Source organism: Runella sp. MFBS21 (genome assembly GCF_029433105.1).
Classification (GTDB): domain Bacteria; phylum Bacteroidota; class Bacteroidia; order Cytophagales; family Spirosomataceae; genus Runella.
Map to the genome: position 1 here is coordinate 227,744 of NZ_JARNTW010000002.1, position 230,686 is coordinate 458,429.

Below are 230,686 nucleotides of genomic sequence, written 5' to 3' on the forward strand. Positions count from 1 at the left end.
CAGGGTTGGTTTGGTTTATGTTGCCGTTGTTACTACTCCTAACCCTGCCAACGTTCTAAACGTTTGGCAGGGTTGGGTTGTGCCATTTCCAACGTTGGCAGGGTTGGTTTGGTTTATGTTGCCGTTGTTACTATTCCTAACCCTGCCAACGTTCTAAACGTTTGGCAGGGTTGGTTGTGCCATTTCCAACGTTGGCAGGGTTGGTTTGGTTTATGTTGCCGTTGTTACTATTCCTAACCCTGCCAACGTTCTAAACGTTTGGCAGGGTTGGTTTGGTTTATGTTGCCGTTGTTACTACTCCTAACCCTGCCAACGTTCATACTCTGCCAACGTTCAAAATGGCAAGGTGATTTAAAATTTGGCAAGTATTTTGTAGGTTCTATGGTAAATGTGCAAATTTGGAAATGTATCGGAGGCCGTCGCTTGCGCCCTCATTTTGTGACAGTTCTGAAAATCAAACATTATTTTCTTTGCCCTAATCCTCTCTTATATCATGTTTCGTCTTTTAGTTATTCTGTTGGTATTGTTTATCCATGAAAGCGTTGCTCAGTCTATTCCTGAAGTAGCGTGTTTTCGGGATGTGGATGCCCTTGCTACCACTTGGGATACGGCTGCTACGGTGGCATTGAAAGGTACTCGTTTTACACCTAGTGTAGTTAATCAGTCATCTACGGTTCCTATTTTGTTTGAAAGTACTATTGAAGGACAGCCTTCGGAAGTAAAAATAGAATTGGCTGATAAGTCGATAATTGCCTTGAATGACAAAGGTTTAGAAGGTGATAAAACTGGTAACGACGGCATATATTCTGCCCGCATTGCGCGCCCTTCTACGGGTTGGCAGCCTTTTTTGGGTTATCTGAAAGTTTCAGAAAATGGTGCTCAAGTAGCTCAACTCAACCTAATTTTAATGGTATTGACGCCCGAAATGCCACTGGTACGTACTGTCAAGATAGACAACTCAACGCAGTTTTCGGATTATGTCTTTAACATGGTAGTGCCTTCCAACTCCTCCAATACCTTCGATGTACGACAAATCGCTCAAGGATTTTACAAACATCACGGCGACAATTTTGATTTTATCAATGTGGTGTTGGTGCCAGGTTATATTGGTAATCGTTATCACAGCTATGTGTCCAATGCCATTCAGGGGTTGGGAATGCCTATTGTGAACAATAGTGCTAGCTATGGCAGCAAGGGGAAGTTGTTGGGCTTCAATTTCTTTCCTGTGCCTTCTTTTTTTGATGCCGCTAGCAATGGCTACAATCACGAAATAGGGCATCAGTGGATTAATTATTTCAGTAATTCTTTTTTGAAAGAAGGTATTCCGCATTGGCCTATTTCTAATTTGGCAGCAGGGGTAATGGGATTTAGCATTGGCGGAGCAAATGGAGCTGGAGGGAGTTTTAGTCGAAAACTCGTAGAAGAAGGAAATTCTTTCAAACTCGTGGACGATAGCGTTAATTTTCCTCCTTATTTCAACGATTGGGAAATGTATCTGATGGGGCTAATTCCGACTAATGAGGTGAGTTCGTTGGCTATTATTTTCAAAGACCAAACTACCTTCCCTACGGAGAATAGTTACCCAAAATCGGCTTTCAATATTTTTTCATTTTCAGACTTGATTCGAATTGTAGGAGAGAGGAGCCCCCGGTCGAGCCAAAGCCCCAAAGAGTTTACGATTGCAACGATTGTACTTTCTGAAACCCTGCTCAATGAAGAAGAAATGGCCTATTTTGATTTTATGGCCAAACGTGCCGAAGCCACATCCCAAGTAGCGGTTAGAGAGGGATTGTCTACCTATATGGGCAAACCTTTTTTGGTAGCTACTCGCGGTAAAGCTACTTTGAAGGCAGCTCTCAATACCAATTTTTCGTGCGACCAAGTGCTTCCTAAACCTGTTTTGATTTCGGATAATAATTTTTCATTTTGTGAAGGGAGTAGCACAACGCTGAAAGTAGAAACCGCAGCGGCAAGTTATGTTTGGTACGTGGACGGTACAGTGATAACTGACCAGAAAACCAACACCTTGGTAGTGTCGAAAGCAGGTAGCTATGCAGTAGTAGCTCAGGATACCAAAGGCTGTAACAGCGTGCGTTCGGACGAAAAAAAGGTGGAAAGTTTGCCTTTACCAGCGCGTCCAACGGTGGTAGCTGATGGTAACACTACGGTTTTTGCGCCCCAAAAAGTAAAGCTTACTGCCTCTACTTCGGAGGTAGTGACCTACCAATGGCAGAAAGAAAATGTAAATATTACTAATGCGACTCAGGCAACTTATGAGGCTGCCGAATCGGGTACTTACCGCGTTCAGGTAACAAGTCAGCGGGGGTGTATCAACTTTTCGGAAGCCATCAAAGTAGAAATTCAGCCCGTATTATCGACCTCTGTGTCGGTGCCTCAGCAGGTGGAGCTGATGAATTTTCCTAATCCTTTTAGCCAAACTACCCAAATCAAATTTGGCCTACCGTCGGCTGCTTCTGTGAGTTTGAAGATATACACCCAAACAGGACGAGAAATCGGAAAAGTAGTGGAAGGTAAGTATGGGGCAGGGTGGCACGTACTAGATTTTGATGCCAAAACCCTGCCCGCAGGTTTGTATATTTATCGATTAGAAACCAATCAATCGCATAAAGTGGAAAAGAAAATGATAGTGGAGTGATGCATTACTCCGCTTTTCCACTCGGGCGCACATTTTTGCCAACGCGTTTGGTGAGGTCATCTCCCAAATCTTCGCGGGCTTCTTCGGCTACTTTTTGGAGTTCGGCCAAAATCTCAGGATAAAGTTCCTTTACATCATATCGTTCGGCGGGGTCACGGCGAAGGTCGTAAAGGGCTAACGGAAATGGATGATTTTCGGGGGCTTTGCCCGGAAATCCATCATTGCCCGGAAGCTGACCTTCATAGGTGCGCCCTTCGTGCGGCAGTACGAGTTTCCAGTCATCACGGCGCACAGCTTCTAGGTTGTTTCGGCGATAGTAGTAATAAAAGTACTTTCGAGGCGTGGCTGAGAGGTCACCTTTGATGAGCGAAAGGATATTGACTCCGTCGATTTTCTTTTCGGGGAGTTTGGCGTCAGCGATGTGGGCAAGCGTGGGTAATAAGTCAATCGTCGAGGCTAGTTTGTTGCAAACGACTCCTTCGGGCGTTACTCCTTTCCAACGCACAATACAAGGCACTCGCTGCCCGCCTTCGAAGCTATTGCCTTTGCCTTCACGGAAGCCACCCGACGAGCCCGCATGATTGCCGTAATTGAGCCAAGGGCCGTTGTCGCTCGTAAAGATGACAATGGTGTTTTTGTCGAGGCCTGTTTCTTTCAGAGCCTTCATGATTTCTCCTACCGACCAGTCGATTTCCATCAATACATCCCCATAAGTACCTTGTTGGCTTTTGCCTTTAAATTTAGCCGAAGCTGCAATCGGCACGTGTGGCATTGAGTGAGGGAGATAGATAAAAAAGGGTTCTTTCTTATGTTTTTTGATAAAGTTGACGGCATTTTCGGTGTAGATACCCGTGAGCTTAGCTTGGTCGTCGAGGGTTTTGATTTCTTGTAGGGTATCTAAATTATGGATAAGAGGTAACAGCGGGAAGCTTTTTTTGCGATTGTCACTGGCGTTTGAGATAGGTTGCCCGTCGTAATGCACCGGCCACATATCGTTGGAATAAGGCAACCCCACATATTCGTCAAAGCCCTGCTTTGTAGGCAAGAAAGCAGGCTTGTCGCCCAAGTGCCACTTACCAAACATCGCCGTGGCGTAGCCTTTGGTTTTGAGTACTTCGGCAATGGTCGTCTCTTCGGGGTTAAGCCCTACTTTGGCATGAGGAAATAAAGCTCCCGAAATACCGACGCGATTGGGATAGCAGCCCGTAAGCAAGGCCGCGCGTGAAGCACTACATACGGCTTGGGCAGCCAAAAAATTGGTAAAGCGAACCCCTTCGGCGGCTAGCTTGTCGAGGTGAGGGGTGCGGTATTGTAAAGCTCCATAACAGCTCAAATCTCCATAGCCGAGATCGTCCATAAAAATCAAAATGACATTGGGCGGCGTAGCTTTGGGCGCTCTTTCGATTGATAAAAACCGAAAGGCAGAAACGGCTAGGAGTGAACCTAAACCGACCAATAGAAGAAGGGTTTTTCTCATGATAGTGGGGGAAACGTTATTTTTTTACTTCAAATTTAGGGTCAACAAACTCCCAATCTTGAATGTGAGAGGGACGGTGTTCGCGTTTTACAATGGCATCAAATTGCGGAATAAGCTCGGGGTGTTGAGCAGCGATGTTGTTTTGTTCGCCTTCATCTTTCGACAAATCGTAGACTTCCCAAGCGGCTTTAGGATTGGTTTTCATATTACGTTTGACCCCCTTCCAATTTCCAATTCTGACCGCTAACTGCCCTCCATTTTCGGGAAATTCAAAATAAAGAAAATCATGTTTTTGCTGGCCCCCTTTTTGCAACAAGGTAGGTAAAAAAGAAATACCATCGGTAGGCAGGGCGGGTTTTGTGCGTAGAAGGTCGGCGCAGGTAGCCATTACATCATATTGCGTTGAAATATGGTCGGTGATTTGCCCAGCCTTGATTTTGTTTTTCCAATACGCAATCATCGGCATTCGGATACCTCCTTCATAGACATCCCTTTTGACTCCCTTGAAGGGACCGCTGCTTTCAAAAAAACGAGTATCTACGGCTTTGTCAAAAGTAGCGCCGTTGTCGCTCGAAAACATAATAATAGTATTTTCTTCAATGCCGAGTTTTTTTACCAAATTCCAGATTTGACCTACTTGCTCGTCAAGATACGAAATCATGGCAGCATAGGTGGCATATTGGTAGCGAGTAGATGCATAGCCGTGTTGGCCACGATAGGGCTTGTCGTCAAACTGACCAAGGTAGGCTTTCACTGCTTCGGCAGGGGCTTGGAGTGACAAGTGAGGAAGCGTATAAGGCAAATACAAGAAAAATGGCTGGCTTTTGTGCTCCTTGATGAAGGCACTTGCTTGCTCGGTCATTTTGTCGATGGCATATTCGTTGCCGGTATAGTATTCGTAGTTTTCATCGCCCTCAGCCATCGGTTTATGGACTCTGATAAAGGTATTGTTGAGGGGTACTTTTTCACCATTTTTCCAGAGGTGCGTTGGATAAAAATTATGAGACTGTTTCTGACAAAGCAGTCCATAAAAGAAATCAAAGCCTTGTTGGTTAGGATTGCCGGTGGTGTTGGCCATGCCCAAGCCCCATTTGCCCACGGCCCCTGTTTTGTAGCCCGCTTTTTGAAACAAATGCCCCAGCGTAAACGCACCTTCGTTGAGGGGCATTTGGCCGCCTTCTTTGTCATCTTCAAAACCGCCTAGTTCATAATTGCCTCTGATATAGGTATGCCCCGTATGGCGACCCGTCATCAGACCACAGCGCGAAGGAGCACATACAGGAGCGGAAGAATAATGCTGCGTAAAGCGCATCCCTTGGGCGGCTAGTTGGTCTAGGTAAGGTGTTTTGATTTTTTTTTGACCATAACATCCCAACTCTCCATATCCCAAATCATCGGCAAAAATGTAAATGACATTGGGTTTGGTAATGTTTTTTTGGGCATAGGCCAACTGCGTAAACAAGATAAGGGTTAGCAAGAACAGTCGTTGCATAATTCATAGTGTTATGGAGAAAGGGCTTAGAAAACATGGTGTCTCTAAGCCCTGTAAAATATTACCAACCCGCATTTTGAGTTAGCTCAGGGTTGAGTTCGCGTTCTTTTTGGGGTATGGGCCACAAATAGTGCTTTTTCGCATCAAATACCCGCGTAAATGATGAAATCTGGATGGTTTTGAGGGCAGTGCCGTCCACATAGGTCATACCAAATACATCGCCCGACATTACTTTCTCGGCGATTTTCCAACGGCGAATATCATACAAACGCAATCCTTCAAATGCCAATTCTAAAGTACGCTCTTTGCGAACGGCCTCACGTGCTTGGGCTTGGGTGAGGTTGTTTTCTAATACTGGAAGTTTTACATCTGCTCTTTGGCGTACTTGATTGATAGCATCATATACCGAAGCGTCGATTTGATTTAGTTCGATTTTGGCCTCTGCGTAGGTCAATAGTACTTCGGCATAGCGCAAAAGGATGATATTGATACCGCAGTTGCCACCTGTGGCAAGGTCTTCTTTGTTGATGTATTTTTTCATCACAAAACCCGTAGAAGTCGCCAAATAAGTATTCCCAATCGCATCGGCAGTGCCGCTTGTAGGACGTGGGTCAAATTTTTTGCCATCAGGAAGATCGTCGCCCAATACAAAGATAGAGGCGCGTAAACGTGGGTCACGGTTTTTGTAAGGATCCTTGGGGTCAAAGCCACTCGTGGGGTCGGTGATGTCTTTGCCATTGGCCATCGGATAAGCATCTACGAGGGCTTTGGTCGGAACGTAAGTATTGTTGGCGGTACGTTGGCTATAAGGACCCATGTTGGCAAAGACATTGTTGGAATAATTGTCTTTGATGAATTGCTTGTCCAAAATGACTTCCGAATTATTTTCGGCTGCATACGAAAACAAGTTGGCATAGCTGGGATAAAGCGTGTAAGTTTTGGCATCGATGACGGCCTTGGCAGCATCGGCGGCTTCTTGATAGCGCCCCGCCCATAGAGCTGCTCTTGCTTTGAGGGCGAGTGCAGCGCCTTTGGTGACACGGCCTTTTTCGGTCTGCACCGCTGGTAAGTCATTGGCTGCTTCGGTTAGCTCTTTCGAAACAAAATCCCAAACCTGAGCCGAAGGAGTGCGTTTGAGGGTTCGCGACTCTTCAATGCCAATGTTGGTCACGACCAATGGCACGTCTCCAAACAGCCCCACAAGCTTGATATACTGATAAGCACGTAGGGTGCGAGCTTCGGCTTTCAAGCGAGCAATAAAAGCGGTATTGGTGGTTTGTACTTTGTCTATGTTGGTCAAAAAATCATTGGCCAAACGAATCCCACGGTAAGCCGCTGTCCACTCGGCTTGCGGACGCGAGTTGAGGGCATCATAAATACCCTTTTCAATATTTGATTCTGCCTGAAACACCTGGTTGACGTGGGCGATGTCGGTGATACCTTCGATGGCAAAAATATTTACTCCGTCGAGGGCAGGATAGAGGCCGTTGGAGGCCAAGGTGGCATCTTTTTCAGTTTTCCAGAAAATTTCGGACGAAATACGGTCGTTTGGAATCGTTTCGAGTAAGCCTCTTTCGCAACTAGCAAGCAGACTGACCACTGCTATTGCTGGGATGATATGTTTGATTTTCATCGTTTTAAGAGAAATATTTTGTTTTTTCAAATCAATAATGATGAGAAAAAGGTGGATTAAAATTGTAAATTAAGACCTACAGTTGCCAAGGAGGTTTGAGGATAGTAGGTGGCGCGTCCAGACTCGGCTTCGGGGTCGAGATTCCATTCGTTAAGTTTGGAGAAAGTAAGCAAGTTGGTGGTACTTATATAAACCGTAGCGCGGTTGGCTTTTACTTTTTCCAAAATACCTTTGGGTAAAGTATAAGACAATTGAATGGTTTTCAATCTCAAATAAGAACCGTCGATAATCATGCGGTCGGAGGTGTTGACGTTGCGCAAATCAAACTTAACAGGACGAGGGAAGCGCGCGTTGGGGTTTTCGGGAGTCCAGTAGTCGTTGGTGAAGATTTTGTGCGTAAAGCCTTCGTAGTTGCCCATTTCGGCCAATGCTCCCGACAAACGAGTATCTACATCGGCTGCTCCTTGCCACTGCATAAAAAGGTTGAAGTTTTTGAAACTAAAGTTGGTGTTCAACCCAAAAGTGTATTTGGGGAAAGTAAGTCCCAGAAAAGTCATATCGTCACTGTTGATTTTGCCGTCGTTGTTAAGATCCACATATTTGACATCTCCTGGTTTGGTATTAGGCACAATAATGGGGTAGGCGTTGATTTGGTCAACGGTCTGAAAAAGCCCGTCGGTTTTGTAGCCCCAATGAGCATTGTAAGGCAAACCTTCTTTGATGATATAGCGTGGGTCAATGTCCGAACCGCTGATGTAGGGGCCTGTTTTGGCCAAATCTACCACTTTGTTGTTGTTTTGGGCAAAATTGACTCCTAAGTCATAGGCAAATCCGCTTTGGGTTTTGTTTCTGAAATTGATACCCAATTCGATTCCTTTGTTCTGAACTTTTCCGGCGTTTTGAGGAGGCGCATTTAGACCTACGGTGGTAGGAATCGGTAAATTCAACAAAATCCCGTCGGTGAGTTTGTCATAATAATCAAAGGTAAAGCTCAGGCGATTGTTCCAAAGCTGTGCATCCAATCCAAGGTCAGTTTGGGTCGTGGTTTCCCAAGTAAGATTGGGATTGGCCAAATTGGATTGAACATAGCCTTGTACGACTGTTCCGCCAAAAGTATAAGTAGAAGAGTTGAGGGTTTGGAAATAACTATACAAGCCTACCGCCTGATTTCCAGTTTTTCCCCATGACCCCCGTACTTTGAGTTCGTTGACTATGTTTTTGAGAGGTTCAAAGAAGGCTTCTTCTGATACCCGCCAACCTGCCGAAAAAGAGGGGAAAAAGCTGTAAACTTTGTCGCCCGTAAAACGTGACGAACCATCATAGCGGGCGTTGGCTTCAAAAAGGTATTTGTCGGCAAAGGTGTAATTCAAACGCCCAAAAAACGAACGAAGTCCCCATTGGGTATCATTACCACTGTTGTTTTTGTTGGTTTCTGAGCCTACACCTATTGATTGTACATCGTTGTTATAGAAATCTTCACGATAAGCACTGATGGTGTTGAATACGTTTTTGATTTCTGAATATCCTACCAGTGCTTTTACTTCATGCTGCCCGAAGGTATTGCTGTAGCCTAATAAGTTGTTGAGAGTAGTTTCGCGGGTATTGTTTCTAATCTCCGTGAGGTTGTTGCGCGGGATAGTTTTTCTTACCAACGAAGGATTGTAGTAATCCAAGACCGTGTAAGCATTGCTATAGTTTTTGCTTTGTTCAAAAGTATATCGTACGGCATACTGAGTCGTAAATTTAAGATTTGGTACAATCTCCCATTCTACTTTTCCGCTTCCAAAGAGATAGTCTTGAATGTTTTTGGAAAGCCCTGCGATTTCGGCGTACATGAGAGGATTGTTGCCTTGTGCACTTACGCCGTAGGTACCGTCGGGATATTTGGGTACTGCCCACAAAGAACCATGAAACATAGTATTGAACACGTTGTATTCGCTGATAGGCGTTTGCCAGTTGGTATTACGATAATTGACGTCTAAACTAGCCGACAAACGAGACGATACTTTAAAATCAGTATTGGCTCTAAACTCCTTAATGTCGCTATTGAAGTTGGGGGCAATCCCGTCTTGTTTTTGATAACGAACGCCCACACGGCCTCTGAATACATCATTGCCGCCGCTAACGGCGATATTGTGGCTCATTTGGGGAGCCGAACGAAGCACAGTATTAAACCAAGTATTGGGCAAAGGGAACTTGAGGCGGTCGGTGGCATTGACATACTCGGTGATTTGTGCTTCGGTGTATTTGGGAGCCGCACCTGAGTTGACATAGGCGACGTTTTGTAAGCGCATATAAGGCTCCAAATCCATCATTTGAGGTTTGTTGATGGCATTTTGGATGGCATAAAAACCGCTATAATCCACCACTGCTTTACCCGACTTGGCGCGTTTGGTAGTCACTAGTACTACGCCATTGGCTGCCCGCGAACCGTAGATAGCTGTGGAAGAAGCATCTTTTAATACCGAAATACTTTCTACATCGTCGAGGTTGATGGTATTGAAAGGTTGCTCTACGCCGTCCACAATAAACAAGGGGTCGTTTGAACTAAGAGTGGTGATGCCACGCACGCGGATGGTGGCGTTGTTGCGAGCACCGGGCGAACCGCCACGGTCCAAAATAGTGACACCCGGTGCGATGCCTTGGAGTGCTTGGTTGGCATTCGATACGGGTCGGCGGGTAAGCTGTTCGCCTTTTACTTCGGCTACTGCACTCGTCAAACTTGTACGTTTCTGCACCCCATACCCTACCACTACGACTTCGCCTAAGGCTTTGGTGTCGGTAGCGAGGGTAAGATTGATAGAAGTCTGATTGCCGACGGTTACTTCTTGGGGAAGATAGCCTACATAGCTAAACACCAAAATCGCTTTTTCATCGGGAACTGTGATCTGGAAAGTTCCACTGCCGTCGGTAGTAGTACCACGGTTGGTACCTTTAAGCAAAACGCTTACTCCAGGCAATCCTTGACCTGTTTCGTCGTTTACTTTTCCCGTAACTTTGATTTCTTGAGGAGCATTTTGAGTGATTCCATTTATCACCATAGTGTGATTGTAATTAGGCTGAATTACGCCCATATTCAACGACGAATGAGAGAGGCTCCGAGGGGTATTGACATGCCCGCTAGATTCGGTTTCATTCTCTCTTCGAGGGGTGGAGGATTGGGATTTTTGTGAGCGAATGATGTAAGTATTTCTTACTTTTTTGTAAGTCAAGCCTGCCGCAGGAAGCGTAGTGTCAAGTATTTCTTTGATATTTCCTGAGATAGTCCCAATAGACAGTGTAAGATTTTCTAAATCAGAAGTTTTATAGACGAAATGAACGCTGTGTTGGTTTTCGATTTCGCGTAAGAAATCTTTAAGCAACCTGACAGATTTGCGCTCGGGGGCTTGTTGGGTGAGTCGGCTAGGGTAATTGGCGGCAAATACTTGGGCATGAGCTGCCTCGGATATGCCTACCATACCTGCTACAATCACTAAAAGTATGCGTTTGAACATAGATGTAAGGGGTTTGATTACTTGATAATGAGCTTATTGTTGGTTAATTCAAAGTTTGTCTTGAGCAGATTGCCCATAATTTCACTGACTTCTTCTAGGCTGCCAGTACTGATGGTTCCCGAAATCTTTTCTTTGGCTAGTTGAGGGTTTTCGAAGATAACCTCTACGCCAAACGTATCTTCGATGCGCTGCGCTACTTCGGTCATACTTTCATCTTCTAGCAACCATATTTTTTCCTTCCATGAGCTGTAAAGCTCAGTTTTGACTTGTCGCTGAGTGAGCTGACGGGTAGCAGGACTAAACTCTGCCATATCACCAGGGCGGAGGGTGGCGGATTTGTCGGGAGCGTTGATTTGTACTTTTCCTGATGCCAATACTACTTTGGTAGTTTGGTGGCGATTGGAGACGTTAAACTCCGTTCCCAAAACTTCCACCTCCAAATCGTTGGTATATACCCTAAATTTAGAGTGAGTGGCCGTATGTTTGACCGAAAAAAACGCTTCTCCAGTAAGCCATACTTCACGGATATTTTTTTTAGAAAAATCTGAATCATACTCAATTTTTGAATTGGCATTGAGTGTTACGATGGAGCCATCAGGAAGAGAAATCTCGCGCGTTTGTCCATAAGTTGTAGCGTATGTAAGATGCTGAGGATGTTGGAGATACCAATATCCTATTACTCCTGACAGTAGAACCACGCAGGCCGCCGCAATCCACTGAATGCGTGAAAACTTTCTGCGCTGTAGCGGGATAACAGGTGCATCGGCAGGCGAAAGAGGCATTTGAATAGTTGTCTCTATTCGATTTTTGAGAGCCCTGACCTTGGCTTCAGAGAGGTCGGGAAGCTCAAAATAGAGCGATTCAACAATCTTTTTTGCTTCGTTTAGCTCAGATTGTTTGTGGGGATAATGCTCCAAAAATGATAACCAATAAGCCTCGCTATCGGGAGTGGGGGTTCGTACCCATTCCTTAAAAAAATCATCGGCAGCTAAGGTTGTGGCATCACAAGAAGCATAGTTTTCATGAGGTGGTTTCATGCGTTCTATTGGGTTTATATCCCATAGAGAAACGACCAAAGAAGATTACCTCTTTATTTTATAAAAAAAATTAAAAATATTTAATAAGAAGAATGGTGAGAATTTCAAGTGCCAGATTTTCACGGAGTTGGGTGAGTGCTTTAAACACTAAATTATAAACTGAATGCCTACTAACGGCCATCAAATCGGCGATTTCTTCATAGCTAAGATTGTCATAAAACCTTAAGAGGAGGGCTTCTTTTTGGCGTTTAGGCAGCGATGCAATCTGCTGTGTAAGCTGGTTTTTTAGTTGAGTTTCTTGCTCCAAAGCCGTGATTTTAAAATCCACAGATTCTACATACTGGTGGTCATACTGGTCGGCATCCGAAAGCTCAGTATGACGGTTTTGCTTGGTGAGCAATTTAAGAAGTTTTGTTTTGAGAGCCTTAAACAAATAAAATTGAATATTGGAAGGCTCCACCACGCTCAAAGTGGAGCGGTAGAGCCACAAATCTTCGAATACATCATGTATAGCATCCGTAATTAGTTCGTCATCGGTGCATATTCTCCGTCCAAATTTGAAAAGTACTTGGACATATGCATCATACAATTCGCCTAATGCCAAACTATCGCTCGCTTTGAGTCGCTGCCAAATATCCAATGAAGTAGGTACCACAGATTTGGGAGGCATTTTGTGCTGAGTCTTTCGAGTTGATTCAAGATTTGTAAAACTAAAAATATATAACCAATAGATTAAATAATTTTTTGAATTTTTGTAAATTTGTTGGAAAAGTACAAAGCTAACTTTATAAATAAAAAAGTCGGAGAAGTTATATCCTTCTCCGACTGAAAGCTTATTCGCAAAAAATTACTTTAAACCCAACAAAAATCCGATTGTAAAGTTGGCATCCCAATCAAAAACGAAGGTTTTGCAACCTGTAGCGTCGGCAATAGCTTTGTAAATATTACCCCCTGCTTTGGCTTTTGCTTTGTCGAGTTTGTAAGCCGTAGGAGCTTTCAAGACAGTATATCTTTCTTTTCCATTACGGATTTCTTTTGCTAAATCAAACGGCACCCCCCCGATGATAAAGCAAATATCTCTTTTGGAAGTAGGCACTTGCTTGGCTTTTGCGCCTACTTCTTCGTAAACTACATCATCGGCAGTGCCTTTTTCATAATATTTAGCTCCCGAAGCTTCCAAACTTTTGACACCCCCTCCAGCGGTAGTCCAAGCGATTTTGGTGTTGCCAGAACCAATGTCTGTAAAGAATCCACTATCGTAGTATTTGGCCGGTAAAGCCGCTTTCAGACCTAATGTTCCTTCTTGTTCAGGCGTAACGGTGTTGACTGTATAGCCCATATCTTTCAGTACTCGGATGATTTTTTGAGTAACATCCGCTTTCAAAGCTCCTGAGCTTACTACAAAGTGGATGTTTTTGCCGCTTACACCGTGGTCAATCATGCCGCTGATGTACTTTTTGAGACCAACTCGGATGTCATAGTCAGAGGCCATGTTTTCGATGACCATGCTATTGCCAAATTCTGCTTTTTCGAGTTTCCAGTTTTTGTCTTTGTCGACATTGACTACAAAAGAATTGAAGCCACTAGCTCCCAGTTCCACCACTCCTTTGAGAGTACCATCTACAGGCTCGGGAGCGGTGTATGAAAATGAAGTATTGTCGGAGGCCGCAGTGGAGGACGAGGACTCGCTGCTTGCGGTGTTGTCGTCAGAAGCTACTGATTCCGAAGTAGTGGCCTCACTATTGGGTGAAGTAGCCGTAATTTCCGTACCTCCTTTTTCATGATCGGGCCCAAAGAAATAATATCCTGCTCCGAGTGCCCCAGCGATGAGCAAAATCAAAGCGATTTTTCCTGCTCCAGTTAGATTCATAGTCGTTTTTGGTTAATGAATAAAAGAATGATTTGTAATGCGGTTTACCGATATATAGCCCCTACAGGGCATTTTGATGTTTGGTTTTACGATTTGCCGATATATAGCCCCTACGGGGCATTTTTGACATTTGGTTTAGGTTTATGATTTACCGATATGTAGCCCCTACGGGGCATTTTGGATGTTTGGTTTGGTTTTACGATTTACCGATATGTAGCCCCTACGGGGCATTTTGGATGTTTGGTTTGGTTTTACGATTTACCGATATGTAGCCCCTACAGGGCATTTTCAAGCGCGTTATCGATGCAATTATCTTAGTTTGCTAGATATTGTTTGATACCAGTTTCAATCAAAGCAATCTCACTAGCTACGCCTTCTTTGGCGGCGATAGTAGCTTGGATTTTTTGTTCTATTTCAACGAATTTGTCCGTAAATTTACCGTCTATTCCGTTGAGAGTTGCTAATTTTTCAGCCTGTATTTTTTCTAAATTGCTAATTTCTTGCTTAAGCTTGGCTAATTGTTGCTCAATATTAGCTACTTCATTGTTCAATTGTTTTTGTTCGATGTCTTTTTCTGCATTGAGAGCTGTTTTCTTTTGCTCACCTGCGCTGATAGTTGCCTCAAAAGCTTTTTGAAGCTCAGTTTTGTAAAAATTGGCAGAATCAAGCAAAAATTGTTGATTACAATTAGGATTTAATAACTTAGCGCCTTCATATGCGGTTTTGAAGTGGTCTAAAGTAGGGCTGCTGCTCGTACGCAATAGCATCATTGAAAATTCATAAAAATCGAACCCTGGTTGATTTTTATCCTCTAATATTTTTTTGAATCGATTTCTTAATTCATCTACAAATTCTGTAGATGAAGGGGTGTTTAAGGGAGGGGGAACCGAAGGAGTACTAACAGGAGAAGGGGTAGTGGGAGAGGGGGCTGGGGAAGAAGTTTTTTTCTCTTCCTCTTTAGGTTCATCTAGCACCACAAACACGCCCGCTAGGTTGCGGAGCCAGCCACTTACTTTATTTTTTTGAGGTTCGTCTGCCATAGCGAATGTTTGAATTAAAAATCAGTGGAAAGTTATAAAAACCCTTGAAAACATAGCGTAAAGGTAGATAAGAATTTATTAGAGGGTTATGAAGGAGTACAAGAACGGTTGAAAATACGGTTGATTGAAGGATTTTTTAGGATAAATTTTATTTTTTTTTAAACTAAGGGTGGGGTCTTTGTCACTTCGCTTGACTGTATAGCTCAAAACCGCTAAACACCGAAAGCGAATGCATTATTCTTGGGATGATACGGCTGTATACCGGCGAGAAACCCACCCTGCTTTTTTGTCGGAAGCTATGGAAGGAAAAATCGTTGATGACGAAGAAATTGTGAGGAGAATGTTCAGAGATGATCCTCGCAAAGCCTTTGAAGTACTTTTCAAGCGCCATTACGATAGGCTCTGCAACCATGCCATTCGGTTTGTGGTCTCTAAAGATATTGCCGAAGATATCGTAGCTGAGGTATTTACGGCATTTTGGCATCGCCGTTTGTTTGAGCAAGTGGCTACTTCTTATCGAGCCTACTTGTATCGAGCGGTAAGGTATCAAGCTTACAACTACTTGAAATGGGAGCTTCATCGCAGCGACTCTCTGGAAGGTGTGGATATATTGATGCATTTGCCTGAGCAAAATCCCGATGAGATTCTGCACTATAACGAACTGCATCATAAGATTGATGAAGTCATATTGCATCTTCCTACTCAAAGCCGCAAGGCATTTTTGATGCATCGCATGGAAGGAAAAAAATACGGAGAGATTGCCGAGTCATTGGGCATATCGGTAAGTGCGGTGGAGAGGCTTGTGAGTAGAGCTTTGTCAAAACTACGTAGTGAGCTGAAGGGATTTTGGCTAGGATTACTTTTTATTTTTTGGATTTAACAACCGCCATGATGGACTCAAACCAAGTTCCTAAGTCTATTTTATTTGCCTTTTTTGAGGGAAAAGCCACCGCTATGCAGCGTAAAATGATAGAAGAGTGGCTAGAAACGCCTGCTAGTAGAGAATATTTTTATCAGTGTTTGGACGAATGGGAAGGCCAACATCCTCAGTATATATTGAGCGAGGAGCATGTTCACCAAGCTTTCAATCAGATTTTGGATAATCCTCCTTTTGAGAGGCTTGAATCTGCGATAAAACCTGTTCATAAAACTATTTTTGGTTCAAAACAATGGTTGATAGCTGCCTCGCTAACATTGATGATGCTCACAATGAGTTGGGTATTTCGCAAAACAATATTCTTCAAAACTTATCACACTGATTTTGCCCAAACCCAAACGCTGACTCTGCAGGACGGCAGTACCGTCACACTCAATGCCAATAGCTCGCTATGGGTACCGCGCTTTGAGTTTTATAAAGACCAGAGAGAGGTGTGGCTCGAAGGAGAAGCAGAATTTAAAGTAACCCACACGCATGACCATAAACGCTTTGTGGTCAAAACAGACTCGGATTTTGCTATTGAGGTGTTGGGGACGGAGTTTGTGGTTCAAACCCGCAAAAAACAAAATAGCGTAGTGCTCAATCATGGGAAAGTGAAGGTAAACTACGCCCTAGGTAAAGCGCTCTATATGAAGCCAGGGGAGCTATTTGTGGTCAATAAACAATCTGGCAAAGCAGAACTTAAGCAAGTCGCAAAGCCCCATCAATACAGTGCTTGGAAGCAGCACGAATTTTATTTTGATAATACCCCCTTCGTAGAAGTAGCCGAACTTATTCATGACCAATTTGGCCTGAAAATGAGCATTCCTGACTCAGCACTTGCCCAAAGAAAAATCACGGGTTATTTCAAGGCAAAACGCGCCGAAGATATGCTGTCGGCTCTTCAAATGTTGCTTGAAGTTCGATTTGAACGCAAAGAAAACAACGTAATAGAAATTCATACTCGTCCAATTATAAACCTTTGAATATTATGAGGAATTCTTTACTGCTCACTATGAGGCTTTTGCTAGTAGTGATTGGCCTAAATCTATTACAGCCTTTGGCGTGGGCACAGTTGGTGGCAGCTGCACCTAAGTTGGCGGTTTCTCAGCAGCTTGCAGGAGGAAGCAAGTCAATTCCTTCAAACGCCATGTCGCTTAAAGAAGCCTTAAAAAAGTTAGGCCAAGAAAATCAGGTTAGTATTTTGTTTGAAGAGGTAGTAGTCAAAGACATGATGATATCTTCGACTTTGATTGAAAAAACAGATAAACTTGAATCAAAGCTGAAAAGTTTGCTGAAACCTTATGGCCTCACGGCCAAGAAAGTCGGAAGAGATGCTTATGTCATTGTAGAAGAAAAAACGAAGCAAAAAGAAAAAAGCAATGCTTCTGTCAAAGACACCCCTGAAGCTACTTTGGTAGAAGAACAAGAGGGGATAGCTCTGCAATCCAATATAGGTGTGCCAACGAAGTCTATTCAGTTGATTGAAAAGGTCGTAAAAGGAAAAGTAGTAGATGAAAAAGGGGAAGTATTGGTAGGGGTCAATGTAGCTGTAAAAGGAACCACCAAGGGCACCTCGACCGATATAGAAGGCAATTACCAGATTAGTTTGCCAACAGAGGCTACTACTTTGGTTTTTAGTTTTATTGGATACGAAAAAAAGGAAATTTTGGTCAATGCTCAGACCGTAATCAATATCACCTTGAGTAGTTCTAATCAGACCTTGGGAGAGGTAGTAGTGGTAGGATATGGGTCGCAGAAAAAATCCGAACTAGTGGGGTCGGTCTCTCAACTAAACGCCGATCAAATAGGCAAACGGCAAGTAACGCAAGTCTCCAATGCCCTCACGGGCCAAATGCCTGGCGTGACAGTGGTACAACGCTCAGGGCGCCCCGGTAGGAGTGCAGGCAATATCAATATCAGAGGGATAGGTTCGTTTGGGGCAGATGCTTCTCCTCTGATTTTGGTGGACAATATCCCCGTGGCAGATTTTAATGAAGTAGACCCAAATGATATTGAGAGTGTATCGGTACTCAAAGATGCCTCGTCAGCAGCGATTTATGGGGCACGCGCAGCCAATGGCGTAGTGCTTATTACGACCAAAATGGGCAAAGAAGGAAAGACCCAAATTGCTTACAATACTTACTTAGGGATTCAGTCGCCCACCAAATTTCCTGAAGTGGTAGATTCGTGGGAATATGCCACTCTTTATAATGAAGCAATTGGCAGTCAGCAATTTGCGGCGGATATTATTCAAAAATATAAAGATGGTACCGACCCTAAATACCCGAATGTGAAGTTTTTGGACGAAATCGCCAAAAATGGCTTGATTCAAAGTCACAACTTCTCTATCAATGGAGGAACTCAAAATTCACAATATGTGCTTTCGTTGGGGTATTTGGACCAGAGTGGGATTGTTGACAAAAACAATTTTAAGAGATACAATGTACGCCTGAACCTTACCAGTAAGCTTCACGAAAAATTGACACTCTTTACGCGCTTATCAGCAGTAGGCAAAGCTATCTCAGAACCAAGTACGCCAGGTGGTCTTGATTTTAAGGGACTTACGCAGATTTTTTCGCAAGCAGTGCGTTTCCCTTCTATTCATCCCGCCAAACTAGAAGATGGTACTTATGGTAAAGGCCCTATCAATACAGGGACACCAGTATCTTGGATTGAAAGCGCGTCTTTCTATAATACCACCGGCATGGAACTCGTCGGCAATGCCCGCCTTGATTGGCAAGTGCTGCCAGATTTTAAAGTATCGGGGATTTTGGGATATACCAACAATAGCCTTAAAAACAAGGATTTTCAAGCAAGTCAGGTTATCGATCCTACTTTGACGCTTGGGCCTTCGGTGTTGTACAATGACCAATCTTCTCAATCTTACGTGACGAGCCAAGCCTTGGCGGAGTATCGCAAACAGCTACAGAAGCATCAGTTCAATGTATTGGTGGGTTATTCTTTCGAAACACAACGTTATGAGTTTTTCTCAGCGCAGCGCGACAAACTCCCTAGCAATGATTTAACTCAAATCAACTTAGGTGCTCCCGACAATCAACGCGCTAACGGTTCGGCTTATGAGTGGGCGTTGCAGTCTATTTTTGGAAGGCTAAAATACGATTTTGCAGGTAAATATTTGTTTGAGTCAACGGTGCGCTATGATGGTTCATCGCGTTTTCCAACCAATAATAAATACGCCTTCTTCCCGTCGATTGCGGGAGCGTGGCGGCTATCAGAAGAGGCATTTTTGAAAGATGTTAATTGGCTTCAAGACTTGAAAATTAGGGCGTCTTGGGGGATTTTAGGTAATCAAAATATCTCTAATTATCCTTATCAGCAAACCTACGCCAGCGGACAAAACTACTCATGGGGAGGGCTTGTATATCCGGGGGTGGCTTTGGCAGCCTTGCGCGACCCCAATATTCATTGGGAATCTACTCGTACGGCTGATGTGGGGATAGATGCTAGTTTTTGGAGTGGAAAACTAAACATAGGAGTTGGTTATTTTGATCGCTATACTTATGATATTTTGTTTCGCCCAAGTGCCAGTATTTCAAGCGTTTTGGGGGTAAGTATTTCTGAAACTAATACAGGGAAATTGACCAATAAAGGTTGGGAAATTACGGCTAATCACCAAAATAGAATAGGTGCGCTCAAATATCAAGTGGGAGGAAATTTAACCATCACCAACAATGAAGTACTTGACTTAGGTGTAGGGAATGTCAAACAACCCAACGGCCTCATCGGAAATGGCTCTAATTTGTTTATTGGGTATCCTATCGGGATGTATTATGGGTACAAATCAGACGGCTTATTTATTAGTGAGGATGATATCAAAAACTACGCAGTTCAAACCAGTGTTAATCCTCGTCCGCGTCCAGGAGATATTCGTTACCAGGATATTTCGGGACCCGAAGGCAAGCCTGATGGTAAAGTAGATGCTAATTATGATCGTACTTATTTAGGGTCAACGATTCCTAAATATACTTTCGGGTTCAACTTAGGTGCACAGTGGAAAAACTTTGATGTGAGTGCACTTTTGCAAGGTGTGGCGGGTGTCAAAGGAAACCTAGGGGGCTATGCTGGATATGCATTTTACAATACAGCCACGGCCCAAAAATGGCACCTCGACCGTTGGACTCCCGAAAATCCTCGCCGCGATGCGCCTTATCCTCGCTTAGAACTTATTTCCAACCAAGGCACTCCTAATACCGTATCCTCAGATTTTTGGAATATCAGTGCTTCTTATCTGCGCATACGCAATGTACAGGTGGGCTATACTTTGCCAAAAATTAATAATAAAAAATTGAAAATGAGTCAATTGAGGTTTTATGCAGCGGCTGAAAACTTCAAGACTTGGAGTAAATATCGTCCTGGGTGGGATCCTGAAATCAACACTTCTGGCGAGTTTTACCCCATTTTAGCCAACTTTACTTTTGGTGCTAACCTCAAATTCTAAACCTCAATGAAGACCTATATTTATACTCAGCTCAAAAAAATTACCGCTTGGAACTTGTTAGTAGTTGGATTGATGACTGCTATAAGTTGTAAGGATGCCCTCGTAAAATCGCCTTTGACGGAGTTTGCCAGAGAAAGTTTTTGGCAAAGTGAAAGCAATGCAATGCTTGCGCTTGCGGGTGTTTATCGGGGCAACAATATTTATAATGTGGCAGAATTTAACCCTGCCGATTGGTGGTCGTACCACGGGCTTATTTTCTTAGAATTTGCCAGCGACAATGCTTACGACCGCCGTGGCGATAACTCCGCCGTTCATAAATTGACCAATGGTACCAATCTTGCTACCAATGCTTATATGACCAACTACTGGACCAACAGCTACCTTCGAATTGCTCGTTGCCATGAGTTTTTGGAGAATATCGATAGAGTCCCCATGGACGAGACCCGTAAAAAACGAATGGTTGCCGAAGTGAAATTTATCCGTGCATCGCAGTATTTTTATATGAGTCAATATTGGGGAGGAGTGCCATTGGTGACAAAATCCCTGACACCTTCCGAAGCCAATGCTCAAGTACGGGCCAGTAAGGCAGAAATAGTGAAGTTTACGGAAGATGAGTTTAAAGCATCGGTGGCTGACTTGCCACGCCACAAAGATGTCGTAGCTGCGGAGCGTGGACGGGTCACCAAGCAAACTGTTCTGGCGTTTTTAGGGCGTTTGTATCTCGCCGAAAAACGCTATCAAGAAGCTGCTGATGTCTACAAACAAATCATTGATTTTGGCGACAACAGCATTGACCCCAACTATCTGAACTTATTTATACCAGCGGGTGAAAATAGCAATGAAATTATTTTTGCGAATCAGTTTGTAAACGACTTACAAGGTCAGGGATTTTTGCAGCATTGCTATCCTGCGGTTGCCAATGGCTGGCATATTTTCTGTCCTTTAGGCAGTATCGCCGAAGAATACGAATTTTCTGACGGTACTCCTTTCTCTTATACCGATTCGCGGTATGATTCAAAAAACCTTGGCAAAAGCCGTGACCCACGTTTTGATTTTAACCTTATCTACAACAATGCATCTTTTAAAGGCCGCACTTATACCACGCATCCTGATGTGAGAGACTCTCCCGACCAACTCGGTGCAGGTAAACAAACCACTCAAACCGGCTATGGTATCCGTAAATTTAATGATGAATCATACAGCGGAAACTTACAGCAGTCTGGGGGCAATATACCAGTTATCAGATATGCGGAGGTGTTGTTAGGGTATTTGGAAGCAAAAATCGAAACAGGAGAAGTAACTCAGGCGCTTTTAGACCAGACTATCAATTTGATTAGAAGGAGAGCTTCGGTGCAGATGCCTCCTATTACTTTCACCACTCTGACGCGCATAAAAGAACAAATGCGCCATGAGCGTCGGGTGGAACTTGCTTTTGAGGGGGTTCGCTATTGGGATTTGTTGCGTTGGGGAATTGCCCATCAGGTATTGAATGGTGATTTTTATGGTGCACCCTTCCCCGGTGCTAACAATATTCGCAAAAAAGGTACCACCATCGACCCCAACAGCCGCTGGTATGTCACTACTCGCGCATTTCGTCAGGGAGTGGATTACTTGTGGCCTATTCCGCAATCCGAAATCAATATCAACCCCAATTTAAAACAAAATCCAGGCTATTGATTTTTGTGTCATTTTAAGGTAGTAATCTCACTATATTCGCACCATTTCTTTAGTTTCGACTTTCAATTTTACTTAGTGTTATTATGTGGAAAACAAAAAAAATACTTGCGTTGTTGCTACTAGGATTGACCTTAGGGAGGGCCTATAGCCAATCCAAACCCAATGTAGTCATCATTTATGCTGACGATTTGGGCTATGGTGATATAGGATGCTATGGTGCAAAAAAGGTTTCAACCCCCAATATTGACAAGCTTGCTAAGGCAGGGCTTCGTTTTACCAATGCTCATACGAGTTCGGCTACTTGTACGCCTTCACGTTATTCTATGCTCACGGGCGAATACGCTTGGCGCAAACCCGGTACGGGTGTTGCTACGGGCGATGCGGCTGCTTTGATTTTGCCAGGGCGTAGTACGTTACCGCTGGTATTTCAGCAAGCAGGTTATAAAACGGGTGTGGTAGGGAAATGGCATTTGGGGTTAGGGCCACAAGGGGGGCCCAATTGGAACGGCGACATCAAACCAAGTCCTTTGGATATTGGGTTTGATTACTCCTACATCATGGCTGCTACTGGCGATCGCGTGCCGTGTGTATATGTCGAAAACAGGCGAGTCGTAAACCTAGATCCTACTGATCCTATCCAAGTGAGTTTTAAAGAGCCTATCGGCAACGAACCTACGGGGCGTGCCAATCCCGAATTGTTGAAAATGAAACATTCGCACGGTCATGATTTTACAATTATCAATGGTATTGGACGCATTGGATACATGACAGGAGGAAAATCGGCGCGTTGGAAAGATGAAGATATGGCGGATATTTTTACAAGTAAAGCCGTAGAATTTATCGAAAAAAACAAAGCTGAACCCTTCTTCCTTTATTTTTCTACCCAAGACATCCACGTACCTCGTGTGCCACATCAGCGTTTTGTGGGTAAAAGTGGCATGGGACCTCGTGGTGATGTAATTGTCCAACTTGATTGGACGGTAGGCGAAGTAATGAAAGCTTTGGATAGACTCAATTTATCCAAGAATACCATTGTTGTTTTCTCGAGCGACAATGGCCCTGTTGTGGACGATGGCTATCAAGACCAAGCTGTGGAGCTTCTGAATGGACATACTCCTGCTGGTCCTTTGCGCGGCGGAAAATACAGTGCTTTTGACGCAGGTACACGTGTGCCGTTTATTGTACGCTGGCCGGGACAAGTGAAAGCAGGAGTGTCGGGCGCGGCAGTAAGTCAAGTCGATTTATTGGCTTCTTTTGCGGCATTCACGGGGCAGTCTTTTGATGCTACTACGGCCCCCGATACGCGCAATCAACTAGCGGCTTTATTGGGAAAAGACAAAAAAGGACGTGATTTTATCATCGAACACGCAGGTACTTTTTCACTTCTGAAAGACAACTGGAAATACATCGAACCCAGCAAAGGCCCTAAAATGAGCGTACAAACCAACACGGAGCTTGGCAACAACCCTGAGCCACAATTATATGATTTGTCAAAAGACTTAGGAGAAACCAACAATCTCGCTACCACCAATCCAACTAAGTTGAAAGAAATGCAGGATTTGTTGAGAGAGATTAAGGAGAAGCGGAAATAGAAGTAGGTAAATAATACATCAAAATACTACACCCTATTACCACTTGGTGAGAGGTATTACAAAAACCGCCCTTTTATGGGGCGGTTTTTGTGGTTAAAAGGGTACAAATAGCTTTTAAAATAGGTAGCTGAAAAGGGTTGACAAATTCAAGTTTTTTCGTTTGCTTTAAGGTGAAAAATTTGCTTTTAGCTTCTGATGATGTACGATATTTATAGTTTAGCGCTTGAAAATCTTCCCAAACTGCAAATTAGTTATGAGGAGTGTCGTTATTGCATTGATGATGTATGTCTTCAAAATTTTGAAAATCACCTTCGAGAAAAAGGAGAAGTGACGGTAGCGACGTTTTCTGGCTTTGCCTTTCAAAATAGAGCTGATGGGGAATTGTATTGCTCAGGAAGAGAGGGGGATAAAGAAGGGCGCCAAAGAGAGCTGATACTATCAAGTATTTTACAAAAAGGCGCTTATCTAAACGCTTACGAGCGCTTTGACAGTGAAGAAGAACGAGGAGCTCATTTTAGCAAATTTAAAGGTGAACGAGCTACTTTTGACACTACTTTTACAGAAGGACAAAAATTTAAATATCTCAATTTCAACAATGGGCAGCTAGGTATTCCTGCGTTTGGAGATTTTACGTTGGCTTTTCCGTTGAGTCATTTTGAGGAGAATAACTTAGTATTTGTTAAATACAACAGTCTCATTCGGAAAGAAAAAGGACAAACACAATGTTTTTATTTTACTGAAAACAATGAGGCCGTATCTGTTGAAATCCTTGTTCAAGATTTAAGTACACTCGAACATTTTATCCCTCTCATCGTTTTAAAAAGAAAGGAAGATTTGGCAAATGGCACCGATATTGACTACAATTTGTTAGTATTGAAACCTTTTGGAGATGCCTCCAACAAACACCGCGATTACGTAGAAGTAATTACATGGCAAGAGGTAAAAATTCAAACCGGGGTTCGGCTACGTGCCGAAAAGGAACGTTTTCAGGCATTGATTGATGCAATCATGACTCCTACGGTAGCTTTGGGGGCAGAAATTAGGAATATAACGGAGTTACAAACGTTGATTAGTAGCTATGAAACAAATAATCAACTAACTACAGAATTGGTTTAAAGTATGACCTTAACACTCATTGCAGCTACCTTCACCGATGGATACGGTATAGTGGCAGATACACATGGCGAAGTTTATTTGGTAAAGCCTCCCTTTGATTTTCATGGGAAAGAACACTTGCCGTATGAGCAAATTAAGTCAACCATTTCACAATTCGGGTTTAGGGAGTTGAATGAGCATTTTCCTACTTGGGAGGCAGTTTTTGAACGATTACGCCAAATTGCGTGGCAAGCTCGTCGTGAAGCTGGAGATTCCAATACAACGATTTTGGAAGAAGATAAAAAAGCCTTTTTTCGTAGTATTCCCTCAGGCTTTTTGAGTGGTGCCGTTGAAAAAATGGAAAGCTATTTGAAGGAAGAAAAGTATTATACCGCATTATTTGTTGGTGAAGCCTTGTTGGAGAATCATAATCTTTCTAAAAATGGAGAATTGTTTAAACGAGTAAAAAAGGCTGTAGAAGATGCGGAACTCAAACGTCAAGAAATCACCTCACGCTTCAAAAACTTTAATCCTGATAAAGTACGAAATCCCCAATTCAACCTTCAAATGGCATGAAAACCATTACCTTTTATTCATTCAAAGGTGGAGTGGGACGCTCATTGACACTTTCAAACATGGCACTTTGGCTAGCCGATGAAATGAAAGCTAAAGTGTGCGTTATTGACTTTGACTTGGAAGCACCTGGGTTGCCTTACAAGTTTGATGATTTACAAAATCCAGAAGATCAAGAACGCTTGGCACATACTGAAGGAATTGTAGAGTATGTGGATGAATTTAACCAAACAGGCTTTCCTCCCGCTGATTTTACACGTTTTTATTTGTCCTTTACTACGGCCAAAGGAAACCCTATCTCATTGATTCCGGCGGGAAATCTGCAACAAGCCGATTATTGGCGAAAACTATTTGATATTAACTGGCAACAACTGTTTGAATATGACGCTTCTACGGGTTACAGCAAAGGACTTTTGCTACTGGAAGATTTAAAAGGACGTATCGAAGCTGAACTTGCACCCGATTTTTTGTTGATTGATTCACGTACAGGACTGACCGAAACGGCATCTATTACCTTAAAACTAATGGCCGATAAAGCTATCTTGGTAGGAATCAATAATCGCGAAAACCAAGACGGGCTATTTTGGGTACTTCGCAGTTTATACGCCGACCCTTCAAGTCGCAATTTACCTTATCACTTGGTGCTAAATCGTGTACCTATGCAATACGGCACAGGCCGTAAAGAAATTGACCCCCGCGAAAAAATGCTTCGAGAAAGCTTCTTAAAACGCTTTGAATCCTTGGCCTCTCTTGACTACTTTGCTCAACGCTTCTCTATCATCCACGCCGACGACGAACAAGCGTTTGAAGAGAAACTTCAAGCGGGTTTTTACGTAGAATCACAGCCCAAAGTACAAATACGAAAAGATTATTGGGATGTATTTACGCAAGTAACAAAGGAATATTTCACTGATGCACAATGGAACATTTTTGACAGAAAGCGAAAAGCGTATGAGCTGTATTACAAAGCGAAGTTTGATACAACGGATGTACAAACGCAAATTGATTTGATAAATGAGGCAATTGGCTATTGTGACGATGACGCGTTTTTGTATAATTATCGTTTTATTTTGGTTTATAATTCTGGGAATAAAGAAACCGTTCATTTGGATCTAGAGAAAGCTGTCGTACTTAAACCAGATGATGTTAAATTAAGATATAATTTGGGGGTTATATATGCTAGACAGAAGAAGTATGATTTAGCTATTGAGGCTTACTATAAAGCTATTAAAATAGACCCCAGTTACAATAAAGTGTGGCATAACTTAAGTAATAACTTCATTAATTTTTCGTATCAGCAAAAAGAACCTCAAAAATCTGAAACACTACAGAAAGCACTTGAAGCGGCACAAAAATCCCAAGAATTAGGAGGGAAAGTTTATAACTTATCCTGTGTTTACTCTTTGTTCAATGACAAGCGAAATGCTCTATATTGGCTTCAACAAGCTCTAGAAAGAAAAGACGTTACAGTAGAACACGTCCAAAAAGACCGGGATTTTGATTCGCTACGCGAGGATGAGGATTTTAAAGCATTGCTTGCTCAATTCTCTTCCTGATTGAAGCTATTCCTTTCCCTTCACCTCGCTCGAATCGACTTAATCTTTATCCAGCGTGCATCTTTATAGCCAGGTCTTTCGTCGGGTTCAAATCTTATCCATACCTTATTGTTTTCTTTCTCAAAAGAAGCGGGCACCGTGGCTCGGTACATGGTAGAATCTACCCACACAAACCATCCTCCACAATATCCACAAAAAGTATAATCGCGGTTGGCAATAGTGGCGGCTTGTTCTTTGAGGCGCACATTTTCGCAACTGCTCAAGGTGGCACTGCCTACCAATAAAACAAATATTACTTTTTTCATTTACATCCCCTTTACCCCTAAGGACTCTCAATAACAGTAAATGGTTGGAAACCATGTAGTACAGGCATCCTGCCTGCGATATTGTAGTTGTATGAGAAATCAAATATGAATGGGAGGATATCTAAAACTTTATGCACAGTGTCTTATTATCACCTAATTGCCGCTTTAAACACTGCTTCTCTGATAGGATTGGGATTAAAATAATCTTTTGTGGGCTGTAAACCCATATTTTGGCGATTAATGAGGAGAATCACCGAAAGCTTTTGAGTAGGCACTACCACAATACTCGTTCCCGTAAAACCCGTATGACCAAAAGTGCCTGCGGGAGCATTTCGCATCAAGGCACTTTGAGTATCCATCATCCAGCCTAGGCCATTCTTAAAATTGTCTTGAGTTAAAAATAGCGACACGGTTTTGGAAGAAATAAACTTTTTACCTCTGACCATACCTTTATTTTTGAGCATATCTACTAGTTTTTGGAGGTCATCGACGGGCGAGAAAAGCCCCGCCGCGCCCGAAATACCCTCGTTGGCGTACCAGGCGTTGCCATCATTTACTTCACCTTTGAGGAGGTATTGACGCCATCCATTCCAGCTTTTAGGGTCTAGTCCTTTTACCACAAATCCCAGCGTGGAGTCTTCTATCATGCGTTTTTCATAAGGATTTCCCATCGAAGTCGCTGCGATGAGGTTGGCGGCTTTGTCGGGATTGTAGGTGGTGTGGGTCATACGAAGAGGGGCAAAAATTTCGGTTTTTAGGTAAGCATCCAAGCTTTTTCCCGAAACCTTCTCGATGATTTCGCCCAAGAGCGTAAAACCCAAATCGGAATAGTGCCGACCTTCTCCTACGGGATATTTCAAAGGAAGTTGTTTGATAAAAGCATAGGTATCTGTTCGTTTGTTTGAGAAATAATACAAAGGATACCATTCATACATGCCCGATGTATGCGTTAGGAGGTGGCGGAGGGTGATTTTGGCTTTTTCTCCTTCTTCAAAACCTGCTACATATCGTGCTACTGGGGCTTCTATATTGAGTTTTCCTTGGTCGTGGAGCTTCATGATTGCCGTAGTCGTACCTACTACTTTTGTCAATGATGCAATATCAAACAAATGATTGACGGTCATCCGTTCGGGGCGTTCTGCAATTGAACCGTCAAACTCTTTGAGCTGGGCATAGCCATAAGCTTTTTGAAGGAGTACTTTATCTCCTTTTTTGATAGTAACTACCGCTCCGGGGATTTTTTTGTCGGCAATGTATTTTTCAATCACTGAACTGACTTCTTGGTCAAGTACTTGGATTGAGGGGGTTTGGGCAAGGGCAACCTGAACAAAAAAGAGCAATAAAAAAGCGACAGATTTCATCCAATGAATAGTAATGTTAGCGAAAAAGGTTTCTTGCGAAGATACACCTAAAAACCTTTTTATCCCTAATCAAAAATAGAATACGATGGCTAGCTACCTCCGCATCCGCCACAGCCACCACATCCTCCCGAGCCACATCCTCCACTTCCACAGCTAGCGGTGCCGCTATCACTAGCAGCATTAGAAGTAAAACTTGCTCCCCACCACCCTACGCCATCGCCTGAAGTAGGGGGTTTGTGAAAAAGGTGCGGGAGTGTGTGGCCATCGGCAAAGGTATAAGTTGTATTGAAAAGCATAAATGTCAGGGCAGCAGTGCTTATGTCGTAACTCCATTCCGAGGCTTGATACGAATTTTGGGTGTCTTGATCGAGCAATGATGACTGACTTAGGATTATCCAAACCAGTACATAAAATACAAGCAGCAGCAATAAGAAAATGACGGGGCGGGCATTCAAGATTCCCTGAAAAACCCTAACAATACCAACCAATAACACCAACCACTGAAAAATATTGACCCATACACCTCGTGAAAGTGTTTGTTTAAGAGAAAGGGTCGCTTTGGAAATGGTTTTTGCGAACGAAAATAAGCTATCTCGAAGAAGGTTAGCCGAGATATCTTTTTCATCGTAGGCTTGCAGCGAATACATCATCGGCTGGTGAATACGTTTATCACAGACAAACTTGTCGCCCGTTTGGTAGTGGAGCCAACCCTTTTCAGCAAAATCAGTGACAAGTGTTAAAAACAAAGTTTCGGTATCTTTAAAGACAGCCGCAAAGTGATAGGGGTGGAGCTGTTGAGTAGCCGCTTGTAAGACCATTTTCTTAAAGTTAATTTTAAGATAAATGCCCCAGTATGCCCAAACTATCAAAACCATATATGCCAACAAAAAGAAGGGGCCAGACAATGAAAACATAAATAGCGACAAGATACTCAGCGCCAAAGCTCCAATAGGCCAATACTCTTTGCCTTGCCATAGAGAAGGAGTTTGCCAATTAGGTTTGCGAAAGAGCGAATTAGGAGAAAGATAAATTTCTAAATCTAGTCCAGAAAGCAGTGACCAATAGTCGGTGGGAGGAATCTCTTGGAACTCTTTTACATAGGCTATCAAAGTGTCGGCGTACCATTGTTGATGGCGGAGATTTTCTTTTTCATCCCCTTTATTGGGATAGTGATGAAGCTGTTTTTGTAATATTTCGCCGCAGAGTTTTTGCCAGTAGCTTACAGTATAGGTCAAATGCAAATGCCAAACTTTGTCGATTACCTCCGAAGGTGAGGCACCTTGGGGCATAGTGAGACAGAGGTATAAAAACTTTTTGTATTCGGCGATGGCACGTTTGGCAAAATCACCCGTCCATTTTTCCTCTTTGGCGAGCTTGTCCGAAAACTGAACAGCAGCGGCTTCGGCTGAATCATCTAATTGAAAATTGCTTATTTTTTCCCAAAGCGCAGGGTTTGAAAGTTGAAATTCCATTTGAATAAAGATTAAGGTGATCTGATTTTGTTTACCAATAGACTTTCTAAGTTTTTAAGGTGTTTGTTATGGGCTACGCATTGGCTTAAACTTAGAAAGTCTTGCCTAGGGTTTTATTTAGACTTTCTAAGTTTTTAAGGTGTTTGTTATGGGCTACGCATTGGCTTAAACTTAGAAAGTCTCTCCTGGACTGTTAATTTATTTATCGAAAATTGAAGATTTTTGCGCCTTAAAGTCAAGGATAACTGCTAGCGGATTGCTATGTGAGAGGTGGCTACAGAGGGGTTACATTCTATTTTTCTAAAAAAAAGATAACTTGCATTTGCTTGTCAATAGCTTAATGTCTTATCAAGATTTTGTTTTAACAGAAGTAAAAAAACATGAATATTGAAGTAGCTCGCCCGTTGTTTGAGAAACTGTGGAATCAAGTGCTGGAATTGTATTTTCGAGAAGAATTAGGGCTTCCTTATACCGATTTTCGCATGCCGCCTCATTCGATGAATCAGGTATTGGGAAACGCAAGTTGGTCTAAAAACAGCAGTTACGAAAAACAACAAAAAAGGCAATTGCCCGTCTTTGTGGGGCATGCTACTTACCAAAAAAGCCTTGAGATTCACGAAAAAGGCATTGGCCCTGAAACCTATAAATTCGGTGGTAGTACCTTCCGCGACCGTCACGATGACCTTCTCAAATCAGTAAAGACTTACATTGGTACTACCGATCATTTTATGTTGGCGCTTGTTCGGACCCTTGGCTATGCGACCCTCGACGACTATCGCCAAAGCCAAGGGTTTGATGCAAATGCCATTCGAACAAACCTAGGTAAATCCGCACCGGAGACTTCTCATTTAGAAAATGAACTTTTGACCCTCAACACCGATTTACAAAAGCTTTTAAGGGAAAATCGTATTCTTTATCAAAAGCAAAAACGAGGAAAAATAGTAGCCGTTGTCATTTTAATAGTACTCATAGGGTTGCTAGGAGCAGCTTTGTTTTGGCGAGGAGAAGACACGGGCGGGAAAGTAATCCGCTCTGTAGCCGACACCTCAACATTGGCAAAAGGTATCGTAGGAAACTGGTACAGTTATAATCGGAATTACGAAGCACGCGGCAAAAACGATGGTTATACGTTTAACCGCATTGCATGGCAAATTTCGGCGGATAAAAATGGATTTTTAGCCCTAAAACGCTACTGGAAAGCCCTAGAATTTGACGGTTGGACGGAGTTTATTGGAGGTACTTCTCCTCAACTTCACTTTTTTGTAAATGTTTATCAAAATGGTAGTGGTTACAAAAATCCCGTGGGCTATCGGCACTTTAATTGTGGAATTTGGGGCGAAAATCGGGATTGGATGCACGCAGATACGTTGAGTTGTATTTGTACATCTTACAATTTCAGCGATAGTCATTTGGGAGAGCCTTTGGCTAGCCGTGAAATTCTCATTCGTCAATCTCAAGTTTCTTTTGATTCGCTAAAGGTAGGTGCCCAAAGTCTCACCTTATCAGAAGCTCCTTGGCTTGCACGTTTTTTGCCCAAAGACGAGAGTTATTTGTTCCAAAAACCGAAGAATTTTTTCAAAAAATAACGTTGAGACTCCTCAAGCTTTGTAGAAAGAGCAGGCAAAAAACTTGGGGAGTCTTCTTTAAAGGATTTTTGACTACAACAAAAGTCCTTTTGGCTAAATCCGCTTTTTTGATTCATCTGACCTTTGTGAAAGAATTTTAAACAAAGGAAAAATGAACTTGAAAAGACAATTCAACAGCTCAGTTAGGGCATTCTTGGTTAGCTTAATAAGTGTATCTGCTTTTGCCCAAGCTACTGGCAATTTAAAGGGCAAAATTATCGACCAAATCACCAAGCAGCCAATCATAGGGGCAAATATCCTGTTGGCCAATACCTCATTAGGGGCAGCAACAGACACCTCGGGAGTTTTTGAAGTAAACCGAATCCCTGCAGGAAATTACTCCGTTACGATTTCATCAGTAGGTTACCAGACTCGAAAAATCACTGACATTATTATAAATGTAAGTAAGACCTACTATTCAGAGTTTGAGCTCTTAGAAGAAACCAACAAACTACAAGAAGTGAGCGTGAGGGTTTACAAAGGAGAAGTGAATCCCCTTACACCTGTATCTACATTCTTGATGTCTAGGGAGGAAATTTTCAGAAACCCAGGAGCACAAGGCGATATTATGAGGGCTTTAGCGGTATTGCCTGGTGTTACGAGTAGCGGTTCTCAATTTTCGGCCATTGCCGCTCGTGGACAAGGAACACAAGACAATATTTATATGGTGGATGATATGCCAATGTTTACCCTCGCACATTTAGAGGCCGAGGGGTTTAACTCGGGATTTAATGACCCCAATGGTGGACGTTTTAGCATCTTCGCACCAAAAATCATTGACAATGTTACTTTCCAAAACGGTGGCTTTGATGCGACCAATGGACGTAGATCATCCTCTTATTTAAGTCTTGGAATCAAAGAAGGAAACAAAGCCACTTGGTCATTGAGCGGGCAGTTTGATTTGTTGGGGGCAACATTGGTAGCCGATGGCCCTTTGAGTAAAAAAACCAGTGTATTTGCCTCTGCACGTTATCAAAACTTTGCCGCCTTGACCAATCTCTTGAATGTGAGCAGCGTAGGCTCTATTTCTTTTGGCGACTATCTAATTAAAACTACCACCGAGCTCAACAAAAAAAATAAGCTATCGTTTGTTGTGATGGTTAACCCTGAAAGGCCCTACAGAAACATAGATGACGTTAGTTCAGGAGTAAATATCAACGAAGATAACAGCGCAGGAAGCCTTTTATTTAACCATAAAGGCAGCAAAACCTTGGTAGGTCTCAATCTTAGAACCCTACTGAGTAGCAATAGTTATTGGAAAAATGTACTGTACTATCGCTCATCGACGGTCAACAATAACTTCGGACGATACACTCCTTCGTTAGATGCCGAGGGCACAATTATAAACCCAAGATTTGGACATTTTGAAAATGACTTACGGCATATTACTAACAACCAACAAGAAATCGGGTACCGAAGTATTTATACAAAACGCTACAATAAACTTACCCTCACCGCTGGAGTGGACGCCATGGTGGTAAATCTCGAATACGAACGACGCTTAAAACGTACGGATACCCTTTTTACCTTTCGGAGTACTGACATAAGACCCAACCCTAATCAATTTTATCAGGTTTTAGTGCCTTCATTGTTTAATACTTCTTACAATAACAGCGCTTTTAATGGGGCTGGCTATGTATCTTTTTCATGGCAACTAACCGATAAAATCACTTTAAACCCTGGAGTGCGCTTTGATTATTTCGGATTTAACGAAGCCGCCCACATTTCGCCCCGATTAAGTGGTAGCATTGCCTTAAATGACAAACAAAGCGTCAATTTTGCTTCTGGTCTTTACTTTCAGGACATCGCCTATTCTGATGTGGCGAGTCAATCAAATGGGACGCATCTTAAAAACGAAGAGGCGTTCCACAATATACTCGGCTACAAAGTTCAATTTTCTCCCGACCTAAAATTTGTAGCTGAAGGATGGCATAAACAATTCTTTTACATGATAGTACAACCAAATCGTGTTCAGAGTCAATTAAACAACGAGGGGGATGGCTATGCCTATGGTGCCGATTTTAATTTGATTAAGAGGTTGTCTCGCAAGTATTTTGGTCAAATCGGCTATTCTTACATGGTAAGTAAAAGAAACGACAACAATGGGCAAGGCGAGTACGACTACACATTCAGTGTGCCACATACTTTTACCGCATTGGCCAGTTACAAACCCAGCGATAAGTGGTTGTTTTCGGCAAAATTTCGATACAGTACTGGGCGGCCTACCGATGCTTATATCGTCCACGAAAATGTGTTGAACAATGCAACTAGCCCCACTTATTCCCAAGAAATTACGACTATTAACGCAAATAGATTCCCTGACTATATCGCCTTGGATGTTCGAGTTGACTACTACAAACAGATGAGAGCAGGAACATTCTCTGCATTTCTGGACATCGCTAATTTTAACCAACGGTTCAACGTTGCCAATGAAGTTTTTGTGCCACAAACTGGCAGAGTATTCAATATTGGCTTAGGAGTTTTTCCAACTTTTGGAATAAGATTTGAAATTTAAAGACAATGAAATTTCAAACTGGTTGGCGCAACAACGCCCTGCTCATTACCTGCCAAAAATAATTTTGAGATTTTGTTTGGATTATAGTTTGTGAATCTATTTACTTTGCAACACAAAGTACTTTCAGGTATTTGATCACAGTCATTTTATCATCCGTCAACACCTCATTTTTATGACACCAACCAACGCTTTCGCCCCGCAGCCCTTTCAGCCTGCACCTTTCATCAAACGCTCTGTTATTGGAGCAAGTATTGCGCTTGCCGTTATTGCTTTTTTTGTTTTTAGTGTTAATGCGCCAAAACCTGAGTGGGGGACTTTCTGGATGGTAAAACCACTCATTATTACCCCTTTGGCTGGAGCAGCGGGCGGCGGAGCTACTTACTTGGTAAGTCTGTTAGGTACACAAAACGGCTGGCAAAAAGCACTTGCTATTCTCGTGAGCGTGGTAGGATACATTATTGCCCTCTGGTTGGGGATTGTTCTAGGTCTCAACGGCACTTTGTGGAATTAAGATGAAAGAGCTACTTATTTCTCATATCAATGAGCCACAACAGCTTGAGAAGCTGTACCGCTCCAATAAAGCCTTGTTCAAACGTGCTTTTAGCTCCGCTTATCCCGACCTACAGGGCAATACCATCGCCGAAGTTTGGCACGAGCGCTTGAGTTACGAAAGCGACGATATTCAATGGGGTACAAGCCAAGACCTTGCTCTTGTAGTGGGGGCGTCTTTGGTGGCGGGTCTCATTGCCAAACTCCCCGCTTTTGCCCAGCTCAACGAAGAGTTTTTTTACACCCGCAACATCGGATTTGTCATTTTTCCGCTTCTGACCGCCTATTTTGGTTGGAAAAACAATGTTTCGACGAAGACAATGGCCATGCTTGCAGGAGCATTTGTAGTGGCAGCTATCTTTATTAATAGTCTTCCCGACCAACCCACAAGCGATACCCTAACGCTATCTTGCATTCACCTTGTTTTGTTTTCGTGGTCTATTCTCGGATTTTCTTTTGTGGGCAATTCCAACAACTCCGAAAAACGGTTGGACTATCTCAAATACAACGGCGATTTAGTGGTGATGACCACGCTGATTGTCATTTCGGGCGGCATATTAAGTGCGATTACCGTCGGCCTGTTTTCCTTGATTAATCTCGACATCAGGAAGTTTTATTTTGAAAACATCGGTGTTTTCGGACTTGCGGCTGCCCCTTTGGTGGGCACTTACCTTACCCAAACCAATCCGCAGCTGGTGGGCAAAGTGTCGCCTGTTATTGCCAAAATTTTCAGTCCGTTGGTGTTGGTAATGCTAGTGGTGTACCTCGGCGCGATTGTGTATTCGGGCAAAGACCCATACAACAACCGTGAGTTTTTGATGGTATTTAATGCCCTGCTCATTGGAGTGATGGCACTTATTTTCTTTTCGATTGCCGAAACCTCCAAAACGCTCCACAATCGCGCCCAAGTGTGGGTATTGTTTCTGTTGGCTACGCTCACCATTGTGGTCAATGGGGTAGCTTTATCAGCCATTTTGTTCCGAATTTCGGAATGGGGAATTACCCCTAACCGAACGGCGGTATTGGGCGGAAACTTACTTATTTTAGTGAATTTGCTGCTCGTTATGATACAGCTTTCGAAAGTCCTCACTCAGAAAGCTACCCTCGCCGATGTAGGCAAAACGATTGCTATCTATTTACCTATTTACAGCCTCTGGACCATCGTCGTTACCTTCTTATTTCCGTTTTTATTTGGGTTTAAGTAATCACTACGGGGTTCGTTCTTAATCACTAGCACAGGTCGTTTGGCTTGTGTTAGTGGTTTTTTGTTTAAATTTGTTTTGCCCCTTTTTAAGACAACTGCATCAATCTGGTGTTTGAAAGAATAATGGAAAACGAGCGAGTAGCCAAGTTAGACACTTTTGGAACAGCGGATTGAGACGGAAGAAGTCAAATACACAAGATATTACGGACATTTATCAACAACAAAAGGAAGCCAATAGGTGAAAAGTTGAGGAAAGGTTGATAAATTTTCTTTTAATACAGATAGTGACTCCCATTTATATTCTTCTACTTCATCAGGATTGGGCAAAGGGGTACCATCAAATAAGCCCCAAAAAACACTATCAAACTCATATTCAATCAAGCCATTTTCAAATGGAGTTTTGTAAATAAAATCTCCAACATGAGTCAAATGACAATCAAATCCCATTTCTTCTTGTAGTCGTAAGTGTACGCTAACGTCTATTAACTCATTGGGCTGTGGATGACTGCAACAGGTATTTGACCAAAGACCTCCTGAGTGATATTTATTTTGAGCGCGTTTTTGAAGAAGTACTTCTCCTTTTGAATTGTAAACCAAAATGGAAAAGGCACGATGAAGTAAGCCTTTTTGATGAGCTTCTAACTTATCACAAATCCCCAATTCATTGTTTTGTATATCTACTAAAACTACTTTGTCTCTTATCATAATGAGTTGCTATTGAGGAGCTGGAATTTCTGATGTATATATATTTTTGACTCGCTCATTTTCAATCAAAAATGCAACAGGAACAGAACGTACAATTTTATGCAATATATCTGAATAGTAACACTCCCCCAAAAAAACAAATAAGTGGTGCAATAAACCTCATTGTCGGAAGAACTAAAACTGATAAACAAGCACGCAGAGCGGTACTTCTAGGAGTTTATCAGAAACGTGGAGTAGTGCACTAATGCAAAGAGAGGCCAATATAAATAAGGAATCGGGTAAAACCAACGGAAAATTATTAAACGGTAAAGGGCGTAAAAACAACAAAAGCCGACCCTTTGCAGCGTCGGCTTTTTGAATTGGAAACCTTAGTCATTAAACTTTAATTTCGACATCAACCCCACTAGGCAATTCAAGTTTCATCAAAGCATCTACGGTTTTGGCGCTTGATGAGTGAATATCAATCAGACGCTTGTAGGTGCAAAGTTGGAATTGCTCACGTGATTTTTTGTTCACGTGGGGTGAACGCAACACCGTGTAGATTTGCTTCTCAGTAGGCAATGGAATAGGGCCGCTTACGACAGCACCTGTTGATTTCACCGCCTTCACGATGCGGTCAGCCGATTTGTCCACCAAATTGTGGTCAAACGACTTGAGCTTGATACGAATTTTTTGGTTCATTGTAATTCTGCTGGCTCAGATTTGTGTTTTTTGTAATCTTCGTCGAAAGAGCCATTTACTCCGACTTCGCTTTTGCGGGTGCAAAGGTACGGAATTCTTCCCTTATATAAAACAGAAAACAATTTAAAAAGAGCGACTTATCTTATTTTAAACCATATTTATCAACAATCGCTTGGCGTTGCTCAGGAAACATCGTTACCCCAAATCGTTTGTCGAGTGCGGCCATGCGTTTGGCAATAGTGGGATCCAAGGGTGTCAGGTTTTGTTTAGCCATGTCGGCATAGATTTGGTGAAAAAGTTCTTCCAGATATTCTTCAAAATTCTGGTTAAAATACAAATCCATAAAGCGAAGAGGTTTGTCAGAGGCGTTCCAAAAGGTGTGTACAAGACCTCGTGGACGTAAGTGAAAGCCTCCCGCCTGTACTTCATATATTTTATCACCCACAAGTACGGAAGCAGTTCCTTCTAATACATAACAGATTTCGTCCAAAGCTTTGTGTAGATGCGGCGGCGGTCCCATAGTTTTGGGAGCTACGGCTGCTTCAATGCACGAAAACTGATTGTTGGTTTGAGTACTTCTTACCCAAGTACGAATATCCAAGCCTCCTGGGCCAGGCTCTAATGGCGGAGCAGGTGGTAAATAAAAAGGTTGGAGAATGTCAGGAGGCATGGCAAAAGTATTGCCTGCGGCGGCGACTAACGTCCCTACAATACTTGAAACTAAAAATTGATTGCGCTGCATGGTTGAAAAAGTTATAAATGGTGAATTATTGTTTGGCCTTTGTTACTGCAGTCATATTCACGATTTTCCATTCGTTTCCGATTTTTTCCAAAAAACGCCCTTCTACGGTTTCGGTGATTTTATTTTTTTCAATATCTTCCGAATGCTGATTGAATGTAACATAGGCTGCATCGCCTTTGATATGTATATTCCAATCGCTACGCGTATTGTTGACTTTACGTGCTTTAGCTTTTGCCCATCGTTCGTCCATTGTTTTCCAGAGCGCATCACCTGTCAGCAAAATGCCATTATAGAGAAAAGAGGAGTAAGGTGCCTTTACCCAATGACTTAAGTAGGCTTTGTAGTTGGCAGCATCGCTGGCCGCTTTTTCAGCTTCTATGGTCTTTTTGATAGCTGCTATGTCAGTTGTTTGAGAGGAAGCCTTGCTATACAAAAAAGTGAGTACTAAGAGAGTTAGCATTAATTTTTTCATGTGTTTGAAACGTTTGAAGTTGGGTATAAAAAATGATTTTAATCCTACAACGCCGCCGCGATTGTTAACTAAAATTGCTACAAATTTTTGGTGTGTTTCAAGCGAACTGAAGTGAGGAACGGAGGATATTGAGGGAAGGAAGCTGCTTATTGAGTGAATATATCTTTCGCGGTATTTCAAGCTTTTTGAGGCGTTCCCTCATCTTGTAATACCTTTCACTCAAAAAAAATGGGACTTCGCCAGCTCGTGGTAGTAGGGTGAGCAATAGATGTGTTAAATTTATATCTAAAAGAAAAGTGAATGAGGAAATGTAATTGGATATTGATGTTGCTGGTCGGAACACAGTTGAGTTTGGGGCAGTCGGCCAACATTGTCCAAGCTCATGATAGTTTGATGAAGCTTTTGCCTACTTTAAAAGCAGATACTACGCGCATTGATGTATTGAAAGAAATCGGGAAAACTTGGATTTCGAGAGACCCTGCTAAGGCCTTGCAATATGTGAATGAATCTATCGCACTTGCCCGAAAAATCAAAGACACGCATCGCGTCAAACTCGGATTGCTCAATCTGGGGTATCAATATAATGTATACGGCGAAAGTGGAAAAGCGATTGAAACGTTGCAAGAAACCTGTCGCTTAGCGCAAAAAGACCTTGATTCTCATACCGCTATGGTGGCCGTGGCCTTTATCTCAACGGCTTATGTAAAACAGGGAGACTTAGAAAATGCACTTCATTATGCTTGGTTTCCTTATTTTTATTTCCAAAGGCATTATCCCGCAAATTTGGCGTATCTGGAGCCTTTTATTGGTTCAACCATGAATGTTGGCGAAATCTATTTACACAAAGGGCGCTTAGATTCTGCGTTGTACTATATGCAAAGAAGCTATACCACTTTGAAAAAAAATATCCCCACCAATCGTTATTTTATTTTTCACATTCCTATGCTAATGGGAGAAATTCATCTTAAACTTCAAAACAAGAAACAAGCTCTGTTTTTTATTAATGAAGGTTTGAAAAAGGCTTATGAACTTAGCGATAATACTGGGATTGTGGAAGGACATTTGAACTTAGCCAACTATTATCTCCAAGTCAGTCAGCCTGATTCTGTCCGTAGGAATGCTCTTTTAGTAATAGAACAAGCTTGGAAGTTGAAGAAATATGAGGCAGTCAGCGAAGCAGGATTATTGTTGAAGACATGGTATACGGAGCATAAAAACCCTGAAAAAGCGTTGTATTACAGTGATTTGGCCAGTGCTGCTAAAGACAGCCTGACCAATTTTGAAAAAGTAAAACAGGGTCAGCAATTGAGGTTTCGAGAGCAGCAATACCAACGAGACTTAGCCAATGCTCAAATAGATTATCAAAATCGTTTGGTGAGATATTGGCTCATAGCAGGATTGGGAATCGTATTGTTGATTGTGGTGGCATTGTATCTTAACAATCGTCGAAAACAAAAGGATAATCTATTACTAAAAAATGAAATTAAACTTCAAGAAGCTGAATTTGCCAGCAAAATTGCTGAAACAGAAATGACGGCCTTGCGGGCACAGATGAACCCTCACTTTATTTTTAATTGCCTCAATTCCATTAAGTTATATACGCTTGAAAACGATGCACAGACAGCATCTGACTATTTGACAAAGTTTTCGAGATTGATTCGGTTGGTATTAGAAAACTCACGCTCTGAGAAAGTGACCCTTGCCAACGAATTGGAAACGCTACAATTGTATATAGAAATGGAAGCTATGCGTTTTAAGAATAAAGTGAAGTATCAACTAGAAGCTGATGATGAGATTGACATACACTACATTGATATTCCTCCATTGTTGTTGCAGCCTTACATCGAAAATGCTATTTGGCATGGATTGATGCACAAAGAAGAGGGAGGAACCGTTATTATAAAAATTGATTTAGAGCAAGAATATCTCTTACAAGTTAGTATCATTGACGACGGGATTGGCCGAGCGGCAGCGGCTGAGCTTAAAAGTAAATCAGCGACCAAGAATAAGTCTTTTGGGCTAAAAATGACGTCCGAACGTATAGAGCTCATTAACCAACTTTACAAATCAAAAACCCAAGTACAGATCGAAGATTTGGTGGATGACAATGGAAATACCAAGGGTACAAAAGTCATTGTAAAAATACCTGTTTAAGTATGAAAGCGATTATTATCGACGACGAACCCGACTGTGTAAGGCTATTGGCTTTGCAGTTGAAAATGTACTGTTCGCAAGTAGAAGTAGTGGCAGAGTGTATCAGTAGCGAAGAAGGACTAAAAGCTATTCGGACTCAACAGCCCGACGTTGTTTTTTTGGATATTGAGATGCCTAAAATGAATGGCTTTCAACTATTGGAAATGGTAGGTGATTTGAATTTTGCCGTTGTGTTTGTGACTGCATATGATAAGTTTGCAGTAAAAGCTTTCAAATTCAGTGCTATTGATTATTTGTTAAAACCAACTGATGCGAAAGATTTGCAAGCAGCAGTACAAAAAGTAGAACGGAGTCGCCGTACCGATAGCCGTCAGGTAGAATTGCTCAAGCAGCAATTGCTTTCATCCCACAACCCTACGAGAACATTTCCTGAAAAAATCGCATTACCCTACCAAAATAGCGTGGTGTTTGTCGAGCTCAAAAGTGTTCTTTATTGCGAAGCTGATAACAATTATACGTTATTGTTTTTGGAAGGTGGACAAAAATACTTAGTCTCTAAAACTTTACGAGATATTCAGGATACTCTGGAAGAACGTAATTTCATGAGAGTGAGTCGTCAGCATTTAGTAAACCTTGACAGAATTGTCAAATTTATGAAAGGTGAAGGCAATTATTTAGTGATGTCCGATGGCTTCACGATTCCCGTTGCTCGTAGTCAAAAAGAGAAACTAATGGAACGATTTGGGTGGTTATAAACAAAAAGAAAAACCCCGATTTTCGGGGTTTTTCAGTATATAATCTATAAGGTAATTCTAACCTTTTGACTTTGCAATTACGGCTTCTGCCAAGTTGTTTGGCAAGAATTCGTAGTGAGAGAAAGTCAAGTTGGCAGTAGCACGACCTGACGACATCGTCCGAAGGTCTGTTACGTAACCAAACAACTCTGACAAAGGTACATCGGCTTTGATAACTTGGGCACCAGCGCGTGAATCCATACCTTTCATGATACCACGACGACGGTTTAAGTCACCTGTAATAGGACCTGTGTACTCTTCAGGAGTCAATACTTCAACTGCCATGATAGGCTCCAACAATTTTGGACCTGCTTGACGAGCGGCTTCTTTGAAACCTAATTTTGCGGCCAATTCGAAAGAAAGTGAATCGGAGTCAACATCGTGGTAAGAACCGTGGAACAAACGCACTTTCATGCTTTCCAATTGGTATCCTGCCAAAGGCCCGTTGGCCATTGCTGCTTCGAAGCCTTTTTGTACAGGTTGGATAAATTCGCGAGGAATAGCACCACCTACTACTTCGTTTACAAACTGAAGACCTTTTTTAGGCTCTTGACCTTGCTCGTGATCGTCACGTGGCCCGAGTTCAAATACGATATCGGCAAATTTACCGCGACCACCCGTTTGTTTCTTATAAACTTCACGGTGTTCGATGTTTTTGGTAATCGCTTCTTTGTAAGCTACTTGTGGCGCACCTTGGTTTACTTCTACTTTGAACTCACGACGCATACGGTCGATGATGATTTCTAAGTGAAGCTCACCCATTCCTTTGATGATGGTCTGACCTGTCTCTTCGTTAGATTCTACTTGGAGAGTAGGATCTTCTTCGATAAGCTTACCGATTGCCTTAGAGAAGTTGTCTTGGTCAGCGGTTTTCTTAGGCTCAATCGCGTACCCGATTACTGGATCCGGGAATACCATTGATTCAAGAATGATTGGGTTTTTCTCATCAGAAAGGGTATCACCTGTTTTGATGTCTTTAAAACCTACTACCGCTCCGATGTCTCCCGCTTCCAAACGCTCAATGGCATTTTGCTTATTGGCGTGCATTTGGAAGATACGCGAAATACGCTCTTTGTTTTCTGAACGGTTGTTCAAAATATAAGAACCTGCTTCTAGTACCCCAGAATAAGCACGGATAAAACACAAACGACCTACGTAAGGGTCAGTGGCGATTTTGAACGCTAGAGCAGAGAAAGGTTCATCTACGCTTGGTTTACGAGCGATTTCTTCTCCTGTATCAGGGTTAGTTCCTTTGATGCTTTCTTTGTCGAGTGGTGAAGGCAACAAAGCCATCACGTAGTCAAGCATGGTCTGTACACCTTTGTTTTTGAAAGAAGAGCCACAAAGCATTGGTACGATTTTCATGTCAATCGTAGCGGCACGCAAGGCAGTCAAGATTTCGTCTTCGGTGATAGAATCTGGATCTTCGAAGTATTTTTCCATCAACGACTCGTCGTATTCTGCTACTGCTTCGAGGAGTTTTTCGCGCCATTCGGCGGCTTCTTCCTTCATATCGTCAGGGATAGGTACGATTTCGTAAGTCATTCCTTTGTCATGCTCGTTCCAAATCATACCGCGGTTGTTGATCAAATCAACCACCCCTTTGAATTGGTCTTCTGCACCGATAGGCAATTGCAAAGGCACAGCATAGCTACCGAGCATTTCTTTTACTTGCTTGCATACGTTCAAGAAGTCAGCACCAGAGCGGTCCATTTTGTTGACGAATCCCAAACGAGCTACGTTATAGTTGTTGGCCAAACGCCAGTTAGTTTCAGATTGAGGCTCAACCCCGTCTACTGCACTAAACAAAAACACAAGACCATCTAATACGCGGAGTGAACGGTTTACTTCTACCGTAAAGTCAACGTGACCTGGAGTATCAATGATGTTGATATGGTACTTGTTATCTCTCCATTTCCAATCTACTGTTGTAGCGGCAGATGTAATAGTGATACCGCGCTCTTGCTCTTGCGCCATCCAGTCCATCGTTGCAGCACCATCGTGCACTTCCCCGATTTTGTGGCTTACCCCTGCGTAATAAAGAATCCGCTCCGTTGTGGTGGTTTTACCAGCATCAATGTGAGCAGCAATCCCAATGTTTCTTGTGAATTTTAAATCACGTGCCATGGTTTTTGTGATTGTTATTGAATCTGTTAAGTCTAAATTGCTTAAATTGTGGTGATAAGGCGGGCGGTTTTGCCTCAGAATTAGGCATATACGCACAAATTATGGTACCATTCTGAAAATCAGAGCGCAAAATTAGAGGTTTTACAGCGGAAAACCAAACTTAGATTTATACAAATTTGCGGGAAGTGGGTTTTGTTGAGGCACTTACTTTGGCTGACTGAGGAAAGTTTGTAAATTGCCAGCACTAATTTTATTGCTAACATTCTTTTACTAATTCTTATGCCTTCTATATTCAGCCGTATTGTTAATGGTGAAATCCCTTCTCACAAAATTGCCGAAACCGACGAATTCTTAGCTTTTTTAGATGTTTTCCCTTGTGCGCCTGGCCATACCTTAGTAATTACAAAAAAAGAGGTCGATTATATTTTTGACTTGGAGGATGAGCTATACCAAGGACTGATGAAGTTTTCGAAGCAAGTGGCGGCAGCCGTCGAAAAAGCAATTCCTTGTAAGCGTATCGGCGTAGCAGTGGTGGGGTTGGAAGTGCCGCATGTGCACGTGCATTTGATTCCACTCAATAGCATGGCCGACATGAACTTCAACAATAAGCTTAAAATGAGCCAAGAAGAACTTGCCGAAATCGCCGCTCAAATTCGTGCCAAACTCTAATTCTTGATACTAACTGATGAGTATTCCTAAGACGGCTGACAAATGGGCGGTTGTAGTGTTTTTCCTAGGTTACTTTTTGGTAGGGCTGTTGTCTTTTCGAGACTATGGTATTTCGTTTGATGAGCTTGTCAATCGTGCCAATGCCGTCGTATCGGCGCAGTACCTTACCGAATTGGCGGGAATAAAAGCCGATGCTTCAAACAATATCCCTAAGCTACATCAATACCGCGACAAAGACTACGGAGTGGTGTTTGAGTTGCCACTGCTCTTGGCCGAAAAAGCCCTTCGCCTCAATACCGACAACAAAAGCCAAACTCTTTTCTATTTTAGACATTTTTGTACTTTTTTGGTCTTTTTTGTAGGTGTTTTCTTCTTCTTCTTGACGGCTTATCGCTGGCTCAAAAATACCTACATTGCGCTTGTTGGTACTATTTTTTTGATACTGACACCGCGTATTTTTGCCGAATCATTCTATAATGGAAAAGATGTAGTGTGTTTGGCTTTCTTTATGATTGCCACTTATTTTCTGATAGAGTTTGTGCGGTATCGTCGGTTTTGGGATGGGGTTTGGTTGGCGTTTTTTACGGCGGTCTCTATCAACATGCGTCCCACTGGACTGATTTTGCCGGTGGTTGCTATGGGTTGGCTGGTCATAGACTGGGTACAAATTCCCGCTTTCCGTCGCCGAATCTTGCAGATGGGAGCGATTCAGCTAGGACTAGTAATGTTTTTTACGGTGGCATTGTGGCCTTATTTGTGGGAAAATCCCGTCGCTCATTTTGGGCAGGTCCTCCAAAATATGAGCAAATTCCGCTTTACCTATCCTGTTTTGTTTTTGGGAAAAAATACCCTTGCCCCCGAACTACCGCGTTATTATGCCCTTCTATATGTACTAATCACTACCCCGATTGTTTATTTATTACTATGGGTTGTGGGTGGTTTTCGTATCATTCAAAATACCCTAAAAGACATTCACCACATAGGACTTCATCGAGAAGCTATTACTTTTTTAGGACTAAGTGTAGGTCCTTTTGTGGCAGTCGCACTTCTGCATTCAGTACTCTATGATGGTTGGCGACAGTTGTATTTTGCCTATGGTGCTTTTATGTTGGTAGCGATGAGAGGGCTTGTTTATCTTACCGAAGAAATCCCCCTATCGAGATGGCTAAAAACTTCTCTGGTAGTAGTAGCTTCTTTTTATACCTTATATATAGGCTGGTGGATGTACCAAAACCATCCTTATCAAAATGTGTATTTCAACACTTTAGCTCCTAGGCCGATTGCTTCTCATTTTGAGCGGGATTATTGGGGATTGTCGTACCGGCAAGCGTTGGAATATATCGCCTCGCACGACAACCGGCCTAATCTCAAAGTCATTGCTAACTTAAAGCCTGGCTACCTCAATCAGATGATGCTGAGTGAAAGTGCTAAGAAAAGAATTCATTGCGAGCATATCACTCCTGAAGAAAGAAAGCGAAAACACTCTTCGGAATTGGAATGTGATTATTTTATTACAGAATACCGTTATGCCCCTAGTCCTTTTCCTTATGAAAAAGAACTCTATTCGATTGAAGTAGACGGTTTCAAAATCATGTCAGTTTTTGACGGAAAACCAAAGAAATAATTTCTCTTAGTTTTATAACTAAAAGTAATTATGGATAAGATTTTATGATTGGCGCTTGATAGGCTCATGAGCTACATTTGTGTCTATAAAATGCTTGAGAGTTGCAAATGGACACTTTTGTCAGGCTTTCTACTTTTAATTTCTTATTCATTGAAAATTACTAATAGTTATGATTTTGACCGATATTTGTATTATAGGTGCTGGCCCAGTTGGGTTGTTTAGCGTTTTTGAAGCAGGACTTCTCAAGATGCGTTGCCACTTAATTGATGCATTGCCACAGGTGGGAGGGCAGCTTTCGGAGATTTATCCCCAAAAACCTATTTATGATATTCCGGGGTATCCTACTATCAAGGCACAGGAGCTGATTGATAACCTAATGGCTCAAATAGCTCCTTTTAAGCCCAGCTTTACTTTGGGTGAAAGAGTCGAAGCAATCGAGCGTCAGGAAGATGAATCTTTGGTTGTCAAAACTTCCGATGGAACCTTGGTCCACACCAAAGTAGTGGTGATTGCAGGGGGGTTAGGTTGCTTCGAACCTCGTAAGCCCGAAATTGCTGACTTGGAGACTTTTGAGGGGAAAGGTGTGGCGTATATGGTCAAAAATCCTGAATTATTTAGAGACAAACATATTGTGTTGGCAGGGGGAGGGGACTCTGCTTTAGATTGGACAGCTTATTTGTCGGAGGTAGCTAAGACTACGACGCTTATTCATAGAAGTGATACTTTTAGAGGTGCTCCCGACTCAGCCGAAAAGGTGTTTGAGTTGGCCGAAAAGGGAAAGATTAACTTGATTTTGCAATCCAATGTGGTGAGTTTACAGGGTAATGGCCACTTAAAGGAAGTAGTAATAGTCGGCAAAGATAAGACCCCACGAGCTATTCGTTCGGATTATTTTATTCCACTTTTTGGACTCAGTCCTAAGCTAGGGCCTATTGCAGATTGGGGGCTCAATATTAGTAAATCGGCTATTGAGGTAAATACCTTCGATTACTCTACCAACGTGGAGCGTATCTACGCTATTGGCGACATCAATACTTATCCCGGAAAACTCAAGTTGATTTTGACGGGATTTCACGAAGCAGCCATGATGTGCCAAAGTGCTTTTAAGTACGTATACCCCAATCAGCACCTTAGTTTCAAATATACCACCGTCAACGGTGTTAATGCTTTTTAATCATGATACAATTTACCGTAGAAGATAGAGTAGGTCAGCGTCAAGACCTCGAAATCCCCGAAGGAATCGGGCTAAATCTTATGGAAGTCCTCAAGGCTTCTGAATATCACATCTTGGCTACGTGCGGAGGTATGGCTTTGTGCGCTACTTGTCACGTAGAAGTACTCAACGGCGGAGACAATCTTCCGCCCATCAATGATGCCGAATTGGATATTCTCGATACCCTTCCTGCGGCTACTTCCTGTAGTCGTTTGGCGTGTCAGCTACGGGTTGATGAAACGATGATGGGTACTGTATTCAAAATAAAAGGTGAAGAATAAATAAATCTAGGTGTTTGACAGCATTCCCATAACATAGATCATCACGAATTTAGATGATTCATAAAAAACCTTCTGATTGGTGTTTGAGTAAAGATTGGCCCTCAAATATCAATTAGAAGGTTTTTTATGCTTGTCAAAGCTATCTTTTTATGAATATTCTTCCCTTGAGTTATTGTTTGACTTCTCCGAAGTCGTTTGTTTATTGTGGATACGTGTTAGCTACAAACGTTGGACCTCTCCGAGGCAGAATGGAAGAAAGGTGTTTTGGAAGAAGAGCTTCGGAGAAGTCAAACAAAAATCTTTTGATAACAAATTTTGAGCTTCTGATTCTATCTGGTATATGTTAGCTCTTACGCTTTCTAACCTTCGGGATAATTCTTTGATAAAAAACAGTTCTTATAAGTCTTTCTTTTTGAAGTAGTTTTAAAATTTTCCCTGAAAAAGAAAAAATACCTATCTTAGAGTTGAGACGAAATTTCTATCTTTGTCATACGAGAATATACTGTCGTTACCCCTTTGAAAATACAATCAATTGCCCGTTCGTCGTTAATTTGACGAATACTACCCTCCTTGTCTCGTCAAGTTCGTTATTTTTGCACGCCCCAAGCCGCAAGGTGAGGCGTTGTTTGAAATTGACAGAGTAATATTAATCTAAAAAATGTATCATAATCCGGTATTATTGGACGCCTGTGTAGATGGGTTAAATATTCATCCAGAAGGTATCTATGTGGATGTCACTTTTGGAGGGGGAGGCCACTCAAAGGCTATTTTATCTCGTCTTGGTGATAAGGGTCGTTTGTTTGGTTTTGATCAAGACCCAGATGCTAAGCTCAATGCGCAGGCTATTGATGATAAGCGTCTTACGTTTGTGGATGCCAATTTTCGATTGCTTCAAAAATACCTCCGCCTGTACGGAGTGAGGCAAGTAGATGGGATTTTGGGAGACTTGGGGGTGTCGTCGCATCAGTTTGATACGCCCGAGCGCGGTTTTTCGACGCGATTTGATGCCCAACTTGATATGCGCATGAATCCGCGTGGTGGACTCAGTGCGCGCGAATTGGTAAATACTTATTCGGCAGAAGAACTACATCGGATATTTGGGATGTATGGTGAGCTACAAAATGCCAAAACCGCTGCCGCAGCGATTGTGGCAGCAAGAGCCAATCAGCCCATCGAAACGGTCAATGAGTTGAAGCAAAGCTTACAGCGCTATGCTCCTCGTGGTAAAGAAAACAAATATTTTGCTCAGGTATTTCAGGCATTGCGCATAGAGGTAAACGATGAAATGGGAGCTTTGCAAGAATTTTTGACCCAAGCTGCCGAAGTCCTCAAACCTTCAGGAAGATTGGTAGTGATGTCTTATCATTCTTTGGAAGACCGATTGGTGAAAAATTTTATCGGAAAAGGAAAATTTTATGGAGAAGTGGAAAAAGACCTGTTTGGCAATGACCTCAAACCGCTTCAATCCATCACTCGTAAGCCCATCGAAGCTTCGCCAGAGGAGATTACCCAAAACTCACGGGCGCGAAGTGCTAAACTGCGGATTGCCGAAAAATTATAAATTTAAAATAAACATTACTCTAACCCTTTTTTAAACACTCAAGCATATGGCTGTCAACGTATTAAATGCGCAAAAGAAACCCCGCAAGACGAGTGCTAACAATAGCAAGGTACTGACTTGGGTAGGTCAGTGGTTTAATGTGGAAAAACTGATTGGCGGTAAAGAATTTCCGGTTCATTATTTAGACCGCGCTCTATTTTTACTAGGATTGGGGTTAGTGGTTATATTTTGTCGTATCAATGCTGAGCGCCAAATGCGACACATGCGCAAAGCGAATGAAGAAGTCAATAACCTTCGTGCTGCTTACACCATTTTGAAAGCAAATTATATGAAAATGGGAAAACAGTCAGAACTAGCTCCCAAAGTCGAAAAGCTTGGCCTCAAAGAAAGCCGCATTACTCCGCAGAGAATTGAGGTCAAAAACCCTTAGAGATTATAAAAATTTAGCTGCCTTAACCCATGATAAAGAGACCTAAAAACATCAGAGACGACATTTTGCAGCGCTCATGGCTCATTACGGCGGGCCTTATAGCACTAGGAGTTTTTGTGATTTATCGGATATTTTATATCCAACATTATGCTCTTTATAAAGGCAAACCTTGGATAGATTATATGTCAAAGACGGTCAGGATTGATACCATTCCGGCCATGAGAGGCAATATCTACTCCAATGATGGTAGCTTGATTGCTACTTCTTTGCCCTATTTTGAAGTATCTATCGACCCTTCGGTTGCAGATAGCACCTATTTCTATACCAGAGTAGATTCCTTGGCTACTCTTTTTGCAAGTACTTTTAAGCAAAAAAGTAAAGAGGAATATCGCCGCGAATTGGTTTTTGCGCGGCATGAGTATGAGAAAAATGCTAGAAAAGGCAATCGAAATATCCGTTTGCTCAAGCGTAAAATTACTTACCGAGAATATGACATCATTCTCAACCAAACCTTTAAAGCTTATCGTATCACCAAAGAAGGTAAACAAGAACCCGTTTCTTGGAATGGGTGGCCATTTTTCAGAAGATTTGCTTCTACAGGACGTAGCAAAGGAGGCAAGCTTACCATTTCTTATGAAAGATATAATCCTTTTGGCTCTCTAGCAGAGCGTACCATTGGGTATCTTGATAGAGGTACTAGACGGGGGCTAGTGGGCATTGAAGCGAGCTTTGACAAAAAACTTGCTGGATCGCCAGGGGTAGGCCTTTTTAGAGTGCTGGACGATCAAACTTTCATGCCCAACGAAGATGATGCAGGCTTGCAACCTATCAATGGCTATGATTTGTATACTACGCTAGACGTTAATTTTCAGGATATTGCCGAGACTGCCCTCCGAAATACCCTTCAACGCTACAAGGCTTCGCATGGTTGTGTAATTGTGATGGAAGTACAAACGGGCGAAATCAGAGCCATTGCGAATCTATCCAGATACGGCGATTCGACTTACCGCGAAACCTACAATCACGCATTGGCAGGACGTGCCAATCCAGGTTCTACTTTTAAGTTGGCTACTATGCTAGCGGGCTTTGAGGAGGGATTGCCGTTACAAAAAATGTATCATACAGGTGATGGGATAGCCAAATATAGTACTGCTACGATCAGAGATACCAAACGAACCGGTCATGGCAGTATTACGGCACAGCAAGTGTTTGAAAAATCCTCAAACGTGGGAGTACACTTGATCATGAAAGATTATTTTTATGCCAATCCTGCCAAATACTTAGGGTATCTCAAGCGCTTTCATTTACGGGAAGGCACTCAAATTCAGATGCTGGGCGAGCCGATTCCGAAGGTGCGCACTCCTTCCGATAAGTTGTGGAGTAAAACTTCATTGACTTATATGAGTTATGGATATGAATCTGAACTGACACCCTTGCAGATGTTGGCTTTTTACAATGCTATCGCCAATGATGGCTATTGGGTAAAGCCGATTTTGGTGAAGCAAATAAAGCAGGCCGATGAGATTGTTCAGGAGATTTTGCCCACCCAAAGTGCCGAAAAAATAGCGGCTGAAAATTCGCTTCGTAAAGCAAGACTTATCTTGGAAGGGGTAGTGGAGAGAGGTACGGCTACCAATATCCGTAACCCAAACTGCAAAATTGCGGGTAAGACAGGTACAGCTCAAAAGCTCGTCAATGGACGCTACGTGCCAGGACTTTATAATACTTCTTTTATAGGGTATTTTCCTGCTAATGCCCCCAGATATACTTGTCTAGTGATGGTAGATAGTCCGCGTGGATTTAGTATGGAACAATTGTATGCAGGAAGTGTGGCCGCTCCAGTTTTCAAAGAAGTGGCTGACCGCATTATTGGATACGATATTACGATGCATCCGCCTTTGACCAACAAAAAAAATAAAACCTCAGAAATGTCGCGTCAGCTGCGAGCGGGGCATGCTGAAGACTTAAGGATTATTTCGGAAGAAATGGACATAGAATCGCCAGTCAATGTAGACGGGTGGGTCGAAGCCAAAAAAGCGAGTGAGGGCTTGAAATGGGAAAATCGTGATGCAGATCCCAATAAGCTCCCAAATTTGAAAGGAATGACGTTGCGAGATGCCCTCTATTTATTAGAAAATCATGGTTTTAAGGTAAAATACCAAGGTAAAGGCAAGGTAGCTTCCTATGAATATAAACAGGGTTTTTATCATCTCATTCTCACCTAAAAGTAGCTATAAAGTTGATAAAAGGGGGCTTGAAAAGCCCCCTTTGCTTTTATCCCCATTTTGCTTTTTGGATATTCTCCATGCTTATTTTGACACTTTCGAGGGGAGGGCGTTTGCATACGTCTTGTTCTACAAAATAATGTTTAAGCCCTGCTTTCTTGGCGTGTTTAAACAACACCCCGAAGTCAATACTGCCTAATCCTACTTCGGCAAACTCTTTTTCGGGCGTGTTGGCCATATCTTTGAGGTGCCAAAGTGGGAAACGTCCAGGATAATTATTGAAATATTCGACCGCCTGCTCGTTGGCTTTGGCTACCCAGTACAAATCAATTTCCATGAGGATGTTGGTATTTTTTAACAACAAATCATAAGGTTTTTGACCGTCTACTTTCTGGGTAAACTCAAAATCATGGTTGTGGTAGCCAAATCCCAGTCCTGCTTTTTTTGTAACTTCTTGGCCTTTGTTGAGTTGATCGATGAGTTGTTTATAATCTTCAGGTTTGCGCTCATCGTCAAATAGATAGGCAATGACGGCGTATTTTTGTCCGATAGCTGCGGCATCATCTACTACTTTTTCCCAGTTTCTGATGAGTCCATCTGCATTGGCCATGGCTTTGCTTCGACCTGTAAGATAGTGACCACTGATAGCTTCTAAGCCATTGTCTTTTAAGATTTTGAGGTACTCGGAGGGAGTCTTACCAAAAAACTTCCCTTGTCCATACCCAAAGTTTTCTACTTTTTTGTACCCTAGTTTGGCTACTTCGGCCAATATTTTTTCGATGCCTTCTTTTTGGATGTCGTTACGAAGTGTATAAAGCTGTAGCCCTACCGACTTGGCGTTGGGATTGGCTTGCGCCTGAATGCCGAGCAGTGCCAATGCACTCATGCTAGCAGTTTGTTGTAGGAAGATTCTACGGTTCATTGGTGGTAATTTAAGGGATTGATAAATAGGTTAATAAATGAAAAATGAAACAAAGGGGAGCTGAAAAACCTGGTTTTGGAAAAAGAGACTACACCTCGCTACTCCTGTCGGACACAAATGTAACTAGAATGTATTTGCAACATAACAGTTTTTTGTAGTCTTTATTTTAGTTAGGTGCATGCAAGTATATGAAGGAAAACAGATGGAAGCGGAAAGTTTGAGACGTAAAAAAATAGTATAATGGAAAAAATGCGAACTTAGTATAACTAATAATAACTTGCCCAAGTGGTGATTAGGTCGAAATGTAGTATTAACTTTTCGACCCAAAGCATGTAAGCTAAATAGTTTTAAGCAATGATTATTTGGAACAAAAAGAAAACAGCATCAAGATGCAACATCTCGCATCGAAAGCACATCTTTTAGAAAAACAAAACTACAACCGACATAAAAAACCATGAAAACTAGTCCTTTTATCCGCTTCTCTTCCCTGGTCTTTGCCAGTATTTTTATGCTGTTTGCGTGCTCTTTTTCTTCCGAAAACACCAACTATACCCAAGATGACGAGCGTACTTCGCGTACTTTAAATCACAAGGGATTTGACCGCCTATCGCTTGGAAGTGCCTTTGAAATCATCGTCACCAAAGGCAACTATTCCGTCAAACTCGAAGGCCGCCGCCAAGACCTCGACGATTTGGAATCGGCCGTAGTAGGCGACAAACTTCGAATTCGCTACAAAGATTCTTTTAATTGGAACCGTAACCGCAAAAAAGTAACCGTTACGATTTCGATGCCTACTCTCAAAGGCCTTGACCTCTCAGGTGCTACCAATTCAAGAGTATCAGGATTCAATGATTTAGGAACCCTCGATTTGGATATTTCGGGAGCGTCTAAGTCTGATATTCAGGTGAAAGCCCAAAAAATCATCATGGATATTTCGGGAGCCTCTACTATCACCTTGGTAGGGTCGGCGCAACGTTTAGAAGGTGAGATTTCGGGTGCTACTTCGTTGAGAGCGTATGATTTTCCGGTGAAAGAAGCGATTTTGGATGTATCGGGCGCAAGCAGTATTCGAGTGAGTGTCAATGGTAAACTCGACGTAGAAGCAAGTGGCGCTAGCAATGTGCGCTATCGTGGTACGGCTTCTGTCCGCTCTAATACCTCAGGCGCAAGCTCTGTAAGAAGCGAATCATAGGTCCACAACGCAGTTAGCGCTCAAAGCGCTGACTGCGTTTAAGTTTTACTTCTAGCGGTCAATCCAACGTTTAAAAACCGGCGCTTTTTCGCGGCTTATTTCTACTTCGGGCACATGCTGATTTTTTAGTTTTACATACAACTTCCCTGAGGTATCTCCTTTATAACTTTCAATGGCACGTTGATTAATGATTTGGCGACGTCCTGCCCTGAAAAACTCCGAAGGATTGAGAATATCTTCGATTTCGTCGAGGGTATTTTGCTCAGCTACGTATTTTTGCCCGTCGTGGGTTACTACATAAATTACTTGATCCAGATAAAACACATCAATATCGCTGAGCATAATCGGCAACGACGCATTTCGGTGTTGCACAATGAGTTTTTCTTTATAGACTCTATTTTGGTGAGAAGGGTGATTGACGAGCGATTGTAATAATTCGTTGGAAATAGTGTTGTTTTTTTGGATTGCTTTAAATTTCTCTAAAGCACGGATAAGATCCTCTTCATCAATAGGTTTTAGTAAATAATCAATACCGTTTACCTTGAATGCTTTGATGGCGTATTCGTCGTAGGCAGTGGCAAATATGATGGGGCATTTGATGTCGAAATAGTTGAACAAATCAAAGCTGATGCCGTCTGAAAGCTGAATATCCATAAACAACAAATCAGGCTCGGCGTTTTGCATAAACCACCTGCGAGCAGTTTTAACACTGTGCAATATATCCAAAACTTCTACTTGGGGGGCGATATCCTTCAGCATTCGTTGGAGTTGTTCGGCGATGAGGATTTCGTCTTCAACAATTAAAACTTTCATGATTAGAGTGTTGAGGGAGTGGTTCTAAGATTCTTTATTTAAAAGCGGAACAATGACCCTGAAAGTGCTTTCGGTTTGTTCGATAGTAAGTGGAACTGTCGATAAATAATTATACAGATTTCCTAAGCTTTGGAGGGTTTCTTGCCGTTTGGCTTCTAAAATTTGTTTTTTCTGTAGGTTGTTTTCTATGACTAGTGCATATCCTGCTACTTCGATACTTATACAGAGTGGGGAGTCGGGATCGGTGATGTTGTGACGGGTGGCGTTTTCGACCAATATCTGCAAAACAGCTGGCACAATTTGCGCCTGAAGTACCTTCGAATTAGTATGAGCTTTGATGTGGATCTTTAGACCCTTTCCAAATCGCGTTTGTAACAAATCAGCATAGTCTCTAATAAAGCTCAGTTCGTCGGTCAAAGTTACTAGAGGTGTGTCGCGGGTAGAAAGTATATAGCGATACACTCTCGTAAGCTGACTCAAAAACTTGACAGCAAGGCGCGGGTCACTATGAATGAGGCTCTCCAAAGTAGCGAGGCTATTGAAGAGAAAGTGAGGATTAAGTTGACTAATTAAATTCTGATACTTGACATCCGAATTGATAGTCTCAAAAGAATACTCACGGGCCTTGCCGGGAGCGATAGGTATTTTGGCGCGGCGATTCATTCAGGCGTCGGTTTTGGAGTAGGCCGCTTCTATCATCACACTCGACATAAGTTGGTACACTTCTTCCCAAGCTTGGCGAATATCAGGCGTAAACTCATCTTTTAGGATTTCTTCCAATGTCCACATAAAAGACTCACTTACTGCAGTATAATGCGAAGCCTCAACGCCATATTTGATATGTCTTTTGCCCAAATCCTGAAGGAGTGGTATGAGCTCATCAAGATTATCTAATGAGCATACGGCAAAACTAATAACCTGAAAGAGTTTGATTCCTTGGGTTTGGAGATCACTTTTAAAGAGGGGCTTTACTTCGGGCAATATCTCAAATAATCGTTGATAGAATAGCTGAGCGGCCCGTTCGGCACGGGGTACTACCCGAGCAAAGCTGGTTTGGATAAGCTTTTTTTGTGGGGGTTCGATATTATTCATAGTTCTTTAAGGAGGTTCGCAAAGCTAACAAGAGGTAGAGAGGTCTTAAACAAAAAAACATTAAGTCGTTGGTTTTGTGAGTTATGTCTGCTAAACCAACGGCTAAGCCGTTAATCAATCAAGGGTACATATACCCGAAAATGCTCATCGGTTTCCACGATCTTCAGTGGCTTGTCGGTCAGATAACTATACAAGGCTCTAAAATCGCCAAGGCCTTTTTTGTTGGATGTGGTTACGGTTATTCTTTTTTGAAGGTTGTTTTCAAAAACTAAGTAACCGTCTTTGGTGCTGATTTGAATCCACAATGGAGATTCCAATGTGGTAGTATTATGCTTGATAGCATTTTCGATGAGATTTTGGAACGTGACGGGTACTACCTTTTGATTTAAAATGTCGTCGGGAAGATTTAACTCGATTTTCAAACCCGCTCCATATCGCATATGCAATAAGCTTACAAAATCGTTGGCAAAACGAAGCTCTTGTTCGAGGCTAACTACTTCGTGGTCATCGTTTTCGATTAAATAACGGTACACTTTTGTAAGTTGCCGTAAGTATTTAGAAGCGAGCTTATAATCTTTATAAATCAAGCTATCTAATACCGCTAGACTATTGAACAGAAAGTGCGGGTTAAGCTGATTTACTAGATTTTGGTATCTCGACAACAGCTTTTCCCGTTCGAGCAATATAGCTTTTCGCTCAGTTTCGGCCTGTTGTTTTTGGGCTAATTCAAATTTTTGTTGATAGGTCAATTTCTCGGTAAGTTCTTGATTGAGCTGTTTTTGGAGGGTACGTTGTTCTTCCAATAATTTTACTTCGAGGGCGTGCTCTCGCTCAATCATTTTTACCCGCCACAAATAATAGTAAATACCTGTACCAATGATAGTCATGCCCAACAATATCCTAAACCACCAAGTCTGCCAAAAAGGGGGATAAATAATAATAGGAAGACGATAAGGGACGGTGTTCCAAAGGCCATCATTATTAGCGGCTTTGACGTGCAAAACATACTCTCCCGGCGGCACATTAAGATAGTTGAGGGTAGCCTGTTGGCTTGGCGGACTCCAGCGTTTTTCGAGATTTTCAAGCCAAAACGTAAAAAGGTTATTTTCGGAATGATCGTAGCTTAGAGCAGAAGCTTCTATGGTTAGGTCATTTTCGTCGTAGCTAAGGCTAACAGGGCGGTCTGATTTGGGAATCAAGGTAGAGAGCTTCTCTTTGCCATATACTTTGAGTGAAGTAATCACCACCGGCGGCACATAATTATTGGGTTTGACGTGTTCGGGGTGAAACTTTACCAAGCCATACAGCCCTCCAAAGTAAAGATTTCCCTCTGAATCTTTGAGGACGGACTTGGTCTCAATAGAAAGTACTTTAAGGTTATCGGCTCTTCCAAAAGACACAAAACGCTTGGTAAAGGCATCATACTTACAGAGTCCATTGGCGGTCCCCATCCAGAGGGTATTGCCTACCATCACTAAAGCCGAAACGTAATTGTTGACCAAGCCATCTCGGGTAAAATAATTAGTGAATTCTTGGGTTTTTGTATCTAAGTAAGCGAGCCCATTATCTGTCCCCATCCATATATTTCCCTTGTTATCTTCGGCAAAAGACATGACGCCGTTGTCAGGTAGGCTTTTAGGATTGTCTTCTTGATATCGATAGGTTTTTACGGTTTTCAAATCATGACTAATACAGAGCACTTCATCTACGCCGCAGCCTGCCCAAAGGTTGTTTTTGCTATCTACGTACAAACTGTTAAAGCGATTGGGAGGCAGGCGCCTGATACGCTCATCATTGAAACGATTGGCAAATGTTTTGGTTTTGGGGTCAAAAATATTGAGTCCTTCATCGGTTCCTATGTACAGTTGACCGCCAGGTCTAGGATAAACATCGTACACGTTTTTGCCTGCTACAAAATCTTGCCGACTAAGATTAGAGGGAGGAGAAGGCATGGTTTCGTTGGGCAAAAAATCGTACACTTCTATTTGACCCGTGCTTGGAATCAAGTGATGAAAATGGGAATGTGTCCCAAACCACACTTCATCGTGAGGGTCTACCCATACGCAATTGACGGCATGGTCGGTTGGGGCTTTAGGGTCTTTAGGTTCGTATTTATAAATCTTATAAGCATTGGTTTGCTGATTGACCCAAAGCATACCATTGTCGGTTGCTAGCCATAGGTTATTAGCGCGGTCAATTCCGACTCGGTTGATAGCCGCCCCATTGGCAGAGCTTGGTTTATAGCCTGTTTTATCAAGTGGTGACGAAAAGGACTGGTTAGAAGGATGAAAACGACTGATGCCTTTGTATGCTGTAGTAAACCATAGCACTCCCGAGTGGTCTTGAAAAATAGCCCTCACATAGTTAGAACTAAGGCTATTGGGGTTACTAATATCACTTTGATACTGCTGAAATTTTTGTTGAGCTTCATTGTAAGAAAATACTCCCTCTCCTTGTGTACTAATCCAAAGCTTACCATCTTTTGCAAAAAATAAACAACTAATCTCGCGGGCTTGTGGCATAGGGATGCCAATGCGTGTAAAATGTCCAGTGCTCGGGTTTAGTTCTGATAAGGAGCCATTGCGATTACCTATAATGATATGCCCTGTTTTAGGATGCTTAACAAGCGCCGAAACAGAGTTGTCAGGAATACTACCTAGTTCGTCGCTTTTGCAAAAAACTTCAAAAGTTTTTTCTACATAATCATAGTGATAAAGCCCCAAGTCAGTCCCAATCCAGACAGTATTACGGTCGACGAGGAGTGTTCGGATAGAATAAACCGATGACTTGGAAGATTCGTCAGTAGGGAGCTTAAGAAGTTCAGATTTTTTAGTTTTGGGGTCAAAAACAATCACCCCGTGGGCAGTAGCGAGCCAAAGTTTACCACGTTTGTCTTCCCCAATCGCCCTGATATAATCGGAGCGGTCGCCGTATTGATTGAAGTGAAATCTTTCAAAACGCTGTGTTTTAAAATCAAATCGATTAAATCCATGCTGTGTTCCCACCCATAAGGTACCATTTTTAGACAAAAAAACCGACCTTACAATAATATCAGACAATGAATAAGGGTTTTGGCGGTCGTGGTCAAATACCAAACATCGTGTACCATCATACCGTGTCAATCCTGCCAAAGTACCTACCCATATAAAGCCTGAAGTGTCTTGTACGATACCCGTGGCATAGTGAATCGGAAGACCTTGCTCGGGGCTTAAATGTTGAAAAGAAATATCAGAAGACTGCGCACCCGCATTCCACAACCTACAGCAACAAAATAAAAATATAAAAATGGTGATGAAGCGGAAGTGCATTCGGAGTCGTTGAAATGATATGATCTGTAAAGTTGCAAAAAAAAGAACGGTATCTGAAAAAGTATAGCGGGTGAAAATAACATCAGAAAAAGCAACGAAAAAAGAAAAAAACTTGAGACGTAGATTATGAACAGTGAAGCGTAGGAAATCTGAATTTGAACCGTAGGAAAACAGTTTTGAGAAGCCCTAGCCTCAACCGAATAATAAGTGAGTTACTGTATAGTTTGAAATGGTAAATAACTTTGCTGAAAAACAGATACTTACGTGGTCGTATTAAGGCCAGTAAGGAAATGAAATAGCAATAAACATTTATTAATCATGTGGTTGAAAAATAATTTTTGGACTTTCTTTTGTGGCTTATTTGCATTAGTGGGTACCATTTTTGGCATCGTGGCTTATGCAAGTTGGAACTCTACCCAAACCCTCAAACGCAAAGGCGTAGAAACAGTGGGTACGGTAGAGGGATTTAATCGGAACCGAAATGGCTCCTCGGCTCCCGTGATAGTGTACACCACTCGCGAGGGTGTAGAGGCTCGGTATTATTCTTCTACCTATTCGAGTCCGCCCGCTTATGACCTTGGCGAAGAAGTCAAACTGTGGTATATGCCTGACAAACCCGACGATGTGGTATTGAGTGGGATAGATTCGTGGTTATTCTCCGTTATCTTCGGTGCTTTTGCGGCCATTTTTGCTGGAATTGGCTATGGCGGGTTGATAGGAATATGGCGAAAAAATCGTAACAAAGAAAAGCTGAAAGAAAGCGGGCAAACTATCTTGGCCGATGTAGTAGATGTAAGATTCAATGCTTCTTTGAGAATTGGCGGCAAAAGCCCTTGGGTCATCGTAGCTCAGTATTTTGAGCCTCACTCCCAAAAGGTTTATACCTATGAGAGCGACAATATTTGGTACAATCCCTCGCCTTTTCTGACGCTTGGACAAAAAATCAAGGTGCGGGTAGAGCCGCAAAATTATGCGGTTTATGAGGTAGATATTTCGTTTTTACCATCTGTAGGTAACTAAGATGTAGCGAACACAGGGAGGCTTCTCCGTGTTTTTTGTTAGTTTTGGGGCATAGTTTTATCCCAACAACTCATTTATTCAATGGAACCATTAGACTGCCTCAACCAAGTTGCTGATTTTCACCGTACCTTTAAACATCCTATTTTAGAAACTCCCCAAATCCCTTCTGAAGACCGCTGTAAGCTTAGAGTAGCGCTGATTGCTGAAGAGTTGAAGGAGCTGGAAGTAGCGATTTTGGAGAAAGATATTGTAGGCGTAGCCGACGCTCTCGCCGATATTCAATATGTACTTTCGGGGGCAGTATTGGAATTTGGATTGGGCCATAAATTCAAAGCCTTGTTTGACGAAGTGCAGCGCTCCAACATGAGCAAGGCTTGTAACTCTATCGAAGAAGCCGAAGCTACCATCAAACATTTTCAGGACAAAGGCACCGATTGTTATTACAAAGAAGACAATGGTAAGTACCTCGTTTATCGCACTTCCGACAATAAAACTTTGAAATCGGTATTTTATTCACCCGCTGATTTAGAAGGCGTTTTGAACCAATAAATAAAACTTGGCAGGCCTGAAAAAACATCAAGCCTGCCAAGCAATTATCATTGATTCAAAGACTCCGAAATTTTTTGATAGTCAGGTTTTCTTCTGAAAAATACAAACCCATTTTCTTCTTTTATTAGCTCCAGATTGGGATGAATACGGTACGGCTCGGCGCGGTCGATTCGTGAAATCAAAAAAGTAGGTTTATCTACGGGTCCATTGATGAGCCATTCTTCACTACTTGCTTCAGGACGTACACCGGGAGGTTTTTTGAAATAAAAAAACTGCGCATAACTCTTAAACCCAATGGGCCACACATAAATATCCTGTCCCCTCTTGGATTCATAAAAATCAATGACAGTTTGCTGCGTATAGCCTTCGATTTTGGGGACCACTATGGCAGTATAACTAAACATCAATAGAGCTGTGGCAAAAAATACGGCCCTGATAGCCAGTAGTTTGTTTTGGTTTTTGAGGAACAATGGCACACAAATGATACAAAAGTAACCTACGCCAAAAAACCATTCATATCCTTTCCACTCCACAGGTGCCTGTAAATTGCCGACTACGAATGTGTCGTCAATATAGGGCGTAAAAAAGGCGGTATAAATACCAATCAGCGGCACTGCCATGAGAGCAAGAGAAAGTACAAAACCCACCATAATAAAAAGTGTACTCACCCATCTTGGCCATGTAACTTGGTTTTGAAGCCATCGATATAGCCACAATGCCGCCAAAAACGACAGTGGGAAGTAAGTCATGGAGCTATAATGCACGATTTTGGTCTTCACGATTGAGAATACAATCATTACTACCCAAAACAAACATAACATCATCAATGGAAAGCCTTGAGGAAGTGGGTTGTTAGTAGTTTTTCCAAATTTTTTGATCAAAGGAGCAAAAATCGCCGATACGTAAGGAAGACCCAGTACTGAAATAGGAAAGCATCCTATCAATACTACTACAAAATGATAATAGAAAGGCTGACCGTGGTCGGCTTCGGAGGTAGCTCCAAGTCGATACAGGTACTCCAAGAAGGCCACAAAGGTAGCCCACCCACTTTCCCAAATAATAGCCAACATCCAGCCTAAGGTAAGTAAGCCCGCCGTGAGGCCAAAAATAAAAAGGTTTTTGAATGAATAAATGGGTGATTGGGAGTGAGATTTTGATTGAAAATAACTCAACGCCCAGTAGGTTCCCAAAGTAAGGGTAGGTATGCCTACTCCCACGGGGCCTTTGGTCCAGACGGCTAATCCTGCAAAGACACCCGCCCAAAAAAAACGTAAAGGTTTGTCGGAAGGAAAAAGCAAAACGACGCTCAAAAACATGAAATAATTGAACCAAGGGTCGATGATGCCCGATTTGAAATACAAATGTGGCGTAATAGAACCTAGATAAGCCAATACCCATAAGAAACCGAAACGGGCATTGTAGAGACGTTTGCCTAAAAAATAAAAAGTCAAAAGCGTGATGAGACCAATGACCGCATTAGGAAAACGCGCCGCAAATTCGTTGACTCCGAAGATTTTCATAGAAAGAGCCTGTAGCCAAATAAATAAGGGTGGTTTTTCCCAAAAAGGTTGGTAGTCGATTTGGACACGAAGGTACTTGCCCGTCATGAGCATTTCACGTGCCGATTCGGCAAAATTGATTTCGTCCCAGTCAAATAAATGTACTTTACCCAAAAAAGGAACAAAAAAAACGATAGCCAACAACGCGACCGCCCAAGGTTTTTCGAATATAGATTGTTGATTTTTCATGACAAACTTGTTTGTTTCATGCGTTGTTTCCAAAAAAACGCTACTCCCAATGCCGTAATGCTACCCAGCATCGAACCTACGAATACATCTACCAAAAAATGTTGGAGTAAATACATTCTCGAAAACCCTACCAGCGAGGCAGCTACCAGACACATAAACTTTAAAAAAGGGGATTTGGCCCAAATGGCAATAAGGGCAAAAAAAGCAAAAGCAGAAGTAGTATGTCCTGACGGAAAACTATTCCATTGGCTTAGTTCTACCCCCGAAACAGTGTGTAAATGCTGCATCATTCCCGAAAAATACTGAGCAGGGCGAGGTTCTTTGGGAAAACCAAAGTTTTTGATGAGTTGTGCCAATATCCCCGAAATAGCATAGGCAGCGATGATGAGAGCCCCCTTGATTCGTGACCAATACATCAGGATAAGACCTACACCGATGCAAAAAATCCCATCGCCTACGTGAGTATAATATTTGAAAAACACATCCGCCCATGTACTATGATGTCGATTGATTTCTAGACTAATGATGCCTTGTCGATACAGAAGCTGATAAGTGCCCAATACTAGCAAGAGAAGGCAATAAGGTGCGATAAAAGGTAAGTTGTAACGTAGCGCGCGAAAAAAGTTCATGATGCAAAGATAGGCCACTTGAAAATAAAATTACCATCTTTACGTTGTGTATGCGTTTACAACTTTTCAAATTTTTATGAAAAAACTATTCTTCTTCGGTTTGTTTAGTACTTTTTTGGTGAGCTTTCAGGCGGTGGCTCAAAAAGTACTCCAAGAGGTTATTGTGGAGTACGTGGTTTTTCGTACCAGCAATACGGTCAATAATCTGTTGGCAAAAAATAAACCTATCAAAGTTACACTTCCTAAAGGTACAGCAGGGGCTTTTTATAGAATTACGGTTTACAACAACGAGAAAGTAAACACTTGGGATACTTTTTACAAGAATCTGCGGGTTATCAATCCTGATACTTTGAGCAAAGAAGGCTTTGATTTTAGGCCCTATTTGGCAGAACCCAACGGCGAATTGAGCGTAGATGTGGCTTTCTTTACGGACAAAAAAGCAGCGAGCGATTTTGACTCTGGCAAAGAAGCAACTGCCTGCTACAAAGTAGAAGATACCAAAACTGCAGTAGGTATGTTGGATAAAACTTGCGTGGGAGAAGAGTTGTATTTTGTGGTAAAGAAAAAAGAAAAGTCAACCTTAGCGACGGTAAAAGTCGAAATAGTAGCTTTGGCCGACATCGCCACCGACCCTGTCAATGATCGTTACCCTTTTTCAATTCAAAACGAACTTAGTAACGAAATCGCCTATGAAGTAAGCGGAGACCGTATTAATTGGCAGGCATTTTTCTTACCTACCAAAAAGAAGGCCGAATTTAAACTTGCTGATAGCCAAGTGTATATGAGAATAAGCACCGTTGACAAAGCAAGTGAAGAATACAAAGTAGAATCGGGCAAAAAGTACCGGTTGTATTGGAACAAGGATAAAAATAGCATTGATTTAGGCGAAATATCCCCTAAAAAATAATCATTCTCAGATAGAACCCCGGCTGCGTTCAAAACGCAGCCAGGGTTTTTTGTACGCTACTCGGGGGTGTTGGTAGTACCAAGCTGTTTTGCCCAACGCGCCATGATAGGTGCTTCAAGTCGTTTTTCGCGGTATTCGTCGGGGTTCATGATTGGAATACCATACACAATGGGATAATATCGCGAACAAGCAGGGCAGGAAAGTAAGCCTTCGATGATGTTTTGGTTGACATCCTGGGTAATGATTGTCAGCTTGAGATCTTGTTTATCAAACGGACAGCAAAGTTTATGAATGAGCGTTGCTTTCATGGTTGAGGAAATGATTTTTAAATTGGATAGTAGTTTTAAATGGGTCGTCTGATTTCATAATGCCCGAAATCAACGCCACGCCATCAATACCGCAAGGAATAAGCGAATCAATATTGCCTAAGCTAATACCACCTGCCACAAAAATGGGAAGTGGAGTAGAGGCTCGCGCTTGTATGACGGTGGCGGGCTGGACGATTTCACAAGAATCAGCAGCAGAAGTAGGAAACATCGAGCAAAAAGAAACATAATCAAACCCTTGTTGGGTAGCCCAGTGTACTGTAGATAAATCGTTGCCGCACGTAATTCCCTTCAAAAAAGGTCTAGCAATTTCTTTTTGTATCAGGGGTAGGTGGGAGGGAGGTGCATCAAAATGAACGCCGTCAAGGTGGGAATTTTTTAACAACTCCCAATGATGGTTGATAAAAACAGGAACTTCATACTCATGCGCTAGAGCCGTAATAGCCTCAATATATCCCTCTTTAGAAGTATCGGGCAGCCAATGATCCCAAATTTGTACGGTGCTGATGCCGGCTTTAAGAGCTTGTTCTAGGCGCGGCAACGTAAATGAAAGTTCCCATGCAGGGTCAATGACGAGATAAATACCTCCCGTAATTTTTTTTAAATCATTCATGTGAGTCCTTGCTTAAGTGCGTTGAAAAAGGCGGCCCAATAAGGGTCGGTATCAGGTGGAATAATATTTTGGCTTCCTTGAGCAGACAGCAACTGAACCCCTTCAGAAGGAACTGTAAATCTACCTACACAAGTAGCGGCGATATGATTTTCTTCCAAGGTTTTGAGCAGTGCGGCAGTACTATTGGGAACTACCGCCATAATCATACTGCCGGCGCCTACGCAATAGGCAGGGTCGATATTGAAAATCCTACAAACACTTTGAGGAATATTCCCAAGGGGCAAACGCTCTGCTTCTACCAAAGCACCACAGCCCGATGCTACGGCCATTTCGTATATCGCCCCCAAAATCCCCCCTTCCGTCACGTCGTGCATGGCGGTGATTGATTTTGGGGTATGGTGATTAAAGTGAGCCGCAATAAGTGCTTCAGGAAGACTACTAGTTTGGTAAAACAAAGAGGAGGCTTCCTGATATACTTCGTTTCCACCCAGATTCTTGACGGTGTTGGGAAAACTTCGCGCCAAAATAGAAGTAGCTACCAAAGCGGCTTGCTTCGTCACCACTATATCTTGTCCTGGCTGCGCCCATTTGCTACATAGCATTTGACCTTTGGGCGCGGTGGCAATCATGGTGCCACCTCCCGCAATAGAGGAGTCTAGGCCCTGAAACCTGCCCGTATGCCCTCCCGTGATAGCCACGCCTATCTGTTGGCAAAAAGAGTGGATATACTGCCAATATACCTCAAAATCATGGGCAGAGACATAAGAGGGAAGGTTAAGGACAAATTGGGCGTACTGAGGGGCAATACCAGTGGTAGCCATATCATTGGCCATGAGATGTACCGATAGCCAAGCTGATTCTTCTAATCCCAAATTGGGAATATAAGACAGAGGGTCGCTGGTGAGGGCCATTTCATAGCCATTAGGTAAATCTATAATAGAGATATCGGTACCAAAACTGGGACCCACTCTTACTTCGGCACGAGCTGCACCGCAGTAGGGGAAAATCTGCGATTTGAAATCTTCGTCGGAGATTTTGCCCGTTTTTGTATCTTCCATGTCTTATAAAAGTTTGACGTACAACCCAAAAAAATCGCCATACGGAATACTCCATTGCTGTAATGGAAACCACTTAGGAAGTCCTGTGCAGGTCCATTCTATGCTGTATTGGCGTCCTTTTAGAGCTTCGTCGATGATAGAAATGAGATGATTAGGGGTATAAAAAGTCGCCGTTACGTAAAAAGGATTTTTCCCAAAAGCTTGCTGAATACGTCGGCGGGCTACTTTGGGCGAATTGCGATTCATCATCCCAAACACAATACCATGCTTGCCTACGCGAGCAGCTTCGCGAATAACCTTCACAGGGTCGCGATAATATTCGAAGGTAGTGATGAAGGCTACGGCATCGAAAGTGTGGTCTTTGAAGGGCATATGATGAGAATCGGCCATGACCAAATCACCTTTGAAAAGATGCACCGCTTGTGCCAACATAAAAGGCGAAATGTCGCCGCCTGAAGCCTCAATCCCAATCTGATGCCACCAACGAGTGAAGCGCGCGGTACCACAGCCAAATTCTAACAATGTCTTGACACGACTGTCTTTTGTGACGAGTTGCTCAATCACCTTCTTTTGCCATACTTCAGCACGTTTGTAGGGACCTTCGTACCACTGCTCGTAGGTATCAGTAAACTCCCGATTAAAAAACCATTCTTTGCGGTTTTGCCAGTTGGTTAGGTCTTTTTTGACTAGTTCAAAGCTCATAGTTTAGACATAAAAAAAGCCACATCTCCCCGCAAGAGGGAAATGTGGCTATGTGTGTGATATGATAGTTTCTATTTGACGCATTTCCTACGCTGGTCCTAACCAGTTCAGGTTCACGGGTATAATCTCAGCCTCCCAGGAGGCACCCCGATGCAAATTTTAGTATTACAAATGTAAGCGCTTTGGTTTGTTTTTCAAGCTAAAAAGTATCTTAAAAATCTATTTTTGCGATTTGACCTTTAGCTCCTATTGTCCAGCAGCTGTTGTCGATGCAGGTTATAGCGTGCATTCCATTGGGGGTATCAGTGAGCGGTTGCCATGTTTGAGCGTTATCTTTGGAAACCGCACTTCCAGCGGGGCCTACGGTCACTAACCATCCGTTTTTAAGCCTTGCTACAGCTTCTTTCAGCCCTGTGGGGGTAGTAGAAGTGGTTTTTTGCCAAGTCTTACCGCCATCTTTGGTGATGATTACATTCTCAAAATCCTCTTTTTCAGCTTTATAATTGCCACCTACGGCGATTCCATTTTTCAAATCCCAAAAATGTAAACCAAAAACGCCTGAAGAAGCATCTGCTTTCATAGGGGTGTCGGTGACTTGCCAATGTAGCCCACGGTCAGTTGAGAAAAACACCCGAGCGCGGTCGGCACCGCCCGAACCTATCCATATATTACTTTTTCCAGCCACTACCATTGTAGAATTACTAGCGGCAAAGGAGGCTTCATTGGGTAGGTTGGAAGGTAGAGCAGCAGGCGAGAGGCGTTGCCATGTGTTGCCACCGTCGGAAGTTTTGAGAAGATAGAGGTGATTGTCGATAGGGTCGCCAAAAATGACGCCGTTTTTGGAATCCCAAAAAGCTATTCCATCCAAGAAAACGCCTTTTTGGGAGGTTTCCCACACTAGCTGCCAGCTGTTGCCAGCGTCGGTAGTGCGGTAGATTTTGGCTTGCCCTTCTTCGGCAAGTCCAGCACTGACGATGATGGCGTTTTGGGCATCCAACGCTTTGATACCTCTAAAATCTAGTTTTTCGGCTCCAATCACATGGATAACATTCCAAGTGGTACCACCGTCGGTGGTTCTTAAAACGGTGCCTTTGGAACCGCTTGCCCATATCACTTTGGCATTGACCGCCGAAATGGCTCTAAAACTTGATTCTGTCCCGCTTGGTTGGATACGCCATTGGGCAAAAAGTACCGTGGGAAAAAATATTCCTAAAAAAATGATGAAGCGTAAAAACATTTTGGTGGGTAGTTTGTCGTAATTGATAAAAGAGACGTAAAGTTTTGGGTATAAAGGGATTTGAAATAAATTTGGCCTCTGCTCGTTTTTGGTACGGGTCATAAACCTTCTCAACAAATATGCAAAAATTAATTTCAAAAATAGCGCTTTTTAGTGCAGTTGGATTTTTAGTGAGTTTGAATGCCTGCAAACAAAAAGATGTATTGCAAGGCGATGCCCTTGTCAATGAATTTGTGGCGGTCAATATGGATTTTTGGTACTATTGGCGTGATAAAATTCCCGCTGGAGCGCTTGACAATAAAACCTTAGCTTCTGAAAACTACTTCAACTCATTGCTTTATACTTTTGATAAGCAAGCCCGCCCCGACGGTGACCGATTTTCGCGTTTTTTGACCAATGCCGAAAGCACGGAGGCGTCGCTGCTTGGAGAGTCAAAAACGACCGGTGCTCGCATAGCACTTTACAACAATAACGGCAACATTGCGGGCTTTGTGATGTATGTTTATCCCGATTCGCCTGCCCAAAAAAGTGGTATCAAAAGGGGCGATATTTTTAGTAAAATAACCGTAGATGGCGAAATAGCGACCACTAGCAACTATGGGCAACTTTTTGAAAAAGGGACCAATTATGTTTACACTTTGGGAAAAGTCGATAGTGGAAATTTTGTGAATACTGACCAAACTAAATCGGTAGTGGCGTTGCCTCTTCAAGAAGACCCCATGTTGCTTGATACTGTTTATACCAAAAACGATAAAAAAATTGGGTATCTAGTTTATAATCGTTTTTACTCAAAACCCAACAATAGTGATCAAGCGCTTTATGACCAAAAAATGGCTCGCATATTTGGGAAGTTCAAAGCGGCAGCAATCAACGAATTTGTGCTGGATTTGAGATACAACGGCGGTGGCTATATATCTACGGCGGTCGTTTTAGGGAGTTTTATTGCCAAAGGTGTGACAGATAAAACGGTGTTTTCCAAAGACGAATACAACTCAAAAGTAGCTCCTGAATTAGAGAAAAAACAAGGAAAAGAGTTTAATATCAACTACTTCCAAAGCAAGCCCGAAAATATTGGTAACAATCTTCAACGAGTATATGTGCTCGTGAGTGGCCGTACAGCTTCGGCAAGTGAGCTGGTGATTAATGCCCTTAAGCCTTTCATGGAGGTGGTTATCATTGGGGATGTCACAGTAGGAAAAAACGTAGGCTCTATCGTGATTAAAGATGACAAGAAAAGATTTGAGCAGGGCATGATGCCCATTGTCCTAAAAACTTTCAACTCGGCCGGAAAGTCTGATTATACGGCAGGTTTCGTGCCTAGCGTTACAGTCAAAGAATCTTTAGGTCAGCCTTTATATGCTTTTGGGGATTTGCGAGAGCCTTTACTTTCGGAAGCTTATTTTCAAATCACGGGTACTCGCAATGCTCGTAGGGGTATTGTGGAAACTATTGAGCTAGATAAGAAAGTGATAGCTCCTTTGGCAGTCGAAACAGAAATGATTGTAGAGAACCCTGGAATTACCTTTTAGAGTATCATTATTATTACTATGCCCTTTGACTATTACATATAATCAAAGGGCATTTGTGTTTCTGTATATCGTTTTTCTCAAAGAGTAGTGAGGTGTTGAACTTTGGTAGGAGTAGGATTAATGATGTCGGATTCGACGAGCCCGTCGCGTAAGCGTATGATTCGGTGTGCATACTTGGCAATGTCGTCTTCGTGCGTGACCACTACAATCGTATTGCCTTTTTGATGAAGCTGGTCAAAGAGATCCATGATTTCGTAAGACGTTTTGGTATCGAGGTTACCGGTGGGTTCGTCGGCAAGCAAAATACTAGGGTCGTTTACAAGGGCACGAGCTACGGCTACACGTTGGCGTTGCCCACCCGAGAGTTCATTGGGGCGGTGGCCTGCTCGTTGTTCTAATCCTACGTTTTTGAGAGCAAGCATGGCTTTTTCGGTGCGTTGTGATTTGGTATAACCTGCATAAATAAGCGGGAGAGCGACATTTTCGAGCGAGGTCATTCGAGGAAGAAGGTTAAACGTCTGAAATACAAACCCGATTTCTTTGTTTCGAACTTCTGCCAACTCGTTTTCGCTCATGTCACTCACATCTTTACTGTTGAGTATATATTGGCCAGACGTGGGAGTATCAAGACACCCGATGATATTCATGAGGGTAGATTTTCCAGAACCTGATGGACCCATAAAAGCGACGTATTCTCCTTTGTTGACAGAAATAGTAACGTCTTTTAGGGCTTCAATGACTTCACTACCCATGATGTAGCGCTTAGCGATATGTGAGGTTTCGATGATTTTCATGACTGGTTTGGTAGCGTGCTTTTGTGTGATGATTCGATTTTACTTATCCTTCATTTTGTTTAAAATAATTTTCATTTGTTGAGAGTCTGCCTTATTATCCAAAATACGCTGAATAAATAGGGGAAGTTCTGCTCGTAACAGGGTTTGTTCGAATACTCCTAAGTCATTAGCAAATACAACTAGATTGGTGCGGTTGCCTTGTTTGTCGGTGGCGTATAAGACATAATTGAGTACAAAAGCAGTTGCACCTCCTTTGGCTCCATAGACTTGAAACTGCTCCTTGTTTTGAGGATTGAGCATAGGCCATTCCATCAAAGTTACTAAGGTTTTTTGGGTAGTAGTATCAAAATATTTTCGACTATGAATTTTTTCTATCACACTTGCATATTCTTTAGCTGTAGCACTAGGAAGTCTATCTGACCACTCTTTTTGTACCGATAGCGGGATATGAGCAAGATTGAATTTTGACTTTACGGTAGTGTCAATTTTGAGCAATTCAAAATACTTGTTAGCTCTCTCAAGATAAAGTTTCATAGGCATTTTTTTGAGAGCCGTGGCAGATTTTTCTTCCGAGCATACATACAAAGCAGATACAAATGGATAGAGCGGCTGGTGTTTGGTTAAGCCTAATTTTTGTAAATTAGCGTTGATATTATTGAGGCCAAGTCTCCACATCAAATACTCCGTATTGGCATTGCTACTATATCTCATCATGCCTTTGGCAACTTCGATCATCGGAACTGTACTATTGGTGATAAGCCCCGCTTTTTTTACCTCTTCTAGCCATGCTCCGTGAGCCCCTCCGTCTGTGTCATCTATATAAAATCTTGCTAAATCTCCTATGTTTATCGGTTCACTAAGCTTTATTTTTCCAGCAGATGCTTGTTGAGCAAACTCAATTGCAATAATGATTTTGGACACGCTGCCCAAGGTCATCATTGCATTCGAACGGTGGTCTACAAGTAGGGAATCATTTCTGGTCCAATAAACTGCGCATTTTCTGGGATTTTTAAGTAAATATTCGGCTACGAAATCTTGCTCATAACGTAAGTATTTGAAATAAAAATAAGTGAATACACAACTGAATAAAACAGCTAAAATCCCCAAGCCCGTGGCTAGAACTTTCCACATAGAGAGTGGTTATTTTTAAGTTAACAGGATGGTTTGTAGGGTAATAAAACCAATGAGTAAAAATACTGATTTCACCTAAAACTTTCACGTTCTTTTTCGATGAGTGCGCGCTGAGCTTGATAGGTTTTCTGAAATTCTTGATAATCGGCAGGAGTTGTAATAGCAAATAGGTCGCGCATAGCATCCTCGGCAAAGTCGGTGAGGCGTAGATGCAGGGCTTGTAAGACATATAATTTTTGAATAGCGGGGGAGTCGCGATGAAAACGTAGAGCGTTCAACAGGGCTTGATAAGGGATTTGGGGCTTGTTGAGTTTGTTGAAGTATTCTTGAGTTTGTTTCAACAGTTGTGTATCAAAAGGTGCTTGACGTATCGCTTCTAAATAGTCATTTTCGGTTTTGAGAGAAGTAAGTAAAATAGGCTTTTGGAGATTTTCTTTAATAAGCCAAAACTGTAATGTTTGGCGAGCTAAGGCTACCTTTTTTGAGGTGTCGGCTACGGTTTGGGCCGCCAAAATATCAAAAGCAGCGATTTTGTCGTGCTTATATTGAGAATAGGCTTGGGCCAGTTGTAGTTCATTATAAAAATTGCCGTTGTTGCCAGTATTCTCTAATTTGTGTAGAAAGGGCGCTAAATTAGTATCACTGGTGTATTGGACAAAATTATATAGATAGGCAAAATTGTTGACACTCAAAGCAGAATCCGTAGAAAGATAAAGGTTGTCAATAGGATTTGCATTGGTTTTTTGCCCAACTAGCTGAGCTACTGCCAGACGATTGGCGGTATGAGACAGACTGGGATATTGATTTTGGAGAAGCTTTGTTTCTTCAAAATCATGAATACTTAGCCCTTTTGGCACGCTTCTGGAGGAGTCTAAGCTGAGAGCTTTCCCCCAAAATGCCAAAAGGTTGGTTTCAGCTACGCTGGTATTGTGGGTGTTTTGGCGGGCTAACTCATAATAATAATAGGTCGAATCGGCAATCGTAGTTCGGGTATAGAGATAGCCTAGGTTATTTTGAAGTTCGCCACTATTAGGAAACTTGGCAATGCCTTTTCTAAGATTAAAAACAGCATCAAAAAACAGGTTTTCGTTCAACAACGCTTGACTCAGTCCCGCATAGGCTTGAGGGGTGGGATCTTTGTGCAAAGCTTGTTGAAAATAAGCCCCTGCGCTTATTCTATCGCCTTGTCGTAAGGCCAAAGAAGCCAAAGCAAATCCAGATTTGTGGTTTTGGAAGTCTTGTTCGAGGGCAAGCTGGTAATATTGTTCGGCAATAACGTATTCGCCTGTAGTTGTATAGAGGTCGCCTAAAGTATTGTAGTAACCTGCCTGAGCTTGGTCAAAACTATGAAAACGATTGAAAGATAATAAAGCCATTACCCCCATACCACCAATCATCCATGCTTGGGATTGAAGAAATCGCATGGGTTTGTAAATGACTTTGTAAACTGCTTTGCCTTGTTTAAACAAAGGCCAAAAATTGAGACCAATATAAGCTGTAAAAACCAGCCCGATGGCTAGTTGAGTATACACAATAGCATCTTCAAAAACTTCGATGAGGGGATTGTTGTGAGTAAAGGCCACAAAACCCAGTACTGCTGTCGAAATAAGACTTACTCCCAGATACAACCAAACGCCAATTTCTTTGAAAGGTAGGAAAGAGTCGGTACGTTTATGTAAATTCCAGAGCCCTAGTACTATACTTACTACGCACAAGAGAGTAGGAGTGAAGTACCCTAGAGTGTCGTCGGTACGGCGAGTGATTTTGAGATAAAGTAAGAGAAGGGTACAGAGAAAAAGGCCTGTCAAAAACAAAAAGTTTACCAAACTATTTTTACCAAATCCTGTGCGTGAATTGGTAGTGACATATACAAATCCACTGATGATTTCGATAGATACCCATCCTATAAGCAAACACACTACTATCGACATTGGGAGCAAAGAATAGGCAGTAAAAGTAAACGCAACCTGGGGTACTTGAGCAAAATAATGGAACCCCACCGCAAGCAAAAGTATAATCCCTGAAAAGATGAAAATGCGCTGCGTCATAGATATATCTTCCCTGAAAGCCTGAAAATAATAACTTGCTCCTCCCAACACTACCGCAATGATGCCAAATCCAAGAGATTTTTCGGAACCAAAAAGCTGTAAAATTTCCAAATGAGACAATGCTATGAGGCTGATAAAAACCATCATGGAGCCAATATACCAACGCCTCGGCAATGCCGACAATGCGCTAAGGAGTAGTACCACGCCTGCGAGTAGCAAACCGACGTAGCCCCATATGAGCCAAGCTGGCAAATCTGATTGCACTGGCACAAATTGCTCTTTGAGTAAGTAAGCTTTTCCTAAGAGTTCAATTTGAGATTGGGTAGAATCAGGGTGTTGGACAGAAGCTATATCTTGTTTAACGGTGAGACTATCGAGTTTTACAGTTACGTCATCAAGTTCACTCAATACTTGCCAGCTCACGGTATTTTCGAGGCCTCGATAGTGAAAAAACAAGAGGGACGTGAGGCCAAAAACAAGAAGACCAAAAAAAGTAAAGTATAAAAATCGTTGGGTAGGATGCCAATTTTTCCAGAAAAAGAGAGATGTCATGAGGATGCTCAAAAACGTATAAAGCGTTTATTGTTTGGTTAAACAACGCTCCACCGAATAAGATATTTTTATTGAAAAGTAAATAGAAGCTGCAAGGTATAAAATACTGAGCTTTATTGGTCATTATTTGTGGCTACTGCTTGTTAGAAGAAGGCTCAACGGAAGTCCTATAAGTAGTAAGCCGGCCCGAATTTGTCTTGGGGGGCGTTTCTGTACGAGACTCTTTGGGGCCAAATATCCTAAAACTGTTGAAGCTGCGAGTAAACAAATAACTAGCGCCGTACGAAACGGCGTTGGGGGTTCCGGCGGTAGAAGTAAACTGATTCTGAACATTGCGATTATACATGCGTAGGCGTTGGCTACCATCATCCGTAAGCCAATACTCCAAAGTCCAGTCTAAAAGGAGGTTGGTGGCGTCGTATTGATTTTGCCCATAGGAGAGGCGGCCGTCGCGTGTAATACGAAAGCGATCATTAAAAAAACGATACGAAAAGCGCAATTGAAGATTGTTGATGGCATTGGGGTCCGTAAAATTAAAACCTGAAAGCCCTACTTCTAAGTTTTCATTTACCGATGATAACCATTTGCTAAGCTGACTTGTAATAAGCTCACTGGCACTATTGAGTCCTAAGGCACCAGATTGAGTCAAAAAATCGTTTTGATTAGATATCAACTGACCAAATAAAAGCATTCCACTAACTTGTTGAGCTAAGTATTGCTCGTCGCGTTTGAGGCGAGTTTCTACAGCATTGATTTCAAATTGCACACTTGCTGGATATTCTTTAAACTTCAAATCGTACGCGATTTGGGGTGAAAGCATTCGCTCGCTCAGTGCGATAGTGACTTCTACCGGGTAGCGTCTTGAAATGAGCTCGCTGCGATTGTTGAGGTTGGAAGTGGTACTTGTAGTACTAGTCTGAAACAAAGGTGCAAGAGAGGCATTGCTTATATAACTCGCTTTTACATCGAGTGTGGCTCCATACGGGTCGCCTGTCCACGAAATTCGGCTTCCTTTTTGGATTTGGAATTTTTTGTTGATAACATTTTTTAACGTAAATAGATAATCCCCGTTTTGGATTTCGTAAGAACCTGCCATATTGAACTCGCCACGGGTATCTATTTTGAGGTTGATAAGCCCACTTCCAAATGCTTTAATGGCATCGCCTGTTTGACGGTCAAACTGAATTTCGCAATAAGCATCTGGGGTCATATTGAGGCGCAAATCCATCTTGATGATGTCTTCTTCATTGCTAGTAATCTTATTTGTTTTGGCGATGGCTTGGGCTGTAGTATCGGGAGTAGACGATACAAACTGCACAAAATCTTCGGAAGCGACTTCGGCTGCCCCATCCAGCGGAATGTATATTTTGGTACTCCGGTTACTAGTCAGGTCTGCGTCAATCTTGAAATTATTGATTGGGCCAAACACCTCTACTTTTCCAGTGGCGTAAGCATTGCCATAGAAAAGCTCATTGTCACGAATGGTTGTATTCAAGATTTTGAAATTACGCATATCTGCGTCAAACCCTAAGGTAAATTTGGTAAAACTATTGTGATAGACGCCACCGCGCAAAGTGGCAGTGTTGCCTTCAGGGTCAGTAAGACGGAGGTTTTTGACCCGAATATCTGTTTCACCAAAATACACCTTATCTTCAAAAGATAAAACGGCCTTGAGGTAATCAAACGTTAAGCGACCTTTTTTGACATCGATGACTCCATCCAATACAGGGGCATTATAAGGGCCTTTGATAGCGACCATTCCTCCCGCTTTACCCGTAATGTTAGAGACCAATCCCCTCGAAAAAGGCTCTAGTAAATTCAAATCGGTTTCGTTAAAATTTGCGCTAAGATTGAGCTCATTGTTGGTTAAATCTGGGGTGTAAGTGCCATTTACCGAAATAAGCCTTTTCTCTTCTTTGTCCAAATGTACATCTACATGCAAATGTTTGTCTATAGGATCCCATTCGCCCCTGCCTACTAAATTCCCCATTAGGAAATTGTTGTAGGTAAGGTTTTTGACTTCTGTTTTGGAGTCTACAATCGGTGTACGATATACATCACTTACCATGATAGCACCATTGGCAACCCCCCCAAGGTTGGTGTTCAAGACAGGGTTAAGGGTAGCTAATTCAAAGTTTTTGGTTTCAAAAGCAAGTGCTTTAAGGGTGTCTTTTGAAATATCACCGTTGAGAGAGAGAAACTGGTCTTTGTCTTTGGTTTTAAGATTGATGTTGCTAAACGTAACCTCTGAGCCATACACAGAGATAAGATTGTTGGCATCTAAGTTCCAGTCTTCTTCTAGGAGCCGAAGTTTTGATTTTTTGAATTGTAAATACAAATAATCTCCCACAAAGCGTAATTCACCGTTGAGAGTAGCACGGTTTGGCATTTTTTGCTGACGCAGATTGCTCCTAAAATTAATGTGGTCGTTGTCCCAAGCCGCTTCAATGGCCATTTTTTCGGTGGGGGCAATCCCTACAAGTTGCTGCTTCTCAGAGTTAATAATCGCTGAAGCCAAGACCTCGGGGCTATTGGTGAATTTGGAGGTATTAAGGTCGATTTCTGATTGATAGAAAGTATTATTTCCAATTTTGAGGGTATCCAATCGTCCCGTCATTGAGAAAATGGATGTATTGTCGATGGTAAATACCCCTTCTACAACTGAGCCATTAGAAATCGCGCCATCAGGATAGAGGAAAGCCAGAAAGCGGTCCATTTTCTTGAACCGTAACCGATAATCTACGCTATAACGCTGTGGTGAGAGTATGTTCTTGAGTTTCTTTTGGGCATAATATTGCGCTCGCGCCGTCTCGTCTCCCAAAAAATACATTTTATATTCTTTAAAAAGTTGGGGTAGATCTTTGACAGCTTTGGTTGGTTGAAATACTCCTTCGGATTGAAAATTGAAGAACTCGGACGAAATAGACAAGCGGCGAAGTTTGTCGTCTAAATGAGAATTTATCACCAGCGTATCTACCACTAAGCTACGTTTTTTGAGCGTGGCATAACTATTCAAAAACGTAGCATGGCCTGTCAACTCATCCATAGTATTGCCTTCTAGATTTACATCTAGCTCCGTATGAATCAATAGCGAATCTTTGGTGAAATTGAGCGGCTGTAGATTGATTCTTTCTACTTTTCCACGTGCATGATACAGGTATTTTTCTTTAGAAAAGTCAAAAACCCCGTCTACATTTGCTAATAAGTTAGAATCCTTAACTACGATGAGGCCTTCAAAAAACTTATTTTGCATATTGCCCCGCAAGTATACATTACGATAGTCGTAGCCATTATAATGAAATTTGGGTAAGCGTCCGTCAAAATTGAGTGAGGCATTTTTAACGGTAAATCCTTTTCCTTGGATTTTGCCTTCTATATCAAGCTGAGCAAACTCTTCGTCGTCAAGTGCTTTTCCTAGTTCAAAATTTTGGGCGGCAATATCAGCTGTATAAGTAGGAACTGCACTGGCAAGATTCATTTGCAGGTCTTTGACCTTAATCTGCCCTAAAGCACTCTGAAAATCTCCTTTAAGTTTGAAACGCTCGACGGTACCTAGATAAGTCCCAGTGAAATCGACTACGCCAAATTTCTGCACCAAATCATTGAAAGATTTTTCGGGATAATATTGATAAAGGTCAAAAGCATCGACGCGTGAATTTTTGAGGTCAAAATTCATTAAAGAAGTATAAAATTCTGTCACTCCTTTGAACCCAATGTCGCCTTTTAGACGGCTGTTTTTACCAAATTGTAAATCAGCATTTGACCATTTGAAATCATTGACGGTTCCTAAAAAATCGCCGTGGGCTTTCCAAGTTTCGTCCAAAGTAAATAAGTAATCTGCAAACCAACCCAAATCTTCTGACCGTACCCGTGTACTGTCAAGATGCGCTTTCATTAATACTTTTTGGTTAAAATCACCAAAGGCAGAGGGCGCGTCGTAATTGAAAGATATGTAGTTTCTAATAATAGAATTTCCGATATGGGCATTGAGCTGCGCTAGTTCTAATTTGGTACGACAATATAGGAGCTTAGTATCTAACTTTTTGACAGTGAGGTTGGTACGCTTGTCGTAGGTTGTTAAGTTTTGGATGTTAGTCGCAATGGTATCTCCCAAAACCAAGAAATTACGAGCTTCTGCATTAATTTTTTGGAGCGTAAAATGATTGTAATCAAAAGCCTGCCCTTTCATTATTCTTTCGCGAGGGTCGTCCCATCGAAAAGAACCTTCAATCAAGTGAACTTGTTTGATAACAAAAGGTACGTTTTGGTCTTTGACGCCAGGAGCATTGGGATTGGCGGTGAGCTCTTCAATGCGGGCAATAAATTCGTCAAGGTTTAAGTCACCGGTTTTTGGGTTTTTGACCAACCATACCGCTGGGCGATAAAGGGTAGCTTCGTCGAGAGAGGTACCAAAAGTCTTTTTATCTTTGCCCAAAATCAAGCCCCAAAAATCATGATTGACGTCAACGCGCTCAACTTGAATCATGGGACGTCCTTGGCGGTCAAAAATCTTGACTTTTTCGAGCGAAACGGCATCAAACCATTTGATACTTATTCGTTCTATAGATGTGGGGTGTTGTAATTCGGTAGATAATTGCTTCGTAATGTAGTTTAATATCAAGGTTTGGATGGCCGGGAATTGCATACTTAGACTTATCATCTCAGCCACTATCATGATAGTGACAAAGAAGATAAAGACAAAATTAGCGATATGCCAAAGGATACGTTTCATGGCCGCTTTTGCTGGCTTTTAAGACCTTGATGAAGGTTTTGATTCAGAATGGAGCTGTTTTTTTAGAGTAGGTAAAACGTGCAACATCAGCCAACTATCTGCTTGATATATAACTTTTTAACAATAAACGAAAAATAACAATAAATGACAAATATTCTGGCGATTGAATCGTCTTGTGATGAAACATCGGCGGCCGTTATCTCTAACGGACAAATACGCTCAAACATTGTGGCCACCCAAGTGATTCACCAAAAATACGGCGGGGTCGTTCCCGAACTTGCTTCGAGAGCTCATCAACAACACATCTTGCCGGTAGTTGAAAAAGCGCTCGAAGATGCAAAAATAAGTAAAAAAGACCTGAATGCCATTGCTTTTACAAGAGGCCCTGGTTTGTTGGGAGCACTTTTGGTAGGAGCTTCTTTTGCTAAAGCGCTGGCGTTGGGGCTTGATATTCCGCTTATCGAAGTCCATCATATGCAGGCACATGTGTTGGCTCATTTTATTGAAGAACCGCGCCCGAGTTTTCCATTTTTGTGCTTGACAGTAAGCGGTGGTCATACTCAAATTGTGCTGATACGCAGCGCCTTAGATATGGAGATTATTGGCGAAACCCAAGATGATGCGGTGGGGGAGGCTTTTGATAAAACTGCCAAACTTCTGGGTTTGCCTTATCCAGGAGGGCCCTTAGTGGATAAGTACGCACAGCTTGGAGACCCTTTGGCGTTCCCATTTCCTATGTCCGAAATGCCCGCTTTAAACTATTCATTTAGTGGAATCAAAACATCAATTCTGTATTTTTTACAAGAAAAAGTCAAAAATAATCCTGATTTTGTGATAGAAAATCTGAATGATATTTGTGCTAGTGTGCAGTATACTTTGATTAAAATGTTACTACAAAAATTGCGCAAAGCCGCCAAACAAACTGGAATTTCAGAAATTGCGATTGCGGGAGGAGTTTCGGCCAATTCGGGTTTGAGGAAGGCGCTCCATGAACTGGGAGCTAAAGAAGGCTGGAAGGTATATATTCCACGTTTTGAATATTGTACTGACAACGCTGCCATGATTGCGATGGCTGCTCATTTTAAATACGAAAATGAAGATTTTTGTGAGCAAACCGTAAGTCCTTTACCACGAATGGATTTTTGAAACTGCCCGTTGGATAAAATTATTGATAATCTTTGAAGCAACCTGTTCCGAAACGCCTCAGAAATGACTAACTTTGGTTAGTCATTTTTTTTATTCAACGTACAGAAACTTTAAAGAAATGAGGCGTTTGGTATTGATTAAGGAAAGAAAATTTCTGACCTTATATAATTCTCCTAATTGGGCGAAGCAACTTATTGTGTTTGTAGAGAGAGGTATTGCAGAAACCTCTACTGTGTTATTCTAACCAAAAATACTTTCCCTTACTCTTCGTAGCTAACTATGAATTTTCGAGGCTTTTTGATGGTGTTGATGCTATGGATGGCTTTTGGTAAAAAAGTGGCATGGGCAGAGCATCTCAATGGTGCCGAATTGACAATAACGGCTTTATCGGCGCCAGAAACATATAGGATTTCTATAAGGACTTTTGCGAGTATGACCGCTTATATTACAGTAACTCCAGGGGGGCAATCCTCAAGTATAGGAGGGACTCATCCTGAACTTGATATGGTTGTGCATATATTTAGGAAGCGGGATAATGAACGAGTCGAGTCTTTTACTTTAAAACGTCTCCGAACACAACTTAAAGGAACGGTTAGTCTTGATGCTTCAAAACCTTGTAATGGAATTGTAGGTAATTTGTTTGAGGTTAGTACATATGTCAATAGTGCGGATGTGAAACTTGATCCAAACAAGTACAATGATTTAATGGGATATTATGTTATTTGGGAACGATGCTGTAGAGTGGAAAATCTCATTAATATCCAAAATGGAGGTAGATTTGTGGGACTTGTAGCAAGAGCAGATTTTCCAGCTATTATACGTAATGGTCAGCTTTTTAGGAACTCATCTCCCGTTTTCAAAGATACTACGGCCGTTCAGTTTGCTTGTGTCAACCAACTTATTCATGTAGATGCCTCAACCAATGATGATGATGGAGACCAGCGTCGCTATTCGATAGTTACTCCTTTACAAGGGTATGCTACACAAGATATAACAAATACAACCGGCTCTGGGGAATCTCGGAGTTTTTACCCTGAAGTGAGATGGGCACCAGGCTACAGTGCAGCCAATCCTCTCAATAGCCCTCAAGGACTCAGCATAAATTCGGCGACGGGGCAAATTACGGGACAAAGTGATAAAGTGGGGAGTTTTGTGTTTGCGGTACTAGTAGAAGAATATCGAAACGGTGAGAAAATAGGGGAAATCAGAAGAGATTATCAGCTGGTAGTAAGAGACTGTGACACAAATAACCCTACACCTCCTGCGATCACAGTGGATGGTATTACAGGAGAAACTACTCTTTGTAATAATGAAAGCAAAACACTGACAGCTCCTTTGATTGCGAATGCGACCTACCAATGGTATAAAAACGGAGCTACAGTCTCCAATGCTACTAGTCGTACGTTGAGTGTTAGTCAAGCAGGGGAGTATCAAGTAAAAGTAACAACTGCTTGTAGTCCAGAGGCATCTTCTCCTATTTTTAAAGTGAACACTGTTACCGCTATTCCTCTTACTATAACACCCTCCGGGACTGTAGAGATATGCAGTGGTGATGTCTCCAGATTAGAAACTAATTTAACAACTAATACCCATCGCTGGTATTTGAATAATACGCTTATTAGTGGCGAACAAACCAATCGTCTCAATGCAAGCGTCCCAGGTGTATATAGAGCCGAAGTTGGAGATGCCTTGTCTAGCTGTTTATTGAAAGATAGCGTAGTTATAGCTTTAAGGGTACCTCCCACAGCATTAAATCTAAGGGCTTCGAAATCAGTAATTTGTGGAGAAGATTCGGCTTCGTTGTCGGTGAATTCAATCGCAGGTTATACTTTGGAGTGGCGGAGAGATGGACAAATCTTGCCTTTTACATCCTCCTCATTTTACACCAAAGCAGGAGGGCTATACCAAGTAAGAGTTAGTTTGGGAAATTGTAGCCAATCAGATACAGTGCGCATACAAGCCTTCCAAAGTCCTAATATACCCATTGTGACCTCCAGCAATGGCGAAAGTGGCTTGCAAATTTGTAGGGGTGAGACGGTAAGCTTAGCCACAGCAATGATTCCTAATACTACCTACCAATGGCAATTAGAAGGAGCGAATATTGGTAGCACTAATACTTCATCTATCCAAGCAACTAGGGCTGGAAACTATCGTGTTCAAATCGCTACGCAAGGAGTATGTAACTTTACTTTAACATCAGAGATTTTTAGAGTAAATGAGGGACAAGCTCCGCAGATTAGTCTTGGATCAGCAGATACTACTCGAATCTGTAATGGAGATACTGCCTTGTTACAAACGAGTTCTCCTACCCAAAATGAGTATCGATGGTACCGTAATGGGGCATTACTAACAGGAGCCACTGGGAGTGAGTTGCGAACAACACAACCTGGAATGTATCGCGTAGAAGCTCGAAATGCTACGTTGGTGTGTGGTGTTAAAGATAGTATAGCGGTAGTTTTTAATACTCCCCCTTCTGCTCCTACGATTACGGCTTCAAAAAATATTTTTTGTGTAGGAGATTCTTCTCAAGTTAGGCTTAATGCCCCGAGCGGCTACAACATAGAATGGCGACGTAATGGGCAAATAATTGCTGAAACTCGGCCCAATTTCTACACAAATCAAGCAGGAATATATCAGGTAAGGATATTTGCGGGGAATTGTTCGGCTACTTCAAATGATATTGCACTTACAGCCGAATTGCCGCCTGTGGTTACATTTGGAACTATTGCTCCAGTATGTTATAATGATACATTAGTCGTAAATCTTACTGCTTCTCCTGCTGGAGGGCAATTTGGGGGGCAAGGAGTTGGCGGAAACAAGGTCAGAGTGTCGCAGGTAGGTGTGGGGAGTCATTCCATTACTTATACGGTAGTATCTTCAAATGGATGCCGTGGAGTACAAACCCAAGAATTGGAGGTAAGACCTGTGCCCAAAGTGACTCTACCATCCCAAATGGTAGTAGGCGAAAATGACGACACAGAGCTTACACCTACCATTGAGGGCACAGGGCCATTCACTTATCAATGGACACCTCCACAGGGTTTGAGCAGTGCTACTATTGCTAGCCCTAGGGTTAAAATTTCTGAAAATACAAGCTATACCCTGATCGTGACGGCTCCTAATGGCTGTACCGCACGTGCGTCAATAAATGTATTATTAGAGGTAGTTGATTTAATTTTTATTCCTGATGTATTTACGCCCAACAACGATGGTATCAATGATACTTGGGAGATTAAAAATATCCAAATTTTTCCTGAAGCAGAAGTAACTATTTATAATCGTTGGGGTGAAGCTATTTTTCATCAAACAAAAGGGTATCAGGTACCTTGGGATGGTACTTATGGGGGTGTGCCAGTCGCTTCTGGCCAATATACGTATGTGATTAATTCCCAGACAGAAGAATTTGGGTTTTTTAGAGGAAAGATTCTGATAGTAAGATAGTTGTGCTGTTGTTTTGGTTGTGTTTTTCGATAAATTGATAAGTTCAGTTTTTTACTCTGTTATGATAAACTTATTCTTTTTGCTTCGTTATGATAACTTACATCTTTTACTTTAGGATGATACCTTTTTTGCGGTTTCGTTTATTGATTGTATTCTTGATATTGTTAAGTTTTAATAGCGAAGCTTCCCATATTTTTGGAGGAGATTTTAGCATTATATCTTTGCCTACAGAAGGTCGTTACCGGCTGGTATTGAATGTATACGCGGATGCGAGCACTCTTCAAAGTGGTAACAATGACCAATCTGTAACTATCTTTTTGCGGAGACGAAAAGACAATTTATTAGTAGGGACTTATATCTTGCCCCAAGTCACCAATACTCCAATTGTTTATCAAAATGTGGCCTGTGCAGGAAGTGGAGGACTCAAAACTCAAGCCTTGCAATATAGTTTGGATATTACGTTGAATCCCAATTTGTATAATGATTTGGAGGGTTATTATGGGGTATGGGAAAGATGCTGCCGAACCGACGGGGTCGATAATTTAGCCAACCAAGGAAAATTTGTAGGCATGGTTTTTATGCTAGAATTTCCGGCGATTAGCCAAAATGGACAATTTTTTAAAAATTCCTCGCCTGTCTTTGAATTCCCAAATGGCGATTATATCTGTGTCAACAAACCTTTTGCTATGAGTATGAAAGCTACTGATGCCGATGGTGATGAACTTCGGTATTCGCTCGTTACTCCTTTGCAGGGGTTTACCACCGATGCTTCCACGAACGGTTCGGCGGCAACTTCGAGGGCTCCTTTTCCGCCAGTTTTATGGGCGAGTAATGTGAGCCTCAACAATGTCATTGAAGGAAATCCCCCTTTGGGTATCAATGCTAATACAGGATTGCTTACTGTAAAAGCAACACAATTAGGGCGTTATGCTTTTGCTATATTGGTCGAAGAATATCGCAATGGTGTAAAAATCGGATCAGTCAGAAGAGATTTTCAGTTGAAAGTCATTGATTGTATGAGTACGCCTCCGCCTGTTCCTACGGTATTTAAGAGTTCTAACCTATCCACCCCTGCGGCTATTGTTGAGATTTGTGAAGGAGAAACTGTAGAGCTTACTTTTAATTCACAGCCTAATATTTCTTATCAGTGGATACGTAATGGTAACAATCTCTTAAATCAAAAAAACAACCGAATCACAGTCTCTGAGGCCGGTAACTATCAAGTTTCGGCTAGTTTTTCCAATCAGTGCTCTATCGATACGGTCTCGCAGATAGTAAATGTAGTAAAAGCAAACAGCCCTCTTGTGGTGGTAACCGACTCTCTGAAATTGTGTAAAGGAGGGCAGGGAGTACTTCAAGCTACAAATAATCCTACTTATCAATACAATTGGGCTGGAAATGGACAATTACTCACGGCTTCATCTCAAAACACCCTCTCTGTGACTCAGGAGGGGCGGTATGTTGTATCAGTGACTTCTCCTGATTTTGTCTGTAGTACCAAAGATACTGCCGTAGTAATTTTTCTGCCTACTCCCAATAAACCTACATTAAGTGCTTCCAAAAAAATACTCTGCATGAGTGATTCAATCAATTTAATCACGCAAACTCAAATAGGATTTTCAAACGAATGGCTGCGAGCAGGACAAGTGATTATAAACAACAAAAACAATCATTATGTGAGGGACGCTGGGGTATATCAAGTTCGGTTTTTCAAAGACGGATGTGATGCTATTTCCGATACTTTTAGGATATTCCCTCCTGTTATTATAGATATGGTGATAGACTCTATTGCACCATTTTGTTTGAATACTGCCCTAAAAATCCCTCTTAAAGCTATGCCGTTAGGAGGCGTGTTTTCAGGAGAAGGTGTTAAAAATCAAGAATTTGATGTGAGTGATGTTGGGCCTGGAAGGCATACTGTGACTTATGAAGTAAAAACAGAAGGAGAATGTATTCATAAAAAAACAACGGTCGTTCAAATATATAGTTTACCCGAAATCAATCTTACTGACAATATCTCTATGGGGATGGGCTCGGCGGTAGTGCTGCCCGCCGTAGTGACTGCTACTGGAAATGTTAGCTACGAATGGTTACCCCCTACCAACTTAAATGATGCTAAAGTGCAGCGACCTGTAGCTACTCCTGACCAAACTGTCGTGTATAAATTGACCGTAAAAGACGGGAATAATTGTAGCTCAGTGGATTCAATACGCGTTCTTGTGTTTCAGGTTGTGTATCCTCCTGACGCCTTTAGCCCTAACAATGATCAAATTAATGATGTTTGGGAAATCAAAAACATAGATAAATATCCTAATGCTGAGGTAATAGTTTATAACCGATGGGGGGAAGTAATATTTTATGAAAAAGATGGTTACAAAAATCCTTGGGATGGTACTTTCAATGGTACTAAAGTAGCGCCTGGGGAGTATACGTATTTACTTCGATTGGGGAAGGAAGCCGATTTTAATGAACAACGCGGCAAAGTAATGGTGCTGCGATAATTGGAGCTTTCTACTATTTTTGCAGCTAAAGCAAAAATGAAAGTATGGACGACCAATCGCCCGAACACTACGAACTTAATTGGGCAGGCAAAGCTGCCGCCCGCGCTCAAATTAAACAGCTGGCTTCGACTTGTTTGTATAATAAGGAATCACTTGTGGTTGATAATGAGGAGATAATGTCAAGCTCAGCATTTATAGAAGGCGAAAATTTAGAGACTTTGCGTGTGCTACAATCTACCCACGCTGCTAAGGTCAAAATGATATACATTGACCCACCTTATAATACAGGAAGCAATGATTTTGTGTATGCCGACAATTTCTCCAAAACAGGACACGGTCATTCGGTATGGTTGTCGATGATGTATCCTCGGCTGGCATTAGCCAAAAATCTTTTGCGGGAAGATGGGGCAATCTTTGTGAGTATTGACGAAAACGAATACGCGAATTTGAAACTTTTGATGGACGAAATATTCGGCGAAAAAAACTTTCGTAATACTTTCATCGCGCGTCGCCACGACAAAAACCTGAATCGGCAATTCATGGCCAAAGGCTTACGCTCATTTAATGTAGGTTTTGAACATATCCTTTGCTATGCCAAATCTGATGCCTTTACATTTCAGCCTGTTTATCGAGCTTCCAACGAAACCCGCCAAACTACCGGCTACTGGAAGGGATTTTGGAATGATGCTGACCGGCCTACGATGCGATATAATATTCTGGGTTTCACGCCTGAAACAGGCCAATGGAAGTGGAGTCAAGAGAAAGGCTTGGAAGCTGTAGCCAATTATCAAAAATACCTCACGGAGTATTCCGACAAAATGTCGCTGGAGGCGTATTGGGAGCAGACGGGTCGTAAGCTGCTCTTTATTCGCCGCAATCCCAACGGAAAAGGCAAAAATAAGGGCGTCGAAAATTGGATTCCCCCTTCAGATGGTATTTTACGCACTACCAACTGGACCGATTTGTTGATTTCGAAAGATGAAAAGGAAGTGCAAGGACTTTTTGACTTTCCCAAAAATATAGAAGTACTCAAAAACCTTATCCTCGCGGCTGGTTGCGGAGATGGCGATGTAATTTTAGATTTTTTTGCTGGCTCAGGTTCAACAGCTCAGGCTGTATTGCAGCTCAACGAAGAAGACAGTCTTCGTCGGATTTTTTTGTTGATACAAATCGCCGCACCTTGCCCTGTAGATAGTGATGCTTATCAAGCGGGTTATGTTACTTTGGCCGATATTACACGACAACGTATTATGAATGTTTGTGACAAACTAAAATTTTCGCCCAAAGTGCTTTTCTATCGACTAGGGAAAGCATAAGAAATGAAAAGACCCTCCAAGTTTTTGAAACTTGGAAAGTCTAGCAAATGACCTGAAGGTTTTAAACCTTATCGGGGTTCGGATGCGTCCACCCTTGGCGATAAGGACGTTGTAGAAGACCATTGGCTTCGCGGTCGCCGACGATACTACGGGTTTTGGAATCATACACGATAGGTCGGCCAATCTGCATAGAAATGTTGGCCAAAATACAACTTGCCGTTGAGATGTGGCCTTCTTCAATGTCGGCTATGGGGCGGCCGTTGTTTTCGATAGCCGCCAAAAAATCCAACATATGAAGCCGTGTAGCAGGAGCAGCGTTGAGCTCAATACGTTCCTCAGTTAGGTCTTCGGGATATTTTTCTTTTTCAAATACTACGTCTTTGTGAATACGTTCACCTTTTCCTTGAGGAATAAAATCATACGCCATTGTACTACCCCAAAGGGTGCCTTTATCGCCATACAATGTAAACGACCACGGATAGTCGGGATTGTTGGGCGTACCCCAAGAGCGGTGTTGCCATACACAGTTTAGACCATCATACTCAAAAATGGCCGATTGAGTATCAGCAATATTAGATTTCCCTTCTTTTTGTACATAAATACCGCCAGTAGAACTAATGCGTTTGGGCCAGCCTAGTTGGAGCATCCAACGAACTGTATCAAACATGTGAATGCACATATCACCCATGATGCCGTTGCCGTATTCCATGAATGTACGCCACCAACGAATATGAGGAAGACCATCATAAGGGCGGAGCGGAGCGGGACCCGTCCACATTTCGTAGTCCAAAAAGTCAGGAACAGCTTGTACTGGTGGATTGCCGTTGTTGCGCATATGATAATAACAGCACATTTCTACGTGCGAGATTTTACCCAAAAGACCTGCGTCAACGATGTTTTTTTTGGCTTCGATGAGGTGAGGGGTACTTTTACGTTGGGTACCTACTTGCACTACGCGTTTGTATTTACGGGCGGCGGCAACCATTGCTTCCCCTTCCATTACATCTACGCTGATGGGTTTTTGGACATATACGTGCGCACCAGCCTTCACGGCGTCGATGGTCTGGAGGGCGTGCCAATGATCGGGCGTGCCAATGAGCACAATATCCATTTCATTTTCGGCGAGCATTTTTTGATAATCCCCGTATTGGCGAGGTACTTTACCTGATTTTTGGCGTTTACTGACGAGCGTAGCCGCTGTCGAAAGCTGATTTTTGTCAACATCACAAAGCGCAACCACTTCTACAGGGGCTACCTGAATAAGGCGAAATAAGTCACTTTTACCATACCAGCCTGTACCAATAAGCCCTACGCGGAGGGTTTTGGCAGGGTGGATGATGTCCATGCCTTGCGCCCCAAAAGCAGTAAGGGCGAGAGAAGCGGCAGTTCCTTGCAAAAAACGGCGGCGATTGATGTAAAATGAATCCATGAAAAATTTAGGGGTTTGGAGGATATTTCAGTACCGTGTGTTTGTTTATTAAAGTGAAAGCCGCAAGAGAAATACCCTTTGGAGGGTGATTTTTGAAAATAGACTGACTTAAAAAAAATGCTATCTTTTTGCCTATAAAAAAGTATGTCGATGATATTTTTCTAATATTTGTGCGAATAGATTGAACGAATGATTGTATAATGTTTACCAAAAATCAGGATCTATGAAAAGTGGCTTATTATTTTTTTCAATAATTTGTGTATTAGGAATAGTCGAAACCCACGCCCAACAATTTGATATTATCTTAGGAACGGGTGTGTACGCTACTCCTTCATTGAAGCCCGTAGAGCCAGCTTATTATTTTAATGGAGAGTTTGAATATCATCTCCCTAATCGTAAGTGGGCGCTTTCGGCGGGTATCATTCGAGCCAAATACACCTATCGCTTAGAAGGCTCTAGAAGTACTTTGGGAGGAATACCGGTCAATCAGGGTTCAGAATTACAAAGTAATTTTCTGCTGAAATATAAGTTTTTTTCTAAAAATTGGCTGACCGTGCAAGCAGGTGCGGGTGTAGGGTTGGTGACTATGGGGCGAGTAGAAGAAATTCTAAGCGACCGAAGTGTAAGTTATTTATACGAAGTGTCCAATACTGATGTAGGTTTTCCCCTAGCGGTAGAAGCTTATACCAACCTTACAAAACATATTATCGCAGGAGTCAAATTAGGTTCTTTTATTTTTCCTGATTATCCTATCATCGGCAATAATCTCGGGCTACAGGTAAGATATAGGTTTTGAGGCGGCGGCCTATGGAAAGCCGCCGTCGTTAATGTTAGGGTAAAGAGATAGTTATAGACTGCTTTTCTTGAAGGGTATGGCCTACGGTAAAAGTTTTGGCATTTTTGCCCAATGAAAAGTTTTCCAAAGGAAGACTGCCATTGAGTACAGTCAGTTTTGTTTGCCATCCATTCCCCGCTTTTTTAAATTGGACTTCCCCATAAGCGTGGCCATTTGACCAAAAATAAGAACCTACTTTGGGCGTAAAGGCCATCGATTTTTTTACCCCCGAATACTGAAAACCTGTAAGTGCCAATACGGCTCCCCAGCTAGTCATGGCGCGGGCGTAGTGGTGTCCGCATTCGGCTTCGTCAAAGGGGCTGCGTTTTTGGCCGTCGTAGCGGTCTCGGATATTTTTAATACAAGTCAAGCCCGTTTCGGTTTGGCCCTCGTAAAGCATCCCGATAGCGGCGGTGTATTCAAAACCTGTCATTACTTCCGAAAAATAAGGAAAAGGAATGGTAGGCCGACCTCCGCGTGGGTAACTTGCCATTAGCAGTGCTGCCTCGTCGCCCAGTGCATAGGAGCGCATATTGTTGAAATGGTTGAGCATCGTAGGGCGATAATTATACTTCATGATACTCTGCAAGGTTTTCTGGACGTTTTGCGGGTTTACCAGATAGCCGAGCCCATATACATGAGCCATGTATTGCCCAATCAACTGATCCACCAAACATCCTTTGCCCAACTGATAAGGTGGGTCTTCGGTATAAGCCCGTCCACTTGCTACAGTAGCCATCAAAATATCTTCTTTCCGAGAGGCGGTTTGTATGATTTGTTCGTAATATTCACCATTAAAAAGTTTTTCATCGGCAAAGCGGCGCCCTTGCTCAAATAACCGACGGCATTCGGCCGCAAAGATAGGCTCGCCCATTGCTTTGGCCATTTCTTCCATGGCTCTTAACGCTCCCAAATACCATATTTGCATCTGAGGATTGGGACCATAATATTCCACATCCATAGTATTGTGTTGTACACCTTCCATGACACCGTCTTTGTCACCATCCCAGCCACCTTTGAGCCAAGCAAATTCTAAAGAACGCTTGACCGAAGGATACAATTCTTTGAGAAGCTGAGAATCTCCCGACAATTGCCAATCGCGATACATCCGCATGATGGTTCCCATCTGACCATCGGCAGCGGCAGCTTTGTAAGACTGAGCTTTGGTGGCTAAAGGCAATCCTACTCTAAAACTCATAAAACCCGTTTCGTCGGTAGCAAGGCCAAACTCCGTTTTGCGCATGGTTTGGGCTAATTTTCCAAACAAAAATCCAGTCGCTTGTTCATAATTCCATACGTGAGTGCAGGAGCCTTGGCAAGAACCATAATTGTCCATGCAGCCTTCCCAGCCCATCATAGTGCCGTCTTTAACCCTAAATACGGTTTGAGAACGTAGGGTGCTGAGGTTAAATAAGGCTGATTCTTTGACTACTTCGGGTAAATTACTTTTGGCAAAAGCACGCACAAATTCAAGCGTTTTTTGTTCCAAAATTGGCAATTGCGTGGCGGCTTTTTCGGCTACTTCCCAAGCGTCGGCGTATTGGGTAGCATAATAATTGCCCACGTTTTCGGCCGACCATGCAAATCGATTGGGAAAATGCCAAGTGATATAAAATGGGATAACGCGGGTTTGATGAGCTGGAATTTGGATTTTTACTGCCAAAGAAGCCTGCGGGTCATTGTCGACAAGCTTGGTTTTGTCGGTAAGCTCGCCGTCGGCACTAAAATCATCCCAAAAATCTAAAAGCGCATTTTCCCAGTCATTTGAACGCGAACTGCGGCGGTAGCTTACTCCATCTCGCGCTGGTGTAACTAGCGCCATTGTACCCCATTGTTCGGTTGTTTTTTTGACACTATCCGAGTACATAAAGATTCCCTGAACTTGTCCTGTTTTGCGAAAAGTGTTTTGATTGTGGCGTGCCCCAATCGGAATCAAATCACCCTTCCAATCCATGCGCGTTTTGGAGCCATCATTACCAATAAAATTTCGCATCAAACCACACACGGCTACCGTGATAGGTTGGTTGCTGGTATTGTGAACAGCATAATTGAGTACCGCCACAGGCATCCCACTTGCATCTGCATCGGTGGGGATAAGTGGATTGTAAGCCGTTAGCTTTACTTCTACGGGGAGCGAGGGGTCAGATAGATTGACCCTGCCGAAGGGATAGGACGCATCAAAAGAAACATTTCTGAAACGAGGAATACCGTGATTGTCGACGGGGCGGCCTTCTTTGTCTTGGTAATCCACGGGGTCGAGCGGCCCCATGAGACCTTTGGTGTGGGTTTTGCCATTGGCTTCTTTGATAAAAATGGAGAAAAAAGGAACACCATTGCCCATTTGACCACCACTAAAGCCTTTGGCAGGGCGATTCATGATTTCCCAATCTTTGAGTTCTCCTTTGCCCGAAATGGAGACCGTACCCGTACCGATACCGCCAAGCGGTAACGCTACGCGGTAAAGGTGCTGTTGATCGTAATGTTTAACTACTGGAAAATCTTGGGCGTAGAGCGAAAAGCCCATCAAAAACAATCCCAAAGTGATAAATGATTTCATGAAGAGTTTAGGATATTGATTAATGTTGTAAATTTGTCTTATTAAACTTTCTTTATAAAATATTGAATCTACTTCAGTAAAAAGTTGCTTGCTTTTTACGAGCTACCTTGGGCCTTTGGCACAAGGGAAAAATCATATTGATTTTCAAATTTTATAAAGACTACAATGGAACAAAATATAAAAGTTGCCGTCATCGGCGGTACAGGCAAATCCGGCAAATACCTTGTAAAAGAGCTACTTCATCGAGGTTTTCAAATCAAAATTCTTCTTCGAAATCCAGCGCATTTTCAAAGTGATAGTTCGCTAGTTGAGGTTGTAAACGGCAATGTGACCGATGCTTCGTCTATTGATTCGCTGTTACAAGGTTGTCAAGCGGTGATTAGTACTTTGGGATTAGGGACTCCACCTAGTGAGCCTACTATCTTTAGTCAATCTACTGCTCATGTACTAGAGGCGATGAAAAAGTACGATATTGGCCGTTACATCCTCACTACAGGTCTGAATGTGGATACACCTTTTGACCAGAAAAGCCCTAAAACAGCTTTTGCTACCGAATGGATGAAGCAAAATTATCCGATTTCGACTGCCAACAAGCAACTTGAATATGAACTTTTGGTACATAGTGAAGTGGATTGGACGTTGGTAAGACTTCCGATGATTGAACAAACCGACCAACGTGGACAAGTCAAGGTGAGTTTGGAGGATTGTGAGGGAGATAAAATCAGTGCAGCCGATTTAGCCGACTTTCTTATCTTACAGCTTACAGATACTCGCTTTGTCAGGAAAGCACCTTTTATTGCCACTATTTGATAGAAAAATATACCGAAGGAGACAGATTTTTAGTCTCCTTCGATGTAAATTTAGGAAGATGACTTTATTTTTCATGGATGATTTCAATGGCTTTTTCAATGATTTCATCTCGCCCTTCTTTGATTCCTTTGATGGTGGGCCTAAGGGTTATATCTGGTAAGATACCGATTCTTTGCGTTTCTTTTCCGTCAGGATAATATACCCCAATTCCGCTTATCCATGTGCTTATGCCACCTGGTAAAAAAAACTTTGATACATTGCCATCGGCAGCAGCCGTGGTGGAACCAAGGACGATAGCATTGGGGGCTACTCGATAAGCCATAGCATGAAATTCGGACGAACTTTGCGATAATTCATTAATCAAAATCACCACTTTGCCTTTATAAAAATCTTTATTTTTCTTTCCGACTGAGACGGGTTTGCTAAAAGTAAAAAGCCCCGGAGTAAGGATATTACCACTAGTAAACTTCACAAAGGGGCGTTTGGTGGGCATTAAAAAATTGCACAAATCGTCTAACACAAAGTCGGTTGGATAATTTCGGTTGTCAATGATGAGTCCTTTTGAGTTTTTGATTTCTTGTATCAATCTTGGTAAATACCCCTTTTTCAGGGTGCTATTGTTGAGGTAAGCGATTTCTTTATCTAAATATTTAAAACAGGTATCTTTGGGATAATACCTACTAGGTATCTGTATGTTTTTCAAAGCAAATAATTTTGTTTTTACATCTATTGGGATTTTGTTACGTAGGATTCTAAAATGAATGATTGAGTCATTGCTTCTTAATAAGTTTTGGGCAATATCTCTCAATTGGGTAGGGGTATTGGAAGCAGGAGTGTACTTTGATTTTTGTAAGATGATATCCTCAATAGTTTTATCGTTGACGTGAGTGATTACATCTCCGATGACCACTTGGTGTTCTGTTTTGGGTTTTGTTTGATAAAATCCCGTAATAACGGGCTTGTTTTCGACGAAAGTTACTTCTAAAGGAGCGTAATTATTTCCAAAGAAATGGTTAAGAGCGCGGTTGTTTCCCAAAATAGTGGCGTGTGTATCTCCAACCCTCCCAATAAGTTCTAAAGTAGTAAGTGTGTATTCGGTGTTGTTGTTGGCATTGATAAATTTGGGAATAAACTCTTCAAGTACGTTTTTCCAATCTTCTTGGATGAGGTTTTTGTAAGGGAAATAATACTGAATGATATTCCAATATCTATACAGCGACAAAAGCCTAAATCCTACGTCGGGATAGCTCATGTTTTCATAAGGGCTTTCATGTTTAAAATTGGGGTTGCTTGTATTGGAGTGTAGTTCTACATAATAATGACGATTGGACCTATGTGCATGTTGTATTTTGGAAAGCGAAGAAGACAATGCTGTTGATAAGTTGTATTCTTTAATCCAATCTAAATCAGGAGATATTTTAAGTAAAGAAGCCTTGGTGCTTTTGGCTTTTTGGGTGCTAATATTTCCTAAAGTATCAATCCATTTGACCAAAACACTGTCTCTTTGCGTGGAAGTAGTAGTAGTCAGTAGCCTAGGCAAAATTCTAAAAAGCTCATAGTCCCAGTTGTATTTTCCTTGGGCTATACTGGGATGGTAATATTTTAAAAACCCCCAGATTAGTCCTAGTACTTTGAGGTTTTCGACGGTTGTTTTGTCAGTTGGGAGATGTTTTATCTGTGATTCCTCATCAAAGGACCTGTCTTTATGAGCAGGGTATTCTTTTTGAAAAAATGGAGACAGATTTTCTATTTCTTTGCCGTCGATGTTTATTCTCAAATCATCAAACCACATTTTTCCTTTCCCTACCAACATCCCGCCTACTAGAATTTGGGTTGTTTTTGAAGGATTAAGGTTAAGTTTTACCTCATATTTTGTCCAATTACTCGTTCCCATGATTTTGTGCGGGCTCATATCTATATAGCCTACTTCAGGGTCGATTCTTAGCCATAAGCCTGCAAATCCTTCAGTAATATTTTCCATTTTAATGTAGCCACTAAGGGTGATTGTGCGGCCAGGGTAGCTGTGGGGGATGGTAAACCCCCACGCTTTATAATCTGTTTCTCCAGTTTTGTATTCGATACAAGCAGCATATCTTCCATTTTTGACGCAAAGAGTATCTAAGCTGAGGGTATAGTTATAACTGCCGTAGTCGGTCCAGCCGACAGGAGTATCTTTTTTTAGCAGCTCAAAGTCAAAATTAAATTTTGGTTTAGGAGATGTGATTTCTTGACCATTCAAGAAAAGGCAAAATCCCAAATTGAAAAAAACAAAAAAGTGTTTGAACATGCTGTGGGAAATATGGTGCTAGGAGAAACCTTCGAAGAGAAGTCTTACTCTTGACTTACTGCTGTTTTGTTGTTTCTTTTCAGAAAAAATGCACTGATAAGCGATACTACCAAGCCTACCGGAAACACTTCCGAAAACGTAATGAGAACGACAAAAAAGGGATTTTTGTACATTTCTTTGAAATTCTCCATTTCTTTGGTTTTGGCTGGTAAGTCGGCGGTGGGTGTTTCTTTCAAAACGAGGAGAATGTATTTTTCGAGATAGTCCGGCACAAATAAATAATAATAAAAGAGCCAGACTACTACATACATGATTGACGCGATAGTGGCAATCAGGATGCCCATTTTGAAGGCTTGCCCAAAAGAAATAAGCCCTTCGAGTTGTTTGTCACGATAGTTTTTGACGCCAAAAAAAATCAGCGAAAAAATAACGACCATTCCGGCGTAGCCAACTAGGTCGTTGCTTTTAAAATCGGGATTGGTATAACATAGGTGTACCATATAAACCATGTTGATACACAAGACGCTTCCCATCACTAGGCCAAAAATCACTACGTTTCTTTTCATTGGTTTGCTGTTTTGGTTGAGTCACAAAACTAGACCTAGCGTACTTAGGAGTATTCATACTTTAGTACCAAAATTATCAAAACACAGTTATTTCGTACTAAAGTGGGAGTTTGCTTAAGTGACTATATTGAGTCTTTTGGCTTTTTCTATGGCTTGCGTACGGCTTTTGACTTCCATTTTTACAAAGAGGTTGGAAACATGGGTTTTGACGGTACTCAAGGAAAGGCACAATTGGTCGGCAATTTCAGCATTGCTATTTCCTTGGGTCAAGAGTTGTAATACCTCATATTCGCGATTGCTTAGATTGAGTTTTGCGAGTTCGTCCTCATTAATAATCTCAGGGGTTAGATATACTTTTTTTTCGATAATTACAGTTTGTACCTTAGCTTTGACAAGCTGCGTAGCTATCCATATCCCTAATAGAGTAAAAAACACTGCAATGAGCCCCGCGTAGATGTCTAATGAGTGATTGACAATCAGAAACTTCCACTCTAGCCACTTCAGAAAAAATACCAAAATAGCTAAGAGTAAACCATATAAAGTAATATGTTTGGTATTGAGAAAGAGGTTTTTTATAAAGGTCATATTTGTTTAAGAAAGAAGTATAAAATTACGTAGAGGTACTTAAAACCCAAAATTCACTTTTAGGTTTTAAGTAGATGAAGGAGTTGATATACTAGCGAAGGGAAAATTTCACAGTCTGTGGAGTAACTACGCTATAGGAGTGCTTGGTAGTTAATAAATTAAAATTTAATAATATGTATAGGTTAAATAATAATATAATTAATAAATAAAAAATTGACAAAGGCAATTTGAAAGCTTGAAAATATACTATATTTGAGTCGCAAAATACCATAATAAATTAAGTCAGTGTATCATATAGGTAAAAATACCGAAAAGATGAGCGATTCGCTTCTTTGGTCCCAGCTGATAGCCGATGACCAAAATGCTTTTTCTATGCTTTTCGAAAAGTATTTGAGCCCATTGGTAAATTATGGAAAAACTTTGCTGCCTTCGCACGAAAAGGTGAAAGATTGTGTCCAAGATGTATTTGTGGATATTTGGCTCTATCGCCATTCGCTGAGTGAAGATGTAGTGGTGAAAGCCTATTTGTTTTCGAGTGTACGTAAGCGTATTGCCCGGCTGTATGAGCGAGACCGCATTTTTCGCCAAACAACCTCTTTAGAAGACTTAGAGTTTTCGGTTAGGTTTTCGATCGAGCACCAGCTGATTACTGATGAGACTATGGAGTTGGAAGTACAGCAACTCAACCAACTCCTCAATGCTCTTCCACCTCGCCAAAAAGAAACACTTTATTTAAGATACCATCAAGGATTGGCACTTGAGCAAATCGCCGAAATATTGGATATCAATCATCAATCGGTCAAAAACCTCCTTCAGCGTGCCATTTTGCACCTTCGCAAAGAGTGGAAAGGTACAATTTCATTGCTTCTTATGTTTAGTTTTATCACTTCTTAATTTTTTTTGAAAAAATTTAAAAAGAAGTGAGTACTCTACAAACTATCTGTCCTCTCTGCATTTGAAATTAATTTTCAGATGCAACCACGCGATTTATATACCAAAGTAGAAGACTTCCTTTCCGACGAATCTTTCCAGCGATGGGTCAGATTTAAGGAAAACCACACCCACTGGGAAGAATGGACATTAGAGAGTCCAGAAAGAGCTAAATTAGTAGAAGAAGCGAGGTTATGGATCGTATCGATGAACATAGACGATACCGAGCTTTCAGAGCAAGAAGTGCAAATAAGCCTGCAAGATACTTGGCAGACTATTCGGAGCCTCCAAGCACGTAAGTCGATTTGGCAGACCTATTGGTTTAGGGTGGCGGCGGCTATTGTGATAATAGGAGCGACCACTACGGCTTATTTTCTTTGGCAAAGAAGCCCCACTCATGCGGTCATTACTTACAAAGATTTGGTAGAGAAAGACACGGAAGGCTTGATTGAGCAAACCAATAATTCTAACAAACCTCAACTTATCACCCTTGCAGATGCTAGTTCGGTACTCTTACAGCCCAAAAGCAAACTAAGCTACCCCAAAGAATTCAGCGGCAACGAGCGCAAGGTCTATCTATCAGGAGAAGGTTTTTTTGAAATCAGCAAAAATCCTAGTAAGCCTTTTTATGTCTATGCCAACGAAGTGGTGACTAAGGTATACGGGACGAGTTTTAGAGTGATAGCCTATCCTACGCAGCCCAATGTGGAAGTAGTAGTGCGTACAGGAAAAGTAAAAGTGATGCCCAATGAAGAAATACAATCAGGTACCCAAGAAGGAATCATGCTTCTGCCTAATCAAGCTGCAAGGTTTGTAAGAAACAATCTCTCATTTGAAAAAATCTTGGACATTACCCAAGACAAACCGCTTATTGCTTCTACCAATACCATTGAACAACTGAGCTTTGAGTTTCGTGATATACCTGTCCAACAGATATTTACGACGATTGAACAGGCGTATTTGGTAAAAATAGAATATCCAAAAGAAAAGCTGAAAGATTGCTATATGACTACTTCGCTCAGCGATGAACCTCTGCCCGAAAAGCTTAAAATAATATGTGAAAGCTTAGGAAGTGATACTCGCTACGAAATGAATGGAAATCAGATTACAATAATTTCAACTGGCTGTAACTAACCCCCCTAAACCCCTGCCTATGCATTAAAAAAAGAAGTAAAAAAGAAAAGCGTCGAAATGCTGCAACATTCCAACGCTTAGAGCTTTCCTGAATCCTCTGCAAAGGAAAGGAAACGTCATGTCAATACCAGTCCTATAGTATTAAAGCTAACAATCAAAAGTATGGAAAAAAGTTTTATTCACCAACGGCTACTTTTTCAGATCGTGAAAATATCGGTGTTTCAAATGATACTTGCTGTTGTTTTTGTGGGAATAGCAATGGCCACGCCCGCAAAAGGGCAAGAAATGCTTGACTCAAAAGTGACGCTTGTTCTCAACAATGTGAGCTTAGAAAATGCATTGTCTGAAATTGAAAAAACAGCCCATGTCAAGTTTTCCTACAACTCACGTACGCTGAATCTTAGCCAGAAAGTAACTGTGAGCGAAAAAAATGAACTTCTCTCCACTGTACTTAATAAAATGCTTAAGCCGCTCAATATTAAGTATGTAGTAGTGAGTAAGAAGATTGTGTTAAGAAAAGAAAGTACCCCTAAAACGGGGTTGTTATACGAAAATGAAGCCTCCTCAAAACCGCAAGTAATAGGCAATGTGGATTGGGGTGTGAAAGGAGTCGTGACCGACGAAAAAGGTGAAAAACTACCTGGCGTAAGCATTACTATCAAAGGTACCACTCGCGGAACTACTACCAATGGCAACGGAGCCTACGAAATCAGTGTGCCTGATGGGAAGGCTGTTTTGGTTTTGTCGTTTATTGGTTATCAGCCTCAAGAGGTTTTGGTCGATAACCGAACCACCATCAATGTTTCGCTCGTTGCTGATATCAAGGCTCTAGAAGAGGTGATAGTGGTAGGTTATGGTACTATCAAAAAAGAGAAAAACATCACGTCTGTTTCGACTTTAGAAGCCGAAAAAATTACCAATCTTGGAGCTGCTTCGGTGGGCGAAACCTTGGGAGGACGGATTCCGGGGATTATTGTTAGCAACAGTGGCGGCGGACCAGGCAAAAAACCTTCTATTTCGCTTAGAGGGGGCGGTACGCCAGTGTATGTCATTGATGATATTATTTCTACCGAATTTCAATTCCAAACCCTTGCCGTCAATGATATTGAAAACATCTCTTTCCTAAAAGACGGCCCTGCTACGGCGATTTATGGGGTGGCGGCAGGAAATGGATTGGTTTTGGTCACTACCAAAAGAGGAAGTAACAAAAAGCTTTCTATCAATTACAACTTTGGACATGACTTGTCGCAACCAACTTATTTGCCGCGCAAAATCAGTTCGTACGAATTGGTGTCGCTCGTAAATCAGGTGGACATCAAAGAAGGTAATCCAGCGCGATACCCTGAGAGCGATGTTCAAAAATACCGTGACCAAACCGACCCCCTCAACTTCCCAAACAATGATTGGCAAAAGCTTGTGTTAAAAGAATTTGCGCCGCAGCAGCATCACAATTTATCGCTAAATGGTGGTAATGAGCAAATTAAATATTATGCCTCATTGGGTTATTTCAACCAAGGAACTTTGTACAAGTTTAATACTAACTGGTTGAAAAGATACAACTACCGTTTAAGTCTAACGGGAGATTTTGCCAAAATTGGCTTGAAAACTAGTATGACGATTTATGGCGTTGACGAAACTCGTCGCGACAATGCAAGCGGGTATGGAAGCGGGTATTTTGCGGTATGGAGTCACATACAAAATGCACCTCCTACCGACAAAGCATACGCTGATTTGGAACAAACCAAATATGCCAACAAAGGTGACCACCCTATCGTCGAAATCGACCCTCGCAGTGGGTATGTTCGCAACCAAGACCGCAACCTGAATGCCTTACTGAACTTTGACTGGAAAGTGCCAGGCGTAGAAGGTTTGTCGTTTCGGGCCAACGGAAACTTGAGTCAGGTGCAGGCGTTTGGGAAGTCTTGGAACATTACAGCTCCACAATATGCCATAGGAAGTTCTACTCCTGCTAGTACAAATCAGCCCAATCTTGGTGTCTCGACTACTACGGGCTATAATTACGTATTGCAAGGATTTGGAAACTATGAAAGAAAATTTGGCGGGCACAATGTCTCGGCCATGCTGGGATATGAAGAAGCTTATGGCTATAGCGAAAACTTCAGCACAGGCCGAAACTCATATGTGTTTGGGATTGACCAAATTTTTGCGGGGCCTCAAGCAACGGCTACCAACAACGGTTCGGCTTTTGAAAACGTCAGAAATGGCTGGCTGGGACGTGTGCGTTATGATTTCAAAGAAAAATATTTGTTTGAAGGAAGTTTTCGATATGATGGTAGCGATTTATTTCCAGCTGGAAAAAGAAAAGGATTCTTCCCCGGCGCAGCGTTGGGGTGGTTGATTTCTCACGAAAATTTTATGGGAAGTTTGGTTGAAAAAAATATCATCAACTTCCTGAAAGCCAGAATATCGTATGGTTCGGTAGGGCAAAATTCGGGTGTGAGCAGCTTTGCTTATGTGCCAGGCTATTCTACAGGTGGTGGCTACGTAGTAGGAGGTGTGTTGCAACCGAGCCTCAATGCCCCGAGCATTCCTAGCCCCGACATTAGTTGGTACGACCAGCAATCTTTCAATACAGGTTTTGATTTTGGGACTTTGGGCAATAAACTCAGCGGAAGCCTGGATTATTTTTACTTACGTACTACGGGCTATTTGGCTTCTCCATCAGGTGTGGGTTATACCGACCCTCTCGGAACAGCCCTGCCTACTCGCAAATCAAACGGGGCATTTAGAAGAGCCGGGTTTGATTTTACGGTCAAATACAGTGATAAAGTGGGTAAATTAAAATACACACTTGGTTCGAATTTTGTGAAGTTTGACCAGCTATGGGAAGTAAACCCCAACGAAGATAGCACCACCCTCAAAAACCCCAACACTACTTCGTATCACCAAATCGGATTCTTACAAACGGCTTATTTGTCAGCGGGATTGTACCAAAATTCAGCTGATATCATGAACAGTCCACGTCGATTGGCTTCAAATATAGCGCCGGGCGATATTATTTACAAAGACGTAAATGGTGACGGAAAACTCGACGGCGATGATTTTAGAAGAGTAGGGAAGGCTGGATTTCCAAGAGTAACTTTCGGCTTTACGGCTGATTTAACTTACGGTGGATGGTTTATGAATATGCTTTGGCAAGGAAGCGGAAAGCGAAGTATCTACTTGGGTGATGTCATTCAGAGTATGTATTCTCCTAATATCCGCTACGAATTTCAGACCCAAAACCATTGGGAGCCAGGCGCAGGCAATACCCAATTCCCACGCTTGATTTCGGGTGCAGCAGTGAATGGTGGGCACAATGCCGTCACTTCAGATTTTTGGGTGATCAATGCAGGCTACCTACGCCTAAAAGCGTTGCAGGTGGGTTACAACTTTAAAAATTATCTTTCCAAAGACTTAAAATTCATTTCAGACCTGAGGGTGACGTTGAGTGCTACCAACTTACTCACGTTTTCGAAGATCAAACAATACGGCCTTGACCCCGAAACAGGAAGTAACAACAACTACGATTATCCTGCTCAACGGGTGTATGCCTTATCTGTGAATCTAGGTTTTTAAACTCAAAGCAACTGAAAGCAATGAAACGATATATCACAAAAATAGTTTTGGCACTAACGGTTCTTAGTGTTTGTATTTACTCCTGTAAGCAATTGGACGATACACGGCCGTTTGACAAATTTGATGAGACTGCCGTATGGAGTTCAAAGAGCAATGCCATGCTTTTTGTCAACGGCGTATATTCATCAGTGTTAGGTCTATATACCAACACCGTTGAGGACGAAGTTCGAACCAGCAATATCATCCAAAGCGACGGAAATGCCTTCACGCGGGAGTCGATTACGAGAGATGATGATTATGGATTTAACCAATTTAGCAAAATCCGTAGCTGTAATCTCATCATCGAAAAAGCCAATGCATCGGCAGCTTTAGCAGAAGGTGATAAAGTAGAATTGGTAGCGCACGGGAAGTTTTTGAGAGCTATGACCTATTACTGGCTTGCGCGCCGTTTTGGAAGGGTAATATGGGTGGATAAAGTATTGACCGAAAACGAAACAAACTATGCTTTGCCTCAAACGACCAATATCGCCGACACCTATAACTTAATCATGAAAGATATAGATGACGCGATTGCGGGCTTACCCGCTTCGTCGCCTGCGGGGATTGCGACCAAGGCATCGGCTTATGCCCTCAAATCTGAAGCAGCCTTGCAAGCAGCCGCTTATACAGGCGATAACACTTACTACCAAAAAGCGATAGATGCAGCCAACGCCGTGATTGCAACTGGTAAGCCTTTGGAGACCGATTACGAAGGAATGTTTAACGAAAGAGCTAGATTTTCGCCCGAAATTCTTCTTGCTACTTACCGTGATAAGTCAAATACGGTAGTTTCGAGCATTCAGGATATGCAAGAGGCAATCCCTAATGTCAACAATGATGACCTTAGACTGCGCAATGCTACGCCCTTGTTTAAACAAGATAAGGTATTTGAAGATTGGGGTAAATTTTCTCCCACCCAAAACATCATCGACGAATACCTTGTCATTGATGCTGCCGACCCTTCTAAAGCAGTGAAGTGGGATCAATCGTCGCAGTTTTTGAAAAATGTTACCAAAAAACCTTCTACTTTTCTTGATAGCGCTATTGTGACAGGTACAGGAAGTATCAACAGTATTATGTATGATAACAGAGATAAGCGCTTGGCGGCTTCAATCGTCTATGATTCAACGGCTTGGTATGGCGAGTTGGTGACCACCAATCGCAACGGCAACCTGAACCGTATGATCAAAGGAAGTTTGAACTCTGGTTGCTGCACCCAAATCACAAATGCGTATTTCCGTAAAGGAATTTATAACGTTTCGCCCCGACCTTTTTATAATACCCCGGTAGATTATCACTGGGTGATTTTCCGCATGGGGCGCGTGTATTTGAACAAGGCAGAGGCATTGCTCATGCAAAACAAAATTGCGGATGCTGTAACCACCCTCAATATCACTCGTCAAGGGCACGGTGGCTTGCCGCCTTCTACGGCTACTACTGCCGAGGCTGCTTGGAAAGACTACAAACGGGAGCGTAGGGTAGAGCTTTTCAAAGAAAAAGACTATTACTGGAGCTTATTGCGCTGGGGAAAATACGGCGGAAATGCCAACGGAGGAGCTGCTCCTGGCGCTAAAATCGCAGAATTGCTGGAGAAACCGACGTTTATGGAAATCAATGCCACCCGTAAAGGATACCGCATAGAAGTCCTCAATTTCCAACTCAACGATCAGCGTATGTTTGACGAAACCCGACGTTATCTGTTGCCGATTCAGAATTCGCAAATAGTACGTCATGGGGCGATGACTCAAAACCCTAACTGGTAAATGTTCAATAACAAATGAGAAAGACGATGCAAACAATACATAAAATGAAGTATTTGCTTATCCTAGGCATGGCATTGACATTATCTTCTTGCCTTAAATACGGACTAGAAGAAAATCTGCCAAAATTCAAGGAAGCGCTTATTACAGAGGTTTTTATGGAATATCGCTTTGAAGACCCCACTGCCACATCGGGCGGAAGTCCAGTGGTGCGGAATGTGACGCTTACCTTGAGCCAAAAACAATTTAAAAGAAAAGAAAATACGGCCGGCGCTACCTTAGATTCGTTGATATTTAATGTAACAGTACCGGCTGCTTCTGGTAGTTTTACGGCTGCCGAAAAAGCGAAAGTATCTAAAAGTCGGTTGGTATTTATGACCAATATCTCGCCCGCCGCCACTATGGAGCCTTTGGAAGGGGCACCTATGCCGGGCATCCCTGGCGATTTTTCGCAACCTCGTAAATACAAAATTACCGCTGCCAATGGCGATAGTCGCGTGTGGGTAGTAAGAATTGCCAATTTTACGAATTAAACAAAAAAACTTCCCCAGTTGACAAAGGTAGATAGGTGATTTAAAACTGGGGGAGTTTGCCCATTGCTTCATAGGGCTATTGGTTAAGTATCATAAATAGTGGGTTATACCGATCGTGAAACTTAGGTTTGAATCCTGACATTTCATGATTCATTTATTGACGTATAAAAGGTCGGTTGTGATACAGCCGACCTTTATAAAAGCCCAACCGAAAACTGGTCGCAGCACTGCAATCATAAAAAAGATACCGCATTTTGACCAAATACTGTCGGTTTCTAAAAAGGGGAAGTACTATACTTTCTTAGGAAAAGAAGAAATAGAGAAGCGATTCCCGATGCTGATGAAGAAAAAATTTGTCGATTATGCAAGCTACGCAGGCAAAACAACGGAGGAGGTTTTTGGTGAAGACCTGAAACGAACCAAGGAACTATCTCTCCAAACGCTCTCATCATTGACCTTGATAAACAATGGAAAAGGCGGTTTTGAGTCGATTCCATTGCCGTCACCTGCTCAATGGGCACCTATTTATGCTTTTGCGGTGGGAGATTTTAACAATGACAACAAAACCGACCTCATAGCTGCCGGAAATTTTAGTGGTGTTTCGCCTTTTGAGGGGCATTATGATGCCAGTTATGGTTCTGTTTTACTAGGAAGTGGCACGGCAGCTTTTAGTGCATTATCGCCCCTCCAATCGGGTCTGACCTTAAACGGAGAAGTGAGAGATATCAAATCTCTCAAAACACTGAGCGGGGTGTTGTGGTATGTAGTATCAAGAAACAATGGAAGCCTTCTGTTTTATAAAAATTCAATAAAACAGAAAAAAACTAGTAGATGATTTATATCGATTTTGAAAATGACAAACAGTTATAAGCAATTAATAAGAAGTGTATGTCTGGCAAAAATTTTTGTTTTGTGGGTAGGCGCTTTGGCGGTTGATGCCCAACAAACAACCCCCCGCTTTCGACACGATTATTCTCAGACCTTGGTGATGAAAATCATGAATGCTCTTGTAAACAAAGACGGGTCGTGTCAAAAAGTATGTGATTTTGAAAAAACACTTGAGCTAATCAAAACCATCGATGCCCTGACGATGGGGGTGCCCAAAATAATTTATTTGGTAGGGTGGCAATACAACGGCCACGACGATCGGTATCCTGCTTTTTTTGAAGTTAATAACTCCCTGAAAAGACCGCAAGACGCGTCGGGCCTACAAAGCTTGAAATGGTTGATGAAAGAGGCCCGCAAATACCATACGACCATTAGCTTACATATCAACATGACTGATGCTTATACCAACAGCCCACTGTGGGATACTTACGTAAGCAAAGACATGATTTCGAAAAACAAAGACGGGAGTTTGAAAGTAATTGGCAGCTATAATGGACTCAGTGCGTACCAGATTAATTATCGAAATGAGTATGAAAATGGTTATGCACAGATGACAATCGACAAACTGCTAGCCTTGCTTCCCGAACTCAAGCAATCGGGCACGATTCACTTAGATGCTTGGTTTGCAAGACCCAGCGAAGGGCATTCAGAATCAAACATCATCGAAGCGGCTTATCAGAAGAAAATTTGGCAATACTGGAACGCCAAAGGAATAGATGTTACGACCGAAGCGGTGCTGGATTACATGGTCGGAATGGTGCCTTTTTCGTATCATCTTTATCCTATAAATCAAGATTTTTTCTTGAAAAACCCTGCCAAGGTATTTACTGGTACAGACTTTAATCCTGACGTGCCAAGTGATGTGGATTTGGGCTTTTTGTTTGGTATTTCGATGAATGCCGAAACGATTTTCCCAAGTGCTTGGAGCGAACAAATCAAAGATAGTTGGTACTTGCCAAGTGATAAGTTGTTAATGCCGCAGGTGCCTTGGAGCGAAATGAGACGTACGTATTGGACTAAAATTTTTATCAATGAATTTTACGAACACTGTCCTCAATACTTTTTTCTGAATCGACATCAGCGATTGAAGGTAGAAGGAACGGGTAAAAATCGGGTCGCTCATTTTTCCGACGGTGTAAAAGTATCGCTGAAAGATAGTTTAATAACCAAAAATGGACTGACCCTTCGCAGTAAAAGTAATCTGTTTTTTCCTGCGCAATGGGTTTCCAACAATAGTTATGTTTTTTATTCCTACTGCGCCACAAAAGTAGCGTTGGAGGTGCCTAAAGAATGGCGAAATTATAAGATGGTTGAAGTAAAAGAAGTAACCGAAAATGGATTTGTCAAAAAAGGCAATATCGCTATTGTAGGAGCAAAAATCCAAATAGAGACTTTGGGCAATAGCCCTTTATTAATAACGCCTAAGTAGTAAAAAAGACTACTTTTGATGAGTTTCTCTAAACCTAATTTCTTATGGCTTTCCGACAAAGCGTTATACTATTTATAGTTTTATTTATCCACACCTTTACTATTTTTAGCCAAGTTTCGGTGACGAAATTTGGTGCCTTACCCGACGATACCCTCAACGACCGTGAAGCCATTCAAAAGGCCGTGGATTATTGTAAGGTAAATCGGGTGAAAAAACTGGTATTTCCCGCTGGGAAGTACCTAATCAGCGAGCCCAAGGCCATTCAGCTTATGAATGATGTGATGGATGGCAAAATGGGTCGCAATCCGCAAGACGTGGTATTTACCCCGTATTACCCGTACAGCCGAGGCATTCACTTTGAGGGAATTAACTCCCTCGAAGTGGATGCCAACGGTGCGAGGTTGGCCGTTAGCGGGTGGATGGAGCCTGTATCTATCGAAAATTGCAAGAATCTCACCATAAAAGGGTTGACCATTGATTACGAAACCATGCCTCATAGCGAAGGAGTGGTGGTAAACGAAGGGGATGGCTATTTTGATGTACGATTTTCCAAGGAATTTCCGATTAGAAACAACCTGCTGATGCTGCGGTTGATGTTTTGGGATTTGAGTAAAAACCGACTTTTAGGTAAAAGCATTTATTTTCCAAAAAAGAACGAACTGATTGATGCCGAAACGGTTCGGATTTGGGCTTCGTATTCCCAAAAACTCCTCGGACATGTAGCGTTGATAAACCACATGTTTCATTTTCGGCCTGCGATTCTTATCAATGAATCCATTAACACTGTTTTGAATCAAGTCACGATTCATTCCCAGCCCGGTATGGGAATCGTAGGGCATCGTTCCGAAAATATTTTGATGAATGGCCTGCGCATTGTCCCGCGTCCAGGTTTGTACCAATCGACCAACACGGATGCTACCCACTTTACATCTTGCAAAGGTACGATTCGTTTTGATGGCTGTACGTTTGAAGGTCAAGGCGATGATGCCACCAACGTACATGGTTATTATCAGTTGATTAAAAAGAAGTTAGCTTCGCAAAAGTACGTCATCGAAATGGAGAAAGCGTGGGGTACGCACGCCATGGTGCTCGATTATCCCGATAAAGGCGACGTGCTCGAACTTGTTTCGCGGAAGACGTTGGCCGTGGTCGGAAAATACACCGTTACACAATCGGAACCCAAACCTAAAGATTGGAATACGACCATTACGCTTCACAAATCTTTGCCCGACGATTTAGAAAATTATTACCTCATCGATGTGACTCGATTGCCACGTTTGGAATTTGTTAATTCGTACGTAGGTAGTCATTTGGCGCGGGCGGTGTTGGTCAAAACTCGTCAAGTATTGATTGAAAATTGTACTTTCAAAGAAAGCACAGGAACGGCCATTCATATTGGTGCCGAGGGAGATTGGCGCGAAGGAGCTGGGTCCGAAAATGTGATTGTGCGCAACAACCGCATTCTACGTTGCGGACGTGGCGACGGAACCAACGACGGAGCTTCGGCCATCGCTATCAACGTTAAAGCTCCTGATATTTCGGTCGCGGGTATTCACAAAAACATCTTGATTGAAAGAAACTTGATTGAAGGTGAAAATGCCGAATGTGGCATTTCGGTGGCGGGAGCCTCGGGCGTCACGATTCAAAACAATGTTTTTTGGGGCTGTAAAAAGCCCATTGTCACCAAAGCATCTGAAAATTTGAAGATGTTTCATAACTATATTGGAAAAACGAAAATCCTTCCTGAAAACCCATGAGCAAAAATAAAATAATAGGCTACGGCTTGCTTTTAATGCTGTGCTTTTGCAAAACGACCTTTGCCCAACAACGCGTACTTTTGAGCAATTTTGGAGCCAAGCCCGATAGCTACGAAAACGCAAGCCCCGCACTCGTCAAAGCCATTGAACAGTGCCGAAAATTATCCAATGCCACGCTCGTATTACCTGGTGGGCGTTTGGATTTGTGGCCAGATGGTGCGTACAAACAAGAAATTTACATTTCAAACAGTACAGAAAATGACACGTTATCGAAGGTTAAAAACGTCGCTTTTTTGTTGAAAGAGTTTAAAAACCTAACTATTGAAGGCAACGGAACGCAAATATATTTACACGGAAAAATGGTGGCATTTGCCCTTTTTAAGTCTTCAAACATCACGATTCGTAACCTCTCATTTGACTACGAACGACCCACGATGAGTGAGTTGATGCTGACGTCGGTGTCGCCCACCAAAGTAGAAACCAAGCTGCACCCTGACACTCGTTATTTTATTAAAAATGGAAAATTGGGCTTTTACGGAGAAGGTTGGAAAAGCAACAATCACCACACCATTGTTTTCAATGAAATCGACGAAACCCTAAAATACAGCTCGTTTAAGGCATTTTTGGAAAGCAAAGCCGAAGAAAAACAAAAAGGAGAGGTCGTATTTACGGGAGATTTTTCCAAAACCAAATTGACAGCAGGGGAAAGGTTGTCGATTCGTGACCCTTACCGCGACAATTGCGGCGGATTTATTAGTCTGAGTCAAAACGTGTTGTTACAAAACCTCAATTTGCACTTTATGCACGGATTGGGAGTAGTATCGCAGTTTTCCGAAAATATCACCATTCGAAAAGTCAACGTAGCGCCTCGTCCCGAATCAGGACGAATTATCAGTGCCTTCGCCGACTGTTTTCATTTTTCGGGATGCAAGGGTAAAGTGTTGATTGACAGCTGTTTCACTTCAGGTGCGCACGATGACCCTATCAATGTGCACGGAACGCATTTGCAAATCGTAGCTAAAACGGGTTCCAACAAACTCATGGTGCGTTTTATGCACCACCAAACGTATGGTTTTGAGGCATTTTTTAAGGGCGATAGCATTGCTTTTGTGAATCCTAAAACACTGCAACCCTTAGGTTATGCCAAACTTAAAAATGCAGTATTGAAAAACAACCGAGAAATGGAATTGGAAACTGATAAACCCTTTGCTGCCAATGTGGCCGTGGGGCAGTGTATCGAAAACCTTACTTGGACGCCTGAAGTGACGATACGAAATTGCCGTTTTGAACGAACAAATACGCGCGGTATTTTGATGACAACCCGCCGCAAAGTGGTGATTGAAAACAACCATTTTTACAAAACAGGGATGCACGCCATTCTCATTGCCGACGATGCCGCCAGTTGGTTTGAGTCTGGACCCGTACAAGATGTAGTGATTCGTAACAATGTGTTTGAAGAATGTGGATATAATTCATCACCAGGTAGTTATGTGATTGCAATTGCGCCCGAAAACCACGATTTAGTCAATGGTTTTTACGTTCATCGAAACATTCTCATTGAAAATAATACCTTCAAAACTTCGGTAGCACCCTTGCTGACGGCAAAAAGTGTGGACGGTTTGGTTTTTCGTTATAATAAAATCATTACGTCAAAAACGGTGGATTTTATGGCCGATAAAACCACTTTTAGAATTGAAGCCTGTAAGAATGTAACCCTCACTGACAATTCTTTCCCCCCTGGCGACAAGCCTATTCTGACTACCTCCCACATGGAAAAATCGGAAGTAAAAATGGATTGATACTAGCCTTAATAACCCTGCCAAGGTTCAAAACCTTGGCAGGGTTGACTAAACCAAACCTTAGAAGGGCTTTCTTAACCCCATGCCTTTATGAAATCAATCATAACCTTTTTCGCTTTTTTGTGTTTGGGTTTTGGAACATTGTGTGCCCAAATACATCCCTATGCCGTAGCCACCACGCCTTGGCTGGAAGAGCATGGCAATCACCGTGCTATCATTAAAGTGGCGCAACCAGCCGAGGTTGTTTATACAAAAATCTATTGGCGACGCCGTGACGCTAGTCCCCAAGAAAAACGGCTTTTAATAACCGATGAGAAGGGGGTGGAAGTGACTAATATTCATCGTGTTAAAATTGATAGAGAAGTTGGAGAGTTTGTCTTCGAACCGAGCCATGCAGGCGTTTTTTACGTGTATTATATGCCTTTTGCGGGGAAAAAGAACATCGGTTGGTGGGAAGGAAAGTACTTGACTCCTGAAAACAAACCCAATCAAGCTTGGCTCGAAAAGCATCGACTTTTGGCCAAAGATTTTGAGGCAAAATCACTTCCGCAAGCCTCAGTACTGAAAATAGAATCACGAACGGCTTTCGACAGTTTTTATCCTATGGAAGTGGGCGCGACGCACGCGGAAAGAGAGACATTGATTGGTCGTGAAAATAAAAATTTTCTACTTTTTCCAGAAGATAGAAAATTTCCGGTCCGAATGACGGAAAATATTCCTTATCGATGGATTGAGCAAAAACCCGCTAACGTGTTTCATGGTAAGGCATTACGCAATGAATACTATGCGTTTCAGATTGCCGTTTTTGCGGCTAAAAAAGAGCTTAAAAACCTCAAAGTAACGTTTTCGGGAAACAATAAAGTGACTTGTTTTAACACGGGAGGCACCGACGCAGACGGTCATCCGTTTACCAAAAAAGTGGACGTAGCCCAAGGAAAAGTACAACCACTTTGGTTTGGCGTTGATATTTCTGCGACCGAAAAACCGGGAAAACAATCGTTTGATGTAATCATTTCCGCCGAAAATGAAGCCCCCCAAACAATAAAAGTAACCCTCGACATAATCAATCAAATCCTTTCCGACCGGGGCGATAGCGAGCCATGGCGGCATTCTCGACTGCGTTGGCTAAATTCGACCTTGGGCATGGACGACCAACCCGTTGCGCCTTACACGGCTTTGAAAAGAAATGGGAAACAGATTACGTACCTCATGGGAGAAGTGTCGCTCAATGAGTCAGGTTTTCCAGAGGCGGTGAGGGTCAATCAACAACATTTGCTTCGTAACCCCTTAGTGTTTGTCGTCGAAACGGAGGCGGGAGTGGAAAAAATCACTCCTTCCTCCCTTCGATTTACCAAAAACAGCGCGGGCGTAATTTCGTGGGTAGCCGAGGGAAAAGGCCGTAGATTTAGCCTTCGTTGCGACGGAAGCATGGAGTTTGACGGTACATTGCTGTACAATATTCGCTTAAAAACGGAAACACCCCTGAATATAAAAGATGCTCGGTTGGAGATTCCTGTGGAGAAAGCCAATGCAACCTATTTTATGGGCATGGGGTTGCCTGGGGGATTTTGTCCCACGGAATACCAATGGAAATGGAAAGGCCCGCAAGACTCGTACTGGGTTGGTTCTGTAAAAGCAGGGTTACAATGCGAGATGCTGGGTGCCGATTACACAGGCCCCTTATTGAACCTCTATCATCCTGCGCCACCGTCGTCTTGGTACAATACTAACAAAGGAGGGTTTAGAATTTTGAGCAATGACGCGCAAACGCTCGCTACAACGTACTCAGGAGAACGGACGATGAACGCAGGGGAAAGCCTTGACTTTTCGTTCCGTTTATTACTCACACCCGTCAAGAAACAAGATACCTACGACCAGTTTACCAACCGCTATTACCACGACGGAAATAAGCCTGCCCCGTCGCTGAAAGATTTGGCATCGGGCATTAAAATTACCAATGTTCACCACGCAAATCCTATCAATCCGTACATCAATTACCCCTTTATTGCGGTCGATAGCATGAAAAATTTCGTGGACTATTGGCACAGTAAAGGCTTGAAAGTCAAGATTTATTACACAATTCGCGAACTGACAAATCAAGTTCCTGAGCTGTGGGCGTTGCGGAGCTTGGGCGATGAGATTTTTGCCGATGGCAAAGGAGGCGGTTTTCCGTGGCTACGCGAACATTTGGTGGAGCATTATGATGTGCAATGGTTCAACAAAATCAACGGTTACGAAGAATGCGACGCGGCGATTCGGACGGGTGGCAAATCCCGTTGGTACAATTATTACATCAATGGCCTCCAATGGCTGGTCAAAAACGTTGACATCGACGGGCTTTATCTTGATGACGTGGCCTTCGACCGAAATATGCTGAAACGAATGCGGAAGGTGATGAATGTCGTCAAGCCAGGTTGTTTGCTGGATTTACATTCCAACACAGGGTTTTCAAAAGGCCCTGCTAACCAATACACCGAGTATTTTCCGTACCTCAATAAACTATGGTTTGGCGAAAGTTTTAACTACGACAAAATGCCGCCCGAAAACTGGATGGTCGAAGTGTCAGGTATTCCGTTTGGGCACATGGGCGATATGCTACACAGCGGCGGCAATCCGTGGCGAGGTATGGTTTATGGCATGACGGTTCGCTATCCGTGGTTTACGGAAGGGGTGAGTTGTGACCCGCGTGATATTTGGAAAATTTGGGATGAGTTCGACATTGCCCATGCTAAAATGAGCGGCTATTGGGAAGAAAATTGCCCCGTCAAAACGGACAACGAAAAAGTGCTGGCAACGGCTTATATTCACCAAGGAAAAACCCTTATTTCGGTGGCATCGTGGGCGTCCGAAACCGTAAAAGTGAAACTGAATATCGACTGGAAAGCCATCGGCATCGACCCTTCTAAGGCAAAATTTACTATTCCTGCCGTCAAAAACTTCCAACAAGGCCAAACTTTTACCAAAGATGACGCCTTGGAAATCGCCCCGACGAAGGGGTTTTTATTGATTGTTGAATAAAAAAACGAAACATATTTTTTTTCATGAATATTTTAAAAAAAATGGGCTTGAGCTTAACCTTTTTGGCAGGACTGTCGTCAACGCAGGCTCAAGAATTAGCCGTGTTGGACATGAGGAAGGTTGAAAAAATAACCCCAAAGACGTTACCTATGCAAGCGAGCAATCCTTCAGGTAGTATGTTGGCGGCTAATAACCAGTATTTTATCAAAAATGGTGAACCGTGGTACCCACTGATGGGCGAAATTCACTACAATCGGGTAAATGATCAAGATTGGGAAGAAGCACTTCTGAAAATGAAAAGTGGCGGTTTGGGGATTGTGGCCACTTATGTATTTTGGAACGAACATGAAGCGCCAAAAGGGACATGGGACTGGGAAAAAGGACGGAACCTACGGCGGTTTGTCGAACTGTGCGGAAAACATGGACTTTATGTTTGGCTACGAATCGGGCCGTGGTCTCACGGGGAGCAATTGTACGGCGGACACCCCGATTGGATAAATTCAATGAAGGGCAAGCGCTCCAATGATTCGGCATATTTAGCAGAATCTTCTCGGTTGTTCCAACAGATTGGTAAACAAACAAGCGGCTTGTACTTCAAAAATGGTGGGCCAATCATTGGGGTGCAGTTGGAAAACGAATATGCGTCAGGGCAAGCGGAACATATCTCAACGCTTAAAAAAATGGCGCTTTCCAGCAAAATTGAACCTGTTTTTTGGTCGGTGACGGCCAATACAGTCTTTGACGATACCAAGGAACAAGTGATTCCGCTCCAAGGTGGATATCCATACCGTGGTTGGGAAAAAGACGGAGGGAAGGCTACCAAAGATTTCCTCTATGGCAACGACCAATGGATTATGACCGATGCTCTTGGTAAGGTATTTTATGATACCAATCGTTTCCCAAAAGGCATGTGCGAACAGGGCTGCGGGAGTCAGGTGACTTACGCAAACCGTTTTGTGGTGGAACCACATATCGTAGAAGCACACCTTCAAAATCAAATGGGGCGAGGGATGAACATGATGGGGTATTATATGTTTCACGGGGGTACCCAATCACCTGGACTCAAAGAGCCTGGCTGTCCCGAAAATTATGATTTTCAGGCGCCCATTAGCGAATTTGGCTACTTGCGCCCTTCATATAAATACCTGAAAATTTTACATCATTTTGCCAATGATTTCGGAAAAGAGCTGGTACAAATGCGTGTTGTAGAAGCCCACAATCCACTCCGCGATGAGTTGAATACGGAAAAACTCAGGTACATAGGTCGGGTCAAAGACAACCACGGGTTTGTGTTTTTATGTAATGCCCAAGTACGGGTACCCATGCCTGATAAGCAGGTGTCTTTGCAAATAAAACTCCCCAATGAAACGATTAACTTTCCGACGTTTATCCTGAAAGGGGAAACCTCGCCGATTTTACCGTTTAACCTAGATCTCAATGGTATTTTAATAAAATATGCCCTTGCACAACCATTTGCCAAGGTTGAAAATGAGGGGAATCTGATGGTATTTTTTCAAAAACTCAATGGCGTTGAGCCGCAAGTGGCACTTGATAAAACCACCCTACAAGAGATGAAATCTGCTGGTTGGATACTTCGCAAGAAAGATGGTTTTGACGTATTATCTTCCTCAAAATCAAATGTAATTGAACTTAAAAATGGTAAAGGAAAGCGGGTGACCTTGGTGTTTTTGACGCGTACCGAAGCCGAAAAAGCATGGCGTATCAATCTAAATGGAAAGCAAGCATTGGTACTTTCGGAAGCTGATATGGTCTTGAAAAACAATGAAATAGAGTTGCTTCAGATGAAAGTGCCTACTTTCGATTTTAAAATATATCCTGCCAACACAATAGCATTTGAAACGTCTATGAAGAAGATTGAGTCGTCAATTTGGGATAATTATACAGTAAGTGTTCCCCAAAAGAAACCAGCATTGAACCTACAAAAAAGGGCAACAAATGAAATCGAAATCGGTAGTGCAGAGGCCTTTCCTACTTATATCAATGATGTGTTTGTGAAGGTAGATTATCGAGGCGGGCAAGCAGAAGTATGGCAAGGCGAAAAACTGAAAACCGATCACCTTTTTAATGGGGTGCCTTGGTTGTTGGGCTTAAAAAATTACCTTCCATACGGGCAGTTGATTGTGCGTTTAGCAGATTGGAACAACAGCATAACGGGCATTTCGGCTGAGGTAATTGACGATATCAAGAAAACAGGGCCTTCTTTCAACGCCATAGAGGTAATCTCCCAATACAAAACATCGGTTAAAATGAACCCCTAAACATCCCTTTTTTATGTTAAAAGTCCTTATTAAAATCGGTTTATGCCTCGTAATTGTGGGCAATGCTTTTGGTCAAAAACATCCGTTGAAACTTTGGTACAAACAACCTGCTTCGGCTACCACACCCGACAGCAAAGACGGTTGGAAAGACGACCAAGAATGGCTCAAAGCGCTGCCAATTGGGAATGGAAATATCGGTGCGATGGTGTTTGGAGATGTTAACAAAGAACGCGTTCAGCTCAACGAAAAAACGCTTTGGAGTGGTAGCCCGTTTGACAACGATAATCCTGACGCACCCAAGTATTTGGACGAAATTCGAAACCTTCTTTTTGAAGGGAAATTTAAAGAAGCAACGGCTTTGACCAATAAAACGCAAATTTGTAAAGGGCAAGGTTCGGGGCATGGAAATGGTGCCAATGTGCCTTTTGGCTGCTTTCAAACTTTGGGTGATTTGTGGTTGGATTTCGGAAAACAAAGTGATTATCAGTCATATTATCGGGATTTGAACCTGAATGAGGCTATTGCCAATGTCAGCTATACCCAAGATGGGGTGACTTACAAACGAGAATATTTTGTCAGTGGACCTTTGAACGCATTAGTAGTGAGGCTAACGGCGGATAAAAAAGGCGCTCTTAGTTTTTCGGCTTCGCTGAATCGTCCTGAGCGTTTTACTACCGAAACAAGTGACGGAGAATTGCGAATGTTTGGCGCGCTTCATAATGGTCAAGGTGGTGATGGTATACAATATATAACTCGACTCAAAGCTAAGTTGAATGGAGGGACGCAATCATTTATGGATGATAAATTAGTGGTAAAAAATGCCGATGAAGTGATTTTATACCTGACGGCTTCGACCGACTATTTGCCCAATTATCCCATTTACAAAGGCCGTGATTACAAAGGAATTACGGCGGCTAATTTGAAAAAAGCATTAGCTCAACCATTTGGGCAAGTCAAAAAAGAGCACCTTGCTGATTACCAAAAGTATTACAACCGAGTGGTGTTGAGTTTGGGTCAAAATACTGCCGATAATATCCCAACCGACGAGCGACTTTTGGCCATTAAAACCTCAGACAACGATAATTATTTGACACAATTGTATTTCCAATTTGGTCGATATTTGTTGATTTCTTCGGCCCGTGAAAACACGCTGCCGGCCAACTTACAAGGCATTTGGGCCAACAAAATTCAGACGCCTTGGAACGGCGATTACCATACCAATATCAACATTCAGATGAATTATTGGCCTGCCGAAGTTACCAATCTTAGCGAACTACATTTGTCGATGACGCAGTTTATCAAGGACATCGAAAAACCCGCTACCAAATCGGCTTCCGTACAGTTTGGGTTGCCGGGATGGAGTGTCAATCCGATTGTGAACGTGTGGGGTTTTACCTCGCCTGGCGAGCACCCTTCGTGGGGATTGACGTCGGGGGCGAGTGGCTGGATTTGTCAACATTTGTGGGAGCATTATGCTTTTACAAAAGATAAAAACTATTTGCAGTCGGTGTATAGTACGCTGAAAAATGCGGCTCGTTTTTACAAAGCTTGGTTGGTCGTTGACCGCGAATCGGGGCTGTTGGTGTCGGGGCCTGCGTCCTCGCCCGAAAATGGTTTTGTGGCGCCCGATGGTAGTCGAGGTTCGATAAGCATGGGGCCTGCCCACGACCAAGAAATTATCGACGAGCTTTTTGGCAATGTCATCAACGCCGCAGAAATTCTCAATGACAAAGACACTTTTATCGAAGAATTGAAAACAGCCCGTAAACAACTTCAACCCGTCAAAATTGGGTCGGATGGGCGCGTGATGGAGTGGGCTAAAGAGTACAAAGAAGTGGAGCCAGGACACCGCCACATGTCGCATTTGTACGCGCTTTACCCTGGGAATGCGTTTAATTACAGTCAAACCCCGCAGTTTGTGGAAGCGGCCAAAAAATCACTGGAATATCGTTTGGCCAACGGAGGTGGAGCGAGCCAAACGGGCTGGAGCGCGGCATGGGTGACTAATTTTTGGGCGAGACTGAGAAACGGTGATGAAGGATTGAAAAACTTCAACATTATTTTGAAACAAAAATCAGCGCCTAATTTCTTTAACCTTCACCCACCTTTTCAAATCGACGGAAATTTTGGGGCGACGGCGGGAATTGCCGAAATGCTTCTTCAAAGCCACGACGGAAACATTGAACTTTTGCCCGCCTTACCCTCGGCTTGGAAAGATGGCGAGGTCAAAGGGCTTTGTGCCAGAGGTGGTTATGTAGTGGATATGAAATGGAAAGACGGGAAGTTGACCCACGCGCAAGTATCATCAAAACTAGGCGGAACGGTCAGTGTAAAATACGGCAAAAACACCAAAACAATCACGGTGCAAAAAGGAAAGCCAACAACCATTGCCCTTTAGACTTGCTATGACTATTATAAACTTGGCAAGTCTTTGATTTGAAATTTAAGGATTAGATAAATTAGGTAAGAGATGAATGTATCAAACCAGACTGCCTCCTTGAAGTAGTCTGGTTTTTTTGTAGAAGTTTAGAAGTCTTCCTTTTGAAAGGTAAACTCTACCAAGCTGTTCATGGCTTTCTGTAGAGTGGACCAAGGATTTTAGCATCAATATAAAATGTGCCAAAAGGAATAAGGCAAGCAACCAATATTTTCCAAGTAATTTCTTTGAATTTCCACTGTTGCTCAATGCCCACTTGAAAGGTATTGAAAATAAAAAGCAGAAACAAAGCACCGTGTATAGGGCCGAGGGTTTTGACCATGCCAGGGAAATGAGCAAAATGTTTGAGAGGCACAGCTATAAATACCAACATGAGGAGAGAAATACCTTCTAAAAAGGCCAAAAGTCGTAATCGGCCAATAGGAGTTTTGAGATAAGTCAACATGATTAGAAAGGTCTAAAATAAGGTCGGTGGGCAAGGGGAGAAAAGGGCCAAGGTATGGCGATAAAAATGATGAAAAGCGTAATACTAAACCACATAAGCATGGTTTTGTACTTTTCTTTATCGGTCGGTTTTCTCTTCGCCAAGGCCGACCCTATGGTGATACATACCACGGCCACAATCATGAGGAAAGAATGAATCAGGCTAAAAAAAGTGAGTTCCCAATACTGAATCCCTTTTGCTGAATTGCTCCAAAATGATTGAATAATAGGGCTTTGGCTATAAAGAATAAGACCTATGGTCAATTGCAAATGAGCGATAGTGGCAGTCCAATGCCGCAGGGCATTATCGGTTTTGGAAAAAAGGAGAGCGTGTGAGTAGCCACTCCATGCGCGATAGATAGAAACGAGCAGCGCAAGCAAGACCAACCATCTGAATACCGAATGTAAAGTGAGTAAAATAACGTACATTTCTTTGCTTTTAAAATTTAGGCAAAGGTCGTCTGAAATGGTTGTGAAGAGTAGGACAGATACACCTAAAATCAGGATTTTTCAATCATTTTTCGATATTGCATAGGTGTCAATTTTTCGCATTTTTTAAACAATCGACTAAAATAAGAAGCATCATACATTCCTAGTTGAGCCGCAATATCGCTAATAGAATGGCTGGTTTGGAAAAGCAACACTTTGGCTTCTGTCACCAAAGTCTCATCAATCCACCGAGAAGGAGATTTTTGGGTAATTTGTTTGACAATTTTATTGAGGTGATTAGGACTTACATTGAGCATAGAGGCATAGTCCGTCACCAGATGTTTGGTATGAATGTATTGGTGAAGTAATTCTTTGAAACGATTGGTCAAAGCTATTGCCTTTTTATTTTCACTATTGGAAAGTGGTTGATAAGTCGTATTTAAATCGCAAAGAGCAGCGATTAAATAAGATTGAATGATGGTAGGGTTTTTCAATCCATTTTGTGCATATTCGTCATGGATTCTTCCAAAGGTTTGACGGAGATAATTGGCAATGGGGGGAGTAGGCCGGATAATGGGATTACCCCAAATCGTCAAAAATTCAAACTCTTTAATAAGGTCGCTGCTTCCTATTTTGCCCGTTAGAAAACTGTCGTCGAAACTACACAAAAAACCTTCGTTTACCTCGTATTGGTCATAACTAAACACCTGTCCCGCTGCAACTATCAAGCATTCATTTGTGTGGATTTGGACGGGATAAGCCCCAATTCGCATGGTAGCTACGCCACTTGTCAGATAAATCAAGATATGAGTATGACCTCGATTGGGAGGCACGGGAAGTTTGGAGATTTTGATGAGATCTTGTACGTTGACCATAAAAAAACGTCCATAATCTTGTTTGATTATTTCTTTAAGCTTAGGGTCGGGCTTCATAAAAGACCCTATAAACTCATCTGTATTGAACGTCTTAATATCCTTCATTACGTTAATTTAGGTTTTAGGAGTCAGGATTAAATCGAAAGGCATCAATAAAAAAGGCATAATAACGGATTTTGTACCGCTATTATGCCGCAGGCGCAAATCACTATATTATTGTTTGTTCAAAAAGGCCGAGTACATCCAAACTAGTTTTTCTTGAGCTCGTATGTAATCGCTCATGAGAGCGTTGCTACCTTCATCATTGGCATCAGCGGAGAGACTTAATAGTTCGCGCTGAAGCGATATAATGATCTTGAAAGACTCCAATATATCTTTTACTGCTTTGATACCATCCGAGACTTCGGTGCTTTCTACGATTTTAGATGCTTTTTTGTAGTCAGAGTAGTTGTGATTGGGAGCATAGCCTAGAGTGAGAATTCTTTCGGCCACTTCGTCGATTTTGAGCAGTAAGTCATTGTACAATTCTTCAAATTTTAAATGTAATTCAAAGAATTTGTCTCCCTTGATATTCCAATGATAGCCTCTTACATTTTGATAAAAAATAGAGTAATTGGCAAGCAAGGCGTTAAGTTTTACGGCGAGGTCTTGTGATTTTTCAATATCAAGGCCGATTGCATTTAGATTAGTCATGGTTATTGAATTTATGTCAAATATTTATCTTAAAACGCGTTCAAGTGTTTACCCATAGTTGATTTGTAGTGGCTAATTGCCAAATTTACTTGCTTTGTTCAAACTAAAGCTACTCGATATAGATATTTAAGGTAAGTACTTCCGAACATCAAAATCTACCGAATATATATCTTCTTTAAGTTTGTTGGGTTGTTTCTGCTGCCTAGAGAAGTACAGTTTTTTTTCTTTTTGATGAACAAAAGGACAAAATTCTGCCATACTAGAATTGATAGGTTGACCTAAATTTTTGGGATTTGTCCACTTGCCTTCTTTTTTTATACTAATAAACAAATCTACTTCTCCATAGCCTGTGGAGTCGGACGAAAAATAAATAAGATAATCTTCATCTGGGCTCACAAACGGATTGGATTCTCTGGCGGAGGTATTTATGGGTAAACCTACATTTTTGGGAGTTTGATAGACACCGTTTTTATATTCTGATACATAGATGTCTGATTTGCCTATTTTATCTTCGTTTTCTTTCATAAAATAGATATTCCTGTTTTTAGCCATTGAAGCATATGACTCAGATTCTTCGCCGTTGATGAAGTTGCCAAGATGATATGGTTCGCTCCAACCTCTCTTTAGCCTTGTCACCGCCCAAATATCAAAATCTGTTCTGTGAGCAGCGCGACCTGTTGTGCGGGTAGATTGAAAGAATACTGTTTTTCCGTCAGGACTAAACATTGGGTCAATGTCTTTCCATTGGCCTTGGGCGCTCGAAAAGGAGGCTACCGTTGGGGATGACCATTGTCCTTTGATTTTGTGCGATTCCATGATTTTTAGTGTGTCACGTTTGCCATTGGAACTCACCCAAAGGGCTATTTTTGAATCGGGCGAAATCGTGAGTCCAAAAACGCCTCCGTTTGAGATACGTTCTGGTTCAAACAAAGTAGGCTCGCTTTGAGCTTGACCGTAGAAAGATGCCAAAAAAGTGGCTAAAAAGAGGAAGTATTTCATGAAAAGTAGTTTTAAATGGCTGCTATAAAGTAGAGCCGACATATATGACGGCTCTACTTTGCATATAACACTACCGCTTTGCCAATAAGTTTCACATTTTTTTCTTCCTTTTAAAAAGCAAAAGTCGAGTTATTATTAACGCTTTCAGGGGTGTGGAAAAATGGGCTATTTGCTAGAGATAGATAAATTGAAAAGAGATAAAATTGAGAGAACAGTAGTGATTCTATCACGAATATGAGTAACTTTATTTCTCCACATCAACTCCTATTCTTTCATGAAATCCTTTTCTATTTATCTTCGTTGGGTATTCGTTTTTATGGTTGCACTGACGCTAAATGGCTGTCGCAAAGAAGAATCGGTTGAGCCGATTCCACCGCTTGGAAAATCTTTTTTGTCAGTTGAAGTAAACGGCAAAAAACAAATGTACATAGAGGGTGAAGACAACATGACACTCTTTAGTAGCTTCCAATTCAGTACCGAACATCCTAATCCAGGACATGGGGCAAGTTTTGAAAATGCCGATGGTACCATTAATTGGGGCTTCTTTTTTTTCTTTACTCCTGAAGAGTACAAACAAAATACGGGTAACTATCCATTGCTTTTCAAATCAGGGAAGCATGATTTTGTTAAACTTGACAAAAGCTATCAATATCTAAAAATAAGAGGAGTCGAGATTAGAAAAACTGAAAAGACCGCGTTGGGTACTCCTTGGAAAAGTACTGCTTACCAACAGAATGAGCAACCACAAGAGTTTGAAGTGACAGATGCTTATTTCTATAATTTGACCTATGATCGTTTTATTTGGGTAGAGGGCAAATTTGACTGCTGGATTGGTGATTTTGTAGAAGCAGAACACATCAAAGGAACGTTTCGTATTAAAGTACAACACGATCTTTAGTAAAAATCACACTTTTAGAGAGCCACGGAACCCTCTAGCGCTGTAGTAAGATTGGACGCCATTGTGATAAACAAAAACTCTTCCAAAGCGAAAATCTCCAAAAATAGCTCCGCCAAGTTTTCTCATATCGGGTGGAGTAAGTAGCCAACTTGAGGTTTTGGTATCAAATTTACCTAGGTTTTGTAGCATTCGATATTGGTCTTCTGTCAAAAGCTCAATGCCCATCTCCGTGGCCATATCGATAGCACTATCGGCAGGTTTGTATTCTTTTCTCGCTTCCAGTGCCTCGCGGTCGTAGCAGAGGCTACGGCGGCCTTTGGGGCTTTCGGCTGAGCAGTCAAAAAAAATGTACTCGTCCGTATTTGCCTCATAGCCTACCACATCAGGCTCGCCTTCGGTTTCTTCCATTTCGTTGAGCGACCAGAGTTTTTCGGGCTTTGCTGCTAGTTTTGCTTGTACTTTGTCCCATTCGATGCCTTGATGACGGTTCATGTTTTTCTCGAAACGAGTTTTCAAGATACCAAATAGCTCTTCGCGCCGTTCTTGGGGTAAGTTTTTGTTGTTCATGATTTTATTTGATGGGGTTGAGGATAGATTGCAGTCGGTTGTGAGCCATATTGAGTCCTTGGGCAAAAGGTAGTTGTAATATCTGGTCGCGGAGCGCCACCGACTTGTAGATAATATGCATGGTGAGTTTGCTGGTAGTAGGCGAGAGAGCTTCAAACTCCAAAAATTCAAGTTGCGGGGCAAAAGGCGTATTTTCCATTTCAAACGTGCGTGTGATTTTTTGGTCTAGCACAAACTCATGAATGACGCCATTGGATCGAAATACTACATTTCCTTGCGGATTACTCGTTTCGAATTGGTAGCTACCATGTACCTTGCTTTCGAGTTTCAAGACCTTCGTCCCCATCCACTGTGCTACGATTTCGGGCTCCACATATGCTTTGAAAAGCAGCTCGACAGGAAGTTCAAATTCCCGCGTGATTGTCAACTCCTGTTTGCCGTCTTCGGCCTGTATTTTAGTTTTATGTATCATGGTGAAAATAAGCTAATTGAAAGAGAGTTTGCGCTCTATTGTTTTGTTTTGTAGGCTTGCATAATGGCTTCGAGTTTGTTGAAACGCTCATCCCACATTTGGCGAAACGGCTCAATAAAGTCAGCGACTTCTTTCATTTTCTTGGCATTGATGTGATAGTAAATTTCGCGACCGTTTTGTTGTTGTTGGAGGAGTTCGCATTCGGTCAGGATTTGTAAGTGTTTCGACACGGTCGGGCGAGCAGTATCAAAATTGGCTGCGATAGCACCTGCTGTCATGGATTGGGTAGCCACTAGCAGAAGGATAGCCCTTCGGGTAGGGTCGGCTATGGCTTGAAAAACATCACGTCGTAGATTCATTGTGTAGTCATTTGACTACAAATATATGTGTAGTTATTTGACTACGCAATTTTTTGCCCAAAAAAATTCTAAAGATTAAAAATGCCTTTTTACGTGGTAGGATTTCAATAGGCTTTTTGAGTTCAAAAAATATTTCCTTGAAGCTTACCAAAGGAGGCGTTATTGTATTTTTAAGTCTCCATATCCTTTCGCATAGATGTTTTTGGTTTTGTCATAAAAGGCATAATACAATCTGTACAATTTACCCGAAGTAAACGTAGAACTTGGAATGCTTAAAATAATCGAACTGTTACTAGAACGGAGTCTAACACTGGCTTGTTGGTATAATTTTATATCGGAGTCCACGATAATGTACTTCATAATTGTAGGTTTGGTGTTGGTTATTTGTAGCGCTACCTGCGAATTACAAGGGTTGGGATAAGCCATAATATCGCTAACCAAAGGGCTATCATTTTCGGTGGTATAATTTAGGGTATCTGCAAAGTCAAATTTTTCTATAATAAACTCAGGCCAATCACTTTCTATTTTCCAGTCGTCGGCATCAACTTGACTAGGAACTCCAAATATGTTACGAGACGTAATTCCGGAAATTTGGATTGTGGTGGGTGCTGGAGAGGAAGAGTTACAAGCCAGACATCCAAAAATAAGAAATATCAAAGAAGAAGTAAGCTGTTTCATGTTACTGTTTTATATAACCCAATTGAATATATGTTGACAATACTGTTTTAGGCTAGTGTTTGCTATATTCATCTTTATAATCCCCAATGTGCTTTTCGCATTCTAAGATTTTTTTGTGTTGAGTTCGGTAATTGAATACGCCCGCTACAAAAAGGATAAAAGAGATAAAAATAAAGACGTATTCTATCACACGCCCATAAGATACTTCTAGCAGATTGTTGATAGTCAGGCCTGCAACTAAGAAATACATAGAAGTCCGTAAGAAGGCTAAAAAAGTAGTCTGATTGGACAGGATTGTTCTTTGAAACGCTAGTTTTTCTCGCAAAATCAGGTCTTTGTTCATCGTAAAAAAGCTCAGGCAGTAGAAAGTGACGCCTAAAGATACAAATTAGTCGGCCAACTTACCCATGGTAAAAGGAGGGAAGGAATCCCAAGTGAGTCCCAAGGCGACTTGGTGCCCTGAATCAACAAATCGAAAATTATAATTATCATGCCCATAAATGTATGAAAACATAAAACCCATTCCTTTGGAGTTTTTAAAAGGAAAAACCCGAACAATAGTTTCTAAACGAAGAGGAGTAACAGAGGCATGAGGGCGATGAATACACTCTATATTTTGCTTGATGACATAGCGCTTTTGGGTGTCTTTCTCAAACACCTTCATAAACTCATAGCTTCCCAAAAATCGATGTCGGCCATAAATCTTGATGTCGTTGTCGGAGTAGCCGCCAAAATTAAAAACACCCCAAAATAAATCGTGATAAAGCACATAGCCTAGGCTAAATGAAGATGTTTGTTGGGGGAGATTGTCATCGTCGAGGTGATTGATTCGGTAGTTGAGAATCAATTCGGAAAGGTTGGTGGAGAAGTTGGCGTTTTTTCGGTTCAAGATCTCCGATAGTTTTGTGTGAGACGTAATGGTTCGATAAATACTATCACTCTCTGGTGAACCGTCGGCGTACAGTTCGGAGAAGGCGCTACCATCTTGACCATTGGAATAATGCCCACTTTCAAAAGAAAAACTTACAAATTTGGCTTTTTGGGCATCAACAGGTGTAAGCCTATACATATGCTGAGTTCCCAATAAAATCCTGTAAGAAGGCATCCGAACGGGTAGCGAATTGCTAGTATAAATCCGAACTTGTGGCCTAAAAGACACATACCAAGCTTGCGTATGTGTTTTGGTGTTTATATGCTTCAAAAAATCATTGAACAAACTGTATCTGACAATTGGATTGGCATCAAGTAAGATTGATTCTTGTTTGGTATAAGAACTCATCAAACGAATATAGGCCTCTTCGCTGATAGGGTAAAACTGAACGTAGTCATTGAAGCTTTTTTGACCAAAGCTTCCCATGCTAACAAGTACGAAGGTGATAAACAACAGGTTTTTCATTGGTGTTTTACTCTAAAAGTATGTGTTTGATTTCGTCCACAATATCACTATCTATGTTGTTTGACTTAATTTCGGAATTGTCAGAATTATGATTGTGAAAAAATACAAAACTGATGCCTGCGTTTCTCAATGCCTTAATCACCTCGGCTGTATTGAGTTTGGAGTTTGTTTCAAGATAATACAGCCCATTGAACAAGATAAAAGAGACCTGATGACTACTCAAAAGTTGCTCTACCGTAGTTTGAGTGGGTATATCTAGGTTTACCACGGTCATGATATTTCCGTATTTAGCCATGAGTGAAAAATTGGAGAAATTTGATAACTTACGAATCAAGTGCAAACCTCTCAAGATACTCTTTTTTAGGGAGAAATGAGCTGTATCACCACAGCTACTTAGTCGATAATGGGGTGCAAAAAGATAACATCTCTACTAAGATTTTTGTGGGGTAGATATTGTTTTATCGGCTTCAAAACTTCTTCATCATGATTACTCCTCCCACAATCAGCGCTAGACCTATGATTCTTCCTACACTGATAGATTGTGGTTGTGCACCCATAATTTGAAAATGTTCCATAAGCATTGATATCAACAATTGCCCTGTCACTACTAATCCGAAAGTCAGACCAGGGCTAATTTTTGGAAAAGCTAATACAATCACAGTCACATAAAAAGCTCCCAAAATTCCACCCGCCCATGCGTAGGTAGGAGCCTCTCTGATGCCTTTCCAAGATATATTTTGAGAGGTTAAGAATATGTAAGCCACTAATGCCAAAACTCCAATGGCAAATGAAATCATAGAAGCATGGACAGGACTCCCGCCTGTTTTTGCTAATTTGTTGTTCATGCCCGCTTGCATAGGCAAAAATGCCCCCGCTACAAAAGCTAATATAATCCAGATGACGCGTTCCATATTGCTTATAATTAGAAGTTTAATACAAGGTGTATTTCTATAACACCCTTTTGATAAAGCAAAAGTCGGTCTTACATAGCGGCTAAAAAATGAACTAGCTTAAGAAATAAAGTTGAAGCAGTTCAACTTTTGCAGTTAAGTTTGTGATTAAGAATTTTAGAGAGAAATTCGGTAGACATACCGAGATAGGAAGCGATAATATACTGTGGTATTTCGTTGACAAATTGGGGATATAGCTTTGCAAAGTTTTCGTAGCGTTCTTCGGCCGATTGGGTGAGATTAGCGATCAATCGGCGTTGTTGGGAGGCAAGGCCCCGCTCGGCGATGATTCTAAAGAAGGTCTCAAATTTTGGATTGGCAGCTTTAAGTTTTTGTTCGTTTTCGTAGCTCAGTTGTAGCACGGTACTGTTGGAAATAGCCTCCACAAACAACGTGGCAGGCTGCTGATAGATATAGCTGTTGTAATCTGTAATCCACCAGTCTTCGATAGCAAGCGCAATGGTATTTTCTTCGCCTTTGTGATCCATAATAAACGAGCGAAGTGCTCCCTTTACTACATAATAGCGATACTTTGCCGTAAACGTTGGTTGAATTGCCAGTTGTTTTTTGCGGAATATCTTAGCCTGAAAAGCCTCACCAAAAACCGCCGCTTCCTCGGTAGTTACTTCTACTTTTTGTTGCAGAAAATGTATTATTTTTTCGGTGGGTAGCATGGAAAAAATTGATTGGTTGTGTTAAGCAAACAGCCCTTTTGGATGAAGAGAAGTTACTTAGGAGCGATGTTTGGGGCGCTTAAATGGGTTTTGGAAAACCACATCAAAAGCAGCATAATGAACCGACAGCGGAGAACTTACGCCAATGATATTGTTCATGTAGCCCATACTAAAAACCAAAGGGATTTTGGGCGGAGATAATGAATAATACAACGAAAACCTGCTCTCACGATATTTAAAGTTTGTCCAAGCATTGGTGGCTGTTTTTTTACTTACGGCAAACAAATACTCTGAACCCGCAATAAGGCGATGGATTTTTTTTGCATCTAAGTTGAAAGTGACTTGCAATCGAAACCGTGAACGCAGCTGTAGTATTTCGTCTAGGTTTTTAAAATGGGTTGTATAAAATTTCCTAAACTCTTGTCTAAGGGTAGGGGTGAATTTTATCCGTGATGTTTGTAGTAAGTAGGAAAGCCGGCTATATACCCTAAACTCTTGTTCTAAGGGTTCATTATCGTGGCTGTATGGCGGCTTTTCGAGATACTCGTCTTGGCGGCGATAGCTAAGTGCTAAGGAATATTGCCAATGAGGGTGAAACTGATGATAAAATTCTTGATTGATGACAATAATCGCTGGTTTATAGAAAGGGTCAAAATTGTCAGGATTACTTTTTCTTCCTAGCCCAATATACGACATAGATTGCCAACTTTTGTTTTTAGTTGTGTCTAAATCTTGACGGATTCCAATGGCAAACCATTCGGCGGTGTGGGCAGTGCCTAAGCCCGGAGGACTGATTTGAGCCAAGCATCTCGTAAAACCCAATACTATTAGAAATCCATAAACTAAGAAGTATTTTTTCATTAGTATAAAATTGTTAACTGTAAAAACTTTCTTAAATAGCAGACCCAGCCTATAAACAACTGGAAAATAGGACTACTCATTAATCTTCAATGGCTTCGATACCTTGTTCTTTAAGCCTTTGGAGACTTTGCTTCATGGTGCTGAGCTGTTCGGGGGTGTGGCCTTGCCATTCTGTCACTTCGCCTACTACTTTAAAAGGGCTCAGTGAGCGGTACGATTTAGTTGGATTGCCAGGAAATTTTTTATCAGTCAGGTTAGGGTCATCTTCAATAGAGCCAGTAGGTTCTACGATATAAATCCGCTCCCGTCCTTCCCCTACAGCCAGTTCGGCACCCCAAATAGCGGCTTCCAAAGTGGCGGTGAGATAAATATACTTTGCTTTGTTTCTTTTTCCATAATTGGAATGAAACCCCACTTCAATCAAATCGCCTTGCTTCAAATCTGCTTTTGTACCGTGATAATATACTGGCAGTTTATCATCATTGGTGAGTTCTTTTGACACATTATTGCTGTTTATCATGGTCTTCCAGGGGTTATGGATTAAACTTGTTTTTTGTCTCTTTCATTAGCTCTATACTTTGGCCCAAGTAAGAAGCAATAACCGCTATTTCTTGCTCCGAAAAGGTCGCAATTAGATTTTCGGTTTGTTGTTGGAATTCTTTATAAAAAGGTTCTAGAAGGGCAGTAATTTTTTGAGTATCCGGTACAATCAATACTTTTCTTCTGTCATTTTTATCAAATTCCCGTTTTACAAGTTGTTTTTTTTCAAACCTATCAATAAGACCTGTCACTGCTCCTGTACTAAGACCCGTCAGTTTGGCGAGTTCGCCCGCGGTGAGGCTACCTTTTTGCAGAAAAAATCCTAGGTATTTATGGTCTGTTCCAACAAAACCAGCGCTACGGGCAATCGTTTCGTGCAGTTGCAGAGATGTGTAAGCGTATTGTTGGCTGATTTTCCTTACTTCTAGGATTTTATTAATTTTCATAATGTATCTTAGCGTAAAAGTATCTTAGTGGCAAAGATAAAATAAAAAAAATGCTAGCTCAAAAAAAATGGAGAAAATTGGGTAAGAAGTTGAGGGGGAGGAAGGCAAGTTTACTTGTCGCTTATAAAATCGCTAGATAACTCCATAAAGGTAAGACTGCATTTCCAACAAATTTGTTGTTGGGCATGGCAGTGAGTAAACAACACCACTAATAGAGCGAAAAGCATTTTTTTCATGATAGAATAGGGTGAGAGGTGGCAACTCGTAAAGGTGTGGTGTTTTGAGGTAAGGCTACTTAAGTACTCTTGCTGATTAAAGATACTGAAGTTTCTCGTCTTGCAGTAAATAGACGACTTATTCGCCGCAAATTTGCGGTGTTTATGATGGCTATTCACCGCAAAGGGGTTAGTAGTATAAAGGATAGGGAAAAGCGGCGGAGGTCATTCTTCGTTGGTGGGAATATGTTTTTCGCGGCAATAATTGTCAACTTCTGTGTCATTTTTGAAGTAGCCGTCACAAAATTCTTCCAATTCTTTTTCTGCTCCTGCCACGTATTTTTCATTAGCAGTCATTAGCTTCTCGGTTTGTTCGATAAACCTTTCAAAGGCTTTGTTTATCTTACAAAGTTTGTCGATTGTCTTAAAGTCCAACTCCCGAAAAACAGAAGGATAAAGGACTTTACTTTGATAAGGGTTGGCGTTTAGTTTAATAATCCCAATTCCAAACGACTGATTAAGTCGTGCCATTTCTTCATTTAGACTGTCGCGAAATTCAAATGCTACTAAATAGCCGTAATTTGCCCAACTCGAATTTGAAACTGCTTGAAAAAATGCCTTCTTCAGTTCGCTATCGCTATTAATTTCTCTTTTAAGCTCATAAGAACTGAGCTTAAAAGTATCGACTCGATTGATAGATTTTAAAAGATTTTGACTTGCTTTCGTCTGCAAATTCAAGAACTTAATCCCGACCATATCGGGATGCGTCCAAATCTGATTACTGTCTTTTCCGTTTGATTGTTCGTGAAAGATAGTCTTTGAATAAGTATCCGTATTTTTGAGATAACTACTCAGAAGTTTATGTAAATCTCGTTCTTCGTAGGTCTCTAATTTATTGACTTTGGTGGGCTTTGTGGTGGATACTTCGGTATCACCACTCAAAATGTCAATCCCAATGTTTTGTTCGTTTTTTGTCAAGTAATAATAGTAGGTACCGTTAGGCTGTTTAATACGTTTTACCCTAGTGTCTTCGTTGCGGATAAAGTCACCTAACTGGGCCGAAATCGTAGCGGCGGGCGTTTTTCCGGCAAATTCATAATAGCTGTTTTCAAGAATATGCGTACAAATTTCAATTGAATTTGCCAGCTTATTTAAGTCGTCTAAACTTTTTAAAATCGCTTCTTTTATTGTCATTTGAGGGATAAGTAGAAGTTATGTAGATCAAAGGTTGATATATTATTATTATTATGTTTCCATAGCAATGCAAATGTATAATTAATTTTTACCCCTACGCGACAGCAAATGCCATTTGATTTTTGAGAAGAAAGGATGAAAACAAAAAAATCAGCCCTGTATGGAGCTGACTTAGAAGGTATAGGAAGCAAAAAAATTAGAATTCGATGCGGTAATTGAGTACCGGAATAAGGGGTAATTGATAAGCGGTGCGAATATCTTTGATGTTGTCATCGTAGTACCGTCCAAAGATATTTTCTCGATTGGTTACATTTTGAATATCAAGCGATAACGTACCCGTAAAGCCGTTTTTGTTGCGTTTCCAACTTATCCGTATGTCTGAGCGGAAATAGGCGTTCAAAGTCTCTTCGTACATTTGGTTTTCGAGGTACACGGTTTGACCTTTTTGACGCGAAGCCGCTAAATCAATAGGCGTATCCCTAAAACCACCGATATAAGTCAGTTTGCCGTTGATACCGAGTACATTGTTTTTCTGGCGACCTACGAGCCACTCTTTACCGATGAGGAAATTGGCCGCCGAACCTACGTCAAAACGCGTACTGCGCCATATGTTGTCTGAGCCGCTGTACTGCGAGCGGAAGATTGAGCCACTGAAGAGATAATAAAAGTTGTTTTGCAGGAAACGCTCCAACGTAAACTCCAATCCGTAGTTACGCCCTTTGCCTTTGTTGGTCAGGGATTTGGTTTCGAAGGCATCCATCGAATTGAGTAAAGAAAAAGAATTGCGGGCATCGGCACTGACCGGTACTCCATACAGCGACTGATAGTAGGTCTCTACTTTGATACGCGTGTATTCATTGAGGAGGCGGTCGTAAGAAAGAACAAAGTGCTGCGCTTTGGTGAAATCAATGTTACGATTAGGATAATTGACGCCCGTTTCGGGATTGCCATTGGAATAAAAATACAGTCCAATTGGGTGCATTTTGCTGTGTATTCCATACCCAAATGCGATAGATTGACCAGCCGCTAAGTCCCATTTGAGCGAAGCTCGTGGCTCTAGAGAGCGGCTTTGGTTGAGCAAAAGGGCTAGGGTATGAACGCCTAGATTGGCCGTTAGTTTTTCAGATAATTTATAATTGGCCTGCACAAAAGCCTGAATAGTAGTGGTTTGGCCTTTTGATTGAATGAAGCGTTCTAATTTTTGGGTGTCGCTTTCCCAAGCTTCTTTAAACAAATCATAAGAGTGATGCGTCCAAATCGCTCCCGCCCGAAGCGCCATTCGAGTGTTTACTTTGTAGTTGATGGTACTCGAAATGGCCATTTTGCGAAGAGAATAATTTTCGTTGTAGCGAAGTTCGGAGATATAATCGTTGTTGAATCGATGCTGACGAAAACCATTATCGTAGGCCGAGTACAGAGCTACCGTTTTCAAGAAAGCTTTGGGGCCGAGATTGATAGCGTGGGTCATTCCCCATGCCCCTGTATTGGATTTAAAGTTTTCGTCAAAACGTTTGCCGCCTTCTGTCTGCCAAAGTGTAGAGTCGGCTTTTCCTTCCCAGAGCGTGCTGCTTAGGCCTCCAAAGCCAAACAAAGTGAATTTGCCCCATTTTTGGGTAGGCAATGAGATATTGTAAGAAATATCCTGAAAACGCTGTGCGGCATCTCCTACGGGTACGCCTATACGCCCCAGTAAATCGAGGGTAGAATAGCGATAATTGATGAGATAGGAGCCTTTATAATTTTTGAAGAAAGGGCCCTCTGCAGCTACATCTAGCCCCAACAGTCCGGCTTGAAAGGTATATTCGCGTTTTTGATTGTTGCCTTTGCGAAGTTTGAGGTCAAATACTCCCGATAAGGCATTGCCATATTCTGCCGGAAAAGCACCCGTCATAAAGTCGGAATTGGATAGTACTTGGGCACTCAAAATAGAGACACCTCCGCCTGCTGCCCCCAAGCTCGAAAAATGGTTAGGATTTGGAATATCAATACCTTCCATACGCCAAAGCAACCCACTCGGCGCATTTCCCCGAATAACGATATTGTTGCCACCGTCGTCGCCCGAAATCACTCCTGCAAAGGCGGTTGCCATACGGGCGGGGTCGTTGATAGCCGCCGCGTAGCGTTGGGTTTCTTCTACCGAAAAAGTACGCGCACTTACCGCTGCCATATCATTGAGGGGTTTGTCTTTTTCGACGGTGGGTTTGATAGTAATTTCAGAAAGCTGTGTAATGTCTTCTTCCATCCCTGCATTGATAATGAGTTCTTTGCCTGCATTAACTACTACGTTGCTCAGGGTCAACTCTTTATAGCCCATATAAGTAATTTTGATAGTTTGGCGGCCGATAGCTACTTGCGAAAATTGGAAAGTGCCTTCAGTATCGGTGATAGTGCCTTTGAGTGGTAGCGAACCTACCAAAATGACAGAAGCACCAACGATAGGTATTTGTAAATTTTTATCAACCACTACCCCACGAATGGTTTGGGTGAGTGTTTGTGCATGGGCCGATTGAAATAAGAAAAATACAGAAACAAGAAAAAGGAACCAGTATTTGGCAGAGGTTTTCATGGATATACGATTGTTTTGCATGGCTGTTTTTTGACAAAAAAATACTGTGTCGGAGGTGTGAGCCTTCGCGTAGGTATTTAGTGATAAAATGTTTGATGAATAAAAAACTGATGTTGGATACTATTGAATAAAGGTCGCCTTTGTCACAGACCCAACATCAGGGAATTAAGTACATTGAAAGTGTTGTTTTATTTGAATTCTTGGCGGTTTGAGAATAAGACACCCTAACTCATCGAAACCCCTATGAGAAACTTTAAAAAATAGAATAAAATAAAATTTGGTTTTGTGAATACATAGCTATATGCTTTAGGCCATAAGCCATAAGCAATATTTGCATACTCCATGATAAAAACCTCGCAAAAAATGCTTATTGCTTACAGCTTATTGCCTAGGGCTAAATAGTTACTGTGCTTTAAAGAAAGGCGGCAATGGCATAGCCTATCATCACTAAACACAAGATGACTTTCATGGTAATTCCGCCCAAAAAACCTAAAAAAGAACCAAAAGCTGCTTTGAGGGCTTTGTCGGCAGCCATACCACCGATGAGTTCGCCAATGAGGGCACCTAAAAACGCTCCCAAAAATATCCCAATAGCGGGGACAAAAAAGAAACCTATCAATAATCCGACCGTTGAGCCCCATGCGCCGTAGTTGGTGCCACCAAATTTTTTGACTCCCCAAATCGGCACATAATAATCCAATACACTGATAATGAGGGTGACGATTCCTAAGGTGTAAAGTGTAAACTGACTAAACTCGGCGTATTTACTAAAATGCAAACACAACAATCCCACAAAACTCAAAGGCGGGCCAGGAAGGGGGAGCACTGCTCCTGCTAGTCCTACAAGCAAGCCTGCAATTCCCAAAATAAGCAGTAAAATATCCATAAGTGAAGTAGGTCGATGATAAGAGGCTTTCCAAGTTTTAAGTTATAAATAGCAGCCAAAACTTGGAAAGCCTTGGTTGGCTCTTTACAAAATCTATCCTCAAATAACACAAAAAACTAGCACGAATCGTATCTTTGCCCACTAATTTTTGAGTGACCTAAAATTAATCATCACCGAACCACAAAATCACAAATAAAGGAAGAGATGTCAAAAGTCCTAATCATTGGAGCTGGAGGAGTAGGGGGCGTAGTGGCACACAAATGCGCCATGAACTCGCATGTATTTACTGAAATCATGCTGGCTAGCCGCACCAAATCTAAATGCGATAAAATTGCCCTTGATATTCAGGCAATGCACGGGGTGGAGATTCAGACGGCAGCGGTAGATGCTGATGTCGTACCCGAATTGGTTGCACTTATTCAATCTTTTCAACCCAAAATGGTCATCAATGTGGCTTTGCCCTACCAAGATTTGACCATTATGGACGCATGTTTGGAAACGGGTGTACACTATTTGGATACTGCAAACTACGAGCCAAAAGACGTAGCCAAATTTGAATATAGCTGGCAATGGGCTTACAAAGAGCGTTTTGAACAAGCGGGACTCATGGCGCTTTTGGGCTGTGGATTTGACCCAGGCGTAACACAGGTGTTTACAGCTTATGCCAACAAGCATTACTTCGATGAAATGCACTATCTTGATATTATCGATTGTAATGCCGGAAATCATGGCAAGGCGTTTGCGACCAACTTCAACCCCGAAATCAACATTCGTGAAATCACACAGCCGGGTCGTTATTGGGAAAATGGTGCTTGGGTGGAGATTCCTGCCATGAGTATTCATAAGCCGATTGACTATCCGGGTATTGGCCCCAAAGAAAGCTATGTGTTATATCATGAAGAGTTGGAGTCGCTGGTCAAAAACTTTCCAACGCTCAAACGCGCGCGTTTTTGGATGACTTTCGGGCAGCAATATCTGACACACTTAGAAGTACTCCAAAACGTAGGAATGACGAGTATCGCTCCTATCAAGTTTCAGGGTATAGATATTGTTCCGTTGGAGTTTTTGAAGGCGGTATTGCCTCCGCCAGATTCGCTCGGCGAAAACTACACGGGGCAGACTTCGATCGGTTGTCAGATCAAAGGCGTCAAAGACGGAGCAGAGGCGACTTATTATGTATGGAACAACTGCGACCACGCCGAATGCTGGAAAGAAGTAAGGGCGCAAGCCGTAAGTTATACTACGGGCGTGCCAGCGATGATTGGGGCAATGCTCATGCTCACCCATCCTGAGTGGATGAAAGCGGGGGTTTGGAACTGCGAAGAGCTTAATCCTGATCCTTTTATGGACTTACTCAATCAGCACGGATTGCCTTGGCACGAGCAGGTCAATCAGCCTTTGCCACACGAATATTAATCAATAAAATGCCTAACTCTGGCGACGCTTGTGGCGTCGCCAGAGTTTTTTTAAAAATATCAGGGAATTATTCTTCTTGTTCCTCAATCTTAAGTAAGATTAAGTCAAAATATAGTAGTCTAGTTTTTAATGGTTTATCCAATGGTAAATTCATTGCTTCTTTTTCTTGTTCCTCGGTACTAAATAAAGGCTCGAAACCATTATTTGTATAATAAAGAAGTGGTTTGGGTGTATTATAGGAGTCAACAACGATAAACCGACAACCTGTTTTATTTCCTGGATGAACAAACCAAGATTTTATGAAATCCATTAAGTCGGAGCCTACTCCCAATCTTCCAAAATTTTTGTTGACCCCAAGTCTTCCAATCAACACAGAAGGGTAGCTTCTTGTCTCTTTTTCACGTGGTATACGTTTTGTTACTTTCTTTTTTCGAGAATTTGGCAGTGTCTGGACTTTGATACTGTCATTAGAAATCGTAAAGGCGCATACTATTACTTTTGGGTTTTCATCTAGAGTGAAGCAATAGCTCTTACCCAATAATTCAGATGTGTATTTGATTACATCTTTGGAGAAAAATCCGTTTAAATCGGAGTTGCCACAGTCAAAAGGCTCACAAGAATCTAAAATCTCTTGGTTGTAGGGCTTAAAGGTGCATTTTTCTAATAGGAATCCCACCTTGAGCAGATTTTATGACTTAGCCTTAGCAAGTATTTTATTAGAAATAGATACTTTTTTTGAAAAGTCTACACTTGCTCTATTGGCAATATTTTTTTCAATCTTCTCATTAAAAGTAGATGCCGCTTCTTTTTTCAATACGGGTATGTTTTTAATTGCGGTTGCCATAGTTGTTATATTTACATTGCAAAGATAGAGGATTAATATTTATAACAACAATGGAGGATAAAACGAGCTCAATCTATCCGCTAGACTGAGTTTTAGTTTCTCTGAATGTTTTTGTTGTTAACCTCTCTTTTTAGTTCACTACTTCCTTATACTGCATTCGGTAGAGATTGGCATAAAAACCTTCGTGGCTTAGCAATTGCTCGTGAGTGCCTTTTTCTTGGATCTCCCCTTTGTCTAGTACCACAATCTGGTCAGCTTTCTGAATAGTACTTAAGCGGTGGGCAATCACCATTGCCGTGCGGCCTTTCATGAGTTTTAGGATAGCATTTTGGATGAGTTCTTCGGTTTCGGTATCTACCGACGAAGTAGCTTCGTCCAAAACGATGATTTTGGGGTCATGTACCAATGCTCTTACAAACGAAATCAACTGACGTTGCCCTACTGAAAGTGTAGCACCGCGCTCCATTACATTGTAATCGTATCCTCCGGGAAGTTTTTCGATAAATTCATGCGCACCTACGAGTTGCGCCGCTTCAATGATACGAGCGCGACTAATGCTCGTATCACCTAAGGTAATATTGTTGTGAATCGTATCCGAAAACAAAAAAACGTCTTGTAAAACTACCCCAATTTGTTTCCTCAACGCGCCTAGCTCATAGTTGTGGATTTCGACGCCATCTACCAAAATCTCGCCTTTATTAATGTCATAAAAACGACTTAGGAGATTAATAACCGATGATTTTCCGGCACCAGTGGCACCCACAAACGCAATAGTTTCTCCCGATTTTACCTCAAAAGAAATATCTTTCAATACGTAATTATCATCGTTGTAAGCAAACCACACGTTTTTGAAAGAGACATCTCCTTTTAGATGTTCTGAAACATAAGTGCCGTTGTTGACAGTATAGTCGTCGCTATCGAGGAGCTTAAGGATGCGGTCGGTACTTACGATGCCCATTTGGAGGGTATTGAAGCGATCGGCTAGCATTCGTATCGGCCTGAAAAACAGGTTGATAAAAATAATAAAAGCCGTGATAGTACCGAAAGTGACATCGTATTGAATAACTTGGCGAGCACCATACCACACAATCAGCCCTGTAGCGGCAGCAGCGATAACATCGGCTACTGGATAATATACCGAATAGTACCAAATAGAACGGATGTTGGCGTCTCTATGGACACCGTTGATTTGTTTAAACTTCTGGTATTCTATTTTTTCGGCACTAAATATCTGCACGATATTCATGCCGGTGATGTGTTCTTGAACAAAAGAATTAAGGTTAGAGACAGCCGTTCGGACTTCGTTGAAAGAATCTTTGATTTTTTCTTTAAAAATATAAGTGCTTATCAACATAAAGGGTACCGTTGCCAGACTTATCAAAGAAAGTCGCCAATCGGTATAAAACATCACCCCAATAATCAATATCAATTGTAAAATATCTCCCGCTACGGCAGCCATACCATCGCTGAATACGTCCGATAGTGTTTCTACATCCGAAACTGTACGGGTGACGAGCCGACCAATGGGGGTGTTGTCAAAGAATTTGAGGCGAAGATTGAGGATTTTTTCGTAGAGCTGAACTCTGATATCTCTAATTATATTTTGACCCAACCACCCTGCCAGATAGGTATTAATAAATTGAAAAATGGCTTGTAGAAACAATACCAGAATCATCCAAAGTAGCATAATAGCCAAGCCATTGTAATCGCCTGCTGCAATCTCATTATCTATCGTATAGCGAATCAAAAGAGGACTGAGAGGAGACAATGTCGCACTTATCAAAATGATAGTTACAAGGGCATAAAATTGCTTTTGATAAGGCCTAACAAAAGTGTACAGACGGCGTAAGGTAGGAAGGTCAAAAATTTTACCGCTTTTCTTTTCTTCGTTCATGCGTAGAGATATTATGCATACAACAAACACCGAAACCGAAAAGAAAGTTGAGATTAGGTCTTATTTTCTTCTTCAAAATACGAAGGAAGGTCAAACAATTTACAGAAAAAGAGAAGCTTTTTGATACCAACATCAAACGAAGTCGTCTAATGAATGATAGATCTAATTCTGAAAATCTGGTTTTCAATGCATTTAGTATGAAAATAAACTTAACACAAGTCTTTCGGCTCTCTGCCCAGCAGGTATCGTCGACCCTAGAAAACGAAACCGTAATCCTTGATTATGAAAGAGGTATCTATTATACTTTAGATGAAGTGGGGACATTTATTTGGAAAATGCTTCAACAAAAACCGATGACTATTGCCGAATTAAAATCGGGTGTTTTGGCAGAATATGATACAGATGAAGCTATCTGTGAAAATGATATTTATGAACTACTTAAAGCACTTTTGCATGAAAAATTGCTGGAAAAAGTATAGCACCCTAGGACTATTGGTGGTGGGAGTGATAGCGTGCCATTCGCCTACGGTGGAGATGTTTAGACCGCAAGACTATGTAAACTATCAGGTAGGACAGTACCGCATTTATGAAATAGAGGAGGCTTATTATGCAGTGAACGAAGCGCCCAAAATTCGCCATTTTCAGCAGAAAGAAACTACCATAGCTTTATCTGAAAAAGAAACCTATCAGCTCATTGAAATCCAGATAGCCGAGCGAAAAGATAGCAGCCAACCTTGGCAAACCGTGGGATATGAGTTGCTGAAATGGTATCCAGATAAACTTTTACGGCAGACTACCGAAAATGTGTTTCAGGAATTAGTATTTCCCATACAAGCGAAACTTGAATGGCCTTATGAGCTATGGACTTCCCAGCCTCCTCGTGCTCAATACAATATGCTAAAAACCTCTTATCAAGTTAGTGCCAAAAACTACGAACATTGTATAATGGTACAATTAGATGATGAAGCATCTTTATTATCACTTCGCCGAAAATTTGCGGTGTTTGCTCCCTATGTGGGTTTGATATATCGTCAAAATACCGATTTGAATTATTGTCAATCTTCTGCTGACTGTATCGGGAAAGACAAAATTGAGTCGGGGTATCGTAAAGAAAAGAAGCTTTTAGTAATGAGCCAACACAAATAATCTTTCTATGCCAAAACATCTACTATTGTTTTATATCCTCTTTGCAAGTTTGGGGGAAAGAGGAGCAATACACGCTCAAACATTACGATATGGTAATGAATGGATTCGTTTTCAGCAGCCTTATTTTAAATTTCCCATTGCCCAAAATGGTATTTATCACCTTGATTATAAGGTGCTTTTAGAATCAGGATTGCCATTGGACACCCTACAAGCCAAATACCTTCAAGTGTTTCATCATGGTCAAGAAATTGCACTTTATAAAACAACACAGGGTCTTTTGAAAGAAGGTGATTTCTTAGAGTTTTATGCAAAAAAACGAGACGGAACTTCAGACTCTCTCTTATACTCGCCTCCTAGCGCTATGCCTCATCCGTACTACAGCCTTTTTTCGGATACGACTTATTATTTTTTGACGGTGGGTAATGAAATAGGTAAAAAGATAAAACAGACTTCCTTCAATCCTAATCATGCTCATAAACCAGAACCTTATCATCGGGCTAGGGAGCGTTTTTTGTATACTGACGAATTTTCATTCAACACTTTTACCGGGCCGGTGCCTACTTATCAATTGAGTAGCTTAGACAAAGGAGAAGGAATGACGGGAGTACGCCGAAAAAGTGATACTACCTATGTTCAACGTTTTGAATTATCTGACTTTGTTCCTGCGCTCGATCAAAAAATCACCGTTGATTTTATCCTCAATGGTCGGAGCTTCTTAGCGCGACAACTTACGGTCGGGATAACCAATGAAGTACAACAATCAGCGGTAGATACTTTTTCTCTGACTGGTTTTGAGCATCAGCAAAAAAAGTTTGCTTTGTCCATATGGGGGACAGTAAAAGAACTCAATTTTACGACCCATTCCACATCTTCCAATAAAGCAGATGCTTATTCGCTGAGTTTGTTGGAAATTACTTATCCCCAAAAATGGATATACAATGGGCAAGAAAAGATATTTCATACTCGTCCCAATCCAACCGATACATCTTGGGTGATAGGAGAAGGCAATAGTCAGCAAATAAGGGCTTTTTATGACATAACCGACGAGAATAACCCTCGCCAAATCCCCTACCAATCGTATGGAAGTGGTTGGAGTGCATTGATACCTAGTACCCAACTCCCACGTAGGCTTCTGATGACTGATAAAATCCTGAGTGTTGGAGCATTAACGCCTGTTAAGTTTGAGGAAATAAAGGCAAAGAATGCTGATTACATAATGGTATATCATCCTCGGCTCAAGCAAGCCGCAAATGCTTATGAAGCTTACCGAAAAAGTAAAGAAGGAGGAGGTTACAAAACATTGTTGCTCAATATTTACGATTTATATAATCAATTCAATTTTGGGGAACATAGCCCATTGGCGATTAGACGAATGGCCGATTTTGTGTTACAATTTTCTGGAGCAGAGCCTTATTTGCTACTACTAGGCAAGGCTTATTCAGCCTTTGATGTGAGGTCTCGCCTCGACCAATTAGACCTGGTACCCACAGTAGGTTATCCTGCTTCTGACCAATTACTCACTAGTGGGCTTGGCGACGCAGCGACCGAAGTCCCTGCTTTTTTGACAGGCCGTATCCCTGCTACTACCAATGAGCAATTGAATGACTATCTACAAAAATTAAAATATTATGAACAAGCACCTTTTGAACTTTGGCGCAAAAAAATACTCCACCTTTCAGGGGGAAGCAATAGCTATGAGATAGGCCGTCTAAAAGCTAAACTCAGAACCCTGCAAGGTATCGCTGAGAGTTCGTATGTAGGTGCGCACGTAAGAGTGTTATCAAAACAGCAACTTGAGTACATAGAAGCGGCGCCAATGGTGCAAGATGTAAATGAAGGAGTGGGATTTATGAGTTTTTTGGGACATTCATCGGCCAATAATACCGATTTTAACATTGGAGAAATTTCCGATAAAAGTCGGGGCTATACCGAAAATCAGAAATATCCGATTCTTTTTTTCAATGGGTGCAGTTATACCAATGTTTTTCGGAATGCTTCTTCCCAAGCCATTGATTGGCTTTTTACCCCTCAAAAAGGAGCTATAGCCGTAGTAGGTCAGTCGCATCAAAATGACCTAAGTGCGATTGAAAAATACATGGAGATATTTTATAAATTACAGTTTCAGCATCCTGATTTTTATGTACAATCGCTAGGAAAAATACTAAAGCAAGCGGCCCAACGCATCAGTGAAAACAATCCTAGTTTTGTAGATATAGTGAATCTACAAGAAATGTTGATACTTGGCGACCCTGCGGTGAGTGCTTTTTTGATTAAAAGGCCTGATTATCAATTGCAAAAGGTTTTTGTAGAAAGCAATAACACAAATCAGCCTTTGGCTGCGGCAGCTACTTGGAGGGTAGGAGTAGTGGTGACGAATGTAGGAAAACACGAGCCAAACATTCCTCAAAAATACGTTTTGACTATCAAAGGAATAGATGTTTATGATTTTGTGTTAACTCCTACGGCCAACGTAGATACCTTATATTTGGAAATTAAAAACGAAAAAAATAGCCCTAAACTTGAATGTTGGATTGATAGCAAAAACCAAATTGAAGAACTGAATGAGCAAAACAATGCATATGTTTTAAGCTTAGACCCCGAAATATTAAGAGCCGAAAGTATTTATCCTCCCAACATTGGAGATGCTATTCGACCTTTGTTGGATATTACAGCCAATAAACGTCCTTTTGCCAATGCCGTTGAGATGGCAGAAGGCAGTGTACTTCATTTTGTTTTACACGACAATCGCCCACTTTTTTCTTCTACAGATACCGCCAAAGTGCAGGTAGAGATACGTCAGAAGTGCAATCAGTGTGTGTTTGAGCGGCAGTCGTTACACTTGGAGTTTTTGAGAGTAAACAATGAATTACAGTGGTCGATGCTTTTGTCTTTACTACCAGGAGAGTACGAAATGAGGTTACAAGCCACCGATTTATCTGGCAACGAAGCCTTTGTGATACCTTTGGTACTTTCATTTTCTATCATTGGAGGGGCTTCACAAGCTGAGGTACTAACCTATCCCAATCCATTCGATAGCTATGTGATTTTTAAGGTTACAAATTCTTCAGTAATGAAATATGACAAGGCTCTTCTCCAAATATTCAATCAAGAAGGACAGCTACTAAGTGAAGAAAATCAGGCTCTTTTATACCCGTCTAATCTTATTTATTGGAAGGCTCCTTTAAATGCTCCTGCTTTGATGTATTATCGCATCTTGCTTCAAAATAAAGAACAACAGCAGGGGTTTATGGGAAAATTGATTCGTCATTAGGGGTTAGATTGTACAATCGTTTTTTTACCTCTTCTATTTCTGTTTGTACGTCGATTTGAGAAGAGAGTGAGGTGAGTTTTACTAAAAGCTTTTCTAAAAACTGACGATGAGCACTCGTATTGGGTTGTAGCGGGCGATGTGCCAAAGCTTGCTGTATCTTCTGCCATTCGAGCACAAATTTTTTTAAATCTTCGGAAAAATAAACATCAGAAAACTGATTGAAAATATACGTTTCGGCTAGGTCAGATGGATGAATTAGGTCGGATTTGTAAAATCGATAATCTCGTAAATCGTCAAGCAATAGCTCGTAAGCTGGAAAATAATCTACATAAGACAACACCTCGCTCAAAAAGTGACACGCCAATCGAAGTACTGATTTGCTGACGGCATTGAGCGGGAGCGTATCGCGCGTGTGTCGTACAGGGCTGACGGTCAAAACGACGCGTAGACTGGGTCGTAAAACCCGTATTTGCTCCAATACTTCTGTAAGTTCGTTGGTACAAGCTTCAACACTTAAGAGTTCTTTTTTGAAAAACTTACCCGGCGTTTTATGACAGTTGGCCACAATTTGATCAGTTTCCAAATGCCGATAAACATAGGCGGTACCAAGCGTAATAATAAGAACGTCTGTTTTTTGAAGCCATTGATATACTTCATTTAAGCGCTGCTGAGTAAAATTTTGAAGTTGGTTTTTTGAACTCGCCCAAATCGACGAATGGAAATCGTAATGAAACCAGCTTTCTTGTTGCAAAAGATATAACTCCTCCTGAGGGACTTGTTTTTGGAAGGCTTGTTTGAGAAGTTTACTTATTGAAATCGGATTGAAAATGGTACCAAAAGGGTTGACCAACACCGGAAGTTTGTTGTGATACAAACGGCTCCCAATCACATCCGCAAAACACGAACCTATGGTCAGAAGGGCCGTTGAACGCGTAATAGAATGGGGGCTTGAAGTAAGATTGAGTTCGGTACGAAAGTCCATATCAGAAAACACTATTTATTATTTGGCATCATTTAAAGAAAAGTTTTGCTCAATTTTGGCATAATTTTCGTTTTCTCTAAAACAGCACTGAACTTACTTTCATGAAATCTATTCGGAATATTGGCTTTTTGGTAATTTCGATATTGAGCCAACAAATATATGCACAGCAGTTTATCGGACAACATAGCAGCAACTATGCGGGTATCAATCGGGCTACTTTCAATCCTTCGGCCATCGCTGGGACACGTTATAGATACCACCTCAATTTGATTTCTTTCAACGCCACTGTCACCAATCGCTACTTTAAATATTTTCGGAGTGATGCTTTATTTCATCCTTTCAAGCACCCTTACACCGAAGCAGATATGTATGGGAAATCTAAGTTGACGGGGTCGCTTATTGAAGGCGAACAACTTAATCTTTCTGCCGAGCTACGTACGCCTTCGGGTTATGTAGGTTTGGGAAGAAACAACTGGCTTGTGGTGGGATTTCAGACCCGGATGCGGGGTTTTGTGCAAGGGTCAGGTGTACCGTCGGTGATTTCGCAAGTCTATACCGACCGCCTCGATTACGGCCTTAACAAACCCGAATCAGGCAGTTTTAAGGATTTTGTGGTCAATCAACATTCATTTTTTGAAACAGGGGTGACTTTCGCAGCCATGCCCGTGCGCCTAGAAGGTATCGCTCGCCTGAAAGTAGGAGCTACGCTCAAAAGGCTGTCGGGAGCGAGAAATGTATTTTTGAATATAAAAAGCGCAAATTATCAATTACGTCCGCTCAATCAGGAAGAATATGTGCTCGATTTGTCGAACGTAAATTATGAATATGGTTATACCCAACCTGTCCAATCTTTCAGTTTGGGAAGCTTGTTTTCTTCTGCCTATGGCTCAGGTGCAGCGGTAGATTTAGGTGCGACTTTAGAGTTGGGACAAATCCAAGACCATGCCCAATATCGCGCCAATTATATCATCCGAATTGGGGCGGCGCTTACAGACGTAGGAAAGATTACTTATCCTAAAGGTGGAAAAGTATATGCAGGGACTGTCAATAAATTGACCGTTAATCAGGCTCGCATTATTGATATTGGTAATAATTCTTCTAAAAATCTCGAAACTACTTTTGGGAAATCAGACCCGAAAGAATACAGCTATGAAACGCACCTGCCTAGTATGCTCAATATGGATGCAGATGTGCAGTTTGCAAAGTCATTTTTTGTGAATGCTACTTGGATGAAACCGGCCAATAGCGGCAAACTCCCTTCGTACCTTTATCAGCCCGAAGTGTTTAGCCTTACGCCTCGTTTTGAAGGAGAAGACGTGGAGTTTACGCTTCCTATCAGTTGGATTAAAGGAAACGACAACCCCACGATTGGCTTCTCCGTACGATTTGGCCCCGCTTATATTGGATTTAGCAACTTTGGCGCTTTGGCGAGTCGAAGTGTGCAGCCAAGAGGCTCATTGGCTTATTTTGGTATTCAACTCTGGAAACTTAACGAAAAAGCTTTGACCAAACGAAAAAAATAAGGGAACCCTTTTGGTTTGTCATGTGATGATTGGCTTAGGTATCATTCACTTCGAAGGCTTTTCACGGGGTTCAACGAAGCGGCCTTGATACTCTGAAAACTAACCGTAAGCAATGTAACAGTCAAAGTCCCTACGCCCGCCAAGGCAAAAATCCACCACGACAATTCGGTGCGAAACTCGTATTTGGTCAACCAATCTTGAAGAAAATAATACGCAACGGGGGTAGCGATAACAAAAGCAATAAGCACCAAATACACAAACTCTTTCGACAACAATCCCCAAACACTCAGCACCGAAGCTCCCAAAACCTTGCGTACGCCAATTTCTTTTGTGCGTTGTTCGGCGGTAAAAGTAGCCAAACCAAACAGCCCAAAACAAGCAATCAAAACCGCTAAAAAAGTAGAGACGCCAATCAGTTTTGCGGTTCGTGTCTCAGCGTCATACGCTTGCGCCAGCGTTTCATCTAGGAATTTGTACTCAAAAACGTGGTTTGGGTAGGTCGCTTTCCACGCTTTTTCAATATGAGCCAAGGCAGCCTGCATGGTTTCGAGCTTATCACTGGACAACTTGATTCCCGCTTGGTAAAAATTGTTGGGAATCACTTGATAGACCGTTGGGTCAATTTTTTGGTGTAACGAATTGACATGGAAATTTTTCATAACGCCAACTATCGTAGCAAACTCCTGGCCGTCACCATAATATACCTTTTGTCCAATGGCATCGGCGGGTCGGTTGATACCCATTCGATTTAGGAACACCTCATTGGCAATGATTTTGAAAGATGTTGACGATGTATCACTGTCGCGCAGGTTTTCTCCCGCCAATAGTTGAATACTGTAGGTAGAAAGAAAATTCGCATCTGCCATTTTCATTTGAGTTTTGATAGGAATGGCTTTTTCACTTTGTCGGTATTCCATGTTTTGCATCCAATTGCTTTCCGCCGAAGCACTGTTAAAGGAAAAATTAACCTCCTTTATCTTCGGCGACTCTGCAAGACGACTGCGCAACAACTGCAACTTGGCAGAGCTATTATCTGGTAATCCGACCGTCACAATGGCCGATTTATTAAACCCTAAGTCGGCATTTTGGAAAAAAGCCAATTGGCGATTGATGAGTAATGCACTGCTAATCAACATCAATGAGATCGTAAACTGAACAACCACCAAGCCTTGACGAAGGGTAAAAAGTGGTTTACCTTGCGCAAAAGGGTTGTTTTTTAGCGCCCAGATAGGTGCCATACCCGACAACCGAAAGGCGGGATAAATACCTGACAATAGAGCGGTTATAAACACCAAACCGACAATAAACAGCGCCATTTGCCACGTAAACAAATCAAAAATAGTAAGAGGAATCGACAGCGTATCATTCACTAACGGCAAAGAAAGCTGAGCAATCAAAACGGAGAGCAGAGCCGCACAAAAAGTAATTAACCCCGCTTCTGTTAAAAACTGATATACCAGTGACAAACGATTGCTCCCCACTGCTTTACGAACACCCACTTCTTTGGCGCGCTTAAACGCCTGAGCCGTAGTTAGGTTGATAAAATTGAAACAAGCAATCAACAATACAAACAAACCAATATAGGACAAGGTCTTTAGCAAGGCAACATTAGCCGTTCGGCCGCTCATATTACTGCTATAATGCAGTTCAGACAAAGGATTAAGCACAAAACGCTTGTCGGGCAATGCCTCTTTTCCTATGTATTTCAAAACGATCCTTGAAAATCGTTGGGTTAGTTGCTCGGGGCGAAGGCCATTTTTCAACAACGCATACACCTGAAAATTATCCCCCCAGCCATTCCATTTATTAAGGTCAAAGCCTGGGTCAGTATTTTTGATGGTTGCAAACGAAACCAACATATTGAATGGAAAACTACTGGTCGTGGGAGGGTTTTCCAACACACCCGCCACTTGCAGGTCTTGCTTGCCGTCCAGTTGCAGGGTTTTGCCAATGACGTCGGTTGTACCAAAGTATTTTTCGGCATACGCTCGACTCAGCACCACGGTGTTGGGTTGCGACAGCGCGGTGCGTTCACTGCCACCTACCCACTGATAATCAAGCAAATGAAACAAATCATTATTGGCAAACACAACCGATTCTTTGAACTGTTTATCAGAAGTAGGAACAGAAAAGGTCTTCCCCCAAACTTTAAACAGCGGCACTACCAACTCTGCCTCGGGAACGTCATTGCGCAGGGCATTTACCATGCCTGTATATGTACCCGGATAAATATGTTTTTCTTTTATATTTTCCGTTTCAACCCGATAAATGCGGTTGCCGTTGGTGTGGTTTTGGTCGTAACTGGTTTCGTGTTTGATCACCAAAAACAACACAATGCTACATGCCATTCCCGCCGCTAAACCAGCGATATTGATAAAAGAATACCCCTTACTTTTAACGAGGCTTCGGAAGGCGATTTTAAAATAATTGCGTATCATGGCTGGAGTGAGAAAAAAGGGTTGAGGATATTGTTTCGGTTGTCTTTTAAAGAAAAAGGGCGTCAGGTAATGCAGCACTGCCCACGTATATTCCCACTTGGCACGGGCAATGCCCACCTGTTCGACTCGCTTTTGAAAGATTTCGTACAAGTCGCCCTGCAAATCTTCACGTAGGTGCGGAGCTACAAACCAGTCCAACAAACGAGCGGGCCAACGTGGTGGCTCCACAGGAGCATTGGGGCGGTTTTGAGTTTTAAATTGTCTTTTTTGGATAGCCATAACCAACTGTAAACGGTAAACTCCAAACTCTAAACTGTAAAACTATTGACCAATCAACTGCAACTTTCCCTGCGGAATGGCTTTCCAAAGCTGATCGCGCAGGACTTGAATTTCCTGTAAAGCGCGGCTTCCTAAGGCCGTTACGGTAAAAAATCGTTTGCGGCGGCCTCCGCGTTCGGCCGTGGCTCCTCCCATTTGGGAACTCAAAAACCCTTTTTCTTCCAGTCGATACAGCGTAGCGTGTACCGCACTGATGGTAATGTTTCGCCCCGTTTGTTGCTGCAACTGCTCCCAAATAACGACGCCGTAGGCATCTTCGGAACAGCCTGCAACGACTAACAAAACGATTTCTTCAAACTCACCTAGAAAAGTTCTTTTCATTGAAATTGGGATTCAGAATGATTAGTTATAATAATGCAAATCAAATCTTGTGCCAGCCGCTAAAGTGGCTCAATTTGGCCTTTTGAAGCCTATAAAGAAGAATGAAGATGTCCAAAAACGGACAATTGCTGTACTATTGTGGACAAGTAAAAAGTACGTTTTTAGCGCCGCCGCAATTGGGGCCACCGTCTTTACCAACGCCTGGCACGCGTACTTCCAACGCTGCTTGTTGCGTAGTTTCCAATTGCTGAATCAGTTCCCACGTAATACTTTTCAAAGGGATTTTTAGCCGACGGCTCCACAGGGTATCGAGTTGCCCCGCCGCTCGGCCAATGTCGATATAAACAAAACGTTCTTTGGGAGAACCTTGAGTCACCGCACCTAGAAAAACGGGCGAACCATCCGCCGAAGGCTTCACGCGTACCGATGCTTCAAACGTCAGGTCTTCGCCTGTTGATTTTTGTTTTTGAAGCACCGCATAGTTGTGCCCACTACCCTCCTGAATCCCAAAATCGGTAGCAGGCGTTGGTTTTTCTAAAATAATCCGAAGTTTGATTTCTCGTTCCATGGCTTGAGTGATTTTGAGTAAATATAGAAGGGGAGCGGGCAAAATAGAAGGATTAGCCTCCTGCTTTTTTGGCTTTATAACCTTTGGCAAGAAGCCAAGTTAGGATTTTGTCCCTAAAATCTCCTTGAATCAAAATTTCGCGGTCTTTGGCCGTGCCTCCTGTGCCACAGAGGGTTTTGAGTTGTTTGGCAAGGGCTTCCATATCTCCGGTTTTGCCGGTCCAGCCTCGGATGGCCGTCACTACTTTACCGCCGCCTTTGCGCTCAAGCCAGACCTTCAATTCTTGTTGATTGGGGGCGGGCGTAGCTGCCTCTTCTTCTGAGTCGTCGTTGTATTGGAAGTCAGGGTTGGTCGAATAAACGATACCGCTGCGATTTTGTTTAGCCATGATTATCAAATTTGAATGCTCGAAATAGTAGTTTTTTGGTCATTTTTCAAACAGAACCCCTAAAATCGCTAATATTTATACAGCAAATAATTTATATCTGAATGGTCTGCCAATATACGTTTCATGCCTTCAAATGCGACTTCTATGTTTTGGTTTAATACATAATGACCATAAAAAGCCTCCGTGGCGAGTTGTGCGGTGGCGTCGTTGAGTATTCCGTCTACGCAGATGATAGGCGAATGCTTTTGAGCATACAGTAGCTCCGCTAATGCGTTTGAATTACTAAAATTTAAGAAAAACACCGTTCCTGTTGGGTATTCTAAAAAGAGTTTGGAAGTAGGAAGAATGTCTTTATCCAAAAACAAGGATTCGGAAATGTGAACAATAAGATTTTTGAAAAAACTGTAAGGAAAAAAGAAGATTTCATCCGCTCTTTCTAAATAAGAACTAAAGCTAATAAATGGTAAAGATATGTAAATTGTAGCTGGGTTTTCCCAATCGTTTTTTGATAAATAAAGAAGATAATGCTCCGGATAAGGGCGGATAGAACGCTCATATTGTGTACGAATCGTGTCTATATGCGATGCTAATTTGTTTTTGGTGCATTTGTGCAATTCGGGCGGGAGATTGAGGATTGGATTGCGGCGTACATCAATAGACCGCAATTGGGGTGTTTGCGTAGCTGCGAAGGGAATGATTTCAATTTTGTTGTTTTCAAATGAAATAGATTCCAAGGCAGGGTGTCGCCACATCCACTGAGGCAGGGCCGCAATTTCGGCATCGTCGATTTTGAGATGTCGTAATTTTTGGAGGGTTGAAAGGAAAAAAGGAAGTTCTGTGATTGGGTTTTTGCTAGCGTAAAGCTTCTCTAGATTTTCAAATTGCGCTAGATTATCAGGCAATTCCGTGAGTTTGTTATTGTACAAATCAATACTTTTCAAATCAGTAAGTTCCCACACTTGCGGGGGCAGGGCTTCGAGTCCGAGGCTGCTCAAATCCAATTCTCCCGATTCTTGGGCTTTTTGCAAGCGTTTTTGTAGTTCATTTTCAAAGCCTAATTGCGCCAAATCCCTAATCCATTTGTTGAGGGCAGGTTGCCAATCTTGGTAATGTTCTTCAATTTCTCGTTCGATTTCGGGCGCAAAATTATATTTCTGAAAAAGCGATTGAGACAAAGGCTGTCGCCTCGAAAAAATCGGATAATCACGCAAAGAACTTGCTTCAAAATTGCAGTTTTCCCACAGTACACTGCATACCACTCGATTTTCAAAGCGGTTCAAGTACGCAATAAGCTGCGAAACCTCCCCATGTCGCATAAAATCAAGGACCAAGGCTTGATTCAGAATGAACACAATCACGTGTGCATCTCGCAGGGTGTGAAGATTGTGCTCAAATTCCTCTTCCACCAGAACGCTGTCTTTCAAGCCCGAACGGTCTTGTTTGGTAAATAAGCTAATGTCTTCTATTTCAACGTTATATAGGAGGGTTCGGAGATAAGATTGTTTGAAAATAGGAATTTGTTTTACGCTCATTCCCGACGAAACACGCACCACTTTGAGTTTAGGGGCGTTGCGTAGGAGGGCATATTTTTCAAGGGTTTTTGTGAAGTTTTCTAAATTCATTTGCTCCCCAAAATCATCGGCAATGGTTTGTGCATCTGCTTCAAATTTTTCCGTCACAGCATTGATATAATCACAATCAAACAATAATTCTTGCCTATAAACATCATACTGCTTGCTATTGTCTAGGAAAGCAAGGTGTTGATCTCCAGATAGTTTTGGGTAAGGTAGGCGAGAGTCATTTTGAATTCTTTTAAAAACTTCACGAATAAGTCTTTGATAAGTAATAATGGGAAAATCATTAATTACACTACATATTGATTCCGTATAAAATGAAAGTCCATTGAGAATAGTTCTATTGCTTTGCAAAGCAGTTGCAATCGTAATATGCTTTTCATTATTAACAATACGCCACTCAGTATCAGTAGTAGGAATATCTAAAATGGATACTACAAAAGGATTTTGTGAACTTGCAGAGGCCAGAGCAGATTTATATTCTGCTTCTGAAATGTAACTTGACTCGTCCAAAGAAGAAGTGTCATGAGCAAATATTTTGTCAGGGGTATTTCCACCAGAGGTTATTACGCAAATTACTATGTCTTGGACAGATGCTTTTTGAATTGTATCCTGTAAAGTTTGCAGGATAGCATCTTTCGTAGCTTGTTCATTAATGAGTTTTTGGATTGAATTAACTCCAAATTTTTCTTGTAAACTCCTTGTCCAGTTATCTATGTTTTGAAAAGAGGCAACTCTTTGGGAAGAGGATTCTGTAAAAAATCGGCTATTGATGCGTACCAAAATCGCATAAATCACTCCTTGATTTTGCTCGGTGGTGGCGTTTATTTCCAAATTAGCCAAAATCTCTTTTGGAATAGCGACATTCAGGCCACTTTCGCGTGGATTTTGTAACAAATGAGCTATCGATGCAAGGGTATTTTGAGCTTCGGAAATTTGGCCTTTTTGGTATTGTTGGAGGCTTTCGCCAAGTTGAACCAGCGCCGACAACGACTCATTTTTAGGAATTGTGCTTTCGGATTGCTGTGCCCATTGATTTCGGTTTTTTACCCAACTCACAATGTAATCCCTCAGCACTTTGCTACCTGCTTCGTGTTGGCGAGTGGTGAGGAGTTGTTGTAGCAAATGCGCTACTTTTTGGGGCGATGAAATAAGTTCAGCCCCGATTTTGAGGGCTACGGCCAGTGCTTCAGAAGGGATTTTGTCGCGGCAAAAATCCAAATAACGAAGCGTAAACTCAGCAAGTGCTGCCACCGTATCAGGCGGCAAACTTTGCCATAAAGCAGCTCGAAGTGAAGGATATATTTCGTACAAATCATAGCCGATTTCGCGACAAAGCGGCGATAATAGCAAATCGCCAACGGCATTGATAGGAGGAGAGGTATCGGGAGTGGGATTGTTTTGACAGAAATTGAGCCAAATTTTATAGGCTAAATCAGTGGTAAGTGCTACCGGAAAGGCCGCGCAACGCGCCAACCAAAGATAATCGGGGGTAGGAAAATCGCGCACAAAAGCCTCCAAACGGCTGCGGTCGGTAGGGTCGGGGAGGAGGGCAATAAGGGCAGCGAGATGATTCATAGTTCCAAAATCAGGCGTTTGAGTTCGTCGTTGCTAGGATAATGTACCCGTAGCAAAAAAGCCAGATAATCGGCGGCTGTTCCAGTGGTGTTTTTGACGGGATTGAGCCATACCAATCGCTGTGTGGTATTTTTGATGGTATTTATTAAATTCAAAAAAACAGACAGCCGCTCAGTGTCAAATCGGCGACGGGCGGCTCCTGCGTCGCTGAAAAACACAATCGCCGTTTGTTTGGTACAGTTTTTCAAAATCGCCGATAAGGTTTTGACTTCTGTGTGTGAGCGATTAGTGAAAAATTTAAAATCGGTTTCTTCGGGCGAGGGATAATCATGGAAAAAATACTGTTCCGTACGCTGAATATTGGGCGTAGTTCGCACAATATCAAGCAATTGTTTTTCCCAAACTTCATAGGGCAACATCGACCCGCCGTGGTCAGAAAACCAAATCACTTGCTGTGTACCCACGTTTTGACGATGGTAAGGAAGCTTGTTGATGATGCCTTCGCGGGCTATTTGCTGTACCAAAGCCGGCACATCTAGGCGATTGGTGGTGCGTTTTTGGGTCGGAACGCGCATTTTACGCCAATTTTGTGCTGCTTTACGTACCGTAAAAGGAATGTGTTTTTGTTCAGAAAAGATAAAACTTACTTCCTTCGCCGAAAAAGTGTGCGGTGTTTCCGCCTTCCAACCTTCTCCTTGGCCGCTGTCAATGTTGAGTGCCACTTCGACGGTATCAAAATTTACAGAGGGAGGCGAATCAGCAGATGGCGCAGGTGTTGGAGAAGGAGTAGAGGATTCAGGAGGTGGCGAAGCGACGTGCTGTAGTGAAGAGAAGGCTTCTTCTGGAATATAACTATCGGTGTTGGTTACGGAAACTTTTGAGATTTGGGATTGAAGAAATTGCGCGGGCACTTTGGCATAATAGTATTCAAACAATTCCTCAAATTCTCCGCGCTGATTAGGCCGACTTAGCCAGACGGTTTTACAGAAATTCAATAACTCTGCTTTGGTTTCAAATTTTGATAAAATAAATCCTCGCAAAAACAATTCGTATTGTTCCCAACCCAACTCCCACCCACGGCTACGTAGAGTTTGGAAAAAATCATAAAAGAGCGCCGTTGATTTTGCCATAAATTTTAAGTTGAATTTTGTTTGGGAACCCCTAAACCCCTTTCCTGTAGCCCTAACTATAGATAGCCTTCAACTAACGGTTGGATTTATAATCGTCTAAAGTTTTGAAAAGTACTTCCGGAAAAAGAATGCTCGTAAGTTCTTCTTTATCATTAAGTTGAAGGCGAGATTTGTCGGTGAAATAATAATAGTGAATTACGCGAAGCCAATCCAATAGTTCACTTGTAGAGGGAAGTTTGTCGGTCGTTTGGATGCTCGACATTTTTTTGCGTAGTTCCCCAAATTGTGCAATGATACTTTCGATAAGTGACTCAGGAAGAGCTATTTCAAAAAGTTTTTCTTGCGCTTTGGCCTTAGCGGCGACAATCTTAAACAAATCATCGGGACTCGGAAAATCGATGTAATGAAACACGCAACGGCGCAAAAAAGCGCTAGGAAGGTCTTTTTCGTCGTTGCTTGTGATGATGATAATGGGCGATTGTTTGGCTTTGATTTCTTCGTTGGTTTCGGGAATAAAAAAGCGTTTTTGGTCTAGCTCAAGCAACAAATCGTTGGGAAAATCGAGGTCGGCTTTGTCGATTTCGTCGATGAGCAAAACGGCGGGAGCTTGGGGCGTAGAGTACAAAAAAGCCTTGCCCAATGCGCCAAATCTGCGGTATTTTTTGAGGTCTTCATTTTCTATCAAGTCTTCTCCTCTTGGAATATTGGCCTCGCGAAGGCGGGCCAAGTGGTCAAATTGATAAAGCCCTTCGGTGACTTTGGTGGTAGATTTGATAAACCACTCAAAATAATACCGCCGATACTGCCGTCCGTACATTTCGTAGGCCAAAGCCTGCGCCAAGCGCGTTTTGCCCGACCCTGGCTCTCCCATCAGAAGTAGAGGGCGTCCTAGCAAGCGGGCGTATTCGACGGCGGCCACTAGCTCCTTACTTGGAAAATACGCCGGAATTACTTCCTCGATTTTGTCGTCTTTTTGGCTTTTTTCGGCGATTTTCTCTTCTATTTCATCATTACTTGGCAGTTTATAGCGTAGTTTGATGGTTTCGTTGAGCTTTTCACCTTGGTAGGTGAGTTTGTTATTGGAGAGTATCATGAGAGTTCGAGGGCTTTGGACACGATGATATTGTAATCCGAATTTAAAGATTTGCAAATTTCAATCATTGCCGTTTTGCGCTGATTGCCTACAATCTTGTTTTTGTTGGTGATGAGTTCCTGAAAACGATGGTAGGTTTTTTCTTTGCTAAAATACCAATCATTGTACTCATTTTCGGAGAGTGGACTGACGGGCGATATTTTTTCAATCTGAACCGAAGGTAAATCTATGGCACTAGGTATAGGCAGAGAGTAAGGTTCGTAATTTAAGGCAAAAATCATAAGCGGAAACTGAATGCTATAATTTGCGTTCTGAGTGCGTTCTTCATACGTTTTGACAAGTTCATTCCAAAATTCTTTGAGAATCGTTTGTTGATATAATTCGAGGGTGGAAAAATTTACATTCTCAAAAACCAATACGAAAGGTTCTTTTTTATCTAAAATGGCATTAACGCAGGTTTTTATCATATCGGACTTAGGGGTGGTACGGAGCAATTGGATGAGAGCATACCCAAACGAAAAAGCGTCGCTAATCATGGGATTATCAGCTATTTTGAGAACCTCAACTTTGACGTTGGTTCCAATGCCCATTCGTTTCTTGATTTTTTTTACCAGCAAGGTTTGGGCGCAGTTGGGACTGCCTTCAATGAGCGTAAAATATAATTTGGGCAGGTTGGCAGAATACCGTTGTTTTTCGTTTTCAAAATCCAAATCTTCTAAATCGCGACTCAGTAAGTCTTCCGAAACTGAGAAGAAATTGGTTAAATCAGGAAGTAAAATTTTTTCAAATTTTTCGAGACGTGTCTGTAGATGAGCCTTTTTGATGATACCGTCGATTGTATTTTCGTTGGTAAAAAAAGCCGAATAGTTTTGAGCACTGGGAATAACCAAATGCGGGCCAATCCCTTGGGTAGCCAGAAAACCAAAAGCAGCTCCGTGCGAGGCATCAACGTTGATAAATATATGATTTTTTTTCTCTAACAACCCTATTGCACTTTGGTAGAACACACCTAAATCAATCGCATAATCTTCATTAAGAAAATGAACAATCACGCTGGCTGCATTCCATTCTTTGATTAGGTCTTCATGAGAAGGATTAGTTTGTTCGTCGATTTCCCAGAGACTATTGATGAGTATTGGAAATTTGGGATGATTGCTATTGAGAGCAAGAAGGTCATAGAATTCACGTTTTAATTTGCCATACAGACAAAAAACCTTTTTACGGTTATCATCTTTTGCTTCGCTCAAAATATACTTTTTGGGAGGTAACAGACACCAATTTTGAATATCTTCAGTGGCATTTTCATAATATATCTCCCACGCAAACTCTTGGCTTTGAGCGTTAGGAGGAGATTTTAGCCCTCGAAAATGATACTTCTTAGAAAGTGAATCTGGAGTGGTTTTAAAAAAAATACTGGTGTCTTCGAAGGCTGCGAGTAGGGTTTTGCCTGCTTGTCCGCCGAGGGTTTCATAAAACTTAGCGGCAATCAATGAAGCATCATTGTCACTGACTTTGTCGGTAGTACCTACCACAATAGGCACGCCTGCGTTGCTAAGTTCTTTGGCGATTTCGGCTGAATAACAGCTGTTTAAGAAAATGAATTTAAGGTTTTTTTGATTTTTGAGGTAGGCTACCAAATCTTCTTTTTCGAGTAAAGTAGGTACGCCATTTTGTTGGCCGATGAGGGCTTCTTTGTTTGAGTGCCCAATGTAATGTAACATCCTGATTTGGGATGAAATATAGGCGTCGTTAAATTCAGTGGCTAGTTTTTTGAACGAAAAGTCGGAAAGTTCACGCCAATTGGCATAGCCTTTTTGGCGGGCTTTGGTAAGGGCATTTTGAATAGAATCTATTTCTTTATCCACTTGAGGCAAGGGATTGGAAGGTATATTGGCATGACCTATGATAATAATACTGGGCATCATCTATATGGAATTCTTCATTTGTAAAAGGCTGTTCAATTTTGTTTTTAATGAACCAACAAGTTACCAATTTTTGATGAGATATTGAAAAATGTCCCGCGTAGAGACGTTGCACTGCAACGTCTCTACTGCAACGTCTTATTGCTGCAACGTTACATTTACAACGTTGCACTGCAACGTCTCTACTGCAACGTCTCTTTGTGATGATGTTATAGATTGACACCGTTGCATTGCAACATCTTTTTGTAATTGACAATGATGTAGAACAACAACGTTGCAGTGCAACGTTGCTACGGAATTCTGGTGTTGTTATTTATGGAATAAAATGTTACCTTTCTATTCCAAAAGATTTAACAGATTTCGTTATGAATATTCATCAATTTTATCTTAAACACATAGCCAAGCAGACGGGCTATCGTGCTACTTGGGAGCCTAATCGACCGCTGTTTGTGGGTGCGATTGGTAAATTAGAAAGAGGTGTTTTTACGATTTTTACCAATCTCGAAAAAGAGGGTATCATCCCCGAAGTAGTTGAAGATGAGACCGAAGGGTTTTGGGACTATACTTCCTATGATTCGGTATCAATCAATTTCAAATTGGCTGGACAAGCGCCTCTAGCGGGCAGTGCACTTACAGAGGCAGATGCGGGTGTTACGATTGATTTCAAGAATAATGAGGCAGTGGTGTTTCAGGCCGATAAAACCCTCACTCACCAAATCATCAACATGGCCGAAATCGAAAAAGCTATCATTGAAAAATACCGAAAAAAAGAATGGCCCAAAGATTGGCTGATCGTAGTGCAGCTTATCGAAGCCGAATCGGCCACTATTATTATCTCCAACAGCCCTAGCAATCAGATTGATTTAAAGGCAGAAGCCAATGTAGGAACCTCTCATTTGAAACTAACCGACGCCTCGCTTGGGCTACATCTAGTAAGAGAGCAAGGAAGTAGCTTTAAGATTTTGGCTAAGAATGGAATCACACCTCTTTACCGAGTGATGGGGATTAGGCATCCGCTTTTTGGAAAACCCGGCCTTTCGACTAAAAGCCTTACTGAAGAAACGGACGAAGTATTGGAAGTGCAGGACTTTGACCCCGAAGAACTAAACAGCGTAGATGGAGAAACAAATGGGTAGGGATTTGTGTTAAAACAAAGGCAAACAGCTTTGGGCTGTTTTCTTACTCAAATCCCTTTGAAATGCATTCGATTCCTGTCATCAAACCTAGCGATATTGGCAACCGAGGCCTCTGGATTGCCTTTATTGTGTTGGGTTGTTGGGGAGGGAGTTTATGGTTTTTACTCCACTATCCTCTTCATTTCAATGACCCCCTTGTATATTTGTTTGTGCTAGTTCAAATGCATCTTTATACGGGGGTGTTTATCACAGCGCATGATGCTATTCATGGCGTAGTGTCGCCTCGTTATAAGTCCCTCAATTATTGGATTGGTTTTATAAGCGCTTCATTGTTTGCTTTCAACAATTTTAAAACACTTTCATCGAAGCACCATTTGCATCATAAGCACGCTGCTACACCCGACGACCCCGATTACCACGACGGGCATCCCCATTTTTTTCTGTGGTTTATAGCTTTTGCCAAAGAGTACATCTCGATTGGGCAGATTGTGTTGATGGCGATTACTTACAATATCCTCAAACTCTGGTTTCCGTGGGAAAACCTTGTTGTTTTTTGGATGATTCCCGCCGTGTTGAGTACCTTTCAATTGTTTTATTTTGGGACTTATTTGCCCCATAGAGGAGAGCATCACAATCCCCCTCTCAATGCCCGCAGCCAATCACTCAATCACCTAAAGGCGTTTTTGAGTTGTTACTTCTTTGGGTATCATTTGGAGCACCATGCTTATCCGTATTTGCCGTGGTGGCAATTGCCCAAAGCCCGTGAAAAAGTAGAACAGGCCATGCAAGGATAGTACTAAGTGACCAAATTGGGAAGTTTGCCGTATCTTTGGAGCCTAATCATGGGCCTATGATGCAATATCCCCGACCTCTCACGCCTTCACTTTTGGTTTTACAATTTTTAGTAATTGTAGGTGTGGTTTGGCTCAAATTAAGAGCAAATGCTTCTTATTTCATAACGCCCGATTCGCAATACTATCTGCAAGCGGCCCACAATCTGCTGCAAGGGAAAGGCTATGTGGTTGATTTTGAGGGTAAAGAGACTTTCTGTGCTATATGGCCCGTAGGGTATTCGGCGTGTATTGCGGCCGTATCTCGGCTTACAACTTTACCGCTCGAAATAGCTTCAAAATGCGTGAATCTAGGTGCAGTTGGAGGTTGTTTTTGGTTGATATACCGAAGGTTTTCGGAGAGAAGCTGGTTTGTGGGGCTAGGATTGATGAGTTCTTCTTTTGTACAATTATACACCAACACTTGGTCGGAGGCATTGTTTATCTTTTTTGTGTTGGGATTTGCATTTTCGTTTGAAAAAAAAAATCAAATCCAAACATCCGCGCACGAGTTAGAGTGGATGGTTTGGCTGATAGGAGCTTTTTTGGTGCGCTATGCTGCCGTCTTTTTGTTTATTCCATTGATTTGGTACAAAAAATGGCGCGTTATTCTTTGTTATTCATTGTTTATTGGGATTTATCTCAGTTACAATTTTTATCACACAGACACTTTTACGGGAGGGCATGGTTTTTGGCCAGAAGAAGCTTTTTTCTCTCGGATTGTTAGAGGGCTTCGAGGCTTAGGTGAAGAGGTTTTGTTTTTTGCTTTGAGAGATTGGGATTTGAAAACTCTTGCCTCACACACGCCGCTCAAATGGGTGATTTATGGTGTTGCTTTCCTTCAACTTGCCATCATAGGGGCTGCGCTTTACAAGTTGTTTTTTATTCAAAAATATAAGGAGCATTTTTCTGACAAAATAATACTAGAAATAGCCTTTGCCTATTTGTTTTTTACAATTGCTATTTATCTTACAGATGTATCTATTGAGAGCTTGTATTTCAGGAGATTAGTGCCGTTTTCGTTGTTGACGGTGGTGGCAGGATTGGGATGGGTTTCATCACAAAAAGCAGTATTTGAACAAACCAAATGGTATTTTGTCGTTTTCTTTGTGCTATCGCTTGTTCATGCGCTACCTAAAAGCTATTAACAAAATGTCATCTCATCATATTGTCCGCGAAAAACAAGAACCTGCTCTGCTCATTGCCAATGGAGAAGGCTGTAGTTTTGAGCTTTTAGGGCAGCTACTAGAATGGTCGCCGTTTGTAGTGGTGCTTGATCACGCTATTCATCGCGTGCTGGAGTTAGGTATCAAAGTAGATGTGTTGTTGGGGGATTTTGATAGAGATATAGATGTTGAAGAATTACAAGCAAGTCAATACCCTTTAGAAATCATCGACGCACCCGATCAAGACAAAACTGATTTGGAAAAGGGGATAGAGTTTTTGATTGAAAGAGGTTTTCCTGCGGTCAACATTGTGTGGGCCACGGGGCGTAGAGCCGACCATAGCCTTACCAATATGACCAATATTGTACGCTACAAATCCCAAATCAAAATAGTGATGTTGGACGATTATTCTAAGATTTTTCCTTTGGTCGATGCTTTTGAGAAATGGTACGAAAGCGGCACCCCTATTTCGCTCATACCGGTTGGATTGGTGGAGGGTATTACCACCGAAGGTCTCAAGTACAATCTTGAAGATGATTTTTTGAAATTGGGCTATCGTAGTGGTAATAGCAACGAGGCCGCAGTGGATGGTTTTGTCAAAATTAGGGCCCAAACAGGCGATTTATTGATTATGGAATGCTGGGATTAACCAACAAATATTAACCACAAAAATTACATTCATCAACATGCCTACTATCACACGCATCGAAGTCTATAAATTTAATATTCCCTTGCAAGCTCCTGTCACGATTGCTATCGGGACTATCGAAGAAGCTCGTAATATTTTGGTCAAAATTCATACCTCTGATGGGGTGTATGGCGTAGGAGAGGGGGCACCTTTTTGGATGATAGTCGGCGAAACCCAAGCCTCTGCGTATGCTGTTTCGTATGATTTTGCAAAGTTATTAATTGGCAAAAACCCTTTAGATTTAGAAGGATGTATTCTCTCTTTGGACAGATATTTGGCGGGCAACCCTACTGCTAAAAGTGCTTTTGATATGGCACTTTATGACTTAGCTGCCAAATATGCCCAAATGCCCTTGTATCAATTTTTGGGCGGGAGCAAACGAAGCATTGTTACGGACGAAACTATCTACATTGCCACACCAGAAGCAATGGCCGCCGACGCCGTCAAAATCAAAGAACGAGGAGCTGAAGCAATCAAAGTAAAATTGGGAACAAATGCCAAAGATGATATTCGGCGTATTGCGGCGATTAGGGAGGCGATTGGGCATGAGATACCCATCCGAACAGATGCCAATCAGGGGTGGGACTATGTAAGTGCACTGACTGTACTGAATACCATTGCCGATTGGAATGTAGAATATTGCGAACAGCCCGTCAAACACTGGGACTATAAGCATTTGGCTCGATTACGTCACCAAGCACGCGTACCAATCTGCGCCGATGAATCATTGTTTTCGCCTCAAGATGCTATTAAACTTGTTACTGACGAAGCGGTAGATTATTTCAATATCAAACTCTCCAAAAGTGGCGGACTCCGCAATGCCGTCAAAATCAATGCTATCGCTGAAGCAGCGGGAATCAAATGCATGATTGGCTGCATGTCAGAATCCCGCTTGGGGATTTCGGCCAATGCTCACTTTGCTTCTGCTTTGCAGAATGTGGTTTTTTATGACCTAGATTCTCCCTTCGAACACGCCCAAAATCCGATTTTAGGAGGAGTTTATTATCAAAATCATTATGAAGTAATACTGCCCGACGCGCATGGACACGGAGCAGATGTTGATGCAGATTTCCTACAAAGAATGGAATCTTTTGCGGTGGAATCTTAGCTTAAGTAGCTTTGCCAAAACACCATATCATAGCTGCTAACGCATAATGATAGGTGTCGGTAGCATTGAAAGGCAAATGATTTTGAACTACTTTGGTAGCTATTCCTAAAATCATGACACCTATCACAATCCAAATGGCCTTTTGGTATTTTCGCAGTAAACCAAAAACCGCAATGAGCATGACAAGTAGCATCGTAAAAGCTTGGACTACTGAATCAAATACCTGAAAACTAGGATAAAGAAGAAATACAAAGAGAGAAAGACCTACTCCAATTGTTAAAATAAAAGCAGGGCGTGTAATAGTCTGGCGCATGACAAGCCCCCATATGGCTACTACGACAGCACTAAGCCCCACACTACCTGCAAGTACCGAAAGAGAACGATGAGTAGGAGTAAGTTCTTGAAAACCTAAGTAGCGAAATACGCCCGCAGCCGCAGCCAAAGCAATCGTAACCAGAAATATTCCCCAGAGAAGGCGGTTATAAAAAGGCTGATAGGCGAAGAACTTAAAAAAAACAACGATGCAGATGATAGAGACAACAGCGTCAGAAATAGCATTGGAAAGTTGAACCATCAGTTAAAAAATAGGTTAAGAGTTAGGATTTCAAGAGATAAGGCCTATTTGGGAATTTAGACTCATAAGACGCATCGCTAGAAGGTAATTAATGACCCAAAAATGCTTTAGCAAGGTATCAGTATTTCACCGTTTTTGAGGGCAAGTGAGACAGTTTTTTGTTATTTTTTAATTTTTCTTGGACTGTAGCTTTTGTACTTTCTTCATTTAGACCTACTTTTACTGGAAAATTTTGGGCTCCTGTCTTGAATAAAATAAAGTTAATCATCTTGAACCACGCAATTTATACTAACCACCAATGAGCGTATTAGTCAATAAAAACTCAAAGATAATTGTACAGGGCTTTACAGGCTCTGAAGGTACTTTTCATGCCCAACAGATGATTGAGTACGGTACCAATGTTGTAGGAGGTGTAACTCCAGGCAAAGGCGGACAAAGTCACTTAGACCGTCCTGTATTCAATACTGTAGCAGATGCCGTAAACGAGACTGGTGCAGATGTCTCTATTATTTTTGTGCCACCAGCCTTTGCCGCTGATGCTATCATGGAAGCTGCTGATGCCGGTATCAAGGTGATTGTGTGTATTACAGAAGGTATTCCTACCAAAGATATGATGTTGGCAAAAGAGTACATTAGTACCAAAGATTGCCGCTTAATAGGCCCTAACTGCCCAGGTGTAATGACTGCTGACGAATGTAAAGTAGGTATTATGCCAGGTTTTATTTTCAAAAAAGGAACTATCGGAATCGTATCTAAATCAGGAACTTTGACATACGAAGCTGTAGACCAATTATCGAAAGTAGGTCTTGGACAAACTACTGCTATCGGAATTGGAGGTGACCCTATCATTGGTACTACTACCAAAGAAGCCGTAGAACTTCTCATGAATGACCCCGAAACCGAAGCAATTGTGATGATTGGCGAAATCGGTGGAAGCATGGAAGCTGATGCCGCTCGTTGGGTAAAAGAAAATGGTACCAAGCCGGTAGTAGGATTCATCGCAGGGCAGACTGCTCCTAAAGGTCGTCGTATGGGACATGCTGGGGCTATCATTGGCGGAGCCGATGATACCGCTGCTGCTAAGATGCGTATCATGCGTGAGTGTGGCATTCACGTAGTAGAATCTCCTGCTTTGATTGGCGAAACAATGTTGAAAGCATTAGGCAAAGCCTAAGCAAAATGAATATTATCTTTTCTAAATTTGCAGGCAGTTTGGGTTTCCAAGCTGCCTGTGCTTTTATATAGAAGATTGAAAAAGGATTTCTCGGCATGACAAAGAACAAAACTCTTCGTAGTTTTAAATACGCTGCATTACTCTGGTTGTTGTGCTATGCAGCACCTCTTTGGGCTGAGGTTGGGCCAAACAAACAATACTTTTTGGTAAAAGATTTGTCGCAAGATTGGATTGTGTATGACCAAAGAGAAAAAGAATTTGTACCCTATGTAGCGGAGCAGCACAATACCCAGTTGTCGGTCAATACTATCATAGATTTAGAAAGTAACCTTCATTATAACCTTCTTATCTACGTCGAAAACGACAACTACTTGTTTTTCAACGGAGCCTTGCAAGATAATCTAAAAGCGGGTCAGTGGAGAGTGATGAAAATCGACAGCTTATACAAGATTTATAAGATTCCACAGTTGATGATTACCATCTATGGTACTCCTGGACAGTTTGGAAAAACGGTGTTTATTGGACATCAAAAAGCCGCTATCGAAAAGTTGATTACTATCGAAGAAGAATCATTTTTGAATCTTAAGCCAAGAGAAGAAGCCGAAATGTCCAACTTTTTTATATTGGCAATGCTACTCTTATTGGGCTTTATGGCTTTTCTGTTTAATGGGTATCCAAGGGCTTTTGAAAAGATGTACAGCATTGGAGACTTGCTGCAAGTGGATGTCAGAGATGAGTCATTTTTAATCAACAAGCCTTTTAGCCGTGTCAATATATTGTTTTTGGTATTATTGAGCTTAGAAGTGGCTTATTTGTATCTTTTTGCACAAGACAAACAATATAATTTATTTTCTTCTAAAGAGCTTTTAGTAGGTGGCCAATCACAGCTAGATCATTGGTTTACTTTTTTCAAAATAGCCATATTGTGTTTTGTAATGCTGATTTTAAAATACCTAGGGTTGTATATTCTAGGTACCTTGTATCGGATAGAAGGTATAGCTAATCTCCATTATTTCAAGGTAGTACAGTCGTCACTTTGGTTTTATGGGATTATTTTATTGGTGGTCTCAGTGACTTCTTTTTATGTGTTAGAGTGGTCTACTCTTCTGCGTACAATGCTTATTATACCAGGGGTGATTTTCTATGTTTTAAGAACAATTTTAATCTTCTTTACAATTACGAGCAGCATAACAGTGAAAAATTTATATATAATTTCGTACCTTTGCATCGTCGAATTTATCCCCCTCATCATCGGGGTTAGGTATGCCCTTTAGGTAGTTGGTGGCTTTCCCCTCAAATTTCAGATATGAGCGAAACGATTTTGATGCAACAAGACCGATTGAATAAAGTAGCGAGCATTTTGGTGAGCCAAGCTCGCCCCACAGACGAAAAGTCCCCTTATTTTGAGTTGGCAAGTAGATACAATCTCAAAATTGACTTCCGCCCTTTTATCGAAATCCAGGGGATTGCTTACAAAGATTTTCGTAAGCAGCGGATCAACATTATGGAACATACGGCGATTATTTTTACAAGTCGTAATGCCGTAGATCATTTCTTTCGTATCTGTAAAGAAGCGAAGCTCGAAATGCCAGCTGAGATGAAGTATTTTTGTGTAACTGAGCAAACCGCCAATTATCTCCAAAAATACATTCAAATTAGAAAACGTAAGATTTTTGCTGGCCAAAAAACAGCTGCAGATTTGTTAGATTTGATCAAAAAGCACAAAAACGAAAAGTTTTTGTTTCCATGTTCTGACAAGAGACGTAATGATATCCCCGAATTTATGGGAAACTATGATTTACATCTTACAGAAGCCGTAATGTATGAAACAGTATCGTCTGATTTGTCTGATTTAACAGAAGTCTTTTACGACATCATTTGCTTTTTTAGCCCTTCAGGCATTACATCTTTGTTTCATAATTTCCCTGGTTTTGAACAAAACAAAACGCGTATTGCCGCTTTTGGCCCTACTACGGCCAAAGCCGTAACGGACGCAGGGCTTATTTTGGATATTGAAGCTCCTATGCCAAATGCTCCGTCTATGACAGGTGCTTTGGAGATTTATATCAAAAAAGCAAATAATCTCTAGTCGTCTCAGACAACTAGATGATTTCTTAGTAAAACTAGCTAAATAGCGCAGCTTCTTACAGAAGGAAATAGTAATCATGCTTTGGCTATTTTGCAACATTTAAATCATTTTATGCGTTTAGATAAGGGTTGAGATTTCAACCCTTTTTTATTATCAAATTTTTTTCGCTTATTGTCGTTTGTATTGAAAATAGCAATTGATACATATGAAATACCCTCGACTTCTCCTTTTTCTTATTATTGGTTATTTGAGCCAAATCCCTAATCTCCATGCCCAGCAAGATGCTCAGTTTACAATGTTTATGTTTAACCAATTGTACTGGAATCCAGCTACAGCAGGGGCAGATGGTACTACTCGGTTTCAACTTTTGAATAGGATGCAGTGGCAAGGCTATCAGACTACTTCAGGAGATGGAGGGGCACCCAATACATTGATTTTTTCGGGTAGTGTGCCACTTAATTTCATGAAAAGTGCCGTAGGAATTCATTATGTCAATGACCGAATCGGAGCTACGGGGAGTCAAGAAGTACAACTTTCATATGCCTACCGTGTCAATATCAACGACAATTTACTAGCTATAGGAGCACGTGTTGGATTCCAAAATCGCTATATAGACTTTAGTAAACTTATCCCGAGAGAGCCTGGAGATCCACTCATTCCGGTAGGGCGTATTGGTCAGACCCAGCCAGATATTTCGTTAGGAGTACATTATGATGCCACTACTTTTTTTGTGAGTGCGAGTGTGAGTCATATCAATCAACCAAAATTTAGTTTGGGTGGAGACGCTTCCAATAGCACCTTAGCACCTAGTGCCTATATAATGGCAGGATACCGGTGGGAGCCACTCTATGGGCTTGAGATTCAGCCTATCGCCTTTGTGAAATCGCCAGTAGCTTTTAGTAGCAATACATTGTCGGTAGAAGGAGGTGTAATGGCAACTTGGGATGAATGGGTTTTTGGAGGAGTTACGTATCGGCTCCAAGATTCTTACAATATCATCGCAGGAATCAACTTGCTCAGTGATAGGTCATTGCGGATAGGAGCTGCCGTTGATTTGATAGGGCGTACCAAAGATATAAAAGCACCTGCTTCTTATGAAGTGATGCTATCTTATGCTTTGCCAGCCTTGACCAAAGGTAAGCGTACGCCTGTGCGAACACCAAGATTCCGTTATTGATTTGCTGAAATTTTAAGCCATTCAAAAGTTTTTTTTGTACAAAGAATTTTTGGCAAAATTTTTGTTAATCAATTACAATGCGCCGTTTGATAAAAATATGACAGTTTTTTTAGTACTTTTGAACAGTTTTTCCAAACTTTGAGGAATAAGAATTGTCTCCGGATAGGAAAAAAGATAAATTTTAAAATTAGCACACAATAAACACATAGAACTTCGTTTTCTATACTGAAATTTTGAATTTAACGGGAATAACCATGAGCAAAAGGGTATTTTTCGGCTATGCCACCAAAGGAACGTGGATTGTGATGGTAGCGATGATGCTACAAAGTTGCGGGTTTGTCAAAGACAAATTTGGCAAAAACAGTAAGGGAGGTAAAGGTGGAAAAAAAGGAGCCAAACAAGAGGTAGGGGTTCGTAATGGGGAGGTGATTGCTGCTGGTCGAAAAGACTATAAGCAAGATACCCCTTATGGCATGGTCCTTATCCCATCGGGCTCTTTTATGATGGGGCAAGCCGATGAGGATGTGGCCGCCACTCAAGTTAACTTCAACCGCCGAGTGACCATCACTTCGTTTTATATGGACGATACGGAGGTTACTAACAACGAGTATCGCCAGTTTGTAAATGCCTTGATGACAGATTCATTGTCGGTATTAGGTGAAGAAGAAATTATGGCGAAGTATCATCCAGATACTACTGTATGGAAAAAAGATTTTACCTATCACAACGGCGACCCTATGCTAGAGTATTATTACTCTCATCCAGCATTTGATACGTATCCAGTGGTGGGAGTAAGCTGGAAAGCTGCTCGTTATTTCTCTGAATGGCGTTCTAATCTCTACAATGATCATCGTGCCAAAGAAGGTAAATTCCGTTCTCCTAAATTCCGCCTTCCAACCGAAGCCGAATGGGAATGGGCTGCTAGAGGTGGTCGGGCCTCGGCCAAATACCCTTGGGGTAATCCTTACGTAGCCAATGGAAAAGGTTGCTTCTTGGCCAACTTCAAACCTCAAAGAGGAAACTATGACGCAGACGGATACCCTTATACCGCTCCTGCCAATGCCTACAATGCTAACGATTATGGTCTTTACAATATGGCGGGTAATGTGGCCGAATGGACTCTTGATGCTTTCGCAGACAATGCCACTGTTGTAAACTGGGATATGAACCCTATGAATGACAACCCTGATGAGCCTCGTAAAATCGTGCGTGGAGGGTCTTGGAAAGACGTAGCCTACTTCCTTGAAACAGGTACCCGCAGCTGGGAGTATGAAAATAATACTCGCTCCTACATAGGTTTCCGCTGCGTAGTTGAAAACTTGGCGGGTCGGACTGCAACTACTCGTGGCAAAAAAAGATAAATCTTAAAGTATTCAAATAATTTTTAGGGTGCTGCCCACCAAGCGGCAGCACCCTCCTTTTTGTACGACCCTAATTAATTATAACTGATTCTATTAACTAATTTTTTTTGATTCAATCATGGCAGCACAAAAGCAAGGTGTTTTCTGGAGTAAAATAGTTCCTACTGCTTACGCACTCGGAGCAGCCGTCGTTATTATCGGTGCTTGGGCAAAAATTACCCACGTAGAGGGTGGGGGCGAAATATTGACAGTTGGTCTTTTGACCGAAGCATTTATTTTTGTTTTATATGCAATACAAAGTTTTCTCTACCCTGCTTCAGACGAATACGCTTGGGAAAAAGTATACCCTGAATTGTTAGACGATGCGGCTCCTGCACCAGTTGCTCGCAAAGAAGAAAGAAAAGGAACAGGCCTTACGGCTAATATGGATAAATTGATGGCAGAAGCCAACATCACTCCTGAAGTTTTCAATAACCTAGGTAAAGGTTTTAAAAGTCTTACTGAGACAGTTTCAAAAATTAGCGATTTGACCGATGCCACTGTAGCAACTAACGAATATGCTAAAAATGTAAAGGGTGCCTCAGGAGCAATCAATGAAATGAATAAGTCTTATGGTGTAGCAATCAATGCAATGTCGTCGATGGCAGATGCTACCAAAGACGCTCAACAATATCGTGAGCAATTCCAAAACATTACAAAAAATATGGGTGCTTTGAATGCTGTATATGAATTAGAATTGCAGGATACAACCAAGCACCTTAAGGCTATGAATGCTTTCTACGGCAACCTTACTACTGCAATGGAAAACATGGCTGATGCAACAAAAGAATCACAACAGTTTAAAGCAGAGATGTCGAAGTTGACAACCAACATTACATCTTTGAACAATATCTATGGCAATATGCTCACGGCTATGCGTGGCTAATATCGATTTGTAAAGTACGTTGCCTGTGCTTACACCAGAAAATAAAACTTAAACGCTAAGAACTGTAAATAAATAAAATGGCAGGAGGAAAAGAGACACCCCGTCAGAAGATGATTGGGATGATGTATCTGGTACTAACAGCAATGTTAGCCTTGCAAGTGAGTTCGGCATTGTTAGAAAAATTTCAGTTATTGAACAATAGCATGGAAATGTCTTCAAATGCCGCTAATAAAATCAATCAGAGGACACTTGATAACATCCGTGACAAAGTTGAAAAGTCAGGAAATCGTGCTTTTGAAGTGGCAATTGTAAAACAAGCCGAAGAAGTACGTAAACTGACTGGTGGCATGATTGCTGAAATCGACGCCATCAAAACCCACATTACCAACGAAGCTGGTGGAGGTATCGACCCCGAAACCGGCAAAGTTAAAAACCCTAACGAAGAAGATAAGGTTGCTATCTATATGATTGGACCGACCAGAAATGGTAAAGCTTATGAACTGAAAAACAAACTCAATGGGTTTGTAGATCAGATGAATAAGCTAGCTGGTACTAGTTTTGCACCTTTGGCTTTGGACGGGAAAGACGATCCTTTGGCTAAACGCGACAAAGACCAAAGAAACAAGGACTTTGCCGCCGTTAATTTCGAACAAACTCCTGTACCTGCCGCCTTGGCTGTACTAAGCCAACGTCAGTCGGAAATTCGTCGCCTAGAAGCCGAAGTATTAGATGCTTTGGCGGCTAAAGTGGGTGCTAAGGATATTAAGTTTGATAAGATTTTGGCCATGATTAGTGCCGAATCTAATGTAGTAGTAGCAGGTACCAAATTCAAAGGTGAAATGTTTATTGCTGCTTCTTCTACCTCACTTACCCCTCGTATGAGCTTAAACGGAGCGCCCTTACGAGTACAAGACGGAAAAGGAGTTATCGAATTTACGGCACAAGGTGGGGCCTATGACAAAGAAGGACTCGCAGCTAAATCTTTGAGCGGAACTATCTCTTTTGCTACGCCTAGCGGCCGTGATACCACAGTGACGATGCGCTATGAATACAAAGTAGCTAAGCCTACTTATCAAATAGAAGCGGGTACTTTGCCACCTTTGTATTTAGGTTGTAAAAACGTGCTAAGTGTACAAAGCCCTGCGTTGGGAGCGCTTTGGAACCCTGTATTTACCGCAGAAGGAGCTTCTACCATGACTGGTAATAAGAAAGGAAGTGTGATTATCGTACCAAATAGCCGTGAAGTGGCTCTTAATATCACCAACCAAGGTAATTTGCTAGGAGTAGAAAAATTCCGCGTAAACCGCGTACCACGCCCTCGTCTTGAGTATTATATAAATGGCGCTCTGGTTGATGATAAACGTGGTGTACCTGCTAATATGGCTCGCAGTGTGATGGTAAAGGCTGTTGCAGACGAAAGCTTGGTGAACTATTCTCCCGAAGATGCTAATTTTAGAGTAGGTCAAGTAACGGTAAGTTTGGCACGTGGTAACCGTCGGGTTGGAAATCCAGTGGTGATTTCGGGACCTAATGGTTCGATTTCAGGCTTAGCTCAACAAGCATCAGCAGGGGATCGCCTAGTGATTGAAGTATCAGGAGTTCAACGCCGTAACTTTAAAGGAGATGTAGTGGATGCAGGTATGGGGCCAGATTCAAGAACAGTCCCACTTAACTAGCAGAATTTACCAAATTCTTAGGGATTGGTACGCAATTTGTAAACGTTCTGACGTTAATAATACATTGGAGCAAATCATTCTGAATTTCTAGTGATTTTTACGTTTTATCTAAAATTCACATTTAAGTAATAAAATTCAATAACAATGAGAAGACTGAGTAGCTTATTGGGAAGTGCGGTCTTGGTGGCGTTAGGCGTAAGCGTAGAGGCCCAAGAAAAAGACACCAAAGGTGTCAATCCGTTGTCGGTACGCGAAATCAACGACGCTGATGTGATGATGAAGCGTACCCTGTGGCGGCGTTTGGATTTGAAAGAAAAAGTCAATCAGCCGATGTTTTCGAAGGGAAATGAAGTGACTAGGTACATCATGGATGCTGTCAAAGCGGGCTTGCTGGATGCATATGCAGACGCTGATATGCAGAAAAAGATGAACTTGAATGATTTTAACCAAAAACTTCAGATTCCGAACCAAGGTCAAACTATGACAGAGGAGGAGTTGAAAGCTGGATTTGGTAAAGAAAATACAAGCGCACAGGACGGAGGCTGGGGGACTACTCCCAAAACCACTACTCCTACCACTCAAGACGATGGCTGGGGAGGAGCGCCTAAAAAGGAAACCCAACCCGTAGACGACGGCTGGGGACCTGCGCCAAAGAAAAAAACAACTACTACCAAGGGAAAAAATACCAAGGGTAAAAAAGGGCAGCAAATCGCGAAAGTAGAGCCACAAGTTGATTCAACAGCTATCAAGAAAAAGATGGCTGAAGAAGCCGCTGCTGCTGCCGCCGCTGCCGCTGCTAAGTTGGAAGAAAATCAATATTTCCCTGATCAGATATCGGTGATTGAACTCAAAGAAGATTGGATTTTTGACCGCAAGCGTTCACGTTTGTACTATGATATTCAAACCGTAACGCTCTACATTCCTGCAGATCAGCATCCTACGGGCTTGGAAACGCCGATTGCCACTTTTAGATACAAAGATCTTGATAAGCTATTTAGAAGTGATCCGAAGAAGTTTATATGGTTTAATGAGTACAATACTGCTCAACACAAAAACCTAGCCGATGCGTTTGATCTTCGTTTGATGCAAGGGCGTATCGTAAAATCTTCAAATCCTATGGATCGTGACCTTATCAGTATCTATGGAAGCGAAAAAGATGCACTTTGGAAGTCTATTCAACTCGAAAATGAGTTGATGGAATTGGAGCATGGATTGTGGGAATACTAATTCTAAGATAGTTTATCCCAATAAAGTAGGGCGACCATTTGGCCGCCCTTTTTTTATGATATTGAGTAAAGTTATCCAAAATCTTAATTCTCAAGAGAGAAAGGAAGCTCATATTCCCGAATCACTGGGGCATTTTTGCTACGCACTTTTACTTCTACCCGCGCTTTGGGCTTTTCATCGATGATTAAGTAATTTTTGATGTAAGTATCTTCGTAAGTCAGCCAAGAATAATCCGAAAGGAGGTAAGTATTCGTTTGATTTTTTTGTGCTTGGTAAGCCCACCGTTCTACATGTAATGGTTCATAATTTACGATAGAAGTCCCTCCTGCAATCGTGTACCAAACTTGAATTCCTGGTACGCCTCTATTTCCCATTTCTGTATTGTGCTCGACATAAATACGTAAGACGCCATTGTCTTCGAGATCGTGTACCTCAAATTCGTCTATTTTAGTCTTGATGTTTGACATTGTTAAGTTTGTTTTTTTTGATAGTTGAGTACAGCTTCTTCTAAGAAAAGCTATGGTAGAAAAGTGTTTTTTGTGAAAAACGCAGTATTTGAGCAATAAGGGAGCTCGGGAAAAGAGTACATTTTTGATTGTACTTAACCACTAACTCATTATACTGTTGCGTCAGTCCTTGAAGTTTGAGTTCTAATTTTTGTAGGGCATTTTGAATTTCAAGAAATTCCGGAGTTTTTTTCAAATCAGGATAAGTATGGGCCAATTCAAATACTTCTTCTAAACCTTTGGCTAGGGCGCCACTGCTAAAGGCTTGAGCTTCTGTATCAAGCGGAGAAGCATAAATACCTTCGTTGCGTAATAAAAAAATTTGCTCTAATGCTTCATGGTGGGTACCAACATACTTTTTAAAAAGGGTTATCAAGCGAGTAGTAAGTTCAACCCTAAGTTTTAAAATACTAGATATATCATCCCAACTATCATCTATCGAAGCACGGAGCTTAATAAGCCTATAGTAGATGCCTCCTGCCCATACCAAGGCTACAGCAACGCCTCCCCAAAGAATGTAGTTTAAGCTCATGACAGAAGACAGTTGGAGATGAAAACACTTAATTTTTTACAAATTTGATTTTTTCAAAAGGCATAAAATAATTGGGCAAACACGTGAGTGTATCGTGATTGAAGGTGAAATCAATACCTTTGAAACTGATTTGTTGAAGAGAAGGCCGAAGCGCTACTTCAAAATAATTGTTAGAATTTACTTCACTTTTGATTTCACAAGCAATATCAGGATATAGCTCATGTTGTAAGTAAATCTTGTCGGCTTTGGTAATAGGGATATGAAGTTCTCCCTTTGTATTCATAAATTCGACACTTTTTTCTTGCCCATTAAAAATAATGCACCTTACATATTGGGAGAGCATTGGATTAGCGTCGAGCACCTTGATGGTATATCCTTCACCTTTTTTTGCTTGTTTTTTAACAATAAAATCTTGACCTGCTTCCTTCTCGCTTTTGAGCTTGATCGTGTTTCCTTCTACGCTATACGTACCTTTGGCAAAACGGTCTACGGCACCATAGATGTAAAAAAAATCGAAAGTGCCTTGGGGGCTAAATCTAAAGCCTGCGGCCATGTCGTGAATTCCTACGAGGCGATATTCGCCCGTCACTTTTGTTTGTGCCATGCTGCTGAAATAAAAAAAAGTATAAAAAGGGATATTTAAAAAAAGATTTTTCATAAGATTAAAAGGCTACTTTCATGGTTTCGTCAATGCGCATCACTGCTTCTTGCTCGTAGTATTTTTTGTACTTTTCTCTAACGATTTCAATCTGCGTAGAGCGTTTAGGGGTAAGTTTGGAAAGGATAATTAATATTTTGGAAGGCTCAGATATGAGTTGACTATTTTTCCCAAGCCATTGTCCTTGCCCATCAATGATCGTAGAGCCTTCTATAAAAGTAGTGGCAATGACAGTGTCTGCAAAAGCTTGCCAAGCTTGGGGTGAAATTACGCTACCGTCAGGTTTAGAAAGGCCAAAATAAAGTTCTGTTTTGGTCATCCTAACGGCTCGATAGCTTGTATTGCAAGCAGTAAGGGCTAGCAATACTACAAAACTTACCAGTTTACGAAAATGAATCATAGCTGTATGAGAGTGATAAGAAGAGGGCTGTTAAGTATTATCTTTAATGATGATACAAATGTGAACAATAAAGATTGGCTATAAAAAATAAAGAAAGGGAAGCGTAGAAAGGACTGACTTAGGCGTCAAAAAAAGAGAATTAAGCGTTTTGATAACTAACAAAAAAGCCTCTCTCGACAGGTCGAGAGAGGCTTTTGGAACTTAAATTTTAATACTATAATCGAGAGGCGGCTTGCTGAACAAATGCCGTCAGCTCACTTCCAGAGAGCATTCCTTGTGCCAACAAGGCCAAGTTGTATGCATGACGAATAAGCTGCTTTTGTTCGTCTTCACTAGCGTTTAATATTCGTTGCGTCACTGGGTGATTGGCATTGACTGCTAGGTTGAGCATTTGTGGCATATCGCCAAACATAGATTTCTGACCTGAAGTTGCGGCCATATCATTCATACGACGAATAAACTCCGGAATGGTGATTACTACTGGAAGTTCGTCAGTAGGCATTGCTTCCACCGTAATCGTAAGTTTGGGGGCGCCGCCTAGCGTTTCCTCAAATAGTTTCTTGGTTTTTTCTTCATCGTCTTTCGACAATACGCTTTCTAGTTTTACTTCTTTCTCGATGAGTTTATCGAGGGTATCAGCGTCGACGCGCTTGATACTGGTATTTTCGATTTTGTATTCGATGCCGTTGATGAAGTGTGGGTCAATGACACTGTCAAGTACTAATACATCGTATCCACGTTTTTGGGCAGACTGGATATAAGCATCTTGCTTTTGAATATCACTTGCATAGAGCCACACTACTTTTCCGTCTTTGTCGGTTTGAGTTTCTTTGACGTGAGATGTATACTCTTCAAAAGTAAAGTGCTTACCTGAAATATTTTTGACAAGACATATTTCTTTGGCTTTTTCGCCAAATTTCTCATCTGAAATAATGCCATATTTTACAAAAATACCGATGTCGTCAAATTTCTTCTCAAAGCCTTCACGGTCGTTGCGGAAGATTTCGATGAGTTTGTCAGCTACTTTACGGGTGATATACCCACTGATTTTTTTGACGTTGCCATCGGCTTGCAAATAGCTGCGCGATACATTGAGAGGAATATCTGGCGAGTCGATGACCCCGTGTAGGAGTGTTAAGAAATCAGGTACTACGTCTTTTACTTCATCAGTGATAAAGACTTGACGGCTATAGAGTTGAATTTTTTCCTTTTTGACAGAGAAGTCGTTTTTGAGTTTAGGAAAATACAAAACCCCAGTCAAATTGAAAGGATAATCAACGTTAAGATGAATCCAGAAAAGAGGATCTTCGCTAAAAGGGTGAAGTTCTTTATAGAAGGCGAGATAATCTTCGTCTTTGAGTTCGGATGGCTGTTTTGTCCAGATAGGATTGGGGTTATTGATGATTTTTTCGTCAAACTCAATTTCTACTGGCAAAAACTTTCCGTATTTCTCAAGGATTTCAGTAATACGATGTTTGCTCAAAAACTCTTCTGAATCTTCGGCAATGTGCAAAATGATGTCGGTTCCACGGTCGGTTTTGTCGGCTGCTTCAATGCTAAATTCGGTGCTACCATCACATACCCAACGTACCGCTTCGGCACCTTCCTGATAGGATTTAGTGATGATTTCGACCTCTTTGGCAACCATAAATGCGGAGTAAAATCCTAATCCAAAGTTGCCGATGATGTTGCCACGGGTGTCTTCTTTTTCTTTGTATTTTTCTACAAATTCGGCAGCTCCTGAAAAAGCAATCTGATTGATGTACTTTTTGATTTCATCGGCGGTCATTCCGATGCCTCGGTCACTGATAGTAATGGTTTTGGCGGCTTCATCCACCTTGACGGTCACTTTCAACTCGCCTAATTCGCCACTAAACTCGCCAAAGTTGGCTAATTTTTTCAATTTTTGGGTGGCATCGACCGAGTTTGAAACCAGCTCACGCAAGAAGATTTCGTGGTCTGAATAGAGGAATTTTTTAATGATTGGAAAAATATTGTCGGTATGAATCGACAATTGCCCTTTTTCGGCCTGTACGGTTGCTTCCATATGCAATTGAATGATTTAGCAATTTTTTAGAATGAACCCTTCAATTTTTGTTCCACTACACTAATGCTGACAGAATGACAAAAAATAAACCTGACAGTTTTTAGGATACTGTCAGGTTTGGCACAAAAGGTGAAAGAAAAAAGGCTTATTTTTTGACAAACTTAACCCACACTTCGCGCATTGCTACTTGCTTGCGCCCGGTGGTATCCTTTGGATTAATGCCTGTTCCGCGTCCTTCGGCATCTACTCGAATATAGCTAATACCGGCTTTGACGAATTGATCTTTTAGAGCTAATACTCGTTTTACAGAAAGGGTTTTGTTGGTAAGTGGTAGTTGAGCGTCGTTGGCGTATCCTACCAATTTGATTTGAGCATTGGGATACTTTTTAAGTAAGTCTGCTAAAACCGCTACGGATGCTGTAGCCGTAGGTTTTAGTTGGGCAGTATTGTTTTCAAAATCTATATTTTCAAATTTAAAAGCTTTTCCTTGGGGAGCCACATTGTCGGCTAAATAAGTAGCCATAGGATTAGAAGCTGTAGGAGTGGTAGCAGGTGCTGCGGGGAGGGCAGTTGCAGTATCTTTTTTGAGCGTATCTTGAAGCGGCTCCTGAATGGTCCGCGCTTCACTCAGGGTATCAGCTTCTATGTCTTCTTCTGATGGAGTAGCTTGCCGTTGGTTCCAAAAATATATCGCTGCTGCAATTACGCCAATTACCAATACACCCACGCCTACCCACTTGAGATAAGAGCCATTGTTGCTTGATTGGTCTACATCTACACCTACCAAGAAAGGTTGAGAAGGGGTCGCAGTGTCGCCACCTTTTGAAACACTCCCCGACTGCTCATTACGCGGTACAGTAAAGTTTTGGAGGAGATATTGGATACCCACAGTCTCAATGAGCTTATCGTTGATGTCGGGTACGATTGATAAGAGAGGTTCGCGTTGCTCTCCTAGAAAAGCAGCTAAAGATTCGGCATCCAATTGTTTTTCGGTTACTATCTTTTTAAGAACAGTCATAACCATACCCACAGCCATGCCACAAATGGAAGATGCTAGGGAGTTTTGGATACCGGCATATTTGGCAACAAGCCCCGTGATGGAGCTTTTAAGACCAGGCAAAACAGTGTTTAAGTCTTTTTCACCCACATTTTTGAGCGCCTCAAGTTGTGCTTGATTAGTAACAATTTTGCTCAACTCTTCTGGACGGAACTCTATTTTTTTGACCTGATTAAAAACATAGTTCATTCCAGACTCCGTCGTTACTCTTTTGATAAGCCCCCCTACTATGGCTGCCTGTAATATATCAAAAGCCTTTTGGATTTTAGTTGAGTTTACATTGTGTTGTTGCGCAATTTGACTTATCAATCCCTCAGTCAACGCCTCTTTCAAAGATGCAAATAAATTCATTGTTAATGATGAGTTATGAGTGAATACCCTTAAGGTGAAATGTTGGTGTTGGGAAGGGGCGGCTGTATTTTGTATATAACCCCCAACTTTTGACCTATATTGTATGCTCTTTTTAAAAATTGGCCGGAAAGTTACTTAATAGTATACTGTCATTAGCCAATAACGCTTAGTTTTTTTCACTGCTAATCATTTAATCGCATCATCGTGATGTCAAATAAAGTACTAGGTGGCGGTATATTATTTACCTTTGCAAAGGTAAAAATAACAAACGAGCAATTTTTTGAAAAGTTTAGCAGATTCTTCATTACGGATTTTGGTTACGGGCGCTAATGGCCTGATTGGTGGCGCTATCGCTCGCCTTTTATTACAAGAAGGCTATACTGTGAGGGGGCTACGTCGTCCTGAAAGCAACTTTCATTTTATTAGGGATATCGAATCACGAGTCGAATGGGTTGAAGGAGATGTGCTAGATGTATTGTCGCTAGAAGAAGCCATGAAAGAGGTTGCGTATGTGATACACACAGCTGCGGTAGTGTCGTTTACGCCACGAGACCGCCCTCAAATGTTTCATGTCAATGTAGCGGGTACGGCCAATGTCGTCAATACTGCTCTTGAATCAAAAGTAAAAAAGCTAGCTTTTGTTAGTTCGGTAGCAGCTTTAGGTCGCCCAGACCCTCGGATGATGAACAGCGGGATTACGACCATCAATGAGGAACAAAAATGGGAAGAATCTCCCCTAAATTCTCATTATGGGAAAAGTAAATATTTGGCTGAGTTAGAAGTCTGGCGTGCAGTAGCAGAGGGCTTAGATGCGGTGGTAGTCAATCCTAGTGTAGTGCTAGGGGAGGGAGACTGGCAGCGTAGTAGTACCCAGCTTTTTAAATATGTATATGACGAAAAACAGTACTATACGCAAGGACTTATCAATTATGTAGACGTAGCTGACGTGGCTAGTGCTGTAGTGAAGTTGCTTTTTTCTGACATCAAAAACGAGCGTTTTATTTTGAGCGGCGGATACACTACTTATCAAGAATTGTTTGGTAAGATAGCCAGCGGTTTCGGTAAAAAAGCACCTTCGAAGGCAGTATCAGCGCTGTTGGCGGAGGTGATATGGCGTTTTGAAGCGGCACGGTCTTGGCTCACGGGGAGCCGCCCGCTCATCACAAAAGAAACTGCCAAAACCGCCCGTACCAAACTGATTTTTGACGGGAAAAAAATAAAAAACACGCTAAATTTTGAGTATACTACTTTGGATGAAACGGTAGAGAGGGTTTGTTCGTATTTAGAGAAAAATAAACCTTAAACTACAACAAAGATTCTTATGATAAAACGACTTCTATGGCTTGTGATGGGTATAGGAATGGCAATGTGCAGCAAAGAACCTACCCTTGACCGCGACAAGTTTATTGGTTATTACAAGGTAAAACGGCTATGTTCGGATTTGAATCGCAAAGAATGGACTGACGGTATCGTGGCCGTAGAGCCAGGTTCTAAAGACATCCTACAGCTCATCGGAATCATCGAAGAACCCGCCCGAAGTGGTTATAGGTCAGTAAAAGCCAAAGTAACGGGCGACTATTTTACCATACTTGATGATGGTAGCAGTGCAGATCCAAAAAATCAATTGACAGGTACAGGACGATTCAGTGGAGCGATGCTGGTAGTAGAATATGGCCCTTTGGTGTCCGAAACACTTAATACAAACGTGACTTGTAGCTCTACCTGCGAAAAAATACCTTGAAATCCCTTTCTAAGTGTAATTTTTTACACTTAGAAAGGTGGATTATCAATAGGCTAAGCCATCAATTTTTTGTACTTAATACGAGTAGGTGTCGCCTCATTTCCTAAGCGTTTGCGACGATTTTCTTCGTAGTCACTGAAGTTGCCTTCAAACCAATAAACTTGCGAATTCCCTTCAAAAGCTAAAATATGAGTACACAAACGATCTAAGAACCAACGGTCGTGGGAGATAATCACTGCGCAGCCCGCAAAGTTTTCCAGACCTTCTTCCAACGCTCTCAATGTGTTGACATCTAGGTCGTTGGTAGGTTCGTCGAGTAGCAGTACGTTGCCACCTTCTTTGAGCATCATAGCCAAGTGCACACGGTTTCGCTCTCCACCAGAGAGATTACCTATTTTCTTTTCTTGGTCGCTTCCCGTAAAATTAAATCGACTCACATAAGCACGAGCGTTTGATTGTTTTCCGCCGAGCATGATCCATTCATTCCCTTCCGAGATTTGCTGATACACTGTCTTATTAGGGTCTAATTGATTATGCTCTTGGTCTGCATACGCAATTTGTACCGTTTCGCCGATAGTGATAGTGCCGCTATCGGGTTTTTCTTGTTGAGTAATGAGTTTAAATAGAGTCGATTTTCCCGCGCCATTGGGTCCAATAATCCCCACTATCCCCGCAGGTGGAAGTGAAAATGTAAGATTTTCGAACAAAATCTTGTCTCCAAATGCCTTGGAAACGCCTTCCATTTCAATCACCTTGTTGCCCAAGCGTGGCCCCGACGGAATGTATAGTTCCAATTTCTCTTCTTTTTGTTTGCCATCTTCGTCGAGTAGCCGTTCGTAGGCACTCAGACGAGCTTTGGATTTGGCTTGGCGGGCTTTGGGAGCCATCCGAACCCATTCCAACTCGCGTTGAAGGGTTTTTTGTCGCTTTGATTCCTGTTTTTCTTCTTTGGCTAAGCGTTGTTGTTTTTGGTCGAGCCACGATGAGTAGTTACCTTTCCAAGGGATTCCCTCGCCTCGGTCAAGCTCCAAAATCCAGCCTGCCACATTGTCTAGGAAATAACGGTCGTGCGTAACGGCGATGACCGTACCTTCATATTGGCGTAAGTGTTCTTCCAACCACAATACAGATTCGGCATCCAAGTGGTTGGTAGGTTCGTCAAGCAAGAGTACGTCGGGTTTTTGGAGGAGCAGTCGGCAAAGGGCTACACGGCGCTTTTCTCCACCCGACAGCGTACCAATCAACGCCTCTGAGGGCGGGCAACGAAGAGCATCCATAGCGCGCTCGAGCTTGTTGTCCAAATCCCACGCGTCTAGCGTATCAAGTTTTTCTTGTACTTCTCCTTGGCGCTCAAGCAATTTGTCAAAATCGGCATCAGGTTCGCCAAAAGCTTCGTTAATTTGTTCAAATTCTTTCAATAAATCTACCACTTCTTGCGTTCCTTCTTGCACAACCTCTAGTACAGTTTTGGTAGAATCAAACTTAGGCTCTTGCTCAAGCATGCCTACAGAATACCCTGGTGAGAATACCACTTCTCCCGTATAATTTTTATCTATACCCGCGATGATGCGAAGAAGTGTCGATTTTCCAGCTCCATTGAGACCTAAAACACCAATTTTAGCACCATAAAAAAACGATAAATAAATGTTTTTGATGATTTGACGATTGGGGGGAATTGTTTTACTTACCCCTGACATTGAGAAAATAATAGTTTCGTTGCTCATTTTTTGCTTAATTTGTAGTTGGCAAATATCGTTAAAAATGAGAGTTTATTGTTAAAACTTAAAAGCTATTGGTTTTTTCTTTTAACATTGTAAGACATAACATTTAACTTTGTTCCCACCAAACCTTCAAAAGCAGATAAAAAAGTAAGATTGTAATGGAAAACGCCACCTTAATGGACGAATACGGCTATGTCAAAGACGGCAAAGTATTCTTAAAAGGGTATTTAGGTAACCCAGACCGCCAAATTGGAGAAGTAAAACGTACTGAACAAGAAGCCATCGATTATTTCAAGAACCGTTTTAAAATTGCTTCTGGTAAAGTAGAACAGCTTGAAAAAGATGTCGAAGAGGCTCAAAACAAGGGCTCTTATTTGACAAAGCTGGTACAATTGCGAAAAAAGCTACTAAGCTTTGACGGCCTTGGAGATTTTGTACCCCTACTCGAACGACTCGACAAAATGGAAGAAGTCTTGGAAGGATTGATTAAAACCAACCAAGAAAAAAATCTAGAAATCAAACGAGCGCTTTTGGATGAGACGCGCGCGGTGACAGTCGTCAATGATGACTGGCAAGCAGCAACGGACGAACTTCAAGAAATTAAATCTAAGTGGATTCGGACGGGACCAGTTGACAAAGAGTACCAAGACGAAATAGAAGGTACTTTTCAGCAACTATTAGACCTATTTTTTCAACAACGTCGTGATTTCTTCTCCGAACAAAATCGGATCATCGCTGACCGCATTGAGCGCTATACAGAGCTTATCGCTAAGTCTGACATGCTTGTCAGGATGTATGATGTAGAAGAAGCAAGCCGGCAATTGCGTCAGATTCGGGCCGAATGGAAAGATGTAGGAGAGATTCCGGTGAAGCGTTCGGCAAAGTTGTACAAGCAGTTTAAGCGTTCTAACCAACGGATTATTGACAAATACAATCGCGTTAAGGGGATTGTGGTCGAAAACAGAGAACATCCAATGGTGACGAAGCAACGTGAAATGTGCCGCGAAGCTGAACAATTGGCCCGCTCAAACGACATTATACAAGCTGCCGAAAGAGCCAAAGTATTGCTTAATCAATGGAAAGAAATTAGGCTTCCACCCAGAATCGGAGATAAAATGGTAGCTGAAAGATTCCGTTCTGCTTGTGATAAAATCTTTGAATTGAGCTATTTGGCACGGGTGATTTCGCGTAAGTATCCGGCCTTCGAAATCAGAACCGAGGAAGACCAGCTTGCTATCAAAACCCGTGAAATGGAATGGCTTATCAAACGTGAAAAAGCAGATTTGGATGTCACTATCGCAAGTGCTCAAAATATGCCTGCCGATCCTGAAGCTGAACGTCAGATGATGGGTAAAATCAATATCCAACGTCGTAAGATTACGATGAAAGAGAAGATTTTGGAGGAGTTTAAGTCGAAAATGAGATAAAACTAAGTTTGTAAATACAAAAGCCGTTAAAGTTGTTTTCAATCTTTAACGGCTTTTTTTATGAAGATATACTTCCTTAATTATTGAATGGTATTAAAGAATTGGTATGTTTTTAGGAGAAATTCTTGAACGGCGGTGCCGTGGTCGGCGCCATTGATAGGAACTAGCTCTACATTGGTAGCTCCGCGTGCTTTCATGGCTTTAACGGCGTTTTCAGAATTGAAATAAAACACGAGTTGGTCGGCGGTACCATGAAATAAACGGGTAGGGGTATTGGGTTTCCAATCATAAACATCATTGTCTTTGACGGCATTCAAAAAAGCAGTATCAGTGCCATCGGCAATGCCTTTGACAAAGGCATCTGCAAAAATGGTATTAAAACTTACGTTGATAGACGCATTCTCTTTATTTGTTTGAATCAGACCCGCCCAAGGGTCTTTGAAATATTGGGAGACGGGGCGATTGAGATTATAAATACGGTCGTAAGTGAGAGTAACCCAGAGGTAAAGCTGATTAGAGCTTACATTGCCAGAGGTTTTGGTGCTAATGAGATACTTCATGAAGGCGGTTTTATCATAAGCACCTGCTCCGCAGCTAGAGGCACGTAAATTGAATTCGCTTTTTGCTTCTTCCTCTATTTTTTTCTGTAATGACATCGTCGCAAATCCTCCTGCTGAATAACCGGCGAGATAAAGACGCTCGTCCCAAGCAATATTTTGTTCACGCATAAATTCTTTGGAAGCTCTTAGCATATCCAAACAGGCTGACGCCAAACTAGCGCGATGTTCGTAGGGATGCGGAACGCTGTTGGAGGCTCCATACCCAATATAATCAGGATAAGCAATGATATAACCTAAGGCTGCAAATAGCGAACCGGCGATGTTGGCCTCGCTGTTTGCTCCAAAATAGGAAGGGGCTTCTTGATCGGTACGAATCGTACCGTGCTGTACGCTAATCATCGGCATGGTGCCTGTTTTGACAGGAAACAAAAATGCGCCAGAAGCTTCAATTTCTTTGCCGTCGGTGTTTTTGGTTTTGTAAACCAATTTATACACCTTAATTCCATTTTGGATAAAAGGAGCAATAGCACCCAAAGAAGGGTCGCCTGCGGCAATGCGTTGCGCTAATTGCTCTTTTGAAAACTCACCAACAAGAGTGCTACTTACAAGGTATTGATTCTCGGGGGTGGGGTCAGAGGAGTTTTTACTACAACCACTCAGCAATACCACTACAGCAAACGAAAGGTAGTAAAAGTAATGTTTGAAGAATTTCATACACAATGGGGCTAAAAACATGGATTCAGTTCTTTGTTTAAACGAAGAACCGCCCTTTTAAGTTGCTTTTAGCCCCTAATTAGACCGCTACTTTTTAGAAAATGTAGGGGTAATCGTAAATATTTGTTTTGAAGAATGTCCTTCGGAATTGGTCAAAGTCCGATTGAACGCTAAAGTTTTTCCATCGTGCGACCATACTAAGTTGGAAGGAGAAGGAGAGGTGGGTTTGGTGAGTACATTGAGACGCTGCTCAAAAGGCTCTGTACCGATTTGGCAAACTACAATACTTCCGTCATATACATAGGTCAATAGTTCACCACTCGGGTGCCACCTTACGCTTCCTTCTACGTTTTTTGGATGAAAAGTGAGCTGAGTAGGGGTGCCTCCTTGAGGCAATATCGTAAAAATTTGTTGAACGCCTTGGGCATCTTTGGCCAAAAAAGCAAGGATACTACCATCGGGCGAAGAGCGAACAATTCCTGTACAACCTGATTGGGGAGTAGTGGCTGTGAAGGTAAGGCGTCGTTGTACAGTCCCTTTGGGTGGCATCGGAAAGGTCATATCCGTACCTTCAAGCGGGCCAGATTCGCCGGGTTCATCAATTTTTTCAGGAATATCTACGATGAAAACTTCGTCTACATCCTTGCCGTTTTTATCTTTTACTTTTCCGATAAAAGCACGCGCAAGTTGGCGCGTCCCATCAGGTTTGAGATAACCATTTTTGCCTACCCAACTGTCTCCTGCCGCATGACTGATTTCGTCGGAGCCAGGTGAGGGTGTCGGAGTGACTCTTACTACCAAAACACTATACCATGTTCCTGATACATTTTCGCCTGCGGCATCTTTTTCTAGAGAAACGGACATGTTTCGTTTGGAGACACCAATGGTACGTAAATTATGCTTTTGACCAGTGCTATCTTCCAAGGCTTTCAAGACGGCATCATTGTAAGTATAGCCAATCCATTGGCCATCACCACTCCATTCGTGGCGGTGTGTGCCACCCCGCAGGGCGCCTTTGGTATAAGGCGGTGTGATGTCGCGCGCATCCATAAATACGGGTTTGTTGGGCGCAATTTCATTGATAATCACCCCCGTACGCCGCCATTGTTGATAGGGGTTGTCTTTGGTAACGCTCATCAAACCATGGATAAATACCACGGCATGGTCAACGGGTGAATAACTTACAGCTCCCGCTCCGGGGCCCCATTCTTGATTTTGAGGAAGGGCATAAAGCACTTTTTTTTCGCCAGTATTTACGTTGACTTTTTCGATTTTAGCTGATGCAGCTATCCCGCCATCGTCGGTACGAGTGTCATAGACAAGCCATTGATTATCAGGTGAAAAATTGTCATTATTGTCCAAGTCGTGGTGATAACTCAAATCATTCGTGAGTTGTTTTTCGGGTAAGTAGGTCGAATCATCGCAGGAATACATGGTAAAAAAAAGAGGAAAAGCCAAAGCCCACTTCACTGAAGTGAGAGGACGAGCTTTGGGAAGTGAAAAAAAGTTTTGTGGTGTCATGGAATATGTATCAATGAGTTGGGGCACTGATTACTTTCAAATATCTTCCCATCCAGTAAGGCAACAAAAACGAATCGCCTGCACTCAGCTCGCTTTGTCCGTTGGCGGTTCGGTCGAGTTTGAAAAGATTACGATTATGTTTTAGTTCAGGTCGTTCGTCAGGAGGGAGTACTTTGGTAATCGTTTGCCCTCTAAAATTAGCAGGAACGGTCTCAATATCCTTGCGGTGGCTATTGATTACTTGCCATTCAATCATATCCAACGGAAATTCCTTCAAAAACCAGATAGTTTCTGCTTTATCAAATTCTTTGGCGCCTGTCATGGCATAACAGAGATTCCAAAGACCGTTTTTTTCGGGACGCTCCATATCCCAATGCTCTTTGATAGCCGTAAAATATTGCTTTTTGAGTTCGGGTGTAAAGGCGTAAGGATACAAACACCAATAGGCCAAAAAGTACATTTCGTCGTCGGAGTGATTCCACTCTTCAGAAAGCTCAGCGGCTAGTTTTCCATCCGATTCTGTCACTTGACCTATTTCTTTCATAGGACGCAGCAGGTTTTCGAGATAGCCGTGCTTGTTCATGAGTTCGTAGGCTTTTTGTTTATAGATTTCCTTTTTTGTAAAATGGTAAGCCGTTTGTAAAAAACCGATAATGTTGGAGGCATAGAGCTTTCGGTCTCCTACATTTTTTGGGAAACCATTTACATACTCAGGGTTCCATTTGCCCCAAAGGGTTGGTTTGCCGTCAAAATCAATGAGATACCAGTCATTTTCGATGATGTTGGTCATCAATTGATCCATGAGATGAATGGCCTTTTGTTTGACCTCGCCGTCCATGTTCTGAGCCAAAAGCGTAAGGGCAAACATCTGACCGACGGTTTGGTCGCTGCTTGTGGTACCGCGCCAGTCCCATTCTTCGTCCGAAGATTTGACCCAGCCGTTGGTCATGCCGCCGTCCCACCGCTCGGGTTTGAATTTGAAATAGCCGTGGCGTTCAAAACCTCGGGCAAAATACCCTTTCATACCCGTGATGCTAAACAAGCGTTGCATCGCTTCAAATGACTCAAGACAGTTGTCGAGGGCTTCTTTATCGCCCGTGACTTTGTATCGAAACAACTGACTTACCAAATACATTGAAGTCCAGAGGTTGTCGCTGTCGCGTTGTCCCATTTCAAAGGTTGATAAATCACCATTTTTGAGCGTCGAGACATCACAATTAAATCCATAACGGATATGGCGTTGGCGGACTTGTTTTTCGTAAACCATCGCTTTGTCGTAAAGCGTCATTTTTTGGAAATGAATTTCGCCCAACCCCTTGGTAGTTAGGATATTTATGTTTTGGTTTTCGCCTTCCGAAATGTGTACTACGCGATTGCTCGGAAGCCAACGTTCTCCATAATAATAATTATATCCGCCATCGCTACGGCGCATAAAGGCACCTAATGAAGAGCCAAACCACAACTGCCCATTAATGACTTCTATTGCAGTTAGGTCAGGACAAGGAAGTTTGGTTTGAAGATTTCCTAGGGGCTTAAAGCCATTGGCATCGAGTTCCCAAAAACCGTTTTTAGTACCCACGTACACCCGACTGTTTCCCACGGCCATACATGTCAAACTTTGACCCGTAAATACTGTTTTTAATTCTTTGCTATCCAAGGAATAAGTTGTGAGGGATTGGGTATCTAAAATTAAAAAACGACGCTGATTCTTATCAAAACGAATATCTAAAGGAACTTTGGAAAAGGGGTGGGTGGAGAGCGTTTTTGAATCTTTTATTATTTTTAAACTACTACCGTCTGCAACCAAAAAAGTGAAATCAGGCGCACTACCAAAGCGAGTTGCTTTTGGAAGTTCATGTTTTGAATAGAGATGACCTGCCCATGCATTGCTAAAAACGGCTTTGTCGTCCAGAAAAACAAACTGCTTCTCATGTGCCGCCATGTCGGTTATTTTTTTGTCCAACATCGGTAAATAAGAGCGGTCGGAGCGAAGCGTGCCAGGGTACTGAAATTGCCCATCGTGAGGCTGTAATATTCCTACTGATGAACTGATACGGGTCTTGCCGTTTTTGTCTGTGAATACCTTATGTAGCTGTGTCGAGGTGTCAGGTAGATAGTATTTTACACTAAAATCTTGAAGATAAGGCGAGTCTTGGTAAGCGGTGGATTGAGCCCAAATGTTGCTTGTGACTCCTAAGATTACGATAGACATTCCAAGTTTAGTTTTCGTGGTTTGGGAAACTTGGAATGTCTTGAAGGGCATCAAAAATGTTTGTAGAGGCATAGACATTCCAAGTTTAGTTTTCGTGGTTTGGGAAACTTGGAATGTCTTGAAGGGCATCAAAAATGTATGTAGAGAAATAGACATTCCAAGTTTAGTTTTCGTCAATTGCGAAACTTGGAATGTCTTAAAGTGCTTCAAAAATGTATGTAGAGAAATAGACATTCCAAGTTTAGTTTTCGTCAATTGCGAAACTTGGAATGTCTTGGCATGCATCAAAAATGTTTGTAGAGGCATAGACATTCCAAGTTTAGTTTGTGTCGATTGCGAAACTTGGAATGTCTTGAAGTGTCTCAAAAATGTATGTAGAAACATAAGGTGAGTTGTTTTGGAACCTAAAAAACAAATTTGGCAAGGTCTTGAAGGAGCCTTGCCAAGATGTTTAAAGCACAATTATTTTTTTACAGCAGTTTTTGAAGTAGCAGGGCTAATGACACCCAAATATCGCCCTGCCCAATAAGGCAAAAGCCAAATATCACCGGCGCTCATCTCCGAACTTCCGCGCCCATTGCGGTCGAGTATAAAACGGCTATTGTTGTGGCGAATGATGCCCAACTCATCAGGAGGAAGCACTTCTTTGGTGGTTTGTTCGATAAAATTAGGGGGTAATAGTTCGATGTCTTTACGGTGACTGTTTTTTACCGTCCAGTCAATCATATCAAGGGGATATTCTTGTAGATACCAAACCGATTCTTCCAAATCAAAATCTTGAATACCCGTAATTGCCGTTAAGATATTCCACAATCCATCTTTTTCGGGACGTTCAAACTGCCAATGATCCACGATTGCCTTTTTGAAATTGGTCTTGAGCGTATCATTGAATGCATATCTGTACAAGCCCCAGTAGCCCATGTAGTACATTTCGTCGTCAGAGTGATTCCAATCACCCGAAAGTTTTTTGCTCCAATCGTCGGCATTGTCGGGAGCTTGTCCGATAATTTTCATGGGACGCATGAGGTTTTCGTAATACCCATGCTTCGTCATAAGTTCAAAAGCCTTGACTTTGTATTTTTCTTTTTTTGTAAAGTGATAAGCCGTTTGAAGCATAGCCACGATATTGGAAGAATTGAGCTTACGGTCACCTACATTGATAGGGAAACCGTTGACATAAGCAGGGTTCCATTTACCCCAAAGCGTAGGCTTGCCGTCCCAATCTATGAGGTACATATCATTTTTGATGACATGACTCATAAGGGTATCAATAAGCGAAATAGAGCGCGATTTGAGGTCTTTGTCGTCGATAAGCTCGGCCATTGCCCCAAACGCAAAGATGTGTCCAATCACTTCATCGCTACTTGTGGTAGATTTCCAATCCCATTCGGGGTCGTCGGTGCGGCGCCAGGGTTGGTCGTCGTATTTATAACCACGTCTTTCAAAAGAACGAGAAGGAAAACCAGGTACACCATTGATGGTATAGAGGCGCTCCATTGCATCGAGCGATTCGCGGCAGTTTTGGAGGGCTTGTGGGTCTTTGGTAGCAGCATATCTGAAGATTTGGCCACCGAGGTACATCGATGTCCAGAGGCCGTCGTTGTCCGAATCTTGTAGCCTTCCGGTCGAGAGATTGCCGTTTTTCATGTGGCCCAGCGTACCGTTGAAGCCATTGCGAATATGGCGCGTGCGAACTTGTTTTTCGTAAAAACGAGCTTTTTCTTCTAAGGTCATGGGCGTGAAAATAATTTTTCCGACGCCCTTATCGGTCAAAATCACCACAGAACCTTCATCGCCCGCCGCGATATGAACAACCTTGTTAGAAGGAATCCAGCGCTCAGAAGCATAATAACTAAATTTGCCGTCAGGCTTTTTAATAAAAGCACCCTCGGTAGAGCCAAACCACAGTTGGTTGCCGATTGCGGTGATGCAAGTAAGCTCAGTCCCAGGCAGTTTTTGTTGGATAGGCGTGAGGGTTTTGCCCGTTTTATCCAATTCTAAATACCCATTTTTTGTGCCGACAACGATTTTACTCGCCAATACTTCAAAACAAGTAAGGTCGGTGCCGGTGTAGATTTTTTGCGCTTTTTTGTCTTTTTCTGAAAAACGATAAACGCCTGTAGGAGTCAATATCAAGAAATTGCCCGTAGCGCTATCATACTTCAAATCAAGGACTTCAGAGAGGCTTTCTTTAGTGGAGGGGGCGTCTTTGGTGAGGTATTCGATTTGCTTTCCGTCCGAAATCAAAAAGCCAAAGTCTTTACCACCCGCTAAGAGATAAGCATTAGGTAGCGAATGCTTGAGGAATAGTTTACCCGCCCAAGCGTCGCTCAATACGGATTTGTCGTCTATCATCACAAATTGCTGTTGGTATAAAGCAAGATTTGCGATTTTTTTGTCAGCAATCGGGCGATATGAGCCGTCTTTTTCAAGGGTGCCTGGATACAGTAATTGACCCGCATAAGGTTGGTACAAACCTGCCTGAGCAGATACTTTTGTGACACCATTGAGATCGGTATAAACTTTGCGAGGCGTAGCGTTTTCGTGAAAATAATACTTGACACTGTAATCTTGTACGTATGGCACGTCTTTATGCACAGGAAGCTTGGGCTTTTGAGCAAACAAAGCCCCGCCACACAACCACGCGCTAAAGAACAAAAAAGTGGTTTTCATAAAATGGGAATATTGGTGTTGGTTAGTAATAAATGAAATCTAAACATTCATAGTACGCTGCATCTCATTGCGTAGGCTATTTTGGAAGAAAGAAAAAAACAAAGAAGATAAACCAAACCCTAGAACCTTATAGTCACAAGTAAGGATAAAATGGAAGATAATGCCTTTAAATAAATGTGCAAATTGGTACACTTTTAAACAAATCGCCGTTATCGCTGACATATGAGCAATGGCTTGACTCAAACGGTCATTTGGGTCGGAATGGGGCTGTGTCTCCGATGCAAATCATGTAAACTAAACAATTTAAAAAACAAATTTTGATGAATATGTATCCAACAAAGGGTCTCAAAAAATGGCTGTTATGTGTAGTATTGATAGGTATTTTAAGTTCATTTTCTACCGAAAAAACCACGTGGGTGGCACTTGGAGATTCTATCACGTATCTTAATGACCACCAAAATGAGACGGGCAATCGGGTCACCAAAGGATATATGACGATGGTAACCGAACAATTGCCTCATATCCAATACATCAACCAAGGGCACAATGGCTGGACAGCGGCGCGGATTGCTGAGAAAATAGAAAGTTTAAACTTGGTCAAAGCCGATGTATATTCTGTTTTTTTAGGTACAAACGATTGGTGGGGTGGTCGTCCTTTAGGGACTTTATCCGACTATGAAAACAATACTGGATTTGGTACTTTATATGGCTCTTTTAGAGTGATTATCAATAAATTGCGTAGCCTAAATCCTGATGCAAAAATCATTTTGATTACGCCTATGCAGCGAGTTGATTTTGTGTATATCGCCAACTTTAAAAACAATGCTTACGGCTCCTACAAAGAGAAGAAAGGGCAGATGTTGGAGCAGTTTGCGGATGCGATCAAGGAAATTGGAAAGCACGAACGGTTGCCTGTGGTGGACTTATATCACGACAAAAAATTGGGGTTGAAAAAACTGGTAAAATTCAAAAGGCTCAAAGACCCGCAAACAGGGCAATATAAAAACTACGCTTATCCTGATTTTATCGAAGTGCCTTTCAATCCTGACACTGACGAATATCCTTATCCTGTAGAATCAATCGCCATGACTTACGACGGACTGCACCCTTCTGACGCAGGCTATGAGGTGATTTCCAGAAAATTGGTGAAGCTTATGAAGAAGTAATTTTATATTAACCACTAAGACACTAAGGATGTGTCTTAGTGGTTAATTAGGTTATTTCATTTTTTGAGGATCCACAACCACGTATTTGATTGATTTCGCTTTGTTGTCGGCGTGGTGAGAGTAAGTGATGTGCAAAAGCCCATCGGAGGTCTGAATCAAACAAGGATAGGAGTAGCCACTTTTGTCGCGGGGGTGGTCTTCGAGGCGGGTTTTCCATTTCCAAGTTTTACCTTCATCGTCCGAAAGATATAAGCTTACGCGATAACGCCCGTCGTCGATGTCGTTTCCTAAAAATGCCCAACGTCCATCTTTCAAATTCAATAGTTCTACGCTTGCCGTGTTAGGAATCTCTGTTTTGGTAGAAGCCGCCCAGCTTTCTCCTTTGTCTGACGATTCGCTTATGTGTACACGCGTAGGTTCGTCGCCACTATCACGGAGGTAAGCTACGAGGTTACCATTTTTGCGTTGGGCCAGCGCGGGTTGAATCGGCCCACGGCCTACGAGTGGGAGACTAGGCCGCCAAGTAGCCCCAAAATCTTCTGAAATCGCCATCATTGAAAAATTGTAGCCATCCGAATAAAGGGGCAATACAATGCGGCCATTATCCATTTGCAAAGGCTTGATGCGGGTCATCCAGCCGATGCTTCGCTTAGGGACGTCTTTGGCTGCTTCGATTATCATATCGTCGTATTTGGGTGCATAGCCGGCCCATCCAGCGGTGTTTTCTGGTAGTTTTTTAAACTTCTCAGCTACTTCTTTGGCAAAACGCTCATCAGGTTTGAGCAAAATATTGTCTTGCCATTCCCAGACGGGTGCTCCGCTTTTGGTATAATTGGTAGAAGTTTTGAAGCGCAAAATAGATTGCTCCCATTGATTAGCCTGAACCGCAATCCACACCAAAAAAAGTTTGCCTTGTTGATTTAGAAACAACACAGGATTACAATCAGGCAGGTGAGGAGTATCGGCCATTTCAAAAGGCTCACTCCATTGAGTTTCGCCTTTTTTGAGTCGGGCTCCCATGATTTTGACATCGTCGGCGGTGCGCTCGCCACTACCATAAAACCACGCAGCCAGAAAATCGCCATTGGGCAGGCTTACCAAGCTACTGCCATGCACGTGTTTTTCTTGAGGCGTAAAAATGAGATTATGACGAACAATAGGGGAGGTTTGAGCCACCATTGACGGCACAACAAAAAAACTCAAAAGGAATAATAATAAGGTTATTTTTTTCATGTAATCATTGTTAAATCATGAAACCCTAACAAAGTTCAAAACCTTGTTAGGGTAATTGGGCATTTGCAATTTCTACTTCACTTTCTTGCGGCGTTCCATTACTTCGCGCCAAGTTGTGAGGATGATTCCTTTGGATTGAATGTGAGCTTTCAGTTCTGGACTCATCATCGAAAGCATATCGGCGTAGCGTGAGCCACCAGAAGAACTGATGTGCTTGAAAGCATCCGTAATGTCGCTACTATGAATGATAAACATTGCCAAGCCTGGCTGCATAGCATCTAGCGTTTCGATGAATTTTTGTGCTTTGTATTTGCCCCATTCGTCTGGAGTAGGATTAGAGGTTTCGGGTTTCCAATCACCGCTAATGGTGTGCAAATCATCTAATACGGGCAAGCCCAAACTCCAGATTTTGCGACCTACAGGACCCGTCATTTTGAGTAGTTCAGGGTCGGGGAGTTGCATACCTTCTTTCCATTTTCCTTCGGCTTTGAGCTTCTTAATAACAGGGTGAAGCTGACATTCGCGAAGGAGCTTATTGTTGCCGCCCGGAAACATCACCGGAATCCCGTACTCAGCCCCTACTTTGATATATCTTTCCAAAAAAGGTTGATGTGCAAAGAGTGTCCCCATGTGAGAATCGAGGTGAGTAGGTTTGAGCCCCATGCGAAGGGCACGCTCAACTTGTGCTCTGATTTCTTTTTCAACATCGTCGGCGGTACCATTCTTGACAACTTGGGCTACTTCGTGCCACATGTTGCCTTCTTTGTCGACCAAACTAGGTACATTCTGAAAGCCCGCCAGGGGTGTCCAGCGATAATCGCGCCATTCTGAGGTAAGCGTAAGGTGTACTCCTGCATCTAAATTAGGATTGCTCTTCAGAATATAATTCACAAAACTCGCCGACCAAGGACAAGGAAACATAATGCTACACGAAGTGGCTACGCCTTGTTCTACTGACTTGATAGTCCCTTGATTGGAAGAGTACGACATACCGGGGTCGTCTACGTGAAATATGACTACTTTCGCGCCTTTGGGCCAGCCGAGTTGTTCGGCATAAGTTTGCTGGGCATGGCTTACTAGTGGTGTGATAGCCATAGATGCAACTACCCATGTTTTGAGTGTTTTGTAAAACATAGTTGGATGAAGTGTTTTTAAAGTTTTGCGCTTTGAGAATAAGGAGCTGCACTTTTTTGAGTCCCCCATGATTGATTGGGTTTATCGCCCATTTCAAAAACCAATTCGCCTCCTTTCATGATTTCAGAATGGTCAATCCAAGTGCGGTCAAAAGGCTGACCATTGAGCGTAGCTGACTGAATGTAGCGATTTTGTGAAGAGGTGTTTTTTGCAATGATTTTAAACGTTTTATTTTCTTTAACCTTAAATTCTACCTCATCAAACAAGGGGCTTCCAATCGTATATTGGGTACTTCCAGGGGCAACAGGATAAATCCCCATGCTACTTAATATATACCACGACGAGAGTGAACCCATGTCTTCATTGCCACATAAGCCAGTGGGACCTGTACGATAAAAACGCTCCATGACCTCCCGCGCCCAATATTGGGTTTTCCAAGGTGCGGCGGCGTAATTGTAGAGGTATGCCACGTGATGTGAGGGTTGATTGCCGTGTACATATTGACCAATGGTACCCACTACACCTACGTACTTGGGTGGCGTAATGGACGCATCCATGCTAAAAAACGTATCAAGTTTTTGGGTAAAAGCTTGATTTCCACCGAGGAGTTGGATTAAGCCAGCGGGGTCATGCTGTACCGACCACAGATATTGCCAAGCATTGGACTCCGTATAGTGGCGGTTGGGTCGGCGTCCTACCAAGAGTGGGTCAAAGTATCGGTAATAATGATGGATTCCTACCGAATCAATGGCTTGTTGGTTGTTGCCAAGGGCTTCGAGCCAAGTTCCATTTTCGCGGCGAGGGCGCATAAAAGCCGTAGATGCATCAAACACGTTGCGGTAGTTTTGGGCACGTTTGTAAAAAAGAGCGGCGTCTTCTTTTTTGCCTAATGCCTCGGCCAACCTAGCGATGCACCAATCATCATAGGCAAGTTCCATGGTATTGGGTACCGACTCGGTGGTGCGGTCGCAAGGAGCATATCCCAGTCGAATATAATCCGCCAAACCTGCTCTACCCGCCGATGCCGGGATGCTATCGGGGGGAGATTCGAGGGCTTTGCGCCGCATGGCAGTATAAAGCGCTTCGATGTCCCAATCGCGGTAGCCTTTGAAATAGGCGTCAACAATGACCGGTATAAGGTGGTCGCCTACCATGCTTGGGCGGTAGGTATTACGGAAATGTTGGGCGGGAAGCCACCCAAATTCCTTGGCTTTGGCGTCGATAGATTTAATAAAATCATTGACGTGGTTGGGCGCAATGAGCGTCAGTAGAGGGTGTTGGCTACGGTATGTATCCCAGCACGAAAACGAAGGATAAAAGTCGTAGTTTTGAGCATTATGGATTTTTTTGTCCATACCCATGTATTGGCCGTCTACGTCCTGACTGATGTATTGAGCAAGCAAGCTGCGGTAAAGAGCAGTATAAAAAATCTGTTTTTGCGCTTCATTCTCGGTTTTAATACTTACTCGCCCGAGTTCGTCGTTCCATGTTTGGCGGGCTTCATTTTTTACTTTGTCAAAATCCCAATGAGGCACTTCCGCTTGGAGGTTTTTGCGAGCCCCTTCAACGCTCACGTGCGAAATCGCCACTTTTACCACCACTTGGTCATCTTTTTGGGTTTGATAACCCACAAAAAAACCAATGTTCAAGCCCTTTTCTTCGTTTTTGTAAGGCCAATATCCTTCGGCTGATTCGGGCGTTTTGTAGTCGTTGTCCCAAGTGCCGTAGTATTCAAAAGGACGATTGAATTTGGCCACAAAATAAATCGGTGTACCGTTGGCATCTTTATATCCTTCCAAAGTCGAATCATTAACCATTTTTACAAAGGATTCGCCGCTTTCGGCATTGCCACCAATTTCGTGGCCAATATCCACCAAAATAGTTGATTTACGAGAGGCAGGGAAAGTATAACGATGCACTCCCACGCGTTTAGTAGCACTCAGTTCGGCTTTGATATTGCCATCTTTAAGCAATACTGAATAATAACCCGGCGATGCAGTTTCGTCCTTTTTATCATAACGCGAACGATAACCTGACTCAGGGTCTTCTTTGCTTCCCGGTGAAGTTTGGACTTTATCGCCTACGGTAGGCATGACCAAGATATCTCCCCCCGTAGTCATACCTACTCCGCTAAAATGAGTATGACTAAATCCGATAATAGAACTATCGGAATAAACATACCCCGCCGCATAAGTCCACCCTTTTACATCATGGTCGGGACTGAGCTGTACCATGCCATAGGGAAGGGTCGCACCCGGAAAAGTATGACCAAAAAAGTCAGTACCATTGAAAGGGTCAACATAATCGACGGGGTCTTTACTACCTTTGTCTGACGAACAGGCTAGAAAAAAAGAGGCACAAATGCCAAAAGTGAGTAACTGTAGAAATGTATTTTTAAACATCGTAGGCAAATAAGAGACTGATTTTTGAAGAGAAGTTTTTGTGAAATCAGGTATAAAAAAAGGAACCCTCTCCTGGGCAAGGAGAGGGCAGGTTTAGACAGTTTCGGATACTTCTGCTTCTTTAAACAAAAGGCTAATGAGTTTTTGGTATTGTGAGAAATCGGGGATGATAAGTTGCGCGCCCGCTTTCACGAGGCGGGGGCGTTTGTCGAGGTTGTGACCATGCCGTTGCACTTCATTGCTCGTAATTCCTACCGAGATTCCTCCAAAGCGGCGTCCTTCGCGGATTTCGTCGGGACCATCTCCAAATACAGCTAGTTCATTGCCGTTGAGATTGTTGTCGCGGATGATACGTTCAATAATCATCTTTTTAGAAAACTTGGTGTATTCGCGTAAAGCACCATAAATACCGCCATCAAACAAATCAGCATAACCCAACACGGTAGCTTCGTTGCGAACATCATCTACGTCTGTGCCACTTGCCAGATACATCACCACACCTCTTGCTTGCAATTCTTTCAAGAAGGCTACCGCTCCTTTCATGGTATAATCTTCCCAGTCAAGCTCACCTGCTTGCAGTTTGGCGAGGCGTTTGTTGACCAACTCCATCAAGCCATCATTATAAATTTCTTTGTATTGGAACTTATCCAAAATCTTGTCTTCGGGGACATAACCTGCTTCGCGTACCATATTGACCAGCCCTTCCATTTGGTAAATGGTCTGAATACCAGTGGTTTTGTGGATGAACTCCTGTACTTGTCGCTTTACTTTATTGAAACCCGCTTGGTCGATAGTATCGTATGAATCTCCCAAAATCGCTTTCATCATCACAGGTTCCATGATTTCTTCCCAACCGTGGCGTAACGTGCTGATTGTACCATCGTGGTCAAAGACAGCATATTTGATGTGGCCGAGTTTGTCCAAAACCGCAGGGTCGCATAGCTCGGTTTCGGTGCCGGGCAAATACACCGCTTGGCGGGGATTTTCGGCCAAATCAGGTTGATAAACATAATTGGGGTCTTTGCTGATTGCCAAGATTTCTTCGGCATTGGCCGTACCCGTAATAAATAATTTTTGTACCGTAACCGCCGCCGCAAAATTGGCAAATTGTGCCGCTTCGGCAGGAGTTATCCCCGCCGCCAAACACAACGTAATGGCGCTAATGACGGTATCGCCCGCACCTACGGTATCGAGTTGGGAAGTGAGCTGCAAGCCCGGAAACTCGTGCGAACCTTCCTTGTCGAAGGCCGTAATGCCTCTTGCACCACAGGTCACAAATACTGGTTTTTGGGATTGTTGGAAAAGAGATTGACCATAATGGAGCACATCCGTTCTTGGAAGCATGGTACGAGGCTCTACTTGTACGCCGTTGAGATGAGCGGCTTCTGTATCGTTCACTTTACGATATACGTTAGAAAAACGGTCGTTGAAATGACGCGAGTCAACTAGAATGATTTTGTCAGTGTATTCACTGAAAAGGTCGTTGGCTTTTTCTATAAATGACTCGTTAGTGATACTTCCAAGTACTTGCTGATTGAAAATGAGGGCGTCGTAAGTTTGGAGAGCTTCTTCTAAGCCAGCGAGTATTTTATAATCCGTTTCTTCGGTGCGGCGGTTATAAACCCCAAAATCAATGCGAGGTTCTTCTACGCCTTCTACGTATCTTTTTAGATAAGAATAAGTTTGAAAATGCTCTTTTTGAATAATAAGAGAGCTTGTATCGGCACCCAGATGCTGGAGTTGAGCGGTGAGTTCGCGGCCATAAATATCATCGCCTACTACGCCAATTACCTTTAGTTGAGCGGGTGTCAAAGCAGCGAGATTGGCTACTACATTGGCAGCACCTCCGGGCGAATAGTAATGCTTTTCGACGGCCTCTGCTTGCAGACCCGTTTCGATTGAAACCTCCGATTTACGCGTATCCATGATCCAATACGCATCCAAACAGAAGTCGCCATAGACAGCTACTTTAACGGTTTTTATTTTTTCTAAAATAGAAGAGATTTGATGGGTGTCCATAAACTGTGAAATTGGAATATCTACCAAAAGATTGCTTTTAAATACATACTCCAATTGCACTATTCAAGGCTATTGTTTCATTCATTAAATTCGTAATGGCTTACTCTTCGGGTTTATTGGAAAGTTTATCAGTCTTATGCCTGGGCTTGGGAGTATTGGATTAAGAGCTAATAAGGTGTTGGAAGTCTTCTTTTTGGGTGAAATGTTGCAACAATAAAATCACACCTATCGCACTGGCAAAGGTGATTTTTTGCATGATAGGTAACCATGCAAAATCACCAGCACCATAGAGGTATAAAGTATAGTAAAAGATAAGAAGGCAAATGATACACAAGAACTTAAATAAATGAAGTCTTGATTTTAAGACAAAAACAGTAATGTAAAAAAAAGCTAGGAGAAACATGGTGCTTGCAATCGTAACCATGATGTCGTGCCAGGGTGTGGCGATTAAAAAAGTACAAATCGCACTACCTGCACCCCAATATTTAATGACGTTGGAGGCGCCCTTTCGAGGGATTTTCTTAGAAAAATCAATAAAAAATAAGGCTAAACTTAAAGAAAGAAAAATCATTCCGGCATTGGCCCAATTTCTTGAAGGATTGAGAGAACCATTCAAGGCAATGGGTGCAAATAGATTACTGATAAAGTTTTTAGTCCAATCGAAGCCCACCATATTTTTATCAGACCATGACCCTCCCGGATATAGACTCGTTGCTATCAGCAGCAAGATTCCTGAACAAATAACTCCGATGAGTACTGAATATTTTTTGAGCATCTGAGATAAAATTTGTAGGCTTTGCGTCAGAGACGTAGCGCCAGTTTGTCATCGAAATCATGTAGAGGAAAGCTATTTTTCGTCCCGACACAACATCGGGACGAAAACGGAATAAAGTCTCGGACTTTAATCAAAGCGGCAAAAAATCATAATGATTTATATCTCAATCTTTCTATATCTCAAATTTGATACCTTGTGCTAAGGGGAGGGTAGTGCCGTAGTTGATGGTGTTGGTTTGGCGGCGCATATAGGCCTTCCAAGCATCAGAGCCTGATTCTCGTCCGCCGCCCGTCTCTTTTTCACCACCAAAAGCACCGCCAATTTCGGCACCAGAAGTACCAATATTGACGTTGGCAATACCGCAATCTGAACCCGCTTGACTCAAAAATACCTCGGCTTCGCGGAGATTGAGCGTAAATATTGCCGACGAAAGTCCTTGAGGAACTCCGTTTTGCAAGGCAATGGCTTCGTCTAAAGTAGTATATTTGATAAGGTACAGAATAGGCGCAAAAGTCTCGTGTTGTACAATATGCCAGTGATTTTGGACCTCGGCAATACAGGGAGCCACATAACAACCCGACGCAAACGCCTCCCCGCTCAACACCGCCGGTGGTACTACAAAAGTACCTCCTTGAGCCTCAATAGCCTGCACGGCGGATTGGTAGTTCGCGACCGCGTCGGTGTCAATCAATGGGCCTACATGATAGTGAGCATCGAGAGGATTGCCAATGCGAAGTTGGGCGTAGGCTTTGGCCAATCGGGTTTTTACTTCTTCGTAAATAGTTTCGTGAACAATCAGGCGGCGGGTGCTTGTGCAGCGTTGTCCTGCCGTGCCTACTGCACCAAACACAATGGCTGGAATCGCCAGTGGCAAGTCGGCTTGTGACGAAACGATGATGGCGTTGTTGCCACCTAATTCTAGCAAACTACGCCCTAAACGACCACCCACGGCTTGGCCTACGGCTTTACCCATGCGAGTACTACCTGTAGCCGACACGAGCGGAATCCGCACATCGTGAGAGAGCCATTCGCCTACTTCGCGACCTCCTACCACCAAGCCTGATACACCTTCAGGTACGTTGTTGGTTTTCAATACTTCTTTAATGATATACTGACAAGCGATAGCAGTCAAGGGTGTTTTTTCGGAAGGCTTCCATACACATACATCACCACAAACCCACGCCAACATCGAATTCCATGACCACACAGCTACGGGAAAATTGAAGGCCGAAATGATACCCACAATGCCAAGCGGATGCCACTGCTCATACATGCGGTGGGAGGGGCGCTCGCTGTGCATACTAAGTCCATAAAGCTGACGCGACAACCCTACCGCAAAATCACATATATCAATAATTTCTTGGACTTCGCCTAAACCTTCTTGTAGACTTTTGCCCATTTCGTAGCTTACGAGGGTGCCGAGTTCGGTTTTGTATTGGCGAAACTGTTCCCCCATTTGCCGAACGATTTCGCCGCGTTTGGGAGCAGGCACAAGCCGCCAAGTTTTGAAGGCTTCTTGTGCCTGCCCTATGACCGTTTCATAATCTTCGCGCGAAGCAGCATTTACTTTTCCGATGAGATGTCCATCCACGGGGGAGAAAGAAGAGATTTCCTCTCCTTGTCCTTGCCAAGATGCTGCACCCGTGCTGATACCTTCGTTGAGGTGGGAGAGACCAAGTGATTTCAAGATTTGTTGCATAACTAGCTTTGCTGATGAAAATGATTTTTGGATGTTGACATAAGCAAAGTTACAATAAAAGCCCCTCCTTTGGGTATTTTACATCAGCAAAAATACCGCAGCACCTGCCACATAGCCTAGCAGCGCCAATAAACTGATGCGCTTGAGATACCAAAAAAAACTGATACGCTCCATCCCCATTACGGCTACACCCGCTGCCGAACCTATGATGAGCATACTTCCACCTGTACCAGCACAGTATGCCAAAAACTCCCAAATACGGTGGTCTTGAGGGTAAGTAGCCAAGTCATACATACCCATAGAAGCGGCTACCAGCGGTACATTGTCAATGACTGCCGATGCAATCCCAATGATAAACACAATAGCGTCAAGATTGCCAATTGTATCGTTCATCCAACCTGCCAATACACTTAGCGTGTGCGTCACTTCGAGTACACCAATAGCCAACAAAATCCCCATGAAAAACAAAATACTACTGGTGTCGATTTTGCTAAGAGCATGGGCAGCTGTGAAAGGTTTACGGTCTTCTTCATCTTTTTTGGAGTGCAATATTTCTGAAACGGCCCAGACGGTTCCGAGGGCGAGCAATATCCCCATGTAAGGAGGAAGGTGAGTGACAGTTTTGAAAATAGGGACAAATAGCAACATTCCCAAACCTACTCCAAACATGGTATTGCGTTCAAAATCTGATACTTCCTCCTGTTTTTTGGAAGCTCTAGGAGTAGCGATGTTTCCCTTCAGACGAAAAGACAAATAAATAAGGGGTACAATCAGTGCGACGAGGCTAGGAATAATCAATACTTTGATGACATTGGTGGCGGAGATTTGTCCACCAATCCAGAGCATGGTGGTTGTAACATCTCCTAGAGGTGACCAAGCGCCGCCGGCATTGGCCGCAATAATGACAATCCCCGCAAAAAAACGCCGCATATCATCGTCGCGAATGATTTTACGCAATAGTGATACCATCACAATCGCTGTGGTAAGATTGTCGAGAGCGGCAGAAAGAAAAAAAGTAAGAATACTAATAATCCATAGCAATGAGCGCGCGTCTTTGGTATGAATTCGATCCGTAATGACACTGAAACCTTGGTGGGCGTCGATAAGCTCCACGATAGTCATCGCTCCCAATAAAAAAAAGGCGATTTCGGCAATACCCGCTAAGTGGTGCGAAAGTTCTTCGGTAATGTGGTGGGTATCGGTGCTAGAAAATGCGTATAATGTCCAGCAGATGACTCCTGTAAGTAAGGCCGAAGCAGTTTTGTTTATGTGGATGTTGTGTTCAAGCGTAATGAGTATATAGCCAATCACAAAGACGGCAATAATGAAAGTAATCATAATTGAATAGTAAAGTTAACATACATACAAATTTCGGACTCAATCCTTAAAAAGTCGTTAAAAACTCGTTAATTCCATAAAAAACAACAATTTTGCATACTTGTTATTTCTTAAATAGACGGATTTAAGAAAGGTCTCTATCAAATTTTTGGGAAAATGATTTTGAATTGGATTTTAGTTTTTGTAGGAAGTTTAGCGGTTTTATTGGTGGCGGCTCAGTATTTTACCAATGCGGCCGAGGGCGCAGGGCAGCGGTTAAAACTGCCTTCTTTTGTCACAGGTATTTTCATCGTAGGAATCGGTACCTCTCTTCCCGAATTAGTGACAGCATTAGTGTCGGTTTCATCAGGTCATGCGGAGATTGTGGCCGGAAACCTAGTAGGCTCTAATATTTCCAATTTATTTTTGATAGTAGGAACTACCGCCCTGCTCAACCGCCGTACTATTGAATTGGGAAAGCGTTATCTCATGATTGACTTGCATTATTTGCTTGGGGCAGCTTTAGTATTTTATTTATTTTTTCAAGAAGGTGTACTTACATGGCGAGAAGGTGCATTTTTATTGGTGATATTTGTAGTATATAGTTTATATCTTCTCAAAGCGGGTAGCGAAGATGAACCCGAAGATGTGCCAGAGACGGTACCATCATGGGGTAAAATTTTGTTGATTTTAGGAGGGTCTGGGGTAGGTATCTATTTGGGCGCCGATTATACCGTTTTAAGCATTACCAAAATCGCCGAAATCCTCGAAATTCCGTCTTCTATTATTGCTCTTACTATTTTGTCATTGGGAACAACCCTTCCCGAATTGGCCGTCAATTATTTCTCTGTCAAAAAAGGGAAAGCTTCTTTAGCGATTGGCAATGTAATGGGCTCTTGTATTTTTAATTTACTTGTCATTCCGGGCGTAGCAAGTTGGGCTGGTAATCTCACCGCTAGTGGACAAGTGCTGTCACTGGCATTGCCGATGTTGGTAGTAGCTTCGGCCTTCTTTTATTTGTTGGCGCAAGACAAGCGTATCTCTGCTTGGGAAGGTGCTCTGTTTTTAATTTTGTACTTCATCTTTATGTTCAAAACAGCAGGGTTGATTTAATGAAGCTAGGCTTTTCAAAAAAGACACGAGCGAGAAAGACTTTCTCGCTCGTGTGATGGCAAACACTTAGGACGATCATTTAAAATAGACTCAACACAAAAATCTTCGGCAAACCTTAAAAACTCATTAAGGAACTATTAAAAGTTTGCTAAAACCAATAAAAAATTAGAATAAATATAGGCCAAACAGATTGTGGCTACAGATTGTGATAAAATAAGAATGACGAGCCTAGTATCTGGGCTCGTCATTGCTAGTCAACCAAATCGTATGTTACCTTCATTTTCCGCTTTTTCTCACAAATTATTTTTTAATACCAAATTATTCTTTTTCAGAATAAGTGATTGATTGGTCTTTCGAAGTTGGGCAATCGTGTCGCGCATCAAAAAAATAATTTTCTCTTGTGACAACTTTACCGCTTCGAGAGAGTCTTGCCTCAATATCGCACGGTTGGTTTGTTCTATCATGTCACGTTGGGCAACCCACTGATAGAGACAAGTGAATGTGAGGCACACCGTAATACCTAGTAAGCAATAAAAAGCAAGCTTTTTGTTGTGCTCGCGGGCGGGTCGGTGGTACACATTGCCATACTGGGGCAAAATTCTTGACTTCATTCAAACGACCATTTGTACCTAACTTTTTTTTAACCCTGTTTGACTTGCGGGTTAGATTTGATTGCAAAGAAACAGGTCAATCCTTAAAAACTTATGAATGAAATGTTAAAAACTCACTAAAAGTTAGGATAAATGCTCGGAAAAATGGTATGGAATCAAGAGCGAAAAGAAAGTGGTTTGGGAAGTGTCTTCTGAAGTGGCTTGGATGCTGCTTCCGTGAAGTTTGGCGATACGCTCCACCAACGACAACCCCACGCCATAGCCTTTGATGGTAGTGGTATTATCGCTGCGATAAAAAGGCTGAAATATATAAGGTAAGTCTTTGGGCGAAATCACGATGCCTGTATTGGTAAAACGAACCTCAATCAAGTTTTCTTTGGGAAATACATCTACTACTACTTGATGATTGGGCGAAAACTTGCAGCCATTTTCCATCAGATTGACAATGGCAGTTTTCATCAAATGATGATTGGCTTTCACGATGAGCTGATTGTCGTCTTCAATCGTACTCAAAAACTGTACTTGTACTTGATAGCTAGGCTCGGCTTTGAGGAGAAGCTCACGCGCATCCCAGACGATTTCGTCGATACGAACATCGGTATAAATTAAGGTGCGGTTTTGGTCATTGACTTTGGCAAGCTCTAGCAGCGTTTCGGAGAGTTGACCTAAATCACGGATATCTTCTCTGACTGATAGGAGTGTTTGCTGATATTCGGCTTCGCTCCGGTCTTTAAGAAGAGCTACATCGAGCTGCGCCCCCATACGCATGAGGGGATTTTTGAGCTCGTGCGATACATTCGAAATAAATAAATTTTGGAGTCTAAACACTTCACCGATGCGGTCGAGGAGGGTATTGAAGGTGCTAGTGAGTTGGCCTATTTCGTCGCGGGGATTTTGTACCGAAAGGCGTTGGTCAATCAGTTTAGGATAAATTTGATTGACTTGGCCGATGGCATTAGATATAGGTTTCATCGCTTGACCAGCAAAATACCACCCTGCCATGACAACAAGGCCGATTAATCCAAAATACATTCCTGTCAAGATTCGGAAAAGGCTATTGAGTTCTTCTTGGCCGAATTTGTCTTCGGCTCCAGCTACACATACCACTCTATTGAAGCGGTCGGTATATAAGATGCCAATTATTTTGGCGTTGTCTTCTGAAAACTGAACTTCTTTTTCGAGCCTAATTTCGTCAAGGATTTCGGGCGTAATATGATAATACAATGATTCATTGCTAGTATAAAGCTCATTGTTTGCATGGTCATAAATCGTCAGATTTTCATTGTGCAAAACGTCGTAATTGGTCTTGTCGATTTTGCGAAGTAGTTTTGAATCTACCCCTTCTACCTTTACCAGCAACTCACAGGTAGTGATGGCTTTGTGTCTGAGCCGTTTATAAAACTCCTGCTCCACATAATTGAGCCTCAGCAAATACACTGTTACGAAAGCCACGAGCATAATAGCTGAGACTAGTAGTGCAAATTGCAGAGTGAGTTTGGTACGTATTTGCATCGTTTATTCTTGTTTGAGTACGTACCCTACGCCATAATGAGTATGGATAAGTTTGACTTTAAAATCTTTGTCAATTTTTTTACGTAAGAGTGTAATATATACTTCGATGATGTTGGTACCTGTATCGAAGCGGATATCCCATACTTTTTCGGCAATATCTACTTTCGACAATACTCTTTCAGAATTACGTAGTAAATACTCCAATAAGGAGTATTCTTTACCAGTGAGGTCGATGCGCTGATTTCCCCTAAAAACCTCGCGGGTGGTGAGGTTCATCTCTAAGTCGGCGTAGCGTAGTACATTGACTGAGATAGGCTCAGCTTGTATGCGTTTGGTAACGACCCTGATGCGAGCCAATAATTCTAAAAAATCAAAAGGCTTGACTAAATAATCGTCTGCTCCAGCATCAAATCCGATGAGTTTTTCTTCTAAAGCTCCTAGGGCTGTAAGCATGATAAAGGGTGTTTGTACTCCTTCTTGACGGAGTTCTTGGCAAAGTTGCACGCCGTTGATACCCGGAATGATAATATCGGACACAATGACGTTGTATTCATTTTTACGAGCCAAGTGCTTTCCAATAAGTCCGTCGTAAGCAATATCTACCTCACAGCCATTCTCTTCCAACCCTTTTCGCAGAGATTGAATAATTTTAATATCGTCTTCAATCAATAAAATTTTCATACTATCTAAGGCTTAATAAGGAGCTTCGACGCCAAAAATAAGGGAGAATGGCGATAATTAAGCAATTATTATATGGCTTTTGTAACTTTGGTCGTTGTTTTAAGAAGCTTCTCTGAGGGAACCAAAGCCTTTCAGAATGGTGTTGTCTCCAAGTGTTTCATTGAGTAAAAACCTAAAAAGTCATCTTACGAATGAAAAAACTCGTGATGTTGGTAAGTGTAGGGGCCTTGTTGCTGATTGCGCTTGTTGGATTTCAAAAAAAAGATTCTCCTTTTTATCTCTCACTTACATCTGCTGATTCTGCTAACGATAGCGCGTCGGTTCATTTCAAACACAAGATAGTATCTCTTCCTGAGTGGCAAACATTGTATGATTCTCTACATTTGCAAGAAGCGGGTTTATCGTTGGATGGTTTTCGTTTTGCATGGAATGGTTTTCAAAAAGCTAAATTTGAAAAACCAGTTTTAGCAATTGCTGATTTTAGTCAATCTTCGCGTCAAAAGCGCCTCTACGTCATTGATATCAAAGCCCGCAAGCTTATTTATAATACTTACGTGGCTCATGGCCGTAATTCGGGTGAAGAATATGCCCGTAAATTCTCCAATCAAAATTCCTCTTATCAGTCTAGCCTTGGATTTTATAGAGCATTGACTACCTACCAAGGTAAGCACGGTCTTTCGCTCCGATTGCAAGGGCTTGAAGAAAATATTAATCACCGCGCCTACGAGAGAGCTATTGTGATGCATGGTGCCGACTACGTAAGTGAGGAGTTTATTCGTCGTACTGGTAGACTTGGTCGTAGTCAAGGGTGTCCAGCGGTGTCGGTAGCCGATACTCCTAAGTTGATTTCTTTGTTGTCAAACGGGGCGGGTCTTTTTTTGTATTATCCTGATATAGCCTATCTCAAAAAATCAAAGATGATAGGAATGTTCAGAAATGATTCCTAACTCCATTTGCGTTCCCACTGATACACGTCTTTGAAAAACACAAGCTGCCCATTTTCGTTGACATCAGCACCTAGATATAGTATAAAGACCGGGATTCGTTTTTTGAGAGGGTTTGATTGAGGCTCTTTATGAGTTTGTGGCTCATTCATAAAATCATCTTTCACCCAGTCCTTGCCAGCTAAGAAATTGGCGAGTTGGGCGGGGTTTTGAAGTCTTACACATCCGTGGCTACGCCAACGTTGTGTACTATCAAATAGAGTGCGGGCATTGGTATCGTGCAAATAAATCGCCAACGGATTTTTGATGTTTACTTTCATGAGTCCTAGAGAATTTCCTTCGCCATTTTCTTGACGAAAACGATACGGGAAATTATCGGGGGTCATATCATCCCAGTCAACTTCTTCATTATCCATTACTTCACCCTCTTTATTGATAACTTCAATACTATTGCGAGCTAGATAGTCGGCATCTTGCTTGATTTTTGGTAAAATCTCTTTGAGTGCAATATTTTTCGGAACATTCCAATAAGGATACATGATGACATTGGTAGCATAAGTATCTATACCGGGAGTAGGAGAGGAGGTTTTGCCTACTACTACGCGCATTGCTATCTGTTGATTGCCGTCAGCATCCAATCCTTTAAGATAAGCCCCACGCGTATTGACAATCACTAAGCGGTCGGCATCTTGAGACTGACGGTTTATCCAACGATAGGCATTCAACGACTCTGCTACGATAGCTGCACTATCGGTTTGATCTTGCTCTAAGAGGCGGCGGTAATGTTGTTTGAGTTGAGTATAAGAAGGAAAAGAAGGTTCAAGAGAAGGCAAAACCTTATCCGCATTTTTTCCTTTTTTGTCAACCAAAGCCCAACCGATTTCGCGGATGTGCGTAGAGTCAATAGGTTTTACTTTGGCGGTGTAGCGGAGATAGTGGGGTTTATGACCATAACTGATTTCTTCCAATAGTCCCCAAGCACTTTTGTTTTTGAGAGAAGAAGTATCTATGCCGATTTGTGAACTGTAATCCGCAATACGGCGGTAGGTGTCGGGTGCTTCTAATTCTTTGGTAAGATTTTCGTCCGTTTTTTCAATAGGTTTACAACTGTAGAATCCTATTAAAACAACCCAGGCTAAAGCAACTTGAATGACATTTTTCATAAAAAATAGAAGTAGTATCCTTCTAATGCTTAAAATTGTCGTGCCATAAAGTATGCTTTTTATAATCTCCTCATCACAAGGAATATAAGCTGTAAGGAAGCTAAAATAGGAGAGCTGAATTGAATAAAAAATGGGGTGATAATTGCCCAAAAATCAGCAGAGGAGTAGCAATAACGCAGGGAGCGTTCAAAACGCTCCCTGCGTTTATACATTTAAAGCAGCGAAATATTTTTTGAGCCAAGTGTTTTGAGCTTGGGCTTTCCAGCGCTTCATCCATTGAGCTTTGGTAGCTACTGTATTATCAAAAACTATAGAATCGGGGAGAATATCGCCTGTAGAGATTGCGGCTTTGATTTGCGAAACTGACACTGTCTGAAGATTATTGTCATCATCAAGATAAGCCAGTGAACGGTCAAAGAAATCAATCCCTAATTGTCCCCCAATTTCTTGCATCCACCTTGTGGATTTATCAATCGAACATCCGCTTGGTAGCTCTTTAGCCTCATCGACGGCAATCACCACAAATCGGTTTAAAAATATCTTTCCTGAGGCTGTGAGTGCTAAACCATGAGCTTCCCAACCATCGAGAGCTGCGATGAGGGTTTCAGTGAGGGTACTAACCTCATCATGAGTCAACGAGCGATTGGCTTGGTAAATCCAGACGCGGGCTTCAAAATCTATTTCGTCAAAAGGAAGATACATAGCTAAAATGTTTAGATTTTAAAAATTGTCACTGATTGGCAGTGGCAAAAATAAATGAAGTGGATAGTAGCTTACCCGAATTTATACGCTATTAACTTAAACTTTGTTCGACTAGTTCCGCGAGGTCATAGACTTTGACAGAGTCTTCCTTTTCTTTGTTTTTGATACCATCACTCATCATGACCATACAAAAAGGACAACCTACGGCAACCGTAGTAGCACCTGTTTCTAGTGCTTCTTCGATGCGTTCGATGTTGATGTCTTTTTTTCCCTTTTCTGGTTCTTTAAACATCTGAGCTCCGCCTGCGCCGCAGCACAGACCTTTGGCTTTAGTACGTTTCATTTCTACCAAATCCACGTCGAGTGCTTCAAGTATGGAGCGAGGAGCTTCGTAGACGTCGTTGGCTCGGCCCAAATAACATGAATCGTGGAAGGTGATTTTGCGACCTTTAAAATCCCCGCCTCCTTCTATTTTGATTTTGCCCGCATTGATAAGTTGTTGTAAAAACTCTGAGTGATGTAGTACTTCATAATGACCTCCCAAAGCTGGATATTCATTTTTGAGGGTATTGAAACAGTGAGGACAAGCCGTGACAATTTTTTTAACCCCATACATATCTAATACTTGTACATTGGCAACGGCTTGCATTTGAAACAAAAATTCATTGCCAGCACGGCGGGCAGGGTCGCCTGTACAAGATTCTTCGGTGCCTAGAACCGCAAATTTAATACCGACTTTATTTAAAATTTTGACGAAAGCAACAGTGACTTTTTTGTATCGGTCATCGAAAGAGCCTGCACAACCCACCCAAAACAAAATTTCGGGCGTTTCGCCGTTGGCAGCCATTTCGGCCATAGTTGGAACTTTTATTTCACTCATGGTTGATTCTTAGATTTTGATGAAAATTGGAGGTATTTTTATTTTTTTAAATACTTCTGACCACCTATCAAATAAAGCAGGCTCATGATAACAATACCCGCCACAAAAATAAGGGGAAGAGCAATCTGCGCCGAATCTGTGTTCCAATAATTCATTGCGATTCCGATGGATATCGACCAAATCCCCATCACAATGAGCCATTTCCCTGCCCATTTGGATAAGCCTGGTTTATTTTCGGTCGTAGATTCATCGAAGTTTGAAAGGAGCCAAATGGCCTGTTTCTGCCAAATATACCCTCCCAATACTATCAATAAGATTCCTATCAGTACAAAGGTTATCATCATTTATAGATTATATGTTGCAAAATCCACAATTTTATGAAAAACACAAAACCATTTGGGATGGTTGATTACATTTGCTACGAAAAATAGTTCAACCATCAAACGAAACATACAACTAGCCTTGAAAAGCGTATATAAATCTCATCCTTGGCATGGTATTCCGTTGGGCGATAATGCTCCTCATACTGTCACTGCCTTTATCGAAATCGTACCTACCGATACTGTAAAATACGAAATTGACAAAACGACGGGCTATCTTAAAATAGACCGTCCCCAAAAATATTCTAACATTGTTCCGGCTTTATACGGCTTTGTACCTAAGACTTATTGCGGTGATGCCATCGCCGATTATGCGCGTCAGCAATCGGGGCGTGCCGACATCAAAGAGGGCGACGGTGACCCCCTCGACATCTGCGTACTTTGTGAAAGTACCATTCCACACGGTGACCTTATTTGTCAGGCAATTCCAATTGGGGGACTGCGTCTCATTGACAAAGGAGAGGCCGATGATAAAATCATCGCAGTCTTAAAAGATGACTTATTGTATAGCAAATACAAAGACATTACAGAGCTGCCTCAGAGCGTTGTCAATCGTCTTCAACATTACTTCTTGACTTACAAAAACCTTCCAGGAGAACCGATGACTTGCGAAATTGCCAATGTATATGGCCGTGAAGAAGCCCATCAAGTGATTCGTCATTCGGTGACTGATTATTTAAATAACTTCGGGATGCTCTAGGTCATCGTTCTGTTTGACAGTGACTTATTTGTTGATTTTAAGTCTAATTTGATAATTAACAAATAAGTCGCGTCATGGAAACAATTGCTACCTACGTCAAAGAAGTCTATTCTTCAAAAGATTTTGTTGTCACAATCAATGAACTTTTTGGGGAAACGCCCGCCAAAACAGAGCAAGTACTTGATTTGTCTTTGGCCTGCTTGATGGTTTGTTTAACCAAGCAAATGACTCATCCTATTGGTAAAACCATCGCCTCCAATAAAATATTAACGGCCAATGTCCCTAGTCTGGAAGCAGAACTTTTGTCAGATGCTGCTTACCTTTCACACATCGCCTTGAAAGGCGACCAGCTTTTAGGTGGCCTCTTACCTAGTCAGAAAAGCTCCATTGTCAATCTGTTGGTGATGCACACCAAAGTACGCCGTGAACCTGCTTCGTTTTTACTAGGAGTGCTTACTTACGTTTTGGTGTCAAAATTGCAAGCTGTAGTAGCTAAAGCCCACAAAATAGATGAGCTTTCAACCTTCCTCAATCGACAAGTTGTAGAATGGAGCGCCCCTCGTCTCTCTTTTAAAGATATAGAGGTGCTAGGAGCATCTTCGCTTTTTGTTCGCCCTCAATACGCCTGATTTACTTAAATACGATTTCTTTTAGAAATTTTTCACTTTCTGAGACCACACTTTGAAGGTCTTTGGAAGTAAAATGTGATGCAATGACGTGAGCACCCGTATTGGGCAACGCCTTTTGCCGTTTTTGGGCAGTAGGAGTGCCAAGTTCTTCAAAGGCTTCTTGCATTGCTGCTACTGATACGACTTTATCTTGGTTGTTATCATCTTTATAATAATACAAAATCAAAGTAGGTACTTTGATTTTGCCAAAAAGTTCGGGAGTGGCTATTGCATCCATACTTTGCTGGAGGGTCATTAGCCCATTGGTGTGATGTGATGTAAGCCAATATTGGGTTCTTTCGGGTTCTAAATGTGTATAATTGAGGTGAGAACCCGCAAAAAGCGTTAATAGCTGCTGCCCCCAAGGGCCGGTAATCATTCCTAAACCATTTACTTTAAAGCAAGGAGAATAAAGCAACAGAGCTTTGATTTCGGGGTGATAAGCCGCCAAGTAGCTACTCAATAATCCCCCTGCCGAGCATCCTATCAAAATCACACTATCACCCAGTGCTTTTCCTACAGCGAGAGCGTGTTTGGCTCCCTCCAGAAAATTTTCGGGAGTCAGGTTTTTGAATGCATCCGGGTCTTTGAGTCCGGCATCTTTGAGACGAGCCAAGTAGAGATTACAGCCGTATTTTTGAGCCAACTGCCGATGCACAGGGTCTCCCTCTGCCCAACTTGCGCCAAATCCATGAATATACACAATACTATAGCGGGTTTTTTGTTTTTTTGCGGTATCAGCCCAAATGATGCGCGCTTCGTTGTCGAGTTTAAGATGGAAAGAAGCTTCCGAATTTTGAATCGATTTTTCGAGTTGAGACAAATCAGAAGTAATAACTGGTAGCGTAGGAGATAAAATGGCTTTGGGTGGACGTGGGCCAACAAAGTAAACCAAAACAAGACTCACAAGGACAATTGCAGTCCATTTCAAAAACTTTTTCATAGGGCTTGGGGAAGGAGAGAATCTCCGCAAATGTAAAGAAAGCATTAGTTTTTCATCAAAAACTACTTTAAATAAAAGTTAATATTCTGATTCCAACCCTAATCTTCTCTTTATGCGCCGTTTTTCTATCTACTTGTTTTTGATATGGTCACATACACTTTTTGCCCAAAATGGGATACCACTTCCTGAGCATCCTCGCCCCGACTGGCAGCGCGCCAATTGGCTCAATCTCAACGGAGATTGGTCTTTTAAGTTTGACAAAGACGATGTAGGCCTCAAACAGGGCTGGGCCAAGGGAAATCAAGCATTTCCGCTTACTATCAAAGTGCCTTTTCCGTGGGGAGCGCCTCTATCGGGCGTTAAAGATGAAGCCGATATAGCGTGGTATCAGCGCAGCATCACTATTCCAAAAGCTTGGAAAGGGCAACGGGCATTTGTAGTAATAGGAGCGAGCGATTACAAAACAACGGTGTGGTTTGACGGTAAAGAATTAGGAAGTTTTGAAGGAGGATATGTGCCTTTTGAGTTTGAATTGCCCACCGTCAAAGCAGGCTCTCCGCAGAAGTTGGTGATTCGGGTAGATGACAAACGTCGAGAATATGCACTTTATGGCAAGCAAGGGTACGGAAATGCGCGCGGAATTTGGCAGACGATTTACTTGGAAGCCCGTGCAAAAGACTATTTAGAAACCCTCCATTTTTCTCCCGATATTGACAATGGTAAAGTAAAAGTAACGGCTACTTTACCCACACCAGCTTCTCAAGATCTTAGCCTGAAACTAAGTATTGCTGGCGTACGTGATGCTAGCGGCACCGCTCAGACCATTGCCAAAGGGCAAACTGAGCTAAGTTTTGATGTTTCATTACCCAATTTCAAACTTTGGACTTTAGAAAATCCATTTTTGTATGAGGTAGAAGCCGAACTCGGAGGCGATAAAATCAATACGTATTTTGGGATGCGTAAAATATCGGTGGTCAATTTGCCAGGTACCAATTATCCCTATGTGGCACTCAACAATCAGCCGATTTATCTTCAACTTACCCTCGATCAATCTTACCATCCAGAAGGATTTTATACTTTTCCAACGGATGAATTCATGCGCAACGAAATCAAATTGGCAAAGGATATTGGTCTTAACGGCATTAGAACCCACATCAAAATCGACGTGCCACGGAAGTTGTATTGGGCCGATAGATTGGGGGTGCTGGTAATGTCGGATTTACCTAATTTTTGGGGACAGCCCGATGCCCAAGCTCGCGCCGAATCAGAGCGGGTTTTGCCGCAACTCATCAAAAGGGATTTTAATCACCCTGCCATTTTTTCTTGGATTGTTTTTAATGAAACATGGGGACTCCGCTCCAAAGTGGAAGAAAATGGAAAAAAAGTAGATAAGTATTTGCCCGAAACTCAAGCATGGGTAGCAAGTATGTACCGCAAAGCCAAAGCCCTTGACCCTACGCGCTTGGTAGAAGACAATTCAATCTGCTGCGGGGCGGGTCATACCGAAACCGACATCAATTCTTGGCATGAATACTTGCCCGGTTATGGTTGGGAAGAATACCTCAAAAATCTTACTTCCAAAACTTTTCCAGGTTCTGAATTCAATTTTGAAAAAGGGTATAAAGCCGGAAATCAGCCTAATATGAATTCGGAGTTTGGCAATGTATGGGGATATGAAGGGAGCAGCGGCGATGTCGATTGGACGTGGGATTACCACCGCGCTATCAATGCTTTTCGGAAGTTTCCGTTGGTGTCGGGGTGGCTTTATACGGAGCATCACGATGTGATCAACGAATGGAACGGCTACTGGAAATACGACCGTACCAAGAAGTTTACGGGCTTGGAAGCTTTCGTGCCGGGGATGAGTTTGAAGGATTTGCACGCTGAGATTTATGTCACTACGGGGCAGGATATTTCGCACAGTGTACGCCCCACTGAAGTAGTACAAGTGCCACTGACGATTTCGTCGATGACGGGGCGCGCAGATGTAGGAAATGAGCTTACTCTCAAAGTAGAACTCAATGGCTGGGACGCTACGGGGCAAGAACGTAATTGGCAATCATTTACTCAAAAGATTCCGTACAAGCCGTGGATGCAACAGGCATTATCGCCTGTGTACGTGATTATGCCCGCCGAAAAAGCCGTGGTCGTTTTGGCTTTGACTTTGCTAGATGCAAAGGGCAATATCGTGAGCCGCAATTTTAATACTTACATCATCGAAAAACCGATGCCGACCGAAGTACCAACGCCTGGAGGAAATCAACTCAGAATGCTATCCATTGAGCCTAAGTCTTTTAGCGACGCCAAATGGTCTTTGAAGCAATGGGATGTGTTGGACGGCTTGAAAGTCAACGGGGCAGGTACGGGTTATTTTGAATATCGTATCAAATGGCCAACGGATTTGAAACTCGACAATGTCATGGGAGCGTCGTTTATGATGGAAGCATCGGCAAAACAGCTTTTTGGAAAAGACAAAAAAGAAGGAGCCAAAATCGCCGACAATTATATGCTTGGTGGAGGTACTTTCGACAATAGCCTCAATCCCAATGCTTATCCCATGACCGATGAGACCAAGTTTCCGAGCGAAGTGGCTTTTAGTTTTAATGGCGTAGCAGCGGGAAAATTGTCGATTCCCGACGACCCTGCCGACCATCGGGGGGTATTGTCGTGGCATTATCAACCCCAAGACAAAAAACTACGAGAAGCGGGGAGTTATGGCTACAAATTGGTAGTATCAGTACCCAATGAAGCCATTCAAAAAGCTGCACAAACGGGCGAACTCGTATTGCGATTGGCCGTAGAAGGTACGGGAGGTTTGGCAATTTATGGTGATAAGTTTGGGATGTATCCTTTCAATCCTACGGTGATTGTCAAAGTGAAATAATTTTTTGAAGTATTTTACCAATTGAGAGGAGCGGGGTATTGATCTCGTTCCTCTCAATTTTTATTGATATAGTACACGCGGGTCATAAGAGGGGTAGGGGCAAGTAGGCCACGTACTAAAAACTTGAGAAGAATCTCTTACGGCCCTGATTTGATTTAATTTTTGCAGATGCGTATCCGACATGACACGCGCAGGTCGGTTGTGCAGGTTTTCGTCGGCTAGCTGAATTCCTGAGGATAAATGAGACATCCATCGCATCCAATCAGTAGCCCATGTGCAAGATTTTCGAGTTTGGAGAGGAGATTTCCAAGCTCCATATAATCCCAAATAAATTTTGTCTTCGACCGAAAAAGCCATGTCTGCCTGACGAGCTGAAGGGTGCCAATTGCGCCAAAGCATATGAGAAGGAGCTGTTGGTAAAGCTTTGGCGATTCCTTTTAAATAAGGTAAAAGCTCATTGATAGTAGCCGAAGTCCACATATTATCTACGCACCAATGATGATTTTCGGGATAGTGAATAGCCCTAAAACGGCACATAGTAGCCACTTGATAAGGCACAAAGGGTGTACTCAAAAAAGCTTTCTTTTTAATGGGACTTTGGAGCATAAAAGCTTTTGCCTCTTCTAACTCTTCTTTTGAATCAGCAAAAATTGGAACGGAGGCCTCGATGCCAGCCCCTAAAAATCTTAACACCCGCCGACTCATCAAGAGCTGTAGCTCGGCTGCCGCAGGCACTTGTGGACCTACCTCATATGCCCACCGATACACTTCTTCTAAATGCTTCATATCATAAGCTTGCGTAATGGCGCCACTATAGAGAGGTTTAGGAAACAAACGAAGATGAAAACAAACAACTACGCCACAAAAACTCCCGCCTGCGCCACGCGCTGCCCAAAACAAATCGGTATTGTGTGAGGCATTGGCATGGACCAATTCGCCGTTTGCGGTCACAATATCAAGACCTATCACATTTTCGCAGGCTATGCCAAATTTTCGACTATTCCACCCCAATCCTCCTTGCAATAAGTAACCTCCTAGCTTCGTGTTTTTACAATGCCCCGTTGGGAAAAACAAATTTTGAGTCATTAAAGCATTTAAAAATACCCCCCTGCTACTCCTGGCTCTACTTGAGCCGTTAGGGTTTCTTTATTGATTTGAAAATGCTGGAAGCCCCCCATATTGATAAGAATATTGTTTTCTCGGAGATGATTGGCCGACCAACTTTGTCCTCCTGAATACACGCTGATGGTTTTGCCGATTGATTTGGCGTAGCGGATAGTGGCTATAATATCAGCAACATTGTGGGGAGTGATGATACAAAAAGGGCGCCTTTTGGGGTCGAGTTTGTTGAATAAAGTATCCATAAGGGCTTTTTCAAATCCTCGGTCTTCTTTCCGAAGGATATTTCCCTTGATGTATAATGAAGGCATTTTGCTTAAAATAGGTTTAGGGTTCAAATGGGATAACATAGTAAGTTTTTTTTACAAAAATGTTCGACAAAATTGTTTATAAAAAGTCAAAAAAAGATGACCACTTAAAGGTCATCGATAAAGGCGTTTTAAGGCTGAATGCCTTTCAAAACAAATCTTTTGATTTTCTCTTTTCGGGCTTTTAAAAATAGTCTCATGGCTTCATCGTCCCTTTTTTCTTTTATTTTGATGTAAGATGCGCCCAAATAAGGAATGGCACAAAGGGCATAAATATTGAGTATTAAATCTTCGCCCGTAAGATGAGCATCTACTTCTCCTTTACTTTGGGCTTCTTTTAATACTTCATTTAACAACACAGGCAGGGTATCATTTTGAGAATAAGCCAAAAAATAGGCGATTTCGGGAGATTCATTGAGGAGGTTTACTACAAAACTAGGTAGGCCGGGTTTGGCTTCGAATACATCCGCTATTACCTCCACCACATGCTCAATGAGTTCATTCAATGATAGAGATTTGTCGAGTACGTTTTTAGTATGACTCAATACCGTACCGATTGTGTTTTTTAAAACTTCCTGAAAAAGAGCTTCTTTGGAATTGAAATAATAATGGAGCATGGTGCGGCTAATACCCGCTTCTTCAGCAATTTGGGAGGTACGCGTACCTTTAAAACCGTTGCTGTGAAAGACTTTTTCGGCAGCGGCTAAGATTTTTTCTTTGGTATCGTGGTCAATTTTGGGCATATAAACTTAATTGTTCGACAAAATTGTTTATAAAAAAATAAACTACCAAATTTTTCCCCTTTTTTTATAAGGGTTGTTTTGGGTATTGTGAGGAGAGAAGATAAAAAGAAGACTTTTAGAGATTGATAAACCATAAACTGCCTTCTACAAAATGAAACAATTTTTGATTTTTCTTCTTTTTTTAAGCCCTTTGGGCGCGGTAGCAGATGTGTGGCTACCCGCTATTTTTAGCAATGAGATGGTACTTCAACAACAATCGTCGGTCACGGTGTGGGGCTGGGCGCAGCCGGGAGAAAAAGTAAAGGTAACGGGTAGTTGGCTAGGAGAATCTGTAAATACGGTTACGAACGAAAACGCCGTTTGGAAACTTACAATCACGACACCCACAGCAGGAGGCCCGCATACGCTATCGATTGAAGGACGCAATAAGATTGTGCTCCAAAATGTAATGATAGGGGAGGTGTGGCTATGCGCGGGACAGTCAAATATGGAATGGAGTGCGGAGCATGGCGTAAAAGATGCCAAAGCCGAATTGCCGACGGCTTATAATACCAATATTCGTTTTTTTAAAATGCCCAAACTCACCGGCGAAACACCCCAAACCGATGCCAAAGGCAAATGGGCAATGTGTGATTCCTTGACGTTGAAACGATTCAGTGCGGTGGGATATTTTTTTGGAAAAAAGCTCACTCAATCCCTCAATGTGCCGATTGGCCTGATAGATGTGGCTTGGGGTGGCTCTTACATCGAATCGTGGATTCCCGAGCATATTGTGAATATGTTTCCTAATACTCGTATCTCCGCCGAGACCATGATTCCGAGCAAAGGATGGCCCCGACAGGCAGGTTATATCTACAATGGCATGGTGGCCCCGATTACGTCTTTCAATATTGCGGGGGCATTGTGGTATCAGGGCGAATCAAACCGACATTTTCCTTCTACTTATTACCAACTGATGCACCTGTTGGTGGATACGTGGCGCGGGGCATGGCAAAAAGATTTCCCTTTTTATTATGTTCAAATAGCTCCCTTCAACTACCGAGATAGCACCGAATTCAAAGCCCCCGCCGTGCGTGAAATGCAAACCCGCGCCATGGATATTCGCAAGTCGGGGATGATTACGGTGACGGATTTGGTGGATAATCTCAACGATATTCACCCGGCCTACAAACGAGAAGTGGGCAATCGATTGGCAGGTTGGGCATTGGCCGAAACTTACGGACAAAAAATGGGTAATTATCGCAGTCCTCAGTATCGTTCGTGGCAAGTGGAAGGCAGCAAAGCATTGGTGACATTTGATTGGGCCGAAAGGGGTCTCATTGCCAAAGGAAATACTGAACTAGCCGAATTTGAAATAGCAGGCAGTGACCACATTTTTTATAAAGCTAAAGCGAGAATTGTAAAAGGCAACCAAGTAGAAGTAACGTCCGACAAAGTGAGTCAGCCCGTGGCGGTGCGGTTTGCTTTCCGCGACACCCCCGTCCCTAATCTCTTCAATAAAGAAGGCTTACCCGCTATTCCTTTCCGAACCGACGATTGGAAATTAGGAAAATAAATCACATCATTCGTCCCGAACCCTCACTCGTCCCGAAATACAGTTCGGGACGCTTATGGCATTGCGTCTCTGACGCATTTGAATGTAATTGTTGTGCGTCGGAGACGCAATGCCAAAAAAATCCCCCAATCGGAGTTTGGGGATAGGCAAGTCTCTCACTCGTCCCGAACTGTATTTCGGGACGCCTGTGGTATTGCGTCTCCGACGCATTTAAAATCTGTACGTCGGAGACGCAATAACAAAAAAATCCCCAAAACGGAGTTTGGGGATAGAGGCTACTTAACTACGCATTCCAAGTTGATGTAGCAACTGAGCGGCGTCACTCCAGTCGATTTCGTGAGGGAGTTTGTTGTTTTTAGCAGCTAGGGCGGCCACTGCCCCGGCGGCTTCGCCCATCGCAACGGCATTGCCCGTGACACGATAGCTGGCATGGGCGGTAAAATCGCCGCTGATACAGCGCCCCGCCATCATAAGCCCATCTACATCTTTGGCAATGAGTGCCCGCAAAGGAATATCGTAAGGAATCATCTTGATGCCTCCGCGCGAAATGGTTTCTACTTCGTTGGTCTTGCGATCGGTAGCATGAATATCTACCCCAAAAGTAGGGCGTGTGACGGCATCGGTATGGCGAGCTCCGACTACCAAATCTTCTTTCGTAACGGTATAACGCCCCTGAATTCGCCGACCGTCACGGATGCCAATTTGCTCAGGCGTAGCCACGATTTGCATTCCTTCCCAAGGGCCGCCAAGTTTGTTGAGACCTCTTACGATATTGTATACTTCGGCGCGGGCGCGTACGGTAGCATCGGTGATTTCGGTAGCATCAAATGCCTTGATGTTATACTCATGATTGACCATAATCATTACCAAATTTTCACGAATCAAAAACAAAGTAGGCATCCCATAAGAAGGCGTGATACCCGCCCGTTTGATTTCTTTCATGAAGGCATTGACGGCAGGGACGTGCCAATTGGCACGTTCGCCTTCGTTGGTATAAAATGAAATGTATTGCTTGAGGGCGGCGGGGTCTTTTACTACGGCCAATACATTGAGCGTCAGAGGTTGACAAGGACAAGTGTCACCTCCTTTTCCGATTTCCCAAGCATTTCCAGCTTGAGCACCGAGGTCGCCATCGCCAGTAGCGTCAATAAACACCTTGGCCTTCCATGCTTCTCGACCCGACTTTGATTCGGTAATGGCGGTGGTGAGGCGTTTTTTGTCGCGATAGGCCGCCGCCACTCGCGTGTGCAACAAAAATTTTACACCTGCTTCTTGGCACATTTCTTCCAAAAGCAGCTTCATTTCGTCGGGATGATACACAAACTGGTCGGCGATTTTGTTGCGACGGGCATCTCTTTCGTCGAGCTTGGCTTTGATTTCTTTGGTCAAACCAGGTTTATTAAAATCAAAAATATAAGTCAGAAGTCCTGCCGTCCATACGCCACCTAAACAACCGTGTATTTCGATGAGTTGGGTTTTGGCACCCGCTCTTGCAGCGGTGATAGCGGCCGATACACCCGCAGGCCCCGCCCCACATACCATCACATCTACTTCATCTTTGATAGGAAGATTTTGGGCAGGTTCTTTAAACGTACTGGCTTCGGGAGCTGCTGCTTCGGCTTCTTGAGAAAGTAAGGCAGAAGCACTCGTACTGGCAATAGCCGACTGTAAAAACTTACGGCGATTGAGGTTAAACATGGAAGACAGGGGGGCAAAATTATCGTTGGCATTCATGATTTCGATGGTTTGAATGGGAAGAAATTAAATAAAAGAGGAAGAATCTCTAATCGGCATAACCTAATAACCCGGATTTTGGTCTTTGACAGGGTCTATGGCGGTGTTGTAGCCTAGTTCGGATACAGCAATGGGCCACAAATAAGCTTTGTCGGCAATGGTCTTGCTTTTGGTGGCCATGATGATTTGTTGTGCTTTGCCCGTACGTTTGAGTTCTAGCCATCGTTTGCCTTCATACTGAAACTCATAGCCGCGCTCTTTGATGACCAAGTCTAAAAAGGAGCTGGCAGTATAATCAGTCAATTTGAAATCAATCGCCGAAGGGCTGGTAGGAGCGAGGCCGTAAGCGCGGCGATGTACTTGGTTGAGGGCTTCTAAGGCTGGGGTTGTAGGCCCGTTGGCAGCTTGGCTAGCTGCTTCGGCATAGATGAGCAGTACATCGGCGTAGCGGTACCAAGGGGCGTCGTTGCCTGCACCTGAGCCACCGATTGCGTCAGGGTCGATGAATTTTTTTGACAAAATCGACGTAGCCCCCAAACCAATATTCCAACTATACCAAAGTCCTTTACGAAGGTCTTTGTCGTCCCAGTTTTTATAAACAGGATTGGTGATGTCGCTGTGATGTCCATATACGCCACCGCCGCCATGAAGCCGCGTGCCGGGGTGATTGGTGAGCCAAGGCCAAAGGTTTCCTTGACCTGATTGACGAGAATATTTGAGGTAAAATACTTCTTCGGGAGTGGTGACGACGGTAGGCCCAAAAATCTTCTGAAAGTCTTCGGATGTTTGAACTGGCACCAACGAAAATTTCTTAGAAAGCATTACTTCTTCGGCTTTGTCGCGGGCTTCGGCGTAGCGTTTGAGTTCTAAATATACGTCGGCAAGTAGTGTTTTTGCCGCCCATTTTGAGGGACGTCCCGACTGAGAGATTTGCTCAGGTAGACCTGCTTCGGCCACTTTCAAATCCGCCAAAATAAGGTCATATACTTCGGCTACGGAATTGCGTTTGGCGTTGATTTCGGTCATGTTGGCTTCGGTGCGGATAGGTACTCCACCCCAATTTCTAACCAAGTGAAAGTAGTTGAAAGCCCGTAAAAACTTTGCTTCGGCTAGGTATTTGTCAATGTTAGCCTTGGAAATAGACTTACCATTGGGAGCATTTTTGATGACCAAATTAGCATTGCGAATACTGAGATAAAAGCCTTCCCAGGCACCCGCCGTGCGGCTGATGTTTACGTTGTCGAGTCCTTGGAAATTGTTCAAAACTGCGTAACTACCGCGTCCATAAGCATAATCAATGTGGGCTTCTAACACAGCAATATAAACTCCCATGCCACTCGTATTGCTACTACGCAGCGGTGTATAAATGGCATTGACGGCCGCTTCTACTTCGGCTGCTGTGTTGTAGAAAGTTTCGACAGCAAGGGATTTGGGTTCTTCTTTCAGAATGCTTTCACAAGAAGATAGCACGCACACCAGCACGAGAAAGAAGGTGGCTATTTTCGGAAAAATAAAGTATCTTTTTTTCATTTTGAATATCTTTTTAAGATGAAATATCAAATAGGTAGCTCTTCTCAGAAGCCTACTCGTACGCCTGCCGTCATGGCTTTGGAAGTAGGGTAGCTATTATGGTCAAAACCTTGAGCGGTCGAGTTGGCTCCCCCGTTTGAGTTCACTTCGGGATCCCACCAAGAGTATTTGGTAAAGGTCAAGAAGTTTTGAGCACTGGCATAAATCTGTGCCGAACGCATCCATTTTACCCCCCAACTTTGGAGGGGAAGGCTATAGGAAATTTGAATGTTTTTGAGGCGCAAATAAGAGCCATCCTCTACAAACCGATTGGAGACATTGGTACGGGTGGTATTGCTCACGATGGGGTATTTGGCGTTTGGCGTAGCAGGTGTCCAGTGATTGAGATATACTTCGCGTGGCATGTTGAGCCCATAGCCAAAATCGACAGTATTGTTGATAGAACTTGTATTGAAGATATCATTGCCTTGGGTACCTTGTAGGAAGATACTCAATTCGATGTTTCTGTACGACCAATTGGAGTTGAAGCCATAAATAAAATTAGGGTTGGGATTGCCGATGTAGGTTTTGTCTAACACCGTCACCGTGCCATCGCCGTTAATGTCTTTGTATTTAATTTTGCCTTTATCGTCGTAGCCATCTTCAATATATCCCCAAAAACGCCCTAAAGGTTGGCCTTCACGAAGGATGTTGCGATTGTCGGTAATAGCCGAAATATCTACAAATCCCCCCAAAATATCCTGACCGCCATAGAGTTTGATGATTTTGTTGCGGTTAAAAGCAATGTTGGTAGTGATATTCCACTTCAATGAACCCGTCAAAATATTGGCGTTGAGACCTAGTTCAAACCCTTTGTTTTGCATTTCGCCGATGTTTTGAATCGTGCTTGTGAACCCCAAAGAAGAAGGTAACTGAACCGTATTGAGCAAATCGCGGGTGTTTTTGAGGTAATAATCTGCCGTAATTAAGAAACGATTGTTGAGGAGACCGATGTCGAGGCCAATGTCTTTTTGTTCGGTGGTTTCCCATTTCAAATTGCCCGGAAGCACCGTGCCAGGAGCATAAGTGGTAAAGAGCGCATCGTCAAATACGGTTTTTCCCGAAAAAAGCTGGTTGAGAGTAGCATAAGGCCCAATGGCTTGGCTGCCCGTTAGTCCCCAACTCACGCGTAGTTTGAGGTCAGAAATAAAAGTATTGTTTTTCAAGAATTCTTCGTTCGAAATGCGCCACGCTAATGCTGCTGAAGGGAAATACCCCCATTTATTGCCTTCGCTGTATTTGGATGAGCCATCTACCCGAAAGCTGACGGTGGCTAAATACTTGCTATCGTACGAATAATTGAGCCGTCCCAGATAAGACAAAAGCGTAGATTTGGAATAACTAGAACTTGGAATACCGGGGGTATTGGCTGCGCCTAAATCGTAGGTTTGACTTGTATTGCTCAAAAAGCCCACGCCATTTCCTCCCAAAGACGTACTCAAAAAATCTTGATATGTAAAACCCGCTACTGCCGAGATGCTGTGTCTTTGACCGATAGTTTTGAGATAACTGATGGTATTTTCGCTCAAAAAACTGGTAAACTGACTTGTGCTGATTCCGGCACTTCCTTGCGAATTGATGTAGTTGTTGGTAGTGTAAGAATCAGTACGGTCATCCATGTTTTCGATACCTCCCGAAACCTTGATGGTCAACTCGGGAATCGGGTTATAAATAAAAGCGGCATTGGACAATATCCTATTTCCTTTGGTTTGGTTGCTTTGCTCATTGAGAGGATTGATAGGGTTGATGAGTAAGGCGCTGATGAATGAATAAGCTGTACCAAAAACGCGGTAAGTACCATCGTCGTTGTAAGGTGAAAGAATAGGAGGAGAAGATACCGCTGCCGAAATCAATGACCCGCCGCGATTGCCGCCCTGACTATTTTGGGCTTGGGTCATAATCCGAGTTAGGGTAGTGGCTAGGTTGAAAGTGAATTTTTTGCTGATGATGTGATTGATGTTGGTTCGGAGCGAATAGCGATTGTAATCACTTCCACGGACGATACCTTCCTGGCCAAAAGCACTTCCTGATACCGAAAACTGGGTTTTTTCGTTGCCTCCGCTGATATTAAGCGACATAGTTTTCATGGGTGCTTTCTGAAATACAAAATCTTGCCAATCAAATCCTTCGCCAAAGGCGTCAATTTGTGCCTGTGTGAAGTAGGGTCGAATGCCGTCGTTGGTAGCTTGTTCGTTATAGAAGGTGGCATACTCGCGGGCGTTCATCAAGTCTAGTTTTTTGCGGAGCGACTGCGAACTAAAACTTGTTTCAAAATCCACGTTGGTTTGGCCCGCTTTGCCGCGTTTGGTCGTAATGATAACAACGCCATTGGCTCCTCTCGAACCATAAATAGCAGTAGCTGAGGCGTCTTTTAAGATTTCGATGTTTTCGATGTCGGCGTTGTTGAGCACAGTTGGATTGCTACCCGCAATCGGAAAGCCATCTACTACGTACAGTGGTTCGTTGCTTCCCTGAATGGAATTGGTGCCCCGGATACGCACGCTCACACTCCCGCCGGGAGCGCCGTTGTTTTGGACCACTTGTACCCCCGCTGCCCTACCCGAAAGTGCCTGCAACACGTTGGTTGTAGGAAAAGCATTGAGGTCTTTGGATTTGATTTGGGTGACGGAGCCAGTCAAATCACTTTTTTTGACCGTGCCGTATCCCACTACGACTACTTCGTCTAATACCTTTTGGTCTGGCAATAGCTGAACTTTGAGGGTGCTTTGTTTCCCAATGACTATTTCTTGATTGAGATAGCCTACAAACGAGAAAATCAGGATGCTGTTTTCGTCGGGTACGTTCAGCTTAAAACTTCCATTGGCTTCGGTGGTAGTGCCTTTGGTAGTATTTTTAATAAGTACATTGACCCCCGGAAGTCCTTGCCCTTTTTCGTCGGTGACGATGCCCGTTATGAGTTGTTCGGAAGTAGGTTGGGCAAACAAAAAACTGCTTTTTGTATCCGTGTTAGGTGAACTCAATGGAAGGTTAGGTTGCCGACTTAATAGCACCTGTTTTTTGCCAACTACTTCATAGTGAATGGATTTGTTTTTGAAAATAGATTCTAGAACAGCTAAAAGCGGTTGTTTTACGACATTGACAGAGACCCGTCGGTCGGCTTGAATATGCTGAGGAATGTAAGAAAAACGGACATCGGCGAGTTTTTCGATTTTGGTCAGTACATAGCTAATTTCTTTATCCTCGACCGATAAACTGATTGGTTTTTCTAGCAAAGTTTGCGCCAAAGCATCTTTGGCGTATGCGACTCCCATAAACAGGATAGCGCACAAAAATTGAGTGAGAGTAATACGCATAATTGTAAGGGCGTATGCGTGAAAAAGTGGGGGTAATTTCATACCTTTGGGTGTTTTTGTTGAACGATTTAGACAAAGACATGCCAGCCCCTGCGCATCTGACAAGGATGTAACCGAACACGAAAATGGGGCTTGAGCTGGTCGGTGATGCTTGGACCCATCGCCGACCTTTTTTTATTGGACTAGAAGAAAAAGTGAGTAATTTAGGACATGAGACTTGGTTTTAGGGTGAAACAATGTATTTATTGACAACCTGCTCCTTTGATGACCACTTGGGTGTCTACTACTTCGTAGGAAGCATTGAGGAGTTTACAAATGATAGTCAGATTGTCGTATAAGTTTTCTTGCTCCAAAGTCGTTGTTATCAAACAGTGGCTCATTAGTGCTTCGTCATATATAATATCTATTCCGTATGTTTTTTCGAAAGCCGCAATGATGGTTGACAAAGGGGCTTTCTGAAATGCGAAAGAAGGCGTTTCTTCCAACGGAATGAGAATCGCGGGTTTTTCTACCAGCGTCTTAACGAGTTTGTTTTCTGAACCTACATACGTCACCTGTTGGTTGGGGATAAGCACGACGGCTTCGGGGTTTGTGTCTTTGGATGACTCCGTGGTAGCTAATACCGATTTGGTGGCATAGACCGATACTTTTCCTGTTCTAACAGCCACGGTGGTGTTTTTGTCATGAGCATAAGCTTTTACCAAAAAACTTGTTCCCAAAACCCTTGTAACTAAGTGGGTGGAATAAACAAGAAAGGGTTTGTTGGGATTTTTTTGAACTTCAAAAAAAGCTTCTCCTTCCAAAATTACTTCTCGCTTAGTACCCACAAAATCTTTTGGATAACTGAGGCGGCTCTTTGGATGAAGCGTCACTATGCTTCCATCTGCGAGCCTAATCTGTTCGTTTTTGGAAGAAGTATTGGTATGCTCTACCAAAGGAGTTTCGAGAGAAGTAAGTTGCTGTTTGAAAGTACCAATAGCCGACGGTGCCGGTTTGAGAAGAAGCCACCCTAATCCCAAAGCGATTATAATTGCGGCAGCTGCGGCCCAGTAGGGCTGCTGATACCATTTGCGGAGTGGTGCACTTCTCACGGTTTGGCTAGCCAATACGTCCCAATTGTGAGCAAGTAGTTTCTTTTTTTCAGTTTGACTCGGAAGCTCTACCTCACTATCCAACGACTCATACCATTGCTCTAGCAGTAGCTGTTCGGCTTCGGTACATTCTCCTTTGAGGTATTTGGCCAATAATTCTTGGTATTTGGTAGAGTCCATTTTGGTATGCGCCTTGGTGACAACTAAGGACATAAACGGATAACTCCCAAAATTCCCTAAGGCCAAATGGACTTTTTTTGAGATTTTTTTTAATTAATCAATAATAGAGCGATTAAGACAGATAAAACAATACCAGACTTGTGACAAAATCACGGAGGTTTTGGCGAAGAAAAGAAGTAGAACGAGAGAGGTGATATTCGATGGTTTTGTCAGAAAGGTTGAGTCTTTCGGCTATTTCTTTGATGGTGAGGTGCTCAAACCGATTTAAGATAAAAATCTCACGGGTTTTTTCGGGCAATTGACCCAACGCTTTTTGAATAGCCTCGGAGAGTTCGTTGTGTTGGACGGCTTCGGTAGTGGCAAATACTTCTTCGGGAAAAAAGAGGCGAAGCTGAGTCAGGTAGTGCTCTTCGCGGATGTTTTTTCTGATATAGTCAATCATTAAGTTGCGAAGAGAAATCCCCAAAAAAGCAGGTAGATTGTTGCCCCGAATGGTGGCGCGTTTTTGCCACAACATCATAAAAAGCTCCTGCGCCAACTCTTCGGCCACTTCTCTTCGACGAAGTTTTCGGTAAGCAGTTATGTACATTTTATACCAATATCGCTCATAAAGCTCCCTAAAAGCTTGCTCATGGTCTTGATGATGAAGCAAGTCCAACAGCTCTTGGTCGGTCAATGATTGTAGGGACATTGGAATCAGAATTTGTGAACAAAGGTGCAATAAGTCTTAAAATATCACAAAATTTACTTGCTATTTTTTAATAATTTTGGATTTGAATAGTCTGCTCATTTTGGTTTTTTGTCGTATGATTTTGAAATCCAAATTTTAACTTGTTCTTTTAAGTAAGACAAATCCGAGGAGCTGCTATAAAGTGGCTCTATTTTTAAAAATTGAACCAGAATGCTTCAAGAAAAGGCAAAATTTATCGCCATTAGTGAGGAAATTATCGAAAAAATAAAGTCGGGAGAGTTGCTGCCTGGCGATCAAATTCAATCTGAAAACGAACTTATCAAGCATTACAAAATAAGTAATACTACGGCTCGAAAGGCATTGCTGGAGATAGAGTCCAAGGGCTGGGCGCGGCGTATCAAAGGAAAGGGGACGTTTGTGCTTAATCGTACCGAAGACCATCATTTGTTACGGACGCTGGGGTCGATTTATGCGACGCGTCGCGGATTTCACGATAGCTTGATTGCCGAAGGATTTACGCCCAAAAACATCGTACTTGAAAAAACGATTCTGCAAGATGGTATTTCGTCCGAAATCAATGGGCGGCATTTTATCATTGATGGGCCAGTATTGAAAATCCACCAACTCCGCTACGCTGACGACCTTTTGATGAAAGACGAAGTCAAATATATTTCGTTGACATTGTGCCCCAAAATCAACAAAGTACCTACTGAAATTTCTTATTTTAAGGTGTATGAAGATACTTATAACCTTAAAATAAGCGAAGTGCAGCAGACACTCGGCGTGTCGATTTTGACACCTAATACCACCAATTTTGAAATCGATAAACCGATTCCAGCCTTTGTATTGGATAGTGCGGTAGTATGCTCAAACGATAAGGTAGTCGAAATTGAGCAGTCGTATTATCACGGTGAAAAATACAAGTTTGCGGTCATTGCAAGTCCCGAATACAACTACAAAACGGCTAATCAAACCACTTAAAAATTTCTTTAGCAATCACCTCATGGCCTTGCTTATTGGGGTGATTGACGTGCGACATATAGGCTTTCAAGTCGCCTTGACGCACGATATTTTGAAAAGGGAGATAAGGGTCTGCTAAACCAATTTCATATTTTGCAGCTAAGTTTCTTATATGCTCCACGTGAGGTTGTAGTGGATTGTCGCGGGTCGATATATCAATGCGTTGGTCGGGAGAAGGAGTGAGCAATATAACTTTGATACCTTTTTCTAAAGCAGCTTTTACCATTTTTTCCCAAGCTTCTTTGACGAGGCCAAGGTCAGAAAAACGGTCATTAAGTGCATAGTCAATCATCAACACGTCAGGCTTGTGTGGAAGAACTTCTGTTTCAAAACGTTTCTGACCTTTCAACGAATTTTCGCCCCCAATCGCCGTCACAATCACGTTGATGACAGCGTAGGGATATTTTTCTTTTAGTTTTTCTAGCACCAAATGAGGATAGGATTCGAGGGTGTGTACTTCGTGATTGTGCCAAAATCCTGCGGGTACTGAGTGCCCATGAAATACCAGATTGATAGTACGATTTTTGGGCCATTGTGTAACCAATTCTTGTTTAATATGAGCTAAATAACTAGCTGAATCAGCTACCTTTTGTGCTTGTAAGTGCGTGGTGGCTAGTATTCCTAAAATCATGAATAGCTTTTTCATAGGTGATAGTTGCAAGGCGTTGCTTTGTTATTAGCGAATCGTGGTGATAGTTTGAATCGTAACAGGGCCTAGTAGGCCCGACTTTTTAAGAGGGAGCTGTTCCCAAGGTACGAGGTTTTTGTTGGCTTTGATTATGTTTGTTTTGGTATATTTTTGACCTGTTATTCCGTCTCCAGTGAGGCGATTAGACCATGTATTGGCGATTTCTATCTTGAGTATATTAGTGCCAGATTTTATGATGTTTGTGATATCCACTCGATAAGGTGGCGTCCATACAATGCCGAGCGATTGGTCATTGAGCCATACTTCTCCTACTTCGGCAATCGTGCCTAAATCAAGATATATTTTAGAAGAAGCAACTTTCGTTGTCTCAAAACGGAAGGAATGATGATAAGTGGCTCTTCCTGAAAAGTAACGAATGCCAAGATTGGAGGAAGTATCCCACGAAATCAGTTGAGGAAAAGTGGTCGTTTGAGGAGCGCCCCAGTTTTTAGGGAATCCTACTTGCCAAGGCCCGCTGAGCGTTTGGGTCTTGATTTTATTGTTAATAGACTGAGTAGTTCCTCCTTTGGTGAGCGTAAATGCTCCATTTTCCCATAAATGTACTCCTCCAGAAGTATAAATGATTTGGGGTGGCAACGAACTTAGGCCCCTTATTTTTTCAATGGGATTGACAGAAGGTGCGGTTTTAGAAAAAACCACAAAATAAGCACCCTTCGGAGGCAACGATAGCGGGAGCGTAGTGTGTGTATCGATAGATTTATAAATATTAATTGGGTAAATATTGCCTGAAATAGCATCCCATAGTTCGGGGGTTTTGTGCGGCTGCCTAAAATTACAATTGGCCGATATCCATTGGTCAGTGGTGTTTCGGACTAGATAAAAATCCATGTCGTTTTTGGAGTAATGGATATAATCTATTTCACCTTTAGCTTGGTTTGGGTAACTAAAATCAGGAGGAATAGTTAGTTTTTCGAGGATAGTGGCATAGGCGATGACTCCACCTTGGGCTTCAAGTTTTTTTAGTTTTGTCATGGCTTCTGGGTTCAGTTTTTCTCCTTTCCATAAGCTCAATACTTTGTATTTACCTACCTTAGGCAAAACCCACTCCCCATTTTCAACGGTTAAGTCTTTCAGAAGTACTTCTGTATTAATGATTTCATAATCATAGCCTTCTCCTACTTTAAAAGTCGAGTTTTTGGGTGGAATAAGATTAGGAATCGCATCCCCATAATAGTAAAGTACATCTGCCACAAAGTTTGTTTTTTGTAAAATGTGAGAAATCCGACTCAGGTAATCATTAAATGGCTTGATGTGAGGCCACCACGTCTGACGGTCGTTGTAATGTGTCCCTGCAAAATAAGCAATGCCTGGATAACCCATTCCAGTGGGATTGTGCGTAAATCCATGTATAACAAGACGGTTCATACCTTCGCAAAAAGCCCTGTCTGCCAAAGGTTTAAGCTGAGAGGGGCCTTCTTGCCAATCCCAATAACTCGTAAAAGCTTCTTCCTCTACTAATCCTCGCTTGTAAATATGAGATGCGGCTGCGATTTCTTTGACCAGCCACAGTAAGTCGATGATGCTGTCTTTATCAAAAAAAGTGCGATTGTACCAAAACTCTCCGCGTGGTACATCGAGTGAGCCGAGGGCTTTGAGGGTTTCGACTGGAATATGATGTAAATGCCCAGGGCCTCCAGCTTCAGATATGATTTTGAGGCCATGTTGATTGCAAATTTCTTTGGCTTTTCGATAATGATTATGAATCATCAATTCGGAAAGTGTATGGTCGAAATCGTGCTGAAAAGAGGCTCCCAAAGACGCTAAATACCATTCTTTATGGAAAATAGCGGGTAAAAATTTATCTAAATCATAGCCATGAAGTTGCTTAAAAGTAGCCGGTAGAGAAGGTGTCCAAGTAAATTCCTTTGCTTCATAACTAGCCAAGTACAAGTTTTTTAGCGCACTTTTACTGAAATCACCGATAAGAGGTTTGAGGCGATTGATAAAATACATGACGTGCATCCGCGTGGCAGATGAATCAAAATGATCAATGATAGGCCCCACCGACTGCGGCGTAGGTCGGATGAGTTGTTCGCCAGAATTAGAACAAATGTATCTATAAATATCCCACTGACCTGAAGGCGGGGTCCAATTGAGTTGTTCTTTTTTAGAATCAAAAAAACGGCTGACATTGATGATTTGTGAAGTGTCTAGTACTGAACTAACACCAGATGGTAAGGCTAAGACCGCCACTTCTTCATAGTAGGCAGGTTTACCGTTTTTATCATACAAGATAGGTCGAGATTTGCCTTGCTTGTCGGGAGTGATAGTCGGAAAAGGAAGTTTTAGGGCTTGTTCTTCGTTAGCTTTGAGAGTGACTTTAGAGAAATAGAGCGTTTTGGCGGCATGCTTTGGTGAAACCCAACTGCCGCCTGCATTCCAGCTACTAGCCAAATTGAGTCCTACTTCTAAACCTAGTTTTCCGGCCTCTTCAATCGCGAATTTGATAGCTTTCAAAGAAGAGTCTCCCATAAAAGCGGGCCCCACCGGAATAATTTGGTGCGGGTCACTGGCGGGAGGTAAACCTATCTCAAAAATATCAACCCCACCTAAGCCTGCTTTTTTGATAGCCATTAGCTCTTCTTTCATCCTAATGGGGTCGGTATAACCATTGAGCCACCACCAGTAAACT

General features: G+C 42.2%; 182 protein-coding genes and 1 riboswitch (1 of these 183 only partly in view). Of the genes, 75 read left to right on the forward strand and 107 right to left on the reverse strand.

Annotation, left to right across the window (positions count from 1 at the left end; all coding sequences use genetic code 11):
- Positions 1–493 precede the first annotated feature (493 nt).
- Complete coding sequence (locus P1X15_RS05235) at positions 494–2,656, forward strand: T9SS type A sorting domain-containing protein (RefSeq protein ID WP_277337092.1); 2,163 nt, start codon at positions 494–496, stop codon at positions 2,654–2,656.
- 4 nt (positions 2,657–2,660) lie between these two features.
- Here P1X15_RS05235 and P1X15_RS05240 read toward each other — a convergent pair whose 3' ends face one another.
- From P1X15_RS05240 to P1X15_RS05275, 8 genes are all read right to left on the reverse strand, one after another.
- Positions 2,661–4,133 carry a sulfatase gene (locus tag P1X15_RS05240; protein ID WP_277337093.1) on the reverse strand — a complete coding sequence of 491 codons (1,473 nt, stop codon included), beginning with the start codon at positions 4,131–4,133 and terminating at the stop codon, positions 2,661–2,663.
- A gap of 16 nt (positions 4,134–4,149) precedes the next feature.
- The gene (locus P1X15_RS05245; RefSeq protein WP_277337094.1) at positions 4,150–5,625 is read right to left on the reverse strand and encodes an arylsulfatase; all 1,476 of its coding nucleotides are present in this window, start codon (positions 5,623–5,625) and stop codon (positions 4,150–4,152) included.
- 61 nt (positions 5,626–5,686) lie between these two features.
- Positions 5,687–7,258: a RagB/SusD family nutrient uptake outer membrane protein gene (locus P1X15_RS05250; RefSeq protein WP_277337095.1), complete on the reverse strand. Its 1,572-nt coding sequence runs from the start codon at positions 7,256–7,258 to the stop codon at positions 5,687–5,689.
- 56 nt (positions 7,259–7,314) lie between these two features.
- Complete coding sequence (locus tag P1X15_RS05255) at positions 7,315–10,752, reverse strand: TonB-dependent receptor (RefSeq protein ID WP_277337096.1); 3,438 nt, start codon at positions 10,750–10,752, stop codon at positions 7,315–7,317.
- A 17-nt stretch (positions 10,753–10,769) separates the two neighbouring features.
- Positions 10,770–11,789, reverse strand: a complete 1,020-nt coding sequence (locus P1X15_RS05260) for a FecR family protein (RefSeq protein WP_277337097.1) — start codon at positions 11,787–11,789, stop codon at positions 10,770–10,772.
- Between the two features lie 70 nt (positions 11,790–11,859).
- Positions 11,860–12,459, reverse strand: a complete 600-nt coding sequence (locus P1X15_RS05265) for an RNA polymerase sigma factor (protein WP_277337098.1) — start codon at positions 12,457–12,459, stop codon at positions 11,860–11,862.
- A 177-nt stretch (positions 12,460–12,636) separates the two neighbouring features.
- Entirely contained in the window at positions 12,637–13,659 is a 1,023-nt protein-coding gene (locus P1X15_RS05270) for a hypothetical protein (protein WP_277337099.1), read from the reverse strand.
- A gap of 314 nt (positions 13,660–13,973) precedes the next feature.
- Positions 13,974–14,699, reverse strand: a complete 726-nt coding sequence (locus tag P1X15_RS05275) for a hypothetical protein (protein WP_277337100.1) — start codon at positions 14,697–14,699, stop codon at positions 13,974–13,976.
- A gap of 229 nt (positions 14,700–14,928) precedes the next feature.
- On the opposite strand from P1X15_RS05275, the gene P1X15_RS05280 reads away from it, so the two are divergent.
- The 8 genes from P1X15_RS05280 (at position 14,929) to P1X15_RS05315 (ending at position 26,570) form a co-directional block, all read left to right on the forward strand.
- Positions 14,929–15,579: an RNA polymerase sigma factor gene (locus tag P1X15_RS05280; protein ID WP_277337101.1), complete on the forward strand. Its 651-nt coding sequence runs from the start codon at positions 14,929–14,931 to the stop codon at positions 15,577–15,579.
- Between the two features lie 8 nt (positions 15,580–15,587).
- Entirely contained in the window at positions 15,588–16,601 is a 1,014-nt protein-coding gene (locus tag P1X15_RS05285) for a FecR family protein (RefSeq protein WP_277337102.1), read from the forward strand.
- 5 nt (positions 16,602–16,606) lie between these two features.
- A complete protein-coding gene (locus P1X15_RS05290; RefSeq protein WP_277337103.1) occupies positions 16,607–20,077 on the forward strand; it encodes a TonB-dependent receptor in 3,471 nt (1,156 codons plus the stop codon).
- 6 nt (positions 20,078–20,083) lie between these two features.
- Entirely contained in the window at positions 20,084–21,754 is a 1,671-nt protein-coding gene (locus P1X15_RS05295; RefSeq protein WP_277337104.1) for a RagB/SusD family nutrient uptake outer membrane protein, read from the forward strand.
- A gap of 83 nt (positions 21,755–21,837) precedes the next feature.
- Complete coding sequence (locus tag P1X15_RS05300; RefSeq protein WP_277337105.1) at positions 21,838–23,346, forward strand: arylsulfatase; 1,509 nt, start codon at positions 21,838–21,840, stop codon at positions 23,344–23,346.
- Between the two features lie 195 nt (positions 23,347–23,541).
- Positions 23,542–24,462 carry a hypothetical protein gene (locus tag P1X15_RS05305; RefSeq protein ID WP_277337106.1) on the forward strand — a complete coding sequence of 307 codons (921 nt, stop codon included), beginning with the start codon at positions 23,542–23,544 and terminating at the stop codon, positions 24,460–24,462.
- Between the two features lie 3 nt (positions 24,463–24,465).
- Positions 24,466–25,017 (forward strand): hypothetical protein, encoded by a 552-nt coding sequence (locus P1X15_RS05310; RefSeq protein WP_277337107.1) that lies wholly within the window; start codon positions 24,466–24,468, stop codon positions 25,015–25,017.
- On the forward strand, positions 25,014–26,570 hold the full coding sequence (locus tag P1X15_RS05315) for a KGGVGR-motif variant AAA ATPase (protein WP_277337108.1): 1,557 nt from the start codon (positions 25,014–25,016) through the stop codon (positions 26,568–26,570). Before P1X15_RS05310 ends, P1X15_RS05315 begins: the two co-directional genes overlap by 4 nt.
- Before the next feature lie 20 nt (positions 26,571–26,590).
- On the opposite strand, the gene P1X15_RS05320 is transcribed toward P1X15_RS05315, so the two are convergent.
- The 3 genes from P1X15_RS05320 to P1X15_RS05330 all read right to left on the reverse strand — a co-directional run bounded on the left by P1X15_RS05320 (position 26,591) and on the right by P1X15_RS05330 (position 29,708).
- Positions 26,591–26,875 (reverse strand): hypothetical protein, encoded by a 285-nt coding sequence (locus P1X15_RS05320; protein WP_277337109.1) that lies wholly within the window; start codon positions 26,873–26,875, stop codon positions 26,591–26,593.
- A 149-nt stretch (positions 26,876–27,024) separates the two neighbouring features.
- A complete protein-coding gene (locus tag P1X15_RS05325) occupies positions 27,025–28,236 on the reverse strand; it encodes a serine hydrolase (RefSeq protein WP_277337110.1) in 1,212 nt (403 codons plus the stop codon).
- A gap of 89 nt (positions 28,237–28,325) precedes the next feature.
- Positions 28,326–29,708, reverse strand: coding sequence for a hypothetical protein (locus tag P1X15_RS05330; RefSeq protein WP_277337111.1), 1,383 nt, complete (start codon positions 29,706–29,708; stop codon positions 28,326–28,328).
- A 380-nt stretch (positions 29,709–30,088) separates the two neighbouring features.
- Between P1X15_RS05330 and P1X15_RS05335 the strand changes: the two genes are divergently transcribed.
- From P1X15_RS05335 to P1X15_RS05350, 4 genes are all read left to right on the forward strand, one after another.
- A complete protein-coding gene (locus P1X15_RS05335; protein ID WP_277337112.1) occupies positions 30,089–31,294 on the forward strand; it encodes a hypothetical protein in 1,206 nt (401 codons plus the stop codon).
- Between the two features lie 151 nt (positions 31,295–31,445).
- Positions 31,446–33,848 (forward strand): TonB-dependent receptor, encoded by a 2,403-nt coding sequence (locus P1X15_RS05340; protein WP_277337113.1) that lies wholly within the window; start codon positions 31,446–31,448, stop codon positions 33,846–33,848.
- A gap of 172 nt (positions 33,849–34,020) precedes the next feature.
- Positions 34,021–34,359 carry a potassium transporter KefB gene (locus tag P1X15_RS05345; protein ID WP_277337114.1) on the forward strand — a complete coding sequence of 113 codons (339 nt, stop codon included), beginning with the start codon at positions 34,021–34,023 and terminating at the stop codon, positions 34,357–34,359.
- Between the two features lies 1 nt (position 34,360).
- On the forward strand, positions 34,361–35,602 hold the full coding sequence (locus P1X15_RS05350) for a hypothetical protein (protein WP_277337115.1): 1,242 nt from the start codon (positions 34,361–34,363) through the stop codon (positions 35,600–35,602).
- Positions 35,603–35,802: 200 nt separating this feature from the next.
- On the opposite strand, the gene idi is transcribed toward P1X15_RS05350, so the two are convergent.
- From idi to P1X15_RS05370, 4 genes are all read right to left on the reverse strand, one after another.
- Positions 35,803–36,306 (reverse strand): isopentenyl-diphosphate Delta-isomerase, encoded by a 504-nt coding sequence (gene idi / locus P1X15_RS05355; RefSeq protein WP_277337116.1) that lies wholly within the window; start codon positions 36,304–36,306, stop codon positions 35,803–35,805.
- Positions 36,307–36,681: 375 nt separating this feature from the next.
- Positions 36,682–36,987, reverse strand: coding sequence for a 30S ribosomal protein S10 (rpsJ, locus tag P1X15_RS05360; RefSeq protein WP_028522456.1), 306 nt, complete (start codon positions 36,985–36,987; stop codon positions 36,682–36,684).
- A 142-nt stretch (positions 36,988–37,129) separates the two neighbouring features.
- Positions 37,130–37,729, reverse strand: coding sequence for a cupin domain-containing protein (locus P1X15_RS05365; protein ID WP_277337117.1), 600 nt, complete (start codon positions 37,727–37,729; stop codon positions 37,130–37,132).
- Between the two features lie 25 nt (positions 37,730–37,754).
- Complete coding sequence (locus P1X15_RS05370; RefSeq protein WP_277337118.1) at positions 37,755–38,201, reverse strand: hypothetical protein; 447 nt, start codon at positions 38,199–38,201, stop codon at positions 37,755–37,757.
- Positions 38,202–38,501: 300 nt separating this feature from the next.
- Here P1X15_RS05370 and P1X15_RS05375 point away from each other — a divergent pair, with 300 nt between their 5' ends.
- Both P1X15_RS05375 and P1X15_RS05380 read left to right on the forward strand, forming a co-directional pair.
- A complete protein-coding gene (locus P1X15_RS05375; RefSeq protein ID WP_277337119.1) occupies positions 38,502–40,355 on the forward strand; it encodes a histidine kinase in 1,854 nt (617 codons plus the stop codon).
- Positions 40,356–40,357: 2 nt separating this feature from the next.
- A complete protein-coding gene (locus P1X15_RS05380; protein WP_277337120.1) occupies positions 40,358–41,110 on the forward strand; it encodes a LytTR family DNA-binding domain-containing protein in 753 nt (250 codons plus the stop codon).
- Positions 41,111–41,167: 57 nt separating this feature from the next.
- On the opposite strand, the gene fusA is transcribed toward P1X15_RS05380, so the two are convergent.
- Positions 41,168–43,276: an elongation factor G gene (gene fusA, locus P1X15_RS05385; protein WP_277337121.1), complete on the reverse strand. Its 2,109-nt coding sequence runs from the start codon at positions 43,274–43,276 to the stop codon at positions 41,168–41,170.
- Positions 43,277–43,555: 279 nt separating this feature from the next.
- On the opposite strand from fusA, the gene P1X15_RS05390 reads away from it, so the two are divergent.
- The 7 genes from P1X15_RS05390 (at position 43,556) to P1X15_RS05420 (ending at position 51,279) form a co-directional block, all read left to right on the forward strand.
- Positions 43,556–43,945, forward strand: coding sequence for an HIT family protein (locus P1X15_RS05390; RefSeq protein WP_277337122.1), 390 nt, complete (start codon positions 43,556–43,558; stop codon positions 43,943–43,945).
- A gap of 16 nt (positions 43,946–43,961) precedes the next feature.
- The gene (locus P1X15_RS05395) at positions 43,962–45,569 is read left to right on the forward strand and encodes a glycosyltransferase family 39 protein (RefSeq protein WP_277337123.1); all 1,608 of its coding nucleotides are present in this window, start codon (positions 43,962–43,964) and stop codon (positions 45,567–45,569) included.
- A 169-nt stretch (positions 45,570–45,738) separates the two neighbouring features.
- Positions 45,739–46,743, forward strand: coding sequence for an NAD(P)/FAD-dependent oxidoreductase (locus tag P1X15_RS05400; RefSeq protein ID WP_277337124.1), 1,005 nt, complete (start codon positions 45,739–45,741; stop codon positions 46,741–46,743).
- 2 nt (positions 46,744–46,745) lie between these two features.
- Complete coding sequence (locus P1X15_RS05405) at positions 46,746–47,063, forward strand: 2Fe-2S iron-sulfur cluster-binding protein (RefSeq protein ID WP_277337125.1); 318 nt, start codon at positions 46,746–46,748, stop codon at positions 47,061–47,063.
- Positions 47,064–47,721: 658 nt separating this feature from the next.
- Positions 47,722–48,624, forward strand: a complete 903-nt coding sequence (rsmH, locus tag P1X15_RS05410; protein WP_277337126.1) for a 16S rRNA (cytosine(1402)-N(4))-methyltransferase RsmH — start codon at positions 47,722–47,724, stop codon at positions 48,622–48,624.
- Positions 48,625–48,670: 46 nt separating this feature from the next.
- Entirely contained in the window at positions 48,671–49,054 is a 384-nt protein-coding gene (locus tag P1X15_RS05415; protein WP_028667985.1) for an FtsL-like putative cell division protein, read from the forward strand.
- 29 nt (positions 49,055–49,083) lie between these two features.
- Positions 49,084–51,279, forward strand: a complete 2,196-nt coding sequence (locus P1X15_RS05420; protein ID WP_277337127.1) for a penicillin-binding transpeptidase domain-containing protein — start codon at positions 49,084–49,086, stop codon at positions 51,277–51,279.
- Positions 51,280–51,328: 49 nt separating this feature from the next.
- Here P1X15_RS05420 and P1X15_RS05425 read toward each other — a convergent pair whose 3' ends face one another.
- Complete coding sequence (locus tag P1X15_RS05425) at positions 51,329–52,201, reverse strand: sugar phosphate isomerase/epimerase (protein WP_277337128.1); 873 nt, start codon at positions 52,199–52,201, stop codon at positions 51,329–51,331.
- A 454-nt stretch (positions 52,202–52,655) separates the two neighbouring features.
- Between P1X15_RS05425 and P1X15_RS05430 the strand changes: the two genes are divergently transcribed.
- Entirely contained in the window at positions 52,656–53,393 is a 738-nt protein-coding gene (locus P1X15_RS05430; protein WP_277337129.1) for a head GIN domain-containing protein, read from the forward strand.
- A gap of 51 nt (positions 53,394–53,444) precedes the next feature.
- Here P1X15_RS05430 and P1X15_RS05435 read toward each other — a convergent pair whose 3' ends face one another.
- The 4 genes from P1X15_RS05435 to P1X15_RS05450 all read right to left on the reverse strand — a co-directional run bounded on the left by P1X15_RS05435 (position 53,445) and on the right by P1X15_RS05450 (position 58,606).
- Entirely contained in the window at positions 53,445–54,206 is a 762-nt protein-coding gene (locus tag P1X15_RS05435) for a LytTR family DNA-binding domain-containing protein (protein ID WP_277337130.1), read from the reverse strand.
- Between the two features lie 24 nt (positions 54,207–54,230).
- A complete protein-coding gene (locus tag P1X15_RS05440) occupies positions 54,231–54,869 on the reverse strand; it encodes a sensor histidine kinase (RefSeq protein WP_277337131.1) in 639 nt (212 codons plus the stop codon).
- Positions 54,870–55,298 (reverse strand): globin family protein, encoded by a 429-nt coding sequence (locus P1X15_RS05445; protein WP_277337132.1) that lies wholly within the window; start codon positions 55,296–55,298, stop codon positions 54,870–54,872.
- A gap of 110 nt (positions 55,299–55,408) precedes the next feature.
- On the reverse strand, positions 55,409–58,606 hold the full coding sequence (locus tag P1X15_RS05450) for a two-component regulator propeller domain-containing protein (protein ID WP_277337133.1): 3,198 nt from the start codon (positions 58,604–58,606) through the stop codon (positions 55,409–55,411).
- Between the two features lie 318 nt (positions 58,607–58,924).
- Here P1X15_RS05450 and P1X15_RS05455 point away from each other — a divergent pair, with 318 nt between their 5' ends.
- Both P1X15_RS05455 and P1X15_RS05460 read left to right on the forward strand, forming a co-directional pair.
- The gene (locus tag P1X15_RS05455; RefSeq protein ID WP_277337134.1) at positions 58,925–59,626 is read left to right on the forward strand and encodes a DUF3592 domain-containing protein; all 702 of its coding nucleotides are present in this window, start codon (positions 58,925–58,927) and stop codon (positions 59,624–59,626) included.
- Positions 59,627–59,707: 81 nt separating this feature from the next.
- Positions 59,708–60,175 carry a nucleoside triphosphate pyrophosphohydrolase family protein gene (locus P1X15_RS05460; RefSeq protein ID WP_277337135.1) on the forward strand — a complete coding sequence of 156 codons (468 nt, stop codon included), beginning with the start codon at positions 59,708–59,710 and terminating at the stop codon, positions 60,173–60,175.
- A gap of 47 nt (positions 60,176–60,222) precedes the next feature.
- Here P1X15_RS05460 and P1X15_RS05465 read toward each other — a convergent pair whose 3' ends face one another.
- Both P1X15_RS05465 and P1X15_RS05470 read right to left on the reverse strand, forming a co-directional pair.
- Entirely contained in the window at positions 60,223–61,923 is a 1,701-nt protein-coding gene (locus P1X15_RS05465; RefSeq protein ID WP_277337136.1) for a glycosyltransferase family 39 protein, read from the reverse strand.
- Entirely contained in the window at positions 61,920–62,552 is a 633-nt protein-coding gene (locus P1X15_RS05470; RefSeq protein WP_277337137.1) for a phosphatase PAP2 family protein, read from the reverse strand. Before P1X15_RS05470 ends, P1X15_RS05465 begins: the two co-directional genes overlap by 4 nt.
- A 76-nt stretch (positions 62,553–62,628) precedes the next feature.
- On the opposite strand from P1X15_RS05470, the gene P1X15_RS05475 reads away from it, so the two are divergent.
- Positions 62,629–63,459: a hypothetical protein gene (locus P1X15_RS05475; protein WP_277337138.1), complete on the forward strand. Its 831-nt coding sequence runs from the start codon at positions 62,629–62,631 to the stop codon at positions 63,457–63,459.
- A 56-nt stretch (positions 63,460–63,515) separates the two neighbouring features.
- Here the strand turns inward: P1X15_RS05475 and P1X15_RS05480 are convergent, their stop codons facing one another.
- The 5 genes from P1X15_RS05480 to P1X15_RS05500 form a co-directional block, all read right to left on the reverse strand.
- A complete protein-coding gene (locus tag P1X15_RS05480; protein WP_277337139.1) occupies positions 63,516–63,767 on the reverse strand; it encodes a Trm112 family protein in 252 nt (83 codons plus the stop codon).
- On the reverse strand, positions 63,745–64,398 hold the full coding sequence (locus P1X15_RS05485; protein ID WP_277337140.1) for a thiamine phosphate synthase: 654 nt from the start codon (positions 64,396–64,398) through the stop codon (positions 63,745–63,747). Before P1X15_RS05485 ends, P1X15_RS05480 begins: the two co-directional genes overlap by 23 nt.
- A complete protein-coding gene (locus tag P1X15_RS05490; RefSeq protein ID WP_277337141.1) occupies positions 64,395–65,456 on the reverse strand; it encodes an AIR synthase family protein in 1,062 nt (353 codons plus the stop codon). The genes P1X15_RS05485 and P1X15_RS05490 overlap by 4 nt, the downstream gene beginning before the upstream one ends.
- 3 nt (positions 65,457–65,459) lie before the next feature.
- Positions 65,460–66,158 carry a class I SAM-dependent methyltransferase gene (locus tag P1X15_RS05495; RefSeq protein ID WP_277337142.1) on the reverse strand — a complete coding sequence of 233 codons (699 nt, stop codon included), beginning with the start codon at positions 66,156–66,158 and terminating at the stop codon, positions 65,460–65,462.
- A 67-nt stretch (positions 66,159–66,225) separates the two neighbouring features.
- Positions 66,226–66,318: riboswitch (TPP riboswitch) on the reverse strand.
- Positions 66,319–66,369: 51 nt separating this feature from the next.
- Entirely contained in the window at positions 66,370–67,395 is a 1,026-nt protein-coding gene (locus tag P1X15_RS05500; RefSeq protein ID WP_277337143.1) for an oxidoreductase, read from the reverse strand.
- 119 nt (positions 67,396–67,514) lie between these two features.
- Here P1X15_RS05500 and P1X15_RS05505 point away from each other — a divergent pair, with 119 nt between their 5' ends.
- A complete protein-coding gene (locus tag P1X15_RS05505; protein ID WP_277337144.1) occupies positions 67,515–68,924 on the forward strand; it encodes a S41 family peptidase in 1,410 nt (469 codons plus the stop codon).
- A gap of 77 nt (positions 68,925–69,001) precedes the next feature.
- Here the strand turns inward: P1X15_RS05505 and P1X15_RS05510 are convergent, their stop codons facing one another.
- The 4 genes from P1X15_RS05510 to P1X15_RS05525 form a co-directional block, all read right to left on the reverse strand.
- Positions 69,002–69,718 carry an ABC transporter ATP-binding protein gene (locus tag P1X15_RS05510; RefSeq protein WP_028668001.1) on the reverse strand — a complete coding sequence of 239 codons (717 nt, stop codon included), beginning with the start codon at positions 69,716–69,718 and terminating at the stop codon, positions 69,002–69,004.
- Positions 69,719–69,757: 39 nt separating this feature from the next.
- Positions 69,758–70,849, reverse strand: a complete 1,092-nt coding sequence (locus tag P1X15_RS05515) for a serine hydrolase (RefSeq protein WP_277337145.1) — start codon at positions 70,847–70,849, stop codon at positions 69,758–69,760.
- A gap of 71 nt (positions 70,850–70,920) precedes the next feature.
- Entirely contained in the window at positions 70,921–73,449 is a 2,529-nt protein-coding gene (locus P1X15_RS05520) for a tetratricopeptide repeat protein (RefSeq protein WP_277337146.1), read from the reverse strand.
- 133 nt (positions 73,450–73,582) lie between these two features.
- Complete coding sequence (locus tag P1X15_RS05525) at positions 73,583–78,181, reverse strand: translocation/assembly module TamB domain-containing protein (RefSeq protein WP_277337147.1); 4,599 nt, start codon at positions 78,179–78,181, stop codon at positions 73,583–73,585.
- A gap of 144 nt (positions 78,182–78,325) precedes the next feature.
- Here P1X15_RS05525 and tsaD point away from each other — a divergent pair, with 144 nt between their 5' ends.
- The 4 genes from tsaD (at position 78,326) to P1X15_RS05545 (ending at position 86,585) form a co-directional block, all read left to right on the forward strand.
- The gene (gene tsaD, locus P1X15_RS05530; protein WP_277337148.1) at positions 78,326–79,327 is read left to right on the forward strand and encodes a tRNA (adenosine(37)-N6)-threonylcarbamoyltransferase complex transferase subunit TsaD; all 1,002 of its coding nucleotides are present in this window, start codon (positions 78,326–78,328) and stop codon (positions 79,325–79,327) included.
- A 279-nt stretch (positions 79,328–79,606) separates the two neighbouring features.
- The gene (locus tag P1X15_RS05535; RefSeq protein ID WP_277337149.1) at positions 79,607–82,768 is read left to right on the forward strand and encodes a gliding motility-associated C-terminal domain-containing protein; all 3,162 of its coding nucleotides are present in this window, start codon (positions 79,607–79,609) and stop codon (positions 82,766–82,768) included.
- Positions 82,769–82,884: 116 nt separating this feature from the next.
- The gene (locus P1X15_RS05540; RefSeq protein WP_277337150.1) at positions 82,885–85,269 is read left to right on the forward strand and encodes a gliding motility-associated C-terminal domain-containing protein; all 2,385 of its coding nucleotides are present in this window, start codon (positions 82,885–82,887) and stop codon (positions 85,267–85,269) included.
- Positions 85,270–85,313: 44 nt separating this feature from the next.
- Positions 85,314–86,585: a site-specific DNA-methyltransferase gene (locus P1X15_RS05545; protein WP_277337151.1), complete on the forward strand. Its 1,272-nt coding sequence runs from the start codon at positions 85,314–85,316 to the stop codon at positions 86,583–86,585.
- A 61-nt stretch (positions 86,586–86,646) separates the two neighbouring features.
- On the opposite strand, the gene P1X15_RS05550 is transcribed toward P1X15_RS05545, so the two are convergent.
- A complete protein-coding gene (locus tag P1X15_RS05550) occupies positions 86,647–88,014 on the reverse strand; it encodes a Gfo/Idh/MocA family oxidoreductase (RefSeq protein WP_277337152.1) in 1,368 nt (455 codons plus the stop codon).
- A gap of 223 nt (positions 88,015–88,237) precedes the next feature.
- Here P1X15_RS05550 and P1X15_RS05555 point away from each other — a divergent pair, with 223 nt between their 5' ends.
- Complete coding sequence (locus tag P1X15_RS05555) at positions 88,238–88,810, forward strand: hypothetical protein (protein ID WP_277337153.1); 573 nt, start codon at positions 88,238–88,240, stop codon at positions 88,808–88,810.
- A 34-nt stretch (positions 88,811–88,844) separates the two neighbouring features.
- Here P1X15_RS05555 and P1X15_RS05560 read toward each other — a convergent pair whose 3' ends face one another.
- Positions 88,845–91,406, reverse strand: coding sequence for a GH116 family glycosyl-hydrolase (locus P1X15_RS05560; protein ID WP_277337154.1), 2,562 nt, complete (start codon positions 91,404–91,406; stop codon positions 88,845–88,847).
- A gap of 165 nt (positions 91,407–91,571) precedes the next feature.
- Here P1X15_RS05560 and P1X15_RS05565 point away from each other — a divergent pair, with 165 nt between their 5' ends.
- On the forward strand, positions 91,572–92,216 hold the full coding sequence (locus P1X15_RS05565; protein ID WP_277337155.1) for an NAD(P)-dependent oxidoreductase: 645 nt from the start codon (positions 91,572–91,574) through the stop codon (positions 92,214–92,216).
- 64 nt (positions 92,217–92,280) lie between these two features.
- On the opposite strand, the gene P1X15_RS05570 is transcribed toward P1X15_RS05565, so the two are convergent.
- From P1X15_RS05570 to P1X15_RS05580, 3 genes are all read right to left on the reverse strand, one after another.
- Positions 92,281–94,503 (reverse strand): S41 family peptidase, encoded by a 2,223-nt coding sequence (locus tag P1X15_RS05570; protein WP_277337156.1) that lies wholly within the window; start codon positions 94,501–94,503, stop codon positions 92,281–92,283.
- 44 nt (positions 94,504–94,547) lie between these two features.
- On the reverse strand, positions 94,548–95,069 hold the full coding sequence (locus P1X15_RS05575) for a DUF4199 domain-containing protein (protein ID WP_277337157.1): 522 nt from the start codon (positions 95,067–95,069) through the stop codon (positions 94,548–94,550).
- Between the two features lie 114 nt (positions 95,070–95,183).
- Positions 95,184–95,654: a response regulator transcription factor gene (locus P1X15_RS05580; RefSeq protein ID WP_277337158.1), complete on the reverse strand. Its 471-nt coding sequence runs from the start codon at positions 95,652–95,654 to the stop codon at positions 95,184–95,186.
- A gap of 315 nt (positions 95,655–95,969) precedes the next feature.
- Here P1X15_RS05580 and P1X15_RS05585 point away from each other — a divergent pair, with 315 nt between their 5' ends.
- From P1X15_RS05585 to P1X15_RS05640, 12 genes are all read left to right on the forward strand, one after another.
- A complete protein-coding gene (locus tag P1X15_RS05585; RefSeq protein ID WP_277337159.1) occupies positions 95,970–96,548 on the forward strand; it encodes an RNA polymerase sigma factor in 579 nt (192 codons plus the stop codon).
- Positions 96,549–96,626: 78 nt separating this feature from the next.
- Positions 96,627–97,718 (forward strand): FecR family protein, encoded by a 1,092-nt coding sequence (locus tag P1X15_RS05590; RefSeq protein WP_277337160.1) that lies wholly within the window; start codon positions 96,627–96,629, stop codon positions 97,716–97,718.
- Between the two features lie 162 nt (positions 97,719–97,880).
- Positions 97,881–101,297 carry a SusC/RagA family TonB-linked outer membrane protein gene (locus P1X15_RS05595; protein WP_277337161.1) on the forward strand — a complete coding sequence of 1,139 codons (3,417 nt, stop codon included), beginning with the start codon at positions 97,881–97,883 and terminating at the stop codon, positions 101,295–101,297.
- 20 nt (positions 101,298–101,317) lie between these two features.
- Positions 101,318–103,099, forward strand: coding sequence for a RagB/SusD family nutrient uptake outer membrane protein (locus P1X15_RS05600; RefSeq protein ID WP_277337162.1), 1,782 nt, complete (start codon positions 101,318–101,320; stop codon positions 103,097–103,099).
- Between the two features lie 44 nt (positions 103,100–103,143).
- Positions 103,144–103,629, forward strand: a complete 486-nt coding sequence (locus P1X15_RS05605; RefSeq protein ID WP_277337163.1) for a DUF5018-related domain-containing protein — start codon at positions 103,144–103,146, stop codon at positions 103,627–103,629.
- Between the two features lie 145 nt (positions 103,630–103,774).
- Positions 103,775–104,464, forward strand: coding sequence for an FG-GAP and VCBS repeat-containing protein (locus P1X15_RS05610; RefSeq protein ID WP_277337164.1), 690 nt, complete (start codon positions 103,775–103,777; stop codon positions 104,462–104,464).
- Positions 104,465–104,482: 18 nt separating this feature from the next.
- On the forward strand, positions 104,483–105,946 hold the full coding sequence (locus tag P1X15_RS05615) for an endo-alpha-N-acetylgalactosaminidase family protein (RefSeq protein WP_277337165.1): 1,464 nt from the start codon (positions 104,483–104,485) through the stop codon (positions 105,944–105,946).
- A gap of 44 nt (positions 105,947–105,990) precedes the next feature.
- Complete coding sequence (locus tag P1X15_RS05620) at positions 105,991–107,703, forward strand: right-handed parallel beta-helix repeat-containing protein (protein WP_277337166.1); 1,713 nt, start codon at positions 105,991–105,993, stop codon at positions 107,701–107,703.
- Positions 107,700–109,502 (forward strand): right-handed parallel beta-helix repeat-containing protein, encoded by a 1,803-nt coding sequence (locus P1X15_RS05625; protein WP_277337167.1) that lies wholly within the window; start codon positions 107,700–107,702, stop codon positions 109,500–109,502. Before P1X15_RS05620 ends, P1X15_RS05625 begins: the two co-directional genes overlap by 4 nt.
- 90 nt (positions 109,503–109,592) lie before the next feature.
- Complete coding sequence (locus tag P1X15_RS05630) at positions 109,593–112,520, forward strand: glycoside hydrolase domain-containing protein (RefSeq protein WP_277337168.1); 2,928 nt, start codon at positions 109,593–109,595, stop codon at positions 112,518–112,520.
- Positions 112,521–112,543: 23 nt separating this feature from the next.
- Complete coding sequence (locus P1X15_RS05635; protein WP_277337169.1) at positions 112,544–114,799, forward strand: beta-galactosidase; 2,256 nt, start codon at positions 112,544–112,546, stop codon at positions 114,797–114,799.
- Positions 114,800–114,812: 13 nt separating this feature from the next.
- Positions 114,813–117,197: a glycoside hydrolase family 95 protein gene (locus P1X15_RS05640; protein ID WP_277337170.1), complete on the forward strand. Its 2,385-nt coding sequence runs from the start codon at positions 114,813–114,815 to the stop codon at positions 117,195–117,197.
- A 169-nt stretch (positions 117,198–117,366) separates the two neighbouring features.
- On the opposite strand, the gene P1X15_RS05645 is transcribed toward P1X15_RS05640, so the two are convergent.
- From P1X15_RS05645 to P1X15_RS05665, 5 genes are all read right to left on the reverse strand, one after another.
- On the reverse strand, positions 117,367–117,681 hold the full coding sequence (locus tag P1X15_RS05645) for a DUF3817 domain-containing protein (protein WP_277337171.1): 315 nt from the start codon (positions 117,679–117,681) through the stop codon (positions 117,367–117,369).
- Positions 117,682–117,683: 2 nt separating this feature from the next.
- Positions 117,684–118,148 (reverse strand): hypothetical protein, encoded by a 465-nt coding sequence (locus tag P1X15_RS05650; RefSeq protein ID WP_277337172.1) that lies wholly within the window; start codon positions 118,146–118,148, stop codon positions 117,684–117,686.
- Positions 118,149–118,219: 71 nt separating this feature from the next.
- Positions 118,220–119,128: an AraC family transcriptional regulator gene (locus tag P1X15_RS05655; RefSeq protein ID WP_277337173.1), complete on the reverse strand. Its 909-nt coding sequence runs from the start codon at positions 119,126–119,128 to the stop codon at positions 118,220–118,222.
- Between the two features lie 108 nt (positions 119,129–119,236).
- Positions 119,237–119,716, reverse strand: coding sequence for a Dps family protein (locus P1X15_RS05660; RefSeq protein WP_277337174.1), 480 nt, complete (start codon positions 119,714–119,716; stop codon positions 119,237–119,239).
- Positions 119,717–119,842: 126 nt separating this feature from the next.
- The gene (locus P1X15_RS05665; protein ID WP_277337175.1) at positions 119,843–120,715 is read right to left on the reverse strand and encodes a hypothetical protein; all 873 of its coding nucleotides are present in this window, start codon (positions 120,713–120,715) and stop codon (positions 119,843–119,845) included.
- A 274-nt stretch (positions 120,716–120,989) separates the two neighbouring features.
- Between P1X15_RS05665 and P1X15_RS05670 the strand changes: the two genes are divergently transcribed.
- Complete coding sequence (locus P1X15_RS05670) at positions 120,990–121,613, forward strand: hypothetical protein (protein ID WP_277337176.1); 624 nt, start codon at positions 120,990–120,992, stop codon at positions 121,611–121,613.
- 6 nt (positions 121,614–121,619) lie between these two features.
- On the opposite strand, the gene P1X15_RS05675 is transcribed toward P1X15_RS05670, so the two are convergent.
- The 15 genes from P1X15_RS05675 to P1X15_RS05745 form a co-directional block, all read right to left on the reverse strand.
- Positions 121,620–122,180, reverse strand: a complete 561-nt coding sequence (locus P1X15_RS05675; RefSeq protein ID WP_277337177.1) for a DUF4256 domain-containing protein — start codon at positions 122,178–122,180, stop codon at positions 121,620–121,622.
- 4 nt (positions 122,181–122,184) lie between these two features.
- Entirely contained in the window at positions 122,185–122,652 is a 468-nt protein-coding gene (locus P1X15_RS05680) for an SRPBCC domain-containing protein (RefSeq protein ID WP_277337178.1), read from the reverse strand.
- Between the two features lie 35 nt (positions 122,653–122,687).
- Positions 122,688–123,011, reverse strand: a complete 324-nt coding sequence (locus P1X15_RS05685; RefSeq protein WP_277337179.1) for a helix-turn-helix transcriptional regulator — start codon at positions 123,009–123,011, stop codon at positions 122,688–122,690.
- A 159-nt stretch (positions 123,012–123,170) separates the two neighbouring features.
- Positions 123,171–123,689, reverse strand: coding sequence for a hypothetical protein (locus P1X15_RS05690; protein WP_277337180.1), 519 nt, complete (start codon positions 123,687–123,689; stop codon positions 123,171–123,173).
- A gap of 52 nt (positions 123,690–123,741) precedes the next feature.
- Positions 123,742–124,032, reverse strand: coding sequence for a DUF202 domain-containing protein (locus P1X15_RS05695; RefSeq protein ID WP_277337181.1), 291 nt, complete (start codon positions 124,030–124,032; stop codon positions 123,742–123,744).
- 45 nt (positions 124,033–124,077) lie between these two features.
- Positions 124,078–125,085: a hypothetical protein gene (locus P1X15_RS05700; protein ID WP_277337182.1), complete on the reverse strand. Its 1,008-nt coding sequence runs from the start codon at positions 125,083–125,085 to the stop codon at positions 124,078–124,080.
- Between the two features lie 7 nt (positions 125,086–125,092).
- Positions 125,093–125,380, reverse strand: coding sequence for a hypothetical protein (locus tag P1X15_RS05705; protein WP_277337183.1), 288 nt, complete (start codon positions 125,378–125,380; stop codon positions 125,093–125,095).
- A gap of 172 nt (positions 125,381–125,552) precedes the next feature.
- Complete coding sequence (locus P1X15_RS05710; RefSeq protein WP_277337184.1) at positions 125,553–125,996, reverse strand: DMT family transporter; 444 nt, start codon at positions 125,994–125,996, stop codon at positions 125,553–125,555.
- Positions 125,997–126,118: 122 nt separating this feature from the next.
- On the reverse strand, positions 126,119–126,709 hold the full coding sequence (locus P1X15_RS05715) for a Crp/Fnr family transcriptional regulator (protein ID WP_277337185.1): 591 nt from the start codon (positions 126,707–126,709) through the stop codon (positions 126,119–126,121).
- Positions 126,710–126,766: 57 nt separating this feature from the next.
- A complete protein-coding gene (locus P1X15_RS05720; protein WP_277337186.1) occupies positions 126,767–127,570 on the reverse strand; it encodes a DUF2490 domain-containing protein in 804 nt (267 codons plus the stop codon).
- A 79-nt stretch (positions 127,571–127,649) separates the two neighbouring features.
- Positions 127,650–128,090, reverse strand: a complete 441-nt coding sequence (arr, locus tag P1X15_RS05725; RefSeq protein WP_277337187.1) for an NAD(+)--rifampin ADP-ribosyltransferase — start codon at positions 128,088–128,090, stop codon at positions 127,650–127,652.
- Between the two features lie 13 nt (positions 128,091–128,103).
- Positions 128,104–128,556, reverse strand: a complete 453-nt coding sequence (locus tag P1X15_RS05730) for a MarR family winged helix-turn-helix transcriptional regulator (RefSeq protein WP_277337188.1) — start codon at positions 128,554–128,556, stop codon at positions 128,104–128,106.
- 440 nt (positions 128,557–128,996) lie between these two features.
- A complete protein-coding gene (locus P1X15_RS05735; protein WP_277337189.1) occupies positions 128,997–129,965 on the reverse strand; it encodes a hypothetical protein in 969 nt (322 codons plus the stop codon).
- A 196-nt stretch (positions 129,966–130,161) separates the two neighbouring features.
- Positions 130,162–132,531, reverse strand: coding sequence for a TonB-dependent receptor (locus P1X15_RS05740; protein ID WP_277337190.1), 2,370 nt, complete (start codon positions 132,529–132,531; stop codon positions 130,162–130,164).
- 412 nt (positions 132,532–132,943) lie between these two features.
- A complete protein-coding gene (locus P1X15_RS05745; RefSeq protein ID WP_277337191.1) occupies positions 132,944–133,417 on the reverse strand; it encodes a DUF456 domain-containing protein in 474 nt (157 codons plus the stop codon).
- Positions 133,418–133,621: 204 nt separating this feature from the next.
- On the opposite strand from P1X15_RS05745, the gene P1X15_RS05750 reads away from it, so the two are divergent.
- Entirely contained in the window at positions 133,622–134,833 is a 1,212-nt protein-coding gene (locus tag P1X15_RS05750) for a saccharopine dehydrogenase family protein (RefSeq protein WP_277337192.1), read from the forward strand.
- Between the two features lie 67 nt (positions 134,834–134,900).
- Here P1X15_RS05750 and P1X15_RS05755 read toward each other — a convergent pair whose 3' ends face one another.
- The 3 genes from P1X15_RS05755 to P1X15_RS05765 form a co-directional block, all read right to left on the reverse strand.
- Positions 134,901–135,509, reverse strand: coding sequence for an N-acetyltransferase (locus P1X15_RS05755; RefSeq protein WP_277337193.1), 609 nt, complete (start codon positions 135,507–135,509; stop codon positions 134,901–134,903).
- A gap of 12 nt (positions 135,510–135,521) precedes the next feature.
- Positions 135,522–135,677, reverse strand: a complete 156-nt coding sequence (locus P1X15_RS05760; RefSeq protein WP_277337194.1) for a hypothetical protein — start codon at positions 135,675–135,677, stop codon at positions 135,522–135,524.
- A 130-nt stretch (positions 135,678–135,807) separates the two neighbouring features.
- The gene (locus P1X15_RS05765) at positions 135,808–137,571 is read right to left on the reverse strand and encodes an ABC transporter ATP-binding protein (RefSeq protein WP_277337195.1); all 1,764 of its coding nucleotides are present in this window, start codon (positions 137,569–137,571) and stop codon (positions 135,808–135,810) included.
- A 197-nt stretch (positions 137,572–137,768) separates the two neighbouring features.
- On the opposite strand from P1X15_RS05765, the gene P1X15_RS05770 reads away from it, so the two are divergent.
- The 3 genes from P1X15_RS05770 to P1X15_RS05780 are packed head-to-tail and all read left to right on the forward strand — an operon-like array spanning position 137,769 to position 141,988.
- On the forward strand, positions 137,769–138,050 hold the full coding sequence (locus tag P1X15_RS05770) for a PqqD family protein (RefSeq protein WP_277337196.1): 282 nt from the start codon (positions 137,769–137,771) through the stop codon (positions 138,048–138,050).
- Entirely contained in the window at positions 138,025–138,717 is a 693-nt protein-coding gene (locus P1X15_RS05775) for a hypothetical protein (RefSeq protein ID WP_277337197.1), read from the forward strand. Before P1X15_RS05770 ends, P1X15_RS05775 begins: the two co-directional genes overlap by 26 nt.
- A gap of 7 nt (positions 138,718–138,724) precedes the next feature.
- Complete coding sequence (locus tag P1X15_RS05780) at positions 138,725–141,988, forward strand: C25 family cysteine peptidase (RefSeq protein ID WP_277337198.1); 3,264 nt, start codon at positions 138,725–138,727, stop codon at positions 141,986–141,988.
- On the opposite strand, the gene P1X15_RS05785 is transcribed toward P1X15_RS05780, so the two are convergent.
- Positions 141,963–142,970: a GSCFA domain-containing protein gene (locus tag P1X15_RS05785; protein WP_277337199.1), complete on the reverse strand. Its 1,008-nt coding sequence runs from the start codon at positions 142,968–142,970 to the stop codon at positions 141,963–141,965. The genes P1X15_RS05780 and P1X15_RS05785 overlap by 26 nt on opposite strands.
- Positions 142,971–143,071: 101 nt before the next feature.
- Here P1X15_RS05785 and P1X15_RS05790 point away from each other — a divergent pair, with 101 nt between their 5' ends.
- Entirely contained in the window at positions 143,072–144,493 is a 1,422-nt protein-coding gene (locus P1X15_RS05790; RefSeq protein WP_277337200.1) for a DUF5723 family protein, read from the forward strand.
- Positions 144,494–144,534: 41 nt separating this feature from the next.
- On the opposite strand, the gene P1X15_RS05795 is transcribed toward P1X15_RS05790, so the two are convergent.
- The 8 genes from P1X15_RS05795 to P1X15_RS05830 all read right to left on the reverse strand — a co-directional run bounded on the left by P1X15_RS05795 (position 144,535) and on the right by P1X15_RS05830 (position 155,847).
- Positions 144,535–147,210: an ABC transporter permease gene (locus P1X15_RS05795; RefSeq protein ID WP_277337201.1), complete on the reverse strand. Its 2,676-nt coding sequence runs from the start codon at positions 147,208–147,210 to the stop codon at positions 144,535–144,537.
- 42 nt (positions 147,211–147,252) lie between these two features.
- Entirely contained in the window at positions 147,253–147,591 is a 339-nt protein-coding gene (locus P1X15_RS05800) for a PadR family transcriptional regulator (protein ID WP_122933608.1), read from the reverse strand.
- Between the two features lie 133 nt (positions 147,592–147,724).
- Entirely contained in the window at positions 147,725–148,159 is a 435-nt protein-coding gene (locus P1X15_RS05805; RefSeq protein WP_277337202.1) for a DUF5990 family protein, read from the reverse strand.
- Between the two features lie 52 nt (positions 148,160–148,211).
- Positions 148,212–148,547 (reverse strand): translation initiation factor, encoded by a 336-nt coding sequence (locus tag P1X15_RS05810; RefSeq protein ID WP_277337203.1) that lies wholly within the window; start codon positions 148,545–148,547, stop codon positions 148,212–148,214.
- 68 nt (positions 148,548–148,615) lie between these two features.
- Complete coding sequence (locus tag P1X15_RS05815) at positions 148,616–151,699, reverse strand: leucine-rich repeat domain-containing protein (protein WP_277337204.1); 3,084 nt, start codon at positions 151,697–151,699, stop codon at positions 148,616–148,618.
- Positions 151,696–152,829, reverse strand: coding sequence for a hypothetical protein (locus tag P1X15_RS05820; RefSeq protein WP_277337205.1), 1,134 nt, complete (start codon positions 152,827–152,829; stop codon positions 151,696–151,698). The genes P1X15_RS05815 and P1X15_RS05820 overlap by 4 nt, the downstream gene beginning before the upstream one ends.
- A 73-nt stretch (positions 152,830–152,902) precedes the next feature.
- Entirely contained in the window at positions 152,903–153,922 is a 1,020-nt protein-coding gene (locus tag P1X15_RS05825; protein ID WP_277337206.1) for a MoxR family ATPase, read from the reverse strand.
- The gene (locus P1X15_RS05830) at positions 153,919–155,847 is read right to left on the reverse strand and encodes a CHAT domain-containing protein (RefSeq protein ID WP_277337207.1); all 1,929 of its coding nucleotides are present in this window, start codon (positions 155,845–155,847) and stop codon (positions 153,919–153,921) included. Before P1X15_RS05830 ends, P1X15_RS05825 begins: the two co-directional genes overlap by 4 nt.
- A 362-nt stretch (positions 155,848–156,209) precedes the next feature.
- Between P1X15_RS05830 and P1X15_RS05835 the strand changes: the two genes are divergently transcribed.
- From P1X15_RS05835 to P1X15_RS05855, 5 genes are all read left to right on the forward strand, one after another.
- Positions 156,210–156,980, forward strand: a complete 771-nt coding sequence (locus tag P1X15_RS05835) for a hypothetical protein (RefSeq protein ID WP_277337208.1) — start codon at positions 156,210–156,212, stop codon at positions 156,978–156,980.
- Between the two features lie 62 nt (positions 156,981–157,042).
- The gene (locus P1X15_RS05840; protein WP_277337209.1) at positions 157,043–157,774 is read left to right on the forward strand and encodes a fatty acid desaturase; all 732 of its coding nucleotides are present in this window, start codon (positions 157,043–157,045) and stop codon (positions 157,772–157,774) included.
- 56 nt (positions 157,775–157,830) lie between these two features.
- A complete protein-coding gene (locus P1X15_RS05845) occupies positions 157,831–158,958 on the forward strand; it encodes a hypothetical protein (RefSeq protein WP_277337210.1) in 1,128 nt (375 codons plus the stop codon).
- Between the two features lie 4 nt (positions 158,959–158,962).
- On the forward strand, positions 158,963–159,625 hold the full coding sequence (locus tag P1X15_RS05850; protein WP_277337211.1) for a thiamine diphosphokinase: 663 nt from the start codon (positions 158,963–158,965) through the stop codon (positions 159,623–159,625).
- A 37-nt stretch (positions 159,626–159,662) separates the two neighbouring features.
- Positions 159,663–160,772: a mandelate racemase/muconate lactonizing enzyme family protein gene (locus tag P1X15_RS05855; RefSeq protein ID WP_277337212.1), complete on the forward strand. Its 1,110-nt coding sequence runs from the start codon at positions 159,663–159,665 to the stop codon at positions 160,770–160,772.
- 1 nt (position 160,773) lies between these two features.
- On the opposite strand, the gene P1X15_RS05860 is transcribed toward P1X15_RS05855, so the two are convergent.
- Entirely contained in the window at positions 160,774–161,346 is a 573-nt protein-coding gene (locus P1X15_RS05860) for a DUF6962 family protein (RefSeq protein ID WP_277337213.1), read from the reverse strand.
- Between the two features lie 298 nt (positions 161,347–161,644).
- Here P1X15_RS05860 and sucD point away from each other — a divergent pair, with 298 nt between their 5' ends.
- The 8 genes from sucD (at position 161,645) to gldN (ending at position 170,975) form a co-directional block, all read left to right on the forward strand.
- On the forward strand, positions 161,645–162,520 hold the full coding sequence (gene sucD, locus P1X15_RS05865) for a succinate--CoA ligase subunit alpha (protein WP_277337214.1): 876 nt from the start codon (positions 161,645–161,647) through the stop codon (positions 162,518–162,520).
- Positions 162,521–162,615: 95 nt separating this feature from the next.
- Entirely contained in the window at positions 162,616–163,794 is a 1,179-nt protein-coding gene (locus tag P1X15_RS05870; RefSeq protein WP_277337216.1) for a DUF4271 domain-containing protein, read from the forward strand.
- A 32-nt stretch (positions 163,795–163,826) separates the two neighbouring features.
- Entirely contained in the window at positions 163,827–164,609 is a 783-nt protein-coding gene (locus P1X15_RS05875) for a uroporphyrinogen-III synthase (RefSeq protein WP_277337217.1), read from the forward strand.
- Positions 164,610–164,814: 205 nt separating this feature from the next.
- Positions 164,815–165,786 (forward strand): type IX secretion system membrane protein PorP/SprF, encoded by a 972-nt coding sequence (locus tag P1X15_RS05880; protein ID WP_277337218.1) that lies wholly within the window; start codon positions 164,815–164,817, stop codon positions 165,784–165,786.
- Positions 165,787–166,040: 254 nt separating this feature from the next.
- Positions 166,041–167,147 (forward strand): SUMF1/EgtB/PvdO family nonheme iron enzyme, encoded by a 1,107-nt coding sequence (locus tag P1X15_RS05885; RefSeq protein ID WP_028668064.1) that lies wholly within the window; start codon positions 166,041–166,043, stop codon positions 167,145–167,147.
- 118 nt (positions 167,148–167,265) lie between these two features.
- Positions 167,266–168,072: a gliding motility protein GldL gene (gene gldL / locus P1X15_RS05890; protein ID WP_277337219.1), complete on the forward strand. Its 807-nt coding sequence runs from the start codon at positions 167,266–167,268 to the stop codon at positions 168,070–168,072.
- Positions 168,073–168,149: 77 nt separating this feature from the next.
- A complete protein-coding gene (gldM, locus tag P1X15_RS05895; RefSeq protein WP_277337220.1) occupies positions 168,150–169,748 on the forward strand; it encodes a gliding motility protein GldM in 1,599 nt (532 codons plus the stop codon).
- A 144-nt stretch (positions 169,749–169,892) separates the two neighbouring features.
- Entirely contained in the window at positions 169,893–170,975 is a 1,083-nt protein-coding gene (gldN, locus tag P1X15_RS05900; RefSeq protein WP_277337221.1) for a gliding motility protein GldN, read from the forward strand.
- An 83-nt stretch (positions 170,976–171,058) separates the two neighbouring features.
- On the opposite strand, the gene P1X15_RS05905 is transcribed toward gldN, so the two are convergent.
- The 6 genes from P1X15_RS05905 to P1X15_RS05930 form a co-directional block, all read right to left on the reverse strand.
- Positions 171,059–171,442, reverse strand: a complete 384-nt coding sequence (locus tag P1X15_RS05905) for a hypothetical protein (RefSeq protein WP_277337222.1) — start codon at positions 171,440–171,442, stop codon at positions 171,059–171,061.
- Between the two features lie 40 nt (positions 171,443–171,482).
- On the reverse strand, positions 171,483–172,013 hold the full coding sequence (locus tag P1X15_RS05910; RefSeq protein ID WP_277337223.1) for a LemA family protein: 531 nt from the start codon (positions 172,011–172,013) through the stop codon (positions 171,483–171,485).
- Between the two features lie 28 nt (positions 172,014–172,041).
- A complete protein-coding gene (locus P1X15_RS05915) occupies positions 172,042–172,671 on the reverse strand; it encodes a hypothetical protein (protein ID WP_277337224.1) in 630 nt (209 codons plus the stop codon).
- Positions 172,672–172,675: 4 nt separating this feature from the next.
- Positions 172,676–173,071, reverse strand: a complete 396-nt coding sequence (locus P1X15_RS05920; RefSeq protein WP_277337225.1) for a DUF3574 domain-containing protein — start codon at positions 173,069–173,071, stop codon at positions 172,676–172,678.
- 214 nt (positions 173,072–173,285) lie between these two features.
- Positions 173,286–175,118, reverse strand: a complete 1,833-nt coding sequence (gene htpG, locus P1X15_RS05925; RefSeq protein WP_277337226.1) for a molecular chaperone HtpG — start codon at positions 175,116–175,118, stop codon at positions 173,286–173,288.
- A 145-nt stretch (positions 175,119–175,263) separates the two neighbouring features.
- Positions 175,264–176,526: a DUF937 domain-containing protein gene (locus P1X15_RS05930; protein ID WP_277337227.1), complete on the reverse strand. Its 1,263-nt coding sequence runs from the start codon at positions 176,524–176,526 to the stop codon at positions 175,264–175,266.
- A 280-nt stretch (positions 176,527–176,806) separates the two neighbouring features.
- Between P1X15_RS05930 and P1X15_RS05935 the strand changes: the two genes are divergently transcribed.
- Both P1X15_RS05935 and P1X15_RS05940 read left to right on the forward strand, forming a co-directional pair.
- Entirely contained in the window at positions 176,807–177,829 is a 1,023-nt protein-coding gene (locus P1X15_RS05935; protein WP_277337228.1) for an SDR family NAD(P)-dependent oxidoreductase, read from the forward strand.
- An 18-nt stretch (positions 177,830–177,847) separates the two neighbouring features.
- Positions 177,848–178,267 (forward strand): hypothetical protein, encoded by a 420-nt coding sequence (locus tag P1X15_RS05940; protein ID WP_277337229.1) that lies wholly within the window; start codon positions 177,848–177,850, stop codon positions 178,265–178,267.
- A 53-nt stretch (positions 178,268–178,320) separates the two neighbouring features.
- On the opposite strand, the gene ettA is transcribed toward P1X15_RS05940, so the two are convergent.
- Positions 178,321–179,991, reverse strand: coding sequence for an energy-dependent translational throttle protein EttA (ettA, locus tag P1X15_RS05945; protein ID WP_277337230.1), 1,671 nt, complete (start codon positions 179,989–179,991; stop codon positions 178,321–178,323).
- A 155-nt stretch (positions 179,992–180,146) separates the two neighbouring features.
- Between ettA and P1X15_RS05950 the strand changes: the two genes are divergently transcribed.
- Positions 180,147–181,415, forward strand: coding sequence for a DUF349 domain-containing protein (locus P1X15_RS05950; RefSeq protein ID WP_277337231.1), 1,269 nt, complete (start codon positions 180,147–180,149; stop codon positions 181,413–181,415).
- A gap of 80 nt (positions 181,416–181,495) precedes the next feature.
- Here the strand turns inward: P1X15_RS05950 and P1X15_RS05955 are convergent, their stop codons facing one another.
- The 4 genes from P1X15_RS05955 to P1X15_RS05970 all read right to left on the reverse strand — a co-directional run bounded on the left by P1X15_RS05955 (position 181,496) and on the right by P1X15_RS05970 (position 189,095).
- Positions 181,496–182,689, reverse strand: a complete 1,194-nt coding sequence (locus P1X15_RS05955; RefSeq protein ID WP_277337232.1) for a S9 family peptidase — start codon at positions 182,687–182,689, stop codon at positions 181,496–181,498.
- A gap of 87 nt (positions 182,690–182,776) precedes the next feature.
- Positions 182,777–184,210, reverse strand: a complete 1,434-nt coding sequence (locus tag P1X15_RS05960; protein WP_277337233.1) for a DUF3748 domain-containing protein — start codon at positions 184,208–184,210, stop codon at positions 182,777–182,779.
- 10 nt (positions 184,211–184,220) lie between these two features.
- Positions 184,221–186,422 (reverse strand): hypothetical protein, encoded by a 2,202-nt coding sequence (locus P1X15_RS05965; protein WP_277337234.1) that lies wholly within the window; start codon positions 186,420–186,422, stop codon positions 184,221–184,223.
- A gap of 462 nt (positions 186,423–186,884) precedes the next feature.
- Positions 186,885–189,095, reverse strand: a complete 2,211-nt coding sequence (locus P1X15_RS05970) for a hypothetical protein (protein ID WP_277337235.1) — start codon at positions 189,093–189,095, stop codon at positions 186,885–186,887.
- A 326-nt stretch (positions 189,096–189,421) separates the two neighbouring features.
- Here P1X15_RS05970 and P1X15_RS05975 point away from each other — a divergent pair, with 326 nt between their 5' ends.
- The gene (locus P1X15_RS05975; RefSeq protein WP_277337236.1) at positions 189,422–190,261 is read left to right on the forward strand and encodes an SGNH/GDSL hydrolase family protein; all 840 of its coding nucleotides are present in this window, start codon (positions 189,422–189,424) and stop codon (positions 190,259–190,261) included.
- Positions 190,262–190,312: 51 nt separating this feature from the next.
- Here P1X15_RS05975 and P1X15_RS05980 read toward each other — a convergent pair whose 3' ends face one another.
- The 7 genes from P1X15_RS05980 to nhaD form a co-directional block, all read right to left on the reverse strand.
- Entirely contained in the window at positions 190,313–191,494 is a 1,182-nt protein-coding gene (locus P1X15_RS05980; protein ID WP_277337237.1) for an exo-alpha-sialidase, read from the reverse strand.
- Between the two features lie 72 nt (positions 191,495–191,566).
- Positions 191,567–192,628: a polysaccharide deacetylase family protein gene (locus tag P1X15_RS05985; RefSeq protein ID WP_277337238.1), complete on the reverse strand. Its 1,062-nt coding sequence runs from the start codon at positions 192,626–192,628 to the stop codon at positions 191,567–191,569.
- A 17-nt stretch (positions 192,629–192,645) separates the two neighbouring features.
- The gene (locus P1X15_RS05990; RefSeq protein ID WP_277337239.1) at positions 192,646–195,030 is read right to left on the reverse strand and encodes a GH92 family glycosyl hydrolase; all 2,385 of its coding nucleotides are present in this window, start codon (positions 195,028–195,030) and stop codon (positions 192,646–192,648) included.
- A 93-nt stretch (positions 195,031–195,123) separates the two neighbouring features.
- On the reverse strand, positions 195,124–197,049 hold the full coding sequence (locus P1X15_RS05995) for a PfkB family carbohydrate kinase (RefSeq protein ID WP_277337240.1): 1,926 nt from the start codon (positions 197,047–197,049) through the stop codon (positions 195,124–195,126).
- Positions 197,050–197,209: 160 nt separating this feature from the next.
- The gene (locus P1X15_RS06000; RefSeq protein ID WP_277337241.1) at positions 197,210–197,824 is read right to left on the reverse strand and encodes a hypothetical protein; all 615 of its coding nucleotides are present in this window, start codon (positions 197,822–197,824) and stop codon (positions 197,210–197,212) included.
- 172 nt (positions 197,825–197,996) lie between these two features.
- Positions 197,997–199,523, reverse strand: a complete 1,527-nt coding sequence (locus P1X15_RS06005; RefSeq protein WP_277337242.1) for an aldehyde dehydrogenase family protein — start codon at positions 199,521–199,523, stop codon at positions 197,997–197,999.
- Positions 199,524–199,601: 78 nt separating this feature from the next.
- Positions 199,602–200,861 (reverse strand): sodium:proton antiporter NhaD, encoded by a 1,260-nt coding sequence (nhaD, locus tag P1X15_RS06010; protein WP_277337243.1) that lies wholly within the window; start codon positions 200,859–200,861, stop codon positions 199,602–199,604.
- A gap of 156 nt (positions 200,862–201,017) precedes the next feature.
- Here nhaD and P1X15_RS06015 point away from each other — a divergent pair, with 156 nt between their 5' ends.
- Complete coding sequence (locus P1X15_RS06015) at positions 201,018–201,953, forward strand: sodium:calcium antiporter (RefSeq protein WP_277337244.1); 936 nt, start codon at positions 201,018–201,020, stop codon at positions 201,951–201,953.
- A gap of 293 nt (positions 201,954–202,246) precedes the next feature.
- On the opposite strand, the gene P1X15_RS06020 is transcribed toward P1X15_RS06015, so the two are convergent.
- The 3 genes from P1X15_RS06020 to P1X15_RS06030 all read right to left on the reverse strand — a co-directional run bounded on the left by P1X15_RS06020 (position 202,247) and on the right by P1X15_RS06030 (position 204,757).
- Positions 202,247–202,564: a hypothetical protein gene (locus tag P1X15_RS06020; protein WP_277337245.1), complete on the reverse strand. Its 318-nt coding sequence runs from the start codon at positions 202,562–202,564 to the stop codon at positions 202,247–202,249.
- A 123-nt stretch (positions 202,565–202,687) separates the two neighbouring features.
- Positions 202,688–204,076 carry a HAMP domain-containing sensor histidine kinase gene (locus P1X15_RS06025; RefSeq protein ID WP_277337246.1) on the reverse strand — a complete coding sequence of 463 codons (1,389 nt, stop codon included), beginning with the start codon at positions 204,074–204,076 and terminating at the stop codon, positions 202,688–202,690.
- Between the two features lie 3 nt (positions 204,077–204,079).
- Positions 204,080–204,757 (reverse strand): response regulator, encoded by a 678-nt coding sequence (locus tag P1X15_RS06030; protein ID WP_277337247.1) that lies wholly within the window; start codon positions 204,755–204,757, stop codon positions 204,080–204,082.
- 191 nt (positions 204,758–204,948) lie between these two features.
- On the opposite strand from P1X15_RS06030, the gene P1X15_RS06035 reads away from it, so the two are divergent.
- Entirely contained in the window at positions 204,949–205,704 is a 756-nt protein-coding gene (locus P1X15_RS06035) for a murein L,D-transpeptidase catalytic domain family protein (protein WP_277337248.1), read from the forward strand.
- Here the strand turns inward: P1X15_RS06035 and P1X15_RS06040 are convergent.
- From P1X15_RS06040 to P1X15_RS06055, 4 genes are all read right to left on the reverse strand, one after another.
- Positions 205,701–206,864 (reverse strand): L,D-transpeptidase family protein, encoded by a 1,164-nt coding sequence (locus P1X15_RS06040; protein ID WP_277337249.1) that lies wholly within the window; start codon positions 206,862–206,864, stop codon positions 205,701–205,703. The genes P1X15_RS06035 and P1X15_RS06040 overlap by 4 nt on opposite strands.
- A 204-nt stretch (positions 206,865–207,068) precedes the next feature.
- On the reverse strand, positions 207,069–207,566 hold the full coding sequence (locus P1X15_RS06045) for a hypothetical protein (protein WP_277337250.1): 498 nt from the start codon (positions 207,564–207,566) through the stop codon (positions 207,069–207,071).
- 91 nt (positions 207,567–207,657) lie between these two features.
- The gene (locus P1X15_RS06050) at positions 207,658–208,446 is read right to left on the reverse strand and encodes a (Fe-S)-binding protein (protein WP_277337251.1); all 789 of its coding nucleotides are present in this window, start codon (positions 208,444–208,446) and stop codon (positions 207,658–207,660) included.
- 38 nt (positions 208,447–208,484) lie between these two features.
- Positions 208,485–208,790, reverse strand: coding sequence for a DUF3784 domain-containing protein (locus P1X15_RS06055; protein ID WP_277337252.1), 306 nt, complete (start codon positions 208,788–208,790; stop codon positions 208,485–208,487).
- A gap of 118 nt (positions 208,791–208,908) precedes the next feature.
- Here P1X15_RS06055 and P1X15_RS06060 point away from each other — a divergent pair, with 118 nt between their 5' ends.
- Positions 208,909–209,526 (forward strand): inorganic pyrophosphatase, encoded by a 618-nt coding sequence (locus P1X15_RS06060; RefSeq protein ID WP_028664996.1) that lies wholly within the window; start codon positions 208,909–208,911, stop codon positions 209,524–209,526.
- Positions 209,527–209,600: 74 nt separating this feature from the next.
- Positions 209,601–210,155: a hypothetical protein gene (locus P1X15_RS06065; RefSeq protein WP_277337253.1), complete on the forward strand. Its 555-nt coding sequence runs from the start codon at positions 209,601–209,603 to the stop codon at positions 210,153–210,155.
- Between the two features lies 1 nt (position 210,156).
- Here the strand turns inward: P1X15_RS06065 and P1X15_RS06070 are convergent, their stop codons facing one another.
- Entirely contained in the window at positions 210,157–211,137 is a 981-nt protein-coding gene (locus P1X15_RS06070; RefSeq protein WP_277337254.1) for a carboxylesterase, read from the reverse strand.
- A gap of 112 nt (positions 211,138–211,249) precedes the next feature.
- Between P1X15_RS06070 and P1X15_RS06075 the strand changes: the two genes are divergently transcribed.
- Entirely contained in the window at positions 211,250–214,021 is a 2,772-nt protein-coding gene (locus P1X15_RS06075; protein ID WP_277337255.1) for a glycoside hydrolase family 2 protein, read from the forward strand.
- Positions 214,022–214,081: 60 nt separating this feature from the next.
- Here P1X15_RS06075 and P1X15_RS06080 read toward each other — a convergent pair whose 3' ends face one another.
- From P1X15_RS06080 to P1X15_RS06090, 3 genes are all read right to left on the reverse strand, one after another.
- On the reverse strand, positions 214,082–215,107 hold the full coding sequence (locus tag P1X15_RS06080) for an FAD-binding oxidoreductase (RefSeq protein ID WP_277337256.1): 1,026 nt from the start codon (positions 215,105–215,107) through the stop codon (positions 214,082–214,084).
- Positions 215,108–215,115: 8 nt separating this feature from the next.
- A complete protein-coding gene (locus P1X15_RS06085; protein WP_277337257.1) occupies positions 215,116–215,451 on the reverse strand; it encodes an FAD-binding protein in 336 nt (111 codons plus the stop codon).
- A 128-nt stretch (positions 215,452–215,579) separates the two neighbouring features.
- Entirely contained in the window at positions 215,580–216,191 is a 612-nt protein-coding gene (locus P1X15_RS06090; protein ID WP_277337258.1) for a TetR/AcrR family transcriptional regulator, read from the reverse strand.
- Between the two features lie 151 nt (positions 216,192–216,342).
- On the opposite strand from P1X15_RS06090, the gene P1X15_RS06095 reads away from it, so the two are divergent.
- Entirely contained in the window at positions 216,343–217,746 is a 1,404-nt protein-coding gene (locus tag P1X15_RS06095) for a sialate O-acetylesterase (protein ID WP_277337259.1), read from the forward strand.
- A gap of 6 nt (positions 217,747–217,752) precedes the next feature.
- Here the strand turns inward: P1X15_RS06095 and P1X15_RS06100 are convergent, their stop codons facing one another.
- The 6 genes from P1X15_RS06100 to P1X15_RS06125 all read right to left on the reverse strand — a co-directional run bounded on the left by P1X15_RS06100 (position 217,753) and on the right by P1X15_RS06125 (position 226,325).
- Positions 217,753–217,956, reverse strand: coding sequence for a hypothetical protein (locus P1X15_RS06100; protein ID WP_277337260.1), 204 nt, complete (start codon positions 217,954–217,956; stop codon positions 217,753–217,755).
- Between the two features lie 69 nt (positions 217,957–218,025).
- Complete coding sequence (locus P1X15_RS06105) at positions 218,026–219,480, reverse strand: FAD-dependent oxidoreductase (protein ID WP_277337261.1); 1,455 nt, start codon at positions 219,478–219,480, stop codon at positions 218,026–218,028.
- A gap of 63 nt (positions 219,481–219,543) precedes the next feature.
- Positions 219,544–221,010, reverse strand: coding sequence for a RagB/SusD family nutrient uptake outer membrane protein (locus P1X15_RS06110; RefSeq protein WP_277337262.1), 1,467 nt, complete (start codon positions 221,008–221,010; stop codon positions 219,544–219,546).
- 44 nt (positions 221,011–221,054) lie between these two features.
- Positions 221,055–224,405, reverse strand: a complete 3,351-nt coding sequence (locus P1X15_RS06115) for a TonB-dependent receptor (protein ID WP_277337263.1) — start codon at positions 224,403–224,405, stop codon at positions 221,055–221,057.
- Between the two features lie 200 nt (positions 224,406–224,605).
- Positions 224,606–225,634 (reverse strand): FecR family protein, encoded by a 1,029-nt coding sequence (locus tag P1X15_RS06120; RefSeq protein ID WP_277337264.1) that lies wholly within the window; start codon positions 225,632–225,634, stop codon positions 224,606–224,608.
- Between the two features lie 112 nt (positions 225,635–225,746).
- Positions 225,747–226,325, reverse strand: a complete 579-nt coding sequence (locus P1X15_RS06125; protein WP_277337265.1) for an RNA polymerase sigma factor — start codon at positions 226,323–226,325, stop codon at positions 225,747–225,749.
- Positions 226,326–226,535: 210 nt separating this feature from the next.
- On the opposite strand from P1X15_RS06125, the gene P1X15_RS06130 reads away from it, so the two are divergent.
- Complete coding sequence (locus P1X15_RS06130; protein WP_277337266.1) at positions 226,536–227,306, forward strand: GntR family transcriptional regulator; 771 nt, start codon at positions 226,536–226,538, stop codon at positions 227,304–227,306.
- Here P1X15_RS06130 and P1X15_RS06135 read toward each other — a convergent pair.
- On the reverse strand, positions 227,290–227,991 hold the full coding sequence (locus P1X15_RS06135) for an SGNH/GDSL hydrolase family protein (RefSeq protein WP_277337267.1): 702 nt from the start codon (positions 227,989–227,991) through the stop codon (positions 227,290–227,292). The two genes, P1X15_RS06130 and P1X15_RS06135, sit on opposite strands and share 17 nt — an antisense overlap.
- Positions 227,992–228,021: 30 nt before the next feature.
- A protein-coding gene (locus tag P1X15_RS06140; RefSeq protein WP_277337268.1) for a glycosyl hydrolase crosses the window boundary here: on the reverse strand, positions 228,022–230,686 show its 3' portion. The gene runs 137 nt beyond the window's last position; only the last 2,665 of its 2,802 coding nucleotides appear in the window; its start codon lies off the right edge, out of view; the stop codon is at positions 228,022–228,024.

Excerpts from the sequence above, each read along its gene's own strand:
- P1X15_RS05625 (WP_277337167.1), top strand. The coding sequence starts at position 107,700 with ATGAGCAAAAATAAAATAATAGGCTACGGCTTGCTTTTAATGCTGTGC.
- P1X15_RS06095 (WP_277337259.1), top strand. The coding sequence starts at position 216,343 with ATGAAACAATTTTTGATTTTTCTTCTTTTTTTAAGCCCTTTGGGCGCG.
- P1X15_RS05570 (WP_277337156.1), bottom strand. The coding sequence starts at position 94,503 with ATGTTCAAACACTTTTTTGTTTTTTTCAATTTGGGATTTTGCCTTTTC.
- P1X15_RS05535 (WP_277337149.1), top strand. The coding sequence starts at position 79,607 with ATGAATTTTCGAGGCTTTTTGATGGTGTTGATGCTATGGATGGCTTTT.
- P1X15_RS05300 (WP_277337105.1), top strand. The coding sequence starts at position 21,838 with ATGTGGAAAACAAAAAAAATACTTGCGTTGTTGCTACTAGGATTGACC.
- P1X15_RS05615 (WP_277337165.1), top strand. The coding sequence starts at position 104,483 with ATGACAAACAGTTATAAGCAATTAATAAGAAGTGTATGTCTGGCAAAA.
- P1X15_RS05915 (WP_277337224.1), bottom strand. The coding sequence starts at position 172,671 with ATGAAAAATCTTTTTTTAAATATCCCTTTTTATACTTTTTTTTATTTC.
- P1X15_RS05855 (WP_277337212.1), top strand. The coding sequence starts at position 159,663 with ATGCCTACTATCACACGCATCGAAGTCTATAAATTTAATATTCCCTTG.
- P1X15_RS05645 (WP_277337171.1), bottom strand. The coding sequence starts at position 117,681 with ATGTTGACTTATCTCAAAACTCCTATTGGCCGATTACGACTTTTGGCC.
- P1X15_RS05695 (WP_277337181.1), bottom strand. The coding sequence starts at position 124,032 with ATGAACAAAGACCTGATTTTGCGAGAAAAACTAGCGTTTCAAAGAACA.
- P1X15_RS05655 (WP_277337173.1), bottom strand. The coding sequence starts at position 119,128 with ATGAAGGATATTAAGACGTTCAATACAGATGAGTTTATAGGGTCTTTT.
- P1X15_RS05450 (WP_277337133.1), bottom strand. The coding sequence starts at position 58,606 with ATGCACTTCCGCTTCATCACCATTTTTATATTTTTATTTTGTTGCTGT.
- P1X15_RS05720 (WP_277337186.1), bottom strand. The coding sequence starts at position 127,570 with ATGAAAAAATACTTCTTAGTTTATGGATTTCTAATAGTATTGGGTTTT.
- P1X15_RS05520 (WP_277337146.1), bottom strand. The coding sequence starts at position 73,449 with ATGACATCTCTCTTTTTCTGGAAAAATTGGCATCCTACCCAACGATTT.
- P1X15_RS05705 (WP_277337183.1), bottom strand. The coding sequence starts at position 125,380 with ATGGCTAAATACGGAAATATCATGACCGTGGTAAACCTAGATATACCC.
- P1X15_RS06135 (WP_277337267.1), bottom strand. The coding sequence starts at position 227,991 with ATGAAAAAGCTATTCATGATTTTAGGAATACTAGCCACCACGCACTTA.
- P1X15_RS05590 (WP_277337160.1), top strand. The coding sequence starts at position 96,627 with ATGCAACCACGCGATTTATATACCAAAGTAGAAGACTTCCTTTCCGAC.
- P1X15_RS05375 (WP_277337119.1), top strand. The coding sequence starts at position 38,502 with ATGAGGAAATGTAATTGGATATTGATGTTGCTGGTCGGAACACAGTTG.
- P1X15_RS05435 (WP_277337130.1), bottom strand. The coding sequence starts at position 54,206 with ATGAAAGTTTTAATTGTTGAAGACGAAATCCTCATCGCCGAACAACTC.
- P1X15_RS05445 (WP_277337132.1), bottom strand. The coding sequence starts at position 55,298 with ATGAATAATATCGAACCCCCACAAAAAAAGCTTATCCAAACCAGCTTT.
- P1X15_RS05475 (WP_277337138.1), top strand. The coding sequence starts at position 62,629 with ATGAAAAAACTATTCTTCTTCGGTTTGTTTAGTACTTTTTTGGTGAGC.
- P1X15_RS05680 (WP_277337178.1), bottom strand. The coding sequence starts at position 122,652 with ATGATACATAAAACTAAAATACAGGCCGAAGACGGCAAACAGGAGTTG.
- P1X15_RS05685 (WP_277337179.1), bottom strand. The coding sequence starts at position 123,011 with ATGAATCTACGACGTGATGTTTTTCAAGCCATAGCCGACCCTACCCGA.
- P1X15_RS06085 (WP_277337257.1), bottom strand. The coding sequence starts at position 215,451 with ATGCCTTCATTATACATCAAGGGAAATATCCTTCGGAAAGAAGACCGA.
- P1X15_RS05560 (WP_277337154.1), bottom strand. The coding sequence starts at position 91,406 with ATGAAATCATTTATCACTTTGGGATTGTTTTTGATGGGCTTTTCGCTC.
- P1X15_RS05800 (WP_122933608.1), bottom strand. The coding sequence starts at position 147,591 with ATGAAAAGAACTTTTCTAGGTGAGTTTGAAGAAATCGTTTTGTTAGTC.
- P1X15_RS05690 (WP_277337180.1), bottom strand. The coding sequence starts at position 123,689 with ATGAAACAGCTTACTTCTTCTTTGATATTTCTTATTTTTGGATGTCTG.
- P1X15_RS06015 (WP_277337244.1), top strand. The coding sequence starts at position 201,018 with ATGATTTTGAATTGGATTTTAGTTTTTGTAGGAAGTTTAGCGGTTTTA.
- arr (WP_277337187.1), bottom strand. The coding sequence starts at position 128,090 with ATGATAAACAGCAATAATGTGTCAAAAGAACTCACCAATGATGATAAA.
- P1X15_RS05310 (WP_277337107.1), top strand. The coding sequence starts at position 24,466 with ATGACCTTAACACTCATTGCAGCTACCTTCACCGATGGATACGGTATA.
- P1X15_RS05505 (WP_277337144.1), top strand. The coding sequence starts at position 67,515 with ATGCAAAAATTAATTTCAAAAATAGCGCTTTTTAGTGCAGTTGGATTT.
- P1X15_RS05320 (WP_277337109.1), bottom strand. The coding sequence starts at position 26,875 with ATGAAAAAAGTAATATTTGTTTTATTGGTAGGCAGTGCCACCTTGAGC.
- P1X15_RS05845 (WP_277337210.1), top strand. The coding sequence starts at position 157,831 with ATGATGCAATATCCCCGACCTCTCACGCCTTCACTTTTGGTTTTACAA.
- P1X15_RS05335 (WP_277337112.1), top strand. The coding sequence starts at position 30,089 with ATGAATATTGAAGTAGCTCGCCCGTTGTTTGAGAAACTGTGGAATCAA.
- P1X15_RS05480 (WP_277337139.1), bottom strand. The coding sequence starts at position 63,767 with ATGAAAGCAACGCTCATTCATAAACTTTGCTGTCCGTTTGATAAACAA.
- P1X15_RS05860 (WP_277337213.1), bottom strand. The coding sequence starts at position 161,346 with ATGGTTCAACTTTCCAATGCTATTTCTGACGCTGTTGTCTCTATCATC.
- P1X15_RS05350 (WP_277337115.1), top strand. The coding sequence starts at position 34,361 with ATGAAAGAGCTACTTATTTCTCATATCAATGAGCCACAACAGCTTGAG.
- P1X15_RS05325 (WP_277337110.1), bottom strand. The coding sequence starts at position 28,236 with ATGAAATCTGTCGCTTTTTTATTGCTCTTTTTTGTTCAGGTTGCCCTT.
- P1X15_RS05735 (WP_277337189.1), bottom strand. The coding sequence starts at position 129,965 with ATGACAATAAAAGAAGCGATTTTAAAAAGTTTAGACGACTTAAATAAG.
- P1X15_RS06090 (WP_277337258.1), bottom strand. The coding sequence starts at position 216,191 with ATGCCCAAAATTGACCACGATACCAAAGAAAAAATCTTAGCCGCTGCC.
- P1X15_RS05810 (WP_277337203.1), bottom strand. The coding sequence starts at position 148,547 with ATGGCTAAACAAAATCGCAGCGGTATCGTTTATTCGACCAACCCTGAC.
- P1X15_RS05255 (WP_277337096.1), bottom strand. The coding sequence starts at position 10,752 with ATGTTCAAACGCATACTTTTAGTGATTGTAGCAGGTATGGTAGGCATA.
- P1X15_RS05250 (WP_277337095.1), bottom strand. The coding sequence starts at position 7,258 with ATGAAAATCAAACATATCATCCCAGCAATAGCAGTGGTCAGTCTGCTT.
- P1X15_RS05955 (WP_277337232.1), bottom strand. The coding sequence starts at position 182,689 with ATGAAATTCTTCAAACATTACTTTTACTACCTTTCGTTTGCTGTAGTG.
- P1X15_RS06035 (WP_277337248.1), top strand. The coding sequence starts at position 204,949 with ATGAAAAAACTCGTGATGTTGGTAAGTGTAGGGGCCTTGTTGCTGATT.
- P1X15_RS05495 (WP_277337142.1), bottom strand. The coding sequence starts at position 66,158 with ATGAGCTTTGAACTAGTCAAAAAAGACCTAACCAACTGGCAAAACCGC.
- P1X15_RS06065 (WP_277337253.1), top strand. The coding sequence starts at position 209,601 with ATGGAAACAATTGCTACCTACGTCAAAGAAGTCTATTCTTCAAAAGAT.
- P1X15_RS05835 (WP_277337208.1), top strand. The coding sequence starts at position 156,210 with ATGAATATTCATCAATTTTATCTTAAACACATAGCCAAGCAGACGGGC.
- P1X15_RS05745 (WP_277337191.1), bottom strand. The coding sequence starts at position 133,417 with ATGGATATTTTACTGCTTATTTTGGGAATTGCAGGCTTGCTTGTAGGA.
- P1X15_RS05395 (WP_277337123.1), top strand. The coding sequence starts at position 43,962 with ATGAGTATTCCTAAGACGGCTGACAAATGGGCGGTTGTAGTGTTTTTC.
- P1X15_RS05730 (WP_277337188.1), bottom strand. The coding sequence starts at position 128,556 with ATGAAAATTAATAAAATCCTAGAAGTAAGGAAAATCAGCCAACAATAC.
- P1X15_RS05670 (WP_277337176.1), top strand. The coding sequence starts at position 120,990 with ATGAAATCCTTTTCTATTTATCTTCGTTGGGTATTCGTTTTTATGGTT.
- P1X15_RS05965 (WP_277337234.1), bottom strand. The coding sequence starts at position 186,422 with ATGTCTATCGTAATCTTAGGAGTCACAAGCAACATTTGGGCTCAATCC.
- P1X15_RS05600 (WP_277337162.1), top strand. The coding sequence starts at position 101,318 with ATGAAACGATATATCACAAAAATAGTTTTGGCACTAACGGTTCTTAGT.
- P1X15_RS06070 (WP_277337254.1), bottom strand. The coding sequence starts at position 211,137 with ATGAAAAAGTTTTTGAAATGGACTGCAATTGTCCTTGTGAGTCTTGTT.
- P1X15_RS05905 (WP_277337222.1), bottom strand. The coding sequence starts at position 171,442 with ATGTCAAACATCAAGACTAAAATAGACGAATTTGAGGTACACGATCTC.
- P1X15_RS05610 (WP_277337164.1), top strand. The coding sequence starts at position 103,775 with ATGATTCATTTATTGACGTATAAAAGGTCGGTTGTGATACAGCCGACC.
- P1X15_RS06120 (WP_277337264.1), bottom strand. The coding sequence starts at position 225,634 with ATGGACTCTACCAAATACCAAGAATTATTGGCCAAATACCTCAAAGGA.
- P1X15_RS05990 (WP_277337239.1), bottom strand. The coding sequence starts at position 195,030 with ATGTTTAAAAATACATTTCTACAGTTACTCACTTTTGGCATTTGTGCC.
- P1X15_RS06110 (WP_277337262.1), bottom strand. The coding sequence starts at position 221,010 with ATGAAAAAAAGATACTTTATTTTTCCGAAAATAGCCACCTTCTTTCTC.
- P1X15_RS05425 (WP_277337128.1), bottom strand. The coding sequence starts at position 52,201 with ATGAACCGTAGAATCTTCCTACAACAAACTGCTAGCATGAGTGCATTG.
- P1X15_RS05295 (WP_277337104.1), top strand. The coding sequence starts at position 20,084 with ATGAAGACCTATATTTATACTCAGCTCAAAAAAATTACCGCTTGGAAC.
- P1X15_RS05260 (WP_277337097.1), bottom strand. The coding sequence starts at position 11,789 with ATGAAACCACCTCATGAAAACTATGCTTCTTGTGATGCCACAACCTTA.
- P1X15_RS05405 (WP_277337125.1), top strand. The coding sequence starts at position 46,746 with ATGATACAATTTACCGTAGAAGATAGAGTAGGTCAGCGTCAAGACCTC.
- P1X15_RS05775 (WP_277337197.1), top strand. The coding sequence starts at position 138,025 with ATGAAAAATTGCTGGAAAAAGTATAGCACCCTAGGACTATTGGTGGTG.
- P1X15_RS06125 (WP_277337265.1), bottom strand. The coding sequence starts at position 226,325 with ATGTCCCTACAATCATTGACCGACCAAGAGCTGTTGGACTTGCTTCAT.
- P1X15_RS06075 (WP_277337255.1), top strand. The coding sequence starts at position 211,250 with ATGCGCCGTTTTTCTATCTACTTGTTTTTGATATGGTCACATACACTT.
- P1X15_RS05920 (WP_277337225.1), bottom strand. The coding sequence starts at position 173,071 with ATGATTCATTTTCGTAAACTGGTAAGTTTTGTAGTATTGCTAGCCCTT.
- P1X15_RS06000 (WP_277337241.1), bottom strand. The coding sequence starts at position 197,824 with ATGCTCAAAAAATATTCAGTACTCATCGGAGTTATTTGTTCAGGAATC.
- rpsJ (WP_028522456.1), bottom strand. The coding sequence starts at position 36,987 with ATGAACCAAAAAATTCGTATCAAGCTCAAGTCGTTTGACCACAATTTG.
- P1X15_RS05275 (WP_277337100.1), bottom strand. The coding sequence starts at position 14,699 with ATGGCAGACGAACCTCAAAAAAATAAAGTAAGTGGCTGGCTCCGCAAC.
- P1X15_RS06105 (WP_277337261.1), bottom strand. The coding sequence starts at position 219,480 with ATGAATGCCAACGATAATTTTGCCCCCCTGTCTTCCATGTTTAACCTC.
- tsaD (WP_277337148.1), top strand. The coding sequence starts at position 78,326 with ATGACAAATATTCTGGCGATTGAATCGTCTTGTGATGAAACATCGGCG.
- P1X15_RS05515 (WP_277337145.1), bottom strand. The coding sequence starts at position 70,849 with ATGTGGAAAGTTCTAGCCACGGGCTTGGGGATTTTAGCTGTTTTATTC.
- P1X15_RS05910 (WP_277337223.1), bottom strand. The coding sequence starts at position 172,013 with ATGAGCTTAAACTACATTCTTTGGGGAGGCGTTGCTGTAGCCTTGGTA.
- P1X15_RS05430 (WP_277337129.1), top strand. The coding sequence starts at position 52,656 with ATGAAAACTAGTCCTTTTATCCGCTTCTCTTCCCTGGTCTTTGCCAGT.
- P1X15_RS05270 (WP_277337099.1), bottom strand. The coding sequence starts at position 13,659 with ATGAATCTAACTGGAGCAGGAAAAATCGCTTTGATTTTGCTCATCGCT.
- P1X15_RS05930 (WP_277337227.1), bottom strand. The coding sequence starts at position 176,526 with ATGAATTTATTTGCATCTTTGAAAGAGGCGTTGACTGAGGGATTGATA.
- P1X15_RS05440 (WP_277337131.1), bottom strand. The coding sequence starts at position 54,869 with ATGAATCGCCGCGCCAAAATACCTATCGCTCCCGGCAAGGCCCGTGAG.
- P1X15_RS05415 (WP_028667985.1), top strand. The coding sequence starts at position 48,671 with ATGGCTGTCAACGTATTAAATGCGCAAAAGAAACCCCGCAAGACGAGT.
- P1X15_RS05500 (WP_277337143.1), bottom strand. The coding sequence starts at position 67,395 with ATGTTTTTACGCTTCATCATTTTTTTAGGAATATTTTTTCCCACGGTA.
- P1X15_RS05550 (WP_277337152.1), bottom strand. The coding sequence starts at position 88,014 with ATGGATTCATTTTACATCAATCGCCGCCGTTTTTTGCAAGGAACTGCC.
- P1X15_RS05780 (WP_277337198.1), top strand. The coding sequence starts at position 138,725 with ATGCCAAAACATCTACTATTGTTTTATATCCTCTTTGCAAGTTTGGGG.
- P1X15_RS05605 (WP_277337163.1), top strand. The coding sequence starts at position 103,144 with ATGAAGTATTTGCTTATCCTAGGCATGGCATTGACATTATCTTCTTGC.
- P1X15_RS05870 (WP_277337216.1), top strand. The coding sequence starts at position 162,616 with ATGACAAAGAACAAAACTCTTCGTAGTTTTAAATACGCTGCATTACTC.
- P1X15_RS05555 (WP_277337153.1), top strand. The coding sequence starts at position 88,238 with ATGAAAAGTGGCTTATTATTTTTTTCAATAATTTGTGTATTAGGAATA.
- P1X15_RS05715 (WP_277337185.1), bottom strand. The coding sequence starts at position 126,709 with ATGCTACCCACCGAAAAAATAATACATTTTCTGCAACAAAAAGTAGAA.
- P1X15_RS05635 (WP_277337169.1), top strand. The coding sequence starts at position 112,544 with ATGAATATTTTAAAAAAAATGGGCTTGAGCTTAACCTTTTTGGCAGGA.
- P1X15_RS05980 (WP_277337237.1), bottom strand. The coding sequence starts at position 191,494 with ATGAAAAAAATAACCTTATTATTATTCCTTTTGAGTTTTTTTGTTGTG.
- gldN (WP_277337221.1), top strand. The coding sequence starts at position 169,893 with ATGAGAAGACTGAGTAGCTTATTGGGAAGTGCGGTCTTGGTGGCGTTA.
- P1X15_RS05330 (WP_277337111.1), bottom strand. The coding sequence starts at position 29,708 with ATGGAATTTCAACTTTCAAACCCTGCGCTTTGGGAAAAAATAAGCAAT.
- P1X15_RS05285 (WP_277337102.1), top strand. The coding sequence starts at position 15,588 with ATGATGGACTCAAACCAAGTTCCTAAGTCTATTTTATTTGCCTTTTTT.
- P1X15_RS05830 (WP_277337207.1), bottom strand. The coding sequence starts at position 155,847 with ATGATGCCCAGTATTATTATCATAGGTCATGCCAATATACCTTCCAAT.
- P1X15_RS05770 (WP_277337196.1), top strand. The coding sequence starts at position 137,769 with ATGAAAATAAACTTAACACAAGTCTTTCGGCTCTCTGCCCAGCAGGTA.
- P1X15_RS05805 (WP_277337202.1), bottom strand. The coding sequence starts at position 148,159 with ATGGAACGAGAAATCAAACTTCGGATTATTTTAGAAAAACCAACGCCT.
- P1X15_RS05525 (WP_277337147.1), bottom strand. The coding sequence starts at position 78,181 with ATGAAACGTATCCTTTGGCATATCGCTAATTTTGTCTTTATCTTCTTT.
- P1X15_RS05785 (WP_277337199.1), bottom strand. The coding sequence starts at position 142,970 with ATGGACTTTCGTACCGAACTCAATCTTACTTCAAGCCCCCATTCTATT.
- P1X15_RS05960 (WP_277337233.1), bottom strand. The coding sequence starts at position 184,210 with ATGACACCACAAAACTTTTTTTCACTTCCCAAAGCTCGTCCTCTCACT.
- P1X15_RS05400 (WP_277337124.1), top strand. The coding sequence starts at position 45,739 with ATGATTTTGACCGATATTTGTATTATAGGTGCTGGCCCAGTTGGGTTG.
- P1X15_RS05585 (WP_277337159.1), top strand. The coding sequence starts at position 95,970 with ATGAGCGATTCGCTTCTTTGGTCCCAGCTGATAGCCGATGACCAAAAT.
- P1X15_RS05460 (WP_277337135.1), top strand. The coding sequence starts at position 59,708 with ATGGAACCATTAGACTGCCTCAACCAAGTTGCTGATTTTCACCGTACC.
- P1X15_RS06020 (WP_277337245.1), bottom strand. The coding sequence starts at position 202,564 with ATGAAGTCAAGAATTTTGCCCCAGTATGGCAATGTGTACCACCGACCC.
- P1X15_RS05665 (WP_277337175.1), bottom strand. The coding sequence starts at position 120,715 with ATGAAATACTTCCTCTTTTTAGCCACTTTTTTGGCATCTTTCTACGGT.
- P1X15_RS05840 (WP_277337209.1), top strand. The coding sequence starts at position 157,043 with ATGCATTCGATTCCTGTCATCAAACCTAGCGATATTGGCAACCGAGGC.
- P1X15_RS06130 (WP_277337266.1), top strand. The coding sequence starts at position 226,536 with ATGCTTCAAGAAAAGGCAAAATTTATCGCCATTAGTGAGGAAATTATC.
- P1X15_RS05245 (WP_277337094.1), bottom strand. The coding sequence starts at position 5,625 with ATGCAACGACTGTTCTTGCTAACCCTTATCTTGTTTACGCAGTTGGCC.
- P1X15_RS05700 (WP_277337182.1), bottom strand. The coding sequence starts at position 125,085 with ATGAAAAACCTGTTGTTTATCACCTTCGTACTTGTTAGCATGGGAAGC.
- P1X15_RS05380 (WP_277337120.1), top strand. The coding sequence starts at position 40,358 with ATGAAAGCGATTATTATCGACGACGAACCCGACTGTGTAAGGCTATTG.
- P1X15_RS05820 (WP_277337205.1), bottom strand. The coding sequence starts at position 152,829 with ATGGCAAAATCAACGGCGCTCTTTTATGATTTTTTCCAAACTCTACGT.
- gldM (WP_277337220.1), top strand. The coding sequence starts at position 168,150 with ATGGCAGGAGGAAAAGAGACACCCCGTCAGAAGATGATTGGGATGATG.
- P1X15_RS06100 (WP_277337260.1), bottom strand. The coding sequence starts at position 217,956 with ATGCGTCGGAGACGCAATACCACAGGCGTCCCGAAATACAGTTCGGGA.
- P1X15_RS05305 (WP_277337106.1), top strand. The coding sequence starts at position 23,542 with ATGATGTACGATATTTATAGTTTAGCGCTTGAAAATCTTCCCAAACTG.
- P1X15_RS05985 (WP_277337238.1), bottom strand. The coding sequence starts at position 192,628 with ATGTTTTACAAAACACTCAAAACATGGGTAGTTGCATCTATGGCTATC.
- P1X15_RS06115 (WP_277337263.1), bottom strand. The coding sequence starts at position 224,405 with ATGAAATTACCCCCACTTTTTCACGCATACGCCCTTACAATTATGCGT.
- P1X15_RS05975 (WP_277337236.1), top strand. The coding sequence starts at position 189,422 with ATGTATCCAACAAAGGGTCTCAAAAAATGGCTGTTATGTGTAGTATTG.
- P1X15_RS05825 (WP_277337206.1), bottom strand. The coding sequence starts at position 153,922 with ATGATACTCTCCAATAACAAACTCACCTACCAAGGTGAAAAGCTCAAC.
- P1X15_RS05595 (WP_277337161.1), top strand. The coding sequence starts at position 97,881 with ATGGAAAAAAGTTTTATTCACCAACGGCTACTTTTTCAGATCGTGAAA.
- P1X15_RS05235 (WP_277337092.1), top strand. The coding sequence starts at position 494 with ATGTTTCGTCTTTTAGTTATTCTGTTGGTATTGTTTATCCATGAAAGC.
- P1X15_RS05420 (WP_277337127.1), top strand. The coding sequence starts at position 49,084 with ATGATAAAGAGACCTAAAAACATCAGAGACGACATTTTGCAGCGCTCA.
- P1X15_RS05880 (WP_277337218.1), top strand. The coding sequence starts at position 164,815 with ATGAAATACCCTCGACTTCTCCTTTTTCTTATTATTGGTTATTTGAGC.
- ettA (WP_277337230.1), bottom strand. The coding sequence starts at position 179,991 with ATGAGCAACGAAACTATTATTTTCTCAATGTCAGGGGTAAGTAAAACA.
- P1X15_RS05995 (WP_277337240.1), bottom strand. The coding sequence starts at position 197,049 with ATGGACACCCATCAAATCTCTTCTATTTTAGAAAAAATAAAAACCGTT.
- P1X15_RS05875 (WP_277337217.1), top strand. The coding sequence starts at position 163,827 with ATGAGCGAAACGATTTTGATGCAACAAGACCGATTGAATAAAGTAGCG.
- P1X15_RS05455 (WP_277337134.1), top strand. The coding sequence starts at position 58,925 with ATGTGGTTGAAAAATAATTTTTGGACTTTCTTTTGTGGCTTATTTGCA.
- P1X15_RS05940 (WP_277337229.1), top strand. The coding sequence starts at position 177,848 with ATGATAAAACGACTTCTATGGCTTGTGATGGGTATAGGAATGGCAATG.
- P1X15_RS05630 (WP_277337168.1), top strand. The coding sequence starts at position 109,593 with ATGAAATCAATCATAACCTTTTTCGCTTTTTTGTGTTTGGGTTTTGGA.
- P1X15_RS06055 (WP_277337252.1), bottom strand. The coding sequence starts at position 208,790 with ATGATGATAACCTTTGTACTGATAGGAATCTTATTGATAGTATTGGGA.
- P1X15_RS05345 (WP_277337114.1), top strand. The coding sequence starts at position 34,021 with ATGACACCAACCAACGCTTTCGCCCCGCAGCCCTTTCAGCCTGCACCT.
- P1X15_RS05710 (WP_277337184.1), bottom strand. The coding sequence starts at position 125,996 with ATGGAACGCGTCATCTGGATTATATTAGCTTTTGTAGCGGGGGCATTT.
- P1X15_RS05240 (WP_277337093.1), bottom strand. The coding sequence starts at position 4,133 with ATGAGAAAAACCCTTCTTCTATTGGTCGGTTTAGGTTCACTCCTAGCC.
- fusA (WP_277337121.1), bottom strand. The coding sequence starts at position 43,276 with ATGGCACGTGATTTAAAATTCACAAGAAACATTGGGATTGCTGCTCAC.
- P1X15_RS05470 (WP_277337137.1), bottom strand. The coding sequence starts at position 62,552 with ATGAACTTTTTTCGCGCGCTACGTTACAACTTACCTTTTATCGCACCT.
- P1X15_RS06030 (WP_277337247.1), bottom strand. The coding sequence starts at position 204,757 with ATGAAAATTTTATTGATTGAAGACGATATTAAAATTATTCAATCTCTG.
- P1X15_RS06025 (WP_277337246.1), bottom strand. The coding sequence starts at position 204,076 with ATGCAAATACGTACCAAACTCACTCTGCAATTTGCACTACTAGTCTCA.
- P1X15_RS05565 (WP_277337155.1), top strand. The coding sequence starts at position 91,572 with ATGGAACAAAATATAAAAGTTGCCGTCATCGGCGGTACAGGCAAATCC.
- P1X15_RS05280 (WP_277337101.1), top strand. The coding sequence starts at position 14,929 with ATGCATTATTCTTGGGATGATACGGCTGTATACCGGCGAGAAACCCAC.
- P1X15_RS05740 (WP_277337190.1), bottom strand. The coding sequence starts at position 132,531 with ATGAAAACCTCTGCCAAATACTGGTTCCTTTTTCTTGTTTCTGTATTT.
- P1X15_RS06045 (WP_277337250.1), bottom strand. The coding sequence starts at position 207,566 with ATGTATCTTCCTTTTGACGAAATAGATTTTGAAGCCCGCGTCTGGATT.
- P1X15_RS05760 (WP_277337194.1), bottom strand. The coding sequence starts at position 135,677 with ATGGCAACCGCAATTAAAAACATACCCGTATTGAAAAAAGAAGCGGCA.
- P1X15_RS05485 (WP_277337140.1), bottom strand. The coding sequence starts at position 64,398 with ATGAATGATTTAAAAAAAATTACGGGAGGTATTTATCTCGTCATTGAC.
- P1X15_RS05640 (WP_277337170.1), top strand. The coding sequence starts at position 114,813 with ATGTTAAAAGTCCTTATTAAAATCGGTTTATGCCTCGTAATTGTGGGC.
- P1X15_RS05340 (WP_277337113.1), top strand. The coding sequence starts at position 31,446 with ATGAACTTGAAAAGACAATTCAACAGCTCAGTTAGGGCATTCTTGGTT.
- P1X15_RS05465 (WP_277337136.1), bottom strand. The coding sequence starts at position 61,923 with ATGAAAAATCAACAATCTATATTCGAAAAACCTTGGGCGGTCGCGTTG.
- P1X15_RS05575 (WP_277337157.1), bottom strand. The coding sequence starts at position 95,069 with ATGAAAAGAAACGTAGTGATTTTTGGCCTAGTGATGGGAAGCGTCTTG.
- P1X15_RS05370 (WP_277337118.1), bottom strand. The coding sequence starts at position 38,201 with ATGAAAAAATTAATGCTAACTCTCTTAGTACTCACTTTTTTGTATAGC.
- P1X15_RS06050 (WP_277337251.1), bottom strand. The coding sequence starts at position 208,446 with ATGAGTGAAATAAAAGTTCCAACTATGGCCGAAATGGCTGCCAACGGC.
- htpG (WP_277337226.1), bottom strand. The coding sequence starts at position 175,118 with ATGGAAGCAACCGTACAGGCCGAAAAAGGGCAATTGTCGATTCATACC.
- P1X15_RS05970 (WP_277337235.1), bottom strand. The coding sequence starts at position 189,095 with ATGAAAACCACTTTTTTGTTCTTTAGCGCGTGGTTGTGTGGCGGGGCT.
- P1X15_RS05675 (WP_277337177.1), bottom strand. The coding sequence starts at position 122,180 with ATGAACAACAAAAACTTACCCCAAGAACGGCGCGAAGAGCTATTTGGT.
- P1X15_RS05315 (WP_277337108.1), top strand. The coding sequence starts at position 25,014 with ATGAAAACCATTACCTTTTATTCATTCAAAGGTGGAGTGGGACGCTCA.
- P1X15_RS05545 (WP_277337151.1), top strand. The coding sequence starts at position 85,314 with ATGGACGACCAATCGCCCGAACACTACGAACTTAATTGGGCAGGCAAA.
- gldL (WP_277337219.1), top strand. The coding sequence starts at position 167,266 with ATGGCAGCACAAAAGCAAGGTGTTTTCTGGAGTAAAATAGTTCCTACT.
- rsmH (WP_277337126.1), top strand. The coding sequence starts at position 47,722 with ATGTATCATAATCCGGTATTATTGGACGCCTGTGTAGATGGGTTAAAT.
- P1X15_RS05660 (WP_277337174.1), bottom strand. The coding sequence starts at position 119,716 with ATGACTAATCTAAATGCAATCGGCCTTGATATTGAAAAATCACAAGAC.
- nhaD (WP_277337243.1), bottom strand. The coding sequence starts at position 200,861 with ATGATTACTTTCATTATTGCCGTCTTTGTGATTGGCTATATACTCATT.
- P1X15_RS05365 (WP_277337117.1), bottom strand. The coding sequence starts at position 37,729 with ATGCAGCGCAATCAATTTTTAGTTTCAAGTATTGTAGGGACGTTAGTC.
- P1X15_RS05265 (WP_277337098.1), bottom strand. The coding sequence starts at position 12,459 with ATGCCTCCCAAATCTGTGGTACCTACTTCATTGGATATTTGGCAGCGA.
- P1X15_RS05580 (WP_277337158.1), bottom strand. The coding sequence starts at position 95,654 with ATGACCTTTATAAAAAACCTCTTTCTCAATACCAAACATATTACTTTA.
- P1X15_RS05795 (WP_277337201.1), bottom strand. The coding sequence starts at position 147,210 with ATGGCTATCCAAAAAAGACAATTTAAAACTCAAAACCGCCCCAATGCT.
- sucD (WP_277337214.1), top strand. The coding sequence starts at position 161,645 with ATGAGCGTATTAGTCAATAAAAACTCAAAGATAATTGTACAGGGCTTT.
- P1X15_RS05950 (WP_277337231.1), top strand. The coding sequence starts at position 180,147 with ATGGAAAACGCCACCTTAATGGACGAATACGGCTATGTCAAAGACGGC.
- P1X15_RS06005 (WP_277337242.1), bottom strand. The coding sequence starts at position 199,523 with ATGCAACAAATCTTGAAATCACTTGGTCTCTCCCACCTCAACGAAGGT.
- P1X15_RS05885 (WP_028668064.1), top strand. The coding sequence starts at position 166,041 with ATGAGCAAAAGGGTATTTTTCGGCTATGCCACCAAAGGAACGTGGATT.
- P1X15_RS05510 (WP_028668001.1), bottom strand. The coding sequence starts at position 69,718 with ATGAAAATCATCGAAACCTCACATATCGCTAAGCGCTACATCATGGGT.
- P1X15_RS05790 (WP_277337200.1), top strand. The coding sequence starts at position 143,072 with ATGAAATCTATTCGGAATATTGGCTTTTTGGTAATTTCGATATTGAGC.
- P1X15_RS05290 (WP_277337103.1), top strand. The coding sequence starts at position 16,607 with ATGAGGAATTCTTTACTGCTCACTATGAGGCTTTTGCTAGTAGTGATT.
- P1X15_RS05490 (WP_277337141.1), bottom strand. The coding sequence starts at position 65,456 with ATGGAAGATACAAAAACGGGCAAAATCTCCGACGAAGATTTCAAATCG.
- P1X15_RS06080 (WP_277337256.1), bottom strand. The coding sequence starts at position 215,107 with ATGACTCAAAATTTGTTTTTCCCAACGGGGCATTGTAAAAACACGAAG.
- P1X15_RS05540 (WP_277337150.1), top strand. The coding sequence starts at position 82,885 with ATGATACCTTTTTTGCGGTTTCGTTTATTGATTGTATTCTTGATATTG.
- P1X15_RS05850 (WP_277337211.1), top strand. The coding sequence starts at position 158,963 with ATGTCATCTCATCATATTGTCCGCGAAAAACAAGAACCTGCTCTGCTC.
- idi (WP_277337116.1), bottom strand. The coding sequence starts at position 36,306 with ATGATAAGAGACAAAGTAGTTTTAGTAGATATACAAAACAATGAATTG.
- P1X15_RS05390 (WP_277337122.1), top strand. The coding sequence starts at position 43,556 with ATGCCTTCTATATTCAGCCGTATTGTTAATGGTGAAATCCCTTCTCAC.
- P1X15_RS05650 (WP_277337172.1), bottom strand. The coding sequence starts at position 118,148 with ATGTACGTTATTTTACTCACTTTACATTCGGTATTCAGATGGTTGGTC.
- P1X15_RS05815 (WP_277337204.1), bottom strand. The coding sequence starts at position 151,699 with ATGAATCATCTCGCTGCCCTTATTGCCCTCCTCCCCGACCCTACCGAC.
- P1X15_RS05750 (WP_277337192.1), top strand. The coding sequence starts at position 133,622 with ATGTCAAAAGTCCTAATCATTGGAGCTGGAGGAGTAGGGGGCGTAGTG.
- P1X15_RS06040 (WP_277337249.1), bottom strand. The coding sequence starts at position 206,864 with ATGAAAAATGTCATTCAAGTTGCTTTAGCCTGGGTTGTTTTAATAGGA.
- P1X15_RS05765 (WP_277337195.1), bottom strand. The coding sequence starts at position 137,571 with ATGAACGAAGAAAAGAAAAGCGGTAAAATTTTTGACCTTCCTACCTTA.
- P1X15_RS05620 (WP_277337166.1), top strand. The coding sequence starts at position 105,991 with ATGGCTTTCCGACAAAGCGTTATACTATTTATAGTTTTATTTATCCAC.